Genomic DNA, 227,264 nt, shown 5'->3' with positions numbered 1-227,264 from the left:
TTCGCCCCGACGATCGTCTTCACGGGCTTGCCACCGGAGAACAGGATCATCGTGGGGATGGACATCACCTGGTAGTCGCGTGCAGACGAAGGGTTGGCATCGATGTCGAGCTTGGCGACAGTCAGCTTCTCGCCGTGCTCCCCCGCGATTTCCTCGAGGACCGGGGCAACCATCTTGCAGGGACCGCACCACGTCGCCCAGAAATCGACGAGCACAGGCTTGTCGGCCTGCAGTACGTCTTCGACGAAGGACGAGTCGGTGATGTTGACGGTGTTTGCCATGTTGTTCTCCTGCGCAGTGATGGTTGGGATCGAGAAGGGCGCTCTATGCCCGGTGTTCTATGCCTGGGCAGCGACCGGCTCGGCCGCTTCGCGATTGGCGACGAGCCAGCGTTCGGCGTCGATGGAAGCGGAGCAGCCCGTGCCCGCGGCAGTGATCGCCTGGCGGTACGTGTGGTCGACGAGATCGCCGGCTGCGAAGACGCCGGGCACGGATGTCGCCGTACCGGGTGCGGAGACCAGCACATAGCCTTCGTCGTCGAGACCGACCTGGCCCGCGACCAGCGAACTCCGCGGATCGTGGCCGACGGCGACGAACAGACCGGTCACGGCGAGATCGCTGCGCTCGCCCGTCACAGTGTCTTCGATGACGAGGTTGGTGACGCTGTTCTCACCCTGGACCTCGGCGACGGTCGCATTGGTGAGGAAGCGGATCTTCTCGTTCGCGCGTGCACGCTCGAGCATGATCTTCGAAGCGCGGAACTCTTCGCGCCGGTGGATGAGGGTGACGCTTCGTGCGAAGCGGGTGAGGAACGTGGCCTCTTCCATGGCCGAGTCGCCGCCACCGACGACGGCGATGTCCTGATCACGGAAGAAGAAGCCGTCGCACGTGGCACACGCGGAAACACCGCGGCCGAGGAGTTTCTCCTCCCCCGGCACCCCCAGGTAGCGAGGCTCGGCGCCCATCGCGAGGATGACCGCGCGGGCGCTGTAGGTCTCGCCGTTCGCGACGACGGTCTTGATCGGGCCCCGCAGATCCATCTCTTCGACGTCTTCGGTGCGGATATCCGCGCCGAATCGCAGAGCTTGTTCACGCATCTGATCCATCAGCTCTGGGCCCATGATCCCTTCGCGGAAGCCCGGGAAGTTCTCGACCTCGGTGGTGGTCATGAGTTCGCCACCGAACTGGGTTCCTTCGAACACGAGCGGCGAGAGTTCGGCACGAGCCGCATAGATCGAGGCGGTGTATCCGGCCGGTCCCGAGCCGACGATGATGAGGTCGTGGATCGTGGGCGAAGTCGTCATGCGAACCTTCCTGGGTCGGGTGCTGTGGGTGGGACGCAGTCAGCGGCCACAGTCGTCCGTGCAGGTGAGGCCACGGCCGAGCTTCAAGTATCAACACCAGGGTAAACGGTGTTGTTCCCTGCTCGCCGTGCCTCACGCCACAGTTGCTGCGGACGATCCCGCGCCGTCCTCCGAAGCGCCCGATCAGGCCGGTGCGCGACGGACCTCAGACAGTCGTCGTGGGGGCGTCCTCCAAGGTTCTGCGGATGACGCAGTGGGTGCCGGTGTAGATGGTCGGCATGCACTTGTTGCAGTGGATGCACAGCCCCTCGTGCGCGGTCGCATTGCGGAACTTGTCGACCACATCCGGGTCACGCAGTAGCGCTCGACCCATCGCGACGAACTCGAACCCCTCGTCCAGAGCGGTCTCCATCGTGTCGAGGCGGTTGATGCCGCCGAGCAGGATCAGCGGCAGCGACAGCTCCGACCGGAACTGGCGGGCCATCGGCAGGAAGAAGGCCTCCTCGAACGGAAGTTTCGGGAAGATCTTCGGGCCGTAGAGTTTCAGGCCCCACCCGACAACCTTGGCTTGCGACGCGACGAATTCCTTCATCGGGACGTCGCCGCGGAAGAAGTACATGCCGTTCAGGAGCGAGCTGCCGCCCGTGAGTTGCATCGCGTCGATGTGGCCGTCGGATTCGATGAGTCGTGCCATGGGCAGCGACTCGTCGAGCCATAACCCCTGGGGGACTCCGTCTGTCATGTTGAACTTCGCGATGACGGCGATCTTGTCCCCCACCGCGCGTCGTACCGCCTCGAGCACCCGGCGCGGGTATGCGGTGCGGTTGGCGATACTGCCGCCGTAGCAATCCTTGCGCTTGTTGAGGTTCGGGCTCATGAAAGAGCTCAGGAGGTAGTTGTGGCCGAGATGGACCTCGACCGCGTCGAAGCCCGCATCGACCGCATGGCGGGCCGCTGATGCGTAGCATTCGACGATGTCGTCGAGTTGCGCGAGCGATGCGCCGCGGACGAGACCCATTGCGGGTGCGCTGATCCGCGTCGACGGGGCGAGGGTGCTCATGCCGTTCGAGATCTGGTTGGCGACGAGGCCGGCGTGACCGATCTGCGCGGACGCGAGTGCCCCCTCGGCGTGGACGGCATCGGTGAGGCGCCGAAGGCCGGGAACGGATGCGCTGTCGAGAACGAGCGTGTCGCGGTGGACGCGACCGCTTGCGGACACCGAGCAGTAGGCGACGGTGGTCAGCGCTGTTCCGCCTCGCGCGACTTCGGCGTGGAACTCGATGAGTTCATCGCTGACTGCTCCACGAGGCATGACGCCTTCGAACGTGGCGGCTTTGATGATTCGGTTGCGGAGGGTGAGAGGTCCGAGCCGGGCGGGCTCGAAGACGGTGGGTCGCGGCGAAGTCATGCCCCTACTTTCGATGCCAGTGGTACCGTAATTAGAATCCGACTATAACGCGCGCGGCGCCGCTGACGCCACGATCCGTCCGAAGAGAAATGCAGACTGTATGTCCGATGCTGCTCCCGGGCGTCCCCGCGACCCTCGAATCGACGCCGAAGTGCTGGCCACTACCCGAGCGATGCTCGTCGAGGTCGGCTGGGACGGACTGAGTATGCGTGCACTCGCCGCACGCGCCGGTGTCGGCCGCGCGACCTTGACGCGGCGCTGGCCCACCAAGGCACACCTGGTTCTCCACGCGCTGCTCGGAGCGGCACCTGATCTCGAGCCGTACACGGGGATCGATCGCCGGGGCTGGATCGAATGGGTCGTCACCGGCAGTGTGGAACTCTTCTCCCGACCCGATGTGCGTGCTGCCCTGCCCGGGCTACTTGCCGCACTACGTGATCACGACGACCTCCGGAACGCGCTGTGGCGCACATTCAGTGGGCCGAGTACGGCCCTGTTCGCCGGCGAGACGGGTCACGACTCCGAGATCGATGCCCGCGCGATCCTGGTCATGGCGGCGGGCTCGGCGCTCTTTGCAGGGCTCATCGCCGCTGAAGACGACACCCCGGAATTACGAGCAAGGATCCTCGAGTTGCTGCTGCCCGCGGCCGAAGGCTGACCTATCGGAATCACCCCAGAACTTCGACCTGGATCGTCGCGGGATCGGTGGCTCCGCACCCCGTGCCCACCACGAGTGCCGTGATCTGCGGTGACTGCGGTCCGCCGAGCAGAATTGCGATGGCATCGGAATTGCCCACCCGGATCTCGCGCGAACCGAGAATCCGGCTGCCCGGATGGAATCCGTTCGCCGACAGACAGTCTCCCAGGCGATTCATCTCGGACAGCGGCCCGAGGCCGGTGGAGCCGACGATCTCTCGCAAGGACGCCGGGGTCAGTGCGTTCTCCCCGAGAGGGGAATCATCCTGCGACGGTGAGGTACCGGATGCGAGCGGTGGTCCGACGGAGTCCTCGGCAGCACCGATTCCGCGGAAGACGAGAGCGAACACGACCGCGAGGACCGCCGCGGCACCGATACCCGCCACCGCAAGGGCCCGTCGGTCGAGCCGCCTCTCTCCGTGATGCCGTCCGAGGCTGTGCAGCGTCGCGTCGAGACGCAGTGCGACATCGTGCGGTATGGGTTCGGCAGCGGGTTCATCACCCCACGCGCGTAATCGTGCTTGCACGGCATCGAGCCGGTCGATCACGGCCATGGCGTGGTGATCCTGCCTTACGATCGGCCACAGCCGATCGGCCAGTTCGTTGTCCAATGCCCCGGCGTGGAGATCAGCGAGTAGGTCGTCGGAGTACGGCGGACGTGGAAACTCGTCCTCGTTCATACGCATTCCTCCTCGGCGGCTCGGGTGCCCTCACCAGAGTAGGACGTACGCGGTTCACGATCGGTTCCCTCTGAATCGAAGGTCGTCGAGAACGAAGGCAAGTTTCTTTCGCCCGCGGGCGCAGCGGCTCTTGATAGTGCCCTCGGGGACACCGAGCCTGCGTGCTGCTTCCTTCACCGAATAGCCTTCGACGTCGACGGCCACCACCGCAGCGCGTTGCTCGGGTGGGAGCGCGAACAACGCGGCCTGCACGTCGAGGGTGATCTCGAGATCGGAAATTCGATTGTGCTCATCGCGGATCTGCTCGACACCATCGGGATAGCGTGCCGCGCTCGGACGTACCCGATTGCGGCGAATGCGGTCCAGGCACGCGTTGACGACGATGGAGTGCAGCCAGCTTCGCACGGCGGCATCATTTCGGTACGTGGCCGCCATCCGGTGCGCCGAGAGCATCGCATCCTGCATCGCATCGGCTGCGTCCTCATCCGAGTAACTCGTGCGCTTGGCCACTTGCCACAGACGGTCGCGGTGCCGAGATATCAACGCCTCGAACGCGGCCCTGTCCCCTCCGACATGAGCCGACAACAACTCTGCATCCGACATCTCTCCGATGTCGGGCACAGCGACTTTTGCGATCCCCCCGAAAATTCGCACGCGCGGATGGTATCCGATTTGCCGGATGATTCCCGCTGTGCGGGGCCTACTTCGCAGCGGTGAAGGTGACCTCGGAGATCGTGCTCTTGTGGCCGCCGCCGCTGGTGCTCAGATCGGTGATCCACAACAACACATGCGACGTGCCACCGTCGGCCTCGACCGGAATCTCGGTCGCGCCCGAATCGAGTGTGGCAGAACCGATCACCTGGGTCTGATCAAGAGACGACTGAGCCGACGGCGCACTGCGCACCTCGAGCACCGTTCCGGGCGAATCCGTCGTGACGGTCACCGACGACAGCGTGGAAGTGTCGGCGAGTGTGACCAGCAGGCCCACACCGTTCTTGAGCGACGGGAACGGATCGAAGTAGGCGTCGGTGCTCCACTCGGTGCTCGGATCGCCGTCGATGGCCTGCGATGCGGTCGCCGGAGAATCGGGGGTGCCCTGCGGAGAGAACACCGTAACCGACGTCGCGGCGACCGGTCCGGCGGCCACCGGAGCAATCGGTGCCGCGGATTCTGCACCTTCACCCGAGCCCGCGGTCACCGGAGCCTCGGACGTCGGGGTGAGCCCGAATTCCTGACTGGTCAACGGCGCATCGTTGGTATCGCCGGCAAGAAGATTGGTGATCCACCAGCCGATCAACGCGAGGATGATCACGGTGACGATGCCGAGTCCGACGAGCGCCATGAGCATCCGCTCGGAATGCTTCTTCTTCTGCGCGAGCGCTTCCGGATCGGCGAGGGCATGGTTCTCCGCGGCTGCCGTTCGTTGTCCGAGTCGCAGCGCGGGGATCATGTCGGTCTTCTGGTCGACCACCGACGCCTGGTCGAGGATGTGCTGCACCGTCGCGGCCGTCCGGATACCACCGTCGGTGGACAGCGCACGCACCGCGACCGCGGAGATTTCGAAGGGGACATCCGGACGGATCGCGCGAGGTTCGACGGGAACACCGTCGGGACCGCGCTCCGCGATCGGCATTCCGCCGACCGTGCCACCACTGCGCGCCGGAGCTGCCTTGGGGGCACCCGGGTTACCGGGTTCGTCGATCGGCCACCGGCCGGTGATCAGCCCGTACAGGGTCGCGCCGAGGCCGTGGACGTCGGAGATCGCGTCGGCGTCGGAGAAGGTGGCAGGGAACGCGAGCACCGCGTCGCCCGCGACACTGATGCGGATCCGGTCGGGGTGATCGATCGACAATGCGCTGCCACCGCGGTGGGTGGCTTCGGCTGCCGCGGCAAGCGCGCGCACGGCACGAGCCGCGCCGATCGGTGACGGCTCGGTGGTCGACATTTCCTTCAGCGACCGACCCGGGGTCCACTCGGCGACCACGATGCCGCCCGAGCTACCACGGACGACGTCGAGCACTCGTGCGAGACCCGGCGAGTTGATGCGTCCGAGTCGGAGCGAGCGGGACAGCACGGCCTGAGGAGAATCTGGTCCGCTCGCATCGGCGGCTCGCTGGTCGGCGTCGACGAACGTCAGAGCCACTTCGCGGTCGAGCTTGACGTCGAGCGCCTGCCAGAATCGCAGTCCCCGTGCACCTCCGTGTGGAGCAAGCAGCCGATAGCGTCCTCCCGCGACCGATGCGCCCGCGATGAGCTCGGGTCCGCGCATCGTGCGACGAGGTGCGCTGCCCGACACCCGAACCGGCGGCAGCTGCGGCGAACCGATCGGGATGACACCCGTGTCGGTGTGGGGATCGCGCGGCCGTCCGGCATCCGGGTTCCGGGCCTCGGGCGCGGAGGTACGGTTTGCGGCGCCCGTCGAACCGGCGGCGGCCTTCGAGCTTTCGGCAGCGGAGCCGGTGTTGTTCCGGTTCGCTGAATCGAGCGCGGACTTGCCGGCAGCGTGGTCGTCGCTCACCCTTACTCCTTCGTTGTCGACTCGTCCGCCATCTGTACGGAGGCGGGGATCGCCGGGAGCCACGAAGTATCGCGGTCCACGCCGCCCGGGTCGAATCTGTTGACCAGGGTACGGGAGTTGCGCCCGACGATCGACGGGACGGGGCAAGTCCCGAACCGCGGGAATGACCTCTGTGATCGCGTCATACGGCCCGACTCCGTACTCCCCGTAGTCGATACGTGGGAGCACAACGGTGCGCTCCACATCGGTTTCGGGATAGTCGTAGCGGCGAGGGGCGGGGAGTGGCCCGGTCGGCGGCGGTGACGTCGGGAGAGCGCCGGCAGGTCCCGGCGTGTCGTCCGGTGCGGCGCCGCGCAGCGCACCTACCTTGCGCCGGATCATGGCTTCGATCGACAGGATCTCCGGAACCTTCAGCAACCACATGCCTACGAGGGCGACCAGGACCATCAGGACACCGGTGATGCCGACCTGCACAAAGGAACCGAGCCCGCCGAACCGCTCACTCAGTGCGTCGAGCTGGAGCAGTGTGTCGGCGAGCAACACCACAGCGGCAGCGGCGGCCGACGCGAACACCACGTGCCAAACAGTCCGCCCGACATTCGCCATCTGCAGGTTGCCGAGTGTGCGATGCAGCAGGAATCCGCCGATGAACGCACCGACGGTGAAGGCAATACCCGTTGCGACCCCGAGGAAGACGACGACCTGACTGCCGTTGCTCGCGATGACCGGTGCCAGCGCCGACAACCCGATCTTGACAGCGGTGATGCCCAGAATGATCCATGTGGGCGTCCACGCCTGCTCTCTCGCATAGAACACGCGGAGATGGATCAGCACGAGCGAATACGGGATGAGCGTGAACGCAGACCAGCTCACCGCGCGACCGAGCAGCTCGGCATTGCCGCTGCCGAAGTTTCCGTAGCCGTACAGCGCTTCGCCGATCTGGGGTCCGGCGATCGTGAGGAAGGTGACGATGGGGATGAGCGAGATCATCGTCAGGCGTGTCGCGACAGAAAGATCGTCGACGACGGCGGGCGTGTCACCGTCGGCGGCGTTTCGGCTCAGTCTCGGCATGATCGCGGTGAGCACGGTGACGCCCAGCACGCCGTAGGGCAGCTGCAGGAGCAGCCACGCATTGTTGTAGATGGCGGGGCCTGCTTCGTCGGCGCCCGACGACACCCGTGTCGCGAAGACCATGCCGGCCTGGCTGATCAGTACGTACATGATGATCGCCGCGGCCATGCCGCCGAATTGGCGGAGCCGGTCGTCGAGCCCCCACAGGGGCTTGAGGTTGACGCCTTCCCTGCGCAGCGCGGGGACCAGACTCATGGCCTGAGTGACGACACCGAGCAGCACGCCGATCCCGAGGACCAGCAGTTTCGGATCGCTCATTCGTACCGGGTCGAGAGTGATCTCGCCCGGCATCAGGTAGTACAGAACGAGCACGGACAGCACGACGATATTGTTGAGCACCGGCGCCCACGCGCCGGGCTTGAACACTTGCCGGGTGTTGAGGATGCCTGTGAACAGGCCTGACATCCCGTAGAACACGATCGCGGGCAACAGCAGATACGACAGCGCCGTGGTCAGCGACGTCGAGACCTCCCCCGAATCGTCGAGGAAGACGTGTGTCGTCAGAAGCGGGGCCGCTGCGACGGCAAGCACCGTCGCGGTGCCGAGGAGCACCAGCGCGGCAGTGAACAACCGCCGGATGAAGGCCTCACCGCCGTCGGGATCCTCCCGTTCGGCGCGGACGAGAACCGGCACCACGATCGAGGTGAGCACGGCTCCGAGCACGAGCTCGGAGATCATGTTCGGGATCTGGTGAGCGACCGTGAACGAGCTCGCGACCCCGGCGCCGAGCAACGTGAGGATGAGGAGCTGCTTGAGGAAGCCCGTGATGCGACTGATCAGGGTGGCGATCGCGATCGACCCGGTCGCGGCGAGCAGGCTCTGCGCCCTGCCGGATCGAGGCGCCCCGGTGAGGTCGGGAGACGTCGTCGGACCCGTGAGATCCGGGGAGCTCGTCGGTCCCTGATGCTCCCTCGTCGGTCCCTGATGGTCACTGCGACCGGTGGTGCCCCCGGTACCGGTGCGGGTGGGGTTCCCGGTCATTTCTCTCCCAATCGTTCATCGGCCGGATCCGGCTCCCCCCGGAACCTGTGCAGAAGTCTCCGCCCCGCCAGGAACAACAGGAGTGCTCCCGCACAGCCTGTGACGATGGCGAGGATCTGGCCGTACGCATTGGAACGTACCGTGACCTGCGTGGGGCTGCCGAGTGACAGACCGGACTCGGTCGTGAGCGCGAACTCGACCTCGATCTTTCTCGAGTCGCTGATCTCGGCAGGCACCGTGAGGGTGCGGCTCCCTCTCGGCGGCAGCTGGGTGGGGCCGATGTCGGTGATGTCCATTGCGGCGGGCACGTCGACATGCAACCGGACGGTGATGCCCACCGGGAGATCGTTGCGGGCCACGAGCAGCAGCGGGCTCTGCTCCGACGTGAGAGTGAAGACGCCGCCCGGCGCGAGCACCGTGACCGAGTCGAACATCCGATCGACGGCCTCACGCACTTCCGTCGCTCGCAGTTCGGCGGCTGCGGCGGCCGCATCCGGATCGGTGCCGCGCCGCCCGGCCAGCGTCATCGAGCGCAGCATGTCGTTCCGCAGCGGCGCGGTGAACGCACTCGGGGTGAGCTGGGCCTGCGGGTCTTCGACGAAGGCATTCTCCAGCCCGTCGAGACGCGGCATCTGTGCGGATGCCTCGTGAACCACCGACGCGGGCGCACCGTCGGTGATCGCCTGTTCCGGATACGTCAGCAGTGACGTGACCGGGTCGCTGCCGGTCGCAGCGGCGGCAGAGAGCATCGACTGGAACGGCTGCGCCGTTGCGAGTCCTGATTTCATCAGGGTCGACACCATGGACAGGGCCCGGGCAGCATCGTCGGCGGATACGGACCACACCTGTGGCGGCGCGAGCACCAGCGAATCCGGCCCGGCCGATGATGCCGACTCCGACGACGAATTCAGGGCTGGCCAGGCGATGGCGCCGAGCGCGTCCTGGAGTCGGGCAGTCGTCGAATCGTCGGTGAGTGTGTAGCGCGACGATTCGGGCACGTACGAGGGTGTCTGCGGATCGTCGCCCATGGCAGCGAGTGCAGCACCCGCGGCACTGTCGAACAGGCCCGCTGTGAGTCCGTCCACGCCGCTGATGCGGACACCCGACGCGCCGGCATCGGTCTTCTGCACGGCGTCGTCGGCGAGCAACGCGGTCACCGGACCGTTCGCCGCGATCATCGTTCCTGCTTTTTCGGTGAGCACGCCGGAGTCGGGCCAGACCACCGAGCCAACGGAAGAGATACCCAGGGTCGTGTCGATGATCTCGGTGGGCGAGGTGAGCGCGGATTCGATCAGTGATGCATCGCCGGTCTCGGCGAGCGCCGTGAGGTCTGCCTGGGCATACGGCACGGCGGTTGTGCACATCCGCGCCGAGAGGGCCCGCAACCGCTCGAGCCATGAGATTGCCGCGCCGGTGCCCGTGCCGGGCTCTGCGACGCCGATCGGGTCGGCGGGATCGGCAACCACCAGATAGTCGCGTGTCATGTTCGCGACCGTGACCAGCAGGTCCGGGTCGATCGCGAGACACATTGCGTCGCCGACCTGCTGCTCGTTCTGCACGACCTCTTCTGCGACACGGAGCAACCCGTCGAGGCGACCGCCTTCGGCCAGCGAGGTTGCAAGATCGTCGTCGACGAGACGGACCGGATCGGTTGCCGATCCGGGTACTCCCGCTGCTATCCGGGGTCGATCGGCGAGTGGCCAGAGCACGGTGGTCGGGACGGGCGTCGATCCCTCGGGCGCTATCGCGGGGAATTCCTTCTCCCCGGCTTCGGCGGACGTTTCCCCGAGCGAGGTAGCGCCGCTCGTGTCGGTGCTCTCATCGGTGCCGGTGCCGACCTCGTCCGCGGCGGGCACCCCCAGGACAGGAAGCAGGAACCGGGCGTCGTCGAGGCGCGCCTGGCCGCCGTATTCGGGGACACCGTTGACGTTGACGAGCAGCGGGTACACACCCGGCTCGGTGATGTCGAGGGAGGGGACGAGATCGGAGCGAAGCGGCAGTTCGAGAGTGAATTCCTCGGTGTCTCCCTGCCCGATACGATCGCTGACCACCTCGAACTCCCCGACCGTGTCGTATCCGGCCTGATCAAGGGTCAATGCGCTGCGTAGGGTCGCTGAATCCGCGACGGCCTGTGCACGCTGCAGGCGCACCCAGACGTCTTCGACATCGCGATCGCCGATGTTGGTGACAGTGCCGGTCACCGACACGACCGGACCGCTGGTCAGGGACACCGCCGACGGGGTGACCTGGTCGATGTCGAGGCGGAGGAACTGTGGTTCGTCGGTCGTCTGGGCAATTGCGGAGCCGGGGACCGGCCCGACCAGAGCTACGAGGGCCAGCGCAATCGCAGCGAGGACCGCGGCGCAGGCCCGTGAGAACACCACCGTCATCCGAGCGCGGCCCCCGGATCGTCGGCGTCCTTCAGCCAGGCGGGGTCGATGTCGGCGATGAGCTGATCGGCGATATCGGCGAGTTTCCGCTCGTCCGCGTACGCGAGCCGCGTCCGCAATTCGGTCAGTGGGACCCAGGCAACCTCGGTGACCTCGATGTCGGCGTCGGAGAGCTCACCTCCGAGATAACGGAGCAGATAATGATGAACGGTCTTGTGGACTCGTCGTCCTTCCGTCACGAACCAGTAGTCGATGCTGCCGAGCTCGGCGAGGACCTTGCTGCGCACGCCGGTCTCCTCGTGGACTTCGCGCATAGCGGTTTCTTCCGCTGTCTCACCCTTCTCGATGTGGCCCTTCGGCAGCGACCACAGCAGGCGTCCGCGGCGGTCGGTGCGACCGATCAGTGCAGCGCACAGTTGGTCGGTCGGGCCGCCGAGTCCGTCGACGACGAGACCACCGGCGGAGGTCTCCCGCACGGTGCGCATCCGCGCGTGCGGCGTCGAAGCCGCAGCCGCGGCACCCCCCCGCACAGGTGGTTTGCCGCCCGAACCACGCCGCCGCGGATTGCGGCGGTTGCGGTTGGCACGTTCTGCGGGCGACACCTGATCGATAGTAGTTGTAACGGCCACCGTGCTGTTTCAACCGCGGGTCCGGTTCAACCACACGTCGGTGCCTGTCCGACCAGGAGCACGGGCAGCTCGGTAAAGTCCGGAGGCGTGAACTCTCCCACCGCGGACGCCGATCGCCGCGCCCGACTGCTCGCAAGCGCCGACTCGACGCTGCGTGCACTCTCGGATGTCCTGGCTCCTCTCGGGGCACGTTTCGCCGAGGCGGGCCACGAGCTGTACCTGGTGGGAGGCAGTGTTCGCGATGCCGTGCTGGGGAGATTGGGCACCGACCTCGACTTCACCACCGACGCCCGCCCCGAACTCGTGCAGGAACTTCTTCGCGGTTGGGCCGACCATCAGTGGGACACCGGAATCGACTTCGGAACGGTGAGCGCGTCGAAGGGCCCCGAACAGATCGAGATCACCACCTTCCGCAGCGACGCGTACGACCGTGTGACCCGCCATCCCATCGTCAAGTACGGCACCCGGCTCGAGGACGATCTGGTGCGCCGTGACTTCACCGTCAACGCGATGGCAGTCCGGATCGGCCCCGACGGTGCCGGCGAGTTCGTCGACCCACTCGGCGGGATGGACGCGCTGGTCGCGGGAGTGCTCGACACTCCGGCGCGGCCCGAGGACTCCTTCCACGACGATCCGCTGCGGATGCTGCGCGGCGCACGTTTCGTCTCGCAGCTCGGATTCACCCTCACCGAGCGGGTGCACACGGCGATCGTCGAGATGGCCGACGAGATCCTGCGGATCAGCGCCGAACGCGTCCAGGCCGAACTCGACAAACTCATTCTCGGTACCTACCCCATCGAGGGCATCGATGTGATGGTCGAAACGGGACTGGCGCAGCGCGTGCTTCCCGAGATCCCGGCGATGAAACTCGAAATCGACGAGCATCACCAGCACAAGGACGTGTACTGGCATTCGCTCACCGTTCTGAAACAGGCGATCGACCTCGAAGACGGCGACCCGGATCTGGTGCTGCGCTGGGCAGCGCTCCTGCACGACATCGGTAAGCCGGGCACCAAACGCAATGAGCCGGGCGGCGGGGTGAGCTTCCACCACCACGAGGTGGTCGGCGCGAAGCTCGTCCGCAAGCGGATGCGAGCGCTGAAGTACTCGAAGCAGATGGTCGAGGACGTGGGGCAGCTCGTGTTCTTGCATCTGCGGTTCCACGGATACGGCAAGGGACAGTGGACGGACTCGGCGGTGCGTCGCTACGTGCACGATGCCGGGCACCTTCTCCCGAAGCTCCACAAGCTCGTGCGTGCCGACTGCACCACCCGAAACAAGCGCAGGGCCGCATCGTTGCAGGCCACCTACGACGATCTCGAGCAGCGCATCGCCGTGATCGCCGAGCAGGAGGATCTGGCACGGGTCCGTCCGGATCTCGACGGCAACGCGATCATGGAACTGCTCGGGATCCCCGCAGGGCCCCAGGTCGGTAAGGCGTGGAAGTTCCTCAAGAACCTGCGCCTCGACCGCGGGCCGCTCGATCGGGACGAGGCCGAGGCCGAGCTCCTGAAATGGTGGGATCAGCAACCGAAGGCGTGAGTGTTTCCGGCTCCTCACACAGTTTGTGCGGACTCGTGAGCCAGATGTCACAGCGTGCTCACCGCGTTTGATCCTCCCGCAACACCGTGTCCGCAGCATGGACACCGGGCCATTCACGAGACGGTCCGGGCAGGAGCTGGAAATGCAGGACGCGAGCGCGTTGGTGAGAACCGCCTGCTCGTATTGCGGCGTGGGATGCGGGATGGTCCTCGAGGTCGGCGTCGACCCGAGCACCGGGACTCGCCGTGTGCTCGACGCATACGGAGACAAGGAACACCCCACCAACCGGGGCCGTCTGTGCACGAAAGGCGCGACGAGCGCCGCGATGCTCGCCGGAGGTGGCCGACTCGAGACCGCGCGTGTACGCCCGGAACGCGGTGCCGATCACGCCCCGGTGGCGCTGGAGACCGCGATTTCGGACACCGCGCGTCGCCTGAACGCCATCATCGACGAACACGGTCCCGACGCCGTCGCGATCTACGTGTCGGGGCAGATGTCTCTCGAGTCGCAGTACCTGGCCAACAAACTCGCGAAGGGCTTCATCGGCACCAACGGGATCGAATCGAACTCGCGATTGTGCATGGCAGGCGCAGGCACCGGTTACAAGCAGTCGCTGGGATCGGACGGACCACCCGGCTCGTACGAGGACTTCGACCACGCCGACGTGTTCTTCGTGATCGGTTCCAACATGGCCGATTGCCATCCGATCCTGTTTCTGCGGATGATGGATCGTGTCAAGGCCGGGGCGAAGTTGATCGTCGTCGACCCACGCCGCACAGCGACTGCCGACAAGGCCGACCTGTTCCTGCGGATCTCCCCCGGCACCGATCTCGCCCTACTCAACGGCCTGCTGCACCTCATCGTCGAAAACGGTCACGTAGATCGGAAGTTCATCGACGATCACACCGATGGCTGGGCCGCGATGGAAGAATTCCTCGCCGACTATCCGCCGGAGGCAGTCGCACAGGTCACGGGAATCGACGAAGGTGACATCCGGACCGCGGCGCAGTGGATCGGTGAAGCAGGCAATTGGATGAGCTGCTGGACCATGGGGCTCAACCAGAGCATCCACGGCACGTGGAACACAAACGCGATCTGCAATCTCCATCTCGCGACCGGTGCGATCTGCCGGACCGGCAGCGGCCCGTTCTCCCTCACCGGCCAGCCCAATGCCATGGGCGGACGCGAAATGGGTTACATGGGACCGGGTCTGCCAGGTCAGCGCAGTGTGCTCTCGGAGGCGGATCGCGTGTTCGTCGAAGAACAGTGGGGCCTCCCCCGCGGCACGTTGCGGACCGAGGTGGGGACCGGCACGATCGACATGTTCGAAAAGATGGCTGCCGGGGGGATCAAGGCCTGCTGGATCATCTGCACCAACCCCGTAGCGACCGTCGCCAACCGCAAGACCGTTCTCGAGGGTCTCGAGAAGGCCGAACTCGTAATCCTGCAGGACAGTTTCGCCGAAACGGAAACCGCCGATTACGCAGATATCCTGCTTCCCGCCGCACTGTGGTCCGAATCAGACTACGTGACAATAGGTTCTGACCGAACACTCAATCTCATCGGTCAGGCCGTCGATCCGATCGGCGACGCTGTTCCCGACTGGGAGATCATTGCCCGGGTCGCCACCGCGATGGGATTCGGCAGCGCCTTCGACTACTCGAGTGCCGACGAGATCTTCGAGGAGATCGTCGGGTTCGCGAACCCGGACACCGGATACGACCTGCGTGGAGTGACCTACGACCGGTTGCGCCGGACGCCGGTGCAGTGGCCGTGCCCGCCCGGAGGAGCCGCGCGCAATCCCATCCGCTATCTCAACGACGGCACCGTCCGGCCGCAGCTCGTCCGCGATGACGGCACCGCACCCCGATACGTGTTCGCCACCCCGGACGGACGGGCCCGCTTCTTCCCGCGTCCGTACGCGCCTGCCGCCGAACTGCCCGACGACGACTACCCACTGATCCTCAATACCGGACGGGTCCAGCATCAATGGCACACCCTGACGAAGACCGGACGGGTCGCCAAGCTCAACAAGCTGGAGCCCGGCCCGTTCGTCGAAGTGAACCCGTACGACGCGCAGCGACTGGCGATCACCGACGGAGATCGCGTCGAGATCACCTCGCGTCGTGGACGTGCGGTGCTTCCCGCGGTGGTCACCGACCGCGTGGGCCCGGGCAACTGCTTCGCACCGTTCCATTGGAACGACAAGTTCGGCGAGGACCTCGCGATCAACGCCGTGACCAACGACGCAACCGATCCCCTATCTCACCAGCCCGAATTCAAGGTGTGTGCTGTCGCGTTGGCGAAGGTGGACTCGCCGGAACAGGTCATCGACGACCCCGCAGGTCGTGTCGCGTCGGCGATCGGTCTCGATATCGAGGCGCCTCCGCTCGATGAGACCGAACGAATCTACCTGTCCGGCATGCTCGCAGGAATTCGTTCGAGTGATTTCGGCGGTGTCCCGGTGCTGCCTGCATCGGCGCCGTTCTCTGCGTCGACGCGCACATGGATCGAGGGTCTGCTGGCAGGAGCCTTGTCGCGAGGGCCCGAGTCCACCGATCCTGCCGGCGAAAGCGAAGGGACACCCGTCGTCGTCGCGTGGGCGTCGCAGACCGGCAACGCCGAGGAGTTCGCCGGAACGTGCGCCGCACGCCTCCGAGTTGCAGGCTGCGCAGTGCGGTCGATGTCGTTGAACGATTTGGGCGTTGCAGGCCTGATCGATGTCCCGAATCTGCTTGTCGTCGCGAGCACGTTCGGCGACGGCGACGCTCCCGACAACGGCAGCACCTTCTTCGCGGCGTTGACCCGCGACGACGCTCCCGATCTCGCGGGAATGCGGTATGCGATTCTTGCGTACGGTGATTCGAGTTTCGACGACTTCTGCGGATTCGGCAGAAAGCTCGATGAGCGGCTGGCCGAGCTCGGCGCAACCGCTCTCGTCTCCCGCGTCGACTGCGAGCCCGACTACGAGGCGCGGTCGGCGCAGTGGCTCAGCGAGATCGAGCTGCACTTCGATGGCGCTCCGGGACGTGCAGGGCCTGCTGCCGCACCGGTACCGGCAGCACCGTCCTACTCGCGAAAATCGCCGCTGATCACGCGGCTCACTCGCAATACCTGCCTCAGTGGTGCGGGTTCGTCCAAGGAGGTGCGTCAGTTCGGATTCGAACTGTTCGATCCTGCGTTCGAATACAGCGCGGGCGATGCACTCGGTGTGGTGCCCACCAATCGTCCGGACACCGTGGACGAATGGCTTCAGGTCACCGTTCTCGACGCGGAGGCACCCACCGAGATCCCGGGACTCCCGACGATCCCGCTGCGCGAAGCCGCGACACGGCACCTCGATATCACCCGGGTGACACCGGACCTGCTGAAGTTCGTGCAATACCAGACCGGAAGCGCCGAACTCGCGAAACTTCTCCGCCCCGGCAACAAGCTCGAACTGCAGCGTTGGCTGTGGGGTAAGCAGGCGATGGACGTCATCGCCGAATATCCTTTCAAAGCACCCCTGGACGAATGGCTGCCGTTGCTCGAACGTCTCCAGCCCCGCATGTATTCGATCTCGTCGAGCCCCAAGGTGAATCCTCGTGAAGTGCAGTTGACCGTGTCGGTGGTGCGGTACGACAACGCGGGTCGTGGCCGCGCAGGGGTGTGCTCGAGTTTCCTCGCCGACCACAGCAAGGGCGTAGACATCCCGATTTTCGTGCAGCGCAGCAACCACTTCCGGCCGCCCTCGTCGCCGGACACACCGATGATCATGGTGGGTCCGGGGACGGGGATCGCGCCGTTTCGTGCCTTCCTCCACGACCGTCGAGAGTCCGGACACACGGGACGTAACTGGCTGTTCTTCGGCGACCAGCGAATCGAGACCGATTACCTGTACCGCGATGAGATCGAGGCGATGCATTCGGACGGATTCCTCACCGGGCTCGACCTCGCCTTCTCCCGTGATCAGCGACAGAAGATCTACGTGCAGGACCGCATGCGTGAACACGGTGCGCGTCTGTGGCGCTGGCTGGAGGACGGTGCCCACTTCTACGTCTGTGGTGATGCCGCCCGGATGGCGAAAGACGTGGACACCGCTCTGCGCGACGTGGTGCAGGCCCACGGCCGGCTCGACCAGGACCAGGCGACTGCGTATATCGACGGGCTCATCGCGCAGAAGCGTTATGTGCGCGACGTGTACTGAACGAATCCCGATTTCCTGACCAAGATCGGCGCGTTTCCCGCGAGCGGCGTGCGATCCGTCTACAGTCCACCCAGGAATGTTTGTGCCACAGAATGCTTGTCACACACGGTGGTCCGGGGAGGGATTGCAGTGGAGCTCGGGCTCTCGGACGTCTCACAGGAAGTTTCCACGGGGTTGCTACCCGAATGGAACGAGGTGGACTCGCTCGTCGAGGCTGCCCATCGACGCTACCGGACCCTCGGAGACGGTGCGGTGGCCGACTACATTCCGGCGCTTGCCGAGGCGGACCCGGATCGATTCGGTGTGTGCGTGGTGGGCACGGACGGTGGTGTTCATTCGTCGGGCGATACGCGCATCGAGTTCTCGATCCAGTCGATCTCCAAGGCATTCGTCTACGCCCTGGTATGCCAGGAGCTCGGTCACGAGCTCGTTCGCGAACGCGTCGGGGTGAACAACTCCGGGGCCGCCTTCAACTCGGTTATCGCGATCGAGCTCAACGACGGGCACCCGATGAACCCCATGGTCAATGCGGGGGCCATAGCAACGACAGCGCTCGTGCCCGGTGCTTGCGCAGATGAACGATGGGAAGCCGTCCTGACGGGGTTGTCCGAGTTCGCGGGGCGCCGACTGGAAGTGGACGAGGTCGTCTACAGGTCCGAAGCCGAATCGAATCAGCGCAACCGCGCCATTGCGCAGTTGCTCGCGAGCTACGGACGTGTCGAGCTCGATCCCGACGAGGTGGTCGAGGTGTACACGAAGCAGTGTTCATTGAACGTCGATGCTCGCGACCTCGCTGTCATGGGCGCAACCCTCGCGGACGGGGGCGTCAATCCTCTTACCGGTAGACGAGTGGTGCCGCCCGGCGTGTGTCGTGACACGCTCGCGGTTCTGTCTGCGACGGGCCTGTACGAGCGTTCCGGTGAGTGGCTTTTCGAGATCGGATTGCCTGCCAAGTCCGGCGTCGCGGGCGGCATCGTGTCGATTGCGCCCGGCAAGTGCGGAATCGGGGTGTTCTCACCGCGCCTGGACTCCGCGGGCAACAGTGTTCGAGGGCAGCGGGCTACCGGTTATCTGTCGAGGGTGCTGGGATTGAACATCTTTGCTTCCGCCGCACATTCTCCACGGAAGGGGCTCTTGTGATGAGTACCGGACAGGACACCGTGAGCGTCGAAGAGCGCAAGTCGTGGCTGCCGATGATCGGTTTGTTCCTCGGCCAGATCCTGATGTCGTTCAACGTCGCTGCGCTACCTGTGTCGATCGGAGGCATGGTCGACGACTTCGGCGCACCGCCGACCGCGGTGAGCACCGCCATCGTCATGTACGGGATCGGTGTGGCCGCGCTGGTGATGCTCGGCGCGAAACTCGGTCAGCGTTTCGGGTGGGTCCTGGTGTTCCGCATCGTGGTTGTCGTATTCGGCGGTGCGTCGTTGATGATGATCCTCGCGCCGACGGTGGAGTTCGTCATTGCCGCGCAGACGCTCGCGGGGGTTTCTGCAGCCATCATCGTGCCTGCGCTCGTCGCGTTGATCGCGGAGAACTATCACGGCACCCAGCAGGCGACCGCCATCGGCTCTCTCGGTTCGGCCCGCGCGTTCTCCGGGATGAGTGCGTTCCTGATCGGCGGCGCGCTCGGCGCGACCGTGGGGTGGCGGCCGGTGTTCGCGATCGTGCTGGCCATTGCGGTCGCGGTGTTCGTCTTCAGTTTCACTCTCCGCTCGGATCGGGGTAACTCGTCGGTCGAGATCGATGTCGTCGCTGCGACTCTGATCGGTGTCGCGATCGTGGTATTGACCTTGGGATTCAACAATCTCAACGGTTGGGGCCTGCTCATTGCCCGTGAGGGAGCGCCGTTCGATGTCGTCGGATTGTCGCCGGCGCCGATCCTCATCGTCCTCGGTGTCGTTCTCGGCCAGGCATTCTTGTTGTGGACCAGGCGCAGGGTGCGGGTCGGCAAGGTCCCGCTGGTCAGTCTGTCGGTGCTCGGCTCGTCGCGTGAGCGAGCGGCCCTCTACGCAATGTTCGTGGTTGTCGCGCTCGAGGCTGCGTTGAACTTCACTGTTCCGCTGTACATCCAGATCGTTCAGGGACGCTCGCCGTTCGACACCTCACTGGCGATGATGCCGTTCAATCTGACGGTGTTCGTCACGGCCACCTTGATCATCCGCTTCTACAAGCGGTTCAGCCCGAGGACCATCGGGATGTTCTCGTTCGTCCTGACCACGGTTGCGCTGGTGTGGCTTGCCTTCGTCGTGACGAACGACTGGGAAACCCTGCCGACGATAGTGGGTCTGATCGTCTTCGGTATGGGCCAGGGCGCGTTGGTCACATTGGTGTTCAACGTGCTCGTGACCTCGGCGCCGAAAGAGCTGGCCGGGGATGTGGGATCGGTTCGAGGCACGACCCAGAATCTCGCCTCCGCTGTCGGGACGGCGGTGGCGGGGGCGATGCTGGTGACGCTTCTCGGACTGAACGTCGCCCAGTCGGTGGCCAACGATGTCGAGATCCCGGAGTCCGTCGTTGCGGAGATCGACCTCGATGACATCAACTTCGTGAGCAACGACCAGCTTCGCGAAGTGCTCAGCGAGACGAGTGCCTCGCCGGAGGTGGTCGATGCGGCCGTGCAGATCAACACCGATGCCAGATTGAGGGCCCTGAAGACCGGATTGCTGATCCTCGCTGGGATCAGTGCTATTGCGATCCTCCCGGCCTCGCGGCTTCCCGCATACAAGCCGGACGAGATCCCCGACCCGAGCCCCGAATAGCGGCCGCGGCTGCGGCCACGCGTTGTAAAGTAATCCGCGCTTGTTCGTACGCAAACGCGGAAGTATCGTCCAGTTCATGACGAATGTGCGGATAAGAGACGCCGCGGCTCTCCTCGGAGTCAGCGACGACACCGTGCGTCGCTGGGTCGATCAAGGTCTGCTCTCGGCGACCAAGGACGGCTCGGGACGCAAGGTCGTCGAAGGTGGTGAACTCGCAGCCTTCGCCCGGGCACAGGCCACCGAGGCACCCGACCTGCTGGGTGTCGGAAGCTCCGCACGCAACCGGCTGGTCGGACTCGTCACGCGCGTTGTGTCCGACACGGTGATGTCGCAGGTGGAGATGCAATGCGGCCCGCACCGGATCGTCTCACTCATGAGTACCGAGGCCGTGGAAGAACTCGGTCTCGTACCGGGCAGCATCTCGGTCGCCGTCGTCAAATCCACCAACGTCATCGTCGAAACCCCCGGGGAGAACTGATGAAGATCCGCGCACTCGTCGCAGCGTCGGCGGGAATCGCCGCCGCTCTCGTCCTGACGTCCTGTGCGAACAGTGATGCCGGCAAAGAGGGCTCCGAGACCCTGACGGTGTTTGCAGCAGCATCACTGCAGTCGACATTCACCGAGCTCGGCGATCTCTTCGAAGACGCAAACCCCGGGGTGACCGTGGAGTTCTCCTTCGCCGGATCGTCGTCTCTCGTCACGCAGCTCGAAGAGGGTGCACCTGCCGACGTGTTCGCATCGGCCGACACGAAGACCATGGGTGACGCCGTCGACGCCGGACTGGTTGCGGGTGAGCCCGTAGAGTTCGCGACCAACGTCCTGACCATCGTCACCGAGCCGGGAAACCCGGAGAACATTGCCTCGTTCGCCGATCTCTCCAGGGAAGGGCTCTCTGTCGTCGTGTGTGCACCGCAGGTGCCGTGCGGGGCCGCGACCGAGCGGGTCGAGGAGGCCTCGGGAGTGGCTCTCACTCCGGTTTCGGAGGAATCCTCGGTGACCGATGTCCTCGGTAAGGTCACTTCCGGTCAGGCGGACGCGGGTCTCGTGTACGTCACCGATGCGACGAGCGCAGGCGAATCGGTGACTGCGGTTGCGTTCCCGGAGTCGTCCGGAGCCGTCAACACCTATCCGATTGCCGAGCTCGCAGCAGCCGACAATGCCGAATTGGCAGCGGAATTCGTCGACTTCGTGACCGGTGAACAGGGGCGTGCAGTTCTCGGAAACGCAGGATTCGGCGCACCGTGAGTCCCGTGCGCGCGTCCACGGGGATACCTGCGTGGATGTACGCGCCTGCCGCGGTGGGGTTGCTCTTCATCGCGGTGCCGCTGGCTGCGATGCTCCTCACTGTCGACTGGGCGAACTACCCTGAGCTGATCACATCGGAGGCGTCACTCGAGGCGCTCGAACTCAGTCTCGTGACCGCAACGTCGAGCACTGTGCTGTGTATGATCCTGGGTATACCCATGGCGCTTGTATTGGCGCGCAGCAGCATTCCCGGTCTGCGGGTGCTCCGCGCGCTGGTCTTGCTGCCGCTGGTCCTGCCACCCGTCGTCGGGGGTATCGCGCTTCTCTACACCTACGGGCGACGGGGGCTGATCGGTGAGCAACTCGAAGTGTTCGGGATCAGCATCGCCTTCTCCACCACCGCGGTGGTGGTGGCGCAGACGTTCGTGGCACTACCGTTCCTCGTGATGAGCCTCGAAGGTGCTTTGCGCACAGCGGGAAACAGGTACGAAAACGTCGCTGCCACACTCGGTGCTAGGCCCACCACCGTCTTCCGTCGCGTCACACTTCCGCTCGTGCTACCGGGGCTCGCGTCGGGTGCGGTGCTCGCATTCGCCCGTGCACTCGGTGAATTCGGCGCGACCCTCACCTTCGCGGGCAGTCTCCAGGGCACTACCCGGACGCTGCCACTCGAGATCTATCTGCGACGTGAGACAGATCCGGACGCAGCGGTGGCCCTGTCGCTGCTGCTCATCGTCGTTGCACTCGTGATCGTCGTCGCCGTGCACTCGCGACACCCGAAGGGAGGACCGGAATGAGCCGGCTGCGCGTGCACGCGAGTGTCGACGAGCGCGATTTCGAGGTCGAGCTCGACGTGGACGCGGGCAGCACTGTCGCGGTGCTCGGGCCGAACGGAGCCGGCAAATCCACGCTTCTCGGGGTGATCGCCGGATTGATCCGACCGGACCGGGGCCGAGTGGAATTGGGCGATCGCGTTCTCACCGATACGGAGGCGCGTGCAGCGGTGCCACCTCATAAACGTTCGGTCGCTCTGCTCGCCCAGCAGGCACTGCTGTTTCCGCACTTGACCGCACTCGACAACGTGGCGTTCGCACCCCGCAGTGCGGGCCGGGGGCGCAATGCTGCACGCGAGGTCGCGATGCGCTGGTTGAAGGATGTCGACGCCGTCGAATTCGCTGATCGCACACCGCATCAGCTTTCGGGTGGGCAGGCTCAGCGTATCGCTGTCGCGAGGGCATTGGCGGCAGACCCGGAACTGCTCCTACTCGACGAGCCGATGGCTGCACTCGATGTCGCAACGGCCCCTGCCGTGCGGTCGCTGTTGCGCAGGGTGCTGCGTGAAGACCGTCGTACAGCGCTGATCGTGACCCATGATCCCCTCGATGTCCTGGCACTGGCCGACCGGGTGGTAGTCGTCGACGGTGGGCGGATCGTCGAAGACGACACTGTGCAACGCGTCCTGACGCGCCCGCGCAGTGCATTTGCCGCGCGCATTGCTGGAACGAACCTGCTGGGCGGGGTCCTCGAAGCCGACGGTCTTGCCACGGAAGTGGGTCTCGTGCACGGCCTCGTCGACGACGACTGCCCCTCCGGAGCTGCGGCGGCAGCAGTGTTTCCCCCGTCCGCGGTGGCCGTCTACACCGAGCCGCCGCACGGAAGCCCGCGGAACACGCTGCGTGTCACCGTCGGTGAAATCGAGGCGAGGGGTGCGACGGTGCTGGTGCGTGCGTCGAGCGGATTGTCGGCCGAAATCACGACGGCCGCGGCCGTCGACCTGACACTCGAACCCGGAGCAACCGTGTGGTTCGTGGTCAAGGCCACCGAGATCCGGATCCACCGCGTTGTGTGATCAACTCCCGCTGTCGATCCGATAGCGCCTGATCGCAAGCACCCCGATCACACCGAGCACGTAGATCGCCGCACCGGCGACAGCAAGTGCGGGTGAACGGCCGTCCGGCGCGATGACAAATGCAGCCATTGCGAGTGCTGCGAGGAATGCGATGTTGAACACGGTGTCCTGCAACGCGAATACCTGGCCACGGCGGGCATCGTCGATGTCCATCTGCATTGCGGCGTCACCGGTGAGCTTGATCGTCTGTCCCGCGAGTCCGAGGAGGAAGGCCGCGATGAGCAGAGGTCCCTGGGCCACCGCTGTGACGAACAAGAGCTGAACCACCGCCGCGACGATCAACCCGAGGGTGACCGTGCGCGGCCGGCCGAGTCGTGGGATGAGGAACGGTGCGACGATCGCTGCCACGAGCATGCCGACTGCGGTGGCGGCGACCGCCACACCGAATCCTGCGAGCCCGCCGGGCAGTGACGTCTCCTGTTCGGTGTTGCGGAGCACGAGCACCATGATCAGCGTGTCGATACCGAAGACGATTCGGTGCGCGCCGATTCCGATCATGGCGGCGGCGACACCGGGAGCTTCCCAGACCGCTGTTGCTCCGGTCCGCAGCCCGGAGACGATGGTGTGCACCACCGCCCGGGGCCGCGCGCCGTCGGGTCCCAGTGCGTGACGTGCAAATCCGCCCGCGGCGACCGCGCCGATCACCGAACCGGACGCCCCCAGGGCGACAGCGGTACCGGAACCGAGGTCGCCTGCACCGACGAGTGCGATCGTGGTGACAGCGGCGCCGGCGCCGGCAGCCGATACGGCCGAACCTGCCGTGGCGAGAACGGAATTGACACCGACGAGCCAGGATTGGTTCACCACATGGGGAAGGGATGCCGACACCCCCGCGAGAACGAAGCGGCTCACCCCCACGGCGGCGAGGGCGAGCACCATCAATGGTGTCTGCGCTCCGCCGGTGATGAGCACGGTGGCGGCAGCGAGAATGAAGACTCCGCGCAGCGCATTGGCCCACAACAGAACCGAACGGCGGTCCCAGCGGTCGAGAAGCGCGCCTGCGAACGGGCCGATCACGGAGTACGGCAGCAGCAGAACCGCGAACCCCGCGGCGATCGCCACGGGGTCTGCGTGCCGTTCGGGATTGAACAGGATCGCTCCGCCGAGTGCGGCCTGGAACATGCCGTCGCCGAACTGGCTCGCGAAGCGCACGAGCGTCAGGCGTGCCAGTCCCGGTGATCCGCGGAGAGCGGAAACCGTCGACTGCCACGCCTGCCGCTTCGAGTCCTGCACAATTTTCGAGACTATCCGCCGCCGGTGCTGTCTACCGTTCGCGGTCCTGCCACCAGCGCACGGTTGCTGCCGCTGCCTCGGTGATCGGTGTGGGCGCCAACCCGAGATCCGTCTCGGTACGGCTCGAGTCCATCACGAACGGATCGGTGAACATGTAGACGGTTTCCGCGAGTTCGCGAATATCGCGGCTCATGAGCCCGCCTACGTGCAGTACCCATGCGGGGATGGTCCCCACCTTCGGAGCGGACATTCCCGCGGCGGCCGCGAAAGCAGTGGCCATCTCGCGTTGTGTCACCGCGGGCGCCGTGGGCGCGTGCAGGACGCGGTTCCACACTTCGTCGTTGCCCGCGGCGGCGATCATCGCGGCTGCGAGATCGGGCACATAGGTGAACGAGTGCGGTGTGTCCGCTGATCCGAGGACCCGGGATGTCTTCCCGGCGAGGACGGTGGGGACCATGCGTTCACCCGCATGGGCTTCGAGGACGTGGGGGCCGAAGAAGTCCGATGCCACAACGCTTACGGTCGGTGTGGAGTGTGCGTCACGGGCTGCGAGCAGTCGAGTGCGCACACCGAGTTTGCCGCGGGTCGCCTTGCGGGGCGAGTTCTCGGTCATGACCTCGTGCGGTGAGCTGTAGGAGTAGAGGCTCTCGGGGAACACGACGACCGCGCCGATGCGACCGGCAGCGTCGAGCACGACCTGCTCGGCGCTGGGGAGTTCCTTCTCCCAGACTTCCGCGGAGTAGGTCGAGCCGTGGATGCACATGTAGAAGGCTACGGCGCTGTCTCCGTCGGGGCCGATCAGTGCCTGGTCGAGAGCGCGGGGGTCGTTGACGTCGATGCGCAGGCGTTCGATTCCGGGGCCCTCGGGTCCGCTTCCCGAGCGGGTGAGGACGCGGACTCGGTGTCCCTGCGCTGCGAGTTGTTCCGCGACAGTGGTGCCTACAGGCCCGGCGCCGGCGACTACGTGGAGTTTCGACATGGTGTCCGTCCTTTTCTCGAGACCTTGTCCAACAAATGTGAGCACTGCTCTCTGTTTCTGAACTCAGACTGCACCGCGAGTGGTCCCATGTCAAGAGCAGTGCTCACATTTGTTGACAGTGCTCGCTGTTGTGGTCAGGCTGGGAGCATGACCACCCCCCGCGCACGGGCCCGCGCCCGCACGATGGCCGACATCCTCCGTATCGGTCGAGACCACTTGGCGACAGAAGGCGCCGCCGCACTCTCGCTGCGAGCCGTCGCACGTGATCTCGGCGTGGTGTCGTCCGCGGTGTACCGCTATGTTGCGAGTCGCGACGAACTACTCACCCTTCTGGTGGTCGATGCGTACGACGAACTCGGCGACACGGTCGACGCCGCAGTAACCGGGGTGGACGACCCGCACGACCGGTTCCGCGCGCTCGGCCGTGCCGTGCGCGAATGGGGCCTGCGCGAACCGGCGCGATACGCGCTGCTGTTCGGAAGCCCGGTCCCCGGCTACCAGGCGCCTGCCGAACGCACGACCCAGCCCGGAATCCGGGTCGTGGTCCGACTCGTCGGGATTCTGGCGGACGCGTATGCCGCGGGCGGGTTGCGGGCGATCGAGACCGTTCCGGTCCCCGACTCGCTCTCGTCGGATCTCTCGCGGATCAGAAGTGAGTTCGACGCAGAGCTACCCGACACGGTTCTCGCCCGCGGGATCCTGGTGTGGACCGGACTGTTCGGCGCGGTCGGCTTCGAGGTCTTCGGTCAATACGGCCGCGACACCTTCACCGACGTGTCGGCGCTGTTCGAACACCACCTCGGGGTTCTGGCCGACACTGCAGGATTCGTAACCACAAAGGCACAGCCACGGTGAGACAATGACGACGTGGCGCAGCACCAGGACGACCCCGAGGACCGCACCGCACCGTCGACCCCCAAGGTCCGTGCGGGGAATCTGCTCGTCGCAGGCACCGCGCTCTCCGAAGCCACGTTCCGGCGCACCGTGATCTACGTCATCGAACACAACGCCTCGGGCAGCTTCGGTGTCGTACTCAATCGAATCAGCGACACCGCCGTGGGCGCGATGCTCCCCCACTGGGCTCCCCTGTCGGCCTCGCCGGGTGCCCTGTACGTCGGCGGGCCGGTCCACCGGAACTCCGCTCTGTGCCTCGGCATCGCGAGGCAGGGCGCTTCGGTCGACAACATCAAGGGCGTCCGCAGGCTCGCGGGCCGGGTCGTGCTGGTCGACCTCGACACCGACCCCCAAACCCTCGCCCAGCACGTCGAGGGAGTGCGGATCTTCGCAGGGTATGCAGGGTGGAGTACCGGTCAGCTCGACGGTGAGCTCAGCAACGACGACTGGATGGTCGTTTCCGCCCACCCCCGCGACATCCTGGCCCCGGCCGGTACCGACATGTGGGCGAGTGTGCTGCGCCGCCAGCCGCTCCCGATGGCGCTGCTGGCGACCCACCCCATCGAGGTCGAGCGGAACTGACCGCATTGTCTTCGGCGCAAGCCAGGCCGTTCACGGCCGGGACAGCCGATCCCTCGACCGGTGTGTGAGTTCCTAAGGAATGTCAAGCCACTTCGAGCGTCGTAGGCTTGGTGTTGACGGGCCGGGTTGCTGGTGCGCTCTGCGACTCCTTCTGCTCCCGGCTCGTCCTGTTCTTGAGGCGCTGTGAGCGCCGGGTGTCGGCGGCTTGCTGGCGTCGTTTTGGGTCGATCTTGTGGTGGTCGCGAGCGATCTGACGGCCTTCCTCGGCGGTGATGACGTGGCCTGTCGTGTCGCGGATGACGTAGTGCTCGCCAGCCCGCCAACAGGCCACGATCCGGGTCAGCAGGACGGTCGCGATATGACACACGGCGGAGTCGTGGTGCCGGTCGCTGTCCATGAGCCGCTTGTACTTCGCCGCGAGCTGCGGGTCGGTCTTGCGGGCAGAGTCGGCTGCGGCGTACAGCGCTTCGCGTAGCAGTGGGTCGCCGGCCTTGGTCAGCCCGTGCTGGTGGTGGGACTGCCCGGACTGGGCAACCTTGGGCACGAGTCCGGATTAGGCACGAACTGCGGCGAGCAAGTGGAACCGGTGTGGGTCACCGATCCGGCCGGCGATGACACCGGAAGTGACTGGACCGACCCCGGGAGCAGAGGCGATGATCCCGGCCGGATCGGCTTCTTCGTACAGGTTCGCGATGCGTTCGTCGAGGTCCTCGATCTGCTCGGTCAGCACCTGGGCCTGCTCAGCTTCGACAGCGATGTCGGCGGCGAGCTCGGCGAAGTCGATGCCGACGTCAGGATCGGTGCCCCACAGGTCGAGGGACTCGCGGGCCGCCCTCAGCAGCGCGGTGGCGTGTGCCTCGCGCCAGGCGCCCCGGGAGTGACGGATCAGGAACCGGGTCAGCCGGGCGTGCCCGAGCCGGAGGAGAGTGGTCGGGTCGGCGTAGCGGACCAGCACCGCGAGCGCGGCCTTGCCGTAGTTCGATCCGAGCGCGTCGTACCAGGCCGGCCCGAGGAGCTCGAGGAACGCGTCGAGCCGGGAGTAGACAGCGGTGCGGCGCTTGACCACCGAGGACCGCATCTTCACCACCCGCCGGAGCGGTTCAGCGGGGCCGTCGCCGGTGTGGTCGCGGAGTCCTTCGGGGTGCAGCAGCGGCAGCCGGGCCAGCAGCTTGGAGTCGAGGTGGTCGTTCTTCGTGTGCTTGGAGTAGTAGGCCCGCAGGTCTGCGGACTGCGTGGTCGGGACCATCGAGACCACCGCGCCACGCCGCCGGAACCACGACGCGACAGGTGCCCAAGCGTTGCGGGTGGGTTCCATCACGACCCGCAGCGTGTCGCCTTCTTGGAGGTCGATGTCGGCCCATAGGTCGTCCAGGTCCGCGGGGCGGGTGAAGAACTTCTTCCCAGTCCACACGTAGGTTCCGTCGGTGCGGGCGAGGGAGGATTGATGAGCTGCTCGACAGGCGAGGTCGATGCCCAAGATCAGGGTTCACGGACTACCTTCCACGATTCGGTTGCAGGGGTCGCTCGGCCCGGATCGGTGACGGCATTGCCCAGACATTCCGTAAGCAGAAGTCCACGACGCCCACTGGTGGTCGTGCGGCTTCAAGTTCCCGAACAGAGACACCGGCCGAACCTCAGGCCGGCCCCGCGGACAGCCGCTCACTGTTCAGGAATCGCAAGCGTTCCAGTCGATGGCCTCGGTCCGTCCGCGGGGCACACACTCAATCTAAATGTCGGTGGTCGCTTGTACGGTGCGGGCGTGCAACTCAGATACCAATACCGCGTCTACCCGACGCCCGGCCAGCAGGACATGCTGGCCCGCTCGTTCGGATGCGCACGGGTGGTATTCAACGATGCACTTCGCGCCCGGCAGGACGCGTACGCAGCGGGGGTGAGGGTCTCGGACACCGACGTGCAGCGGTGGGTGGTCACCGCAGCGAAGAAGACCCCGCAGCGGGCATGGCTGGCCGAGGTGGCGTCGGTGGTGTTGGTCCAGGCCTGTCAGGACGCGCGGCGCGCGTATCGGAACTGGTTCGATTCGCTGTCCGGGAAGCGGAAGGGCCGCAAGATCGGGGCGCCTCGCTTCCGGTCCCGCAAGGACAACCGGCAGACGGTCCGGCTCACCCGCAACGGGTTCTCGCTGCGTTCGAACGGCACGTTGTATATCGCGAAGGTCGGCGAGTTGAAGGTGGTGTGGTCACGGGAGTTGCCGTCGGAGCCGAGCAGCGTCACGGTCATCAGGGATTCGGCGGGCCGATACTTCGTGTCGTTCGTGGTGGAGACCACCGACGAACCGATGCCCGAACTCGACTCCGAGGTGGGGATCGATCTCGGTCTCACCACGTTCGCGGTCCTGTCGGACGGGAAGGTCATCGAGTCGCCGAGGTTCTTCCGACGTGCCGAACGCAGACTCCGCAAGGCGCAGCAGAATCTGTCCCGAAAAAAGAAGGGTTCGAAGAACCGGGCCAAGGCCCGCCTCGAGGTCGCCAAAGCTCACGCGAGGGTGGCCGACGCCCGCAAGGATTGGGCACACAAGCACTCCACGAGGATCGTCCGCGAGAATCAAGCGGTGTTCGTCGAGGATCTGTGTGTCGCGGGCTTGGGGCGGACGCGGTTGGCGAAGTCGGTGCACGATGCCGGGTGGGGGATGTTCACTCGGTTGCTCGAGGAGAAGGCCGCCCGCTATGGGCGGACCTTCCAGCGGGTGGACCGGTGGTTTCCGTCGTCCCAACTGTGCTCGGTGTGCGGCGGGTCGGACGGTCCGAAACCGTTGTCGGTGCGGGAGTGGGCCTGCACGGCGTGCGGTGTGGTCCACGACCGGGATCTGAATGCAGCCAAGAATATCCTCGTCGCCGGACGGGCGGAGAGGCGAAACGCCTGCGGAGGGACTGTAAATCCTGCCGCCTAGCGGAAGGTATGTCCCTGTGAAACAGGAACCCACCGAAAGCGCCGAGCGGGCGCTGGTAGGAATCTCGGTCGTTCACGGCCGGGAGGACGTCAAAGATCACACGGTGTTCCGCCGGTCGGCGAGGGTGTTGATCGCGCCGGCCATCTCCTCGGCCCGTTCGGTCGTGATGGTGAGTTCGTGGCCCGATTCGGTGGTGATCACCAGTGCCGGTCCGGTGTTCGTGACCAGTCCGTACCGGTGGGGCCGCTTGATCCGCATTCCCCATCCGCCCCAGTCCTGGAACGGGCGTGTCTCGATGACCTTCGCGCCGATGATCTCCTCGAGGTCGTAGTCGAGCGAGGACGCTCCGAGGTTGCGCACCGAGACACCGCGCTCGTCGACGCGCACCGTGAACCGGAGCAGGCTCAGGACCAGGAAGCCCGCCGGGATCGCGATGGCCATGGGCCACCAGTTCCTTATCAGGATGCACACGATGATCACGGGCATCAGTACGAGAAGTGCGAGCACAAAGGTGGTGAGCCTGCCGGTGCCGACCTGATCGACGATGGGTAACTCGACGGGTCCGCGCGGGAGCAGTAGATCGGGCGTGGTCTTCGCCGACAGGCGCTCCCGGTGATCACGGAGCAGGAGCGCGCCGACCCATCCGACCGCGACGCCGAGACACATGCCGAGTCCGAGGGACCACGCGGGGAACGGCACCTCTGCGGGGTCGGACACATCCAACTGCACAGCCAGCGTCGCGACGTACAGCGTCGCCATCAGGAAGGTCACCGCGAGACCGATCACGAGCATGTAGCGACGCATCATCAATTGTGCTTGGGCGAGCGCAGCGATGGCGCTGCATCCTCCGCCGACCAGCGCGATGAGCAGGGCCATCGTCCAGGCGCCCGACATCGGGCTTGCGAACGAGTCGGGGGCGGCGCCCGAACCCGACCAGTGCGATGCGACCTCGGCGGGAAGGCGAGGCTCCCACACGACCGTGAGCCCAAGCACAGCGAGTGCGCACAGCAACGGGATCGCGAGCCCGAACAGTGCCCCCGCAGGATCGACGACGCGACGACTGGTCATGGGCACAGGATATGGATCACTGCCACGCGAAGGTGTGCGGGCGAACGATCAGGCGGTCGGTTCACACATTCCGCGCAGGCTGCACGCACCACACGACGTTCCGCAACCTTCGTCCGCGGGCTTCGTCGCCTCCGCGACCCGGGCCGCGATCGAACCACCGGCACCCGCCGTGAGCAGCGCTGCGACAACCGTGACGACGACCGCGATCACACCGCCGATCGTGGGCAGGGTGAGCGCCGCGACACCACCGAAGACGCACAACGCACCTGCGCCGAGCATGCTGGGTGCAGCGACCTTGTTGGCCATGGCGAAGGTTTCTTCATCGCGGAGGGACTCCGGCGTGCGCACACCCGCCCAGCGGTTGCGCGGAAGCTTGCCGGTCAGCGCCGCGACACCGACCGCGCCGATGGCGAGGGCGATAAGAAAAAGCAGAATGGCGACGATCAGCACCGGACCAGGATACCGCCGCGTGTGGCCGCCCCACTCCTCGGGTCGGGGCACGTTCTACCCTGGTTGCAGCCCACAAACGCCGGCCGAGTAGATAGCGATCACCGTGACCCGTCCCCCTCAGTCCTCTCCATCGTCGTCCGACGCCACCCCCCAGCACCGGTACACCGCCGAACTCGCGGGGCAGATCGAGCAGCGCTGGCAGGAGCTGTGGCGCGAGCGCGGCACCTTCCACGCACCGAACCCGGTGGGTGATCTCGCCGGTGACGTGCCCGCCGACAAGTTGTTCGTGCAGGACATGTTCCCGTACCCATCGGGCTCGGGTCTGCACGTCGGGCACCCCCTCGGCTACATCGCGACCGACGTCTACGCCCGGTTCCACCGGATGCAGGGACGCAACGTGCTGCACACGCTCGGCTACGACGCTTTCGGTCTGCCCGCCGAGCAGTACGCGGTGCAGACGGGCACCCACCCCCGCACCACGACCGACGCCAACATCGTCAACATGAAGCGGCAGCTCGGCCGTCTGGGGCTCGGTCACGACGACCGACGCTCGGTCGCGACCACCGACGTCGACTTCTACCACTGGACCCAGTGGATCTTCTTGACGATCTACAACGCGTGGTACGACGCCGCAGCCGGTAAGGCGCGCCGGATCAGCGAGCTCGAGGCCGAATTCGCCGATGGCACGCGCACCCTCGACGACGGACGTGACTGGGCATCGCTGTCGTCGAGCGAGCGTGGCGCGGTCCTCGACTCGTACCGCCTCGTCTACCAGTCGAATTCGCTCGTCAACTGGTGCCCCGGCCTGGGTACCGTCCTGGCCAACGAAGAGGTCACGGCCGACGGTCGTTCGGAGCGCGGTAACTTCCCCGTCTTCCGGAAGAACTTGCGCCAGTGGATGATGCGAATCACCGCATACTCCGACCGCCTCATCGACGACCTCGAGCACCTGGACTGGCCCGACAAGGTCAAGTCCATGCAGCGCAACTGGATCGGCCGCTCGCACGGCGCCCAGGTGGCGTTCGCGGTCGACGGTACGAACGCCGCGGTCGAGGTCTTCACGACCCGACCCGACACGCTCTTCGGCGCCAGCTACGTCACCCTCGCTCCCGAGCATGAACTCGTCGACGCGATCGTCGGATCGGCGTGGCCGGTCGGCGTCGACGTGCGGTGGACGGGTGGCGCTGCCTCCCCGGCCGACGCCGTTGCTGCCTACCGCGCCGCGATCGCCGCGAAATCCGATCTGGAGCGGCAGGAGTCGAAGGAGAAGACCGGTGTGTTCCTCGGCGCGTACGCCGTGAACCCCGTCAATGGTGAGAAGCTCCCGATCTTCATCGCCGACTACGTACTCACCGGTTACGGCACCGGCGCGATCATGGCCGTTCCCGGTCACGACCAGCGCGACTGGGAATTCGCGACCGCGTTCGGACTGCCCATCCGGGAGGTCATCTCCGGTGGCGACGTCGGAGCCGAGGCCTACACCGGCGAGGGCACACTCGTGAACTCCGGGCTGCTCGACGGACTGGACATCGCCGACGCGAAGAAAACCATCATCGCGAAGCTCGAGGAAGACGGCACCGGCACCGGCACTGTGCAGTACAAGCTGCGCGACTGGCTCTTCGCCCGGCAGCGCTATTGGGGCGAGCCGTTCCCGATCGTGTACGACGACCAGGGTGAAGCTCATGCATTGCCCGATTCGATGCTGCCCGTGGAACTTCCGGAGGTCGAGGACTACGCTCCGGTGTCGTTCGATCCGGATGACGCCGACTCCGAGCCGTCGCCTCCGCTCGCGAAGGCCTCCGACTGGGTGAACACCGAACTCGACCTCGGCGACGGGCTGCGGCACTACACTCGCGACACCAACGTGATGCCGCAGTGGGCGGGTAGCTCGTGGTACCAGCTGCGCTACATCGACCCGACGAATTCGGAAGAGTTCTGCGCCAAGGAGAACGAGGCGTACTGGACGGGTCCGCGTCCCGAACTGCACGGTCCGAACGACCCGGGCGGCGTCGACCTGTATGTCGGCGGTGTCGAGCACGCGGTGCTCCACCTGCTCTACTCGCGTTTCTGGCACAAGGTGCTCTTCGACCTCGGTTACGTCACGTCGTCGGAGCCCTACCGCCGCTTGTTCAACCAGGGCTACATCCAGGCTTACGCGTACACCGATTCGCGTGGCGTGTATGTTCCTGCCGAAGAGGTGGTCGAGCGCGACGGCAAGTTCTTCTGGCCGGGTCCTGACGGCGAGCAGGAGGTTGCCCGCGAATACGGCAAGATGGGCAAGTCACTCAAGAATTCTGTTGCGCCCGACGAGATCTGCAACGACTACGGTGCAGACACCCTGCGTGTGTACGAAATGTCGATGGGGCCGCTCGATCAGTCGCGTCCGTGGGCGACGAAGGATGTCGTGGGTGCGTCACGGTTCCTGCAGCGTGCGTGGCGCCTCGTCGTCGACGAGGAGAGTGGCGCTGTCCGGGTCACCGAAGACGAGCCGGGCGAGGACACGCTGCGCGCGCTGAACAAGGCCGTCGCAGGTGTGACCGATGATTATGCCCATCTGCGCGACAACACCGCGATCGCGAAGCTGATCGAGTACACGAACCACCTGACCAAGCAATATCCTTCGGGTGCTCCGCGTACCGCGGTCGAGCCACTGGTACTGATGACGGCTCCGGTCGCGCCGCACCTTGCCGAGGAGCTGTGGTCGCGGCTCGGGCACTCCGAACCGCTTGCGCACGGGCCTTTCCCGATCGCTGATGAGAAGTGGCTGGTCGAGGACACCGTCGAGTACCCGATCCAGGTCAACGGCAAGGTTCGTAGCCGGATCACTGTTCCCGCTGACGCAAAGGCGGATGCGATCGAGGCGGCGGCACTGGCCGAGGCGAAGATCGTGGAGTTGCTCGGCGGCGCTGCGCCGCGCAAGGTGATCGTGGTGCCAGGGAAGATGGTCAACATCGTCAAGTAGGGCGTGGAGTCGAGTAGGGCGCAGGGACAGCGCAGCCGCCGCACATGTGAACCCGGCTGCGTCATCCGAGCGAAGACCGACTGCGAGTACGTGATCACCCTCGGTCGCAATCGCAACTCCGAAACTGTTCAGCAGCAGGATATTCCGGCTGGGGCCGACTTCGTCTCCCCGGCCGGAGCAGCGCTGCCGCAGCACACGTCGCTCACGGAGCCGGGGGTTCTGTCCAGGTGCTGCGGGCTCGAGCCGAAGGTGTCCGAACCGGCGAGGACGGTGTAGACCTCCCACTTCTCCCCGGCCGGGCCGGTGACCCATACCTTGTCCTGGGTCGCGAAACAACAGGTGGTGCCGATTTCCTCCTCGGTGAACAGCCCTTCCTCGGATAGGCGGGCGATCTCGCTGTGGACCTTCTCACTGGAGTCGACCTCCACGCCGAGGTGGTTGATCGTCCCGCCCTTGCCGGGATTCTCGAGCAGGACCAGCTTGAGTGGCGGCTCGGCGATTGCGAAGTTCGCGTAGCCGGGCTCGAGCTTGGCAGGTTCGACTCCGAACAGCTTCGAGTAGAACGTGACCGCCTCGATCAGGTCGTCGACGTTGAGGGCAAGTTGTGCGCGTGACATGGTGGCTCCACTTGTGTGACATATGTCGAAATACTGGTCGGCTACAGAGTGCGCCACCTTTTCGACATATGTCAAGTAGGCGGATAGTCTCAACTCATGCCCAAAGCCTTGCCCGTCATCGACGTCAGTGCACCGATCTGCTGCGCACCGGTATCGGCCGCGCCGATGAGCGAGGACGCTGCTCTCGAACTTGCGTTGCGTCTCAAGGCCCTCGCTGATCCGGTACGCATCACGCTCATGTCGATCCTGCTCACCGCCGATGGCGGCGAGATGTGCACGTGTGATCTCGCAGCCGGTGTCGACCTCACCGAATCCACCGTCAGTCACCACCTCGGGCAACTCCGCAAGGCCGGAATGGTCGACTCCGAACGACGCGGGATGAACGTCTTCCACCGTCCCCGTGGCGAGTCCCTCGACGCTCTGCGTGTGGTGCTGGATCCGAACTGCTGTCGTTGAACGACCGGGTCTTGATAGCTTGGTTGATGGAGTTGTACAGCCGAGTATCTCGGTTCCCCTTAGGAGAAAGTAACTTTCGCACTGTGAACAAGCCCCTGGCCGCCGGTTTCGTGTGTCTCGCCATGTGTGCCCTGACCTCCTGCGGCACCGATTCCGGCAGTACCGAGACCGACGCGGTGTCCACTCCAGCGGTCGCAGTCGTACCGTCGGAGGTGGTTCTTTCCGACGTCGATGCCCCGGCGGGATACATCCACACTGATGTGGCCGACACGCTCGACTCGGATATGGGTGAGGTGAGCAACGACGAGGTGATCGCGATGTTCGAGGAGATCAGCGGCAGCACGGTCACCGATCCCGAATCGTGTGGCGCACTCGTGCCCACCGCGGTGGATACCGTGCTGAGACTGAACCGGGATCGTGCAGGCACGGCTGTCTCGGAATATGCGTCCGACGGCAGCCAGGGAACCGACAGTTCTGTCACCGTCATGGTCACCACCGGTGACACCGGTAGTCGGGTGGTCGAGAACCTCGACGAGTGCGCAAGTTTCACCCGGACGAGTTCATCCGGTGACGCCGAAGCATCCGTCACCTACCGCGTCTCCACTTTGGAACTCGATGTGGAAGGTGCCGAGAGTCTCACGGCGGCTCGGGCGGAGGCGGACCAGGGCGGGGCAGCAGAGTCCACCACCGTCGTCGCCGGAACGGTCGACGGTGTCTACTTCCAGATCAACGCGACCGGGCCCGTCGATGATCAGTTGGTCGTCGACCTGGCGGAAAGGCAGATCGGTAAGATCGCCGGAGCTTGAGCAGTGCGGAACGGGCGCGACGAGCGGTATCGACAACTCCACCCGGAGATGGTAATTCTGGAAACAGCGTCGCGTGTCGATGACGGACTGCGTCAGGCATGGAGGCGTCGAACCCCAAGGGATTCCTCTTGACCATCTCTCTCGATCACACAATCATCGCTGCCAGAGACAAACAGCACTCGGCGTATTTCCTGACGACTCTGTTCGGTCTGCCCGATCCGGTCCCGGCCGGTCGATTCCTGGCCGTCCAGCTCGCCAACGGCGTCACCCTCGACTTCGCCGAGCCGCCGCCTCACGTCGAGTTCTCGCCCCAGCACTACGCGTTCCTGGTGTCGGAGGAGGATTTCGACCGGATCCACGGGCGCATCCTCGAGCAGAAGCTCGAACACTGGGCCGATCCCCAGCAATCCGCGCACGGGATCAACCACAACGACGGCGGACGCGGAACCTACTTCCTCGATCCGTCAGGTCACTATCTCGAAATCATCACCCGGCCATACGGTTCGGGCGGATAGCGCACTATCGAAGCTGCTCGTGCACGAAATCCAGGACGTCGTCGAGCACCTCGTCGCGGTTCGTCTCGTTGAAGATTTCGTGTCGTGCCCCGGGATACTGCTTCGATGACGAACCGCGGCCGGAGAATGTCGCCCAGCCGGTGGCGGTGCCGTCCACCGGGACCAGTGCGTCGTCGCTGCCGTGCAGCCAGAGCACCGGCACGGTGTCGACGGCACCTGCCGCAATGATGGTGCCGAGACAGTCCTTCAGCGCTTCGAGAGTGCGTCGCTTGAACGGACCGTGCCACACGAGCGGATCGTCGACATAGGCGCGACCCACCTCCGGGTCGCGCGACAGGGTCGACGGATCGACAGGGGCGTCGGGGATCTCGTCTGCGGCGAGAAGTGTGTCGATGACCGCCCACGTGCCGAGCACCGGGCCGGAGAGGACGACCGCGGCGAGTTCGTCGCCGTGGAGTTGGGCGTAGCGCGCGGCGATCATCCCGCCCATCGAATGGCCGATGAGAACGACGGGGAGGTCTGGATGTTCGCGTCGTGCGGTGAGATCGAGAAGGCGGAAGTCATGGACGACGTCCTCGAAGTTCTCGACGAGTACCCGTTCGCCGTCGCTGAGGCCGTGCCCGATGTGGTCGACCGCGTACACGGCGGCGCCGTCGGCGATCAAGCGCGTCGCGACGTAGTGGTATCGGCCCGAGTGTTCTCCGTAGCCGTGGCACAGCAGCGCGATGTAGCGGGGTGACTCCGGTTCCCAGCGTCGTGCGGCGAGCGTGGTCGTGTGCCCGGTGAGGGTGAAGGCGATGTCTGCGCTCATGCGATGGCATTCCTGTCGGTGGGAATGAATGTTGCGCACAGGATTGCATGTTCGGCCCCTGGCCGAGGATGCGATCGTGCACTACTCTGAAAAATAGAACACGTTCTAACATCGAAGGGGCATCATGGCACCGTCTCGTGAAGCAATCCGCGACACCGTCGAGGACTACGTCCGCGCAGTGGCGAAGGGCACCGTCGACGATGTCCTCGCGCTCTACGCGCCGGGTGCGACCGTCGAAGATCCCGTCGGCACTCCCGCACGCACCACGGAAACGGAGATCCGCGAGTTCTACAGCGTGATCGAACCGCTGGACCAAACCGGTGAAGTGCTCACCCTCAAGATCGCCGAGAACAATGCCGCTTTCCTCTTCCGCCTGGTCACGCACCTGGGTGAGCAGGACATGGTGATGGAGGTCGTCGACGTCATGACCTTCGACGACGACGCGAAGATCACCGGCATGAGGGCGTATTGGAGTCAGGACGACATGCAGACGGTGCCCGCGACCTGATGCCTGTCCGCTCGGTCGAAATCGATGGTTTCACGTGGAACATCCACGACGAGGGCAGAGGACCCACGGTCGTGCTGTGCCACGGATTCCCCGGCCTCGGCTACAGCTACCGGCATCAGGTGGAGACACTTTCCGCGGCGGGCTACCGCGCGGTCGCTCCCGACATGCCGGGTTACGGAGGTACCGACCGCCCGGAGTCCGTCGAGGACTACACCAACGTCGCGGTCGCGGATCGGTTGACGAGGCTCCTCGATGCACTCGGCATCGAACGAGCCGTATTCGTCGGACACGACTTCGGTGCGCCCGCAGCATGGACGACAGCACTGCGGCACCCGGGGCGGGTAGCCGGGCTGGTTCTGCTCTCGGTGCCGTACGCGCCGGATCGCCTGCCTTCGCGCCCTACCGAGTTGTACGCGGCGATGGCGCGCAAGCACTTTCTGCACCTGCACTACTTTCAGCAGCATGGTGTCGCCGAGGCCGAACTGGATCCGCACGCTGCGGAGTTTCTTCAGCGTCTGTTCTTCGCACTGTCGGGTGCATATCGGTACCTCGACGTCTGGGACCATCCCTCGGAGGGGCGCGGATACCTCGACGTGCTGCCCGCGGCGCCGGAGCTTCCATGGGACTGGCTCAGCGAAGCGGAACTCGAGCATTACGCGAGCGAGTTCTCCCGTAGCGGTTTCGGCGGTGGGCTCTCGTGGTACCGCGCCTACGACGCGAACTGGGAGGCATCCGCACAATACGACGGTGCGCACCTCACGGTGCCGACATTGTTCGTCGCCGGGGCATCGGACCCCGTGATCACGATGTCGGGGCCGCATGCGCTCGACCGCATGCGGCAGACCGTGCCAGACCTCCGCGGGATCCATCTGCTCGACGGTGCCGGACATTTCGTGCAAATGGAGCGCCGGCGCGAGGTCGACGACCTGTTGCTCGGTTTCCTTGCGGATTTGTATCCGCGCGAACGATCCGAATAACCCGGCGCGGCCGGTCTCGTCGACCTAGGCTGACGAACGTGGCCCCCGACACCGCAGTACGCGGATGCGGACTGGTGCTCGCCCTGACCGCGCTCGTGGCAGGTGCGTGTTCGTCCGGCGGTTCCGGTTCTCCGGATCCCGTGCGACTCGACATCGCGACCGCGCAGAGCGACCACCCCTGGACCGGACTTCTGCTTCCGGCCCAGGTTCCTGTGGCGGTCCCGCCACCGCCGGACGACGCGCTCGCAGAGTCCGGAGATCCGGTATCACACGACGGAACGCCCGCGGTCGCAGGCGACCGCGTCGCGCTCTACGGGGGAAGTCTCGACCGGGAACTGTGCGACCGGAACGAACTGGTCGCGACCCTTACCAGCGATTCGGCCAAGGCTGCCGCCTGGAAGGCCAAGGTCGGCGCCGACGACATCCTCGAGTACACGAGCGCCCTGACCCCGGTGCTGCTCCGCGCGGATACCCGCGTCACCCGCTACGACTACATGGACGGCACGGCACGCCCCGTCCAAGCGGTACTGGAAACGGGGACCGTCGTGCTCGTCGACGACCACGGAATGCCGCGCGTGCGATGCGCACGCGGAAACCCACTGTCTCCACCCGTACTCGCGAGTGACACCGACATCGAAGGCACCCAGTGGACGGGGTTCGATCCCGAACGACTGCTCGTCGTCCAGGCGGCAGCGGATGCGGTGAATGAGTTGAAGGTCGTCGACATTACGACCGGTGACCTGCTTGCGGTGCCGATCGGTGCGGGCCCGCTCGCTCCGAGTGCGCCGCCACCGGCGCCTTCCGAGGCACCGGAGTCTCCGCAGACCCCCGATGCCGTCGAGCAGAACCCGGCCCCTGCACCGGTCCCGGTGCCGAGACCTCAGGCAGAGGCAGTACCTCCGCCGCAAGCGCCACCGCCACCGCCCCCTCCGGCGCCCGAGCCGCCACCTCCCCCGCCCCCGGCACCCGAACCTGCGCCGCAGATCCCGCCGCCACCCGCACCCGCACCCGCGCCGGCTCCACCGCCGCCGCCGCAGATCCGGATCAATGTTCCGGGCGCACCTCCGGTGGTCATTCCCTTACCGTTCTGAGTGCGTGCTCAGGACTCGGGCGGCGACCACGGCCGCAGGATGATCTCGGCCGGATGCGCATCGGCGGGAGTATCGATGGCGTTTCGGACGGCACGCGCCACCGTCGATGCCTTCAGGAACCGCGAAGGCTCGTAGTCGTTCCCCTCGCTCGCCACGATGGCACGTTGCATGTCGGTGTCGATGCGACCCGGGTGCACCGACGTCACCCGCAACGCAGGTTCTTCGAGACGAAGCGCGTCACCGAAGGCACGCAGCGCGAACTTGCTCGCGGCATACGCGCCCCACCCGGGGTTCGCACGGATACCGGCTCCCGAATTGATCAGTACGACATGCCCGTGTGCGGACCGCAATGCCGGGAGCAGCAGTCGAGTCAGTGCGACCACGGAGAGAAGGTTCGCGTCCATCATGTGTCGCCACTGTTCGACCGAACTGTCGGCGATGGTTCCGAGTTCGGCCGCGCCCGCATTGTGGACGAGGACGTCAAGCCGCTCGATCCCGGCCGTCGCAGCAGTCAGTGCGTCGTGATCGAGCAGGTCGACGGGCCACGGAGTGGCGCCGGGGAGTTCGTCGGTGATCGCGGTGAGTGAATCGGGCCTGCGGCCGCCGAGGAGGAGGTTGTGGGTGGGAGCGAGTTCGCGGGCGATCGCGGCGCCGAGGCCGCGGCTCGCTCCGGTGATGAGAGCTGAAGGTCGCATCCGATCACACTAGGACGGGCGACTTCAGTGGGCAGCGAGAATCTCGGCGAGTGTGTCGTCGGGAGGCGTCGATATCGCCGGGTCGCGGGGAAAGCGGAGCTCCAGGAACGCTTTCGGGCGCGACAGAACCCATTCACGCAGGTGACTACGCACCTGCGACCGGTACCGCACCTGCCCGTCCGCTACGACGCCGGTCGCGTCGATGCCCGCGCGCAGGCACAATGCGACAGCGCGCGCCACATGGAACCGTTGCGTAGCGATGTTCGCCTCTCGTACCCCGAATGTGCGCACGGCCCGCTGCGCAGTGTCGAAGGTGTCGAGGCCGTACGGGTCGGCGACGATGCGGTTGCGATCCACGCCGTGTGAGGTGAGGTAGTCGATCATCGCGGTGATCTCGTCGCCGGAGCGTCCCGCGGCGTCACCGGAGACAAGAACTGCCCGGGCGCGTCCGTCCCGGACGAGCGACACCGCGACATCGAGACGTCCGCGTAAGAATCCGCCAGGTTTGCCGTCTCGTACCCGCGCGCCGGGCACGATGACCACGGCGGCCGGTGGTGCGTCGGTGAGGCTGTACATCCTGCCGCGAGCAGAGGACGCGACCTGCGACGACACCCACAGCAATGCCGACACGGTCGCGACGCATCCGGAAAGCAGCACTGTGCGACGTCTCGACATGCAACCCACATTACGGAGCGCAACCTGTGCGGACACGTCCACAATGGGGTAATGGACCCGGTGGCCGCTCTTCGCGAGGTCGCGTTCTGGCTCGAGCGTCAGCACGCGTCGACCTATCGCGTGCAGGCATATCGGAACGCGGCCGACGTGGTTGCGGGACTGTCCGACGTCGCACGGCAGAAGCATCGCCGCGCCGACGATTGGACCGAACTCGCCGGCATCGGTCCGAAGACGGCCACCGTGATTCGGGAGGCGTTCGACGGTGTACCCGAATACCTGCGAAGTGTGCGCGACGACGCCGAACCGATCGGCATCGGCGGGCGAGAACTCCACGACGCGTTGAAGGGCGATCTGCATACGCATTCCGACTGGTCTGACGGCGGTAGCCCCATCGACGAGATGCAGCGGACCGCAACGACGATGATCGGCCACGAGTACATGGCCCTGACCGACCACTCCCCGCGTTTGACGGTCGCGAACGGGCTCAGCGCCGAGCGGCTGCACACACAGCTGGCCGTCGTCGCGAAACTGAACGAGAACGCCGAGGGCACCAGGATCCTCACGGGTATCGAGGTGGACATCCTCGACGACGGGTCGCTGGACCAGGATGAAGGACTCCTCGCCGAACTCGACATCGTGGTCGCGAGCGTGCACTCGAAGCTGCGAGACGACCGGTCGACGATGACCAAGCGGATGTTGCGAGCCGTGCAGAATCCGAATGTGGACGTCCTCGGGCACTGCACGGGCCGGCTCGTCACGGGCGGTCGCGGGCAGCGCCCGGAGTCGACGTTCGACGCGGAAGCGGTGTTCACGGCGTGCCGTGACTACGACACGGCGGTGGAGATCAATTCGCGCCCCGAGCGTCGTGATCCACCGTCGAGGCTGATCGATCTTGCTCTGGATATCGGGTGCCTGTTCTCGATCGACACCGATGCGCACGCTCCCGGGCAGCTCGATTGGCTCGGTTTCGGTTGCGAACGAGCGGCCGAGCGCGGTGTCGAACCCGATGACGTGATCAATGCGTGGCCGATGGATGATCTGTTGACGTGGACGAGACGGTAGGAGCGGCGTGGAATATCTCGATGTGCTTGTCGTCGGCGCAGGACTGTCCGGCATCGGTGCCGGATACCGGCTGCAGACGCAGTGTCCCGACCGCACCTACGCGATCCTCGAGGCGCGCGAGAGTATCGGCGGCACCTGGGATCTGTTTCGGTACCCGGGGATTCGGTCCGACAGCGATATGTACACGCTCGGATTCCCGTTCCGTCCGTGGCGCGGAGAGAAGTCGATCGCCGACGGCGCGAGCATTCTGCAGTACGTGCGCGACACCGCCGCCGAGTACGGTATCGACGACAAGATCCGATTCGGGCATCGCGTCGTCTCTGCGTCATGGTCGACCGCCGCCGCGCGCTGGACGGTTCGAGTGGAGTCGGCGGGTGCGGAGATCGAACTGAGCTGCGCTTTCCTGTATTTGTGCAGTGGGTACTACAGCTACGAATCCGGTTATCTGCCCGACATTCCCGGCATCGGTGATTTCGCCGGAACCCTCGTGCATCCCCAGTTCTGGCCCGATGATCTCGACTACGAGGGCAAGAAGGTCGTGGTGATCGGCAGCGGCGCAACCGCGATGACGCTTGTGCCCTCGCTCGCGGACAGAGCCGAGCACGTGACGATGCTGCAGCGCTCGCCGTCGTACGTGATGTCGTTGCCGTCGCGCGATCCGATCGCGAGACGCATTCGGAAATACCTGCCCGACAAGATATCCCATCGGGTCATCCGCGCGAAGAATACGGTGACCAATCTCGGTTTCTACCAACTGTGCCAGCGTCTTCCCGGAGTGGCGAAACCGGTGCTGCGCCGGCTTGCGCAGCGTCACCTGCGCGACGGTTCGGCGGTGGAACCGCACTTCACCCCGAGTTATCGGCCGTGGGATCAGCGCATGTGCCTCGTCCCCGACGCAGATCTGTTCAAGGCCCTCAACTCGGGTGCTGCGGACATCGTGACAGACCACATCGACACGGTCACCGAGAAGGGTGTGCAGCTGAAGTCGGGCGACCATCTCGATGCCGACATCCTCGTGACCGCGACCGGGCTGCGCCTCGTCCCGGCCGGCGGTCTCGACTTCACGATCGACGACCGGAAGGTGGATCTCGCCGACCACTACACCTATCGCGGGATGATGCTCAGCGGTGTACCCAACCTCGCGCTGTGTCTGGGCTACACGAACGCGTCGTGGACGCTGCGCGCTGACCTCGCATCGCTGTACGTGTGCCGTCTGCTCAATCACATGCGGTCGAGCGGGTATCGCGTTGCGCGCCCCGAATCGCATCACGACGCCTCGCCTCGGCCGCTGCTCGGTTTGACGTCGGGCTACGTCACCCGTTCGGAAAGTATTCTGCCGAAACAGGGTTCACGTAGCCCGTGGTTGATGCGACAGAATTATCTGCTCGATCTCCCCGCGATGCGATTCGGCCGGATCGACGAGTCGATGGATTTCGCCTGAACCGGTACCGTCACCGCTTCTCGACGGTGCCGTCGGGATACTTCGCGAAGCGTCCGGCGTCGGCCGCGTGGACGGGGCTGTCGCTCTCCCACGGCCAACCGCCGAACCCGGTGCGGCGGTAGTCGTCGAACGCCTGCTGAATGCCTGCCTCGTCGTTGAGCACGAACGGACCGTACGACGCGACAGGTTCCCCGATCGGACGTCCCTGCAGCATGAGGATCTGGGTGGGGCCCTCGCCTGCGGCGAGCACGAGGGGTACGGAGGCATCGACGACGGCACCGTGCCCTGCGCTCACCTGGCGATCACCGAGCTGCACTGGAGATCCGTTGTATACGTACAGAACACGTCGGGTCCCCGAACCTGCTGCAGCAGGTAGTGTCCACTGCGAGCCGGGTGTCAGGTCGATGTTCCAGATCGCCACGTCGGTGTCGGGGCGTGACGCCCACGAGTGCGGCGGCGGAGCCGGAGCGGTCGCGTCGTCCAGCTTTCCTGCGAGGACTCGGACGGCAACGGTCCGATCGGTATCGTCGGTGAATGTCACCGTCGGTGTGTCCTCGTTCCACAGCATCGCGAAGTGCGGGTCGGCGGTCTTCGACTCGGCGGGCAGATTGAGCCAGATCTGGAACAGCTCGAGCGGATTGTCGTCCTCTTGATTCAACAGCGGAAACATCTCGCTGTGCACGACGCCGTGTCCGGCGGTGAGCCATTGGGTGTCGCCGCCGCCGAATCGGGCGGATGCACCGACGGAGTCGGAGTGGTCGATGAAACCCGAGCGCACGAACGTGACTGTTTCGAACCCGCGATGCGGATGGCCGGGGAATCCGGGGACGGTGGTGCCGTGGTACATGTTCCATCCCGAAGGGTTCCCGAAATCCTGCCCGAGCGGACGCCCGTCGAGCGATGCATCCGGTCCGAGATCCGCATTGCCCGCGGGATACGCATCGACGTGGTGGGCGACGAACAGGAACGGGTCGATCGTCTGCCAGGGTGAACCCAGTTCGAAAACCTGCAGTACGGGCGAATGTGTCGAAGTCATGCAGGCTTCAACAACTACGAGTGACCGGGTGTTCCCGGCCGAGGTGCAGGCCCGGACCGCCGGGGTGCCTCGCTGTCGTCGAGGACCTTCGAGCCCGCCGCGAACGTGCGTGTTTGCTCCGTGTGTTTGATCTGTGCGGGCACGGCACCACCGAGCAGGTCGCGAATCAGGGCGTCGGACTCTCCGAGCGGCCGGTCGCTGCCCGCGATGATGAGATTGCCGTAGCGCCGGCCTTTGAGCATTGCCGGATCCGCGATCATCGCGGTGTGCTCGAACACCGATCCGATGGTCGCGGCCTCGCGTCGGGCGGTGGTCAGGTCGCGGGTATCGCCGCAGTTCACGACGTAGAGACCACCGGGCGCCAGGACGCGTCTCGCCTGTCGCGTGAACTCGACGGTCGTCAGCGCCACCGGTGTCCGGTCGATCGCGAACACATCGCGGACGATGACATCCCGCGTTGCGTCGGTGAGCGAGGTGAGAACCGACCGGGCCTCGCCCACCCGGATCCGAAGCAGCGGTGCGCGAGGTAGATCGAACCACTCGCGCACCAGCTCGGCGAGACGCCCGTCGATCTCGACGACGACCTGCCGGGCCTCGGGATACGTCGCGGCGAGGTACCGCGCCATGGTGCACGCACCGCCGCCGAGGTGCAGGACACGCAGCCGGGTGTCGCGTGAGAAGTGACTGTGTACCAGCATCGTGATCCAGCGCATGTACTCGAACTCGAGAAGTGTCGGATCGTCCGGGTCGATGTGGGAACTCGGCACGCCGTTGACCTCGAGAATCCATCCCGAGTCGCGGTACGGGTCCTTGATCAGCTCACACGTACCCGTATCGGTGTCGTACAACCCTGCGACCGGTACATGGCTCGACACAGTCGGCTTGGCCCGGCCAGCCCTGCGTCTGCCCATGTGACGAGCCTAGTACGAGACGCCCGAGGTGCGTATTCGACCGAAAGCCGGAGAATGGGACGATGCCGGACCGCGGATTCACCCCCACCCAGCTCGCCGCACGCGCTGCATATCTACTTCGCGGCAACGACCTGGGCACCATGACCAGCGCTGCGCCCAAGCTGTACCCGCACATGTGGAGCTGGGACGCGGCGTTCGTGTCGATCGGACTGGCTCCGCTGAGTGTGGAGCGCGCCGTAGTCGAGCTCGACACTCTCCTGTCGGCGCAATGGTCGAACGGCATGATCCCGCACATCGTGTTCGCGGGCGGTGTCGACGGATACTTTCCCGGGCCGTCGCGGTGGGAATGCAACCGGCTCGCGGCCCACGCACCGAAAGGGGTACAGACCTCCGGGATCACTCAGCCGCCGGTGCACGCGATCGCTGTCCAGCGCATCCTCGACCACGCTCGTCGACACGGTCGCAGCACCCGCGCGGTCGCCGATGCGTTCCTGGATCGGCGCTGGCCCGATCTGATGCGCTGGCATCGCTGGCTGGCGGAGGCCCGGGACATCGGTGGCAACGGACGTATTGCGATCTTCCACGGATGGGAGTCTGGTATGGACAATTCGCCGCGGTGGGACGCCGCCTACGCGAATGTCGTCGTCGATGCCGTCCCCGAATTCCGTCGCGAGGACCTCGCTCATGTCGCCGATCCGGGTGAGCGACCCAGCGATGTGGAGTACACCCGCTACCTGTATCTGCTCGAGGAGATGAAGGCCGCGCGGTACGAGGACGACGTGCTCGCCGAGACAATGGGTTTCGCAGTGGAGGACGTCTTCGTCAGTGCCGTGTTCGCGTTGTCGTGCGAGGTACTCGCCGAGATCGGTGAGGAAGAGTCGCGCCCCCACGCCGACGTACGGGAACTGCGCGGGTGGGCCGACCGGTTCCGCCGCGGCATCGTCGACTCGGCCGATGCGCGGACGGGCGCAGCGAAGGACTTCGACCTCAGAACCGGGAAGTGGGTGGCCACAGACACCCTCGCGATGTTCGCGCCGCTGATCAGCGGAGGGCTGGAGCGGCCGGTCGAGCGGTCGTTGCTGCGCACCTTCGAAGGCCCGAAGTTCTGCGGCCACCCCGACCTGCGCTACGCGGTGCCACCGTCCACGTCGCCGGTGTCACTGGACTTCCGGTCGCGGGAGTACTGGCGGGGCCCGGTGTGGCCCGTCATGACGTGGTTGTTCTCGTGGGTGTTCGCGCGCCGCGGCTGGATCGAACGCGCGAACACCCTGCGAGCAGAGGGGCTGCGGCAGGCCAGTGGCGGCTCGTTCGCCGAGTACTACGAGCCGTTCACCGGCGAACCTCTGGGTAGCATGCAGCAATCCTGGACCGCTGCAGCAGTTCTCGACTGGTTGGGCTAGCTGCGCCCCGGCCTTCATGGCCGAATGTCACCCTTGGTCGATTGAACTGCATGAAGGTGACGTTCGGCCATTCGCGGTAGGGCAATCAGACGCCGATCCGGCCTCCGCCACTCTTCCATGCCGCGACCACCGACGGGCGCGGTTGCGAGTCACCGCCGTCGGGCCAGTGCGACCCCGGGCTGTCCCACGATGCGTCGTCGGTCTCGCCGGGATGCTGGACACACACCACGACGCGGCCGTCCTGAATGATCGGTCCGCATGTCTCGGCACCGACCGGCACGGTGAGGAACTGCTTCGTCTCACCGCGGCGCGGTCCATCGAGGACCACGGCGAACAGTCCGTCGTTGGAACCGAGTGCGTTTCCGTCGGTGGAGATCCACAGGTTGCCGTGTGGATCGAACGCGAGGTTGTCGGGACACGAAATCGGACTGACCTGGGATTTGTCGAATCCACCGAAGTAGGTGTCGGCGGCGGAAGGGTCGCCGCACACCAACAGGAGATTCCACGTGAACGACGTACCGGCGTGGTCGTCGTCGATCTCGAGCACCTGACCGTTCTTGTTGTTGTTGCGCGGGTTGGCTTCGTCGGCGGCAGCGCCACCGTCGACGCCGCGCTTGGTGTTGTTGGTCAGCGCGACGTAGACCTTGCCGGTGACGGGGTTGGCCTCGAAGTCCTCGGGCCGGTCCATCTTGGTGGCGCCGGCCTTGTCGCCCGCCAAGCGGGTGAACACCGCGACTTCTTCGGCACTCATCCCGTCGACGAGGGATTCGCTCGTGCCGTCCTCGTTCGCGCGCAGCAAGGGAATCCACGTTCCGGTACCTGTGAATGCGCCGCTCTCGGGCAGATCTCCCGAGCCGTCGACGGCATCCGGGTTGTCGCCCTCGAGCACCGCGACGTACAGCGTGCCCGCGTCGAGCAGTGTCATGTTGTGAGCCGTTGCGGCGCGGGAGTTTCCATCCTGCATCTTGCGGGACGAGACGAACTTGTACATGTAGTCGAAGCGCTCGTCGTCGCCGCTGTACGCGACGACCGTTCCGTCACCGGTGACGTGGATGTTGGCTGCTTCGTGCTTGAAGCGGCCGAGCGCTGTGTGCTTGACAGGCGTCGACGTGGCGTCGAAGGGATCGATTTCGACGACCCAGCCGAACCGGTTGACCTCGTTGGGTTCTGCTGCAATATCGAAGCGGCGGTCGAAGCGCTCCCATTTGCGGCCGGAGGCGCCACCTTCGAGTCCGTACCGGGCGAGGCGTTCGGCGCCGGCGGGATCGGTGACCGTCTCGGCGTTCGCGAAGTACTGGTTGAAGTTCTCCTCGCCGGAAAGCACGGTACCCCACGGGGTGACGCCACCCGCACAGTTGTTGAGTGTTCCGGCCACCCGCCTACCGGTGGGGTCGGCGGTGGTCTTCAGCAGGTCGCTGCCCGCTGCCGGGCCTGTGACCAGGAACTCGGTGGTGCCGGTGATGCGCCGGTTGTACTCTCCGAACTCCGGTGTGAGACGCCCGGATCCGGACTCGCCCTTGACCTGGACGACCGACATCCCGTGGTTCGCGATGCCGATGCGGACCTGCTCCTCGGTCGGGTTCTCCTCGTCGTACCCGGCGAACATGAACGGCTCGGTGCTGTATTCGTGGTTGACGACGAGCAGGTACGTGTTCGGGACACCGTCGACGGGCAGCAGGCCGGCGAAATCGTTGTTGAATCCGAACTGTTTCTCCTGCGCTGCTGCAGTCTGGTTGTCGATATCGAAGTCGGGGGCGTCCGGGAGGACCTTGTCGCCCCAGCGGATCACGACTTCCTGCTCGTAGCCCTCGGGCACGGTCACCGCATCGTCGGTGTTGGGAGCGACGGCGACGAAGTCGGTGCCGGCGGGGCTGGGGCCGAGATCGGCGGCACCCTGGGTGCCGCCCTCGGCGGGCGCGGCAGCGGAATCGTCGGAGCATGCGACGAGCGCGCCTCCGGCGCCCACGGCGAGCACGGCCATCGCGCCGCCGCGCAGCACGCCGCGCCGAGACACCGCGTGACGCACGAGGTCTCCGAAGTAGGCGCCGCCGGAGGTGTTGGGCACGTTGTGCGAGCACGCGTCGCCGCACTTGTACTTGCAGGTGATGTTCGAACGCGACGACTTGCCGTCGTGCATGACGATCAGAGGTAAATCTTTGCGGGCCACGGGGCTGTCTCCCTCATCTTCTAGGTACAACCGAGGGACCGTAGAAGCCGGAAGCGTGTCGAAGGCAACGAGAAGGTGAACGCAGGGTGAGTGTTCGAAGATCACGGACCGGCCGGCTCGAATGAGGGCACGCTCCCTGTGTCGTCCTCGTCGTTCTCGCCGGGTCGCAGGTCGATGAACGGTTCGATCCGCTTGGTGATCGCGTCGTTGTAGGCCTCGGGCGCCTGGATCGGGTTGGCGTGCCCGGTGTGATCGAGCTTCGCGACGAGCAGTGTGCCGTCGACTCCGCCGGAGTGGTCGACGAGGGCCTGCTGCGTGTACTCGACGTCCACCACATGATCGTTCGACGCATTCCGTGGCCGCACGAACACGATTGCAGGCCGCACCTTGTCGTCCTGTTCGGCGGCGAGTGCACGCAGACTGTCGGAAGCGCCGGAGGCGACGATCGCCTGGAACTGGGATTCGATCAGACCGTTGCTCGCGGCGTCGGTCGACAGAATCTTGTCGTTCAGCACCTCCTCGACGACGTCGACGAGTTCGGAACCGTCGATGCGCCTGTACCAACGATCCGACGGAAGCACGAACCGGTGCTGGCGTGCCGCGATCTCGACGGTCATCCGCATGATTCGGCTCTCACGGGCTCCGGGTATCCAACCGATCCAGCGCAGCAGGTCCTCCCCCGCATCGCGACTGTCGGCACGTACGGCGTGCAGATCTATCGGTGTGCAGTCGAGGATCACCCCGAGGACGTCGAGAGGCGTGTCCTGATACAGGTGCTGCGCGACCTCGAGCGCGATGATGCCACCCATGCTGTGGCCGGTGAGGATCACCGAGTCGATTCCGAGGGTCTCGGCGCGTGCTGCCACGAGACGGCTCACGACGGCGGTGTCGAGACCGCTGTTGTCGTACTCGACAGCCCACACTTCGCCGAGGCCACTCAGGGCGGGCAGGTGGGATGCGGTGTCCGTGGCGTCGAGATTGCCGAGGCCGACGAGGTCCACCACGGCGGTGTCGCGGTCACCCCGGTCGCGGGCCTCGTAGACCTGATGGATGCGCGGCTGCGTGTCGGCGAGTTGCTCGCGCATCGGCGCAACGTCGAAATGCCAGTACTGCGTGTAGAGCGCAACGAACGGCACGATCGCGATCGCAGTGCGGGCGACGAAGCGGCGCAGCCTGCCGAATCGAACCCAACTGTGGCCGGTGCGGCTGTCACGCAGGCGCCGCCTCCGGCGAGCGTCGTCCCAGTCGCCGGCGGTGCACGGTGGAAGCGTTGGTACATCGGGCATGCACTTTCGATCGTAGAGACGTATCGACGATGCTGCGAAGCGGCGCGGCGTCGGCGCGCCTCAGCGTCTCGGCTCGGCGAGCTGTCGCAAGTGCCACGCCGTCCGATTACGCCAGTCCTGCCACCGGGGGCGGTGAATTCTCGTCGCGCCACTCGATTGCTTCGACCAGCTGGGTCAGGTCGTAGTCAGGGCCTCCGACACCCACGGTGAACAACGTGATGCCCGCGTCGGCGTATGCCGCGGCGTGTTCGAGCCCCGGCCATGGCGCCGACCGTTCGATCTCCGAAGGCGATCGGCCGACATCCGCGCATCGGGCTTCGAGGATCTTCGCCTTCTCGGTGTGGGTGTCGAATTTGCCGAAGCTGTGCCAGATATCGGCGTATTTCGCGACCAGGGGCAGCGTCTTCTTCGGTCCGCCACCACCGATGAGCAGCGGAATGTGCCGGGTGGGCTGTGGGTTGAGCTTGCCGAGCCGGGAGGTGATGCGCGGCAGATTTTCGGCGAGCAGGTCGAGGCGCGACCCCTTGGTGCCGAACTCGTAGCCGTATTCGTCGTAGTCCTTCTCGAACCAGCCGGAGCCGATGCCGAGGATCAGACGACCACCGCTGATGTGGTCGACGGTGCGGGCCATGTCGGCGAGCAGCTCGGGGTTGCGATAGCCGCCACCGGTGACGAGCGCACCGATCTCGACACGTTCGGTCTGCTCGGCCCACGCGCCGAGCATGGTCCAGCATTCGAAGTGGGCGCCGTCGGGATCGCCGGTGAGTGGATAGAAGTGATCCCAGTTGAAGACGATGTCGGCGCCTGCGTCCTCAGCGCGGAGCACGGTGTCGCGGATGACTCGGTAATCCGGCTGGTGTTGGGGCTGGAGTTGGAGACCGATGCGAATGGGGCGTGTCATGCGTCCACGGTAGGCGGATCGGCTTCACGACGCAGCGTGATTCCGGTGGGACGGTTCGTCGCGAGTACGACGACGAGCAGCACCGTGTAGACGATCGGGTACGTGGCTTGGAGTAGGCTTTGCACCACGGGTGAGCCGGGCGTCATGAATATCCCGATCGCCACGACACCGTCGGGATACGACCGGTACCAGGCGAGCAGCGGCACGGCCGCGGCGAACGGCAGAAGGTATCCCCACCATCGCCGCCAGCGCAGTGCCTGATCCAGGCACAGGACGAGCAGCGGGATCACCCACACCCAATGGTGTCCCCACGAGAACGGCGCCACCATCGGGGCGGTGAGTCCTGCGACGGTCAGGCTCAGGAGGCGTTTGCCGTTGCGATGCGCGAGGTATGCCGCCCACAACCCGAGGACTCCGACCGCCCCGGCGCACAGCAGCCACAACCACATGGGGGGATCTTCGGTGTGCAGGGTGCGGGCGAGGATCCCGCGGATCGACTGGTTCGCGGGTGAAGAGATCAGCCCGATCCGCTCCGACCGGATGATGGTGCTGGTCCAGAATCGCCAGGAGTCCGAGAAGATCACGACGAAGCCGAGGAGCACGGTCGCGACGAACGTCGCGGTGGCCACGACCGCGGCGCGCCACTGTCGCAAAGCGGCGAGATAGGCGATGAAGAACAGCGGGGTGAGCTTCAGGCCCGCCGCGATCCCGACCCCGATCCCCCGTAGCCGGGAGCGTTCGGGCCTCCCGAGGTCCCACAGCACCAGAACCAGCAGGATGAGATTGACCTGTCCGAGCCAGATCGTCATGCGGACGGGTTCGATCCACGTGAACAGAACCGCGAGAAAGATACTGATCAGCCTGGTGCGCGCAGAATCCCGGTAGCCGAGTTGCCGCCAGCACAACCACACCGCGAGATACACGAGCACGAGATTGGCCAGGTTGAGCGCGAGTTCCGTGCCGTGGATCGACAGGACCGACAGCGGCAGGAAAGTCAGGGCCGCGAACGGCGGATACGTGAACGGGAGCGCGTCGTGCAGGACGAAGTCGTACAGCGGCTCGGACGTCCGGACGGTTGTGCCGCCGTACCGGTAGACCTCGGCGTCGACGGTGTTGCCGAACAGCCCGTAGAAGGTGTCGAAGCCGAGTAGCCGATCATGCGCTACGAACGCGGCGGCAGCGGCGAGGCCGAGCGCGACAAGCCACCACGAAGGGTGGTTGCGTGCTCGACGTGGCGCACCGCTGTGCTGCATGCCTATGGAAGCTATGCGTGATGGTGGCGCTTCACCCGTAGGGCGCGGGTCGGCGTGTCGACAACAGGGGTGCGAAAGGTGCATGTTGGACGCATGCGTGAGACGGAACCCGCAACACCTCCGAGCGGTATCCGACGTCGGCTCTTCCGGTTGCCGATTCTGTTGTATCGCTGGCACCTCGGTTTTGTGCTCGGCCGCCGTTTTCTGCTTCTCGAGCACAAGGGCCGCAAGACCGGGAAGCACCGGTACGTCGTGCTCGAGGTCGTCAACCACGACAACACTCGAGACGGATTCGTCGTCGCGGTCGGTTTCGGAGCGGAGTCGGACTGGTACCGCAATCTGCGCGCCGATCCGCATGTGCGGGTCGAGTCGGGACGCGAGCGGGTCGCGGTCACTGCCGAATTACTCGAGCCCGACGAAGGCGCGGAATTCTTCGTGCACTATGCGGACAAGCACCGACGTATCGCGACGAGGTTGTCCGCGACGATGGGATTCGAGGTCGACGGCAGCGACGACGACTTCCGTGAGGCGGGGCGCCGGATCCGGTTCGTCCGATTGCGGCGGGTGTGACTCCCGGCCGGATCACCGGGTGTCGAGTGCTGCGTACTGCAGGGTGAGTCCCGACAGGAAGGTTTCGAGTACCAGTTCGAAGCTGTCCTGGTCGATTTCGGCGGCGTACTCGCGGAGCCGATGCGCCTGCGACAGATGCGGATAGCGTTCGTTGTAGGTGTCGATGTCGTCGATGAATCCGCCGGCGAACGAGGTGATCGCCGAACCGACGACGATGTATTTGATCGATGCCCCGATCATCGTTGCGGTCCGCGGTGGCCAGCCCGCGCGCGTGAGTCCGCCGTGAACGGCGTCGGCGCGGTCGAGGGCGACGGGGCGGTCGCTCGGGCCGTACGCAAGAAAAGGAACCATGTTGGGGTGGGCGGCAAGGGCATCGCGATAGGAAGTCGCCCAGGTGCGGAGGGCGCCCTGCCAGTCGTCGCTCGCGAAGCCGCTCACGTCGACACTTACGGCGATGGTGCTCGCGATGTCGTCGAGTAGTTCGTCCTTGTTGGCGTAGTGGCTGTACAGGGAGGGGGCGCGCACGCCGAGTTCGGTGGCGATCTTGCGCATCGACAGACTGTCGAGTCCGTGTTCGTCGACGAGACGCAACGTGGTGTCGCGGATGAGTTCCCGGCTCAGGATCGGGGTGCGTGGCCGCGCCATGCGCGTCTCCTTCCGGCCGCCGTACTGGACAACCTTACAGTGTCAGGTTACCGTTCGAAGGTACCCGACAACCAGCGTTCGCGCTGGTCTCCCTACCGGCACAACCGTGACAGAGGGCCACCATGAATCTGAAGCTCACCGACGACGAGCGTGCGTTCCGCGATGAACTGCGCACCTTCTACACCACGGAATTCCCCGCCGAGCTGCGAGAGAAGGTCGCGGCCGGTAAATCTCTGGGCAAGGACGAGTTCGTCCGGAGTCAGCAGATCCTGAACGCGCACGGCCTGGCGGTCCCGAACTGGCCCGTCGAGTGGGGCGGCAAGGACTGGACCCCGGTGCAGCGGAACATCTGGCTCACCGAGATGCAGCTCGCGTCGGTTCCCGAGCCGCTTCCGTTCAACGCCTCCATGATCGGCCCAGTGCTTGCGCAGTTCGCGTCGCAGGAGATGAAGGAGCGCTTCCTTCCGGCGACGGCGAACCTCGACATCTGGTGGTGTCAGGGATTCTCCGAGCCGGAGGCCGGTTCCGACCTCGCCTCGCTCAAGACCCGTGCGGTGCGCGACGGTGCCGACTACATCGTCAACGGTCAGAAGACCTGGACGACGCTGGGGCAGCACGCCGACTGGATCTTCTGCCTGGTCCGCACCAACCCCGACGTCAAGAAACAGGCGGGCATCTCGATGCTCCTGATCGACATGTCGACCCCCGGCATCACCGTGCGACCGATCAAATTGATCGACGGCAGCTACGAGGTCAACGAGGTCTTCTTCGAGGACGTGCGAGTGCCCGCCGAGAACCTCGTCGGTGAGGAGAATGCGGGCTGGACGTACGCGAAGTTCCTGCTCGGCAACGAACGTATCGGCATCACTCGTGTCGGAGCCACCAAGGTCAAGTTGGCGCGTGCCAAGAGTTTCGCCGCGCAAACCCGGCTCGGCGAGAGCACGCTCCTCGATGACCCCCTGTTCGCCGCCCGCCTCGCCGAACTCGAGAACGAGCTGATCGCTCTCGAGCTGACTCAGCTGCGGGTCGTCGCCAGCTCGTCCGACGGTAAGCCGAATCCCGCATCCTCGCTGCTCAAGATGCGTGGTTCGGAACTTCAGCAGGCCGCCACCGAACTCCTCGTCGACATCGCCGGTCCGGATTCGCTCCCCACCGATTCCGACGACATCGATTCGCCGGAGTGGGCGCAGCTCACCACAGGGACCTACCTCAACAACCGCAAGGTGACCATCTACGGCGGGTCGAGCGAAGTGCAGCGTTCGATCATTGCTTCCTCGATTCTCGGACTGTGAGGCCAAGGACATGAACTTCGATCTCGATACCGAACAGGATCTGCTCCGCAAGACCGTCCGTGACCTGCTCGCCGACACGTACGACGTGGAGACCCGCAACCGCGTGGCAGAAGACGATCTCGGCTGGAGCCGCGAATTGTGGCAACAGCTTGCCGAACTCGGTGTGCTCGGCCTGCCGTTCCCCGAGAAGCACGGGGGGATGGGTGCCGGGCCCGTCGAGGTGATGGCCGTCGCGACCGAACTCGGCGCGGCCCTGGCTCCCGAACCGGTGCTCGCTGCCGTGTACCTGCCCGGCGGGCTCGTCGCGGAGGTCGGAAGCGACGACCAGCGGGGCGACTTCCTTCCGCGCCTGTCCGAAGGAACGCTGTTGATGGCGTTCGCGCACGACGAGCCCGGAACCCGTTGGCCGTCCACGTCCGTCACCACCACCGCTGTGGCCGACGGTGAACAGTGGTCTCTCACCGGACGCAAGAACCCTGTGCTCCACGGTGATTGCGCCGAAACGCTGATCGTCTCGGCGCAGCTGCCCGACGGTGGGACGGGTCTGTTCGTCGTCTCCGCCGAAGCCGAAGGGCTCACCCGCACGTCGTACCGAACGAACGACGAGCGCCGCGGTGCGCAGTTCGTGCTCGACGGTGTCGCGGCCGTCCCCCTCGGTGAAGCAGGCGACGCATCGGCCGCGATCGTCGCGGCACAGGTCAGGGCGCAAGCGGTGCTGTGCGCCGAGGCGACCGGTGCACTCGAGCGTGCGGTGTACTCCACCGCCGACTACCTGAAGCAGCGCAAGCAGTTCGGTGTGCCGCTCGCGACATTCCAGGCCCTGACACACCGCGCCGCCGACATGTACGTGCAGTACGAACTGGCGGCGAGCATGAGCCTGTACGCGACCATGGCGCTGGCAGACGGCATCGTCGATCCGGTGATTGCTTCGCGTGCGAAACTGCAGGTCGGCCGGTCGGCCCGTAAGGTCGGGCAGGATGCCGTCCAGATGCACGGTGGTATCGGCGTGACGGCCGAACACTCGATCGGGCACTACCTGAGCAGGCTCACTGCGATCGAACACACCCTCGGCACGATGGACGACCATCTGCGCGTCCTCGCCGCCGGCGTCGGCGACTACGAACGGGTCGAGATCACCGGAATGTGAGTGGGACGGGCTCACTCCCGCGGCAACAGCGTGCCCAGCGGGCCGAGATCGATGTTCAGATCCTCGGGAGTGAGCCCGAAATGCTCACGCAGTTCGGTCATCCGGTCCTCGAGGAGCATCAACGTCGTTCCGATGCGTTCGATCTGCTCGTCGTCGAGATCACCGGCGTCCACCCGATGCAACGCCTGCCGTTCCATGAGCTGACGGAGCAGTTCGACCAGCGTGAGGACAAGGGTCACCAGGCCCCGTTCCACCGATTCGGGATCTGCATCGATCCGGGCCGGAATCCGGGCGGCCTCACCCACGGGTCTGCCCCGCGTGTCGTGGCACCGGCGGTTCGATGCCCGTCACCGACACCGTGCTGATCGACGAGATCAGAGCGCGGAGCGAAATCTGAACCAGATCGACATCGGCAATCGAAAGCGTGACATCACCGGAGATCACTACACCACCGGCCAGCACACGATCGAGCAGATCGATGAGAGCGATCCGGCGGTCCTCGTCGATCGACCCATCGGCGTATCTCACGGCGACACCTTCTCGGCACCTGCAAATGAATACGGTGGCCACGGACCGGTGAGCTCGAGCCGGATCCCCTGGTGGCGAGCGTCGAGTTCGTGTACCACTGCGGCGAAGTCATCGGTCCGGTCGTCGTCGACGAGATAGGTGCCGTTGAGCACCATCCATTCATGGTTGCCGCGGAGCGCCGGATCCGTCGGGGGTTGTCGACGACCGGCGGCCGCCGCACGTACGAGCTGCTCGTGGATGTCGTCGGTCCGCGCCGCAGCTTCCCTCTCGAGGGTCTCCTGCGCGGCCAGCTGCGCGCGGCGGCGCAGGAGATAGGCGGTGCCCGAGCCCGGTTCGGCACCGGCCGTGCGCGCCTCGGCGATCGTCGAGGTCAGGACCTTCCGGTCGGCGAACGCCTTCACGCCCCACTCGGTCCGGCCTTCGACGAGCACCAGCGCAGAACGGAACTCCTCGCGATGCTGTTCGAGAAGATCTCGTACCCGGCTGTCGTCGAGAGCCACTGTCGCCAGGCGCAAGGGCACCACGGCCCCGTGGCGCGCCACTCGCGACACCACGGCGTCGTGGGCTCGCGCCACTGCTTCGAGCCACGCCATGTCCTCCAGATTGCGGGCGAGCGCCGATTCCCCGAACTGGGCCAGCGGGACGGTCCCCACCACGGCCGCCAGGTCCGAGTGTTCGACTGTGCGCACCGGTTCCCCCGAGACACCGGTCATGTCTCCGCCCTCGTGAGTGTGTGAGCCCGCGGGGGCAACGGCATACATCCACACTCCGGTTGTCTCAGTCACGGTTCCGCTCGTCCATGGATTCCGGCTCGCGGGATTCGGGTAGTGCGTGGCGCGACTCCAGTTCGGCAATTCGTTCACGTAGTTTCCGGTTCTCGATCTCGAGGTCCGGTTTCGGAGAGTCCAGCTCACGATTGCGAGCCTTGCTGCTCAACCATGGATCGCTTTCCCACCAGTCGATTCCGACGGATTTCGCCGTCTCGAGCGACGCGATGACCAGCCGGAGCTTGATGGTGAGGAGTTCGATGTCGAGCAGGTTGACCTGGATGTCGCCTGCGATGACAAGACCTTTGTCGAGCACGCGTTCGAGGATGTCACCGAGGTTGGTGGACTGGTGGCCACCACCGTACGGCCTTGCAGACATGCCACCGCCCCCGCCCACGACGGTCATGCGCCTGCCCTCGTTCCGGTGTCTCCTGCTCCGCGTCCGTAGCGTCGGGTTCGCCGGTACGCCAACAGGACACCGTCCAGATCGATTTCCACCTCGTACAATGCGAGCATGTCGGCCGACGACGGAATACGTCGGTCCTCGACGACTTCCACCTCCACGACCCAGCCGTCGTCGGTGGGTTCGACCGAGGTGACCCCCTGCGGCACTTTCGATGTCAATTCTTCGAGATGAGCGAGGGCTGCCGCGGCAGCCTGCGCTGCCGAGATTGCGGGGGGCCCGGTGTCGGTCGCCACGACGTCACTCCCTCCTCCTGTCCGCGGCGGATGCGTCAGGCGTCATCATCCGGTTCAGGACTTCCTGCTGCGCATCGTCCATCTGCTGTTGTGTGAGTTCTCCCGCCTGCCAGGCCTGCTCGATCTGTTCGAGTTCGCGTCGCATGTTCGCCGGATCATGCATCTGCTGCTCGACCTGTTCCTGAATGACCTCCCCGAGCCACAAGACGCCCTTGATCGGAGCGAGCGGCAGGGTGAGCAGAGATGTCACGAGTCCCATGGTCAGTGCTCCTGCGCTTCGGGTTTCGTCACGAAGTCGTATGCTGCCATGGGCCCGAGGAGGGTCGTGTCGACGCGGCCCTCCCACTCGCGTGCGAGATCTGCAAGGGCCTGCTCGAGGTCCTCCTGTTTCCCGAGTTCCACGAGCACGGCTATGTGGACCGCGGTCTGCTCGTGGTCGGGCTGCCGTTCGTTGACCATCGGTTCGAGCGAATCGAGTGCTTCGACTGTGCGTCGGGTGTCCTCGGCACGTTTGGATTCGATTGCTCCGTTGATGATTTCGCCCAGCGACATGCGCGCCTCGCGGGTGGCGTCCTCGGGCTGCCCACGAATCTGCTCGCGTAGCTGCGCGGCTTCGGGATTCTCGTCGAGGATCTCCTGCAGGATCGCCTTCTCGGAATAGCGTCCCTTGATCACGAACTGTGCGAGCCCCTCGAGCTGGTCCAGCGCCGAGGCGAGTTCCTCCGCGTTGCCTTCGAGTAGTTCGCGGGTCACCGCATCGCGGTCGGTGAGTACCGCACCGAACCTGAGCGGAAGCACAGGCGCGACGGCAACCGTTCCGTCGAGCAGGGCCGCGTGCGCCTTCAGGTCGTCCGGTGTGCCGAGGGCGCGGTCGGTGGGGATCTCGCTCACGAGAGCGGCCACCTTTGCGCTACGTACCACCGAAACCTCGCTGGGCGGGTCGCCGACACCGGTCGCGTGTCCCTCCGGTTCCACATCGGCCGGCACGATGCCGTACACGTAGAACGCAGTTCCCGAATCATTTTCGGAAGCCGTGCTTTGCTCGGTCCGCTCGGTGGACATCTAGTCCTCCCTCTTGCGCGCGCGAGATGCCGGCTGTCGTTGTTGCTGCACATCGCCGAGGAAGTCGCTCACTTTCTCCCCGGCGGCCTCGAGCGCCCCCTTCGTCTTGTGTTTGGCTCCACCTTCGGTGATGTCGCCGACGAGATCCGGTAATCCCTTCGGTTCGTTGTCGGAGATCTCGAGCCGGTTCACCGCTTCCGCGAATCGCAGATAGGTATCGACACTCGCCACCACCACGCGGGCGTCGATCGTGAGTAGTTCGATACCGACCAGCGAGACTCGTACGAACGCGTCGATGACGAGTCCCTTGTCGAGAATCGTGTCGATGACGTCGGCGAGGCCCGAGGAGTTCGGACGTGCCATAGTGCCGCCACCGCCACCGCCGGCGCCACCAGCGGGCTGGATCGTCATGATTCCTCATCTCGGTCCGCATCGGACTCCGCAGGCCTGCGTGTGCGTCGTGGTGCACGTTCGCGTGTCTTCCGTCGAGGCTGCTTCTCCTCGGCTGTGTCTTCCTCCGGTTCGGTTTCGTCGGATTCGACGTCCTCGTCCCCGGCGGTATCTTCTTCCTCCTGGCGTGCGGTCTCGTCGTCCTTGACCACCTCGCTGTCCTGTATTTCTCCGTGCCAGCCGACAACGTCATCGGGATGCAGTACGGCCTCGGTCGTCACGAACCGTTGAAAGTGCTTGAGTTCCAATCGTGCCCGCCGTCCTACGGCCCGCCAGAGATTCGCGGTACGTTCGAACAGGCCGTGGGGGTGATACTCGAGAACCATGATGATCCGGGTGAGGTCCGGGGTCAGCTCGTGGAACGTGACCGCGCCGTCGATGTAACCCTTTCCGCCCTTGGAACGCCACACGATCCGCTCGAACGGGATCTGCTCGACAATCGTCGATTCCCAGGTCCGTCGCGACCAGAACACCTTTCCGGTCCACTGCAGTTTCTCGTCCTCGCTCTGTTCGACCTGCTCGACCTTCTTCATGAACTTGGGCCAGTCGGCGAACTGCGTCCACTGGTCGTATGCCAATTCGAGAGGTACCCCTACGTCGATGTGTTCGACGATGTTGGTGAGCTTGATCTTCTTGCCGCCGCCTCCCTTGCCCTTACCTCCGGTGACCGCCTCTTTGACGTCTTCGAACTTGTCCTTCGCGGCATGCTTGAGGCTTTCGAACCCGGCACTCGCGGCCGCTTTCATCGGCGATTCACCCTGCGCGAGTTTGTCGACGCCGGTCAGGGCGCTCGCAAGGTTGCCGCCGCGTCCCTCCGCGTAGTCGTGCAACCGACCGGTGGTGCCGATCACGCGGTCCGACACCTTGGACAAGGCGGACTCCGCGACGGTGCCGGCAAGGTTCTGTAGCGACTCCTGTAGCCGGGCGGTCGGGCTGTCCGCTACGCTCTTGCCCGCTGATGCCGCCTTCTTCGCTGTTCCGGTTACCGCGCGACCCGTCCGTCCCGCTGCCTTCGTTGCGGTCTTCCCCGCTGTGCCCACTGCGTCGGCCACGTCGGTGGGCGCGTCCTTCAACGACTTCGCCATCGGACTTCACCTTCTCGTGCGGCGCACCGGAGCGCGGCCGGATGTGGTCGACTCGGAGCGCGCAGCGCGTGCACGGGGGCGTCGAGGAGGACTCTCGGTGTCGTCCGACTCGGAGGACTGGGACGCTGCGGTCTTCCGTGTCGCACGGGGGCGGGTAGAGCGCTTGCGGGGGGCCGGACGTTCGGGTTCGGGCTCTTCGTCTTCTGTCGTGTCGTCTTCGATGTATTCGTCCGGGTCTTCCTCGGCGCTGTCGGCTTCCTCGACGTCGTCGTTCTCCTGATCGTGCTCTCGGTCGTCGTCGTGGTCTTCGCTGTACTCGCGATCGTCGTCCCCTTCGGGTTCCTCATCGGCCGAAGGTCTGGCAGTTCGGTCCTGCAGTCGTTCGTTGAGGGCGTCGATGCGGGTGCTTGCTGCGGTGACGGCGGCCGCGCGTGCTGCACTCATCAGTTCTCCGCGAACGGATTCGGTGATCTTGTGTATCTCAGGGGACGAGCTGAGCATGGAGGTTCCACGCTGTAGGAGTTCCTGAGGACTGCTGGGCAGTTTGCCTGTGAGGCCGGCGCCGGCGAGCATCAAGGCCAGTCGCATCTTCTTCGTGCGGCCGAGGAAGTATCCGATCCCCACACCTACAGCGACTCGTGCTCCTGGATTCATCACTGTTCTCCTTCGCGGGTGTGACGCGCCGCGGTGTGAGCTGCTATCGCTGAATCACTGCGTAATACGCCCGACATAAAATGTGATGCACACCACAATACGGCAAATTCGAGAAAATTTGCGCACCCGTATGCGCAAGAAAAGGAGTGCGGGGATGCACCGGACCGAATGGACCAATCGGTATGTTTACCTACGTTTTTCGAGCGATCGTCCACTCCAGGAAGGAGGGCGAAGGTAATGACCGAGTGCCGATCCGGTCAAGTTCTCGTCATCTCCCGGTGATGCCGCTGGCTCGCAGTACAAACGCCGCCTCAGGGCCGACGACCCCCTCGACCAGTGTCAGGAACCGGTCGACGAACGCGGGTCCGTGGGCCGCTTCGGTCGGATCGTCCGGATCCTGCGGATCGAGGTGGTGTGCGAGCTCGTGCAACACCACGAGCTCGCGGAATGCCCACGCTCGATTGTCGCGATGCACAGGCAGTGCGATGGTTGCGCAGTCGCTTTCGTAGTGCGCGGCGGTATTCCCCGAGCGGGCGCGGACCCGTACGGGCAGTGCGGCGCGAGGCCAGTACGCGCGCACCCAATTGAGTGCCAGTACCTTGTCGACGTACTGCTGCGCGGACTCGAGCGATGCGAAACGCCGTTCGATCGGCAAGGTGACGTGGGACCCGGCCACTTCGACGGCGCGCAAACCGCGCTCGTCCGCGAGATCGAACATGCGCCGGACGAGCGACTCTGCCTCGTACACAGACGTTCTCTGTGTATCGCGCACCTTGGTCACGATTCCAGCCTCCTCGCGGCAGGTGGCAGTTCGGGTGAGCCGCCGAGTCGCGCCGTGCGCCCGGCGCGGTCGCCCGCGCGTTGCGCGTCGGTGGATCGCGTCGCCACACGGTTCCCCCGCCAGCTTCCTCGCGCCTGCGAAGTCGTGCGGTAGAAATCGCGCAACTCGAGTTCCTTGCCGCGAAGGACGAGGGCGGTGCCGGGCGTCGATTCCTCGGCTTCGTGCTCGGTGTCCTGTTTCGCTTCGGCGAGGCGCGCACCGATTCGCGCGGCGAACGCCGACTGGAAGTTCAGGCGTGCGGTGACGCCCGCGACGGGTTTGCGCACCTTTGTGCGGACCTGTCGGCCTCCGCGACGTTCGATCACCGTCTGCACCGTCGTCTCGTCCTTGTAGGTGCCCGAGCGCAGGTAGGCGTCGGAGGCGCGCACCATCTGCACCAGCAGCGACGAGTAGAGGGCCTCACAGACGTCGATGTCGGCGGCGAAGCCGTACGCGTAGATCACCGTGGAGGTCGCGGTGATGTCGCACTGCACGTCGTTGGCCGCGGCGATCGCCAGGAACAGCTGCGCATACGTCCGCAGGCCCTTCTTCCCGGCCTCCCCGATGGTGACGAGTCGCTGGACGGGCGCCGCACGACGCTGCCTGGCGGTCGTGTGGGCGCGGGCCACTGCGAGATCGACCGAGGCGGATGTCGCGAGCCGCTGGGCGGCGGCGAGGAAGGTATCGGCCTCGTGTGGATTGTCCGTCGACTCCGCCTGGCGCAGCAGACCGCCGATGCGGGTCAGCATCTTGTCCGAACTCACCCGTCGAGCGTAGAGGGTCGGGCCGACAGCAGCCCGCCGACGCACTGCACTTGATTGCATATGCACCTGATTGCATAATCTCCCCATGGCACTCGAACACGCGCTGCTCGTCTCACTCGACGAGCGCGCCGGATCCGGCTACGAGCTGGCTCGTCGCTTCGACAGATCCATCGGCTTCTTCCACCGCGCGACCCATCAGCAGATCTACCGGGTCCTGCGACGGATGGAGGAACGCGAGTGGGTCACATGCGAGACCGTGCCGCAGGACGGCCGCCCCGACAAGAAGATCTACACGGTGACCGCAGCCGGTCACGCCGAACTCGACCGCTGGATCGCGCAGCCGTCGGAACCCGACCACCTGCGCAGCGAACTGGCCGTCAAGATCCGCGCCGCCCGTCCCGGCACCCTGCCCGAGTTGCTTGCGGAGATCACCCGCCACCGCGACGCTCACGACGCTCGCCTCGACGTCTATCGACTCATCGAGAAACGGGACTTCCCGGCGCAGGCCTCCCTCAGCGGCCCGGCGTTGCACCAGTACCTGGTGCTGCGCGGTGGCATCCGCGTCGAGGAGGGTTTCCGCGACTGGTGCCAGGACATGCTCGACGCCCTCACGCCCCCTTCGGAACAGGAACAACCGTGACTACAACAGACGCCTACCCGACCCTGCTGTCGCCGCTCGATCTCGGGCCGATCACCCTGCCCAATCGTGTGATCATGGGCTCGATGCACACCGGGCTCGAGGATCGCGCCAAGAACACCGGCCGGCTCGCGGCCTACTTCGCAGAACGCGCACGCGGTGGCGTTTCGCTCATCGTGACCGGCGGTTATGCACCGACTCGGACCGGATGGCTGCTGCCTTTCGGAGCCAAGCTCACCAACCGGATCGAGGCGCGGCGGCACCGCACGATCACCGACGCGGTGCATACGGAGGGCGGCCGCATCGTGCTGCAGATCCTGCACGCGGGCCGATACAGCTATTGGCCGCTGAGTGTGTCCGCCTCGTCGATCAAGGCGCCCATCAACCCGTTCCGGCCGCGGCGGCTCACCTCGTGGGGTGTGCGCAGGCAGATCCGCGCATTCGTCCGCTGCGCCCGCCTTGCGCAACAGGCGGGATACGACGGAGTCGAAATCATGGGTGGCGAAGGGTATTTCATCAACCAGTTCCTCGCGGAGCGGACCAACCGGCGCACCGACGAGTGGGGTGGCACCCCCGAAAAGCGTCGTCGCCTCGCGGTGGAAATCGTCCGCGGCGTCCGCGAGGCGGTCGGTCCCGACTTCGTGATCTCCTTCCGGCTGTCGATGGCGGATCTCGTCGACCGCGGCCAGAGCTGGGACGAAATCGTCTCTCTTGCACAAGAAGTCGAGTCGGCAGGTGCAACCCTGCTGAACACCGACATCGGCTGGCACGAATCGCGGGTACCGACGATCGTCACCTCTGTGCCCCGCGCCGCCTTCGTCGACTTCACGGCCAGGCTCGCAAAGCACGTGAGCATCCCGGTCGCGGCGTCCAACCGCATCAACATGCCCGAGACCGCAGAGGAAATCCTCGCCGACGGTCGCGCCCACCTCGTGTCGCTCGCGCGGCCCATGCTCGCCGATCCCGACTGGGTGCGGAAGGCCGCAGCAGGCACACCCGACGAGATCAATACCTGTATCGCCTGCAATCAGGCCTGCCTCGACCACGCCTTCGTGAACAAGCACGTTTCGTGCCTGCTCAACCCGCGGGCGGGCCGTGAGACCGAACTGCTGCTCTCGCCCACGCGTCGCAGCAAGTCGGTCGCGGTCGTCGGGGCAGGCCCCGCGGGTCTGTCGGCTGCGGTCAACCTCGCGCGCCGCGGGCATCGCGTCAGCCTGTTCGAAGCAGATGCGCAGATCGGTGGTCAATTCGGTATCGCGCGGCTCATCCCGGGGAAGGAGGAGTTCGCCGAAACCTTGCGGTACTACACGCGGCAACTCGAGCTCACCGGTGTCGACGTCAGGTTGAATACGCGCGCAACGGTCGCCGATCTGACCGACGGATTCGACGAGGTTGTCGTCGCGACCGGTGTCACGCCGCGAGTTCCGGCCATCGACGGCATCGATCATCCCAGCGTGCTGACCTATGCGCAGGCCGTGCGCGGCGGTGCGCCGATCGGTGAGCGGGTCGCGGTGATCGGCGCGGGCGGCATCGGCGTGGACGTTTCCGAATTTCTCACCCATGGCACCTCCCCGGCGGCGGATCTCGCCGAGTGGAAGCGTGAGTGGGGTGTCACAGATGCCGAGGATGCGCCCGGTGCGTTGGCCACCCCGCAGCCCGCGCCGTCGCCTCGCGAGGTCTATCTACTGCAGCGCACTCCCGGCCGTATCGGAGCGAAGCTGGGCAAGACCAGCGGCTGGGTGCATCGGGCCGCCTTGAAACACAAGGGTGTCCACGAGATCTCGGGCGTGAGCTACGAACGGATCGGCGACGACGGTCTGCATATCAGTCTCGGCAAGGACGGCAGTGAGCGCCGGGTGCTCGCCGTCGACACCATCATCGTGTGCGCGGGGCAGGAATCGGTACGTGACCTCGTGGACGGGCTCACTCTCGCCGGCATCACGACGCATGTGATCGGCGGCGCCGACGTCGCAGCGGAGCTCGACGCCAAGCGCGCGATCGAGCAGGGCACCCGCCTCGCCGACCGGATCTGAAGGGATTCCCGGTCGAAATCCTGCGGAACCGTTCCTCGACCGCGAAGATCGGTGGAATGGACACCGCGGTCGAATTCGTCACCGACATCAACGACTGGTACTGGTACGCGGTCATCGCGCTACTCGTCGGATCCGGACTGTATTACTCGTTCCGGTCCCGGTTCATCCAACTACGACTGATTCCCGACATGCTGCGGTCCATCGTGGAGAAGGCCGAGGACCTCCCCGATGGGGAGAAAGGGATCTCGGCGTTCCGGGCATTCTCCATTTCCGCAGCGTCGCGGGTGGGAACGGGCAACATCGCGGGCGTCGCGATCGCAATCAGTATCGGCGGACCCGGCGCACTGTTCTGGATGTGGGCGATGGCGCTGATCGGTGCCTCCACAGCTTTCGTCGAGTCGACTCTCGCGCAGCTGTACAAGGTGCGCGACAAGGGTGCGTTCCGGGGCGGCCCGGCCTACTACATGCAATACGGGCTCGGTAAACGGTGGATGGGCATGATCTTCGCGGTGATCATCACGATCACGTACGGATTCGTGTTCAACGCCGTGCAGACCAATTCGATCGTCGACGCGGTGTCGAGCTCGGTGGGTGAGAAGACGACGGGTCTGCAGGTCGGTATCGGCATTGGCGTGGCGATCCTCGTCGCTCTGGTCATCTTCGGTGGGGTGCGGCGGATCTCGAGTGTGTCGCAGGTGGTGGTGCCGGTCATGGCCATCGCCTACCTGATCATCGGAATCATCGTGGTGGTCCTCAACATCGATGAGGTCCCCGGGATGTTCCGGTTGGTGTTCGAGAACGCCTTCGGCATCCGCGAGGTCGCGGGAGGCGGGTTCGGTGCCGCGTTCATGTACGGCATCCGGCGCGGCCTGTTCTCGAACGAGGCGGGTATGGGGTCGGCCCCGAACGCCGGTGCGTCCGCATCGGTGTCGCACCCGGTCAAACAGGGGCTCGTGCAGAGCCTCGGCGTCTACTTCGACACGTGGCTGGTGTGCTCGATCACCGGATTCATCATCCTGCTCTCCGATCCGGAGTTCGGTTCGGGACTCGAGGGCGCGGCGTTGACGCAGAATGCGTTGGCGTTGCAGCTCGGCGACTGGACCGTGCACTTCCTCGCGATCCTCATTTTCTTCCTCGCGTTCACCTCGGTGATCGGCAACTACTACTACAGCGAATCGAACATCGAGTTCCTCACCGGTTCACGGAAGGCCCTGCCCTATCTGCGTTCGGCCGTGGTGGTGTGCGTGTTCCTCGGCGCGATCGGCTCGGTCCCGCTCGTGTGGGCGCTCGCCGACCTCGCGATGGGCGTGATGGCGACGGTCAACCTCATCGCGCTGGTCCCGCTGTCGGGTGTCGCGTATGCGTTGTTCCACAACTACAGCGCACAACGCAAGCAGGGACGTGACCCGGTCTTCCACCGCGGCGACGTGCCGGGGCTCCGTGGGATTCAGGTGTGGGGCGACGACGACGCGCCGGTGGCGGTGGGCCGTGAAGATGCACGGTAGATTCCGGTAGCGCACGAGCGTGTCCGCTTCGGAAAGGATCTGCGATGGCCTCGGTGACCTTCGACAAGACGACGTGTCTGTTTCCCGGCTCGAGTACACCGGCGGTCGATGCACTGGATCTCGAGATCGAGGACGGCGAGTTCCTTGTCCTGGTCGGGCCCTCCGGATGCGGTAAGTCGACATCGCTCCGGATGCTCGCGGGGCTCGAACAGGTGCACAGTGGGCGCATCCTCATCGGCGACAACGATGTCACCGCGCAGGATCCGAAGGAACGCGACATCGCGATGGTGTTCCAGAACTATGCGCTGTACCCGCACATGTCGGTGGCCGAGAACATGGGATTCGCGCTCAAGCTCGCGAAGACCCCGAAATCGCAGATCCGTGAGCGGGTCACCGAGGTCGCCAAGATGCTCGATCTCGAGCAGTACCTCGACCGCAAACCGAAGGCCCTCTCCGGCGGCCAGCGGCAGCGCGTCGCCATGGGCCGTGCGATCGTGCGGGAACCGCAGGTGTTCCTCATGGACGAGCCGCTGTCCAACCTCGACGCCAAACTGCGCGTCCAGACCCGAACCCAGATCGCCCAGTTGCAGCGCAGGCTCAACACCACCACCGTCTACGTCACACACGACCAGGTGGAAGCCATGACGATGGGTGACCGTGTCGCTGTACTGGACAAGGGCATCCTCCAGCAGTGCGCGTCGCCGCGTGTGCTCTACAACCAGCCGGCAAACGTGTTCGTCGCCGGATTCATGGGCTCACCCGCAATGAATCTGTTCACCCTCCCCGTCGTCGAACGCGGAGTCATGGTGGGCGACGTCCACGTCCAGGTGCCCCGCGACATCCTCGGGCAGGTGACCGAGACGGAGGTGACGATCGGTATCCGGCCGGAACACCTCGAGATCGCCTCCGACGGGCTCCCCGTCGATGTGGACGTCCTCGAGGAACTGGGATCCGACGCATACGTGTACGGCAACGCCACGATCGGTGGGATCCGCCAGGAGATCGTGGCTCGTAGCGATTGGCGAACTCCACCGCAGAAGGGGGACCGCGTTCACCTGCGGTTCGACCCCAACCACGTGCATGTGTTCAAGACCTCGGACGGTCGTCGCATCGGCTGAATCGGTCGGTTCCGCCGCGTTCGGCCACCGGGGTCGCCGACACAGAACCGATCAAGGACGGGCGGAATGCCGACTTTTCGAGGTGGCTCGTGCCACAGTAGTGGCCGGTGCCGGTGCCTCAGGGGTCACCGGCGAGTTGTTTTTCCGATCTCACACGGGAGATGTACATGGCTTTGAACAAGAAGGCGATGCGCAGAGCCGTCATCGCCGCCTCCTCGGCGGCGCTGCTGGTTCTGACGGCGTGTGGTTCCGACGACGGTGGCAGCGACACCGGCTCATCCGACACGGGCGCTGCCGCATCCGGTGAGGGCCGCGGTCCGATCACCATCGTCGAGGGCCAGGACCCCTTGAACGCGGCGCTCGAGAACATCATCGCCGACTGGAATGCCGAGAACCCCGACGAGCAGGTCACCTTCAAGCCGCTCGCGCGCGAGGCCAACGACCAGTACGCCGATATCGCGCAGCGCATGCAGGCGCAGAGCGACGAGTACGACCTCGTCGCCGTCGACGTCACGAACACCGCCGAGTTCGCCGCCAACGGCTGGCTGCTTCCGCTCGAGGGCGACAACGCCATCGACACCGATGGGCTGCTGCCCGCAACCGTCGAATCGGGCACCTACAACGGCACGCTGTACGCGGCGCCGAAGAACACCAACGGTGCGTTCCTGTACTACCGCACCGACCTCGTCGATCAGGCACCCGCGACGTGGGACGACCTGAAGGCCGAGTGCCCGAAGGCAGAGGAAGCGGGTATCGCCTGCTACATCGGTCAGTTCAGCAACTACGAGGGTCTGACGGTCAACGTCACCGAGATCGTCAACGCCTTCGGCGGCAGCTTCGTCGCCGAGGACGGTCTCACTCCCGCGATCGACGACAAGACGGCCGAGGGCCTGCAGTTCATCGTCGACTCCTTCGAGGACGGCACCATCCCGGCAGCCGCGCAGACCTACACCGAGGGCGAGTCGCAAACCGCATTCGGCAACGGCGAGGCCATGTTCATGCGCACCTGGCCCGGCTTCTACACCGACGGTGAGCAGTCGTCGGTCGCCGGTAAGTACGGCATCGCCGTTCTCCCGGGGGTCGACGGCCCGGGTGTGTCCACCCTCGGTGGCTACAACGTCGGCATCAGCGCGTTCACGGATGCTCCGGCAACAGCCCGCGACTTCCTCGAGTTCATGCAGACCCGACAGTCGCAGGAGTACTACGCCGAGGTCGGCGGCGCACCGGTCCTCGCCGAGGTGTACGACGACCCGGAGATCCTCGAGCAGTACCCGTACTTCTCGACACTGAAGGAAGCGCTCGAGAGCGCGAAGCCGCGTCCGTCGTCGCCGTACTACTCGGCCGTGTCGAAGGCGATCTCCGACAACGCCTACGCTGCGATCCGGGGAGAGAAGCCCGTCCAGCAGGCCCTGGACGACACGCAGGCCGGCATCGAAACCGCCGGTAACTGATCCACTAGGAGCAGTAGATGGCAGAACCGCAGGTCGGAAAGCCCGCGGATCCGCCACACGACACCGCGGTCGGGACCGATGGTCCCGGCCGCGGACGTGTGGCCGGTCGGCACCGCGCGCCCGCGCCGCCGCCGATGACCGCTCCGCCGGCCAAGACCCGGCGGAAGGTGCCGGTGTGGATGTTCATCGCGCCGTCGATGATCGTCCTCGCAGTGATCATCCTGTACCCGCTCGGCAGAGCGGTCTGGATGTCGTTGCACGGCGACGCCAAGACGCTCGACCCAGAGACGGGCCGGTTCGTCACGGGCGGGTTCACGGGTATCGAGAACTACACCCGCTGGATCACCCAGACCTGCGGTACTGCCACCGGTTCGATCCCCTGCCCGCCGGGAACCCTCGGTTCCCAGTTCTGGCAGTCGATCTTCAACACCTTCTTCTTCACCGTCGTGACGGTGTCGATCGAGACGGTGATCGGTTTCGCGATGGCGCTCGTGATGGCCAAGTCGTTCCGGGGCCGCGGTCTGCTGCGTGCGTCGGTTCTGGTGCCGTGGGCCATCCCCACCGCGGTGACCGCCAAGCTGTGGTTCTTCATCTTCGCCAACGACGGCATCGCCAACAAGATGCTCGGCACCGACATCCTGTGGACCGCCGATCCTTGGCCCGCCCGCTTCGCGATCATCGTCGCCGATGTGTGGAAGACCGCGCCGTTCATGGCGTTGCTCATCCTCGCGGGCCTGCAGATGATTCCCTCGGATGTGTACGAGGCGGCGAAGGTCGACGGCGCGAATGCCTGGCAGCGCTTCACTCAGATCACGTTGCCTCTCGTCAAGCCCGCACTCATGGTGGCGATCCTGTTCCGCACGATGGATGCGCTGCGCATGTACGACCTGCCCGCCATCATGATGGGCTCCAACCCCGCGACCTCGACGATTTCCGTGCTGGTCGTCGACCAGATGCGCCAGGGCGCCAATTCGGCGTCCGCGTTGTCGACGATCACATTCCTCATCATCTTCGCGGTCGCCTTCATCCTGGTGCGGTTCCTCGGCGCCAATGCGGTCAGTACCCAGGAGAAGCAGCGTAAGGGAGACGTCGCATGACCGGCACGATCACCGCCACCGAGACGTCTGCCGACGAGAGCCCGCCGCCCGGTCCCAAACGTGCGGGCAGGTTCCGGATGGGAACCATCGGCACCTACCTCGGGGTGGCACTCATCATCGTCTGGGGGCTCGCCCCGTGCTACTGGATGATCGTCACGGCGCTGCGCGATCCATCCGAGACGTTCAGCACGAGTCTGTGGCCGACGAATCCGACCCTGCAGAACTTCGCCGATGCACTCGACCCCGACGCCAAGGTCAACTTCTCGCGCGCGCTGATGAACAGCGTCATCATCGCCGGGGCGACCACCGCGATCGCACTGCTCATCGGTGTGTTCACCGCGTACGCGCTGTCGCGTTTCGAGTTCCGGGGCAAGTATTTCGTCACCGGCATCATTCTCGGTGCCTCGATGTTCCCGGTCGTCGCTCTCGTGACCCCGCTGTTCCAGTTGTTCACCGACATCGGTTGGATCGGTAGCTACCAGGCGCTGATCATCCCGAACATCTCGTTCGTGCTGCCGCTGACCGTGTACACCCTCACCTCGTTCTTCTCCGAACTGCCGTGGGAACTCGAGGAGGCCGCGCGTATGGACGGCGCGACCCGCGGGCAGGCGTTCCGCCTGATCATGCTGCCGCTCGCGGCCCCCGCGTTGTTCACCACGGCGATCCTCGCGTTCATCGCGACGGTGAACGAGTACCTGCTCATGTCGCAGCTCTCGAGTGAACGGACAGCTCCGGTGACGGTGGCCATGGCACGGTTCACGGGCACCGACCCGTACGTGACGCCGTACGCGTCGATCATGGCGGGCGGCACCCTCGTGATGGTGCCGCTGGTCGTGATGGTGTTGATCTTCCAGCGCCGGATCATCTCGGGCCTGACGGCGGGTGGCGTGAAGTCGTGAGTCCTCGGCTCCCCCGCCGTCAGCGACTCGAGATGCTGCTCGGTGTCATCACGGTCTTCGCAGTGATGGCGGTGGTGGGGGCGGTCGCAGAAATGTTGTCGCCGGAGCCGGGTATCGTGCCGTCGCTGGTGCTGGCGGGATTCGCGCTCGCATGGTGGTTCACATACCGAGCGTGGCGTCGTACCGATTCGTCGTAGTGCTGCGCACACATTCTGCAGAGTGCTATGTACGTCACTTATGCGCGTGACTTCGTACCATGCTGTCGGCAGGATGGAAGAATCTGCCGAGTCCCATTCTGGAGAAAGTGGTACGTGTGAGTCCCCCGAAACCGTCGACGTCCAGCAGCGGACGCGCTTCCGCTGGTTCGAAGTCACGGCGGTGGCGAATAGTCCGGTATGTCGTACTCGTGGTGGTTGCGCTGCTGGTTCTCGTGCCGATCGGAGTATTCGCCGGCGCGTACGTCTCGGCAGAGGTGCCCCGTCCCTCCGACATGACGACCAACCAGATCGCCCGCATCTACGCTGCCGATGACACCACCGAGATCAGCCGAGTGGTGCCTCCGGAGGGCAATCGCGTCGAGGTCGGCATCGACGAGGTACCCGAGCACGTGCGCAACGCGGTGCTCTCGGCCGAGGACCGCGACTTCTACAGCAATCCCGGTTTCTCGATCTCCGGATTCGCTCGCGCGGCCCGCGACAATGTCCTGGGCAAGGACACCGCAGGTGGCGGCTCCACGATCACCCAGCAGTACGTCAAGAACGTGCTGGTCGGCGCCGATCGCACCCTCACGCGCAAGATGAAGGAGCTGGTCATCTCCTCGAAGATGGCCCGCGAATGGTCGAAGGACGAGATCCTCGAGGCGTACCTGAACACCATCTACTTCGGTCGCGGCGCCTACGGCATAGCCGCGGCGTCTCAGGCGTACTTCGGCAAGGCGGTCGGCGATCTGACGGTTTCCGAGGGTGCTGTCCTCGCCGGTGTCATCCAGACCCCGTCGTCGCTCGATCCCGAGTTCAATCGTCCTGCGATCGAGGCGCGCTGGAATTACGTCCTCGACGGCATGGTCGACATGGGCGTGCTCGATCCCGGCGCCCGCGCGGAAGCCGCCTTCCCGGAGACCGTGCCGTCGGATCAGCTGGCGCGAGCCAACGAGGCACCCGGCCCCGAAGGTCTGATCCGCTCCCAGGTGTTGCGTGAGCTCTCTGCAGCGGGGATCAGCGAACAGGTGCTCAACACCGAGGGCCTGCGCATCGTCACCACGATCGATCCGGTGGCCCAGCAGGCGGCAATCGATGCGGCGCGGAGCAACCTCGAGGGCGAACCCGAGGACCTGCGCACTGCCGTGGTGTCCGTCGACCCGCGCTCGGGCGCGGTGCGCGCGTACTACGGCGGCGAAGAAGGCGCAGGTTACGACTATGCACAGGCGCCGCTCCAGACCGGTTCGTCGTTCAAGGTGTTCGGTCTGATCGCGGCTCTGCGTGAGGGCATCGGCCTCGGTGCGCGCTACGACAGCACCCCGCTGACCGTCGGCAGCATCGAGATCAACAATGTCGAAGGCGAGTCGTGCGGCAAGTGCACTATCGCGGAGGCGACGAAACGATCGCTGAACACCAGCTTCTACCGGCTGATGATGTCCATGGAGAACGGTCCGCAGAAGATCGCCGACGCGGCACACGACGCCGGTATCCCGCTGGAGATCCCCGGGGTCGAGGGTACTTCGCTCACCGAGGCCAACGGCATCCCCGAAGGGGGCATCGTGCTCGGCCAATATCAGTCACGCGTGATCGACATGGCGTCGGCGTACGCCACGCTCGCGGCGTCGGGCACCTTCCATCAGCCGTATTTCGTGCAGAAGGTCACCACATCCGACGGCGAGGTGCTCCTCGACCGGCCTGCGTCCCCCGCCGAGGATCGCATCGACCCGGCCGTCGCCGACAACGTCAGCCAAGCGCTGCTGCCCGTCGCGGCGTACTCGCGTGGCCACGCGCTTGCCGGAGGGCGGCCGTCGGCTGCGAAGACCGGCACCACCCAGCTCGGTGACACAGGCATGAACAAGGACGCGTGGATGGTCGGGTACACCCCGTCGCTGTCGACCGCCGTGTGGATCGGCACCGCCGACGCAGGACCGATCACCAATCTGTGGGGTGGCTCCATCTACGGCTCCAGCCTGCCTTCCGACATCTGGAAGGACACGATGGACACCGCGCTCGCGGGCACCGATGTGGAGAGCTTCCCGTGGCCCGACCCGATCGGTGGACAGGCGGGAGTGCCCGCCGACGCGGGCATCAGCACCCCGACGACCACCGGGCGTCCGGTACCCGGGTTCGAACTCCCCGGTCTGAGCGACCTGCCGCCGATCACGATCCCGGCGCCGCCGGTCGAGATCCCTCCGGAGGTTCAGTTACCGCCGCAGATCGAGGTCTTCCCAGGCGTCACGATCCAGATCCCGGGGATGTGACGTCGCGGGCTGCGGGGTCGTCGAGAACGACGGCCCGCAGCACGGTGATGCTGTAGTCGACCACATCGTCGACCGAGGTGTCCGGGGCGGCGGTGCGGTCGACCGCAAGTGATTCGACCATCGACCACCATCCGCGCAGTCTCATGGTGGTGAGCGGATTCGGTGCTGTTCCCGTGGCGGTCAGGATTCGCCCGACCATCGTGCTCCTGACCTCGTCGTAGATCTCGCGGATTTGCGGGTCGGCGCCGAATCCGCCGTGGAAGAACGCCTGATAGTTGTCGCTGTGGCGGTCGACGAACGAGACGAATGCGTTCAGGCACGCCCGGAGCGGGTCGGGGTCGTCCGGGTCCGGTGTGGCCGCGCGCAGCATACGGCGGGACGCGGCGCCCACGACCGCCACGTAGAAGTCCTGCTTCGTGGGGAAATACCGGAAGAGCAGGCCGCGTGAGATACCGGCGATCTCGGCGACGCGGTCGATCGACAGCGCGTGGATCGGGCGGTTCGACAACTCCTGAAGGCCCACCGCGACGAGCTGGCGTCGACGCTCTTCGGGTGGCAGCCGGCGTCTGACGTCCGGGGCTTGTCGGGGAGTACTCACCCCGCTAGCCTAACTGAGCATTGCTCAATTGAGGACGGAGCCTTCATGGATTTCGGACAGTCCGCGCGGAGCCTCGACTATCGCGAGCGGCTGCGCAGCTTCATCGTCACCGAGGTCGAACCTGTCGAACGGCATCTCCGTGCCGTGCGGAGCGAGGCGCTCGCCCAGCGTCGCGAGGTCACCGGCAGCTGGTCCGTCTCGCCGGAGTTCCGAGAACTGCAGCGCAAGGCCCGTGAGGCCGGGCTGTGGAATCTCTTCCTCCCTGATCCGGACCTGGGCGCGGGCCTGTCCAATGTCGAGTACGCCCCGCTCGCCGAGGAGATGGGCCGGTCGATGTTCGCGTCGGCCGTGTTCAACTGCGATGCGCCCGACACCGGGAACATGGAGGTGCTCTACCACTACGGCAGCGCCGACCACAAGGGTCGGTGGCTGCGACCCCTGCTCGACGGTGAGATCCGGTCGGCGTTCTGCATGACCGAACCCGACGTCGCCTCGTCGGATGCCACCAACATGGCCGCGACCGCCGTCGTCGACGGCGACGAGGTGGTCTTGAACGGGCGAAAATGGTGGAGCACAGGTATCGGGCACCCCGACTGCCGGGTACTCATCTTCATGGGCCTGACCGACCCGAACGCGCACAAATACCAGCAGCATTCGATGGTCCTCGTTCCGATCGACACACCCGGGGTGACGATCGAGCGCATGCTCCCGGCGATGGGATACTTCGACGAACCCGGTGGGCACGGCGAGGTGTCGTTCACCGACGTCCGGCTGCCCCTGGATGCGGTGATCGCCGGTCCTGGCCGCGGTTTCGAGATCGCCCAGGGCCGTCTCGGCCCGGGGCGCATCCATCACTGCATGCGTCTGGTCGGGCTCGCCGAGCGCACACTCGAACTCGCGTGCCGCCGCGGGCTCGACCGGACGGCCTTCGGCAAACCGATCGTCGACCTCGGCGGCAACCGCGAACGCATCGCCGACGCCCGCATCGCCATCAACCAGCTCCGGCTGCTCGTTCTGCACGCCGCATGGCTGCTCGACACGCAGGGTCTGGCGGGTGCCCGATCCGCGGTTTCCGAGATCAAGGTCGCCGCGCCGCGGGTCGCGCAACAGATCATCGATTTCGCGATCCAGATCCACGGTGGCGCAGGGCTGTCCGACGATTTCCCGCTCGCCGGCGCCTGGACGGCAGCGCGGGCACTGCGTCTCGCGGACGGCCCCGACGAGGTGCATCTTGGCCTCGTCGCACGATTCGAACTCGGCAAATACAACTGAGATGGGGATACAGGAGTGACTGAACTTCCTGACAACGCGCGAGTGGTCCGCGACGAGGACGCGTTCGACGTCCGGTCCGTTGCGGCATGGCTCGACGAACACGCAGGCATCCCGGGAATTCCGGAGGTACGTCAATTCGCGGGTGGCGCGTCCAATCTGACCTACCTGCTGCGCTATCCGGATCGAGATCTCGTGCTGCGTCGTCCGCCCGCCGGGGCGAAGCCGTCGTCCGGACACGACATGGCGCGCGAGTACCGCATCCAATCGCTGCTCGCACCGGTCTACCCGCACGTGCCGGCCATGGTCGGTATGTGCACCGACCATAGCGTGCTCGGCAGCGACTTCTACGTCATGGAACGCGTGCCCGGCACGATCCTGCGGACCGATCCGCCGACCACCCTCGACCTGACGCCGGAACACACCCGTGCCCTGTGCCTGCGGATCGTCGACCTGCTCGTCGAACTGCACGGCGTCGACCCCCAGACCTCCGGGCTGAACGAATTCAGCCGCGGCACCGGATACGTCGCGCGACAGGTTGCGGGCTGGACCGAGCGCTACGAGAAGGTCCGGACCGACAACGTCCCTGATTTCGCGCGCGTCACCCGCTGGCTCGACGAGACACAGCCCGCCGACGTCGCGTCGACGGTCGTGCACGGAGATTTCCGGCTCGACAATGTGGTGCTCGATGCGGACGATCCGCTGCGGCCGGTCGCGGTGCTCGACTGGGAACTGGCGACGATCGGCGACCCGCTCATGGACTTGGGGTCGTCGCTCGCGTACTGGGTGCAGGCCGACGACGACCCGATGATGCTTGCCACCAAGCGGCAGCCGTCGGATCTGCCCGGCATGCTCACCCGCCGTGAGATCGTCGAGTATTACTCCGAGAAATCCGGACTGCCGGTGGACAACTGGCGATTCTACGAAGTCTTCGGCCTGTTCCGGCTCGCCGTGATCGCCCAGCAGATCTACTACCGCTACCACCACGGGCACACCACCAACCCTGCGTTCAAGGACTTCTGGGTGGTCGTCGGTTACCTCGACTCCCGGTGCAACGAACTCATCGACCAACTCGAGAAGGAGGGCCGATGAGCCGGCCACAGCGACGCAACATCCTCATCACCGGAGCAAGCTCCGGACTCGGTGCGGGAATGGCCCGCGAATTCGCCGCGCGGGGACGCAATCTCGCACTCGCCGCTCGCAGGGTGGATCGCCTCGACGCACTGCGGTCGGAACTGCTCGCCGAGCATCCGCATATCACTGTCGCGGTGCGGGCGCTGGACGTCAACCGGCACGACGACGTCTTCACCGTCTTCCGGGAGTTCGACGAGGAACTCGGCGGTCTCGACCGGGTGATCGTCAATGCAGGCCTGGGCAAAGGACAGCCGTTGGGCACGGGCTACTTCCGTGCGAACGTGCAAACTGCTCAGACCAATTTTCTCGGTGCACTCGCCCAGAGCGAGGCAGCGCTCGAGCTCATGCGCCCGCGCAATGCGGGGCACGTCGTCCTGATCTCGTCGATGAGCGCACTGCGCGGGATGCCGCGCAACATGACGACCTACGGTGCGTCGAAAGCAGCGGTCGCGGCCCTCGGGGAGGGGATGCGATCGGACCTGGCGGGCACCGGAATCGACGTCAGCACCATCTTTCCCGGCTACATCCGGTCGGAGATCAACGAGAAGGTGAAGAAGGTCCCGTTCATCGTCGACACCGAAACCGGTTGTCGTGCATTGGCTGCGGCGATCGAGAAAGAGCCGGCCAAGGCGTACGTGCCCGGATGGCCGTGGATCCCGCTCGCCTACGCAATGAAGCTGTTGCCGTTGTCGGTGGTACGGCGCATGGCATAACCGCCCCGAAATGACCGAATGTCACCTTCATACAGTTGAAGTGTACGAAGGTGACATTCGGTCATGAAGGAGGATCAGTCCTCGGCGCCGATGATGAAGGCCTCGAGCTCGGTACGAGCCTTGTCGTCGGCCATCTGGACCGGCGGGGACTTCATCAGGTAGGCGGATGCCGGGAGGATCGGGCCACCGAGACCGCGGTCCTTGGCGATCTTCGCAGCGCGGATCGCGTCGATGATGATGCCTGCGGAGTTCGGCGAGTCCCACACCTCGAGCTTGTACTCGAGGTTCAGGGGGGCGTCGCCGAAGGCGCGGCCCTCGAGGCGGACGTATGCCCACTTGCGGTCGTCGAGCCACTGAACGTAGTCGGACGGGCCGATGTGGACGTCGCGGTCGTGGACCTTGCCGGCCAGCGGGCCGTTGAGGTTCGACGTGACGGCCTGGGTCTTGGAGACCTTCTTGGATTCGAGACGCTCACGCTCGAGCATGTTCTTGAAGTCCATGTTGCCGCCGACGTTGAGCTGGTAGGTGCGGTCGAGGACGACACCGCGATCCTCGAACAGCTTCGCCATCACGCGGTGGGTGATGGTAGCGCCGACCTGCGACTTGATGTCGTCTCCGACGATCGGGACACCGGCGTCGGTGAACTTCTTGGCCCACACCGGGTCGGAGGCGATGAACACAGGCAGAGCGTTGACGAATGCCACACCGGCGTCGATGCAGCACTGGGCGTAGAACTTGTCGGCCTCGTCGGACCCGACGGGCAGGTACGACACGAGAACGTCGACCTCGGCGTCCTTGAGTGCCTGGACGACGTCGACGGGCTCGGCGTCGGACAGCTCGATTGTCTCGGCGTAGTACTTGCCGATGCCGTCGAGCGTGTGGCCGCGCTGGACGGAGATGCCCGTCGGCGGCACGTCCGTGATCTTGATGGTGTTGTTCTCGCTGGCGTTGATCGCCTCGGAGAGATCGAACCCGACCTTCTTGGCATCGACGTCGAATGCGGCGACGAACTTGACGTCGCGCACGTGATACCGACCGAACTCGACGTGCATCAGACCGGGGACGGTCATATCGGCGTCGGCGTCCTTGTAGTACTCGACGCCCTGAACCAGAGACGAGGCACAGTTCCCCACGCCCACAATGGCCACGCGCACCGAGGTGCTGTTCTCACCCATGGTCGGGTTCTCCTTCTTTTCTGCTTGCTGCTGACGACTGCTCGGCGGCGATGAGTTCGTTGAGCCAGCGGACTTCACGTTCGCTGGACTCGAGGCCGAGTTGGTGTAGCTGACGGGTGTAGCGATCCAAGGTGCCGCTCGCCCGCCCGATGGCGTCGCGGAGGCCTTCCCGGCGCTCCTCGACCTGGCGTCGCCTGCCTTCCAGAATCCGCATCCGCGCTTCCGCGGGTGTCCGGCTGAAAAAAGCGAGGTGAACGCCGAATCCGTCATCGGTGTAGTTCTGGGGACCAGTGTCGGCCACCAGTTCGGTGAACCGTTCTCGCCCTACCGGGGTCAGCTGGTAGACGCGACGAGCGCGCCGCTTCACCGGCCCGGGGACTCCGGCATCCTCCTCGGCAATGAGGCCGTCGGCCTGCATCCGCCGCAATGTCGGATACAGCGACCCGTACGAGAAGGCGCGGAAGGCGCCCAGGAGTCCGGTCAATCGCTTGCGGAGCTCGTAACCGTGCATAGGCGATTCGAGAAGCAGCCCGAGGATTGCCAGCTCTAGCAAGTGGGCCACCTCCTACGTCCGTTCGAACCTGACCGACTGATGCGATGCAAAACTATATCGCACCGATATATAGAACCATACGCCTGTCCCGAACCTGGCCGGTGAGGGAAGTGCACTCCACAGAACGGCAACGACAGCGACGACCGCCACACCGGCGATCATCGGGGCAATCAGGCCCCAGGTGGAATTCCGGTCCCGCCGCCCTCGGATTCGGCCGGCGGTTGCAGGTCGCGAACGAGGCCGGCGAGTTCCGGCAGTGTTGTCGCTGTTGCGGCGCGTGCGACGAGGTCGCGCCACTGTTCCGCTGTGAGCTGCCCGTCGGCGTAGGCGGCGTCGAGACGGGTGCGCGCGAGAGCACGATCGCCCTCGCGTACTCGGGTCTGCGGCGATTGTCGACGAACCACGGCAGAAGCGTAGTTCGTCCGGAATGGGTCTGCCGTGCACAGGACCGGGCACACTCCGCGCCCACTTGCACTTGGGCCGCACGTACTCTGGATCCCGTGCAAACTCAGCGGCAGGTGGTGGACTACGCGTTGCAGCGGCGGTCGCTGCTCGCCGAGGTCTACTCGGGGAGACGCGGCGTGGCCGAGGTTTGCGATGCAAGCCCTTACCTCCTGCGAGCTGCAAAGTTCCACGGCACGGGCAGTGAGGTCGTGTGCCCTATCTGCCGTAGGGAGCAGTTGACCATCGTTTCGTGGGTCTTCGGCGACAAGCTCGGAGCGGTTTCCGGTTCCGCGCGCACGCCTGAAGAGTTGACCCGCCTGGCCTCCAGCCAGGAGGAATTCTCCGTCCACGTGGTCGAAGTTTGCCGAACCTGCAGCTGGAACCACTTGGTGCAGTCGTACGTTCTCGGTGCGCAACCCGCGCCGAAGCGGCCCCGTCGTCGATCGACGGGTGCAAATCGACGCACCGCGAGCGAGTGAACGGTCGCCGGACGACGTGACATCGACGTGCCCGACGGTGTACACAGCTGCACAAGACCGAACGACCGAGTCGTCGACCCCCTGTCCGAGGACGGATTCGAGGATCGGGCGTAACGCGTCGCGCCGACATTTGGAGAAACGTACGTGAGTTCCACCGACAACGAACCCGAGGACAACCGGGCGGTTCCGCCCCAGCCGAACGGTCCCGGCGGTATCCCGCCGCAGCGGCCGACACCGGATGGCGCATCCGCTCCGGGGCGTCCGCTGCCGCCTCCGCCGCGTCAGCAGGGGTCGGGGCAACCTCCGGGTCCAGGTCCACGGCCGCCGCTCCCCCCTCAGGGGCGTCCGCAGCAGCAACCGCCCGGTCGTGGCGGGCTGCCCCCGCAGCAGCAAGGACCGCAGGGTCCGCTGCCCGGCCGCGGGGGGCCGCCGCCCCAGCAGGGACGGCGACTTCCGCCCCAGGGGCCGGGGCAGCCGATGCGCCCGGGCACGGGTCCTGTCCCTCAGCAGCAGCGTCCACCGCAGATGTTCCCCGGCGGGCCTGCCGATCGCGCACCGGGAGGCCCCGCCGGACGGGGCGCCCCCGCTGCCGACCCCACACGCCGGATGCAGGCCGGTGCGCCGAACAGCCAGGAGCAAGCGGCAGTCAGGCAGCCCCCGCCGCGGGCAGCTTCCTCTGCTCCCGGTTCCGCTGGTGGCCCGCCCGCCGCGGGTGGGCCGCCGCCGACGCCTCCCACGGGCGGACCCGGCGATGGAGCCGGAGGCGACGGTCGGAAGCGGCGCATGCCGTGGCGCACGATCCGGCGTATCGGCTACGTGGTGATTGCGGCGGGCATCCTCGTTCCCGTCCTCACGTTCATGCTCGCCTACATTGCGCAGGATGTGCCGAAGCCCGGTGAACTCGTCACCAACCAGGTGTCGACGATCTACAACGCCGACGGCTCGAGTGTCATCACCAAGGTCATTCCACCTGAAGGCAACCGCAACGAGGTGGATCTCCAGGAGATCCCCGAGCATGTCCGCAACGCCGTGCTCGCGGCCGAGGACCGTGATTTCTACAGCAACTCCGGGTTCTCGATCACGGGCTTCGCGCGTGCCGCGCGCGACAACATTCTCGGGCGTGAGAGCGCGGGCGGTGGTTCGACGATCACGCAGCAGTACGTCAAGAAGGCGCTGGTCGGCGACGAGCGGAGCCTCACGCGTAAGGCCAAGGAGCTGGTCCTGTCGGTGAAGATGGCCAACCAGTGGTCGAAGGACGAGATCCTGTCCGCCTACCTGAACACCATCTACTTCGGTCGTGGTGCGTACGGCATCTCGGCGGCCGCGACCGCGTACTTCGGTAAACCCGTTACCGATCTGACCGTCGAGGAAGGCGCGGTCCTCGCGTCGTCGATCCAGCTGCCGTCGCTGCTGGACCCGGAACAGAACCCGGAGGGCGCCGAGGCCCGCTGGAACTATGTGCTCGACGGCATGGTGTCCGCGGGCACCCTCAACGCGCAAGACCGTGCGACGAAGCAGTACCCGGCATACGTCCCTCTCGCCGAGCTCGACTTCGGCGACCAGTCGATGGGCCCGGAAGGACTGATCAAGAACCAGGTGCTGGCAGAACTCTCCGCCGAAGGGATCGACGAGAACCTGCTCAACACCGCCGGTCTCGAGATCACCACGACGATCGACACCACAGCGCAGGCCGCCGCGGTCGACGCCGCGCAGTCGAACCTCGAGGGAGAGGACGAGAACCTGCGTACCGCAGTGGTGTCCGTCGACCCGCGCAACGGCGCGGTACGGGCGTACTACGGCGGTGACAGCGGCGTCGGTTACGACTTCGCGCAGGCAGGGCTGCAGACAGGTTCGTCGTTCAAGGTGTTCGGTCTGGCTGCGAACCTCGATCAGGGCAAGCCGTTGTCGACGACGTACGACAGCGGTCCGCTCACCATCAACGGCATCAAGATCGGAAACGTCGAAGGTGAGCAGTGCGGTGAATGCACGATCGCCGAGGCGCTCAAGCGTTCGCTGAACACGAGTTTCTATCGGATGATGCTCGACATGGAGGACGGTCCGCAGGCCATCGCCGATATGGCTCACAAGCTCGGTGTCGCGAAGGAACTGCCGGGAATCGGCGAGACCCTCACCGAGCAGGGCGGCGTGGGACCGAACTACGGCATCGTCCTCGGCCAGTACCAGTCGCGGGTTCTCGACATGGCGTCGGCCTATGCGACGCTCGCGGCGTCGGGTATGCACTACGACCCGCACTTCGTGCAGAAGGTTGTCACCTCCGACGGGGAGGTGCTCCTCGACCGCGGCGCGCCTAGCGGCGAACAGGTGGTCGACGAGGCCGTGGCCGACAACACCACCGCGGCCATGACGCCGATCGCTGCCTACTCGAACGGGCATGCCCTCGCCGGTGGGCGTCCGTCCGCTGCGAAGACCGGAACCGCCCAGCTCGGCGACACCGGGTCGAACAAGGACGCGTGGATGGTCGGGTACACCCCGTCGCTGGCCACCGCAGTGTGGGTCGGTACCGAGCAGGGACTACCACTCGAGAACAGCTGGGGCGGCATGATCTACGGGTCCGGCCTGCCGTCGGACATCTGGAAGGACACGATGGACGGAGCCCTGGAGGGCACCGATGTCGAGTCCTTCCCCAAGCCGGGCAAGATCGCCGGTGAGTCCGGTGTGCCGAGCTGGTCCGCGAAGACCACGGCCCCACCGACCAGCGACAAGCCGTCGACGTCTCGAACGATTCCGACGTTGCCGGAGGTCCCCGACATCACGACGCAGAACGTGGAGATCTTCCCGGGTGTGACGATTCCGATTCCGGGCGTGGCGCAGGCACCTGCCACCACGACTCCGCCTCGCGGGCCGTCGAACGACAATTCGACCTCCGAAGAGGAGGAAACCGAAAGTGACGGCTCGGACGGCAACGACCCCACCGTGCCGTCGGCACCCACCACCACCAATCGGGTCCCCCAGCTCAATCAGTTTCCAGGCGCGGCGAACGGCCGAGATTACGACGAGCTTCAGCCTGCCGGGTAGCCTCGCCGCGTGACCGTCGACGGAGAGGCCGCGCACAGGGGACACGTCTCTCCTGAGCCTCTCGCCGACGATCGTCGTTCCGTGGACTGGCGCGACACCCCGGGTCGAACCGACCCGATGGTGTCGCGCCTTTCCGCACTTGTCGGGGGCCCTGTCGGCAGGCACGCGCTGCTCGGCCGCACCCGTTTCTTCACGCCGCTGCGGGCGATGCTGTTGCTCGCGGTGGTGTTCTTGGCGTTGGGATGGTTCGGCAAGGCCGCATGCATCCAGCAGGCGCCGCTCGGCCCGGACGGTGACCTCGGGTTGGATTGGAGCGACAACCGGCAGTACGTGGCGATGTGTTATTCCGACATCGTTCCGCTCTACGGTGCGGAGCGGCTCAACGAGGGCGCGTTCCCGTACGCGACGTCGTGGGAGGAGCCGGGCGCGGACGGGCAGACGCAGACCCGGTATATGGAGTACCCCGTCGTTTCGGGCCTTTACCAGTACGTGTCGATGCGGGTCGCGAAGGCATGGGATTCGGTGTCCTGGCTGCCCGGCGGACTCCAGGTCGCGATCTATTTCAATGTCGTCGCTTTGGGGCTCGCGTTCGCGTGGCTCGCGACGTTGTGGGCCACCGCCAGGTCGGCGGGACGGCGAGTATGGGATGCCGCGCTCGTCGCTGCGTCGCCTCTCGTGATGGTGCATGCGTTCACGAACTTCGATGCCTTGGCTGCGGCATTCGCGGCGGGTGGTCTGCTTGCGTGGGCTCGCCGCCGCCCCGTGCTTGCGGGTGTGCTGCTGGGGATCGGTGCCGCGACGAAGCTGTACCCGCTGTTGCTGCTCGGTCCACTGCTGGTGTTGTGTCTGCGTACCGGGAAGATGCCCGCATTCTTCCGAACCTTCGGTGCAGCGGCAGGCGCGTGGCTGGCGGTCAATCTGCCGATCCTGCTGCTGTACCCGCGGGGATGGTACGAATTCTTCCGCTTGAATTCCGATCGCGGCGCCGACCCTGATTCGATCTACAACGTGGTGCGGTCGTTCGTCGGATGGCCGGGCTGGTCCCCCTCGACGCTGAACTCCGTGTCGCTGCTGCTGTTCGCGATCGCATGCGTCGGGATCGGATGGCTTGCGCTGACCGCGCCTCGGCGCCCGCGACTGGCCCAGCTGTGTTTCCTGCTCGTGGCGGCATTCTTGTTCACCAACAAGGTCTGGAGTCCGCAGTACTCACTGTGGCTGGTCCCGCTGGCGGTACTCGCGATACCGCACCGCAGGGCCCTGCTCGCGTGGATGACGATCGATGCCCTCGTGTGGGTTCCGCGCATGTTCTATTACCTCGGTCCCGACAACAAGGGTGTACCGGAGCAGTGGTTCACCGCGACGGTGGCGATCCGGGACCTCGCCGTCCTTGCGCTGTGTGCGGTGGTGTTGTGGCAGATCCGGCATCCGGTCGACGATCCCGTCCGGTACGGATTCATCGACGACCCCGTCGGTGGTGTTCTGGACCAGGCACCCGATGCGTATCCGCGGTGGCTACCGAGATGGTTGAAACCGGCACACGGCCGCGTGCCGTCGAAGGTGTCCCGACCGGTTTCTTTCGATTCGGTTTCGTTCGATCGGAGGACAGCGGAGGCCCGCATGTCGTCCTAGGCTTGTACGGAGGGAGGGGACATGAGCACTGTGCGTGGTGGCGGAGTACTCGGAAATTTCACGATGTGCGAGCTCGCCTGGTCGGTGGCAGCAGGTGACGCGGCTGCGATGCCTGCGCTCCTTCGGCAGCTGTATCCTCAGGTCTCCGCGTATTGCCGTGCGCGTGCTCGTGACACCGGCGTTTCCTTCACCGAAGCCGATCGTCTGGCTCTCGAGGTGTGTCACGAGATCCTCGCCGCTGTGTCGTCGGTGGTGGGCGCCCAGCAGCCGTTCGTCCGCCTCGCCTATGCGACCGCTGTGGACGCCGCCGACTCCCGGTTCGCTCGTTCGGGAGGCGGTGCCGGTACCCGGATTCAACGGGAGGTCCTCATTCTGCGCACCATCGTCGGTCTGGATCTGGAGCTGACTGCAATCGCATTGGGCATCAGTCCGCGGCGGGTGCGCGCCGAGCAGCACGTCGCGTTGCGGTCGCTCCGCGCGGCCTGAGGTCTCGTGGTCGCCGAGTTGCTTCGGATGGCGAGCTGCTTTCAGATGCGGAGTGCGGTGAACGGCTCGATCGGGAGGTTGCGCACCACGAACCACACGGCGATCAGCGCGAGCGCGATGTGCGGGGCCCACCGGTACCCTCCCCATCGAGGCATCGATGTGCCGCGCGCGCGACTCACGGTCCACAGCAAGAACATTGCGAGCAGCCCCACCGTCACGGCGACGCCCAGTGCATTGAACCGAACTGCTGCCGGAATATCGAGGTGTACAAGTGAATACAACATTCTCGACGCACCGCAGCCGGGGCAGAGGATCCCGAAGATCGCGTAGGTGGGGCACGGCGGGATGATTCCGCCCGGGGTGGTCGGGTCGGCCCACGCCACGAATGCGCACGCGCATACCGCACCTGCCGCGACTGCGGCGGGTGCTTTCAGGCGTGAGAGGGTGCGTTCCATGAGGTTCAGCGCGTCCGTGAGGTTTCAGCGCGTCGTGGCCACGACCGCGGCCCAGAACGCGAAGTATCCCACGATGAGCGCGATCAGCCCGACAACCCAGATCACCGCAGACCAGATGGCCCAGGTCTTCGCCGAGCGTGCAGATCTGTGCGCTTCGTCGAAACGTCCCTGTGCCCACAGATTGTTGACCCGCGACGCCTTGACCAGCGACACGATCCCGATCGGCATGCAGAACACCACGGTAGCGACGATGCCCCAGACCATGTTGTTCTCCGGCGGCCGACCGTACGGATGGAACGGCGAACCGTAGGCACCGGGCTGCGGGCCGGGTGGTGGGAACTGTCGATACGCATTCATTCGCCGGCGCGCTCCTCTGGTTGCGTGTGTGCGGTGGGTCCGTCGCCTGTCATCACGCGTTTGCCGGGCTCTCGAGTGATCGATCGTGGTGGCCATGCGTGCGCCTCTTCGTCGAATGCCGTTCGGAAGAGTTCAGGAAGACGAAGAACAACACGACCAACAGTAGTGCCCGGCCCCACACCCCGATGTGGACGAGCGTGAGTGGCAGCGCCTGGTCGCTGTTCCCCGCGGTCGAGTCGAACCAGAGGAAGATCCCGATCCCCATCGACAGGTCGACGAGCAGATACGTTGCGACGAGTTGCCACGGGATGCGCAGCAACACGAACAGGGGCAACAGCCACAGTGTGTACTGCGGGGAATGCACCTTGTGCAGAAGCAGGAACCCGCACAGGATCGCGGCGGCAACGGGCAGCCACGGGTAGACGCCTTCGCGGAGATAGCGGCGCCATCCGAGCCACAGCGCGGCCGCGAACACCGCGAGCATGAGTACCGGTGAGACGAGGGCAACTACATCGTTGTATTCGGAGGTGACCTCGTGCCCTTGATAGTTGCCCATCAGAGGACGCAGTCCCCAGTACCAGATCGAGTTGCTGGTCGCGTCCGCCGCTCGGTTCTGCTGGAACGTGAACGACGCACGCCACCCGTCGAAACCGAGGATCGCGAACGGCAGGTTCACTGCGACGACGGTCGCGACGGCCGTTCCGGCCACGGCCAGTGCACCGCGGAGATCGCGGCGCCCGATCGGCGCGCTGTCGTCGCGCTCGGCTGTGCCGTCGAGGAAGACATAGGCGATCAGCGGCAACACGAAGAGCCCGGGATAGAGCTTGAGGCAGAATCCGACGGCGAGAAGCACCGCGGCGATCATCCCGCGGGTACGAAGCGACCAGCGCCGGGTGCCCACGACGGCGATGGCGAGGACGGTCACCGCGACCACAGGCAGATCCCAGTTCAAGAACGCATACATCACCAGCGGTGGTGTGGCCGACCACCAGAGGGCATGCCATCCGGCGATCCGCCCGAGAATCCACGCCGTGAGCAACCCGAACGGCGTCAGTAGCAGCGCGGAGTGCAGCAGGAAATCGGCGTCGGTCTCCGCGAACAATGCCCCCACCCACATGAGGACGCCGCCGAGCACCGGATACTCGACAGTGCCGCCGGTGAGGTTCCCGGCAGTGGTGATGCCGCCGTCCACGAAGGGGAACTGGTGGAGGTTGATTCCCCGCCCGAGCCACAATTGCTGGATATCGGAATAACAGACGGTGGCGTCCTTGAGCTCGTCGAATTGCATCGAGCGACCGAACAGATCGAAGGGCGGGCCTGCGCAGCGCGCCTTGTTGAGGTAGCCGAGCAGCAGCGTCAGCGCACACGTGACGACGGCGACGAGCGCGGGAAGGGATCGGCTCGTGCGCATGTTCTCACCCTAAGTCAGTTTCGCTGGTCGAGCGGAGGTCATGTACCCTTCTTGGGTTGCTGACGCAACGACCCTCCTGTCACGGATCGTCCGTGACCGTTCACAGTCCATGGGAGGTGATGAGGTCTTATGCGTCATTACGAATTGATGATCATCCTGGACCCCAGCCTGGATGAGCGCACTGTCGCTCCCTCGCTGGAGACGTTCCTCAACGTGATCCGCCAAGAAGGCGGCAAGGTCGACAAGGTCGACGTGTGGGGTAAGCGTCGTCTCGCGTACGAGATCGAGAAGAATGCCGAAGGCATCTACGCGGTCGTCGACATCAGCGCGACGCCTGCTGCGGTTGCAGAGCTGGATCGCCAGCTCGGCCTGAACGAGTCGGTGCTTCGCACCAAGGTTCTGCGCCTCGGAAAGTGAGCCTGTCGGCGCTTGGCCGTAGGCTCTGGCGCATCAGGACTCCACACACTGCAGGAGGAACCACATGGCAGGCGACACCGTCATCACCGTGGTCGGCAATCTGACCGCCGATCCGGAACTGCGTTTCACCCCGTCGGGTGCCGCGGTCGCGAACTTCACCGTCGCGTCCACGCCCCGCATGTTCGACCGTCAGTCCAATGAATGGAAAGACGGCGAGGCTCTGTTCATGCGCTGCAACATCTGGCGCGAGGCAGCCGAGAACGTGGCCGAGAGCTTGACTCGAGGATCCCGCGTGATCGTGCAGGGCCGTCTCAAGCAGCGCAGCTACGAAACGCGTGAAGGCGAGAAGCGCACTGTCGTGGAGCTCGAGGTCGACGAGATCGGCCCCTCGCTCCGTTACGCCACGGCCAAGGTCACCAAGGCCGGTCGCGGCGGTGGCGGAGGCGGCTTCGGTGGTTCCTCCGGTGGATCGGGCGGTGGGCGCCCCAGTTCCAATGCCAATACCGGCGGGGACGACCCGTGGAGCAACGCTCCTGCGGGTGGTTCCTTCGGCGGTGGCGGGGACGACGAGCCCCCGTTCTGATCCGACCTTCGATCGGAACATCTAAGTACGGAGAAAGACCATGCCTAAGTCGCCCGCGCGCGAGAAGGTTTTGAAGAAGAAGGTCTGCGCCTTCTGCAAGGAAAAGAATGTGCAGATCAACTACAAGGACACCACGCTGCTGCGTAAGTACGTCAGCGATCGCGGCAAGATCCGCGCTCGTCGCGTCACCGGCAACTGCGTGCAGCACCAGCGCGATATCGCTGTTGCTGTGAAGAACTCCCGTGAGGTGGCTCTGCTTCCTTACGTCTCGACGACTCGCTAAGGAAAGGGGAACACGATGAAGCTCATCCTCACCGCCGACGTGGACAACCTCGGTGCGCCTGGCGACACCGTTGAGGTCAAGGACGGTTACGGTCGCAACTACCTGCTGCCCCGCGGACTGGCAATTGTTGCCACCCGTGGCGCCGAGAAGCAGGTCGCGGGCATCCGCCGTGCACAGGAGGCCCGTGCAGTGCGCGGCCTCGAGCATGCACAGGAGCTCAAGGCCGCCATCGAGGGCCTCGACAGCGTCTCGCTGGCAGTCAAGACCGCTGCAGACTCGGGCAAGCTGTTCGGCTCGGTCACCGCTGCCGACGTTGCCGGCGCGCTCAAGGCTGCCGGTGGCCCGGTTGTCGACAAGCGCGTTGTCGTGCTGCCCAAGGCGCACATCAAGGCGACCGGCAAGCACGAGGTCGTTGTGAAGCTGCACCCGGATGTCACTGCGAAGTTCACGCTGAACGTCGTCGCTGCCTGATCCGGTTTTCGAGGAGCCCCGCGCACATCGCGCGGGGCTCCTCGCTGTCTGTGTACAACCTGTGGATAAATCCTGTGGGATTCAACTCTCATGTGATCCACAACATATCTTTCTCGAACGAAACTTTCGGACACGCCCGGCTGTCGATATGGCCACGACACGCCGGAATTCTTTTGCTCCACAGGTGTGAGGAGCAGTTTTTGCGCTCTGAACTGGATGAATGCGTGATGTGACATGCGTTCTCCCCAGGTTGTCCACAGAGGGTGCACAACGTAGTCCACGGGTTTCCACAGTTCATCCACAGATGTGTGCACAACCCGATTTGGTGAGAGGCTTTTCGGTCCCTAACGTCGTGCGCACGACTCCCCCCATGGGTTTGGTATGGGTCGGAAATATGTCGGTGGGCACGGGTAGAACGTGGGTTGTGGTTCGGGCCTCAGGGCCCGGAGTTGTCTGCGGAAAGCCCGTAGGCCGGGCATGACCGTGCTTGGTTCGGGATTCGGAAGGGCGGTATCGCGTTGGCAGTGGTGGACGATCGAGGCCACTCCGAATACTCCGGACCGCCCGATGAACCCGAGACCGATTTCGGGCGTCAGCCTCCCCACGACTACGTGGCGGAGCAGTCCGTGCTCGGCGGCATGCTGCTGAGCAAGGACGCCATCGCCGATGTCCTCGAGGTGCTTCACCCGGGCGACTTCTACAAGCCTGCGCACCAGTTCGTCTACGACTCGATCCTCGACCTCTACAGCCGGGGTGAGCCCGCCGACCCCGTCACGGTTTCGGCCGAACTCGATCGCAAGGGCGAGCTCAAGCGCATCGGTGGGCCCGCCTACCTCGTGACGCTCACCCAGACGGTCCCCACCGCCGCGAACGCCGGCTACTACGCCGAGATCGTCTCCGAGAAGGCCATCCTGCGCCGCCTCGTCGAAGCGGGCACACGCATCGTCCAGTACGGATATGCCGGCTCCGAGGGCCAGGATGTCGCCGAGGTCGTCGACCGCGCCCAGGCCGAGATCTTCGACGTCTCCGAACGCCGCACCAGCGAGGATTTCGTTCCACTCGAAGAACTGCTGCAGCCCACGATGGACGAGATCGATTCCATCGCCAGCCGCGGCGGGATCTCGGTCGGAGTCCCCACCGGCTTCGCCGAGCTCGACGAACTCACCAACGGCCTGCACGCAGGGCAGATGATCATCATCGCCGCCCGCCCCGGTGTCGGTAAAGCCCTCGCGCTCGACACTGTCCTGCCCACCCCGAGCGGGTGGACCACCATGGGCGAGGTCTCGGTCGGCGACGTACTGTTCGCCGCCGACGGCGAGCCGACCCGTGTCGTCGCGGCCACCGAGGTCATGCATGGGCGGCCGTGCTTCGACGTCGTGTTCTCCGACGGCACCGTGCTCGTCGCCGACGCTCAGCACCAGTGGCGTACCTCCGACGGCGCCGTCCGCACCACCGCCCAGCTTGCTGCCACCGTCGAGGCCGACCACGCCGTCACCAATGCCGCTCCCCTCCGGACGCCCGCAGCAGACCTGCCTGTTCCGCCGTTCACGCTCGGTGCCTGGCTCGGTGGTCCGTCGGCCGATCCGCACGTCCACATGCGCGTCGAAGGTGAGGGAGGGTGCACCGAGGCCCTGATGGCGCTCGGTGCGCACATCCCCACGGCGTATCTGCGTGCCTCACAGGAACAGCGCCGCGATCTGCTGGCCGGGCTCCTCGACGCCGGGGGCACTGTCGACGGCGACGGCACCATCAGATTCGTCTCGGACTGTGCACGCTTGGTCGAGGACGTCGCCGAACTGCTCTCCGGTCTGGGTCACGCCTGCACTGTCGATGGTGACGAGGTGGCGTTCGAGACTGCCGACGACGTCTTCGTCCTTCCCAGCAAGGCCCTTCTGCACAAGGAGTGCCGGCGTCCGGTGCCGGTCGAGCGTCGCATCGTCGCGGTGCGGCCGGTGGAGTCGGTGCCGGTGCGCTGCGTCGAGGTCGACGGCGAGCACATGTACCTTGCGGGTCGCGCGATGGTGCCCACCCACAACTCGACGCTCAGCATGGACTTCATGAGGTCGTGCTCGATCAAGCACGGCATGGGCTCCGTCATCTTCTCCCTGGAGATGGGGCGCACCGAGATCGTCATGCGACTGCTCTCGGCGGAAGCGAAGATCAAGCTCGGCGACATGCGGTCCGGTCGCATGACCGATGACGACTGGACCCGGCTCGCGCGTCGTATGAGCGAGATCAGCGAGGCACCGCTGTTCATCGACGATTCGCCGAACCTGACGATGATGGAGATTCGTGCGAAAGCGCGGCGTCTCAAGCAGAAGCACGACATTCGTCTCATCGTCATCGACTACCTGCAGCTCATGACGTCCGGTAAGAAGGTCGAGTCGCGCCAGCAGGAAGTCTCGGAGTTCTCGCGAAGTCTCAAGCTGCTCGCGAAGGAACTCGAAGTTCCCGTTATTGCGGTCTGTCAGCTCAACCGTGGTCCAGAGCAGCGAACCGACAAGAAGCCGCAGGTCTCCGACCTCCGTGAGTCGGGTTGCCTCCCTGCGTCCACCCGGATTCTGCGGGCGGACACCGGCGCGGAGGTCACTCTCGGGGAGCTTCTCGCGACGGGTGAGCAGCCGCTCGTGTGGTCGCTCGACGAGCGGATGCGCATGGTCGCGCGGCCGATGACGAAGGTCTTTCCCAGCGGCCGCAAGGAAGTGTTCCGGCTGCGGCTCGCGTCCGGACGCCAGGTGGAAGCGACGGCGAATCATCCGTTCCTCACTGTCGACGGCTGGATGCCCCTCGGTGAGTTGACGACGGGCGGACGTATTGCGGTGCCGCGTGCGCTGCCCGCACCGATCGACATGGTGACCTCCTCCGAAGACGAGATCGTCGAACTGGCCCTCCGGGCCGTCGCCGATGCCGCCGTGCCTGCGCGGGCGTTCGCGTTGCCCAAGGATCAGGTTGCGGCGCTGCTCTGCCACGTGTGGGAGGACAGCGGCATGCTCGCCTGGGACGTCGACGCGCAGCAGGCGATGATCCGGTACTCGGCCGCCGACCGCCGATTCATCGATGATCTGGCAGTCCTGTTGCTGCGGATCGGTGTGTTCTCGCAGATCACGGAAACCGCGTCGGGCTACGACCTGCGCGTGACCGACCCGGACGGACAGGCGGTGTTCCTGCACGACGTCGGCGCCCACGGCACGGCAGCGCAGTGGGTACTGACACAGCTCGGGCCCACGCTCACACGTCGCAGCGTCGACGGTGTCTCCCCCGAACTCGAAGAGTCACTGGGCCGGCTCCTCGCTGTCGAGCGGTTCACGCCGAGCGAACTCGTCGGTGCTGGGGCCCCACGTTCCAGCCTCGCTGAGGTGGCCGGTGTGCTGGGCGAAGCCGACATCGACATGGTCGCCACGAACAACGTGTACTGGGACGAGATCGTCTCCATCGCCAGCCTCGGTGAGCAGGACGTTTTCGACGGGACCGTCCCGGGCACACACAATTTCGTGGCCGACGGCATCTCGGTGCACAACAGTCTCGAGCAGGACGCCGACATGGTGATCCTGTTGCACCGTCCCGACGCGTTCGAACGCGACGACCCGCGTGGCGGTGAGGCCGACTTGATCGTCGGTAAGCACCGTAACGGCCCGACGGCCACGATCACAGTGGCGCACCAGCTGCACCTGTCGCGGTTCGTGGACATGGCGCGCGGCTGAACCTTCCTCCGCTCGTGCGGGTTTCCGTTGGTCGTGAGGCAACGGGAATCCGCACTACCGGAGGAAAGTTCACACGTCAGTCTTCCGCGATCCGGATCGCCATCCGGGGGCAACTTCCTTCGGCTCTGCGCGCAGCATCGTGCAGTTCCGGTGAGGGGTTGTCATCGAGGATCGTCACGATGTCCTCGTCTCCGAGCCGGAACAACTCCGGGGCACTCGCTTCGCACAATCCGTGTGCTTCACAGAGATCCGTATCCAGTGTGACCTTCATCTGCTCTCCAAGGGGCCGGTGTGGGGCCCGGCGCAGACCCCGTAGGTCACTGCGCCGGGCATCCTGACGTCTCGGTGGTCAGCCGATCGGGGTGTACTGCAGGTGCAGGTTGTTGAGCCCGCGCAGGAGATAGGTGGGCTCCCAGGTGAACTTCCGATCCGACTCGGGTCCGTGCTCCGCGTCGTCGAGCTTGATATCGCCCATGCGGTCGAGGAACCGCTCGATGCTGACCTTCGCTTCGACACGCGCCAGCGGACCGCCCGGGCACGAGTGAACGCCGCGGCCGAAAGCGATGTGCTCACGTAGGTTTTCGCGATCGACGCGGAACTCTGCGGGGCATTCGAAGCGGTCCGGATCGCGGTTGATCGCGCCGGGCAGAATGGCCACCGGAGTGCCCGCGGGGAGATCGATGCCACGCAGTGTGGTGTTCTTCAGAACCAGGCGGAAGTCGGTCTTCACCGGACTCTCCACCCGGAGGGTTTCCTCGATGAACGCCGGGATGAGTTCGCGGTCGTCGCGCAGCTGCTTCTGGATATCGGGCCGCTCGGCGAGGACCTGGATCGACGAACTCAGCAGTCGGGCAGTGGTTTCCTGGCCGGCGGCGAACAGGAAGGTCGCCAAGCGCACCACATCGATGACCTCGGGCAGGGAACCGTCGGGGTAGGTGGCAGTAGCGAGGTCGGTCAGGACGTCGGGGCGGGGATTCTTACGGCGGTCCTCGATGTAGCCGCTGAACTGGGCGTCGAGCCACTCGAGCGGATTGACCTCGACTTCCTCGTTCTGGTCGAGCGTGCGGGCAGTCTGCGAGAGCAGTTTGTCGCGGAACTGGTCGTGGTCTTCTTCGGGGACGCCGAGGAGGTCGGCGACGACGATCAACGCGAACGGTTTTGCGTAGTCGTCGAGGAGTTCCAGGCGGCCACTTCCGAAGAAGGTGTCGATCTGCTTGTCGGCGAGCCGCCACATGAACTCTTCGTTCTCCTTGAGCCGCTTCGGTGTCAGCAGCCGCTTGAGGAGTGCACGCTGTGCAGTGTGGTCCGGCGGGTCCATCGTGACCATGTGCTCGTTGAGCGGGAGTTCGCTGCGGTGTGCGGCGAGCTGCTCGGTGATGTCGTCGCCCTCGGGGGTGAACGGCAGCGGCGGGAACGGCCCGAGGAAGGCATTGGCCGAGGAGTACACCTCGTGGTTGCGATACACCTCGAGGGCCTCGTCGTAGCCTGTCACGGCGACCACTCCGTGATGCGGCATGTGGGTCACGGGGCATTTCGAACGAAGGTGCTCGAAGTACGGGTAGGGATCTTCCACCAGGGATGCGTCGGTGAAGAAATCGATCTCGTCGAAGCCGGTCAAGTCTGCCTCCTCTTCACGGTGCACAACGACGTCGTCGCACACGGGATCTTCGAGCACGGCCTGGGCGAACGGCTGGGCTGTGCCGTGCGGAACCGGATATTCGATTGAGAGAATACGGTATTAATTCCCGCATGGGAAGAATATTTCACTTGTACTCTTCGGCACCGTGGGCATGCAGGTCGGACGCCCGGAATACCGCTGCGGGAGGAGTCGAACACTGCGGCGAAGCCGGAGATCGTAGGCTTGGCGGGTGAGTAGCGAGGAGATGATCCGCAGTGCGGGCACGCGACGCCGCCGTGGCCGTCCGAGCAAGATCAGCCGCGATCGGATCGTCTCCGCGGCACGATCGCTTGCTCCCGACACGCTCACGATGCAGGCCGTGGCCGACGAACTGGGGGTCGACCGGAAGGCTCTCAACTACTACGTCAGCGACCGGCAGGGCCTCCTCGAGCTGGTCGCGCTCGATGTCTTCGAATCCGCGATCCGTGGCGTCGACACACCGGAAAGCCAGGACTGGCGCCAGGTGCTGCGATCCTGTGCACGAGCGATGAAGGAGGCGCTGACGGCCGCAGGCGTTCTCATCGTCTACATCAGATTCGACGGAATGACGGATCTCGGCGCACTCGCGACTGTGGAGCGAATCATGGAACGCCTGGTGCGCGCAGGATTCGACGCCGAGGAGGCGGGACGTGTGATCACTCTCCTCGCCGTGATCGCGCACGCAGCGGCACGTGAGGACATCGCCGCGGCGTCGGGAGCCGCAGATCCGCAGGTCGACAATGTCGTACGAACGGTGGAAGCCGGATCTACCGGCGACCTGCCGCTGCTTCACAGGTTTGCGTTGAGCCGTGAAGCACAGTCCCGCGCAGTCGAACAGTTCGAGTTCGAGCTGGACCTCATCGTCGACGGGCTGGACAGGCGCCTCGAGGAGCGCGCGAGATGAAAGGTGTGGGATGACGTTCATCAAGATGTGCGGGCTGCAGGACGAGTCGACGGTCGATCTCGCCGTCGAACTCGGTGTGGATGCAGTCGGTTTCGTGTTCGCCGACAGTCCCCGCAAAGTGTCGGCGGAGCAGGCCGGACGGTTGCGGATGCGGTTGCCCGCGGGCACACTCGCGGTCGGAGTGTACGTGCGGATCCCCCTCGACGAGATCATCGCGATGGCGAAGTCCGCAGACCTCGAGCATGTGCAGGTGCACGATCTCCGTTCGGCCGACGACGTGCGCGTCCTGCACGACGCGGGGCTGACGGTGATTCGCGCCGTCAACTCGGGTGGCGCGGAGTCGCTCTCCGACCACTTCGGCGCCGACCTGTTGCTGGTCGACGGCGCGATCGCCGGAGCCGGGAAGACCTGGGACTGGCAGGACCGCAGCGCTCTGCCGTCGGGTCGGTGGGTGCTCGCCGGCGGCCTGAACGCAGGCAACGTGGCGCGGGCACTGACGACCTCAGGTGCCTGGGGTGTGGATGTGTCCAGCGGTATCGAGTCGCGTCGGGGTGTCAAGGATCCGGCTCTGATGAGGGCCTTCGCCGATGCGGTACGAGGTGCCGGGAGATGACGAGGACGTGCCCACGGGGCGCCGTCAATGCCGCGACGCGCTGATCCGTTCGAGCATCCACGAATCGATGTCGCTGAGAGCTGTCTCGGCCAGTGCCGTTGCATGCCCGGTGAATCCGTGGGGCGACGCGGGATAGATGCGCAGGTCGACGTCGTTTCCGATTGCGGACAGGCGACCCGCCATCGCGAGGTTGTCTTCCAGCAATATGTCGTCGGCCCCGACGACCATCAGCACCGGCGGAAGGTCGCGCAGATCCGCGTAGATCGGCGAGATGTCTGCCGCGGTGCGGTCCGCTACGTGGCCGACGTATGCCTCGAGGAAGTATTCGTCCGCGATCCGGCGCCCCGCCGGGGTCAGGGCGCTCAGGTCGTAGGTGCCGAATTGGAGTGCGGCACCGGCGAACCGTCCGGCAACGCCCCTGTCCCGCAGTCGGAGCAGCGTACCCAGCGCGAGTGTTGCTCCCGCAGAACGACCTCCGACGACCAGTCGTGACGAACCGAAACGGGACCCGGCATGCTCTGCGAGCCACAGCGCCACTGCCTCACAGTCGTCGGGGGCGGCCGGCCACGGGCACTGCGGTGCCAGCCGGTAGTCGACGCCGACGACAGCGATGCCAAGACGATCCGCGAGGGCGCGGTTGCGTACGTCGTCCCCTGCGGCCGAGCCCATGTAGAAGCCGCCGCCGTGAATCTCGAGACGGACGGCCCGAACCCCACCGCTGGCGGGAAGGGCGATCCGTATCGGGACCTGGTGGGTGCCGGCGTCGATCAGCTCCTCGACGGCCGGTGGCACAGCCGGTGACGGGGTGGGTGTCCTCGCTCGGACCGACATCAACTCCTCGATGCTTCCGGGTCCGCGGCCTGGGGGTCGCGACGCGTAGAAGTTCCTGGCCTCGAGGACCTGCTGCGCCGGAACATCGACCATCACGGCATCGAGTGTGTATCGCACGGGCACTCCTCACGGTCGGGACCTCGGGACCGGGTGAGTGTAAGCGCGCCCGCCGACGCCGGTCGCTAAAGTGGCCGGGTGTGGCCGTCGAGGTGGCCCACGGATCGAGTGAGAGCGGGACATGAGCGAGAAACTGTTGGCCGATCGTCCACTTCATCTCGTGGTCGACGAGGACCCGGTCGACTACGACGTGGCGATGGCGCGGATGCAGGAGATGTACGACGAGCGACGGGAGTCGCGGCGCCCCGACACGCTCTGGCTGCTCTCCCACCCCTCGACCTTCACGGTCGGTGCACGCACGAAGCCCGAACACCTCCCCGTCGGCACGGGCATTCCGGTCAGGGAAACGCGCCGCGGAGGACAGCTGACCTATCACGGTCCGGGTCAGATCGTCGGATACCTCATCGTCGAGCTGCGGGCAGGCGAGGGCGTCGTCGACTATGTCCGTGAGGTCGAGCACCGCCTCGTCGACGCACTGGGTGCATTGGGCGTTGCCGCCGAGCGCCGCGACACCCCGCGGGGTGGCGAACTGCTGACGGGCGTGTGGACGAAGAACACCGGCCGCAAGATCGTCTCCATCGGGATGCGTTCGGGGCGCGGCATCACAACTCACGGGTTCGCGCTCAATGTCGAGGGTGACATGCAGCCGTGGCACTTGGCGGTCGCGTGCGGGCTCCCGGACGTGGAGATGACGAACATCGAGACCGAGCTGACGGAGATCGGCCACGTCTCCCCCGGTCTCGCCAAGACCCGAGAAGCACTGGCGACGGCGTTTCAGGCGCACGCCTGACGGCAGTTCAGCGCGGGAGCTCTTCGAGTAGTACACGCAAGCGTTCGAGGTCCGCCGCGACGATCGCGGTGTCCCGATCGAATTCGTCGTCGGACAGTCCGATCTGGCGCACCGTGAAGAGAATTTCGGAACCGTTCGGGTGCGGGAGTACACGCACCGGGTTGTTCACTGTCGTGCCGGACGGCAACGTGACGTCGTGATCGAGTACTCCTAGCTCGTTGTGCGGGGTGAAGCGTACGGTGACACGACCCATGGGTGAGTCCACCACGAGGGTGTCGCCGACGCGTTCGACGTGGCTCTGGGCCAAGCCCGACGCCCATGCGGGCAGGTTGTCGGGGTTCGCCGCGAACTCGTACACCTGCGTCGGCGGACGTGCGATGACCTGACTGACGTGGCGGCTGCGGATGGTGGGCGGATCGTTGCTCATGGGCGGAACGCTATTGCGCAGGCCGGCGATTGTCTTCCAGAAGCGGTGCGGTGTCCGGACCGACGAGCTCCATTCGGCCGTCCCCGAACCACACGAGATCGAGGCAGCCGTCCGGAACTATCAGCTGTGCAACTACTGGCGGACTGCGGCGTTCCCACGTGCACGTCACCACGTCGGACTTCGACGGGTATTCGCGGTACATGCAGCCGAGTCCATCACATTCGGATAATTCGTGCATTCGGTGACGCCAGCTGGTCTCGACGGTTCCCTCATCTGCCGCAGTGCGGAAGGATCGTGGCACCGCAGTGCTCGAGATAGGGGAACTCGTGACCGAAACTGTTGCTCCCGCGACCGCAGGCCCCGGCCGCGACCGTCAAGGTGTCGTCTACCGCGACGGTGCGCTGGGCCGCAGGCCCGCCGTGCCGACCGCGTTCGGCGACCTCGAACGCGAGGCGCGCCGCGTCAGCTCCACCCGAGCGTGGTCGTACGTTGCAGGTGGTGCAGGTGAGGGACGCACGATGGTCAACAATCGCCGTGCGTTCGATCGGTGGGCGATCGTTCCGCGCATGGCACACGGGATCACTGAACGCCACCTCGGCACGACCGTGGCGGGCACGTCGTTGTCGTCACCGCTGCTGCTCGCCCCGGTCGGGGCGGGCGCGTTGATGGCGCCCGACAGCGACCTTGCGATCGCGCGCGCAGCAGCCGCGACGGGCGTGCCGTACGTCTTCTCCAACCAGGGCTGCAATCCGATGGAGGACTGCGCGGTCGCGATGGGTGATGCGCCGCGCTGGTTTCAGCTGTACTGGAGTTCGGACGAGGCGCTCGTCGACAGCCTTCTGCACCGCGCCGAGACGATCGGATCGGAAGCTGTGGTCGTCACCCTCGACACGACCATGCTGGGATGGCGTCCACAAGACCTGAATCTGGGATCGTTGCCGTTCGCGCGGGGTGAGGGCATCGCCCAGTACACGTCGGATCCGCGGTTCCGCGATATCGTGCGGCAGCGGATCGACGCGGCACGCGAGATGATCACCGAGCGACCCGACGTCACGCTCGGTGCGCTCCGTACGTTGATCTCGATGACCCGTAATCATCCGGGTAAGTTCCTCGACAATCTGCGTTCTCCCGTGCCGCGGGCCGCGGCAGAGACGTTTCTCGACATCTACTCGAATCCCGGGCTGAGCTGGGATCATCTGGCGACGCTTCGTGATCGCACGAGGCTGCCGATCGTGCTCAAGGGCATCCTGCATCCTGACGATGCGCGGCGTGCTGTCGATCTCGGCGTCGACGCAGTTGTGGTGTCGAACCACGGCGGACGGCAGATCGACGGCGCGATCGCCTCGCTCGATGCGCTCCTCGAGATCCGGGCCGCAATCGGTCGTGAGCCGACATTGTTGCTGGACAGCGGAATCCGAAGCGGTGCCGACATGTTCGTCGCGCTCGCACTCGGCGCCGATGCCGTGCTGCTCGGCCGCCCCTACATGTACGGGCTCGCGGTAGCGGGGCAGCGCGGGGTCGAGGAGGTGATCCGCAACGTGATCGCCGAGTTCGACCTCACCATGGCGTTGACGGGCGCGCGCTCTATCGCCGACATCGACGAGCGTTTCGTCCGTTCCAATCCGTCTTTCTGACAGGAGTTTTCTGTATGGGTTCCCCCATCGTCGTGTACGGGGCAGGCAGCATCGGTTGCTACATCGGCGGGCGGCTGGCGGGTGCGGGAGCCGACGTCGTGTTCGTGGGAAGACAGCGGGTCGCCGACGAGGTGCGTGAACACGGACTGCACCTGACGGATCTGGACGGCGCCGATGTACGGCGGCGATCCGTCGACTACCGCACCGAACCGGACGTGATCGCCGATGCGTCCCTGGTGCTGGTGACGGTGAAGTCCTCCGCCACAGCGGAGGTAGCGGCCACTCTGGCTCCGTTGCTGCGCGACGATGCGATTGTCGTCAGCCTGCAGAACGGGTTGTCCAACGCGGCCCTGATACGAGAGAAGATCGACCGGCCCGTGCTGACGGGGATGGTGCCGTTCAATGTGGTCGCGCAGGGCAGGGGCCGGTTCCATCAGGGTTCGGAGGGCGGAATCGAGGTCGAGGACAGTGGTCTGCTCACGCCGTATCTGCCGCAGTTCGACGCGGCAGGACTCCCGCTGACTCTTCGGCCGGATATGGATGCGGTGCTGTGGGCGAAGCTGCTGCTCAACCTGAACAATCCGATCAACGCGCTGTCGGGACTGCCGCTGAAGGCCGAGCTTTCACAGCGCGCCTATCGACGTTGCATTGCTGCGGCGCAACGCGAAGCCCTCAGCGTCGGGCGGGGTGCGGGACGTACCGCGGCGCGCCTCACGCCGTTGCCGCCGTCTTGGATCCCCCTGTTGCTGACAGTGCCGGACGTCGTGTTCCGCAACGTTGCGTCGTCGATGCTCGCGATCGATCCGCTCGCCCGGTCGTCGATGTGGGAGGACCTGGAAATGGGGCGTGTCACGGAGGTCGAGTGGATCAACGGCGAAGTGGTGCGTCTCGGTCGCGAGCACGGTGTCGCGACCCCGGTCAACGATCGGCTCATCGACCTGATCCGCACCGCAGAGCGCGGTGGCCGGAGGGATTGGCCGGGCCCCGAACTTCTGGTCGCACTCACCGCGTGACCGTCATACCGGCCATGGTCGACACCGGAGCCGGACCCATCAGCGCTACCGCCACCGTGATGCGGGAACAGTGGGAGGCACCACTCGCTCCGATCAGCGTTTCTCCCGCGTCCGAATGCGACCGAAGCACCGTGACGGGTCTCGCTGGAATAGGGGCACGCCTGCATCTCGGATAGCATCGCGTGGCGTGAGTGAAGCCAGGACGACCGAGGACCCCGTCCGACCACCGGCAGTCGAGCCGTCGGCGACCCGATCCGAGGTGACGCAGGCACGACTCATCGCCCTGGTCGGAGCGCTCGTCGGCATAGTCGCGGCGCTGGCGATCCCGTTCTTGCCTGTGACGCAGACCCAAGGAACGCTGAGTTGGCCGCAGGGCGGTACCAGCGCAAGTGTGACCGCTCCGTTGGTGTCGTACGCCCCCGTCGAACTCGATATCACCATCCCCTGCGCCGTCGCAGCGGACGCCGAGGGCACCACCATCGTCTCGACATCCCCGCAGGGTGCACCCAACGCCGAGCGGTACGGGCTTGTTGCGCGCGTCACGTCGGCCTCCGGCGAACGTCCCGCCACCCTCGAGGTGATCGCGCGCAACACGATGCTGGTCTCGGTGCCCGTCGACGAACTGGCGCCCGGGTGCGCGCTCACCGTGAGTTCGAATCCCACTCGCACGGTCGCCTCCGTCAGCGGCGCAGGGGGCGCGGACACCGAGCAGGTGTTCGAGCGTGACCTCCGTCCGCAGATGGTCGGTGTGTTCACCGGCCTGACGGGCGACCTGCCCGACGGGCTGGCGGTCGACGCCACCCTCGACACTCGCTTCACATCCTCTCCGACCTGGATCAAACTGCTCGCGATGGTTGTCGCGGGCCTCGCCACCGCCGTGTCGCTGTGGTCGCTGCACCGGCTCGACACCACCGACGGCCGACGTTCCCGCCGCATCCTGCCCTCATCGTGGTGGTCGTTCCGCCCGGTCGACGGCGTTGTGGTCGGTACTTTGCTGCTCTGGCACATCATCGGCGCGAACACCGCAGACGACGGCTACCAACTGGGTATGGCCCGGGCGGCAGGCGAAGCCGGATACATGGCCAACTACTTCAGGTGGTTCGGCGTACCGGAGTCGCCGTTCGGCACACCGTTCTACGACGTGCTCGCCCTCATGACCCATGTCTCCACCGCGAGTGTGTGGATGCGACTGCCCGGCCTGGCCGCAGGCCTGCTCGCATGGTGGGTGATCAGTCGCGAGGTCGCGCCGCGGATCGGCGCCGCGGTCCGCCGGAACTCGATACCGCTGTGGACCGGCGCCTTCGTCTTCCTGGCGTTCTGGCTCCCGTTCAACAACGGCCTGCGTCCTGAGCCGATCGTCGCGACCGGTGTCCTGCTGACGTGGTGCTCCGTCGAGCGCGCGATCGCCACCCGACGGCTCTTCCCGGCTGCGGTGGCAGTGCTCGTCGGCGCAGTCACCGTCACCGCCGGGCCCTCCGGCATCATCTGCTTTGCCGCGCTGATCGCCGGTGCGCGGCTGATCGCCCGCATCGTCCTCGCGCGTGGCCGCCAGTTCGGGTTCTTCGTCGTGCTCGCACCGATCGTCGCGGCGGGAACGGTGATCCTCGCGGCCGTGTTCGCCGATCAGACGCTGGCGGCGGTGCTGGAGATGCAGTCCGCGCATGTCGTCGGCCCGAGCGTGCCGTGGTTCCAGGAATACCTTCGCTATCAGTACCTGCTGCAGATCACCGTCGATGGCTCGCTCGCGCGTCGTTTCGCGGTGTTCACGATGGTGTTGTGCCTGATCACGGTAATTCTGGCGCTGATGCGCCGCGGTGGCAAGGTACCCGGCGCGGCGCAGGGGCCGTCCCGGCGAATCGTGGGCATCACCCTCGGCGCGATGGTGCTGATGATGTTCGCCCCCACGAAGTGGACGCACCACTTCGGGATCTATGCCGGCCTGGCTGCCTCGGTGGCGATCGTCGCGGCGGTCGCCGTGGGACCGATGGTGCTGCGTTCGCGCCGCAATCGCGCGTTGTTCGCGGCGGCGGTGCTGTTCACCGTCACCATGTCGTTCATCGGCCCCAACGGATGGTGGTACGTGTCGAGCTACGGCGTGCCGTGGTGGGACAAGCCGCCGTCGATCGCAGGGTTCGGGTTCTCCACCGTGTTCTTCGGACTGACAGTGCTCGCACTGCTGCTGGCGGCGTGGTGGCACATCCACCCTGTCGCCTCCAGACGCACCGATACACCCTCGCGGCTCTGGTCGATTCCGCCGCTCACGGTCGCGGCCGCCGCAATGGTGCTGTTCGAGGTGCTCTCCCTCGCGAAGGGTGCGGTCTCGCAGTACCCGGGCTACTCGGTGGCCAGGTCCAACATCGATGCGCTCACCGGAAACTCGTGCGGTCTGGCGAACGACGTCCTGCTCGAGATGGATCCCAACGCGGGAATGCTGACCCCGGTCAGTGGCGACATCGCGAACGCACTGGTGGCAGGCGGCGGCGATGGTTTCAGTCCCAATGGTGTCGCCGACGACCTGACCGCCGACGACGAGTCCGCCGACGCGGGCACCGCGAACACCGTCGACTCCGACAACGATCAGACGGCAGGTGGCACGGCAGGTACCCAGGGCGGTACCGGACAGGCCGGTGCAAACGGCAGTATCGTCGCGCTGCCGTTCGGTCTCGATCCCGCCACGACCCCGGTCCTGGGCAGTTACGGCGGCATCACCGGGAACGTCACCACCGACTGGTACCGCCTGCCCGAACCGGATGCGGCGGGCTCGCGCGGCGACATCGTGTCGATATCGGCGGCCGGACGCATCTTCTCTGTCGACGCCGACGGCACCGAAACCTACGGGCAACGGATCGAACTCGAATACGGCGTCGCAGAGGGCGATGCCGTGCGCGCACTCGGGACCGCCCTCCCGATCGACATCGGACCGGCGCCGTCGTGGCGGAACCTGCGGGTGCCGCTCGACTCCCTTCCCGCGGAAGCCGACACGGTGCGCATCGTCGCACACGACCACGATCTGGCACCGGAACAGTGGCTCGCGTTCACACCACCCCGTGTGCCGCAGACGCAGACGGCTCAGGCCGTTCTCGGTACCGAGTCCCCGGTCCTGCTGGATTGGGCGGTCGGTCTGAACTTCCCGTGCCAGCATCAGATGTTGCACAGCAACGGTGTTGCCGAGATCCCAGAGTTCCGCGTCCTCCCGGACCGCGTCGGAGCCATCTCGACGAACCTGTGGCAGGACCACTACGGTGGCGGCCCGCTCGGCTGGACCGAGATGTTGCTCGGTGGTCGCACGATCTCCTCGTACCTCGACCACGACTGGGACCGTGACTGGGGTTCGGTCGAGCAGTACCGTCCGCTCGACGCGTCGGCCGAACCTGCGCACATCGACACGGAGGAGAGGACCCGGACCGGGTGGTGGACCCCCGGACCGATCGAGACCTCGTATTGAGTCGGCGGGCGGGGGCCGGGTAGGCCAGAATGAGGCCATGCGGTCCCCGATCCCGGATTATCTGAACGAGGTACTCGAGACGTGCGCGGCCGATTCGGGTGAGCTTGCGGACTACATTCCGCAGCTGGCAACGGTCGACCCCGATCGGTTCGCGCTGTCGCTGGTGACCGCGGAGGGCGACGCGTACTCGGTCGGCGACTACGCGGACACGTTCACGATCCAGTCGATTTCGAAGCCGTTCGTGTACGGTCTCGCACTCGAGACCCTCGGGTTCGAGGCTGTGCTCGACCATGTCGGTGTGGAACCGTCCGGTGAGGCGTTCAGTGAGATCTCGCTCGAGCGGAACACCGGTCGTCCGCTCAACCCGATGATCAATGCCGGTGCGCTCGCGACGCATGCCCTCGTAGCATCCGCGCCGTCGGCGGATTCCGGCGTCGAGCAGATCCGGAAGCTGCTCTCGTCGTTGGCCGGGCGCGAACTCGACATCGACGACAAGGTTGCAGGATCGGAGCTGGACAACGGTTATCGAAATATCGCGCTGGCCAACCTGCTTCGCAGCTACGACGTATTCACCGGCGACCCGGACGACGTGGTCGAAGGGTATGTACGACAGTGCGCGGTCCGGGTGACGACCGCCGATCTCGGAATGATGGCTGCCACCCTTGCGAGCGGTGGAGTTCAGCCGCATACGGGTGAACAGATCTTCTCCAGGCCTGTGGCGCGCCAAGTGTTGTCGGTGATGGCGACGTGCGGAATGTACGACGCGGCAGGAGACTGGCTGACGAACATCGGGATCCCCGCCAAAAGTGGTGTATCCGGCGGGATCATCGGAATCCTCCCGGGACAGTTGGGGATTTCGGTTTTCTCGCCGCGTCTCGATTCGCACGGTACGAGTGCTCGCGGGGTCGAAGTCTGCGAACGTCTTTCACGAGACATGAATCTGCATCTCATGGACGCTCCGATGGTTGCGCACTCGGTTCTGCGTCGCCGCAGGGAATTCGGAGACGGAGATACCGCGGTCACCCTGCTGGTGTTGCAGGGCGACCTCCAGTTCACGAACGTGGAGACGATCGTCCGCGACCTGATCGACGAACCGATCGTCACCCCGCGGCTCGTGCTCGACCTGGCCCTCGTCCGTTCGGTGTTCCCGGCGGGTAGAAGGGTTCTGCTCGAGATGGTCCGTCGACTGCACCTCGACGGGATCGAGGTGATGTTCATCGATCCCGAGGAGCATTTCCCCGCTCCCGAGGTCGGCGGCGGTTACCGCCCCCTGGTGCTGGAGTCGATCGGCGAGTTGCCGATGGATGTGCAATGGAGACGAGGACTGCCTGATTGACCGGTCAGTTCGTTCCTGCCCGCTGAACGGCACGGACCGCGGCGACCACGCCGCCGTCGACGAGAAGGTCTGTGCCGGTGATGAAACCGGCCTGCGGGTCGAGGAGGAACGCAGCTGCACCTGCGATGTCGTCGGGGGTGCCGAGTCTGCCGGTCGCCGACATGTCCACCATCGATTGCATGCGCTGCCCGGATTCACCGGAGAGTTCCTGCCTGCCCATGGGAGTGGAGATGACGCCGGGGCTGATGGAATTGATTCGCGCCCCGCGCTTTCCCCATGCGGCCGCGGCTGCCTGCACCCGCAGGGCATTCCCACGTTTCGCGACGGTGTATGCGATTCCGGGGTGTCCCAGCTTCTCGGGGTCGAGGAAGGGAAGGTCGAGTAGTTCGGCTGCCGGTGTGACAGCGAGTGCCGTCTCGTGCTCGGAAGGTAGGGCTCCCATGTGGCCGGCCATGCTGGCGATCACGACGCCGGCCCCGCGCGGAGCGATGACCCGGGCGAACTCGTCGAGGACGAGTGCGACACCCAGTAGGTCCACTTTCAGGATTGTGTCGATGGGCGCCTGCTCGGGTGACACCCCGGCGGTGTGTGCAACGTGTGTGACGCGTCCGAGTCCGGCCGCGAAGTCGGCGAGCGAGGCCACCGAACTGTGATCGGATACGTCGACGACGTGCGTCTTCACGGTGTGGCCCTCGCCGTGGAGGGTGGTTGCGGCGTTGCCGAGGGTTTCCTCGTCGAAGTCTGCCAGCAGAACGGTGTGGCCTGCGCCGAGTCGCCGCGCAATCGCGAGTCCCATTCCGCCGACGCCGATGACGACGAGTACGTCGATGTCCATCATGTTCCTTTCGCGAGATCTGCTGAAGGTCAAGACCGTACGGTGCTGTGGCGGAGGCCGTAACGTGATCGGAACGATACTCGCCGATGGTGCTGATGGGGAGATTGGTGCTGGTGTGCGTGCTTTGAGAAGCCCTGCTGGCGTGAGTGCCGAACAGTGAGCTACGGTGTCCTGCGGTGTGCCGGAAGTCTGGTCGGCGAGAGATGTGTCGTACGTACGAGAGAAGATCCAAACATGCCGTTCACCTGTGAAGATGCAGCTCTGGTCCGGATCGGTGGGTGACAGGGAATGCTCACCAAGTCCCCGTACCGTTGTCCCGGCGATGACAGCGTCATCCATCACGCGTGTGCAGGAATGCTGTCGCATTGGCCGAGGCCCGTCGACGAGCAGGTAGCGCGTACGTCCCTCGGCGAGACCCACGTGCTCAGCGTCGGGCCCGCGACGGGGCATCCGATCGTCGTCCTTGCGGGAGGTGACCTCCCTGCTGCGGGCCTGCGCGATCTGGCCGACTCGTTCGATCCGTCCCGGCGAGTGCTGCTCGTCGACCTGCCCGGCTTGCCGGGAGCCAGCGCATGCACCCGTCCTGAGGGCAACGTCCACGCCGCGTACGGCCGATGGCTCACGGAGGTCCTCGACCTCCTGGAGATCGGTGTGGCACCGATCCTAGGGCTCGGATGGGCCGCGTCGGTTGCTGCTGCGATCACCGACGTCGAGCGGGTCGAGAAGCTCGTCCTCGCCGCGCCCCTCGGGCTGGTACCACGTGCGCGTTGGCACCGCGCACTGATTCCGGGCCTCCAATGGCGTAATGAGCCGAACTTCGAGAACACCGAGCGTTACCTACGCGCTCTCGCGGGTTCGGGCTTCGAGCCGGACGAGGCCACACTGCGGTGGTCGTGCCGCGTCGGCGCGTACTGCACGTCGCTGGCGGGGATGCCTCGTATCGGCCGGTCGCTGTGGCAGCGGTGGAACGGCCGCGCTGTGGAGCTCGTGGTGGGAGATCAGGACCCGCTCGTGCAGGTCGCCCCGCTTAGGAAGATCGCGAGCGAGATCGGCGCAACTGTCGAGGTCGTGCAGGGTGCGGGCCGCCTGCTCCCGCTCGAGGCACCGGCGCTGCTTGCCGAGGAGATGTTCGCGCCGATCCGATGAGTCGGGCGATGTGCTCGACGCGTGGATCCCTGTGCGGACGTCATGATTTCGCTCACTCGTGGGTATCGCGGTCGTGTGTCCCACGCGGTGACCTGTCGGGTCCGCTGCCGCGCGCGGCGATGTGACTCACTTCGCATTCACATCTAAGTTACTCGGTGGTAGACCCGTAACGGACAACCTGTGTGTTCGGGAGCTCCGTCGTGGGCGCTCGGCCGTGCGCACTACCTGGCAGATCCGCACGAAAGGTCAAGCATGCTCTTCAGCGCGATGTTCCCCCTGGCCGGACGCAAGAGTCGTCCCGCACCGGCAGCGTCGTCCACGACGCCGTCGGCGGAGTCGCTGCGCGTGACCGCGTCGGCGCTGCGGGCGTGGGGTGCAGAGGTCGACGCTGACGAGCTTGAGGCCCGAGCTGCGCGAGTGGCCGCTTCATAGTTTCGGCGGTAGGTTCCTACTTCTCACGGGAAGGAACTGACCTGTGGTCGACGACCGAGGTGCCGCCGCATATCGCCGCCCGTCCGCGCTCGCGGCGGTCGCCGTCGGCGGTGCGCTCGGGACGCTCGGTCGTTACTACGCCGGTCTCGTGTTTCCTTCCTCGCCGCACGGCTGGCCGACCGCCACGTTCGCGGTCAATGTCGTGGGAGCCTTTGCTCTCGGTTTGTTGCTCGAGGCTCTGCTGCGAACAGGGCCTGATACGGGTCGTCGATACCTGCTTCGCCTTGCCGCGGGGACGGGCCTGCTCGGCGCATTCACGACATACAGCACCTTCGCCGTCGAAGTGACGACTTTCGGGCGTGACGGCAATCTCGTGCTCGCTGCGTCCTACGCGGTTCTCTCGGTGATTCTGGGCGTCTGTGCGGCGGGTATGGGCATTGCGGTGGGTGCGCGCCTTGCCCGGCGTGGCGCGTCGTGATGTCCCTGTGGGTGGCTCTTGCGGGAAGCCTCGGCGCGCTGGCGCGATTCGTGGTGGACGGCGAGATTCGCAATCGTCGGAGCCTGCAGTTCCCATGGTCGACGCTCGTGGTCAACGTGTCGGGATCGTTGTTGCTCGGGATTCTGGTGGGCCTCGTCTTGCTCCACGACGCGGATCGGCGACTCGAAGTCGTCCTCGGCGTCGGATTCTGCGGCGGATACACCACATTCAGCACGGTGAGCGTAGAAACGGTGCGGCTGCTCGAGGAGGGCAGGTACCGCGCTGCGTTTTTCGGGGCACTCGGGACCCTCGTCCTCGCGGTGGTGGCAGCGGCCGCTGGATTCGGAGCCGTCCGGCTCATGTCGTGACGGCGAGCGCCCTGAGGGGCGCGACGCCGGGCCACCCCCGACGGGTGCATTTCGGCCCGGCGCCGCTGGTCTGTAACTCCCGTTGCCGGGATTACCACGACCGTAGGCGAATATAACGGAAAGGTCACGTCTTCATTGCGGCCGTTTCCGGTGCAGGCGACGGGGTCCGTCACTATTTCTGCTGGTAGGAGCTGGAATCCGGCAACCGGGAGACCGAACGGTATTCTTTGGAATAAGTGTCTGCCGTCACTTTTTCATCGGTGATGATTGCGAGAAGATCACGATCCGGAGGGGCGTGTCGGACCGAGTCGGACGCTGCAGACATACGTGCGGCCGACGACAATGTCGTCAGCCGCACGTATGTCGGTATCGGTGGCTCGCGGTGAGCCCGGGCTCAGTCCTCGCGCCTGCTCGGCCACCGCTCATGGAGGCGGCCGCGCTGGATGGTCGGGCTCGTGCCGGAGTTCTGCGAGCGCGGTGCTGGATCCTGCTGCCACTCACCGTCGACGTCTTGCCCCTGACCACCCTCGTACGGCTGCCCGTGCTGTGGGCCCTGACCGTACTGGGGTTCCGGCAAGTACTGGGCCTCGGAGTTGTACTGAGAGTCGGAGCCGTACTGGGGCTCAGGGTCGAACTGCGCCTCAGGGTCGTACTGCGGGCTCGAATCATACTGCCCTGTGTTCTCGGAGAACGAATTCCTCGGCGGCTGTCCTGCGGGCCGTTCGGAAATCTCCTGTGCGAGCGGGTACGGGTTGATCGCATGCTCGGTCTCGGTCGCCGATCGCTGCAGCCGCCGCGGACGGTCGATCTGGTACGTGTCGCTGACAGAGTTGCCCACGCCCTTGAGCAGTCGGATGGGCAGATAGACGCTCGCGGTGATGCCGGCGTTGGTCGTGGAGTCGAATGTCGGGCGCAGGCGCACCGTGATCCCGTTACGCGCAGCGAGGCGCGCGACCACGAACAGACCCATGCGTCGGGCGGCTCCCCAGTTGCCTTCGTCGTCGCTCGAGAGTCGATCGTTGACGTCGATCAGTTCCTCGCTCGGGATACCGATTCCGCGGTCGGCGATCTCGAGCAGCAGCCCGCCGTCGACCGCGCGGGAGAACGCGAATGCGACAGTGCTGTCCGGTGGGGAGGCGCGGAGCGCGTTGTCGAGAAGTTCGGCGACGAGGTGCACGATGTCGGTCACGGAGCTGCCGAGCAGGCTGCCTTCCGGTGCATTACCGAAATCGACACGCTGGTAGTTCTCGACCTGGGAGACCGCGGCGCGGAGCACGTCGCCCAACGGGGTGTCGGGCACGCGTCCCATGCGCTGACGGGTGCCTGCGAGCACGAGCAGCGAATCGCCGGTGCGTCGCATACGTGCTGCAAGGTGGTCGAGCGCGAACAGGTTCTGGAGTCGTGTGGGGTCGCGTTCTTCGTGCTCGAGCGAGTCGATGAGCGTGAGCTGCTGCTCGACGAGGGTCTTGTTCCGCCGCGCAAGGGTTTCGAGCATCTCGTTGACCTGACGGCGAAGTGCCGCCTGCTCACCTGCGAGGCGGAGCGCACCCGCACTCATGTTGTCGACCGCGCGGGCGACCTCACCGATCTCCTCACGCGTGGTGACGCGCACCGGATCGAGATTGACCGTTTCGATGTCGGCGCCGTTCTTGATCGTCGCGATCGCCTCCGGCAGGCCGACTTCGGCGGCACGGAGGGTGTCGTTGCGGAGGCGTCGTAGCGGCCGGATCAGAGAAGCGGCAACGAGCAGGGCGAGGGTGAGGGCGAGGGCGAGGATGACAGTCACGCCGATGGCCGTTCCCCAGGCGTCGCGCTTGGCCGTGGACGCGAGATCGTCGAGTGTCGTGACGATGCGGGTGCCTGCACCGTCGACGATCTCCTGGTAGATGGTCAGGGTCCCGAAGATGGAGTTGCGCAGTGCGGAGACGTCGGTGGAGGCGTCGTCGATACCCGCGATGAGGGCTCGTCGTTGGTCCATCAGCCCATTGAGCTGGCTTGCCAGCTCGGGATCATTGACGTTCTCGAGGAACAACGCGAGCTTGCCCGCCTCGGCGGCCTGCGCGTTGGTGAACATGAGGCTCGCCGCCTCGGACCCGTCCATGAGCGCCCCGAACGCGACGATCTGGTCGATGATCTCCCACTGGGTGTCCCAGGTGGAGAGGAGCAGGCCGGCATCGTCGAGCACCTGGGAGTCGCCGGTCGAGTCGACGATGGTGCGGAACACCAGCGTGATCCGGGAGACGAATCCCTGGACCTGTTCGTGGAGTGCCTCACGCGATACTCCGCCTTGCGTGGCGCTCTGGTAGAGGGCCTCGCCTTCCTGGACAGCGCGCGACACCGCGCCCATGATCTTGGGATCCAGCTCGTTGTCGGCGAGGAACGCGTCGAGCGCCGGCTCGTTCTCGGAGATGATCGCCGCGGCATTGTCGGTGGGCAGGTGGATCATGTTTGCCAGCGCAGCGCCTGCGACGCCCATGCTCCACTGTGCCAATGTGGGGATGATCGTCACCCGCTCGGCCTGCTCGGAGTAGTGCGTCGCCTCTTGGACGGTGTCGTACACGCGCAGTCCGCCGTAGAGCGAGGCGGCGATGAGGGGCACAGCGACAACCGCCGTGACCTTCTGCCACAGGCGCCAGTTGTCCGGTGTCGGCAGCCGTAGGTTGCGGAAGAGGCTCATGGGGGGTGGGCCTGGCCTTTCTGATCCGTGTCTCACACCGGCCGGGCCGAAATCGGGACCTTCCCCTGAAAAAAAGATCGGCAATCTAACACTCAACCAGTGAGATCTGGGCCAGATTAGGGCCGTGTCATGCGTTTATACAAATTGCATGTCCGATTTGGATATCAGGTATTCGATGTAACAGATACCGGACGTTCAGTATGTAACGGGCGACTGGGATAGGATCCCCCAGGCCGAGCAATCCCCCATGAAGAGGAGAAATGCGGTGGAACTGCGTCGAGTCGATCTCAATCTGCTCGTCGTCCTCGATGTCCTCCTCACCGAATGCAATGTGACGAAGGCTGCACGCCGACTGAACATGTCGCAACCCGCTACCAGCACCGCACTTGCGCGCCTGCGCAAGCAGTTCGACGATCCACTTCTCGTCAAGAGCGGACGAACCCTGCGGCCGACGCCGCGTGCACTCGCCCTCGCCGAACCGCTCCGACGCGTGCTGTCCACTGTGGAACGCTCGATCCTCACAGTCCCCGAGTTCGATCCCGCGACGGCCGAGCGTGCCTTCACGCTCTTGACCGGGGACTACTCGGAGGTGACGCTGCTCCGGAATCTCCTGAGACGGAATCGGTACCGATCACACGGCATCAGGTTCGACATGCAACCACTTTCGATGGCCGGGATCGAGGCTTTCCACCGCCACGAGGTCGACCTCGCCGTGGTGCCGGAACAACTTCTCGCGACATCCGAATTCGAACAGTGCCGTCGCCGGGTCGTCCTCCACGACCGGTACGTCGGGGTCGTGTGGAGCGGACATCCGTACGCAGGTATCGAACTCACCGCGGATGTGCTCGCGGGCTACCCGCTGCTGTCCTATCTGCAGTACGGCGGCGACAAGAGCCTGAGCCGGACTCTGTCCCGGGCCGGGATCGGCACGAGGTCGTCCGCGACGACCACCAACATCGCGGTGTTGCCGTACGTGCTCGAGATGACCGACCTCGTGACGATCATTCCCGAGCGCATGGCACGGCGGATCGCCGGTGTGGCGCAGCTACGGATCCTCGAACCGAACTTCTCGCTTCCCGCCGTCCGTGAGTGGGCGGTGTGGCACGAGGAGTTCGACGACGACCCGGGTCACCGCTGGTTGCGCACCGAATTGTCGGTGATCGCCACGCCCGATCTGGCTGCCGGACTCCACACCACACGCCTCTCCGCGGTGACCTGAAGGTTTTCCGGTCACCGCGGAGCGATCGGTCCGGTGCGGTCAGTTCGACCGCTTGCGGAGGATTACCGCGAGGATCACCGCGAGAATTGCGGCGATCCCCACGACCGGCGCGATGCGTTGCACGGCGGAACCGCTCGCGTAGTGCATGAGGTCGAGCGGCTCGGCTTCGGGCTGCGCCGCCGGTGCCTTCGGTGCGCTCGCCGGTGCAGAAGCAGTGCTCGACGGGGCATCAGCCGCCGGAGTGGAAGCGCTCGCGCCTGCGGCCGGAGCCTCCTCGTGCTCGGCTGCTGCCGGGCCGAGCTTCTCGGACAGGCACGCTGCGAACTGTTCGAGGATCTTGCCGCCGACGTCCGAGATCATGCCGCGGCCGAACTGCGCCGGCTTGCCCGTGATGGTCATGTCGGTTGTCACGGTGCCGTCGGTGTGGTCACCCTCGCCGGTGAGCACGATGGTGATGGTCGCGCTGACGGTCCCGTTGCCCCTCGCGTCCTTCGCGTTCGCTTCGATGACTGCTCGCTTGGCCGACTCGTCCTTCTCGACGTAGACACCGGTGCCCTTGTACGTGAGCGCGACCGGGCCCAGCTTGACCTTCACGGTGCCGGTGAAGGTGTCACCGTCCACACCGGTCAGTGTTGCCCCGGGCATGCATGGCGCGACCTTCTCCGGGTCGAGCAGCGCGGCCCACACCTCGTCGACGGGTGCCGGTACGGACAGCTGGTGTTCGAGTTGCATCGATTCTCCTGCGTCGTTTCTGCGGGGCTACTCAGAGTCCCGCCGCGGTCGTCACGGCTCGCCGGGCGAGGACCGTCGCCAGGTGGCTTCGATACTCGGCGTCGGCATTGCCGTCGGTCATCGGATCGGTCCCGTCGGCCGCGTGTGCGGCGGCCGACGCGATCGTGTCGGCGGTGGCCGCTTGCCCGACGAGTGCTTCTTCGACCGCGCGGGCCCGTACGGGCACCGCCGCCATGTTCGTCAGGGCGACCTTCGCTTGTCGGATCGTGCCATTGTCGATCTCGATTGTCGCTGCGACACCCACGATCGACCATTGTTGCGCTGCACGATGGAACTTCTCGTAGCGTGCCTGCCACCCCGTGTGCTTGGGAATGCGGATCTCCGCAAGGATTTCACCGGGCCGAACTGCGGTCGTGAAGTAGTCCTCGAAGAAGTCCGACGCCGTGACGGTGCGTGTACCGGACGCACCGACGATGACGAATTCCGCGTCGAGCGCCAGAGCGGGAGCCGACAGATCCCCTGCGGGATCTGCATGCACGAGCGCGCCGCCCAACGTTCCGCGGTGGCGGATCTGCGGATCGGCGACGGTGGCGGTGGCCTCAGCGAGCAACTGTGCATACCGGGCGACGAGCGGATCGTGCAGCACCTCGTAGTGCGTAGTGGTCGCACCGATCACCACGGTGTCGCCGTCCTCGCGGATACCGCGCAGGTCAGGGACGCGACCGAGGTCGATGATGGTGGTCGGTGCTGCCATCCGGAGTCGCAATACCGGCATCAGGCTCTGGCCTCCGGCCAGCACCTTGGCGTCTTCACCGGCTTCGTTCAGTGCCGAGACGGCCTCGTCGAGTGTGGTGGGAGCGGCGTACTCGAATTCAGCGGGAATCATCGGTTTGTCTCCTCGGCGGAACGGAGGGCGTGCCAGACCCGCATGGGCGTGCACGGCATGTCGATGGAACGAACCCCGAAGGGCCGGAGCGCGTCGAGTACGGAGTTGACCACGGCGGGTGTCGACGCGATCGTGCCTGCTTCACCGACTCCCTTGACTCCTAACGGGTTTCCTGGAGCCGGTGTGTTGGTGCGGTCGGTGACGAAATTCGGGAGGTCCACTGCCGTCGGCAGCAGATATTCGGCGAACGAGCCGCTGAGCAGTGTTCCGGACTCGTCGTGGACGGCTTCCTCGTACAACGCCTGAGAGATCCCCTGGGCCAGACCACCGTGCACCTGGCCCTCCACGATGAGCGGGTTCACAACGTGCCCGATGTCGTCGACGCATACGTACTTGCGGATGCGTACGTGCCCCGTCTCGGTGTCGATCTCCACCGCACACAGGTGTGTGCCGTGCGGGAACGAGAAGTTGTCCGGGTCGTACGTCGCTTCGGAATCGAGATTGGGCTCGACGCCGTCGGGTAGGTCGTGCGCGGCGAACACGGCGAGTGCGACGTCGGTCAGCGCGACCGACTTCTCGGTGCCCTTCACCTTGAACCGGCCGCCGGTGAATTCGAGATCGTCTTCCGCACATTCCATCAGGTGCGCCGCGATCGGCCGGGCTTTCGCCACCACCTTCTCGGCCGCCTTGACCACGGCGATGCCACCGACGGCGAGCGAGCGTGACCCGTAGGTGTCGAGTCCACGGGGCGACGACTGGGTGTCGCCGTGCAGGATCTCGATATCGTCGAACGGAATTCCCAGCTGATCGGCGACGATCTGGCTCCACGCGGTCTCGTGTCCCTGGCCGTGTGCCGACGACCCGGTGACCACCTCGACCTTCCCTGTGGGCAGCATGCGGACAGCCGCGTGCTCCCACCCGCCTGCTCCGTACGACAGCGATCCGAGGACTCGAGACGGTGCCAGACCGCACATCTCGGTGAACGTGGACACCCCGATGCCGAGCTGTACCGGGTCCTTGGATTCACGTCGTTGCGCCTGCTCACGGCGCAGGCCGTCGTAGTCGAACAGTTCCAGGGCTTTCGCAGTGGCCGCTTCGTAGTTGCCCGAGTCGTAGGTCAGGCCCGCCACCGAATCGAACGGGAACTCTTCGTGCTTGATCCAGTTCTTCTCACGTACTTCGATCGGGTCCATGGACAGTTCGACGGCGAGTTCGTCCATCATCCTTTCGATCGCGAACGTCGCCTCGGGGCGCCCCGCACCGCGGTATGCATCGGTGGGCACCTTGTTGGTGAACACGTTCGTGCAGGTGAAGCGGTAGGAGTCGAACTTGTAGATTCCGGTGAACATGAACGCGCCGAGGATCGGGACCCCGGGCGTGACGAGACGCAGGTAGGCGCCCATGTCGGCGAGCAGCTCGACCTTGAAACCGGTGACGGTGCCGTCGCGCCGGGCGGCGAGCGTGAGTTTCTGAACCTGGTCGCGGCCGTGATGTGCCGCGACCATCGACTCGCTACGCGACTCGGTGTACTTGACCGGCTTGTGGAGTCTGCGCGCGATGAGCAGCGTGAGTACTTCTTCCGGGGTCACCTGCAGCTTGCCACCGAAGCCGCCGCCCACATCGGGTGCGATCACCCGCAACTTGTGCTCGGGAATGCCGAGCGACATCGCCAGCATCAGCTTGAGCACGTGTGGCACCTGGGTGGCCGACCACATGGTGATCTGCGTGGCGGTCGGATCGACGACCACCGATCGGGGTTCCATGAACGCAGGTATCAGGCGTTGCTGACGAAAGGTGCGTTCGATGAGAACTTCCGCGTCGCGGATCGCGTCCTCGACGTTGCCCCCGCTGCCTGCTTCGGCGGAGTCGAATGTCCATGTGGCGCTGCGGTTGGTACCGAGGCCGGGGTGCACCAGTTCGGTATCGGCTGCCGCGTCGGTGAGGTCGAGCACCACCGGTAGGTCCTCGTAGTCGACGTCGATGGAATCGAGTGCGTCGTGTGCCTCGTAGGCGGTGCGTGCCACCACGACTGCGACCGCCTCACCGGCGAAGTTGACGGTGTCGACGGCCAGTGACGGTGCGGGTGGAGCCAGCTGGTCCTCGGTGATCGGCCACGCACACGGCAGGCTCCCCTGCTCTTCGGCGAGGTCGGCGCCCGTGTACACGGCGATGACGCCGGGCAGTGTCTTCGCCTCCTCCACATCGATGCCAGTGATGCGGGCGTGGGAGAAGGGACTGCGCAGGATCGCGGCATGCAGCATGCCGGGGAGGACGATGTTGTCCGTCCAGCGGGTCCGGCCGGTGAGGAGGTGCTCGTCCTCCTTGCGGCGACGGGACTGCCCGATCTCGGGCTCCACCCCGCTGGTGCTGCGTGATTCGGTGGTGGTCATCGGGCATCCTCCGTCCGAGTTCCCTGCATTCGCCGGGCAGCGTCCTGCGCGGCGGCCACGATGTTCTGATATCCCGTGCACCGACAGAGATTTCCTTCGAGGCCGTGCCGGACCTGCTCCTCGTCGGGGTCGGGGTTCTCGTTCAGCAGGTCGACGGTCGCCATGATCATGCCGGGCGTGCAGTACCCGCACTGCAGCGCGTGTTTCTCGCGGAAGGCTTCTTGGACGGGGTGGAGCGCGCCGTCCTTCGTGAGACCTTCGACCGTCGTGACAGCCCTGTCGTCGGCTTGCACGGCGAGCACCGAGCAGGATTTGACGCTCTTGCCGTCCAGCAGGACGGTGCACGCACCGCAGTTGCTGGTGTCGCATCCCACGACAGTGCCCACCTTGCCGAGTCGTTCTCGCAGGTAGTGGACGAGAAGGAGCCGGGGTTCGACGTCGTCGGTGTAGACCGCTCCGTCGACCGTGACCACGATGCGCATCGGACCTCCCAGTGCTTTCCACAATCCCGTGTGTGTGTTCCAGTGATATGAGTCACTGTCAGCTTCCTGTATCCCGCGCGTAGAAAGGAGGTGATTGACGGAAATCTCTCGGCCGCATCAGCGCTGGCGGCCGAAGCTCCGACCGCGAGAGGAAATGGACATGGCCCGGCTCGACAACAAGATCGCGTTCATCACCGGAGTTGCCCGTGGCCAGGGCCGCGCCCACGCCGTACGGCTGGCTCGTGAAGGCGCGCAGATCGTCGGAATCGATCTCGCGGGTCCGCTGCCCGGCGTCCCCTACGATTCCGCCACCCTCGACGACTTGGAGGAAACGCGGCGGCTCGTCGAGGCGGAAGGCGCGAAGGCGTACCTGAAGCAGTGCGACGTCCGCGATCTCGACGGTATGAAAGCGGTGGTCGAGGAGGGGGTCGCGCAGTTCGGTGGTCTCGATGTGGTGGTCGCCAACGCCGGTATCTGTATTCCGCAGACGTGGGACGAGGTCACGCCCGCGAGTTTCCGCGACACCCTCGACATCAACGTCACCGGTGTCTGGAACACGATCACCGCGACCGCGCCGCACCTCATCACCCGCGGTGGCGGGTCGATCGTCATCACCAGCTCACTGGCCGGTGTGAAGCTGCAGCCGTTCATGGTGCACTACACCACCAGCAAGCACGCGCTCGTCGGCATGGCCCGCGCTTTCGCGGCAGAACTCGGGCAGCACGACATCCGCGTCAACAGCATCCATCCCGGTGCGGTGAACACTCCGATGGGATCGGGAAGCATGCGTGAACGCATCGCACAGACCGCGGAGTCCAATCCGCGCCTCGGCGGCATGACCATGCCGTTCCTGAACAAGTACATGGCGGAGGCCGACGAGATCTCGAACATGGTCGCGTTCCTGGCCTCCGACGAATCCGCATTCGTCACCGCCCAGAGTCTTGCGATCGACGGCGGCGCTCAGTACTTCTGAGCAGGGGCTGTAGGCCGAATGTCACCTTCGGTCATTTCGACTGTATGAACGTCACCTTCGGCCATCAGTGGGGCGGGTGCGGCGACAACTCCTCGTGTGCGTGGATCGGCCCCTCCCGGTTCGCGAGACGCTCCCCCCGCCCGCCCCAGCGGAGGGCAATGATCTCGGCGCCGATCGACACCGCGGTCTCCTCGGGGGTGCGAGCACCGAGATCGAGGCCGATCGGCGAACTCAGCTTGGCGATCTCGTCTTCGGTGATACCGATCTCGCGCAGGCGGGCGAGCCTGTCGTCGTGCGTGCGGCGTGAGCCCATCGCTCCCACATAGGCGACATCGATTCGTAGCGCCACTTCGAGAAGCGGTACGTCGAACTTCGGGTCGTGGGTGAGCACCGCGATCACCGTGCGCTTGTCGACCCGGCCCGCTTCGTGTTCGGCGGCGAGATAGCGGTGCGGCCAGTCGACGACCACCTCGTCGGCCGAGGGGAAACGTGCGGGGGTCGCGAACACACCGCGCGCGTCGCACACTGTCACCCGATAGCCGAGAAAGGCACCGAGCGTGGCCATCGCGGCGGCGAAATCGATCGCGCCGAACACGAGCAGACGGGGCCGCGGTTGGAAAGCATTGACGAACACGGACATTCCTTCGCCGCGCCGCTGGCCGTCGGGACCGTAGTGCAGGGTTCCGGAACGGCCCACATCGAGCAGGCCGCGCGCGTCGTCGGTGATCGCGTCAGTCATGCGGGCAGATGGGAGTTCGCCGTCCGTCCGGTCCGGCCACACTGTCATGCGGCGCCCGACCACGGCAGGGTCGGGATGTTCGGTGACGGTGGCGATCGCGACGGGCTCGCCCGCGTGGATCGAATCGATGACATCACCGAGCGCGGTGAACTCGGCGGGATCGATGCGTTCGACGAAGACATCGATGATGCCGCCGCAGGTCAGGCCGACAGCGAATGCGTCGTCGTCGGAGACTCCGTATCTCTGTAGGACGGCGTTGCCGTCACCGATGACCTCCCGGCCCAGTTCGTAGACCGCACCCTCGACGCATCCGCCGGACACGCTGCCCGTGACGGTGCCGTCGCCCGCGACGAGCATCGACGCGCCTGCTTCGCGTGGCGCGGACCGGAACGTCGAGACGACGGTGCCCAGTGCGACGGTTTCTCCTGCACGGTAGCGGCGCTCGAGTTCGTCGAGAACATCACGCACGGTGGACCTCCTTCAGCAGTTCCTCCAACGTCGCAAGGCTGTGCCCGGCGAGCAGTCGGTCGAGGTGCGGGAGTGCGGCCGAGATCCCGGACTGGATGGGTTCGTAGCCGTCAGCGCCCGCATGGGGGTTGACCCAGAGTACGGCGTGGGCGAGCCGGCGCAGTTGTGCCATCTGTTCGGCGAGCAGAGACGTGTCGCCGCGTTCCCAGCCGTCGGAGAAGATGACGACGACAGCGCCCCGAGCGATGCCCCGCCGGCCCCAACGATCGAGGAACGCACGCAACGTGTCGCCGAGACGTGTGCCACCCGCCCAGTCCGGAACGGTGCTCGATGCCGCAGCCAGCGCGCGTTCAGGATCGCGGGTGCGCAGCGCACGCGACAGGCGGGTCATGCGTGTGCCGAGGGAGAACACTTCGGTGACAGCAGGGTTGCTGCGGGTGACGACGTGCGCGAAACGCAGGAGCGCGTCGGCGTAGGGGCTCATGGAGCCGGACACGTCGATGAGCAGTACCACTCGGCGTGGACGGGTCGCGCGACGGTGCCGGGCAGGCCGTACTGTCTCGCCGCCCGCAGCGAGCATGGCACGCAGGGTGCGCCGGGGGTCGACGGTGCCGCGTCGTGACGGCTGCAGACGCGCTGCGGGTCGTCTCGGGGGGCGGGGTTTCAGCAGCGTGAGCATCTCGTCGAGGTGGGCACGTTCGGCGGGGGTGAGTTCGGCGATGTCGCGGTGCCGCAGGATCTCGGTGTCGTCGGCGGCAACCTGGAGTCGTGGCGAGTCGTCGCCTTCGCTGTCGGATCCACTCGGTGAGGTGAGCGCGGCAACCGTGGCGGTGCGCTGCTGCTGTCCGGTGGTGCGGGAGATGACGGGCAGGTCGCCGCCGAACCAGGCTTCGAACGCGAGGTCGTAGCGGGGAATGTCGTCGGGGTCGCGGCAGAGGGTCGCGCGACCCGTCCAGTACACGTGCGCGGGGTCGCTCGCATCCACTTCACGCAGGGCGCGAACGTAAGCGTGCGTGGAGTCGAGTGTGACCGGGAGACCGGCCTCTTCGAGGGCTCGCGCGAACCCTGCAACGCCGACGAGCGCACCGTCGCCCACGTGTTCAGCCTGCCAGGAGTCGGTCGAGACCGGCGCGCGCGACCCGTTCGAGGTCTTCGCGATACTTCAGGACAGCGCCGAGGGTTGCGGCAGCGGTCGCGGTGTCGAGCACGTCGCGGTCGAGTTCGATCAGCGCCCGTGCCCAGTCGAGGGATTCGGCGACACCCGGGGGTTTGAGCAGATCCGCGTCGCGGAGAGCGTGGACGGCGCGGGCGATCTGTTCAGCGAGTGCCGCATCGATTCCGGGCAGACGCCTGCGCAGGATTCCGATCTCGCGATCGAGGCCGGGGTGTTCGACCCAGTGGTAGAGGCAGCGTCGTTTGAGTGCGTCGTGCACCTCACGGGTGCGGTTGGACGTGAGTACGACGAGGGGCGGAACGCTTGCCCGGATCTCGCCGAGTTCGGGGATCGTCACGGAGTTCTCGTCGAGAATCTGCAGCAGGAAGGCTTCGAACTCGTCGTCGGCGCGGTCGATCTCGTCGACGAGCAGCACGCACGGGGCGTCGGTGAGTGCCTGCAGGAGCGGGCGGGCGAGCAGGAATCGTTCGGTGTAGAGGGAGCGTTCGGCGGTGTCGGCGTCGAAACTTCCATCGCTTGCGGCTTCGATCGTGCGCAGGTGCAGCAGCTGCCGGGGGAAATCCCAGTCGTACAGTGCTTGTGAGGCGTCGATGCCCTCGTGGCACTGCAGCCGGATCAACGGCAGGCCCAGTGCTTCGGCAAGTGCGACGGCCAGCGAGGTCTTTCCCGTGCCGGGTTCTCCTTCGCAGAACAGGGGCCTGCCCATGCGGAGCGCGAGGAACGCCGACATCGCGACACCCTCGTCGGCGAGGTAACCGGTCGATTCGAGGGAATCCGCCAGATCGTCCGGCGAGTGGATCTGTATCGCAGTGCCTGTCATGGTGGTGAGCTTAGAACTACATCTTGCTAGCCGACAGGACTACACGTCGGGACTGCGCCGCGCATCGTGGAGAACAGTGTGTCATTGACTATCGGAATTTGCCAACTTTGGTTCCACTACCCGAAATTCGGTATCGAAAGCTTGCAATTGCAATAGGTTTCGACATGAGTGCAAAGCACAACGCAAAGGCGCGTCCCGTTATCGGAGGTGTGTGGTGGGTGGTCGATCAGTTCTCATCGGGTGCACGGCTGTCTTGATTGGTGTATGGGCCGCAGGTGCGGCAGCTGCAGAGACCAGCGCGGGCTTCAGAGCGCCAAACGGAGAAATGTTGATCGGGGGCGTCGATGTCGAGTCGGAGTCAGTTTTCGAGGGTGACGTTCTGACAGTGAGCACATTCGTTTCAGCTGAGGCGAACGCTACCGGCTGGGCTTCGCAGATCTCGTCAAGTCAGCCTGCGTGCCTGTCGTTGCTCCCCGGATCATCTCGCGTCACAGCGTGGAGTCCTGATGTGGACGCTTACGTAACAACACCGGTCGGTGTGGAGGTCACGAGCGATTCTGGGACCGCTACCTATGCAGTTTCGTTCCCTCCTTCGTTTGCGTACATGAGTTTTTCCGGACCAAAGCGTGCGACCTTTTCTGCTGAATTCCGTGTCGATTGCTCGGTAGGACAATACGCACTGGGCGGTATGGGGTGGGTTGACTCGTTCTATCCCGCAGAATCTCGGAGCATCGGATTCCGGGTCAACCTACTAGTTGAAGAAGCTCCTCCCAGGCCCGAGCCTGAACCGTCACCTGGCTGGCCAGGGATTGATACAGGTTCTGCTCAGGGGGGGTCGTTCGGGTAGCTCCAACTCTGGAGCAATGCGTTCTCAAGACCGACACGGTGTCGAAATGCTTGTACCCATTGGTTCAATTTGGTCGCACCGTGAGGATCTGCGACATCGTGCCGAGCGGTCCAGCGGTGTCGTGCAGGACGCTGCTGGTGAGGCCGATGCCGTCGGCCCCGTACGAGACGGTGGTGTCGAAGCCGACCCAGTCACCCTGAGGCTGCCTGAACAGATGGGCGGTCAGATCGAGGTTGGGGAAGGCAACGGCCTTCGGGTCGGCGCGCACGGTCATGCCGTTGGAGATGTCGAAGAGCCGGACAGCGTGGGCGAGGTCGCTGACCTCCTCGTCGGCGAGCAGCGGAATCGGGGAGCGTACCCAGAACGAGGCGCGTCCAGGCTCTACCTGATCGCGCCGGACTTCAGCGGATTCGATGAACCCGCCCGGCCATACCTGCGAGGCATCCCAGGGTTTCATCTCGTCCGGCGAGGCGATCCGAGGTAGCGATGTGCCTTCGAGTGCGTCGGTGGCACCCGGAGCCATGAGCCACGCCCGCAGTCGCACAGCGGCACGCCCGCCGTGGCTGAGTACGGCCTCGACGAGTTCGATGGTGCGGCCCGGACGCAGCACCGTCACCTCGGCATCCATGTCGCCGATCGGAAGGACCCCGAGGATGTCGTAGGAGAGGCGGCCGATCACCAGGCCGTCGTCGCGCCGTGCGTCGCGGTCGCATTCGACGACGTGCGCGAGCAGCCCGAAGGCGGGTGCGATGTGCTGTTCCGCGGTGTTCCATGCGCCACCCACATGCTCGGTTGCGCGGAAGGAGTGCTCCCCGGTGCGTTCGAAGTAGCTCATGATCGGTTTCCTTGCCTTTCCGGACTGCTCGGTCCTACTTCTCCACCCGAGTGGAGTCGAGTGCTGCGAGTGCCATCCTTCGCAGCACGGTGCGGGTGCTGTGCGGTGAGCGCGGATCGGCGCTGTGGGGGGTGGAGTTGATGAGTCCGAAGGTGGCGTGCGCCATGGTGCGGGCGTCCGATTCGGCAAGGGCCGGATGGATACGGCACAGCACACCCACCCAGATTTCGACGTAGCGGCGCTGCAGCGTGCGGACCTGGCGTCGCCCCTCTTCGGTGAGTGAGTGCAGTTCGCGATCCTGGACGCGGATGAGGTCCTGTTCTCCCAGTGCGAAGTCGAGGTGGAAGTCGACGAGCCCCTCCAGCGCCTTGTGCGGGTCGGAGGTGTTCTCCTCTACCGCGGTGCCGCCGGCGAACAGGCGCCGGCTGATGTCGACGAGGATCTCGACGAGCAGCGCGTCTTTGTTGGGGAAGTGCCGGTAGACGGCGGGCCCACTGATCCCGACGGCCGCACCGAGGTCTTCGAGGCGTACGCCGGTGAAGCCGCGCTCGGCGATCAGGCGCGCTGCGGCGACGAGCAGTTGCCGCCTGCGCTCGGCCTTGGCCTGCGACCGTGGTGTGAGCGCGGCGGACTCCATATCGACAGCCTTGTTCATGGCCGGCACTCCGCTCGTCTGATCAGGAGACATTGGGTATGGACAACTCGGTTAATGGTAACTAACCTAGTTTTTCAGTTAATGGTGATTAGGTCAATCTACCGAGGACGGTACCGGTGACAACCGCTCACGCGATCTCCAAAACCAGCCGTGACCAGCATGAACAGTTGGTCGCAGACCTCCGGGGCAAGCTTGCTGTCGCTTCTCTCGGGGGAAGTGAAAAATCCCGCGAACGCCACGCCGCGCGAGGAAAGCTGCTCCCCCGCGACCGCGTCGACGAGCTTCTCGACACCGGAAGCCCGTTCCTCGAGCTGTCCCCGCTCGCCGCGAACGGCATGTACGACGACGAGTGCCCCGGCGCAGGGGTCATCACCGGCATCGGCCGCGTCGCCGGTCGTGAGTGCGTGATCGTCGCGAACGACGCCACCGTCAAGGGCGGCACCTACTACCCGATCACCGTCAAGAAGCACCTGCGCGCGCAGGAAGTGGCGCTGCAGAACAACCTGCCCTGTATCTATCTCGTCGACTCCGGTGGCGCGTTCCTGCCCAGGCAGGACGAGGTCTTCCCCGACCGCGAGCATTTCGGCCGTATCTTCTACAACCAGGCGACGATGAGCGCGCAGGGGATCCCGCAGATCGCTGCCGTCCTCGGTTCGTGTACCGCGGGCGGCGCCTACGTGCCCGCGATGAGCGACGAGGCCGTGATCGTCCGCAATCAGGGCACCATCTTCCTGGGCGGCCCACCGCTGGTGAAGGCCGCGACCGGCGAGGTCGTCACAGCCGAGGAACTCGGTGGCGGCGACCTGCATTCGAAGGTGTCCGGTGTCACCGACCACCTCGCCGAGGACGACCGCGACGCACTGCGGATCGTGCGCAACATCGTTTCCACGCTCGGACCGCGCACCCCGCGCCCGTGGGACGTCGCACCGACTGCCGAACCCGACGCCGACCCGGCCGAACTCTACGACGTGGTCCCCACCGATTCGCGCACCCCGTACGACGTGCGCGAGGTCATCTCCCGCGTGGTCGACGGCTCCTCGTTCCACGAGTTCAAGGCCGAATACGGCAAGACCCTGGTCACCGGATTCGCGCGCATCCACGGCCACCCCGTCGGCATCATCGCCAACAACGGTGTGCTCTTCGGTGAATCTGCGCTCAAGGGCGCACATTTCATCGAGTTGTGCGACAAGCGCTCCGTCCCGCTGCTGTTCTTGCAGAACATCTCCGGGTTCATGGTCGGCCGCGACTACGAGGCCGCAGGTATCGCCAAGCACGGCGCGAAGATGGTCACCGCCGTCGCATGCGCCCGCGTCCCCAAGCTCACGGTCGTCATCGGCGGATCCTACGGAGCGGGCAACTACTCGATGTGCGGGCGCGCGTATTCGCCTCGCTTCCTGTGGATGTGGCCCAATGCCCGCATCTCGGTGATGGGCGGCGAGCAGGCCGCATCCGTTCTCGCGACCGTGCGCTCCGACCAGCTCGACGCGTCGGGCAAGCCGTGGTCGGCCGACGACGAAGAAGCGTTCAAGGCGCCGATCCGAGCACAGTACGAAGACCAGGGCAATCCCTACTATTCCACCGCTCGGTTGTGGGACGACGGCATCATCGACCCCGCCGACACCAGAAAAGTTCTCGGACTGGCACTCTCGACGTGCGCGAACGCGCCGCTCGAGCCGGTCTCCTACGGCGTCTTCCGGATGTGAGCGAGATGAGTGACACGAAACGCATCGATACAGTACTGGTAGCCAACCGCGGAGAGATCGCCGTCCGCGTCATTCGCACGCTGCGGTCGATGGGCATCCGCTCCGTCGCCGTGTTCAGTGAGGCCGACCGCGACGCCAGGCACGTGCGCGAAGCCGACACCGCTGTACTCCTCGGGCCCGCGGCGGCCCGTGAGAGCTATCTGGTGATCGACAAGGTCATCGCCGCGGCAGTCGAAACCGGTGCGCAGGCCATCCACCCCGGCTACGGATTCTTGTCGGAGAACTCGGCTTTCGCTTCCGCGTGCTCCACGGCAGGTATCGCCTTCCTCGGGCCGTCGGCACACGCGATCGAGACCATGGGCGACAAAATCACCGCGAAGGCCGCGGTCTCGGAGTTCGGAGTCCCTGTCGTCCCGGGTATCTCGCGACCGGGCCTGACCGACGAGGACTTGATCGCCGGCGCCGCCGAAGTCGGCTATCCGGTGCTGGTCAAGCCGTCGGCAGGCGGTGGCGGTAAGGGCATGCGGCTGGTGCACGACCCCGCCGACCTCCCCGACGCCCTGGCTTCAGCGCGGCGCGAGGCCGCATCGTCGTTCGGCGACAACACACTCTTCCTCGAACGATTCGTCCTGCGCCCGCGCCACATCGAGGTGCAGATCCTCGCCGACTCGCACGGCAACGTCGTCCACCTCGGCGAACGCGAATGCAGCCTGCAGCGTCGCCACCAGAAGGTAATCGAGGAAGCGCCGTCGCCGCTGCTCGACGAGGCCACCCGCGCGCGCATCGGTGAAGCAGCCTGCAACACCGCGCGCAGCGTCGACTACACCGGCGCGGGCACCGTGGAGTTCATCGTCTCGGCCGAGAAACCCGACGAGTTCTTCTTCATGGAGATGAACACCCGGCTGCAGGTCGAGCATCCCGTCACCGAGATGGTCACGGGCCTCGACCTCGTCGAATGGCAGGTGCGCATCGCCGCGGGCGAACCCCTCGGTTTCACGCAGGACGACATCACACTCACGGGGCACGCCATCGAAGCCCGTGTCTACGCGGAGGATCCCGGTCGCGGGTTCCTGCCCACCGGCGGCACCGTCGCCGACGTGGTCGAAGCGTCCGGGCCCGGGGTGCGCGTCGACTCCGGTCTGCAGCCGGGCACCGTCGTCGGCAGCGACTACGACCCGATGCTCGCCAAGGTCATCGCACACGCCGACGACCGCGCCGGGGCGCTACGACGCCTCGACCGCGCGCTCGCCGACACGGCGGTGCTCGGTGTGGTCACCAACATCGACTTCGCGCGGTTCCTGCTCGCCGACCCCGAGGTGGTGGCCGGTGCACTCGACACCGGCCTGCTCGACCGCCGTCTCGGCGACTACACGGCGCCGGAGACTTCCGATGCCGCGCTCGTCGCCGCGGCGGTGCTCCGCTGGCTGCAGCACTGGCCCGACGACACCTCCGACCCGTGGGACGTTCCCGACGGATGGCGTATGGGCATGCACCTGCCCACCAGTTACCGGCTCGCGTCCGGTGACCGCACCGCGCACGTGCGACTCACCGGAACCCCGTCTGCAGGCACCGCGAATGTTGAAGACGGCAGCGAATACTCGCTGTCCGCATTTCTCGACGGCTCGGTTCTTGCTGTCGTGCTCAACGGTCGCCGCCACGTGTTCCGGGTCGCGGAGGTCGACGACGCGATCTGGCTCGCCGACGATCGCGGTGCCGTCGCGGTCCGTGAGGTCCGAGAGGCCAGCGTGCGGGGAGACGACGCCCACACCGGCGACGCCGACATCACCAGCCCGATGCCGGGTGCCGTCATCGCCGTCCCTGTCGAGACAGGTGTCGAGGTCACCGCGGGTCAGACGATCGCGATCGTCGAAGCCATGAAGATGGAGCACGCACTGACCGCCCCGATCGACGGTGTTGTCGAGCTGTTCGCTGCCGCAGGCGAACAGGTCAAGGTCGATCAGATTCTCGCACGCATCACACCGCCCGCAGACACGAAGGAAGAGGCATGAGCGAGTCACCGACGTACCTGGCCACCGGCCAGCTCCCCGACGAATACGAACAGCTGAGGAAGTCGGTCGCCGACTTCGCGCGCACCGTCGTCGCACCTGTTGCCGCCAAACACGACGCCGAACACTCGTTCCCGTACGAAGTGGTGCAGGGAATGGCCGACATGGGACTGTTCGGCCTGCCGTTCCCCGAGGAGTACGGCGGAATGGGCGGCGACTATTTCGCCCTCTGTCTCGCCCTCGAGGAACTCGGCAAGGTCGATCAGTCGGTCGCCATCACCCTCGAGGCAGGTGTGTCGCTCGGTGCGATGCCGGTCTACCGCTTCGGAAGCGAGGAGCAGAAGCAGGAGTGGCTGCCGCAGCTCACGAGTGGCCGCAACCTCGCCGCGTTCGGCCTGACCGAGCCCGGCGCAGGTAGCGATGCGGGCGGCACCAAGACCACCGCGAAGCTCGAAGACGGGCACTGGGTGATCAACGGCAACAAGCAGTTCATCACCAACTCGGGCACCGACATCACCTCTCTCGTCACGGTCACCGCCGTTACCGGTGTCGACGCGAACGGGAAGAAGGAGATCTCGACGATCCTCGTACCCGCCGATACTCCTGGATTCACCGCGGAACCCGCCTACAACAAGGTCGGCTGGAACGCCTCCGACACGCACCCGCTGACCTTCGCGGACGTGCGTGTCCCTGAAGCGAATCTTCTCGGGCAACGCGGCCGCGGATACGCGAACTTCCTGCGCATCCTCGACGAGGGACGCATCGCGATCGCAGCGCTGTCGGTCGGCGCTGCACAGGGTTGCGTCGACGAATCGATCAAGTACGCCAAGGAGCGCGAAGCGTTCGGCACCGCGATCGGCAAAAACCAGGCCATCGCATTCAAGATCGCGCGGATGGAAGCGCGGGCTCATACTGCCCGTACCGCTTACTACGATGCCGCGGCAGCCATGCTCGCCGGAAAGCCGTTCAAGAAGCAGGCGTCGATCGCGAAACTCGTTGCCTCCGAGGCGGCTATGGACAACGCGCGAGACGCAACGCAGATCCACGGTGGCTACGGGTTCATGAACGAATACGCTGTCGCGCGGCACTACCGCGACAGCAAGATCCTGGAAATCGGTGAGGGCACCACCGAGGTGCAACTCATGCTCGTCGCACGGGGGCTGGGACTGTGAGCGATAACGAAAAGCGAATTACGCAGCGTGGCCTATGGTTCGAAGAATACGAACTCGGCGCGATCTACGAGCACCGGCCCGGCCGCACCATCACCGAGGCCGACAACACGCTGTTCACGACACAGACGATGAACACGCAGGCCCTGCACCTCGACGCCGCGTACGCGGCAGGGACGAGCTTCGGTGAGCGGCTGGTGAACTCGATGTTCACGCTGTCCACGATGATCGGTCTGTCCGTCGCGCAGCTCACCCAGGGCACGATCGTCGCGAATCTCGGATTCTCCGAAGTGTCGTTCCCGAAGCCGTTGTTCCACGGCGACACCCTCTACGTCGAGACGAAGATCCTCGACAAGCGTGAGTCGAAGAGCCGTCCCGGCGAAGGCATCGTCACGCTCGAACACACCGGTCGAAATCAGCACGGCGACGTCGTCGGCATCGCGGTCCGCAAGACACTCGTACAGAAGAGGCCGACCTCATGACATGGCAATTGCCCGGTCCCGCATGGCTGTTCGTACCTGCTGATCGGCCCGAACGCTACGCCAAGGCCGCAGACCGGTCCGACGTCGTCATCATCGACCTCGAAGACGCGGTGTCGGCCGGCGACAAGCAGGCAGCACGCGACGCGCTCGTCGCGACGCCACTCGATCCGGAACGGACGGTCGTGCGGGTCAACCCGGTGGGCACCGCCGATCATGAGCTCGACCTCGAAGCGCTACGTCGCACGTCCTACACGCGTGTGATGCTCCCGAAATGCGAAAGCGCCGACGAAGTGCGCTCGCTCGCGCTGCTCGAGGTGGTCGCACTGATAGAGTCGCCGCTCGGTGTGCTCGCGGTCGAAGAGATCGCGAAGGCAGACAACACGATCGGCGTCATGTGGGGCGCCGAGGACCTCGTCGCGGGACTCGGGGGCAACTCGAGCCGCCGAGCCGACGGCACCTACCGGGCCGTCGCGCAGCACGCGCGGTCGGTGTCGCTGCTTGCGGCGAAAGGCCATGCGTGCTGGGCACTGGACTCGGTGTACCTCGACATCAAGGACACCGATGGGCTGTACGAGGAAACCCTCGACACCGTCGCAGTCGGGTTCGACATCAAGGTCGCGATCCATCCAGGCCAGATCGAAGTGATCCGCCGTGCGTTCGCTCCGACGCCGGAGGAAGCCGACTGGGCGCGACGGGTCCTCGCCGCGGCCGAGAACGAACGCGGGGTCTTCGATTTCGAGGGCAAGATGGTCGACGGTCCTGTGCTCAAACACGCCGAACGTCTCGTGCAGCGAGCGGCGCAGAGCAATCCCTGACCGGGCGCACAGCGTGGGGAAGCGGGCAACTCGCGGGCGAATCGACGGATGGCCCCGGTGAATGCATCCGGGGCATCGAAGTTCGCGAGGTGCCGCGTTCCCGGTATCAGCTCGAAGCGACCGGCGCGGGTGTGATCCGATCAGGATCCTCGTTGCGGCCTGCGCTGGAGGAGTTGGGTGAGCCGATGGGCGTGATTCAGGAGCGCGCTTCCCAGCTCGGGCCGTCGGTCTTCGCGGAAGCGGCTCTCCACTCCGGTGATGCTCAGCACCCACACCGGGGCTTCTCGCTGATCGAACACGGCGGCACCCATGCCCCAGCTGCCTTCGACGATGAGAGCCGGATTGACGGAGTATCCGGCCAGGCGGGTAGCGGCGACACGTTCCTCGATGTCGCCCCTCGCGTGGTCGGGTCCCCAATCCGCAGCCAGATCGGTTCTCGACAGGTACTCCTCCACATCGCGATCGGGTAGATGCGCCAGGATTGCGAGTCCTGCCGACGCCACCCCCAGCGGAAACCGGATCCCGACGTGCAGCACGTGCGAGCGCAGCGGAAAACTGCCTTCCTCGACGGCCAGGCACACGGTCTCGTCGCCGCGCCGAGCCGACAGAAACGCACTTTCGCCGGTGTCGCGAGCAAGGTCACGCAGGATGTTCCCGGCGAGCCCGGTGATGTCGTACCGAGCGGCCGCGAGCGAGCCGAGAAGGTACAGCTCCGGTCCCAAGGTCCATCTGCCGTTGTCGCGATGCCGGTCTATCAGTCCTTCGTCGGTGAGGGTGGCCAGGATTCGGTGAACGGTGGGCCGGGCCAGTTCGGTCTCGCGCGCGAGGTCGGACGTGGAGACCCCGTCGGGCTCATGCGCGGCGACTGCCCGTAAGAGCACGGCAACTCTGCCGACCATTTGTCCGTGTGCACCCGACGCCATGGTCTTCACGATACGTCCACTGGGTGGACACATGCGATGTGTGTGTTCGTTGAGCGACCAATCGATCGGAACGCCCTGCCTCGCCCTTGAAATGTGAGCACACACCCTATTAATTAGTACTGAAGTATTCAGACGTGTTCATCCAGCGGACGCATCGGCGCTTCCGAGATGCGGCCCACGTGGCGGAGGGGTATTGGACTTGGCATCCAAGGTATTCGAGACACCCGAGGCGGCCGTAGCGGACATCCCTTCGGGTGCCCTGCTCGCAGTCGGCGGCTTCGGTCTGTGCGGCATCCCCGACGAGTTGATCAAGGCGATCGCTGCGGGCGATGCCACCGACTTCGAGGTGTTCTCCAACAACTGCGGTGTCGACGGGCACGGTTTGGGGATCCTGCTCGGTGAGAAGCGGATCCGTCGTATCACCGCGTCGTACGTCGGTGAGAACAAGGAGTTCGCACGTCAGTATCTCTCGGGTGAGCTCGAGGTCGAGCTGACACCGCAGGGCACCCTGGCCGAGAAGCTCCGTGCCGGTGGTGCCGGGATTCCGGCGTTCTTCACCCCGGCCGGTGTCGGCACGCCGATCTCCGAGGGGGGTCTGCCGTGGCGGTATGCCGCCGATGGGTCGGTCGAGATCGCGTCGCCCGCGAAGGAGATCCGGGAGTTCCGCGGGAAGCGGTACGTGCTCGAGGAGTCGATCAACGCCGATTATTCGCTCGTGCACGCCCTGCGCGGTGATACCGAGGGCAATCTCGTGTTCAACAGGGCTGCGATGAACTTCAATCCGCTGGCGGCGATGGCGGGCAAGGTGTGCATCGTGCAGGTCGAGGAGCTCGTGGAGGCGGGTGAGATCGATCCGGGTCAGGTGCATCTGCCGGGGGTGTTCGTCGACCGGATCGTTCATACGGGTGTGCAGGACAAGCAGATCGAGAAGCGCACCGTCAGCGCTGCGAAGGGAGCGTGAGCATGAGCACCAGCGTGGAGACCACCGAGGCCGTGGGCTGGTCGCGTACCGAGATGGCTGCGCGTGCGGCGCAGGAACTGTCGCCGGGTGAGTACGTCAACCTCGGCATCGGCCTGCCGACGTTGATTCCGAATTATCTGCCCGAGGGTGTGCGGGTGACTCTGCATTCGGAGAACGGGATCCTGGGTACCGGGCGGTATCCGACCGAGGACGAGATCGACCCGGATCTGATCAATGCGGGCAAGGAGACCGTGACTGTCAATCCCGGTGCCGCGTTCTTCGATTCGTCGTTGAGCTTCGGCATGATCCGTGGCGGTCACATCGACACTGCCGTGCTCGGTGGGATGGAGGTCTCGGCCACCGGTGATCTGGCGAACTGGATGGTGCCGGGGAAGATGGTCAAGGGCATGGGCGGTGCGATGGATCTGGTCCACGGCGCTCGCAAGGTCATCGTGCTGATGGAGCACACCGACAAGCAAGGTAATCCGAAGCTCGTCGAGAAGTGCTCGCTTCCGCTCACGGGTGAGGGTGTGGTGCAGCGCATCGTCACGAATCTCGCCGTCGTGGACGTCACCGACGACGGTCTGAAGCTCGTCGAGTGCGCGCCGGGCGTGACCGACGAGCAGGTCCGTGCAGCAACAGGAGCGCCCCTGGCTTGATGGCCGGGACTATGCAGCGGTGCCCGGGGCCACAAGGTCCCGGGCACCGCTGTCTCCTATCCGACCCGGTCGGCCGTGCTCTCGACCGCTCGTGCGAGCGCAAGGAACGGTGCTGGTCGCGTTGGTCCTTCGGCCGTGAGTTCCGGATGCCACTGCACCCCCAGCACGCGGCCCGAGGGGTCTTCGAAGGCCTCGATGAGTCCATCCGGGGCGTGAGCGCTGGCGATCAGTCCGGAACCGAGTGTCGCGATTCCTTGGTGGTGGCCGGATGCGACGACGGGATCACCGTGGCCGAACTCCTGGAAGAGTCGGGTGCCTTCCGCGACCCGCACGTTGTGCCAGGAAAGTCGTGCCGTGATCACCGACGTGGCGAGGGCGGCCGAGTCGTAGTGCTCGACGCCTGTCGGTTCGAGATGTTCGACCAGAGTCCCTCCGTGGAGGACGTTGAGGATCTGGAACCCTCGACAGATGCCGAGTACTGGGAGCCCCGACATCACTGCGTACGACGCGAAGGCGAAGTCCAACTCGTCCTGTTCAGGGTTCACATCGTAGAGATGTGGCACGTGCCTGCCGCCGTATCGGTCGGGATCGATGTCCCCTCCTCCTGGCAGGACCACTGCCGCGAAGCCCGTCGATTCGTCAGGGCATCGATCCAGGACCACCGGTTCCAGGCCCACTTCCCGCATCACTGTCAGCACCTCGTCGAAGAGGAATTCGGCGAGGGCGACCCGAGCGTCAGTACTGGATCGAACGGTCGAACGTCTGGGTACTGCTACAAGAATGGTCATGGATGCACTCCGATCACGATTAGTGAAGTATGAACGCTAGATGATAGAGTTCATGAGTGACAACTCGGGAGTGGGATCGTCTGTGTACGCCGGTGACGGCCAGTGGAGCGAGCGAAGCCGTGGTGAGGCAACTGGGCGACTTGATGGGATCGGGGATTCTGCGAGCCGGCGACCGCCTCCCCCCCGAAACCGAACTGGCGACACTGTTTCGCGTCGCCCCCATGACCGTACGAAGCGGACTGAAGGTGCTGCGGGATCACGGGCTCCTGACGACCCGCAGGGGCCGGTACGCAGGCACATTCGTCGCCGAAGATGTCGTCGAACGAATCATCGGGAACCGGGACGGCTTCCCCACGCTCGAGGAGTTCACCGACTTCACCGTGTGGCGGGAGGCGATAACGGGCGAAGCATGTGCCCGTGCGGCGACACAGATCACGCAGACGCAGATGCGAGAACTGACCGAACTGGTGGCGGCAACCCAGAACGAACGAGTGGGCACTCCAGAGTTCCGCTTTTGCGACAGCCGCGTGTATCTGTTCATCGCCGAGGTGTCCGGCTCGCGCAGGATCCTCGACGAGGAAGGCCGAATCCAGGCGGATCTGACGCGGACGCTCTTGGGCTTGAATCGATTCCGAGCGCGAGTCGAATTCGTCGAACGTGCCCACGACCCATTGCTCGCCAGCATCCTCGCCGGTGACGCCGACGGGGCACGAGCGGCATTCTCACGGCACGCGCGTGCAACCCTGGACCTTCTGACGGGGTTGGGCTATCTCATGCCGGGGGAAGGCGCAGACTGATGTGCGGGCGCTCCACGACGCGGCCCGACCGGCGGACAGCTATCGGATCCGGCGCCATCGGAACCGACGCCGTGGGCTATCGGGCTTGATCGCCGGTGTCGCCGCCAAGGCTTCCTCGGCTTGTGCGCGGCGTCGCTTCCTCTCGGCCCTCCAGGCGTCGAGGACCTCGTCGACGTCGACCTTGTGCAGTGGAACGGGGAGGCGTTCCGGGGAGAGCAGGCACGCGGCGACACGGCGGTTCAGATCGGCGACGACCTGTCGCACGTCCTTTTCCGTCGGTATCGTCCGCACCGATTCGGGTAGTCGCTCGATCTCCTTGCGCAACTGCAGCTCCGGCGGCAACAGTGCTTCTCCCGATAGACCTTCACGCTCGAGATAGGACTTGAGCCACCACATTTCGTCGCTGCCGTGGTCCGGGATGGGTTTGCCGGCGCCGGGAAGGTTGTCGAAGTCGCCGCGTTCCTGCGCGACGCGGATCTGTCGTTCGATCCACGTCTCGAAACTCACGTCCGGACGCTTGCGTTCGGTCATGTATTCCAGGGTGCCATCCCCAACAGTCCGACGCGAGGCAACCTCAGCTCATCGCTGCCTTTGCTTCGTTGCTGAGTTCGACGAGTTGTACGTAGTTGCCGTCGGGATCGATCGCGGTCGCGAACAGGCTACCGTCGCGATCCTCGAGCGGCGAATGCCACTTCGTGCCGAGTTCGTCGAGTCGAGCAACGATGTCGCGCGCACCGGTGACCTCGAGGTTGATGATCAGACGTCCGGGCTCGGGATTGAGTGCGCCGATATCGGCGCGACGGTCGAGCATGACGTAGAAGCCGTCGAAATCCAGGACGTCGTATGCGGGTTCGCCTGGTGTGCGCTCGGCCTTCACCGAGAATGCGGTCACGTACCAGTCGCGCAGGCGCTCGGGGTCGGTGCTCGACAGGAGCATGCTGCCGAGAGAGGGTGCGGTCATCGGGTCTCCTTACGGACAGGGCAAGGCGGGTGCCGTGCCATCCACCAGGTACCGACCGTCGGATCGGACGAAACTCATCGCAGACACACGTGAGGGCGACCCCGTCGGGATCGCCCTCACGTGTTGTTCGTGCGCTACGCCGTCATTCCTCCGGCGTCACGTGCTTGGCCAGATAGAGCGGCTCACCGAGCTGCTCCAGCAGGTCGAGCTGGGTTTCCAGATAGTCGATGTGTTCTTCTTCGTCGGCGAGGATCGCCTCGAAGATGTTCGCCGACGTGATGTCGCTGACCGAACGCATGTACTCGGATCCCTTGCGGAGCCGATCACGTGCCTCGACCTCGACGACCAGATCCGATTCGAGCATCTCTTTCACGGTCTGGCCCAGTCGCAGCGACCCGAGCCGCTGATAGTTGGGGAGTCCGTCGAGATACAGGATCCGGTCGGTGAGCTTTTCGGCGTGCCGCATCTCGTCGAACGATTCGGCGCGCGTGTGCGAGGCGAGTTTCGTCCATCCGCGATCTTCCTGCATCTTCGAGTGAAGAAAATACTGGTTGATCGCTGTGAGCTCGGCAGTGAGCTGCTCGTTGAGTAGTTCGATTACCTTCTTGTCGCCCTTCATGGCACCTCCCGGGTGAACCATCGGGTTTCACCGCCGGGTAGGGGCTGGCTACACGGCGGTCTCGAGTTCGATGGTCTCACTCTGAGCGCGGGCGTGCCGGATGATCGCCGAGATGTTGCGGACGCAGTTGCCGCAATCGGTGCCTGCTCGGCAGGCTGCACTCACCTCGCGGGTGCAGCGCGCACCGGCTGCGACCTCGGCTTCGATGTGATGATGCGTGAGTGCGTGGCAACTGCAGACGATCATGAGCCACCATTCCTGTAACCGGATGCTTACTTAGGTTGCCCAAACCTTACATCTAGTTAGGCTACCCTAGTGTGTGATCGTAGTCACAAAACTGGAACGGCTGATCCGTGATAGACCCAGGATCGACCCAGGGCGTGTTACCCCTGTTGCTGCTGCATCTGCTGTGACACCACCTGGTTGATTCGTTGCAATCCACTCGACGACAATCCGGGAAGGTGCCCCTCGATGGTGCGCACGATCGACGAATCGTGGATGACCTTCTCGCTCGACTGGATCAGCACCGTGCCCGCGCCGGTGAAATCGAACTGACGCTCCTCCCCCGACTGCACCCCGAATCGCCGTGCACCGGCCGCCAGGTGACTCGTGATCCACGATTCGTCGTAGTGGTGGCTGGGCGAGGGGCAGTCGGCCCAGCCGACCAGCGCCTCCGGATCCACGCGTAGCGGCGGCTCGGCGAACATCACCGGCCCGTTCGACGACGCCAGGAACTTGCCAGTGCCGATCAGAGTGAGGAACCCGGGCACGATCGACTGGTTCAACGACAACCCCGGCTCGAATGCGAGCAGGTTTGCCTGCCGGATCGTGAGGTTGCCGTTGTCGAGATCGTACGAATTGATGTCGTATCCGCGGTCGCCGAGGATCAGCTTCCCGTGGCCGTTCGCCACGACGTAGTCGCCGAGATACATCGGCGCCGAGAACTGCCGCGCCACCATCTGCAGGATCTGCCCGCTCAGATCGTGCGTGAGCGCGTTGAACTGCACTTGCCCGTAGTACGCGATCATCGCCCCCTTCGACAGGAACCAGGGTGACTGCAGGTCGATGCTGAACGCGTAATTGTTACCGGGAACGTTGTCGCTGCCCACCAGGTGCGACGGATTCAGAATGGTGCTCACAACTTCTCCTCCGATGCCTGCACGTAGACGATGCCCTGGCCGGTGCATTCGAGTTGCATCGACTCGCCCCCGGTCCGGCCGACGTTGCGCCAGCTCGTCGAGGATTTCAATTCGGTGCGCACCGGACCGTAGGAGGCGACGAATGCCTGCGGGTCGACGACCACAGGCGCCGGCCCACCCACCTGCAACTCGAGGACCCCACCGTGGGCGAGCAGCACTGCCGCACCGTAACCGGACAACTGGGTGGTGAACATGCCCTGGCCGGTGACGACGCCGGTCGCGGCGCCACGCAACGCTCCCATCAGCCCTCCGCCACCTCCTCCGGACGGGGATGCGTTCGCCGAGACCACTGTGCTCTGCAGACCGGCGGTATGAGCGAGCAACCGCGATGCCTCCACTCGGAGTTCCCCTCCGGCCGCCATGTCGACGATGTGCGTCTCGAGGCCCTTGAAGCCGTAGTGCACGGTGCCCTTGCCCTGGGCGATCATCGTCGCCTCGTGCTCGCCCTGCATCATCCGGCCGGCCATCCCGGCAAGGCCGCCGAGTCCGGGGCCTCCGCCGACCCCGCCCGGAGCGCCGTGCGGAGCGAACTGCACGTCGCCGGTATAGAAGAGCATCGCGCCGCGCCGCGCGATGATGGGACCCGACTGCATGAGGTCGACCCGCACGACCTTGCTGTTGATCTTCGTGAACGCCATGGTCTGTCCCCTACCGTTCCGCCGGCTGAATGGACACGACGCCGTTGCCGTCCCACCTGAGGGAGAAGGCTTCGCCGCTGCCCTGGCCGATCGCCGACCGCCACGACACATCGGTCACGAAGGATTGCGTCAGCATTCCTTTCGCGCACACGAATGCATCGGGGTCGACGACGAGCGGGTATTGCGGCGACACCTCGAGATGGATGAGCGGGCCACCCGACGAGAGCAGTGCCACCTGACCGGATCCCGACACCGTGGTCGTGAACAGGCCCTGCCCGCTCATTCCACCGCGCACCCCGGCGAACGTGACGTTGGTGCTGAGGTTCCCGTTCAGTGCAAGCAGCTGTTCGGACTCGACCTGCAACGTCTCGTTGTTCAGCTCGAGCACCGTGGTGTTCTGCGCTTGGTGCGCGAGGTACACCACGCCGGTGCCCGTGCACTCCATGAGCGACAGGCCTTCGCCGGCCGCGCGCTGGCGCAGACCCGCGAGCACGCCGTCGCCGCCGCCGAACCCCGCGGATTTGAAGGTGATCTGCCCTTCGTACGCCACCATCGAGCCCGACAGAGCGCGGATCGTGGAGTTGTTCAGTTGGGCTTCGATCACTCGTTTCGATTTCTCGAGCAGTCGCATGGCGCGAAGAGTATCGGCTGGCGATGTCCGTGTCGTATCGGGTCCTCCACCGGTCGGTGGCGAGCCGGCTCACAGCGGCAGGGGGCGATTCTCCACGACACGTTTCATGACGAGCGTCGAACTGAGGCGTTGGACGCCGGGCAACGCGGAGAGCTGTTCGTCGTAGAGCGCCTGGTAGGCCGACAGGTCGCGGGTGAGGACTCGCAGGAGATAGTCCGGGTCGCCGAACAAGCGTTGCGCCTGAATCACGTTGGGGATCGTGGCTACGGCCGTCTCGAATGCGTCGAGGGTGCCGCGTTCCACGGTGTGCATCGTGACGAACACGAGGGATTCGAAGGTGAGGCCGAGGGCATTCGCGTCGAGCTGTGCGTGGTAGCCGCTGATCGCTCCGTCGCGTTCCAACGCGCGCAGGCGCCGGTGGCAGGGCGAGATGCTCAACCGCACGCGGTCGGCGAGCTCGGTGATGGTGAGGCGGCCATCTTTCTGCAGCTCGGCAAGAATCTTCCGGTCGATTGCATCCATGGAGAAGATTCTCCCCCGTAAGGCGCGTTTCGAGGCTGTATTTGCAAACAGCTTCTGGCTCGAACTTCCTAGTCTTTGCGGTGGGAATTCTCGCGTCGAACGCAAAGGAAATGATCATGGCTGCCGGTGTCGTCGCTGGGTTCTGGGTGGTGTCCATACTGTTCGTGTTGACGCCGGGCGCGGACTGGGCCTATGCCATCACCGCGGGACTGCGGTACCGGAGTGTGGTGCCCGCGGTCAGCGGCATGCTGCTCGGGCACCTCGCGATGACCGCGATCGTCGCGGCAGGCGTTGCAGCGGTGCTCGCGCAATCGCCGGTCCTGCTCACGGTGCTCTCGACCATCGGTGCCGCATACCTGATCTGGCTCGGGGTGGGAATGTTCACGAGTCCGTCGGCCCCGGCGGAAGGCGGACCCGGCAGCGCGGACTCGTGGGCGCGGCAGACGGTCAAGGGCGTGGGTGTCAGCGGACTCAACCCGAAGGTGTTCTTGTTGCTCCTGGCGCTGCTCCCCCAGTTCACCGATCCGGCAGGCCCGTGGCCGCTCGCCGCGCAGATCGCGATGCTCGGTGTGGTGCATGTGATCACATGCGCTGTGGTGTATCTCGGTGTCGGTGCCGGAGCGAGACGGGTACTGCGCGCCCGCCCGTCGCTGGCGAGTGTCGTGAGCCGAGTGTCGGGCGTTGTGATGATCGTGCTCGGAGCGGTGCTGGTGCTCGACCAGGCATTCCTCCAGCACCGGTAAGAAATCGCGGACCATCTCCCCTGTGAGGGAACATGATCCGCGATTTCTGTGTGGCCGGCTCGCGGCCCGATCAGGTCAGAGGCCGAGATCCTTCGCGATGATCGTCTTCATGACCTCACTCGTGCCGCCGTAGATGCGGGTGACGCGAGTGTCGGCGTACAGGCGCGCGATCGGGTACTCGGTGATGTAGCCGTATCCGCCGTGCAGCTGCAGGCACTTGTCGATGATCCGACCGGCGGTCTCTGTCGCGAAGAGCTTCGCGCGAGCGGCATCCGGGACGGTGAGTTCGTCACGATCGTTGAGCTCGATGGCGTTGTCGACCATGATCTGCAATGCCTGGAGCTCCGCAGAGCACTCCGCGAGCACGAACTTCGAATTCTGGAACGACGCCACCGGCTTACCGAAAACCTTACGGTCCTTGGTGTAGGCGATTGCGTGCGCGATCGCGGCCGACGCGGTGGCTGCCGCGCCGAACGCAATTGTCAGGCGCTCCTGCGCGAGGTTCTGGGTGAGGTACGAGAAGGCCTTACCTTCTTCACCGAGCAGATCCGTGACCGGAACCTTGACATCGTCGAACGACAACTCTGCGGTATCGGACGTCTTGAGGCCGATCTTCTTCAGCTTGCGGCCGACAGAGTAGCCCTCGCTCGAGGCATCCACCACCAGGATCGAGAGGCCGCCGCGACGGTCTTCCGGGTTGTACGGGGTCGTACGGGCGACGACGAGCACGCGGTCGGCGAGTGCGCCGCCGGTGATGAACGTCTTCGATCCGTTGAGGACGTAATGGCTGCCGTCTTCCGAAAGCTTTGCGCTGGTTGCAATGTTCGCGAGGTCGGAGCCGGTACCCGGCTCGGTCATCGCGATCGCGAACATCAGCTCGCCCGAAGCGAATCCGGGAAGCCAGCGTTGCTTCTGCTCGTCGGTCGCATTCTGCATGATGTACGGCAGGATCAAGTTCGAGTGCACCGACGACGAACCGAACGACGCCCCCGCCGCCGACGCCTCTTCCGCGAGGATCACATTGAACTTCAGCGACTTCTCGCCGCCTCCGCCGTACTCCTCGGGTACCTGGATGCCGAGGAAGCCGAGTTCGCCCATGCGGCGGTAGAAGTCACGCGGGGGGTGTCCGTCTTCTTCCCACTGTTCGTAGACCGGGACGACTTCCTTCGCGATGAACGTGCGAACCGTATCGCGGAATGCTTCGTGATCCTCGTTGAACACCGTACGCTGCACGGATTTTCCTTCCGGGTTATGTGTGACAGGGCAGCTGGATTACAGCGCGTACTCGCGGAGGATGCCCTTGCTGATGATCGTCTTCTGGATCTCGCTGGTGCCCTCGCCGATGAGCAGGAACGGAGCCTCACGCATGAGCCTCTCGATCTCGTACTCCTTCGAATAGCCGTAGCCACCGTGGATGCGGAAGCTCGCCTGCGTCACCTCGGAGCAGTACTCACTCGTCAGGTACTTCGCCATACCTGCTGCGACGTCGTTCCGCTCACCCGAATCCTTCAGGCGCGCAGCGTTGACCATCATCAGGTGCGCGGCCTCGACCTTGGTGGCCATCTCGGCGAGCGAGAATCCGATCGCCTGGTGCTGTGCGATCGGCTTACCGAACGTGGTGCGCTGCTGCGCATAGCGCGCCGCGAGCTCGAATGCGCGGATCGCGACACCACACGCGCGAGCGGACACGTTCACACGACCGACCTCGACGCCGTCCATCATCTGGAAGAAGCCGCGCCCCGGCTCGCCACCGAGGATCGTGTCGGCGGAGGCCTTGTAGTTGTCGAAGACGAGCTCGGTGGTGTCGATGCCCTTGTAACCCATTTTGTCGATCTTGCCGGGGATCGTCAGACCCGGTGCCACCTCGCCGAACCCGGCGGGCTTCTCGACGAGGAACGCCGTGAGATTCTTGTGGGCTTTGTCGGAGCCCTCGTCGGTCTTGACGAGCGCGGCGACGAGAGTGGAGCTGCCGCCGTTGGTCAGCCACATCTTCTGGCCGTTGATGACGTAGTTGCCGTCGGCGTCGCGCTTGGCCTTGGTGCGGATCGCCGCGACGTCCGAGCCGAGTTCGGGCTCGGACATCGAGAAGGCACCGCGCACCTCGCCGGTCGCCATGCGCGGCAGGAAGTGCTGCTTCTGGGCTTCGGTGCCGTGCTGGCGGATCATGTACGCGACGATGAAGTGCGTGTTGATGACGCCGGAGACACTCATCCAGCCGCGCGCGAGTTCCTCGACGCACAGCGCATAGGTCAGCAGTGACTCGCCGAGTCCGCCGTACTCCTCGGGGATCATCAGGCCGAACAGGCCCATCTCGCGCATCTGATCGACGATCGCCTGCGGATAGGTGTCGGAATGCTCGAGCTCCTGCGCGTTCGGGATGATCTCGCGGTCGACGAACCGTCGAACGTTGTCGAGGATCTCCGACTGGAATTCGGTCAGTCCGAGGGTCTGGGCGAGGCGGGTCATGCGAGGTCCTTCTGCTTGGTGTGGACGGCGCCTGCAGCGGCGAGGGCATCGACTTCGTCGTCGGTCAGCCCGAGGTGCTCGACGAGGACGGTGGCGGTGTCGTCACCGTTGGCAGGGGCGGGACGGACGGCCGGATGCACGCCGTCGAACGACATGGGAGTGCTGGCCGCGGAGTAGGTGCCGATGCGCGGCTGGTCGAGTTGCTGGAACATCGGGTTGTTCGTGATCAGCGGGTCGGCGGCGAGTTCGGCGAAGGTGCGGTAGCGCTCGTGCAGGATCGAGGTGCCGTCGAGTGCGGCTTCGACCTCTCCGGCCGTCCGCGCGGCGAACCACGGTGCAAACAGGCCGTTGAGGACCGCGCGGTGCTTGTAGCGTTCGCCTTCGTCGCGGAAGTCGGTGCCCAGTGCAGCTTCGACGGCGGTGACGGCGGCGGTCGTGCCGGTCAGTTCGGTGAGGTCGCGGAAATGCCGCGGGGTCAGTGCGACGGTCATGAACCGGGCGCCGTCGCTGGTGGCGAAGTCGCACCCGTAGGTGCCGTAGACGGCGTTGCCGACCCGGCCGCGGTTGGTCAGGCCGAGCTGGGCCTCGGCGATGTAGCCGAGGTTGCCGACCGTGGCGAACGCGACGTCTTCGAGGGGAAGAACGATCTTGGTTCCGGCGCCGGTGATCTCACGGCGGTACACGGCCGAGGCGACGGACAGTGCGGCGTAGAGGCCGCACGAGACGTCCCATGCGGGCAGTACGTGATTGACCGGCCCGTCGAGGTTCTCGGGTCCGGTGACCTGGGGGAATCCGGCTGCGGCGTTGACGGTGTAGTCGACGGCGCCGGTGCCGTCGGCGCGCCCGAGGACCTGTACGTGGATCAGGTCGGGGCGGATGGCGGCGAGCTCGTCGTAATCGAGCCAATCGCGTCCGGCCGCATTGGTGACGAGAATGCCGGCGTCGATGATCAGATCTCTGATCAGCTTGTGTGCCTGCGGGTTTCGGAAGTCAGCGGCAAACGAGCGTTTGCCCTTGTTCAGGTTCGCCCAGTAGATCGACTCGCCGTCCGCAGTGAGGGGCCAGCGCTTGTAGTCGGCGGCTCCGCCGATCGGGTCGACACGGATCACGTCGGCACCGAGAGCGGCGAGCGTCATTCCGCACAGGGGCGCCGCCACGAAGCTCGACACTTCGACCACACGGACTCCCGCGAGGGGGGCGGTGGACGAGGGCAACTCGTCTGTGGAAGCGGTGGAATTCATGGCGTCCTGTCCTCGTCCGTCGCGTGTTCCGGGCACACGCGACCCGAATCGGTTCCTAGCCAGCATGCAACAGCTTTCGGGGGCGGACCAGCACCGGATCGGCTATTGCTCGGTTAGCGCAGACCAATATCCCGACCACTTGTGATGGGTCATAGGTTCTGGTGATCGATTGGTTCGCGTAAGGCTCTTTGTGTTCGGTGAGCTCGGTCACGTTCAATGAATTCAACGCCAGGCGTGACGGTCCACGCCGAGTGCGAGTCAGAGTGCGGCCCGCGTCGTTATCCTCCGAGTCTGAAGGGACTCCCACGTGACTACAGGTGAAATCGTGAACGGTACGTCCAGTACCCACGATGGCCTCGAGCCATCCGAATCCAGATCACCGTTCAAGGTGACTCCCGGCCGCGCGTGGGGGATGACCAGTCTTGTCATCTTCCTGTACGTGGTGAACTACGCCGACAAGGCCGTGCTCGGCATCATCGCCCAGCCGCTCGCCCGTGAATTCGGGATGACCTCGTCGCAGATCGGCCTCGTCGGTTCCCTGTTCTTCGTGACCTTCACGATCGGTGGCTTCCTCGCCGGACCGCTCGAGAAGAAGTTGACTCTCAAGTGGGCACTGCTCGCACTCGGCCTGACCTGGTCGGTCGTGATGCTTCCGCTCGTCGTGACCGGCGGCTTCGTGGTGCTCGTCGTGTGCCGCATGCTGCTCGGCCTGGGCGAAGGTCCGAGTTCGGCGCTCATGCACACCGCCGCGTACTCGTGGCACCCGCCCGCCAAGCGCGGTCTTCCCGGCGCGTTCCTCGCCGGCTCCGCCTCGGTCGCGAAGATCGCACTCGCACCCGTCCTGACCTTCATCACCGTCGAATACGGCTGGCGGATGGCCATCGTCGCGCTGTCGGTGCTGGGTCTGGTGTGGATCATGTGCTGGGTTCCCGGCTTCAAGGAAGGCCCTTACACCACCAAGGCGGTCAAGGGCGCCGATACTGCTGTGGCGTCCGCTCCGACCGAGCCGTCCGTGCCGTGGCGCAAGATCTTCTTCACCCGCACCTTCGCGAGCTGCGCCTTCATGATCATCGTCGTCTACGCGCTCACCACCGTCGTCCTGACCTGGCTGCCGTCGTACTTCGAACTCGGTCTCGGCTACAGCGCTCTGCAGGCCGGTTCGATGTTTGCTCTGCCGTCCATCGTCGGACTCTTCCTGATGATCTCCTCGGGCACCGTCACCGACCGGTTGCGCGGCCGCGGCCACACCTCCCGCGTGGTCCGCATCATCGTCCCCGCCGTCGGCGTCCTCATCTGCGGTGCGGTCCTCGTCTTCCTTCCGTCGATCGGCACCCCGGCCCTCGCAGTGGCGGTCGTTTCGATCGGCTACGGCTTCGGTGCCATCGCCTTCCCACTGATCAACGCAGCGATCTCCGAGCTGTGCCCGCCGCAGCAGACCGCAGGCACGATGGGCGTGTTCCTCGCACTCATGGCGATCGGTGGCCTCGTCGCTCCCTACGGCACCGGCCTCATCGTCGACAACGCTGCAACCGCGGCGGAGGGCTACGCGACCTCGTTCCAGATCATCGGTGTCCTCGGTGCGATCGCGGCGGTGCTCGTGCTGGTGTTCGCCAACCCCGAACGCGACCGCAAGATCATCCGCGGCGTGGCCTGAACGAAGTCGGCATAGCTTCCGCCTAACGGAAGCTTCCGCCGAAAGACTTATCCTCACCGGCCGGGTGCGTGGTCTCCTCGAAGTGAGGGCCACCACCCGGCCGGCTGCTTTTCTCCGGTGCTCGCTCCACCGGTTGCCCACAAGACCGATTGTTCGCTTTCACAAAGGACCCGATCCCCATGCGCGATGCCGTGATCGTCGATGCCGTCCGTACCCCCATCGGGCGCCGTAACGGTGCACTGTCCGAAGTTCACCCCGTCGACCTGTCGGCACACGTGCTCACCGCACTCGCCGAGCGCACCGGTCTCGACCCCGCCACCGTCGACGACGTCCAGTGGGGTTGTGTGAGCCAGGTCGGAGCGCAGGCCGGAATCGTGTCGCGGAGCGCGGTCTTTGCCGCCGGATGGCCCGAGACGGTGCCTGCCACCACGATCAACCGTGCATGCGGTTCGAGCCAGCAGTCCGTGTCGTTCGCGGCAGGATCGGTGATCTCCGGGCAGGCCGACGTGGTGATCGCCGGTGGTGTCGAGTCCATGTCGCAGGTTCCGATGGGCAGCGCCGTGAAGGTCCCCAACGAGAACTACCCGGCCGAGGTGCTCGAGCGGTTCGGCGTCTCCGGATTCAGCCAGGGCATCGGTGCCGAGATGATCGCCGAGAAGTGGGGTTTCTCCCGCACCCAGCTCGACGAGTTCGCTCTGCGTTCGCACGAACTCTCGGCAGCGGCCACCGACGCAGGCGCATTCGACCGGCAGCTCGCGCCGCTCGCCGGCCTCACCACTGACGAGGGCATCCGCCGGGGCGGCAGCCTCGAGTCGCTCGCCAAGCTCAAGACCGTGTTCAAGGAAGACGGCGTCATCCACGCGGGTAACTCGTCGCAGATCTCCGACGGCGCAGGCGCACTGCTCGTCACCACCAGTGAGTACGCGGCCGCGCAGGGATGGGCTCCCCTCGCGCGCATCCACACTGCTGTCGTCGCGGCGGACGACCCGGTCATCATGCTGACCGGCCCGATTCCCGCCACGGAGAAGGCGCTGAAGCGCTCGGGTCTGTCGATCGACGACATCGGCGCGTTCGAGATCAACGAGGCCTTCGCGCCCGTGCCGCTCGCATGGCTCGCCGAGACCGGTGCGAAGCTCGACCGGCTCAACCCGCTCGGCGGCGCGATCGGTGTCGGTCACCCGCTCGGTGGCTCCGGCGCGATCCTCATGACCCGCCTCGTGCACCACATGCGTGACAACGGAATTCGCTACGGACTGCAGTCGATGTGTGAGGCCGGCGGTATGGCCAACGCCACCATCCTCGAACTGCTCTGATACCCCACATAACTCACATCAAGGATCGAAAATAATGGAACTCAAGGGTCTTTCCGTCGCAATCACCGGTGGTGCCTCCGGGCTCGGACTTGCCACCGCCCAGCGCGTGCTCGCCGCAGGCGGCAACGTCACCCTCATCGATCTGCCGTCGTCGAACGGCGCCGATGTCGCCAAGGATCTCGGTGACGGTGCGACGTTCGCGGGTGCCGATGTCACCGATGCGGAGCAGTTTGCTGCCGCACTCGACGTCGCGCACGAGCGCGGCGGACTGCGCGGCGTCGTGCACTGCGCCGGTGCCGGCCGCAAGATGCGGATCCTCGACAAGGAAGGCAAGGCCGGCTCGCTCGAGGACTTCGAGTTCGTCATCCGCCTCAACCTGATCGGATCGTTCAACGCGCTGCGCCTGGGCGCCGAGCGCATGGCGCAGCTCGAGCCGATCGACGGTGAGCGCGGAGTGGTCGTGATGACGGCGTCTGCAGCAGCGTACGAAGGCCAGATCGGCCAGATCAACTACTCGGCATCCAAGGCGGGCATCGTCGGCATGACGATCGTCGCTGCCCGCGATCTTGCGAGCAAGAACATCCGAGTCAACACGATCGCCCCGGGCATCATGGACACGCCGCTGCTCGCGCGTCTGCGCGACGATGTCCGTGCATCGCTCGAGGCCACTGTGCCGAACCCGTCGCGTATGGGCCGTCCGGAGGAGTTCGGTCGACTCGCCGCATCGATCCTCGAGAACGGCTACCTCAACGGTGAGACCATCCGCCTGGACGGTGCCATCCGTATGGCACCGCGCTGATCCGGGGATCGAAGATGACTTCCGTTCAATTCGGTTGGGCAGACACGTCGTTGTCTTACCCACAGGTTTCGATGGCGGTGTGGGCGCCGAGTCTCGCCGCCATGTACGGCGACCGCGCTGCGGTCGTCGATGGTGATCGGGTTCTGTCGTACCGCGAGCTCGACGAGAAGTCGGCGCAGTTTGCAGGTGCGTTGAGCGCCGCCGGTGTCGCCGAACATGACGTGGTGCTCATGCATCTCGGCAACTGCGCAGAGTTCCACATCGCGTATTACGGCGCGTTGCGTGTCGGTGCGGCCGTGACCCTTGTGAATCCGCTTCAGCCCGAGCCGGGTCTGCGGCGTCAGATCGAGGAGACCGGAGCCGTCGCAGCCGTGTCCCAACCGCAGCAGCTCCCCACGCTGCTCGGTGCTGCGGCAGGCACCACGATCCGTCTCGTCGCGGTCGTGTCCGACGAGCCTGTCGACACCGGTGCGGTCGAGACGGTCCGGTTCGACGAGTTGCTGGCCGGTCACTCCACCGAGTTCGCACCCGCGCAGGTCGGCGGTGACGATGTCGCACACATCGCGTACACCGGTGGCACCACCGGCATTTCGAAGGGCGTGCGGGTTCTTCACCGCAACGTCGTCGGCAACGTGACGCAGATGTGCGGGTGGCGTGCCGGGTACCAGACCGTGGTGAAGGATGGTCTGGTGTCGCTCGAGAAGATCGACGGCCTCGACATCGCGGGCGTCGTTCCGGGCGAGGGGTCGACGATCGTCGTGTCGCCTCTGTTCCACGCACATGCGCTGATCAATACGTCGTTCCTGCTGGCGTGCGGTCTCACACAGGTGCTCGCGGGCCGCTTCGACCCGGCCCGCATGCTCGAACTGATCGAGATCCATCGCGCCAGCTACATCACGGGCAGCCCCGCGATGTGGCACGCGCTTGCCACGCACCCGGATGTCGCGACCCGCGACCTGTCGACGGTGCGGGTGGTGTCGTCGGGTGCGGCTCCGATCGACCATGTCACTCTCGAGGCACTCGCTGACGCGTTCCCCAACGCGACCGTTGCCGAGGGTTACGGGCTGACCGAGGGCACATGCGTGGTCACCGCCATGCCACTGGTCCGGGGTCTCCGATATCGGATCGGAAGCGTCGGCCTTCCTGTCTTCGACACCGAGATCGAGATCCGGCCGCAAGGTGACACGACGGCGACGGTCGGTCCGAACGAGCGTGGCGAGCTGTGGGTTCGTGGCCCGCAGGTCACCGACGGGTATCTCGGTCACCCCGAGATCACGGCGGAGCAGTACGTGGACGGCTGGCTCGCGACCGGCGACATCGCCTACCGCGACGACGAAGGTTATCTGTTCATCGCGGACCGCGCGAAAGACATGCTGATCTACAAGGGCTACAACGTGTATCCGCGTGAGCTCGAGGAGATCCTCGTGACGCATCCGTCCGTGTCGACCGCTGCGGTGGTCGGTCGCGACGTGGGTGCGACAGGGCAGGAGCCCGTGGCATTCGTCGTGCCTGTCGCGGGTGCCGACGTCGATGAGGACGAACTCATGGCGTACGTGGCCGAACGTGTACTGCCGTACAAGAAGATCCGGGACATCGTGATCCTGGATGCGCTGCCGACCTCCGCGGCCGGAAAGATCCTCAAGACGGATCTGCGCGCACAAGTGTAAGTGCTTCGCAAGTAGGGACGCCCTGCTCGGACGGATACGCCCATCGTTTCGGTGGGTGGGCCTGTTCGGGCAGGGCGTTTTCGTAGTGGTCGAGCCGTCGGAAACATAACGTGTTAACTTCTAACGTAATGACCGAGAAACCGCCCCGCCCAGGACGCCCGCGCGACCCTGCCAAAGATCTCGCGGTGCTCGTCGCTGCACGCCGGTTGCTCGGCGAGGTCGGTTACCGCCAGACCACGATCAGCGCCATCGCGCGGAGTGCCGGTGTCAACGCACCCGCGATCTACCGGCGCTGGCCCACCCGCGAATCACTCCTCGAGGAAGCCGTGCACGGTCCCGGCAGGCATGTCCTACCCGAACCGACCGCCGACCTGCACGCCGATCTCGTGACGTGGACAACGATCTTCCTCGCCAGGGCAGCGAGCCCCGCCGCGCGCGCCGGCGTACCGGGACTCCTCTCCGACGCCGCAACCGACGTCGACCGTGCACGACTGTTCGCGCTGCAGGATCCGATTCGCAAGGCCTTCGCCGAACGACTGGATGCAGCTGCCGACGCCGGTGAGATCCCAGGACCGGCGCCGACGGAGTTGCTCTTCGAGATCCTCTCCGGCGCCACCACCGTTCGCGGACTGATCCACGGCGACGCCGACGCCGACGCGTTCGTCGCTGATCTGGCTGCCTCCCTGTATGTCCTGACTCGGCACGGAAGTGAGATCTCCGACGTGAAGAACGGTGGGCAGCAATGAAGATCGACGTCCAGCTCGACGGCCGGCCCGAGAACGCCGCTCGACGTGCGCGTGAACTCGACGCGCTCGGTGTCGGTGGCCTGTTCACCTTCGAAGGCCCGCACGATGTGTTCCTCCCCCTGGCTGCTGCGGCGCCGGTCGTCGATTCCGACCTGATGACCAACGTTGCGATCGCGATGCCACGAAGCCCGATGCACCTGGCGCACACCGCCTACGACCTGCAGGTGCTCAGCCGAGGACGATTCCGGCTCGGACTCGGTTCGCAGATCCGCCCCCACATCGAGAAGCGCTACGGCGCGCAGTGGTCGCGTCCGGCCGCGCGCATGCGTGAAACCGTCCTCGCAGTCAAGTCGATCTTCGATGCGTGGGAAGGTAATTCGAAGCTCCGGTTCGAAGGCGAGTTCACTACCCACACCCTGATGCCGCCCACGTTCGACCCCGGCCCCAACCCGTACGGTCCGCCACCGGTCTATCTTGGCGCGCTCGGGCCGATCATGACGCGAACCGCAGCGGAGGTGGCGGACGGACTTCTCGTGATGCCATTCAACAGCGCCCGGCACTTCCGGGAACGCACTCTTCCGGCCGTCGAAGAAGGGCTCGACCGTGCCGGACGCGACCGCGCCGACCTGGCGATCCACCCTCAGATCGTCGTCGGCATGGGCCGTACGCGGGAAGAACTCGATGCGGCCTCGCGCGGAGTGCGCACTCTTCTTGCCTTCTACGGGTCCACCCCCGCCTACCGGCCGGTATTGGAGGTCGAAGGATGGGCGGATCTTCAGCCCGAGCTCAACGTGCTCTCCAAACAAGGACAGTTTGCGGCGATGACCGACCTGATCGATGACACCGCACTCGCCACGCTCGCGGTACACGGCACCCCCGAGGAGTGTGCAGCGGAGATCGTCGCCCGGTTCGGCGACCATGCCGAGCGCGTGTGCTGCTACTTTCCCGGCTACCCTGTGCGCGACGAGCACATCGCCGATCTGGTCACTGCGCTGAAAGCGTTCGATGTCACTGCGCTGAAGGCTTTCGGATCGTGACCGGGGTGTTGTCCGAGGTCCGCGACGGTATCGCGATCATCACCCTCGACCGTCCGCGCCACCGCAACGCCTTCACCGGCGATATGGGCCGGCGGCTCGGTGCGCTCTACCGGGAGTTCGACGCAGACGACGACGTGCGGGTCATCGTCCTCACGGGCACCCCGCCCGCCTTCTGCGCGGGAGCCGACCTGACGGCAGGCGCCGATACGTTCGCCGAGGCCGGGGCGGGTTTCACGGCGTCGCCGGTCGATCCGCCCGCGTTCCGGCTGCGCACCCCCGTCATCGCGGCGATGAACGGTCATGCGATCGGTATCGGGCTGACCATCGCTATGCAGGCCGACATCCGCATCGCCGCTGACGACGCCAAGTACGCGATCCCGCAGGTGCGCCGTGGTGTGATTCCGGATGCCATGTCGCACTGGACTGTTCAGCAGATTGCCGGCCTGGCCGCTGCCGCCGACATCCTGCTCACCGGCCGGACCTTCGACGGGCAGGAGGCAGCGCGGCTGGGTATCGCGAGCCGTTCGCTGCCCGCCGGTGAGGTGCTGCCCGCGGCACTGGAGATCGCCCGCGACATCGCCGTGAACGTCGCACCTATGTCTGCTGCGCTGTCCAAACGTCTGTTGTGGGACACCGCGATGAACGGATTCACACCGGAAGAGGTCGCGGATCACGAAACCGAATTGCACCACCGGGTGATGGGCGGCGAGGACGCCGCCGAGGGCGTCCGTGCGTTCCTCGAGCGGCGACTACCGCTGTGGACTGCGAGTGTGTCGAAGAACTGGAAGGAACTACCGTGGGATTGAACCCGATGGAATCGAATCTGTACGGCTCCGGCACCACCACCGACGACGTTCTGCCGGGCGTCGACCTCACCGGTCGTACGGCTGTGGTCACCGGCGTGACGAGCGGGCTCGGCGGGGAGACGGCGCGAGCGCTGGCGTCCGTGGGGGCCACAGTTGTGCTCACCGCCCGCGATGAGGATGGTCTCGGTGTGGTTGCCGAAAAGATCCGCGTCGCAGTCCCGGGTGCGCAGGTTCATTCGGTGCGCCTGGATCTGGCCGACCTGTCGAGTGTGCGGTCTGCAGCCGAGGAGATTCGTGCCGGTCACGACGCGATCGATCTGCTCATCAACAACGCCGGTGTGATGTACACGCCGTTCCAGCGCACACGCGACGGATTCGAATTGCAGTTCGGCACCAATCATCTCGGACATTTTCTGCTCACGAGGTTGCTGGTTCCGAGTCTCGAGGCGGGCGCCGCCCGATCGGGTGTCTCGTCGCGCGTGGTGACGGTGTCGTCCGATGCACATCAAGCATCCGGCGTGGATTTCGACGACCCGCATTTCGAACGCACCGACTACGACAAGTTCGTCGCCTACGCCCGGTCGAAGTCGGCGAATGTGCTCATGACCGTCGAACTCGAACGGCGTTTCGGTGGACGCGGTGTGCACGCGTTCGCCGTGCACCCCGGCGTGTGTGCGACGTCCTTGGCGCGACACATGTCCCGTGACGACATGGCCGAGATGAAGCGGATGAGTGCAGGCAAGCCGGAACTGTTGACGAACCTGAAGTCGATCCCTGCCGGCGCCGCGACCTCGGTCTGGGCCGCAACATCCCCGGACTTGGAGGCTGCGGGCGGGAGTTACCTCGCGGACTGCGGGATCGGGCGGGCCGAAGACCACGCCACCGATCCCGCAGCCGCAGCGGCACTGTGGGAGTTGTCGGTGCGCTGCACCGCCTGATTCCCGTAACCGGTCAGGAGCGCTGGGCCTGCTTGACGAGTCCGCCGCCGATGATCAGACGCTGGATCTCGCTGGTGCCCTCGTACAGGCGCAGCAGACGCACGTCACGGTAGATGCGCTCGACCGGTACCTCGCGCATGTAGCCGGTGCCGCCGTGGATCTGCACGGCGAGATCGGCGACTTTGCCGACCATCTCGGTGCAGTACAGCTTCGCCACCGACGGAGCGATGCGGCGGTCGGTCTCCTCGACCCATGCCCGTGCTGCGTCGCGCACGAGGGCGCGACCGGCCATCACGCCGGTTTGCTGATCGGCGATCATCGCCTGCACAAGCTGGAAATTGCCGATCGGGTTGCCGCCCTGAGTTGCGGTGGCCGCGTACTCGACGGACTCGTCGAGCGCGCGCTGTGCCTGTCCGACCGACAGCGCAGCGATGTGGACGCGACCGCGCGCGAGGGAAACCATCGCGGCCTTGTATCCGACGTCCTCGCTGCCGCCGACGAGAGCCGAATTCGGCACCCGCACCTCGTTGAAGTGCACGTCTGCGGTCCAGGCGCCTTCCTGTCCCATCTTGGCGTCCTTGCCGGAGACCTGCACACCTTCGGTGTCGGCGGGAACGAGGAACACCGCGATACCGGTGCCGTCGCTGTCGGCCGGGCGGGTGCGGGCGAACACGACGAACAGGTTCGCGAGCGGCGCGTTGGTGATGAAACGTTTCTCGCCGGTGATCACCCAGTCGTCGCCGTCACGGACGGCCTTGGTGCGCAGACCCGACGGGTTGGAGCCGGCGCCGGGCTCGGTGAGCGCGAACGACGCGACGACGTCGCCGGAGGCGATGCCCTCGAGCCACTGCTGCTTCTGCTCGTCGGTACCGAAATTGACGAGAACCTGACCGGCGATGCCGTTGTTGGTGCCGAACATCGAGCGAAGCGACAGGGTGGTGTAGCCGAGTTCCATGGCGAGTTCGGCGTCCTGCTGGAGGTTCAGGCCGAGACCGCCCCACGCCTGCGGGATGGCGTACCCGAACAGGCCCATGTCCTTGGCGGCCTGTCGAATGTCGTCTGGAATTGCGTTGGTGTCGGCGATCTCCTGCTCGCGGGGGACCACGACGTTGCGCACGAACGCGCGGGTCTGGGCGAGGATCTCGCGGAAGTCGTCTTCGTCGACCTCGGGGGTCGGAGTCGCAAGTGTCATGCCTACCACTTTCGAGGCAGTCCCAGGCGGTGTCCAATACGAATGGCGCCATTCCCATATAGGCAGTCTCGATGGATTCCGGGGGGTGATTCGGGTCGTTGCGTGGATATATTCGAAGACATCGACCCGTTTCGGGGACAACTCAGGTCCCCTCGAAAGGATTTCAGATGTCGCTGTTGGAGAACCGTACCGCCGTGATCACAGGTGGCGCCCAGGGTATCGGATTCGCGATCGCCCAGAACTTCGTCGCAGCCGGTGCCCGCGTCGTCATCGGCGATCTCGATCTCGACGCCGCCACCGCAGCAGCGGAGAAGCTCGGCGGCCGGGACGTGGCGCGTGCGGTGAAAGCGAACGTCGTCGAATCCGCCGATTGGGACACCCTCCTCGCAGAGGCCGTCGACGGGTTCGGCTCTCTCGATGTCGTGGTCAACAACGCAGGTATCACCCGCGACGCGACGATGCGCACGATGACCGAGGAGGATTTCGACCTCGTCATTTCCGTGCATCTCAAGGGCGCCTGGCACGGCACCCGCAAGGCTGCCGCGATCATGCGCGAGGCCAAGCGCGGCGCAATCGTCAACATCTCATCGCTGTCCGGCAAGGTCGGCATGGTCGGCCAGACCAACTACTCCGCGGCGAAGGCGGGCATCGTGGGTCTGACCAAGGCCGCAGCGAAGGAGATGGCGCACCACGGTGTCCGCGTCAACGCGATCCAGCCCGGCCTGATCCGTTCGGCGATGACCGAGGCCATGCCGCAGAAGGCATGGGACGGCAAGATGGCCGAGATCCCGATGGGCCGTCCGGGTGAGGTCGATGAAATTGCCTCTGTTGCACTGTTCCTCGCTTCCGACATGTCGTCCTACATGACCGGCACCGTCCTCGAGGTCACCGGCGGCCGCTTCATGTGACGGTCCCGTCACCCACGTCTCGAAAGGTCATCATGCGCGAAGTTGTCATCTGCGAGCCCGTCCGTACCCCGATCGGCCGCTACGGCGGAATGTTCAAGTCCCTCACCGCAGTCGATCTCGGTGTCACGGCACTGAAGGGTCTGCTCGAGCGGACGGGTGTGTCTCCCGACGAGGTCGGCGACGTCATTCTCGGCCACTGCAACGGCAACAGTGAGGCCCCGGCCATCGGTCGTGTCGTCGCTCTCGACGCAGGGCTTCCGGTCACCGTGCCCGGCATGCACATCGACCGCCGGTGTGGCTCCGGTCTGCAGGCCGTCATCCAGGCCGCGCTGCAGGTCGGAAACGGCGACAACGAACTCGTCGTCGCCGGTGGCGCCGAGTCGATGAGCAACGCAGCGTTCTACTCGACCGACATCCGCTGGGGCGGTGCCCGCACCGGTGTGCAGATGCACGACGGCCTGGTCCGTGCCCGCTCGACTGCCGGAGGCAAGCACTACCCGGTCCCCGGCGGCATGATCGAGACTGCCGAGAACCTGCGCGCCGAGTACGGCATCAGCCGTCAGGAGCAGGACGAACTCGCCGCCGAATCGCACCGTCGCGCGGTGGCCGCTCAGCAGGCAGGCATCCTCGCCGAAGAGATCATTCCCGTCACCGTGAGCAGTCGTAAGGGTGACGAGGTCATCGACACCGATGAGCATCCTCGTGCTGACACCACCGTCGACACGCTGGCGAAGCTGCGCCCGATCATGGGCAAGCAGGATCCCGAGGCGACCGTCACGGCGGGGAATGCGAGCGGTCAGAACGATGCCGCATCGATGGCTATCGTCACCACGCCGGAGAAGGCAGCCGAGCTGGGTCTGACGCCGCTCGTGCGAATCGTGTCGTGGGGTGTGGCCGGTGTAGCGCCCAAGATCATGGGTATCGGCCCGGTGCCCGCCACCGAGATCGCCCTCGCCAAGGCCGGCATCACGCTGTCCGACGTCGACGTCATCGAACTCAACGAAGCCTTCGCGGCACAGGCGTTGGCCGTGACCCGCGAGTGGAAGTTCGGTGCCGCGGACTTCGAGCGCACCAACATCCATGGTTCCGGCATCTCGCTCGGTCACCCCGTCGGCGCGACCGGTGGTCGCATGCTCGCGACGCTCGCCCGTGAACTGCACCGCCGTGAGGGTCGCTACGCCCTCGAGACCATGTGCATCGGTGGTGGACAGGGCCTCGCCGCGATCTTCGAACGCGTGTCCTGACACGACCCACTCTCTCTACCGACGACGGTCGGCCGGCATCTGCCGGCCGACCGTCGTCCGTTCTGCTGGTCGGAAGCATCCGTTGAAGGCAGAACTGATATGTGTTCTACTTCTGGCCACAGTGATGCGGGACACATCGGAAGCGGATGTGATCGCGTCGTCGCAGGACCGATCGGAAGGGCAAACATGTCTCTGAATCTGGCCGACCTCACCGAAGCGGTGGTCGACGCGATTCCCGATCGCGCAGCTCTCGTCTGCGGCGACCGATCTCACACCTACGCGCAGTACGACGCCGCTGCCAATCGAATCGGGCATCACCTCGCCGCTGCGGGTGTCGAGCCCGGCGATCACGTCGGCCTGCACATGCGCAACAGTCTCGAGTTCCTCGATACGATGCTGGGCGCGATGAAGATCAGGGCCGTCCCGATCAACATCAACTTCCGTTACGTGGGTGCAGAACTCGAGTACCTCTACAACAATGCGGAACTCGTTGCGCTCGTGGTGGATGCCGACCTCACTGCAGTCGTCGCCGAGGTCCTGCCCAACGCTGCACACCTGCGTCATATCGTCGTGGTCGGGGATGGGCCCACGCCGGAGCTCGATGCTGTGGCCTCGGCTTCCGACGTCACCGTGGTGCGCTATATGGAGGCCGTGGCGAATGCGTCCGCCGAACGCGATTTTCCGCCCCGGAGCGACGACGATCTCTACATCCTCTACACCGGCGGCACCACGGGCATGCCCAAGGGTGTGATGTGGCGGCACGAGGACTTCTACTTCGCAGCTCTCGGAGGAGGCAACGCATACGGCGATCCGCACAGCACTCCCGAGTCGCTCGCCGCTGCGGCTGCCGCAGGCGAGCACCCGTTGACGTACGTCGTGACCGCTCCGCTGATGCACGGGGCGGCCATGTACGCGGTGCTCATGGGACTGTTCATGGGCTTTCCCCAGGTCCTCATGCGCAACTTCGAACCGGCGGACGCGCTACGTCTGATCGACGAACACAAGGCCGCCGTGCTCATGGTGGTCGGAGATGCGATCAGCAGGCCCATCGCCGACGTGCTCGCAGAGCGACGCGACGACTTCGATCTGAGCTCGTTGATCGTCATCGGCTCGGGTGGCGCCCTGTGGTCGGTCAGTGTGCGCGATCGGCTGAAGGAGCTACTCCCCGACATCATGCTGCTCAACTCCTTCGGCTCATCGGAGTCGGGAGCGAACGGGCCCCTCAGCCCCGGAGAAGACGGCAAACCGCGACTGGCTGCCTCCCCCAAGATGCGCGTCGTCGACACCGACTACTCGCTCGTGGAACCCGGCTCCGGCACCATCGGCTATCTGGCACGTGTCGGGCACGTGCCTGTCGGCTACTTCAACGACCCTGAGAAGACCGCAGCCACTTTCCCAGTGGTGGACGGCACCCGCCTTTCGATCCTCGGCGATCTCGCAACGGTCGAGGCGGACGGCACGATCGTCGTACTGGGACGCGGCTCGGCCTGCATCAACAGCGGCGGTGAGAAGATCTATGCCGAAGAGGTGGAAGAAGCGGTCAAGGGTCATCCCGCGGTGCACGACGCCCTCGTGACCGGAGTGCCGGATCCCCTTCTGGGTGAGAAGGTCTCGGCAGTGGTGCAACTGCGCGACGGCGCGCAGGAGCCGACTCGGGAGGAACTCGCCGATCACTGCCGCAGCGTCATCGCTGGCTACAAGGTCCCCCGGCACGTTGTCGTCGTACCCGAGATCCTGCGTTCCCCCGCGGGCAAGGCCGACTATCGTTGGGCGAAATCGACAGCGACGAAGTCGGTTACCGCCGACGCCTGATCTGGTTGGCAGCAACGATGAGCGACTCGAGGGTCGCGGTCAGCACGGAACGGTTCCTCCCTGCAGCCCACCGTGTGACCGTGCCACTGCGGTACTCGATCAGAGTGAGCGCGTCACTGTCGTTGCCGGAACCGATGCTGGTCTGATGGAGGCCGAGAACTTCGAGGGAGATCCCGGTTCGCGCGAGTGCATCGGTGAGCGCCTCCACCGGACCCACGTTGTGATGCACGCTGGTGAGCTCGGAGTCGCCGACACGCAGTGTGACCGTCGTACTCTCATCGGTAGTGCCGAAGCATGCCAGTTCGACGGCGGAGTCACCGGCCGGCGCGGCAAGGTATTCGGCCTCGAAGATGCCCCACAGTTGTGATGCAGTGACCTCGCTGCCGGTGGCGTCCGTGTGCATCTGTACGTGGTGTGCGAAGTCGATCTGCAAACGGCGGGGCAGTCCGATTCCGTACTCGGTTTCCAGCAGGTAGGCGATGCCACCTTTGCCGGACTGCGAGTTCACCCGGATGACGGCATCGTAGCTGCGTCCGAGATCAGCGGGGTCGATCGGCAAATACGGTACGCGCCACTCGACTTCGTCGGTGCGGCGGCCCTCGGCTGCCGCGCGGGCGCGGTGTTCGGCGAAACCCTTCTTGATCGCATCCTGGTGGGTTCCACTGAACGCCGTATGCACGAGGTCGCCGACATACGGATGCCGGGGATGGATCTCGATGCGGTTCGCGTGCTCGACGGTGCGCCGGATGGCGTCGATGTCGGAGAAGTCGATCATCGGATCGATACCCTGCGCATGCAGATTGAGGGCAAGAGTGGCGATATCGACATTGCCCGTGCGCTCCCCGTTGCCGAAAAGGCAGCCTTCGACGCGCTGTGCTCCGGCCAGGACAGCGAGTTCGGCACACGCGACCCCGGTGCCGCGGTCGTTGTGTGGGTGTACGGACAGGATCACTGCATCACGGCGAGTGAGGTTCTTGTGCATGTATTCGATCTGATCGGCATAGACGTTCGGCGTTGCGATCTCCACGGTCGCGGGAAGGTTGACGATGACGGGACGCTGCGCCGAGGCATCCCACAGCGTCGTCATGACGTCGCAGACCTCGAGGGCGTAGTCGGGTTCGGTGAGGTTGAAGACCTCGGGCGAGAACTCGAAGCGCACATTCTCCAGGTCGCCGGCGAACTCCAGTACGTCGCGTCCGCCGGAGACGATCAACTCGGTGAGTGCAGCGCGGCCGTGCCCGAGCACGACATCGCGCCATGTCGGTGCGGTCGCCGTGTACATGTGGACGACAACGTCATTGCGGACACCGCGGATCGAATCCACGGTGCGCTCGATGAGGTCGCGGCGGGCAGGGGTGAATACGACGATGGTGACATCGCTGGGTGCGATGTCGGTGTCGGCGATGAGACGGATGAAGTCGTAGTCGGTTTGTGATGCGGACGGGTAGCCGACCTCGATCTCCTTGTATCCCATCGCAACCATCAGTTCGAACAATCGGCGTTTGCGTGCCGGATCCATGGGCTCGGCCAACGCCTGGTTGCCGTCGCGCAGGTCGACGGGGACCCACAGAGGGGCCGTGGTCAAGCGTGCGTGCGGCCAGTCGCGTTCTGTGAGTGGAACTTCCACGCGCGAATATACATCGCGATAGCGGTGTGAGGGCATCTGTGAGTGAGCTTGCCGATTCCAGGACGGGGCAGTGGAAGGCACTCGCCCGGCGGGTGTGTCGATGCGGGGGAAGGTGGTCATGGTGGTGGTTCCTTCTGTGGGTCGTGACGTGTCGACCGGCACGTTCGAGCTCCACGACGGGAGCCGGTCAGGCTATACCCCGCCGTGGCGGCGAAGAAGGAGGAATCCGCGGATGAACACCGGGCCACAGTAACACAACTCCTCAGACAAGCTGAGAAGTGCTGAGGGTGGGAGAATGCCGACATGTCACTCGTGCGTCGTGAATCCCTCGCCGAACAGGCTGCCGAGCTTCTCCTGTCAAGAATCAGGGGCGGCGAGTGGAAAGTCGGAGACAAGCTTCCCGGGGAGACCACACTCGCCCCTGCGCTCGGAGTCGGACGCTCGACCGTGCGCGAGGCCATCCGGCAACTCGCCGGTCAAGGGGTGCTCGCGTCGCGCCAAGGGGCAGGGGTGTTCGTCACCGCCCTCGATATCCCAGAGAACTGGGATGCCGTCCTGCGCCGCGCCGACATCGTTGCCGTCATCGAAGCACGCATCGCGATCGAGGTCGAGGCATCCGCACTGGCCGCTGAACGTCGCACACCGGAGGAACTCGAGGACCTGCGCCGCGCGCTGACCGACCGCGCGCACCACCGCGTCGACGTCGAGAAACACGTCGACACCGACATGGCGTTCCACCGCGGCATCCTCCGTGCGGCGCACAGTCCGATCCTTCTCGAGTTGTTCACTCATTTCGCGCCGCGCAACCGGCGGGCGATGGTCGACATGCTCCGCGACCGAGGCGATCACGGCGATGACGCCGACCAGGCCACGCACGAACGCATCTACGACGCGATCGACTCACGTGATGCCGGGCTCGCAGCCACCCTCACCCGTACCCACCTGAATACGCTCAAGGAGCTGCTCATCCGATGACGCGGCGATGAACGACGGTCGACATCGATCTACGGATCGAGATGTTGTCCGGGCGGTCTCGGAGCATGCAGGGAGAATTGCACGCCGAGCATCCGAATTGCGAAACACAATGCGGCAGAACTGAGAAGAGCTACCGTTCCACCGAAACCGAGACTGTAGGCGGTGGCGAATCCGGCCGCACCGACCAGCGCGGGAATGGCGTAGAGCTCGCTGGTCAGCACCGTCGGAATCCGCATGACCATGACATCGCGGATCGTGCCGCCGCCGACCGCGGTGATCGTGCCGACGATGACGGCCTGCACGACGCCGAAATCCAGAGCCAGGGCTTTCGCGGCGCCGAGGACCGCGAACACGCTCAAGCCGATCGCGTCGAGGACCGTGATGGGAAACGAGAGGCGGTCGAGCACGCGACTCAGACCGAACGCGATCAACCCGCCCGCCGCGGCGATCGCGAGATAACGCCAGTCGAGGAAGGTGGCCGGGGGCAGTGCATCGAGGAGGACATCCCGGATCGTGCCGCCGCCCAGCGCGGTGAACATGCCCAGGGTCACCACGCCGACGATGTCGACCCGTGCGACGCGGACCGCGGTCAGTGCACCGTTGAGGGCGAAGACGAAGGTGCCGGTCAGATCCAGAACGAGCAACAGCGTCGAGTCGGTGGGCATGGTCGTCTGTCTACCGGACGCTGCAGACTTTCACCCGTCCGACAGCCGGTAGAAACGGAAGAAACCGAAATTCTCGATGGGAAGGACATCCATCCGGGCGAATCCGGCCTCGTGCGCATATCGCCGCAGCGTCGCGGGTCGCATGACCGTTCCTGTCCCCACGCTGGGCTGATGGTTCATACCGTCGGGAAGGCAGAACATCAGACTGTATCCGTACATGAGCCGCTCGACCTCGTCGCCGGGCGCCGTGAATTCGTCGGCTACGGCCTCGTCCATGACGATCACCACGCCACCGGGAGCCAGTGACCGGCGTGCCGCCGAGAGCACCTCGACGGGCTGCGGCATGTCGTGGATGCACTCGAATGCGAACACCGCCAGGAACGTCGACTCCGGCAGCCCGGCTGCGTCGGTCTCGGTAATCGTGATGCGCTGTGCTACTTCAGGTTCGGACGAGACATTCGACCGGGCCATTTCGACGGTCGCGGCGTCGATGTCGAAACCATGAACCGAGGCATCCGGGTAGGTGCGCGCGAGCGTGAGAGTGGACCATGCGCCACCGCACCCGATGTCTGCGATCGCGGCACCAGGGGTGCGCAGCAACTCGTCGAGATCGGGTACGGAGTGCAATGCGCCGGGCAGGGCCTGTTCGAACCACGGACGATTCACGTCGGCCTGGGACTCCCGGGCATCGCTGCCGTACTGCGCCCAGCCGACGCCGCTGCCCGTGCGATACGCCTCGAGCAACGCAGGCATCTGCATGGCACCGCCGGTGAGGATGCGCGGCAGCGGAGTCATGTACGACAGGCTTCGCTCGTCCGTGAGTACTTCCGCACCGGCCGCAGAGAGGGTGAACCGCGGAGGTTCGGCATCATCGACCGAGAGCAGGCCCGTGGCAGCCTGTTGCTCGAGCCATTCCCGCGCATACCGCGGATGCGTGCCGGTGCGGTCGGCAAGTTCGTCTGCCGTCGCAGGTCCGTCCGAGGCCAGACTGCGGTACCACCCGAGCCGGTCTCCGAGATAGATGGAGAACACGTCGATCGCGCCGAGCGTGGCATCGAGGATGCGCTGTGCGAAGTCGTCGACGGATTCGGTTCGGGCAACGGAAGCCGAGGGCTGTTCGGGTATCGATGTGGACATAGCGGTCATCTCCGTGCAGGAGGACGAGTGATTGTTTCCATCGTCGTCCGCGGGCAGGCCTGTGTCACCGGTCGTTCGCCGTCCAAATCATGTCCGGGAGGGCTACCGTGGTCAGGCATGATCTCGTCTTCACGTGCTGGAGCGGTCCTCGACGCACTACCGAGTGTGCGCAGTGGGCTGGAGGACTTCTACCGCGATCTGCACGCGCACCCGGAACTCTCACATCAGGAACACGCCACTGCGAACAAGGTCGCAGGCCGCCTCCGCGACACCGGATACGAGGTGCACGAGGGAATCGGTGGCACCGGAGTCGTCGGGATTCTGCGCAACGGGCACGGACCCGCCGTTCTGCTCCGCGCCGATATGGACGCCCTGCCTGTGGCAGAAGCGACCGGTCTCCCCTACGCCAGTACCGTCCGGACGGTCGACGGAGACGGAAATGATGTGCCGGTGATGCACGCGTGCGGGCACGATGTGCACGTCACGGCACTGCTCGGGGCGGCGGATCTGCTCCGGCAGGGCTCCCACCATTGGCAGGGCACCCTGGTGACGCTGTTCCAGCAGGCCGAGGAAACCGGCGACGGCGCCCGTGCCATGGTCGGCGACGGCCTCGCCGAACTGCTGCCGGGCGTCGACGTCGCGCTCGCTCAGCATGTCCTTCCGGCATCGGCCGGCGACGTCGGCACCAGATCCGGAGCGGTCCTGTCCGCCGCGGACAGCATGCGCATCACCGTGTACGGGCGGGGAGCACACGGTTCCATGCCGCAGGCCGCGGTCGATCCCGTGGTGCTCGCCGCGATGATCATCGTGCGCCTCCAGACCGTCGTATCGAGGGAGACCGCGCCCGGCGAGTCCGCAGTGCTCACCGTGGGCAGTGTCCATGCGGGCAGCAAGGGCAACGTGATCCCCGACAGTGCGGTGCTGCAACTCAACATGCGTACCTACGATGAGGGCACCCGCGAGACGATGCTACGCGCGATCCGCAGGATCGTGACTGCCGAATGTCAGGCCTCGGATTCGCCGAGAGAACCGGAATTCGAACTCTACGAACGTTTTCCGCTGACACGCAACGACGGTGAAGTGACCGCAAGGGTGGCGGTCGCGTTCGCGGAGCATTTCGGTGACCGGTACCGGGAACTGCCCCGGCAGACGGCCAGCGAGGATTTCAGCGACATCCCGAATGCGCTCGGCGTTCCCTACACCTACTGGGGTATCGGTGGCATCGACCCGTCGGCCTATCGGAACGCCGTGGAACGCGGCCGGGTCGCGCAGGACATCCCGGTCAATCATTCACCGGCGTTCGCACCGGTCGTGCAACCCACACTGGACACCGGGGTGGAAGCGCTCGTCGTCGCCGCCCTCGCGTGGCTCGCGGAACACTGATCGCTTCAGGTCCGGTTCGTTGCCGTTTTTGCCAGGTCGACGAACGCGCGTCCGGCCTTCGACAGCGCTGCGGGATCGAACACCAGGCCGAATGTACGGGTGAAGGTGGGTTCGCAGGGCCGCACGACCGCAATGTCACGGACGGACTCGGCGAGCGAACGCTCCACCAGCGACCCGCCGACACCCGCCAGCACCATCGGCAGACGCGCCTCGCGGTGATTGGCGAGTGCGGCGATGCGGGGCCGATGGCCTCCCTGGCGCATTTCGTGATCGAACTCGTCGCTCAACGTTCCGCCTCCGCGCGGCACGAACACCATCGGAATGGGGGGCATCGCCGAGAGCGTGACCGGACCGGGTGGCAGCTCGGTCCCCGGCGGATACACCATCCAGTACTCCTGTTCGCCCAGCTCGATGACGTCGAGTCCGAGCCTGCCTTCGAGCGGCAGATGCGCGACCACGAATTCGCAGTGCCCGTCGCGGATCAACGAAGCCGAGTCGCCCTCGGTGCGGAGATCACCGAAGCGCACCGTGGCCTTCGGGTGAGCACGCCTGAACTGGGCGACCAGATCGATGATCGGGCCGGTTGCGAGCGCCGGGAACACCATCAGGTCGAGACGACCCGTGACCTCGGCCGACGAGGAGGTCAGCAGCTCTTCGACCCCGGCCACGTCACGCAGGATCTGGCGGCTCGGCCCGATGAGGCTGTGTCCGGCAGCGGTGAGCACCATGCCGCGGCCGATGCGGTGGAACAACTGCACACTCAGCTCGCGTTCGAGGCTGCGCAGCGCCTGTGACACGGTCGGTTGCGCGACGCCGAGCGCGGCAGCCGCGCCGTTGATGCCGTCGTTCTCCACGACTGCGAGGAAGTATTCGATCTGGCGGAATTCCATGGTGTCTACGCTCCCGGTTTCGTGCCGGTTGCGGCAGAGATGAATGCTGCCGCTGCCGGTGACGGCTCCCCGGCTCGCAGAACGAGCCCGACGGGGCGGTGCAGCTGCGGGTCGAGGCGCAGGACGGTTGCGCCGGGGATCTGCTTCTCGGCGACCTGCCGGGGCACCACAGTCGCTCCGGTGCCGCGCATCACGAACTCCCAGATGGCGGTGGGGTGGGCACAATCGACAACGACATTGTCGGAGCCCAGCAGCTCGCCGGTCTTCGCGGCATCGGCGGGTGATCCCAGATCGATGACCAGGGGCACCTCGCGGACGATCTCGCGCGGGACGGGATCGGGAAGGCCGGCCGCGAGGTCGGGGTGCAGAGCGAGGACCATCTCCTGCTCGAGGAGTGGAACGGTGATCATGCCTGCGTGCTCGGCCGACAGATCGGTCACTCCGATCTCGGCCTCGCCGCGCCGGAGGGCGGAGTGCACACCGGCCGGTCCGTCGGAGTCGGAGATCGACACCATGATGCCGGGGTGGCGGCTTCGGAACCGTCGGACGAGTTCGACGACGGGATGGATCGAGAACGCGGAGTAGGTCACGATCTGGATTCGGCCTGCCTCGAGCTCGCGGACCGCAGCGACCTTGCTCTTCGCGCGTTCGACGTCGACGAGTATGCGGCGTGCCGCGATCTCGAGGGTGCGGCCGTCCTCGGTGAGGGTGAGGCGCCTACCTGTCCGGTCGAACAGGGTGGTGCCGAGCCTTCGTTCGAAGGTGCGGATGGCCTGCGACAGTGATGGCTGTGAAATATACAGAGCCTGAGCTGCTTTCGTGATTCCGCCGTGGTCGATGACGGCCACGAAATAAGTCACGAGATGCAGGTCCACCCGTTCATCCTAGGTGGTGGAGAATTCGATGGCGTCGTTTGGGGCCCCGGCGGGAGCCCCGAGTGCGACCTGGCAGCTCTGGATGGTGCGGTTCGGCGGGTGATGACGCCGCGCACCGTCGAGGATTGTTGCGACGCGGCGGGTGACGGTTTGCCATGTATCTCCCATTGCTTTCTCGCGGAAATGGTTCGCGGGGAATACATCACCGAGTCCGTCGTAGATCGTGTACACGTTCTCGGCCTCCGGTACAAGTACCGAATCCGACGGTGGATCGTCGAGACGGTCCTCTCTGCCCGGGTATTGGACGACGAACACGTCCACATCCGGGGCGACACCTGTGGCGGGCCGGCGGTAGATGTTTCCGGCGTTGTGCAACATGTGACTGATCCTTGAAAGGTGAGCGGTCAGGGGACCTCGGAGGGCACGGCGGCGAGCACGGGTGCGATTCCCCTGCCGACCACCACGACACCGGCGGCTGCGAGCAGCGCGGCGAAGACCGTGACGGGAACGAATCCGGCCGAGCCTGCGGCGGCGATGCCGAGCCCACCGGCGACGGCCATCGCGATGCCCGAGACGGTCGTGAAGAGTGTGAAGTCGGTGCCGGCGGATTCGTGCCGCACCAGGTCCATCGAGATCGTATAGACGATCGCGCCGGAGGCGGCGAAGCCGATATTCGACAATGCCACGACGAGGATGACAGCGGCGCCGCCTTCGGATCCGAGCGCGAGCGCGACGGTGCCCAGGCATGCCGCCACCTGGGTCAGGCCCAGCGCAACCAGCGACAGTCGGCGTCCGAGTCGTCGGATGAACATTCCCGCAGCAACACCGGACACGATGCCGAAGGCGCTGCCGACGATCACCACGACAGTGCCGATCTCGGATTCTGACCACCCGGCGTCGACGAGCATCGGGCGGACCAGGTTGTAGGAGATCGTCCCGCCGGCCGTGTACACGGGTAACAGGAGCAGGGCCCACCGGGCGACCCCGGGGCGCGTGAAGAACTGCGTGATCGTCTTGCGAGTGACGCGGGGCCGTGGCTGTGTGGCGGTGGTGGTCTTCTCGTTCCAAGCCAGGACGAACGGCAACGGAAGGGCGCTCCATGCAGCGAGTACGAGGGCTGCCGCGGCCCAGCCCGCAGCGCCGTACACGAGGAGAACGAGCCCGCCACCGACGATCTGGGCGACACAGCTGCCCGCGGATTGGAAGCCGTTGCCGATCCCGCGATCGGACGGCGTGAGCAGTCGTGTCGTGGCGGCGTCGGCGGCAACGTCCTGGGTACCGGCCACGATGAACAACGCCGCGTAGATGACCAGCGCGAGGGAGAAATCCTCCGCGGGATCGAGGAGAGCGAGCGATGCGGCTCCGACGGCGAGGAGTGATTGTGTCGTGAGCAGCCAGCCTCGGTAGTGGCCCAGCCGTGAGGAGCCATATCGGTCGACGAGCGGAGCCCAGAGGAATTTGAGAACGAGGAGAGTCGCGAGCCCGGTTGCAGCTCCGATGGTCGCAAGGGAGACACCGTTTGCCTGCGCGATGGTGAGGAATGCGTAAGTGAACATGCCCAGTGAGAGGTTCTGCGTGCAGTACAGCAGTGCCACGAGTGTCAGGCGCCTCGACCTGGACATGGTCGGTGACGGGCCGGAGGTGGGGTCGGTGACGGGAAGCGGTGAGGTGGACATCGTTCTCCGGGTATCAGAAAGCAATTGCGAAACGTCGGCGGTAATTGCGTGGGAAATCGGATCCCCATTTGAGGTGAGCCTAAGCTATCTTGCTGATCATGAACAGTCGCACGACGACGGACGAGCCGCCGCCCGAGACCGGACAATGCGGGCCCACGGTGTCCGAAATACTCATGCGCCGAAGGGCTTCGCTGATTCTCAGTGCAGTTGCGGCAATCCTCGGAGCGCTTGCGGGACTGATTCCCTTCGTGGTGGTCTACCTGGTTGCCGTGGATCTCTTCGTTTCCGACGCACCTCGCACCGACCGCATCACGAGTCTGGTGGTCCTCGCGGCAGTAGGTGTTGCCGCGAAAGTTGTTCTGCGGGCGATCGCGAACTGGTTGTCGCACGTAACCGCGTACCGTGCACTGGCTGATCTGCGTCTCGAGCTCGCCGATCGTATCGATCGAATGCCATTGGCGAGAGCCAGGTCCCGCAGTGCCGGTGAACTCAAGAAAGTCGTGCAGGACGACGTCGAGCAACTCGAGCTCGGCTTGTCGCATGCCATCCCGGACATCGCCTCGTCCATTGCCGTCCCGCTCGCGACCCTGGGTGTGATGTTCTGGATCGACTGGCGAATGGGGCTCGCGGCGGTCGCGATCGTCGTGTGTGTCGTCGCGTGTATTGCCTGGGCGGTGGGACGCAGCGCCGATCTTGCTCCCCGGGAATCCGAGATCGGAACCGCCCTGAATGTGTCGGTTGTCTCATTTGTCCGTGGCATCCGCGTGATCCGAGGGTTCGTCCGGCCCACGAGTTCGGTCGTCGAAGTCGAGCGTGCGATCGCCGACAGTGAAGCGATCGAGAATCTCAAGACTTCCAGGGGCCGCGTCGGGGCCGTCTCCGCGACCGCGTTCGCGTCGGTCAGCGTCCTGTTCCTGCTCCCCCTCGGGCTCTATCTCGTCCACACCGGATCGCTCGATGTCGCCGAACTCGTCTTCTTCCTGCTGGTCGGCGTGGGATTCGCGCAGCCTCTGATGAGCTTGACGCTCAGCGTGGCGGTCCTGCAGTACCAGGTGGAAGCGGGACTGAAGAACATCGGAGCGATTCTCGCGGAGGAAGACCTGCCACGAGCCGAGGATCCGCGCTCCCCGGACGGCAGCCGAATCGAACTCGTCGACGTCCGTTTCGCATACGGCGACAACGCGGTCCTCGACGGTATCGATCTCACGATCGAACCCGGGACATCGGTCGCACTGGTGGGCGGCAGCGGTGCCGATAAGACGACGCTCCTGCGGCTACTCGCGCGTTTCGCCGACGTGACCGGTGGCGCGGTCCGGATCGGTGGTGTCGACCTGCGCGATATCGACCCCATCGAACTGGCCGGGATCGTGGCATTCGTCCAGCAGGACGACTACGTCTTCGACGACACCGTGACCGAGAACATCCGATTGGCCAGGCCGGGTGCCACCGACGATGACGTGCGCGAGGCTGCCCGACGCGCGCGCGTCACCGAGTTTCTTCCCGACCTCGAAGACGGCTGGGACACGCGACTCGGAGCCGGCGGTGGCCGGCTTTCCGGTGGTCAGCGTCAACGCATTTCGATTGCCCGCGCATTTCTGAAGGACGCCCCGGTGGTCCTTCTCGACGAAGCCACAGCGTTCCTCGATGCGGAGAACGAGCAGGCCGTCGTCCGCGCTCTGGCGGACCTCGCCGAGGGTCGTACGGTCGTCACCGTCGCGCACCGCCTCGGGTCGATCACCGGATACGACCGCATCCTCCTTCTCGATGCGGGACGCATCGCGGCTGCCGGCACGCACACCGAACTGCTTGCATCGAGCGCTGGATATCTGTCGCTGTGGGAGGACTATCGCGCCGTCGACGGATGGCGCCTGGAGTCGGCCGACGACGCGACTGTGCAGACGTCCAGATCTACCGTGCCACCTACTGATACAGAGGAGCCGGACGCCAGCGATACGGATCGCGCCCCTGCGGTCGCGGATCTTGCCGCGAAAGGCCCGGTGGCGCAATGGTTCGCAATGCTCGGCCATCACCGCTCGACTTTCTTCCGGCGCGGTCTCTGGCGCATGCTCCTCGAAGGCGCGCTCACGAGCGCCCCGATGCTCGTGGTGTTCATCGCGTTGTTCACGGCGCTCGACGGACCGGTCGAGACCTCCGATGTCCTCACCCTCAGCGGCGCCCTGTTCGTTCTGTTCATAGCGCGTGTCGTCATCGGTGTGGATGTCGCCCGGGTGTGGTGGCCGGTGACACAACGTGCAATCGCAGACCTGCGGCGATCGGTCCTGCACCGGCTGCGTCGCGTGCCGCTCGGGGCCTTCGACCGGATGGATGCGGGCCGGACCTCGACTCTGGTCGTCTCCGATCTCGCTCTCGTCGATTTCGTCAACCTGCCGGGCAAACTCGTGGTCGCCGTCGTGCAACCGGTCCTCGCCACGATCGTGCTCGCAGTCCTCGACTGGAGGCTCGCTCTGGCCGCGTTGATCGGTGTTCCGGTGTTCCTCGGATTGCTCGTGGTCGCAGACCGGGCGCAGACCGCGATCACCACCGATGTCACGGATGCCCGCAGGGAGGCGAACACCGCTCTGCTCGAATTCGTGCGCGGTGCTGCGGTCCTGCGGGCGTTCCCCGACGCACCGCAGGCCATCCGCTATCGCAATGCGGTCGAGCGTCTGCGCCGTTCGAGTGTGGGGATGGCCGTACGCACGAGCCCGCTGACCGCGGTGGCGACCGTGGTGCTCGAACTCGGCTTCGTGGCGCTCCTGTGGCTCGGCAGCACGTTGTTCCTCGACGGTGGGGTCGCCGCGACGACACTGTTGCTCTTCCTGGTGATCGCACTCAACCTGTATCGGCCGCTGCAGGAACTGCTGGAGCTGAGTACCTATCGGCACCAGCAGGATCGGATTGCCGAGCAACTCGGTGGCGTGTGGGACATCGAGGAACTGCCCGAACCTACCGACCCGGCACCTATTTCCGGCACCGACGTCGAATTCCGCGAGGTGCGCTTCTCCTACACCGACGACGAAGCGCTGAGCGGCGTGTCGTTCCTGGCAGAATCGGGGAAGGTGACCGCACTCGTCGGGCCTTCCGGCGCAGGAAAATCCACGGTGGCTGACCTCGTCGCACGGTTCTGGGACGTCGATTCGGGTTCGATCCGTATCGGTGGAGCCGATCTGCGCGAGGTGACCGAGGACGAACTGCGCCGCACCGTGACAACGGTGTACCAAGAGGTCTATCTGTTCCCCGACACCATCCGGTCCAACCTCACGATCGGTTCGCCGGACGCGACCGACGAGCAAGTGTGGTCGGCTCTCGAATCCGCGCAGGCCGCCGACTTCGTCCGGGCCTTACCCGACGGGTTGGACGCGGTGCTGGCGGAAGCCGGCGACGACCTGTCCGGCGGTCAGCGGCAGCGGCTCTCGATTGCTCGTGCCCTCCTGCGCGACCCCGATGTCCTGTTGCTCGACGAAGCTGTCGCCTCGATCGACCCGGCCACCGAACGACGAATCCAGGTGGCGTTGTCGCACCTCGTGGCGGGACGCACGGTGCTCGTCGTCGCGCATCGGCTCGACACGATCCGCGGTGCCGACCGCATCGTCGTACTCGACAGCGGTGGCGTCGACGGTGTGGGAACACACGATGAGCTACTCGAGTCGAGTGTGGTGTACCGGCGTCTGTGGGATGCCCACGAGGTTGCCCACGCGGTCACGGGCTGATGAACGACAGTGTCCACCGTCCCGGGCTCAGTGCCTCGGGACGGTGGACACAGTTGTGTTCGGAACCGGCTACGCACCCGTCCAGACCGGAGCACGCTTCTCGGCGAATGCCTTCGCGCCTTCCTGAGCATCGTTCGATGCGAACACCGGGTCGATGAACTGGCGCTGCGCGACGAACGCGTCGGGGTCGGTGTACTTCGCGGACATCGCCACGACCTGCTTGGTGGCCTTCACGGCGAGCGGGCCGTTCGCAGCGACACGTGCTGCGAGTTCCTTCGCGACGGTCAGCGCTTCGCCGGGCTCGGTGACGCGGTTGACCAGGCCGTGCTGGAAGGCGACCTCGGCGGTGAGCGGGTCGCCCGTGATGGCCATCTCCATGGCCAGCGGGTACGGGAGGATCTTCGGCAGGCGCAGCAGGCCACCGGCCGCGGCGGCGAGGCCACGCTTGACCTCGGGGATGCCGAACTTCGCTTCGCGCGACGCGACGATCAGGTCGGCGGACAGCGCGAGTTCGCATCCGCCCGCGAGTGCCCAGCCTTCGACCGCGGCGATGAGCGGCTTGGTGGGCGGTGCCTCGGTGATGCCGCCGAAACCGCGACCGGGGATCGAGGGTCGCTCACCGCGTGAGAACGCCTTGAGATCCATACCGGCGCAGAACGTTCCACCGGCACCGGTGAGGATGCCGATGGTCAGGTCTGGGCGTGCCTCGAATTCGTCCATCGCGGCGGCGAGTGCCTCGGACACCTCGAGGGTGACGGCGTTCTTGGCCTCGGGGCGATTGAGAGTGAAGACGGCGATGCCGTCGGCGAACTCGGTGAGAACAACGCTCATGTCTGCTTTTCCTTCGTTACTGGTCGGCGACGGGTGTGGCGAGACTCCATCGAGAAGGAGTTCCTCCATCAGAGAGAATGACATTTCGTTCGGAAAGAACGATCAGGTGGGCCTGTGTCTCGCGGACGGCGAGCCGGAGCAGCCTCGGATCCATCGCATCGATCTGACGCGACCAGGTGATGTGCGTGGTGACCTCCCACGCCGTCGACTCCGGGCGTGCCTCGATCGCGGCGCGGATCTCCTCGAGACGATCGTCGTGGTGTCCCAGCAGTTCCCGGGCGCGCTCAGCAACACCGCGGAACCGGTATTCGTGTGCGGGCAGCACCTCGCAGTCCGGCAACGAGGTCGTCGCATGCAGCGACAACAGATACCGATGCAACGGGGACTCGAGTTCGCCCGGACCGGACGAGATGTTCGGGCTGATGCGCGGCAGCATGTGGTCGCCACTGAACAGCAGGTCGTGGTCGCGGTCGACGAAGGCGAGGTGGCCCGGAGTGTGCCCGGGTGTCCACACCGCCTCGATGTTCCATCCGGGCAGGTCGAGGCGATCACCACCCGACAACACGACATCGGCCGACTCACCCGCCTTGAACCGGACGAGGTCGAATCGGGGTGCCGCGACGACCTCCGGAGGAGCGCCGAGGTCGGTCAGGTCCACCCGCCAGGCTTCCACGTCGGCGGCCACATCGGTGGGAGTGAAGTGGCCCAGTGCTGCTGCCTCGGCGGTGTGCATCGCGATCGCAGCGCCCGTGGTCTCGCGTAGCCGAGGAGCGAGACCGAAGTGGTCGGGGTGCAAGTGTGTGATCGCCGCATACCGGACGTCGGAGATGTGGTGGCCGGTCGAGGCGATGCCGTCGACGAGAGCCTGCCAGGACTCCTTGGTGTCCATGCCGACGTCGATCAACGCGAGTCCGGTGTCGAGTGCGAGTGCGTAGATCAGGACGTAGCGCAATGCATTTCCCGGCATGGGGACGGGAATCGACCACAGCCCCGGCCGCACCTCCTCCACCGGTGGGAGGGTCTTTGCGGCCCACGCTTCGCGCTGGACGACACCGATGTCTTCGGTGATGATCATGATGTTGCCTCCACTCGGGTGCCGAGAGTGTCGCGCAGAGTGCGCTTGAGGATCTTGCCGCTCGCATTGCGCGGCAGTTCGGCGACGATATGAATCCGCTGCGGCTTCTTGTACGACGCGAGCCGACCCACCGTGAACGCGATGAGTTCGGCTTCCGAGGGTTGCTCGACGCCGTTCACCAAGCGCACTACCGCCGTGACCGCCTCACCCCAGCGCTCGTCGGGCAGGCCGACCACGGCGACCTCCGCGACAGCGGGATGCTCGGCGAGTACCGCTTCGACCTCGACGGGATACACGTTCTCCCCGCCGGTGATGATCATGTCCTTCACGCGGTCGGTAACGAACAGGTACCCGTCCTCGTCGATATGTCCGGCGTCCCCGGTGCGCAGGAATCCGTCGGAGGTGTACAGCGACGCGTTCTCGAGGTCGCGGCGCCAGTACCCCGAGACGTTGTTGCGCGACCGCGAGACGATCTCGCCGGTTTCGCCCTGCGGAAGTGCCACTCCGGTGACGATGTCGCGGATCTGCACCTCGGTGCCGGGAAGCGGCGTTCCTGCGGAGCGCAGCAGGTACGTGCGCGAGCCGTGAGGGTCGTGGTCTTCGGCGCGCAACGCGGTGAGTGCGCCCATCGTCTCGGTCATCCCGTAGCGCTGCACGAGGCGGCATCCGAGAGTGTCCATGGTGCGCGCGAGCATCGTCGGAGTGATCGGTGACGCCCCGTATGCGACCACCTTCAGGCTCGACAGATCGTAGTCGGCGAGGTCGGGCAGCTCGAGGAGCATGCCGATCGCGGAAGGCACGAGAAATGCGTGGGTGACGCCGTACTCGGCGATCGTCGCGGCCACCAGCGCGGGGCGCATCTCCCCGAGAAGGACGAGATGCAGACCCGCAGACAGGCACGTGCTGGTCCACCCGGAACCGGCAATGTGGAACAGGGGCAGGGCATTCAACGACACCGAATCGTCGTCGAACTCGTAGAGCTCGAAGTTCTCCGGCACGTTGTAGAGGTTGCGATGCACAGCGACAACGCCTTTGGGCTTGCCGGTGGTGCCGGAGGTGTAGAGCTGCAGGACCGCGGTCTCAGGGTCGTCGCCAAGGCCCGGGTCGGTGTCGTCACCGGATGCGACGAGCTCGTCCCAGCTGCGGGCTCCGTCGAGGGATGCCTCACCGACAACGATGATGCGCACATCCGGAAGCGCGGCGGCGACCGCGCGGGCGGCGTCGGCGAAGGCTGCCTCGACGACTAGCACACCGAGCTGAGCGTCCGCTGCGATCCACGCGATCTCGTCGGGGTTGAGGCGCCAGTTGATGGGGGTGAAGACGAGTCCGGCCTTCGCGCAACCGACGAATGTCGCCGCGCCGGGCAGACCCATGCGGAGCAGTGCACCGACCCGGCCGGGGGATGTCGCCAGCGTGGTCAGTGCTGTGGCCACCTTGTTGGTGTACGAGTCGAACTCCGCGTACGTGAGGGTTGTGCCTTCGGCCGTGACCGCAGGCGCCGACGGCTGGGAGACCGCCAGCTGCCGGATACGGTTGGGAAGGTGCAGTTCGCTCACGAGACACTCCTGGTCGACATCTGTCCGCACGGACTACCGGTCCGGGGATTCCCAGTCGATCACGATCGTGACGACGGCGACAAAGACCTGCGGCCGCATCAAGCGATAGGGCAATCCTATGTGCGTCGGTCGGTGCGCCCGGGTTCGCCGACGACCGACGTCACGAGGCTGTGCACAGCGTGGGCGAGTCGTTCGGTCTGTCCCGCGCGGATGTGCTGCAGGATCACATCGGGGTTCAGGGCGCCGAGGAGTAGGCGACCGAGGACGGTGGCGTCGACGTCGGGCCGTGCTTCTGCCAGCAGTGCGGCGATGTGTCGCGCCCAGAACACGTTGATCTCGTCTTCCTGGGCTTCGCTGGTGGAATTGTCGTACGCGATCATGAGCTCGACGTTGTCGACGATGAGCCGGAACATCGCATCGAAATAGGCCAGGAGCCGGTCGGGTGCGGGTGCTCCCGGGCCGAGGGGCGGCCCACCGTCGGTCACGGCGTCACGCAGGACCAGGGCGCGCTCGCGCACGAGTTCTCGCATCAAGCCCGCACGGCTTCCGAAGCGGTGGAAGATCGTGCCTTTGCCGACGCCGGCCGCTGCCGCGATCTGGTCGATCGACACGTGTTCGGAGCCGTGGGCGGCGAGGAGCGCGTCCGTGGCGTCGAGGATCGCGCGACGATTGCGTGCCGCGTCGCTCCGCTCCTTCTTCGGCTGTGGATCCGGCATCGTGAAGCCTTCCGTTGACAACTGGACCGTTGGTCCATATCGTCGGCTGCACGTCGAATTGGACCGGCAGTCATGTTATCGGGTTCGGTCCGAGACACTGCATTGCACAAGCGTCACCGGTCGGAAGGACCTGGAGAACATGTCGCACTTTCCGAAACCAGAAGAAGGAAGCTGGACCGAGCACTACGGAATCGGTACCGCGCCGATGTCGTACGAGGATTCGATCAGCCCCGAACACTACGAGCTCGAGCGCGAGGCCATCTTCGAGCGCTCGTGGCTCAATGTCGGTCGTATCAACCAACTCCGGAATGACGAACGCCGCTACACGCAGGACATCGTGATCGCTGAGGTCACCGTGCTGATCATCGAAGACACCGACGGGACGATAGCCGCCTTGCGATTCCCGATCGGTGAAGACCCTTCCGTCGCCGACCTCACTCCTGTCCAGGTCGACGTGTGGGAAGGATTCATCTTCGTCAACCTCGACAACTCGAACACGAACCCGCTACGCGAGAGTCTGGGCAAGTTCGCGGCCGGCCTCGAAGGGTTCCCGTTCGGTGAATTCACCCAACGGTTCACATACCGGTCGGATGTGGGGAGCAACTGGAAGCTCTACATCGACGCGTTCGCCGAGTTCTACCACGCTCCGGTGCTCCACTCGAAGCAGTACGTGACGGAGGAAGCGCAAAAGCTCCAGGGCTACGGGTTCGAAGCCCTGCACTACGACGTGGACGGCCCGCACGGAATGGTGTCGTCGTGGGGCGGAATGGCCCCGCCCAAAGACCCTTCGATGGTCAAGCCCATCGAACGCATCCTGCGCAGTGGGAATTTCGGGCCGTGGGACAAGCCCGACATTCCCGGTCTCGCCGACCTGCCCGCCGGTCTCAATCCCGCGCGGCACCCGTCGTGGGGTCTCGATTCGTACGTGTTCTTCCCGAACTTCATGCTCGTCATGTGGGAGCCGGGCTGGTTCCTGACCTACCACTACTGGCCGACCGCGTACAACCGTCACACCTTCGAGGGCACCATGTATATGGCGCCTCCTCGATGCGCCACCGATCGGTTGCGGCAGGAGATCGCTGCAGTGACGTTCAAGGAGTTCGCACTGCAGGATTCCAACACGCTCGAAGCGACCCAGAAGATGCTCGAAACCCGCGTGGTGTCGGAATTCCCACTGTGCGATCAGGAGATTCTGCTGCGTCATCTGCATTCGTCGGCGCAGAAGATCGTCGACGAGTATCGCGCGACGCACACCCCTGCAACGGCCTCGGCCGGATAGGAAGTCAAAGCCGCCATGACACAGTTGCTTCCCGAGGAATTCTCCGACCTAGAGCCGTGGGCCGACTGGGCACTACCGACCGAGGCGCAGCGCTACGGCCGTCGTCTCGAGAGCACGATGCCCGAACTGCAGGCGTTCTACGACGCGGCAATCCCCCGGCTCGCCGATGCCGCAGCGTATCTCGACACCTTCGACCTCGATGACCTGCCCGAGGACGCCACCCGGCTCCTGCACGTGTGCTACTCGCTGATCAACATCTCGTTCCCCGTCGAGGCATGGCATCAACCCCGAGTGCCCGATACGGGGGCTGCAAGCATGGATGCGGTGCTAGAGCCGGTGCCGTGAGCCGGATAGTATGTGTGACAGTAGAAACGGAGAAGCGGACGGATACAACACTTACGAAGTGCAGTATCCGTCCGTTTCTCGTGTTGTTGTGAGGGAAGGCAATCGACTCAGCTGATCTCGAGCTCACCCATACGTGCCCACTCGACACCCGGGATCTCCATGGGCAACTGTGTGTTCAGTGATCGTCGGCTGCCACGATGTCGCGGGTGATTTCGAGTTGCCCGAGATGTTGGGACAACTCCCGCACCATATGCAGCAGCATCCACGTGGCGCTGGCTGTTCGGACGGTGTCGCTGCGGGTGGTGCCGGTGGCAGTCCGGCTGCGCACTCCCTCGGTCACGGCGATCGCAGCCCGCTGGGGAAAGTCTTCGCGGACGCGGGCGAGTTCGGCACACAACTGCTGTGGATCGCCCTGCGCGCGGAACTCGCTGTCACGATCACGGGGGATGTGTAGACCGGCGATCAGCGAGCCGCCCCAGTAGTCGGCCATGCCGACGCAGTGTGCACCGATCGCATACGGACTGTTGGCACCTGGCAAGTCAGGGACGCGATTGGCCTGCACGGTGGTCATGCCGGCGAGGATCGCCTGTATGGCGGCCAAGGACTCGTCCGCGATGGATACGACCGCCTGGTACGTCTCGTCGTCGTTTCGATTCGTCATGGCAGGCAGGGTAGAAGACGGGCCGGCGGAATTCTCGTGGATCCTGGAGGTCCTCCGGGTCGGAGAGTCTCGGACACCGGGGGTGCGTCAGACGTGGGCCGCCTCGTGCTCAGGGAATCGGACGCCCTTACGTTCCAGTTCAGCGGCGATATCGTCGCGGGTGAGCACAGGTCCGACCGTCGCGTGCGACCCCAGCAGCAGTACCGAGGTGTGCACGATGGTCTCGTCCCCTTCGCGCTACGCCGTGCCGAGGGTTGCGACCACGCGTCGCAACAGGACCGCGTCGGCGGGAATCACATCGGGAGTGAAAGTCCAGTCGCTTCCGGTCCACGGATCCGCAAAATGCCCATCGTCACTCGACGGCAGGTGCTGGGATTGCTCGAGCAGGATCCGGTATGCGGGATCATCGACCACGGAGTCGGATGCGCCGGCGATCACGATCGAGATGTGCTGCGCACCGGACAGTTGGGTGAGGCGGATGATCTGCATGAGGTCGTCGCTGCTGTATCCGTGAGGCATGCCTGCCAATACGAGAACGCGCGGTTCCAAGTGTGCCGCAGCAGGATCGGTGGACATCGACAGGGCTGTCAGCTCGGCGCTGTCGGCCAGACCCTTCAGTTTGGGCGCGACACCCCCGATGCCGAGGACGGGCGGTCCCGCGAGCACCGGGGCGGTCAGCTCCCTGAGTTCGACGAGCGCACCCGCAGGGTCGACGACGTCGATACGCGTGCCGGGCTGCGCGGCGAGCAGACGCAGGGCGAGAGCAGTGACGATCTGCTGTGAGGCCGCATCATCGCCGTCGATCCACAGCGGCCGGCGCATGGGCAACGGCACGCACAGCGGCACCCGGAGTGTTCCACGTTCGGGTGCAGACAGCTCGCCCACCCGGATTCCGTCACTGGTCGTGCGCAGCGTATTCCAGGCCGGGGACGTCCACGATGCCAGCGACGCGTGAAGCGTGACGTCGATTGCGCGGAGTTCGTCGGTGAGACTCGAAGTGTCCTCACGGTGCCGCTTCTCCGCGGCAGCGTTCAGTTCCTCACACCGTCGGTGGGCCAGTGCGCGTGCTGTTTCCGCTGCCGCACCGGTGCGGGTCGCGGGATCGGCGACGGCGGCAGAGAGTTCGTCGTCGAGGCGGTGCTGCGCATATTCGTGGGCCGCTATGTAGGCCGCTGCGGATCGTGCGGCATCCTCGAAGATCTTCCACAACCACTCGAACGACGGTGTCGCATCGCTCGTGGCGGGTGCAGACGGCTGCAGTTGCACTGGAGGCGGCGGATCGTCATCGACCTCGACTCCGTGCGCGGTGAACATCTCGCCCAGGCCACCTGCATAGCCCTGACCGAGCGCTCGCATCTTCCAGTTCCCGTTGTGTGGGTAGAGCTCCCAGCACAGCAGCGCGGTTTCGGCACCGGACGTCTCGACTTCGAACGAGACGAGCGGCGTGCCGGAAAGGTCGGCCAGCGACGTGGAGACACGTTGCGCCGAATCCGTACCTGCCGCGCACAGCACGCGAGTGCCTGCGCGCAGAGCGTCCAACTCGACGACGATCATGTCGCCGTCGAGCCGGACGCCCTGTGTCCGGGGCTGGTTGTAGAACACGACGTCGTCCGACGACGCGACCTGCAGGCGGTCGTCGACCACGAACGCACACAGGTCGACCGGGACGGTGGCCGAGACGGTGAAGCGGACGGCCCGGGCCGTCAACGGAGCGTTCTGCCCCGGAGAGAACACTCCGTTCACGGTTACGACGCCAGGAAGCGACCGAGCTGCGGCGCCGCCTCGCCCGGGTGCTTGGCCTGGATGCCCTCGCCGATGGCCTGCAGTTTCCATTCGCTGCCGTGGCGGTAGACCTTCGCCATGACCATGCCGGTGAACGGCATGCCGCCCTGCAGTGTGTAGCGGGCGAGTTCGTCGTTGGTGGTGCCGTCGACGAGGCGGCAGAATGCGTTCTGGACCTGTTCGAAAGTGTGGCCCTTGTACGAGGTGACGATGAACATCACCGTGTTGATGTGCGGGGGCACGCGTGTGAGGTCGACGAGGACCACCTCGTCGTCGCCTGCGCCCTCGCCCGTGAGGTTGTCGCCCTGGTGCTGGATCGAGCCGTCTTTCGCGGTGAGCTGCCCGTAGTAGGCGACGTCGACGATGTTGTGATCGGCGAACATCACCGCAGACGCATCGAGGTCGATGTTGGCCGATCGGCTGCCGAACAGGCCGCTCTTCTTGACGGGGTCCCAGCCGAGGCCCATCCGCAGGAACGTGAGTGCGACACCGCCATCCTTGCGGAGCGTGACCTTCTGCCCCTTGACCAGACTCACCGGACGACTCTTCGTCAGGCTCACCTCGGGCGGCCCGGCAGGCGCGGGGGGTGCCTGGTCGACCTGCTGCTGAGGTGGCGCGAACTGCTGCTGTGGGGGCGGGTTGTAGGCAGGCGGCGGGGGTGCAACGGGTGGTGCAGGCGGCGGGGGCGCCACGGGTGGCGCAGGCGGCGACGCAGCGGGAGTTGCCGGCGCATCGTCCACGGAAACACCATGATCGGTCACCAGCGCGGCGAACCCACCGGCGTAACCCTGGCCGACCGCCCGGACTTTCCATGCACCCTGGCGGCGATACAGCTCGAGCGCGATCACGATGGATTCACTGCTCAAGCCCTCGATCCGGTATTCGTAGAGCACAGTGCCGTTCGCGTCGGACACTCGCGCGGTGGGAGGCGCGAAGCGCCCGAAGCTGCTCGACGCGTCGTCGAGGGTGATCACTGCGCGTACCTGCTCGATATCGGCCGGAACTGCACCGAGCGACACCGCGAGCGACGCGGCCTGTCCGGGCGCACCGGGCACGAGGTTGACGCCGGGGCCTGTGGGCTGGTTGAAGAAGACGAAGTCGGCGTCGGATCGGACTTTGCCGTCGGCCTTGACCAGCAGTGCAGACAGGTCTGCCGGTGTCGTCAGTTCCAGGGAAACGACGACGTCGTTTGCGCTGAGGGGGCCGTTCTGGCCTTTGGCGAGCGGGCTGGACAAATCGAAGTCCTCACTGTGTCGGCGGGTGGACGGTTGAGCATAGGGCGGGGTCGGCGGTGATGACACCGCCACCAACTCTACGAAGCGACGGGTACTGCTGTTGACCGGGTGAACCAGGTGAGGATTTCTTCACCGGCCGTGATGCCCGTGCTCTCCGTGACGGTGAGCGTCGGATGCTGCCAGTTCATGGACTCGAGCTCTCCATGCCGGGGGCGTATCGCCGAGTCGGCGGACGCGAGCATCTCGGCATCGAGTGCACCGTCGCCTGCCGCGAACACCTGCGCGCCGGAGGCGAGCAGTCCCGCATCCGTCAGCCGTCGGTGCACCTCCGCGACCGCGCGGCTCTTGCACACGGGGTCGGGCATCGAGTAGATCTTGCGTCCCTGCTGTGAGGCATTCCAGCCGTGGCCTGCACACCACGCGCTCCAGTCGCTCATGAAGCCCCGGGGCTGGGCGGCGACATCGACGACGAGATAACAGAACAGGTCCTCGGCGATCCGGAGCTTCGAGACCCACTCGTCGGATATGCGTCGCCTGAGCTCTGTGACGACCTCGTCGAGGCTCGCGGAGGATGCGCGCACCGTGTCGTCGATGCCTCGCCGCCAGCTCACATCGGCGTCGCCGTCGACGAGGATCGCTCCCCCGTTGCTCGTGATGGCGTACGGCCAGGGACCGCCGGGGAGATCGATGCGGCGGAACTGTTCGGGGGTGCGCGTGGTGGTGGGCACCACCGGCAGAGTCGCGGCGAGTTCCCGGAGCCCCAGCGCCGCTTTCTCGGTCACATACGACAGCGGAGCACCCTCGTAGTATTCGACGCACACGAGCCCGCCTGCGGCGAAACGGTCTTCGCCCATCGCGCCGCGCGAGTAGATCATCGTGCGATCGAGATCGGTCGCGATGAGCGCGGTGGCGGTCACGGGAGATCCTTGATCAGGCCCATGCACGAATAGGCGAGGTCGGGGACTTCCACCACGGGCACGTCCCGAGCCGAAGCGAGCATCCGGATGTGGGCGTGTTCGTCGGCGTGGATGTCGCGCACGAGCACCTTCCACGGCACGCGACGCAGGAGCACACGCGTGGTTTCACCGACACCGGGTTTGACGAAGTTCACACTGGAGATGCCGAACTGGATGCGGACCTTCTCGACCGATTCCCAACCGGCCCAGGTGGGTTCGCGGTCGGCCTCCGAGACCTTCCTGGCCTGCGCAACGGCTGCGCCGCGATCGCCGAATTCGGCCGCCACGGTGTCGAGGAGGACGCCGGAGACGTCGTCTCGTGCGAGTTCGGCATAGAACTTGGCGCCGTGGAATTCGCCCGGTGCGATGAAATCGTCGTTGAGCACGGTGCGTGAGACGAGGCCGGACACGGTCGAGTTCAGGCACGCCGACGCGATGAGGAAGTCGTCGCGTGTGCCGAATGTGCGCACGCAATGTCCCGGGTCGGCGAGGACTGCGAGATCACTAGACAGGGCCGGACCACCGGAGGCGCTGTACTCGGCGAGCGCTGCCGCGAGCTCCCGTGCGATGGCGCCCTTGCCGGTCCAGCCGTCGACGAACACTACGGATTTCGGATCGTGATGCTCGGTGATGTAATCGAGTGCTGCCCTGTCGATTCCGCGTCCGCGCACGATAGAGACGGCATAGTGCGGAAGATCGAGGTCGTGATGCTGCTGTGCCCAGCGGCGGATCAGAATTCCGATCGGGGTGCCTGCCCGGGCCAGCGACACAAGGGTGAGATCGGTGCCGCGTTCGGTGAGCAGCAACTCGGTGACGGTGCCGACGGCCTGCGCAAGACGGGGCGCGGTAGTGGCGAGGGCCTTGTCGAACAGTTCACGGTAGGCGGCGTCGGGTTGATACTCGATGGGGAGGGACTCGGCGTAGTGGGCGAGTCCCGCCTGGATTCTGGCCTCTCGCTGGGCGATACTGCCCTCGAGGTCGACGTGGGACAGGTCTTTGAGGAGCCAGCTCACCTCGTCGGCGGCGTACGACCCGAAATCGGGTCCGGTCAACGGTGTGGTCACTTGTTGTCCTCCCTGACACGACCTTCCCTGGATCGGCGCAACTTCACCGGATCCGTGGACGGCACCACGGCGACGAGTACGTCTTCGCCCGCTGCCGTCAATACATCGAGTATCCCGCCTGGGCCACACAGGCGTTCGGTGTGGGCCGGGCCGTCGATCACCAGGATCAGTTCGGAACGCGCGTCAGCGTCGGCCCACTGCGCGTTGTACAGGTAGCGTGGTGATTCCGGTTCGAGGTCGACGTCGATGTATTCCGGTGCGGCGAAGGTGAATCCTCGCCGAAGTGGATACCCGGGAACATCGAGTACGTATGCAGGAGACCGAGTGGTGGTCTGAAACCGTGTCGGTGTTCCACGTGAGGTGAGTGCATCCGCAAGCCGCAACGGCAGATACATCAATTCCTCGTGACCGATCACGATCGCCGGACGGGTGGTGTCACGCGCATCCGACAGCGCGTCGGTGGCGTCGGTGATGGCGATGTCGAACTCCGGGACGTCGGCACGCAATACACCGTGCCGACCGCCATCGGGGACGTGATCGGGCCACGGCAATGTCACGAATCGACTGGCTCCCCGTTGTGGCGCAATGGGGTTCAAGTCCGGATCTGGGAGTGCCGTCACACGTGCGGTCAAACCGTCGGGTACTTCGGTGTGTCCGCAGGCGAGGCTCACGTGATCGATGCGAGCGCCGAGTTCCTCGGCGGCGGCAGCGGTGCGCAGGCGGTGTTCGTCCGAGCGCATATCGACCAGGGATGCGACGACGTAGCGCGACCGCGGTTGCTGCCGGTGCAGGGCCCGGACTGCATCGAGTGCGGTGGCGCCGGTGGAGATTTCGTCGTCGACGAGTACCAGCGGTGCAGTGTTCGCGAACAATTCTGCCGAGGTGGGCTGCAGCAGGTGCGACGTGGCGTGCGAGTGGCCTTCTTCGAATCCTGCGAACACGTCGGCACCGGGAACGTGGCGGCGCGTGGAGTGCAGGTAGCACGCCGCCGCCAGTCTGTCGGCGACGCAATGGCCCAATCCGGTTGCGGTTTCGGCGAATCCCAGTACGACCGCATCGGAGGCCTCTGGGCCGAGCGCGTCGGCGACGAGCTCTCCGAGCCTGTTGCCTGCGGCCAGCACCACTGCGGGATCGGTGGGCAGGTGTTTGCCGAGCACCGTCGAAACCAGCAGGTGTGCGCGGCGCGGGTTTCGGCGCAGGCCCGGCTCGACCAGTTCGGGGACGGTGTATCCCGTCGACGTCAGGTCATGATGCAACGCGAGACCGAATGTCTCTGTTGCCCAGCTGGGACGAAGTGTGTCGGTCATCGGACCACCAGTGCGGTCAGCAGGTCCACGAACGAGACTCCTTTGTTGGTGACCCCGAACACCGATGCGCGTACAAGGGTCTGCTGTGCCCAAGTTCGGTGCGGCCGTCGTTCGTTCATCTTGTTGCCGTACCCGGACGCTCGGACACCGCCGGTGTCGGCTTCGAGAATGTCGATGGCATCGTGGTATTCCTCGTGCGTCACAGCGGACAATGCGTGTACTGCCGCGACATGCGACGGATGGATCACGGTCTTGCCCTGGATGCCGTTGGCCCGGTCGAGCGCGATCTCCCTCAGCAGCCCGTCCAGGTCGCGGCTGACGAGCTGTTGCCGGAAGAGCACGGCGTCCTGCTCCTCGAACGGAGTGGCCCGGAGCATCGGCCGGAACATCCGCTCGTGGTCGGCGAAGTACTCCCAGACCGGGCCGGTGATGACGAATCCGGTTCCGTCGGTGCGGCCGAGGTAGTTGACGATGGTGGCAATCACATCGACGACGACGCGCACGTCGTAGATGGTCAGGTCGCGGTCGCGCCGAATTCCGAACGTCGCACACATGTCGGTTGCCCCGACACGCACGGCCAGCACCTGGTGCCGGAATTCGGCGAGCAACTGAGAGATGCTGCGCAACTCGTCGTCGCGGGTCTCTCGGTGCACCACCGAGGTGGATTCGATGACCGGCATTGCGTACAGATGCTTGCGGAGCAGGCCGGATGCGCGCACCACTGCTTCGAGGAACTCGCGGCCGCCGCCGGAATCGAACTTGGGCAGCACGAACCCGGTGAGCACTCGCACACCTCCGCCGAGGATGTCCGCGATGCGGTCGATGCTGTCGGCCGTGCGGACGCGGATGAACAGAAGCATCGGGTCGTCACCCTGTGCGGCGAGCTCGTCGAGAGTGGCAACCGCGTTGCGCAGTCCCTGCTCCACCTCATGATCGGCGACGGCATCCTCGAGATCGAGGACCATCGACGTGACGCCCTCGCTCGCCCGGCGCAGGATCGTTGCGGTGAGGTCGCTGCGGGTCGCGGGCACGTACAGCGTGGCACCGAGGGCGACCGCGAGGCGTTCGCGGTCGTCACCGTCGCCGAACGACTGCGGCGCACGAAAGAACAACCTCTCGAGCGTGGTTCGATCCAGGTGGTGAAAATGGCGCATCGTCTGCGCCTTCGTGAAGGTTGCCCCCGTCATCGGCCGTTGGCCCGTCCTCTCATTCGTTCTACCACTGTGGCGATGAAATCCGACACCGCATCGAGATCGCGCACGTAGGCCCAGTAGTCCGGGTGGACGCCGATGAGCGAATCGACCGCCCTGTCGATCCGGTCCAGTTGGGCGTCGAGAACCGACCCCCACTCTGCGGTCAGGTCACGTTGTACGGCAAGAAGCTGCGCATCACGCAGGCGGAACCGCACCTCGTCGACCTTGGCCTCCGGATTCTTCCGGACGGCGCGCAAAGTCGCCAGTCGGCCGGTTACGGCGTCGACCAGTTCTTCGGCGGAGGCGAGATCGACGCGGACCTCGGTGGCGAGATCGAGTGCGAGTTCGGGCCGGGCGTCGTCCGCAGCTCGGCGTGCTTCGTCGAGGCGTGCGTCTGCGCGCTCGAGGAGTGCCTCGGCCTGTCGGGCATTGTCGGACAGATCGGCGGAGCTCGCGGCATTGAATTCACGGAGCAATGACGAATATGCAGGTGGCAGACCCTCTGCCCGGGTACGCACCGCGTTCATCCTGGTGGTGACCGACGCCACGGTGTTGCGCGCTTCATTCTGGCGCCCGGGGGCGTCGGTCAGGGCCTGCCGCAGAGTGCTCGTGGCTTCCTCGACCGCATGTGCTCCTGCGCGCAGGGCGCTGGTACCGCGCGCGGAGTCCAGGGAACGCAGCGCGTTCTCGAGTTCCTCGGTGGCGATACCCACCGATCGATAGTGCGCGAACGCTGTGCGTTCGGGCGCCTGCAATGACTCGAGCGCCACTCGGGCTTCCGCCCGAACCCGATGCGCGAGTTGGGGAACCGTCTGGGCAAGTGCGGAGACATGCTCGAGGTGACCACGATTGTTCTCATAGAATTCATCGAGAATTCTTGTTGCATCGCCTATCCGACGAATGACGTGTTCGTAGTCGGCCGTCGACGCCAATTCCTGGTCGGGTTCGGTGTGCGCGAGCTGCAGGTATTCTTCGGCTGCGCGATAGCAGCTCTGCCTGATCGGTTCCCACTGCCGACGCAGATTCCGCTCGGGAGCGAGCTCGTGAGAGTCGGCAACGCCCGCTTCGGCGACCGACTGACGTCGATCCATGTCGAGGAACGCGGCCACCATCGCATCATGGGCACGACGAGCCGCGGGGTCTTCGGAGTGCCCGCCGCCGAAGAGGCGGCGCGTCCATCGGCTCGCCACAAGACCGAATGGTACTGGTCGTCCGGTGTTCGCCACCGTGGCCCGCAACACTGGGCATAGTGGACAGGAGCGTACTTCATTCCCACCTATTACTGTGGTGGAACACGCGCGAAACCGGACGTACCGCCTCGGTGCGTCGACGACCGATCGAAAGGACCCCGCATGGGCGTCAGCTTGACCAAGGGTGGAAACGTCTCCTTGACGAAGGAAGCCCCCAACCTCACCGCAGTTGCGGTCGGACTCGGCTGGGACGTGCGTACCACCACCGGCACCGACTTCGACCTCGACGCGAGTGCCATTGCGACGGGCGCCGACAAGAAGGTGGTCTCCGACCAGCACTTCGTCTTCTTCAACAACATGAAGTCGCCCGACGGCTCCATCGAGCACGCCGGCGACAACCGCACCGGTGAGGGCGAAGGCGACGACGAGGTCATCAACGTCGACCTGGCTGCTGTCCCGGCGAACATCGAGTCCATCTTCTTCCCCGTGTCGATCTACGACGGTGACACTCGCAGCCAGTCGTTCGGCCAGGTCCGCAACGCCTACATCCGCGTCGTCGACCGCTCCAACGGCACCGAACTGGCCCGCTACGACCTCAGCGAGGATGCCTCCACCGAGACCGCCATGGTGTTCGGTGAGCTCTACCGCAACGGCGCAGAGTGGAAGTTCCGCGCGATCGGCCAGGGCTACGCCTCCGGCCTGTCGGGCATCGCCCGCGACTACGGCGTCAACGTCTGATAGTCGCCGAAAATCGGATCCGGTCCTGTGCCTCGATGCCGGGACCGGATCTGCATTTGCCGGATTGCAGTAACCACCCTGCATAGCCCTGAATTCGAAAAGAAAGGCCACGCTTCGTGGTACTGCGAATATTCGGTGCGTCCTTCGCCGTCACCGTCGTCTCTCTGGTGGTTGCCTTCCTTTATGGCGGTCCCCAAGCTCTGTTCCTCTGCGTGATCCTCGGAATTCTCGAGGTATCGCTCTCGTTCGACAACGCGGTCATCAACGCGACCGTGCTGCGGCGGATGAGCGAGTTCTGGCAGAAGATCTTCCTCACCATCGGCATTCTCATCGCCGTCTTCGGTATGCGTCTGGTCTTCCCGCTGCTCATCGTGTGGGTTGCGTCGGGCCTCGGCCCGATCGCAGCGTTGGACCTCGCGCTCAACCCGCCGGCGGATGGTGCGGCGTACTTCCCCAACGGCGACCCCAGCTACGAAACGCTGATCACCGACGCCCACCCGCAGATCGCGGCATTCGGTGGCATGTTCCTGCTGATGTTGTTCTTGCACTTCATCCTCGAAGAACGTGAGATCAAGTGGCTGGAATGGCTCGAGCGGCCACTGGCGAAGGCAGGCAAGCTCGACCAGCTCGAGGTCGTCATCGCGGTCGTGCTGCTCCTCATCACGGCTACGATCATCGCGCCGGACGACAAGGTCTCGACCGTGATGATCGCCGGTGCGCTCGGCATGATCACATACATTGCGGTCAACGGCCTCGGCGAGATGTTCCATATCCCGGAAGAGGACGAGGAACCGACCGGTGGGCCGAGCGGCCTCGCGAAGGCAACCGGTAAAGCCGGGTTCTTCCTGTTCCTCTACCTCGAGGTTCTCGATGCCTCGTTCTCCTTCGACGGTGTCATCGGCGCATTCGCGATCACGTCCGACCCGATCATCATCGCGCTGGGTCTGGGCTTCATCGGTGCCATGTTCGTCCGGTCGATCACGATCTTCCTGGTCCGCAAGGGCACGCTGTCCGAGTACGTCTATCTCGAACACGGTGCCCACTGGGCGATCGGTGCGCTCGCACTGATCCTGCTGTACTCGATCGGCACCCATGTCCCGGAGCTCATCACCGGTCTGGTCGGCATCGTTCTGATCGGTGCAGCGTTCGGGTCGAGCATCTACCGCAACCGCAAGGAAGCGAAGGCGGAAGTGTCCGTCTGATCGCACTGAGCCGATGGGAGCCCCCGACTTGTCTTCGGGCCGAGGGCTCCCATTTTCCGTATCCGGCACCTGCACATCTGCACACCACTCAGTGAAAGGCACGCACATGGCCATCGACTACAACAAGAAGCCCGAGCAGGGGTCCAGTGGAGTGAACCTCAGCAAGATCAACCTGACGAAAGAATCCCCCACCGTAAGCCTCAGCAAGGGCGGTGCGGGACAGGGTGTGGTCCGCGTGAATCTCAACTGGTCGCGCGGTGAGCAGAAGAAGGGATTCCTCGCCAAGCTCACCGGTGCCACCGGCGGGGTCGACCTCGATCTCGGGTGCCTCTACGAGCTGGCCGACGGCTCGAAGGGCGTCATCCAGGCGCTCGGGAACAGCTTCGGAGCGCTGAACACTGCGCCGTACGTCCACCTCGACGGCGATGACCGCACCGGCTCCGCCCAGGGCGGCGAGAACATGCACATCAACCTCGAACGCCCCGAGCTGTTCAAGCGAGTGCTGATCTTCGCGATGATCTACGAGGGTGCAGCGAACTGGGCCGCCGTCGACGGCGTCATCACTCTCACCCAGCCGTCGGGTCAGGAAATCGAGGTCCGCCTCGATTCGCCGAACAACGGCGCCCGCATCTGCGCCATCGCAATGCTGAAGAGCACGGGCCAGGGCGTGACGGTGGAGCGTCTCGTCGAGTACGTCAACGGCAGCCAGTCCGACCTCGACCGTGCCTACGGGTGGGGCATGCAGTGGCAGGCAGGCCGCAAGTAGTCGATCGGCAGGTGTTTCCTCGCCGGCCCGACGGGTGGGCAGCAAATGGACTGTGCGCCGGGCCGGTGAGGAACTATCGATGCGCGAGGACTACGACGAGCGCGACGCCGCTACTCCGAACCGGGCGGGTGTTCCGCGGCCTCCTTGATGGCATCGAGCCTGCGGTCCCACCCGGAGCCGACGTCATCCAATGCTCGCCCGAGTGCGCTCAATCTGGAACCGGCGGCGGAGAAACGGAGTTCGCGGCCGATGCGTTCGGATGTCACCAGTCCGCAATCCTCCAGGACCGCAAGGTGTTTGGCAATGGCCTGACGCGACACGGTGAACTCCGATGCGAGGCCCGACGCAGAGGCAGGTGCGCCGCCGAGGCGCTGCAGGATGCTCCACCGCGTGTCGTCGGCCAGGGCTGCGAACACGCGTGTGGTGTCGGGCGTCCCGTTCGAATCAGTGTGCGGCAACGGTTCTCCCCTTCTCGAGATGCGCCTTGGCGAGGCCCAGTTCGATGATCCAGCCTTCGACATTGCCCTCGTACTTTGCGCGGCGTTCGACGGAGTCACCCGGGAGTGAATCGAACCCGGTCTCCGTCACGCTCAGGACGGTCGAGGTGTCGGAGACGGCATCGAGCCGGAATTCGACGAGCGTGGACGGGCTGTCGGGGTCTGTGTGGTCGGACAGCCAGCGGAATGCTGCATAGTTCGGTTCGTTCAGCGCAATGGTGCGGAATGTGAAGGCGCCGTGGACAGGGTCGTGCACGACGGTGAGGTCGCCGTTGCGTTCGATCCGGTGTTCGGTGATCCTGCTGTCGTTGATGTACCAGCCGGGCTCGGCGACGAGTTCCCATACTCGTGCGGCCGGAGCGTCGATCGTGATCTGCCGTTCGATGGTGCCGAGTTCGTCGGTCATGATTTCTCCTGAGGGTGGATCTCCGGATGAAGTGCAACCCCATGGTTGCACTGAATGTTCTTTGTTGCAACCCCCAGATTGCATATCGGGTTTCGTATTGCCGGGCCCCGGGTAGCCGAAGTCGGAAGTCGTCGGTGTTCGAGGAAAGGCGTATCGGGATGAAACTCACGACCGGACTGGGAACTGCGGCTGCGACGACAGCGACCGCGCTCATAGGATCGATCGCATCGCGTGACGTCGATTCGCGCTGGTACCGCAAGCTGCGCAAGCCGCGCTTCCAACCGCCCCCGGCGGCGTTTCCGATCGTGTGGACCACGTTGTACGCCGACCTCGCCGCGACCTCTGCGGTAGCGCTCGACGAGTTGGCCGATCGGGGCACCCGCGAGGAGCGCCGGAACTATGTCGCTGCGCTCGCCGCCAACCTCGTGCTCAACGGCGGATGGTCCTGGGTGTTCTTCAAATGGCATCGCCCCGCCCTGGCGACGGCGGTTTCGGCTCTACTGACCATCAGCAGCGCCGACCTCGCGCGACGCACCGCTGCGGCTCATCCGGTCGCCGGTGCGGCGCTGCTTCCCTACCCCGTGTGGACGTCGTTTGCGACGGTGCTCAGCGCGCGTATCGCACAACTCAACCGGTGATATCGGTGCGCCTGGTGTACGGAATGATGGGCACATGCTCGAAACACCTGTGATCATCGGAATCGGTTCCATCTGTCTGGGCTTCGTGTTCTTCCTCGCCGCGGCCAGCGGAGCGCGAGCCAAGTGGAACAGGAAGCTGACCATCGCCCTGTTCATCGTTGCGATCGTGTTCATGACGGTCATCCCGGTGATCGGCGCGGTGGGTTTCGCGGCCTGATTCCGACCAGGTGTTGATTGCGGACCGAAGTTGTCCTCGATTGTCTCTACCGTGAGAGCATGACCGAAAACATCACCGTGGAAGCCGCAGAAATTCTGGCGATGCTCGCGGAACAGCGTGAAATGCTCCTGATCACCGTGCGGGGACTCGACGACGCCGGCGCGCGCACCCGCAGCACTCCGAGCGACCTCACGCTCGGTGGGCTCATCAAGCACGTATCGGCCACCGAGAGCGGCTGGATCGACAGGATTCGTGAACTGGACGAGAACGCCGTCTTCGACATGGATTCAGCGATGGTGTCGTACTACATGAGCGACGACGAGACCCTCGCCGGATTGCTGGACGAGTATGCGAAGGTCGCGGCTGCGACCGAGGAGTTCGTCGCAGGTCTCGATCTCGACCTGCAGGTTCCGCTCCCGACCGCACCGTGGGCACCGGAGCGGGAATGGTGGAGTGCGCGAAAGATCCTGTTGCACATCATCCGCGAGACGGCCCACCACAGCGGTCATGCCGACATCATTCGCGAGTCGCTCGATGGTGCGAACACCACCATGCAACGCGGCGCCGATGCCGGCATGACCTTCGACTGAGTGCCATCTGCTTGCGTGCCGCACCCGGGGAGGCCGGGTAGGTCCGCGTCAGTGGGTGGACGCGACCTCTGCGCCGATCCCGGTTTCGGCACGCACCAGCATCTCCGCGAACTTCTCGTCGTCGTGGATCCCGCGACCGCGTCGTTTCTCCGCGACGAGAGAACCGATGACACAGGCTGCGAGGCCGAGCGGCATCGTGAAGATCACCGGCAGCTGGATGGTCAGTGGTGCGGGACCGCTGCCCATCCACAGGGCTTCGGTGAACATGAGGCTCACGACGGTCGAGATCAGGCCGGTGAGCACACCCCACATCGCGCCGGTGCTGTTGAATCGCCGCCAGTTCAGGCTCAGTACCAGAGCGGGCAGGTGGGCGCTTCCGGCGACCATGAATGCCATGCCCATGAAGAACGTGATATTGGTGTCGTCGCCGATGAGCATGGTCAGGCCGATCGCGATGACACTGAACGCGACGGCACCGTAGCGCGCAATGCGTGCCTGAGCGTTCTCTTCGCGGTGCCGGTCCTCGACATCGAGGTGTTCGACGGGTTCCTTGCGCGTCAACGCCGGCCACACGTCGCGGGCGAATGTTCCTGCAGCCGAGATCACTACGCCTGCCACCACCGCGACGATGGAGGCAAAAGCAACCGCTGCGACGAGAGCGAGCGCGATCGAACCACCGATCGTGCCGATGCCGCCGCCGAGTTCGGTGACGAGGACCGGGGCTGCGAGGTTTCCGCCGGGTCCGACCAGGTCGGTGCCGTTCGGACCGAGGAGTGCCGCGGCGCCGAAACCCATCACGATGACGATCAGGTAGAACATGCTGCACAGTGCGACGGTCCAGCCGAGTGACCGGCGTGCGGTCTGCGCTTCCGGGACGGTGAAGAACCGGATGAGAATGTGCGCCATTCCTGCTGTGCCGAGTGCGAACGCCAGGGCATACGAGATGAGGTTGATCGCGCTGGTCTCACCGAAGATCAGGCCCGGCGACAGGATGGCTTCACCGGCAACGGCGTTGTCGGTGGCGTCGCCGAGAACCTTGGGGAAGCTGAAGCCGAACTGCGCGAGGATGCCGAAGCACACGATGAGTGCCAGCACCGACAGGATGGTCGATTTGATGACCTGGACCCAGGTGGTGGCGAGCATGCCACCGACGAACACGTAGATACCCATGAGCGAACCGGCCACGATCACGGACAGCCAGAAGGGGATTCCCGATACCGACTCGAGCAGAACACCTGCTGCGACGAGCTGCGCCAGGAGAACGAACGTGCCGGTGGTGATCGTGCTGAGCGCCACCACGACCCGCACATTGCGAGACTCGGTGCGGAAGACGAGTACGTCGGCGAGGGTGTACTTGCCGAGGTTGCGCATCTTTTCGGCGAGGAGGAACAGCACCGGAAGGAACGAGATGACAGAGGTGAACAGGATGACGGTGCCGTCGACGCCCTTGGAGAAGATCAGGCCCGTGGTGCCGAGGAAGCTACCGGCGGAGATGAATTCACCCGCGATGGCAAATCCGTTCTGCCAGCTCGAGATCGACCGTCCGGCAGCGAAGAAGCCGTCGGCGCTCTTGGCGCGACGTGACGCGGCGAACGTCACCCACAGGGTCAGCGAGATGACGGCACTGCAGATCGCAATGGCCAGGTAGTCGGCGTCGCCGGTCATGCGACCACCTCCTCGGAGTCGGGACGGTTGTCGGTCACGGCGCGGATCGCCGCGTCGGAGGCGGGCTCGATGTATGTGCGAGACAGCCGGAAATATGCCCACACCATGACCCAGGTGCCGGCGAACTGACTGAAGACCACCCAGATCGACAGTGGGAAACCGAGGATCGAGTTGGAGCCGAGCTGGTCGGGGAAGCCGATCCAAGCGATCAGAAAGCTCGTGAACAGGGCGATGGTGGCACCGCCGAGTGTGGTGGTCACCAGCTTGCGTCGACGTCGCAACTCTGCGACTTCGGGAAGCTGCAGCATCCTCGACCAGACCAGATCCTCTGCGGCGAATGTGCCCTTGTCCGAGACGGTGTCGTTCATGCTCGCACCGCCGCTCGGCGTGCCGTATCGAGGGCGAAGAGGTTCTCGTCCCAGCCGGCTTCGAGGGGTCCGAAGAAATGGAAGCGGACCTGTTTGACGCGATAGAGCCACCGGCCGTCGATCTTGACGACCTCGTCGGTGTAGCGTCCGGCCGCGATGCTCGCCGTGCCGTCGGTGACACACGGTTGCCACAGGAACGAGCGGACCGTGGCGCGGTCACCGTCGAGGTCGATCTCGAGGTTGGTGATGAAATGCCAGAACGCAGTGAGGCCGCCGTCGGCAAGTCCGGCGAAGAACGTCTTCATCTCGTCCTTGCCCTTGGGATGCGATAGGCCGTCGAACGCGCCGTCCTCGGTGAACAGGTCCATCAAGGCGTCCCAGTTCCCGTCGTCGAGATGGCGGCAGTACCGGGCATCGAGCGTGCGGATCGCCTCGAGGTCTTCGAGGCGAGTGATGCGCTCGACGAGAGAGCGATCGGATTCGGGGTTGGTCACGGGAGAGCCTCCGGAAGCGCTTGGGTTAACGCATGTTCATGTGATCCAAACCATAGCAAGGGGTGGGTATGCGGTCAACTGGGGCGTTGTTGCTGGTCGTCGCATGTACCTCTACCCTTCGAAAGATGAACACGCGGTCAACTGCGACACTGTCGTCCGTCCGGGAGCGAATTCTCGAGACCGCTCTCGACGAGTTCTATGCATCCGGATTTCACGGTGCAACCATGCGAAATATCGCGAACAGTGCAGGTTGTAGTGCTGCAAATGTCTACAACCACTTCGAGAACAAGTCGGAATTGCTGGTCGAGATCCTGCGTCGAGCGAGCGATGAGCAGTTCACCGCGACTCGGAATGCCCTGCGAAAGGCCGGTTCGGATCCGGCCGAGAAATGGAAGGCCGCCGTCGTCGCCCATGCGCTGTTCACCGCGCGGAATCCGCGGGCCTGCCTCGTGGCCAACACGGAGCTGCGCTATCTCGACGATCTCAATCGCCGACGTGTCGTGGGGTCGCGTGACGCGCAGGAGCAATTGTTCGTCGGGATTGCAGAAGAGGCCGCCCAACAGGGGTTATTCGATCTCCCGAACGTGCATCAGGCAGTCACTGCGGTGTTGACGATGTGTGCGGGGATCCCGCTGTGGTTCCGTGTGGACGGCCCGCTCACCGCGCAGGAAGTGGCCGACGACTACGGCCGATATGCGCTCAACCTCGTGGGATACCGGAAAGCCTGACCCGGGACGTTGACGGGCGGTGGGTCTCGTGCTGTACTGGGTGAACAAGCGTTAATGACCTACTCCGGTCCATAGAGGGAGTACCCATGACTCACCGGCCGTCTCAGCCCCGCACCGACTCGCCGCGCTACCTCACCGAAGAGCGCCTCGGGATTCGAGATCTTGCCCGCGACTTCGCGATGACGCGGGTGTTGCCCGTGGCGAACGAACTCGACCCCGTCCAGGGCACGATCCCGGATTCGCTGAAGAAGGAGATGGCCGAGATCGGCTTCTTCGGGATCATGATCCCGGAGGAATACGGCGGCCTCGGGCTCGGCGTCTTCGAGTACTGCCTCGTCGCGGAGGAACTCTCCCGTGCATGGATGAGCGTGTCGGGCCTGCTTGCGCGCGGTAACGGTATGGGCGGCGGGTTCACACAGGAACAGCAGGAAGCGCTGCTCCCCAAGGTCGCGCGCGGCGAGTACCTCGGTGCCTACGCCCTGTCCGAGGCCGAAGCGGGTTCCGACGTTGCCAACATCTCGTGCCGAGCCGTGCGTGACGGCGACGAATGGGTCGTGAACGGCACGAAGATGTGGTGCACGTACGCCGACGAGGCAGACTACATGGTGCTGTTCGCTCGTACCGACCCGAACAAGGACCCGGCCAAGCCGCATCGCGGGATCAGCGCGTTCCTCATCGAGAAGGAACGCGGCGGATTCCCCGACGGAATCTCGGGCACGAAGGTCCGCAAGATCGGCTACTTCGGCTGGAGCACCTGGGAATTGGCGTTCGACAACTACCGAATCCCGGCAGGCAAGATGCTCGGCGAAGAAGGCAAGGGCTTCTACCTCGCCGTATCCGGCCTCGAAGTGGGTCGTGCCCACACTGCGGCCCGCGCGATCGGCCTTGCCCGCGCCGCGCTCGAAGACTCCATCGAGTACATGCACACCCGCCGTCAGTTCGGGCGCCCCATCGGCGATTTCCAGCATCTTCGGTTCAAGATCGCCAAGATGGCCGCCGATATCGAAGCGGCCCGCCAGCTCATGTACTCGGTGGCGACCGACATCGATACCGGACGTCGCTGCTCGCTCGAAGCGTCGATGTGCAAGCTCGTGGCAACCGAAATGGCAGAACAGGTTACGAGTGAGGCAGTGCAGATCCACGGTGGCGCCGGCTACACCACCGACTTCCAGGTCGAAAGGCATTGGCGCGACGCCCGTCTGACCAAAATCTTCGAAGGTACCAGCGAAATCCAGATGCGAATCATCTCGGATGAACTGCTCGGAAGGCCGGAAAAAGCATGAGCACCACAATGCCCCCGAAACTTGCTGAGGTCGGCGACCGGACCGGGCCACAGTCGTTCCTCGTGTCCGAGATCCTCTCGGCTGCCGGGGTGTCCCTGCCCGCCGGCTCCCCCGGTGTCGGTGTGACTGCTGCAGACATCGTCACCCCCGCCGTACCCGATGCCAACCGGACGCAAGCCCAGTGGAAGACGGACCGTCCAGTGGGCGTGAGCGACACGGTGATCATCGAGTCCGTGATCACCCGCGTTGCCGGTGGCCGCGTCGAGCGGCACATCATGCTGCGCGACAACGCAGGGGCGATTCGCGAGAGCGGCACTGAAACATGGATTCTCGACGATCCCGCCGCGGCCGTATCCGCGCCGGAACTCGACTTCTGCAGTGCCGAATGGGGAAACCTTCTGAGCGACAGTCTCGAAGACGACCGCGGGTTCACCTCGTCACTGTCCACCTGGGACGGCACGATCGGTCTGCGCTGCGGCGACAGGGAACTCCATCTCCGGATCTACAAGGGCAACATCATCGATGTCACCCGCCGCGCCCCTCACGGCGCCACGTTCACCTTTGTCGCACCGGCCCATACCTGGGTCGACCTCGTTCTGTCGGATGCCGACGATTTCATGCGGCGCGCGATCAGCGGTGAGTTCTCCTCCGCCGGAGACGGATACGAGTACCTGAGGTTGACCAAGCCGCTCAACATGATCATCTCGCACGCGCGACTCATCGCCCGGAAGGCCGACTCATGATCGAGGCCCGTTATCTCGAAATCGATGGCGCCCTCGGCTTCGTCGAGATCGTCACACCCGACCACCTCGACGCCGAGGCGTTGCCCGCGGTCCTGTGTATTCACACCGCCGGTCAGAGCGGCGTGCAGTGGCGGCACGTGTCGCGCGACCTCGCAGACCGGGGTTACCGCGTGATCGTGCCCGACCTACCCGGCCATGGACGCTCCGAGCCCGCGCCGTCCGGTCCGGTGACCAGTATCGTCGATTACGGCGACTGGCTGTGCGGCGTACTCGACGCTCTGGAAATCGAACGCCCCTACGTGATCGGTTGCTCGATCGGTGGCAAACTCACCCTCGAACTCGCGACCCGCCCCGAGCGGCCACTTTCCGGCGCGATCGCCATGGAGGCCGAAGCAGGTCCCGGCCGCGTCAACGTCAACGGTCTCCGTCGAGAACTCGAAGACGTCGCCGGTCCTGCTCGTGCTGAACGGACGTACCTGGGTACTCGTGCATCGGTGGGGCGTTCGGTTCCCGACGGCAAGGCTCACCTGATAGCGCTCATGCACAAGCGCGAAGACCCGGAGATCTCGTCGTCCGACCTGATCGGCTGGGGCACTCATGACGTGCGCGACCGGCTGAACCAGGTCACGGCACCCTTACATGTCGTCGCGGGCCGTGATGACCCGTGGATCGATGTCGACGAGATCGCACGCGTCGCAGAACTCGCCAACGAAACCACGCCCGGTCGTGCACGATTCACCGTGCTGGACGGGATCGGCCACTACCCGATGGAAGAAATCGACGACTTCGCCGGACTCGTCGATACCTGGATCAACGAATTGCAGCGGTCGGTCGTCGCCGAGGAGGTAGTGCTGTGAGCACCAGAACCGAGACTCTGTCAGCGCTGCTGGATTCGCTCGTCTCCGAAAACCCCGAAGCGGCAATCACGTACGACGTGGTCGGCGACGACGTCATCGTCAGCAGCAGATCCGACCTGCGCAACCGCGTCGAAGCGCTGTGCGCCGAACTCGACGCCGTCGGAGTCCGTCCCGGGCAATGCATCGCGGTGATGCTGCCCAACTGGTCCGACGCCCTTGTCTGGCAGTTCGCCGCAGCCACGGTGGGCGCTCACGTCATCGGGGTCAACACCCGGTACAACACCGGTGAGGTCGCCCACATCCTCACCGCTGCGTGTCCGGCCGTGGTCGCCGTCCCGGCTGCATTCCACGGTTTGGACCTGTTCGGTCGTCTCACCGAAGCTGCCGCATCTGCTCCCGATGTGGCGACCCCGGTCATCGCGGTGGTGCACGGGCCCACCGAAACCTCCGCCATTGCCCGAGAATTCGACCTCGGCGGGGGAGCTTGGATCGCCGGTAGCGGAAAGACGGGAGGCATCCGGGTGCCCGACACACCCGATCGGGCGACCCTCACCGCAGCCGGAGTCGATGACGACCCCGACGACCTGTTGGCTGTCGCGTTCACGACCTCCGGCTCGACCGGTGTCCCGAAGCTCGCGGCCCACCGTCACAGCGCCATCGTGCGACACGGCCATGCCGATGCTGCGATCATGCAGGTCGGTGAGGGTGACGTGGGGCTGTGTGTTCTTCCCGTCTCCGGTGTGTTCGGCTTCAGCACCGCCGTGGCGATGATCGCCGGGGGCGGTGCCCTGCTCATGGAAACGGTGTTCGATCCGTCGGCGGTGCTCCGCCGCATGCGGCAGGTGAAGGTCACCCATGCGGTGGGTGCCGACGACCTGTTCGGCCGCCTCTACGACGAATGGCACGCCGGCGAGCGAACGGATCTGTCGACCCTGAGGTGGATCGGGATCGCCGACTTCCTCGGACGATCACACGAGATCGCACGGTGGGCGCGCGACGAGTTCGGCACGCACACCTCCGGTGTCTTCGGGTCGTCCGAGGTGTTCGCTCTCGCGATGTTGTGGAACGCCGACGACCCGGAATCGGTGCGCTGGAACGGTGGTGGCCGCGCGGTCGAGTCCGCGATCGAGCTGCGTGTCGCGGATCCTCTCGACGACACGCCGGTCGCAGACGGTGAACAGGGTGAACTGCAGTTCCGCGGCCCCAACGTCGTCGACGCCTACCTGGGTAATCCCGAGGCTGCGGTGCGCGCCTTCACGAAGGACGGCTGGTTTCGCAGCGGCGACCTCGCTGTGGCACTGGGCGACGGCGGCTACCGTTACGTGTGCCGCATGGGCGACGTGCTGCGCCTGCGCGGGTTCCTGGTCGACCCCGCCGAAATCGAGCGTCGCCTCGCTCAGCATCCGGGGGTGGGTGTCGTGAAGGTCGTCGGGATCACCGGCGTCGGTGGCTACACGCAGGCCGTCGGTTTCGTGGTACCGACGGACGATGCGCCCGCCGACACGGATGCCGAGAACCTGAAAGCTTGGTGCAAGAGCGAACTCGCCGCATTCAAGGTGCCTGCGGCCATCCATGTCATCGACCGCATGCCCACCACCGTGGGCGGGAACGGCTCGAAGATCCGGGCCGTAGAACTGCGCGAATGGGCGCAGAACTGGACCGACCGTGAAAGGGATTTCCGTCGTGACTGATTCGATTGCTTCACACGCAGCCGCCACCGATGTGGTCATCTGCGAGCCACTGCGCACCCCCGTCGGCCGTTACGGCGGTATGTACATCGACGTGCCCGCCACAGACTTGGCCGCTCGTGTCATCTCGGAGTTGCTGTCGCGCACAGCGCTCGACCCCGAGAGGATCGACGATGTCATCTTCGGCCAGTGCTACCCCAACGGTGAGGCACCCGCGATCGGTCGTGTGGCGGCGCTGGACGCGGGCCTGCCCGTCACCGTCCCCGGTCTGCAACTCGACCGGCGATGCGGTTCGGGTCTGCAGGCGGTGCTCGATGCCGCGATGCGCGTGCAGACCGGTGTCGCCGACATCGTCATTGCCGGCGGGGTCGAATCGATGAGCCGCTCCGAGTACTACACCGAATCGATGCGCTGGGGAGCCAAGGGTGCGCCCGCCGCGTTGCACGACCGCCTCGCCCGTGGCCGCGTCACCGCCGGTGGCCGCAACTATCCGGTGCCCGGTGGCATGCTCGAAACCGCCGAGAATTTGCGGCGGAAGTACGATATCCCCCGCCTGGAGCAGGATGAACTCGCCGTCGAGTCGCACCGGCGCGCGGTCGCCGCAATCGAATCGGGCAAGTTCACCGACGAGATCGTGCCCGTGCAGGTGCCGCAGCGCAAAGGCGATCCCAAGACGGTCGACCGCGACGAGCACCCGCGCGCCGACACCACCGTCGAAACCCTCGCGAAGCTCCGCCCGATCATGGGCAAGCAGGACCCCGACGCCACCGTCACCGCGGGCAACGCCAGCGGGCAGAACGACGGTGCCGCAGCCTGCATCGTGACCAGCCGCGCGACCGCGGACAGGCTGGGCCTGCGTCCGCTCGGAAAACTCGTCACGTGGGCCGCCACCGGTGTGTCGCCCGCCGAGATGGGCATCGGCCCGGTGCCGTCCACCGCGAAGGCCCTCGATCGGGCGGGGCTGAACCTGTCGGATATCGACCTCATCGAACTCAACGAAGCATTCGCCGCGCAGGCCCTCGCCGTGACGCGTGAATGGAAGTTCACCGCAGCCGATTTCGAGCGCACCAACGTCAACGGGTCCGGGATCTCCCTCGGTCACCCTGTCGGTGCGACCGGAGTGCGGATCCTCGCGACGATGCTGCGTGAACTCGATCGTCGCGGCGCGCGTTACGGCCTGGAGACGATGTGCATCGGTGGTGGACAGGGCCTGACCGCGATCTTCGAGCGGGTCGCGTGACCGTGCGCCCGCTGGACGGCGTCCGTGTGGTCGATCTGTCCAGCTTCGTCGCCGGGCCGACGGCAGGCCGGATGCTCGCCGAACTCGGCGCCGACGTCGTTCGCGTCGACCCGGTCGGCGGTGCTGTCGACGGTGGCCGCTGGCCACTGACCGAGAACGGCGCAAGCCTGTACTGGACGGGGCTCAACCAGGCGAAACGCTCGGTCGCGGTGGATCTGCGCAGCGACGAGGACCGGGCCCGCGTCGTCGAACTGATCGCCGACGCAGGCATCGTCCTCGAGAACGCGGCGCATGCCCCGTGGCTCGCCCACGATGTGCTCCTCGCGCATCGCCCGGACCTGATCCATGTGCATATCGCGGGCAATGCTGACGGCACCCCTGCGGTCGACTACACCGTCAACGCTGCCGCGGGTCTCCCGCTGATGACGGGGCCTGCCGGCCTCGGCACGCCGGTCAACCACGTGCTGCCCGCGTGGGATCTGCTCACCGGTGTGCATGCCGCACTCGGCATCGTCACCGCGCTGCGTCGCCGCGAACAGACCGGCGCGGGAGCGTATCTCGAACTCGCGCTCGACGACGTCGCACATGCTGCGGTCGCGAGCATGGGCTGGCTAGCCGAAGCGCAGGCACGTGGGTCGGGGCGTGAGCTGCAGGGCAACGCCCTGTACGGCAGCTACGGCTCCGAATTCGCGACCGCAGACGGCCGCTACATCATGATCGTCGGCCTGACTCGCGGACAGTGGCGGGCGCTCGTCGAGGTCACCGGCACCGAAGCGGTATTCGACGCGCTCGGTGCCCAGCGCGGGCTCGACTTCGATCGCGAGGGCGACCGCTACGCGGCGCGCGAGGCGATCACCGCAATCCTTGCACCCTGGTTCTCGGAACGAACCCTCGCTCGAATCGAAGCGGACCTCGCGGGCACGCGGGTGTTGTGGGCGCCGTACCGCACGATGGACGAAGTGGCCGCAGATCTCGCCGCCCGCTCCGACTCGGTGGTGCAGTACATCGACCAGCCGGATATCGGTCCTGTGCTCACCGCGCGGTCGCCGTTGCGCTGGAACGGCCGGTACACCGATGCTCGTCCCGCCCCTCGGCACGGGCAGCACACCGCCGAAGTGCTCGGCGCAGGTCAGCTGCCGGGCGCCCGATAGGACGCATCGCGGCGCGAAGCCTCATCGACCTGCTCGGGGGTGAGCAGCACGATCGGCTTCGACCGCGCTGCGCCCGACGCGATGGTGCGCAGTTCCAAAGTGGCGGCGGCAATTTCGTCGGGTACCTCACCGAGCACGTACAGATCGTGCCCTCCCAACGCGAAGTGCACGGACTCGACGGTGCCGCCGACACTTTCGACCATGGCGACGATCGCATCGCGGCGGGCGCTGCCGCCGTCGCTCAGTAGTCCTTTCGCGCCCTCTGCGGTATAGGTGACCTGCCACAGGTATGTCGGCATGGCTCCTGCTTTCCTCGACCGGCGTTGCTGTCGCCTTCCATGGTCGGACGGTCGCGCGCAACGCGCGGTGGTTTCGCTGAAACAGACGTACCTGTCGACGAGGGCATCTTCGGGAGTGCGCTTCCTACACGGTGCGCGCCCTGTCGTCGTCTTCCACGGGGACCAGGGACTCGGGTCGAGACGATTCGGCCGTTGCCGAGTGGATCTTCGTCGCGGTGAGAATCGCGATCAGGCAGAGCACTCCCGAGATCAGGAATGCCCAGCGGGCTCCCGCCATTTCCGCGGCAGGTCCCGTTTCGGTCGCCTTGGAGGCACCGAATGTCATGGCCGCCACCAACAGTGCGGTGCCAGCGGCTCCGGCCAGCTGCTGGAAGGTGTTCATGATCGCCGAACCGTGGCCGTAGAGGTGGCGCGGTAGCGACGAGAGCGAGGCGGTCAGCAGCGATGTGAGTACGAAGGCCATGCCGGCTCCGTACAGGGTGTTGAAGAGCAGCACGTACCAGATCGGGGTGGAGGTGGAGACGAAGCCCAGTGCGAACATCGACACGGCCAGGAGGACGGTTGCGGGAAGGACCAGGGGGCGCGGGCCGACGCGATCGAAAGCTCGGCCGACGAAGGGTGCAAGCACGGCTTGGACGAGCCCGGCGGGTAGCAACAGCAGTCCGACCCCGAGCGAGCTCATTCCGAGCCCGTGCTGCAGCACCATGGACAGCAGGACCACCGAACCCAGGAGCAGGCCGAAGCTGATGGCCACGGTGATGACGGAGAAGCGGAACGTCGGCACAGAGAAAGGACGCAGATCCAGCAACGACGCGCCGCGGTCCTGCAGTATCCGCTGGCGGGCGACGAAGAGCACCAGCCCGACGGCTCCTATCGCAAGAGCGACAGCCGTGGGAATCCATGCGCCTCTCAGTGCGGCCTCCGCGCCCGAGAGAGCGTAGACGATGCCGCCGAAGCCGAACGCGGACAAGACTACCGAGAGCACATCGAGCGGGGCGCGCCGGGTTTCTCCGCCCTTCGCGACGAAGGCCAGTCCGATCGGCAGCGTCACGGTGGCGATGGCGACCATCATCCAGAAGATCCAGCGCCAGCCGGCCGAACCCAGGATGGCTCCGGAGAGCGTGGGGCCGACGGCCGGGGCGCACGCGATGACGATGGTGTTCATGCCCATGATGGCACCGCGCCGGGCAGGCGGTACCGCAGTGAGGGTCGTGGTCATGAGCAACGGCATGATGATTGCAGTACCGCCGGCCTGGACCACCCGGGCAGCGAGCATGACGGGGAAGCTGGGGGCCGAGGCGGCGAGCAGCGAACCGGCCAGGAACAATACGAGCGCGCTCGTGAACAGGCTGCGGACCGTGAAGCGTTGCAGGAGAAAGCCGGTCGTAGGGATGACCACGGCCATGGTCAGCAGGAATCCAGTCGAGAGCCACTGGATTGCTGTGGCGTCCACACCGAAGTCGATCATGAGCTGCGGCATGGCCACTGCCAGGACTGTCTCATTGAGGATCATGACGAAGGCGGCTACGGCGAGCACGGTGATTGTGCCCTTCACGGCCGGCGGGAGTGCTGTGGGTGCGGCGGTTCGGGCCGTTGTGGTCAAGGGGGTACCTGATTTCCGAGTGGGGTGCGGAGACAGAAAATTATGACACACTCTGCCAAGTTGGCGTAATGCGACAGAATGGTGTGGTACCCCCCACGGAGTGATGCGGCAGGATGTGGATATGTCTGAATCCGCACCCGCGCGAGGATTGCGCGAGCGCCGCCGCCGCGAGACCACTGCCCTGATCCATCAGGCCGCTGTCGAGTGCGTGGAGCGCGATGGGCTGGAGGCAACGACGGTGGCTCGGATCGCGGAGACGGCCGGCATTTCCGCACGGACCTTCTTTCGTTACTTCCCATCCAAGGAGGCTGCGATCCTGCCCGGGCAGGGTGAACTCAGGGTGGCCCTGCTTGCCCTTGTGGCGGATCACCCCGGAGAGGCCGGTGCTGTGCTCACTCCCCGGCAGGCCGTAGGACGCTTGATGGGCAGGCTCGGAAAACTCATCCGCGACGATCCGATCGACCATCACGAACATCGCCGCATCGGCGCACTCCTGGAAGCGGAACCGGATCTGCGCGCTCATGTCTCGAGCGAGGATGGTGAATTGACGCGTGTCGCCGTCGCAGTCCTGTGTACCCTGGCCCCGAGTTTCGACGAGGGCGAAGCGCGGCTCCACGCGGAGCTGGCGCTCAGCGTATGGCGTGTGGCGTGGTGGAGCTGGGACGCGATGGGCTCTACCCGGGAGCATCCGACACCGCACTCACGATGGGCGTGGGCGCTGGATCGGATGGTCCCAGCGGTGGCTGCCATGGCGTCGTCGGCTGTCGACGGTTAGAGATTGCCGGCGTCGCCACGGTTGCAGATCGAGGGTGGAGAGATATGTGGAGTTCCGGAACCCTGATGACGAAACATATTTGGACGCTCGGTCATTCGACACGCGAGTTCGACGAAGTACTGGCCATGTTGCAGACCGCTCGGATCACCTACCTGGTCGACGTGCGCTCGTTCCCGTCGTCGAGAAAATTCCCGCAGTGGAACAAAGCTGCGATCATCGAGGCACTGCCCGATGCGATCGGTTATCGGTGGATGCCGAAGTTGGGTGGCCGCAGGCACACACCCGCGGGTACACCGAGCGCGAACGGAGCGTGGCGGGTCAAGGCCTTCCGCGACTACGCCGACTACATGCAGAGCAATGAGTTCGCAGAAGGACTGCGGGAGCTGATCGAACTCTCCGCACATGAACGACCGGCGATCATGTGCAGTGAGGCAGTGCCGTGGCGTTGTCATCGGCGGTTGATCACCGACGCGTTGCTAGTCGCGGGCGTAGAGGTCACCCACATCATGTCGGCGACGGCCACCAGATCTGCCACATTGAACGAGAACGCGCACGTGCACAACGGGCGGTTGACCTACCCGCCGCCACCGGGCGAGACGACATGAGCATCATCGACGAAGTTCGAGACGCGATCCTGTCCATTCCTGCGGGATCGGTGGCCTCTTACGGCGATATAGGCGCACGAATCGGAGCGGGTCCACGGCAGGTGGGCCGAGCGATGAGCATGCTGGACGACGTGCCCTGGTGGCGGGTCGTCCACGCAGATGGGACGCCCGCGTCGTGTCACGGCGGTCGTGCGCTGGAGCTTCTCACCGAAGAGGGCACCCCTGTCTCCGGAAAGCGGGTAGAGATGCAACGTGCCCGGCACCGGTTCGACGGTGGCCCTCCGGGTGAGTAGCGGGCGTCCTCGTCAGAGGGCCGGCTTCTCGGGTTGATCGACCAATTGCTCGTTCCCGGCGGGGATCACACTCACCATTCCACTAGGTTCCAGATACGCCCGGTGTACACCGGCGACGTCGGAGATCCCGTGCAGCCGAAGCTGCGAGAGCACCTCGTCGTATGTCATGAATTCGCGGCGCATGACCTTCCGGTTGAGCTTGCCGTCGGAGATCAACGTGCGTGGTCGCGCCTTGACCACGCGGGAGAATCCCGGCCACCGGTAGGAGAGAGCGTCGAGCACGATACTCCAGAACAACATCGCGACCACCACGATGAAGCCGTCCCCGATCGTCTGTGCATCGCCCATCATTCCGGAACTCGCAGCGTCGGCAACCAGCACGACGACGAGGAGATCGGTCAATCCCAGCCCGCCTGCCTCACGCTGACCGACCAACCGGAGCAGCAGTGTGAGCACCAGAAAGGTGATCGTGCCGCGAATGACGAGTTCGAGTACCAGCAGGCTGGGTAGGAGCATGTCATTCCATTCGGGCATCGACTCTCTCCTCCACATCACGGACGGCGGGCCGCAGCGGGCTCGGCGACATACCGGCTGTGTGACCCTGTTCGGCGTAAGTTGCTGTCTCGGCGTCGACCAGCGCCTCACCCTGGTCGATTCGGTTTCATGCACACGGAATGCCCAGCCGGTCAGGGATCACACGTGACCGCCGGGTGTGCCGAACCTGGCCGGTGTCGGTATCGCTCGACGGGTTACGAACGGGTGTGTCGATTGGGTCGCGCGTGACCAGATCGTGGTGTAATACCAATCACAGCGAAATGTGTTTGTGATTTCACACACTATTAGTTGACACGTGAGTGATCGCCTCGGGTGTTCCGGTGTGCGTTGCGCCGAGTCGACTCGGATCGGTCCGGTTCGGATCGTGAAAGGATCGCCCATGCTGTCGGATCCGTGGACAACTCCGGAAGGCAACTCATGACCACAATCCGTCTCGGCCCATTCGTCACCCCGGAAACCGTGAGGCCGGGCGAAACACGACCGCGGGTGCTGCTGATCGGGACCCCATCCAGTCTGGCGGAACTCACCCAGTGGGAACTGGTGCGGCGATGGGCGGTCGAGCACGGGCTCACCCCGACCCGGGAACTCGATGACCGGGTCGTCTACGTGGTCGCGACCGACAACGTCCTCGACGGACTGTGTACGCCCGCCGAGGCCACCCTGGTGCAGCGCGCCAGGTCCCGGGGCGTGCCGTGCGGTGGTGTGGACGAGGCGCTTCGGGATCCGGGGGAGCCGGCCGAGCACGGCGGCTTCGCTGCGCTCCCCAAATGACCGTGCGGGAGGCCAGGTCTCTAGGCCGGTGTTCGCTACGCTCGGGTTTCGAACTCGAACAGAACACCATCCTGGAGGAGGTTCACCGTGCCGAAGCCCCCGCTTCCCGACGCCGTTGCAGAACTACTCGCTCGCCCCAACCATGCAACGATTGCTTCGTTGCGCGCCAGCGGCCAGCCTGTTTCGGTCCCCACCTGGTACATCTACGAGAACGGTCGCATCCTCGTGAACATGGACGAGGGTCGCAAGCGTCTCGAGTATCTCCGCAATGATCCGCGAGTGGCTTTGAGCGCGATGGATCCGGACGACTGGGTTACCCACGTGAGCATTCAGGGCAGGGTCGTCGAATTCGTCGACGACCCCGACCTGACCGACATCGATCGGATCGCACGGCATTACATCGGGCATCCCTATCATGTGCGCGACCGTAAGCGTGTGAGTGCGTGGATCGAGATCGACCGCTGGCACGCGTGGGGCCGGTTGATGAACGCGTGAGGCCGACGCCGGAAAGCGGCCTGCTCACATGATGCCGGCCTTCTTCGCGGCGCTGCGTACCTGGAAGGACATGACGATCAGCAGGACGCCGAACAGGATTGCGTAGATGCCGAGCAGGACGATCAGGCCGAGGATGCCGGAGCCGGGGAAGATCAGCAGGATCACGCCGAAGATCACTGCAACTACCCCGGCGATCAGCGACCACACCCACCCCGAATCCGGGACCTTACGGAACCGCAGGGCACCGACGATGCCGATGATGCCGAACAGGATTGCGTAGAACGCGATCAGGTACAGCAGCACCAGCGCTGTGATTCCCGGCCAGAACAGCGCGACCAGACCGGCGATGACCGACAGGATGCCCATGGCCAGCCACAGCCCCCAGCCGTCGAGCGTTGCTCGATCACGGATGGAATGCCACACGAGGACAACCCCGTCGACGATCGCGTACGCGGCGAATACGACAACGAGGGCCCACACGGTGATCCCTGGCCACACCAGGGCGACGATGCCGAAGAGGACTGCGAGGATGCCTCGAATCAGCACCACCCACCACACTGTTTTGAACACCGAGCGGAACAGGTCGGATGCTGACTCCGGATTCGCGGACATGACGGCTCCTTGCGTATGACGGCGCGATCTTGATGGTCCTCAGAATAGGTCGGCTTACCTTGATCCGCAGGGGAAATCGAGACCGCCATACCGATGGGCAAATACAGCCGTAGCCTCGAGACGTGGCATCGGCACGAATCGGAATCTCGGGTTGGCGTTATCCGGGCTGGCGAGGGGACTTCTATCCCGACGGCCTCGTCCAGCGCCGCGAACTCGCGTACGCCGCCGAGCGGTTCGGCACGATCGAGATCAACGGTTCGTTCTATTCATTGCAGCGTCCGAGCAGTTACCGGTCGTGGTATGCCGAGACACCCGAGGATTTCGTATTCGCGGTCAAAGGTGGCCGGTTCGTGACGCATATGAAGCGCCTCGTCGACGTCGACGAGGCGCTGGCCAACTTCTTCGCATCGGGTCTGCTGGCGCTCGGTCCGAAACTCGGTCCGATCTTGTGGCAGCTGCCTCCGACCCTCGGATTCGACGAGCGTCGTCTCGCCGGGTTCTTCGACCAGCTGCCGCGCACGACGGCGGCTGCGGTCGAGCTGGCCGGCGGGCACACGGACAAGGTGACCGGCGACCGGGCTTGGGTGGCGACCGACGGCGACCGGCCCGTACGGCACGCTGTCGAGGTGCGTCATCCCGATTTCGCATCGTCGGCGGCGATCGAGCTCTTCCGGGCGCACGACGTAGCTCTCGTCGTTGCCGACACCGCGGGACGATATCCGTTCCTGACCGAGGTCACCAGCAGCTTCATGTATGTGCGGATGCACGGTGACAAGGAGTTGTATGCGAGTGGCTATACATCCGAGGTACTCGCTCGTTGGTCCGAGCGTATCGGAACGTGGGTGGGCGACGGGCTGGACGTGTACGTCTATTTCGACAACGACATGAAAGGATTTGCCCCGTACGACGCGCTGTCATTGCAGCGCCGGCTACGACCCGGAACCGCCGGGACCGAGCGTCTGGAGGAGTAGCACGTGTGGCCCGAACATTGGCCGACGATCACCCGGCAGATCGCCACTGAGACCGACGCTGCGGCGACCGCGGCCCGCAGCGAGGCGGTGCCCGCGTTCGACGAAGCGCTCGCAGAGCTGGCCGCATTACCGTACGAGCAGGTCACTGCGGTGCACGCGGGGATGGTGCGCGAGTTGCTCGAGGAGCTTCACCCCGACGGATTGACGGGTGAGGATGTCCAGAGCGTGCTCGAACGATCCCTTCGGAACGGCATGCGCTGGCTGCCGTCGCTGCAGCCCGACGCGGTGGTTGCCGTGCTCACCGGCACCTTGGGTGTGCACGACGACGAAGCGCCGAAAGTGCAACCGGCCGACTACCTGAGCGCGGGTGTGCTGGTGCTCGCCGATCTTCTTGCCGCGCGCAAATCCGCCCCGGGCCCGTATCTGCGACGTGCCGTCGCCGAGATCGAGCGGTCCGAGACCATGGAAATGCCCTGACCGACATTTTTCTCGGACGCACGTCAGCGCAGCGTCTGCTCCTCGACGTTGCGCGCGATGCGCTGCAGCAGTCCGGTGAGCACGTCGAGCTCGTCGTCGCTGAGTCCGTCGAGCATCTGCTTCTCGCTTGCGACGCGGCGCGGAAGTTCCCGCTCGACGACCTCGCGCCCCGCATCGGTCAGCGAGAGCAGGACCACGCGTCCGTCGCGTTCGAGACGCTGACGTTCGATCAGGCCGATCTTCACGAGTCGTTCGGTGTGCTTGGTGGTGGAGGCCCCCGAGATGCCGGTGACGGAGGTGACCTCGCTGGCACGTAGTGGGTGTTCACTGCGTGCGAGTGCGCTGAGTACCTCGAACTCGGTGCGTCCGACGCCGCTCGGCTCGAGTTCTTTCTCGAGCTGCGCCAGCGCGAGCGAGCCGATTCTGGTGATCCGGCCGATCACGTCGATTGCGCGGAGATCGAGTTCGGGATAGCGGGCCGCCCACGCGTGACGTATGCGTTCGACGTAGTCGGGCGGGGTGGGGTGCGTGGGCATGTGTGCATTCTAACGTCCGAGGAGTAACAATTTCATAGATATTTTACCTGTGAAGTATTACCCTGGACTCATGTTTCCCGCGCGCCGACTCTCCGACCACGACCGCCTCCGTGATTCGGGTGGCGCTCTGGCGCATTCGGTGTCGGCCACCGCGTGGCGGGAAGCTCTCGAGGTGCGCAGGGCCGATCCCACGATCGCTGTGGCTGTTCGTGTCGGCGTGGCCACCTTGATCGCGCTGGTCGGGGGTGGCCTGCTCGGCCATCCGGAAGTTGCGGGATTCGCCGCGTTGGGTGCGCTCTCTTCGGCTTTTCTTCGCTACGAACCGTTTCCGAGGCTCGCCACGAAACTTGCGTGCGTTGCCGTCGGACTCATCGCTTTCACCGCATTCGGTGCCACGCTCGGCGCCACAGGGCTGCCGATGTGGTTGCAGATTCTGCTTCTGTCGGGAGCCGCAGGAGTATCGTTCTGGCTGCTCACGGCGTTCCGACTCACGGGCCCCGGCCCCGTGATCCTCATCTTCGCCGCGGCCGGTGCGGCCGGTTTCGCCCACAGTGCTGCGGACGTGGGCCTCGCAACCGCTGCAGCCGCCATCGGTTCGGTGGTCGGCTGGACCATCGCGATGCTCCCCGCGCTTTCGCACCCGCAGAGTCCGGCGCGAGTCGCAGTTGCCCGTGCGCTGGCTTCTGTTTCTGCGCTCGAAAGTGTCGCGGTGGAATCCGACGGCGCGGCAGAAGTTGCGACGGCCCGCCGGAACATCGCCGCTGCCCGTGAGGTGATCGCCCTTGGTGACGACCGCCGGATGCGAACTCACAGTCGCGAGCTGCTCGCACTGCTCGACGCTGCCGAGAACGTGCTCGACAGTGGATCCCACGACACGATGCGTGCGCGGCGCGACGACTTCCGCCGGTTCGAGACGGAATTGCGCAAGGTGCGGCGCGAGATCGACATTCCCCGAATCGATGCGAAGGGGGTCGCGGTCGGCGGTGCCGGAGTCACCGGGCGCTTCTGGGGTTTTGTCGGCGACGGTGCTCGGCGCCTACGCGATGGCGAGATCCTGGTGGGTGTCGCAAGGGTTGCGATCGCGTCTCTGCTTGCGGGATGGTTTGCCGCGGCCGTCGGTATGGACCATCCACTCTGGGCGACGATGGGCGCGATGGCCGCATTACAGGGCGTGAACTACCGCCATACCGTGCAGCGTGCGATCCAACGACTGATCGGTAATGCGCTCGGAGCAATGCTCGCTGCGGTGTTGCTCGTGCTGGATCCGGGCTACTGGCCGCTGGTCGTCGTCATCGTGGTGCTCCAGACGGCCACCGAAATGTTCGTCACGCGAAATTACGCGCTCGCGTCCGTGTTCGTCACCGCGATGGCGTTGATGCTGACCGGTCTGGGCACCGATCTCGGTCCGGATGTCGCACTCAGTCGCGTCGGCGACACCTTGATCGGCGTGGTGGTCGGGGTGGTCGTCGCCGCGCTGACCCTCCAGCGCGGCGACCGTGCTCACCTGACCGAGGTCACGCGTGAGCTGCCTCGAAACTCTCGAGAATGTGCGACGGAATGCGTCCGCGTGAGCTGACATCGAAGCCCTGGCCCCGTGCCCAATGACGCACCGCAGCCAGCTGCTCGGGTGAGCGACCGGGAATCACCTTGCGATCACGTGGCTTTCGCTTCCGTGCCGGAGTGGGGGCCGCCACCTGGGCTGTGGGAGGGATGCTGGGTAGCTTCGGTGTCCGATTTCGCTTCGACTCGCTGAGCCACGGCTGCAGAACGGCCCAGAACTTGTCCGCGTTGGAGGGACGAAGATCGATCTCGTACTCCACGTCGTCGACCGTGATCCGGAATGATTGCGCCAGACCGTCGGTAATCGGTTCGCCGTCGATATCGTCGTAATACTCGACACGCACCTGCTGCGCCACACTGTCTCCTTGTCCCCGAACTTTCAACCAAGACGCTAGTTGTTACTGAAGGGTAGCTTCAAATTCCGGGCAAATGCACCAACCCGGGCGACGAAGTGCTCGAAGAATGCCTCGGGCCGGGTGCCGGTCACGATATCCGCGTTCGGTTCGCGCCCCCACATGCCCGCCCAGTCGGCGATCGTGGTGCCACGGGTGAGGCGCCCCTCCAGCTCGACATCCACGGTCGCGGGCTTTGCCGTGTACTGAATTGTTCCCAGCGCCACGGCTGCCGCGAACGGATCGTGTACGTGCGCGAGGAACCCGAGATTCTGGTCGCGGTGGAACTCCATGTAGAAGCGAAGGGAATCCGACAGGTGACGCACCACCATGTTCGACGCCCGAGACCGCAGCCCCCGCGGATCGTCGGGCGACAGTACTTCGGCAGGAAGGCTTTCCGCTGCCTCCGCGATCCTCGCCACATGCACGGCGTGCATCTCGATGGTTTCGGTGACGTCCAGCGGACACACGATCGGACGCTGCGAGTCGGGTAGACCGGAGAACGCATCGAACACTTCGCGCGCGGCCTCCGGGTCGACCGCCACATTCCATTCGGACGTCGGCGTCGTGTTTCCGGGATGGTTGAAACAACCGCCCATGATCACCAGTCGGCGCAGTCGTCTCGGAAGGTCCGGGTCCATCCGTATCGCCAGCGCGAGATTCGTCATCGGCCCGGTCACCAGTCCGGTCAGCTCGCCCGGGTGTGTGCGTGTGAGCTCGACCCATGCCTCGGCTGCGCTGCGTGCCGACGGCGCGCGCGATGCCGGCGGAAGCTCGGCGTACCCGACCCCCAGCGGTCCGTGGGTGTCCTCGGTAGTCATCAGCGGTGCGACGAGCGGAACCTGTGCCCCGACCGCGACCTCGATGTCGGTTCTGCCGCACATTTCAAGCACCGCAAGGGTATTCGCGGTCACCTGATCGACGGGAACATTTCCGGCCGTGCACAACACCGCGGCGATGTCGGCTTCCGGGCTCGCGAGCAGATACAGCAGCGCAAGCGCATCGTCGATGCCGGTGTCCACGTCGACGACAAGTCGGGTCGGGGTGTTCGGGAGGTCGGGGGAGCCCACAACACACATCTTGCGACATCGCCTCGGCATCGCGCACCAGGGGGTCCCGGTCTGCCGCCGATCCCCGCTTGGGAACATTCGACGATGCAGAAGAAGGCCTGGGGATACTTCACGGACGCCGAGGGCACATACCGGCCCACCAAGTACGCCGAGAGTCCGTGGTCGTCCACGATGCTCGCGGGACCGTGCGTGTGCGGGCTGATCGCCCGCGAGCTCGAGAACCGGCACGGCGACGACACGATGGTGCCCGCGCGCCTGACCGTCGACCTGTTCAAGCCGGTCCGCAACGACGAGATCCGATTCACCACCACGCGCGTGCGCGACGGTAACCGGATCCGTGTCGCCGATGCGCTGCTGATGCAGGGGGACGACATCTCCGCCCGCGCGACCGTCGTCTTCCTGCGGCCGTCGGAGCAGCCGCCGGGTGCGGTGTGGGTCCGCGAGGACCGGCCGGAGCCGCCCGCGGAAACACCCGCAGACCCGGAGACCGGATTCGTGTTCCCCACCTGGTTCGGCAGCGACGCTCATCCCGACGGATGGTCGACCACGCGATCCGAACATCAGAATGCGAGTCGCAAGCGTTTGTGGGCGCGCCAGCTACCCGTCGTCGTCGGGGAGGAGATGTCGCCGTTCGTCCGCACCGCGACGGTCGGGGAGGCGACAAGCTTGGTGACCAACTGGAGCGACCGCGGTGTCGGCTTCATCAACGCCGACCTCACCATCACACTGTCACGGTTACCCGTCGGCCCGGAGGTGGGTGTCGAGGCCGACCACCACATCAGCTCCGACGGTATCTCCGTCGGCACGTCGGTGCTCTTCGATCGGCTCGGACCGTTCGGTTCCGGAACGGTGACCGCACTGGCCGATCCGCATCGGCAGGTGGACTTCGGCTGAGGACGACGATGCCGAACTAGCATGTGCGCCATGCGAGTAGTGCGGATCGTGGACCTCAGTCACCCGGTGTCACCGAGCGCGCAGGTGTATCCGGGAGACCCGTCACCCGTGTTCACGCCGCACGCGACCATCGCCGGCGACGGATACAACCTGCTGCACGTCGCGATGGGATCGCAGACCGGCACTCACGTCGACGCACCGCGACACATCCGCGACGACGGAGACTCCGTCGACCAGCTCCCTGTCAGAGCGTTCGTGGGAAGGGGAGTGGTTTTCGACGTACGCGGCCGCGTCGGCCCGGGCGGGCTGATCACGCCGGACCTGTGGGGTGAGACCGATCTCCGCTCGGGCGATGTCGCCGTCGTGCACACCGGCTGGTCCGACCATTTCGGTACCGATGAGTACTTCCGGCATCCGGCGCTGAGCCCGGACGCCTGCCGGTGGTTGCTGGCCCGCGGCGTGCGCACCATCGGTATCGACGCTCCGAGTATCGATCCGACGGGTGACGAGATACTTGCCGCGCACCGCGTGATCGCCGACGCGGGTGGCGTGATCTGTGAGAATCTGACGAACCTCGCGGGGATCGATTTCGACGACCCGCTGTTGAGTCTGCTGCCGATTCCGTTCGAGGGCGCCGACGGTGCGCCCGTGCGCGCGGTGGCGATGCAGCTCGCGTACTGAACTCAAGGCAGGTGCGTCACCACGACACGTGCCGTTCCGTACACGGCGGTCCCGGCCGTGATCAGACCGAACACGACGATCCACACACCTGCGGGGATCCGCGTCAGCCACCTCAGCTGATCGGCGTCCGAGCCCTGGCCACGTCCTCGCAGGTGAGTACGGGCGAGCTCGAACACCGGACGCGTCGCGCCGAGCAACAGGACCCAGGTGATCAGATACGCGGCTGCGTAGCGCACGACCGGATCACCGAAGTACGCCGCGGCACCCACCACGGCGCCCGCGATAACGACGGACACGAACCCGTACAGATTGCGGATCAACAGGAGCAATAGCGCCAACGCAGCGAGAATCGACCACAACACCGCCGCCGGCCGGTTCAGGGTCAGCAGTGTGGCCGCGGCGAAACCGAGCACCGCCGGACCGGTGTACCCCGCGAACGCCGTCGCGACCATGCCGGGGCCGCGCGGATTCCCCGACGACACCGTCACACCAGAGGTGTCGCTGTGCAGCCGGATGCCCGATAGCTTGCGTCCCACCAACGCCGCGATCAAGGCATGAGAACCCTCGTGCGCCTGCGTGATCACGTGGCGGGTCTTGCGCCACAGCGGCCGGACCGTCACGAGGATCAATGCGATCGTCGCCGTGATCACCACCAGTACCGTCGACGCGGGTTCGTCGACGGTGGTGACTGCCTGCCACGCGGATCCCACCACGTCTGTGAACGAGTCTGTGTTCGTGGACGAGTCAGGGCTCGACGCCACTGGTCACCTTTCGTCGGGTACGGGTGAGGCGCGACACGTCGCCGGCCTCGATAGCCTCATGAGCATGCCTGACAGTCGTGCCACCGCTGTCCGCGCGGGTATCGCGGACTCGTGGGCCGTCGGACTCGGACTGATTCCGCTCGGCCTCGCGTTCGGGGTGGTGCTCACTCGAGGCGGCTTCGACTGGTGGTGGGCGCCGATCTTTTCGATCGTGATCTATGCCGGCTCGATGGAATTCCTGGCGATCGGTCTCGTCAGCGCGGTCACGCCATTCGCGTCGATCGCGGCGGCGACACTGCTCGTGAACTTCCGGCACGTGTTCTACGGCCTGTCCTTTCCCCTGCGCTCGATACGCAGCAGGATCGGCCGTTTCTACGCGGTGTACGCGCTGACCGACGAGGCCTATGCGATCGTGGCGCCGAAGGCGGGCCAAGAGCTGTCCGGCACCCGCGTGCTGACCGTGCAGGCGTTGTGCCAGGCCATGTGGGTGGTGTCGGGCACCGTCGGCGCGCTCCTCGGCACGGTACTTCCGGCAGGGCTCACGGGCCTCGAGTTCGCGCTCACCGCATTGTTCACGGTGCTCGCGATCGACGCGTTCCGTGTCAACCGCGACGTTCCGGCCACGGTGATCGCGGTGGTGTGCGGGCTGGTGGCGATGTTGATCGCGAAGGAACAGATGCTTGTCGTCGGACTCGGATTGTTCGTCGCGTGTCTGCTCGCGAGGTTCGTCTATCGGAACAGGGCTGCCAGTGCCTGAATCGGTACCCGGCGCCGGATATGTGCTCGGCGCGCTGCTGGTGATGTTCGTCGTAACGGTCGCGCTGCGCGCCGCGCCGTTCGTGGCGCTGTCCGCCCTGAAGCATTCGGCCGTCGTCGACTTTCTGGGCCGGACGATGCCGGTCGGCGTCATGATCATCCTCGTCATGTACACGCTCCGGGACGTGGGTGCGACGACGTGGCTCCCCGCGACGATCGGGTTGTCCGGCACGATCGCGATGCACCTGTGGCGGCGCAACGCGGCGTTGAGCACCGTGGCGGGGACCGGCCTCTACTTGGTGGCGTCGGCCTTCTGGAGCTGAGCGTCCGCTGTCGGGGTGGTGGTGACCGGCGGGATCGGGGTCATGGTCTCCCCGCGACGGCTGCGCGCCGCGAAGACCCCGGCGACGAACACGACGACCGCGATGATGGCCTGCGAGTTCCCGAGCGTCTCGAGCACCATCTGTTCCACCCAGCCGCGCGACGACGCATCGGTGAGCAGCTTGTTGGGCCCGAACAGGAAGATCAACATTGCGGGCAGGAGTACCGGCCACCAGCGGCGGTAACGCGGGGCGACGAGCAGCGGCACCAGGAACAGCGAATACACCCAGTGGTGGGTGACGGCGATCGGTGCGGCGAGCAGCGTCGCGAGCCCCACCAGGGCGAGGGCGGGCACGGTTTCGCCTGCGCGGAGGAAGCGGTGCGCGGCCCACGCGGTCGCGGCGACGATGATAGCGGCGCCGATGATCCAGAGGATCTTGCTTGTGCCCTCGGAGAATCCGAACCGGGCGATCAAGCCGGTGAGTGCCTGGTTGCGGAAGAATTCCTGGTCGCCGGCGCGATCGGTCGCGAAGAATTCGTCGGTCCAGAAGAACACCGAGGAGTCGGGCCGGAGCCAGTAGCCGAACGCGACCGTCGCGAAGAACGCCCCGAACGCCCGGGCCACCGACGGGATGTCCTTGCGGAGCAGAAGCAACAGACCGAACGCGGCGGGCGTCACCTTGATCGCTGCGGCCACCGCGATACCGATGCCGCGGAAGCGTGAGGGGATCACACCGAGCACGTCGGCGACGACGAGCGCCATGAGAATGATGTTGATCTGGCCGAACGCGAAGTTCGACCGGAACGGCTCGAGCAGAAGGACCACACCGAGGGATGCGGATGCGACGAGGCTCGCGCGGGTGACGTCGAGGCGCTGGTAGACGACCTTGAGGATCCACCACACGAGGGCGATGAGACCCGCAGTCCACAGCACCTGCAGTGTCGTGCTGCCGACCATCGCCATCGGAGCGAACAGGAACGCGGCGAACGGTGGGTAGATGAATCGGAAGCCCGAGTGGCTGTAGAAGCCCTCCGTGTACAGGGGGGTGTGGTGAAGGAAGGCGTACCCGGCGTCGCGGAAGACGTCGAGATCCATGAGGTATTCGGTGAACGCGTCCTGGACATAGCCCGCCACCGCGTACGCCGTGACCAACAGTCCGATGGCGATCAGTGCGGAGTGCACGGGCCTTGCGCGGACTTCGGACAACAGCACGGGGTAGACCTCCGGGGACGACGACGTTTCGGGATCCCGTCGGGGCGACCCCGTGGTCACGTTACACAAACGTTGTACGGCGCAGCCGAGTCCGGACGGTTCTGCCACATAAGCTGTTCGGTTTATCCCTTTCAGGCGGTTTCCGAAGGCTTGATACGGAGGCGTATCCGATATATACCGATTTATCGTATATTCGCTATAGATGGGTAGAGATTCCGATAGCGCGTACTCCACCTATGAATATCCAGGTGTATCGGCCTACCGCTAGACTGCCGAATACTTCTCCGAGATCCGGTTTCGCACGCCGAAACCGGCACAGTGCAGCACGAATGCAGATTCGCTCAGGTCTTCGGCTCCGCAGAGATCCAACGACAATTCCACCGACTCGGCCAGACGATACGGCCTGCTGTCCACGACCGAGCCCAACGCACGGCGCAACCGCGACACCTCCGCGCGTACCGCAACCGCGTGATCAGCATCGCCGAACAGCGTGTGGCTCAACTCCGTCACCGACATCCCGATTCGGCCACGCATCTGTAACAGCAGCAGGATCTCAGCGTGTCGGACCGTCACAGCGCTGCGCCACTGACGCCCCGTGCCCGTCACCTCGACGGTCGGTGACGATGACAGCCGCAACGTCATGCGGATCGTCGCCGCGGATTCGGACGGCCTGATCAACCATCCGTGCGACAACTGCTCCGGCACGCACAGTCCGAGACCGGGCACTGTCAGGGCGCGGTCGGTACGGGGAGCACCGACGCGACGGGTCGCGGCGACCCCGGACGCGTGCGCGACCCAACCGTGATCGTCGACCAGCAGAACCGGACCGCTGACCGCCGCCAGCAGGGGCGCGGCCTCGGTGCGCAGACGATCGAGTCGTTGTTCGTGCTGCCGCCACAACTGCGATTCGGCGAGGCGCACCGCGGTGTCGACCAACGCTCCGATTGCGGGATGCAGCGTCATGGCCGGCCCGCTGACGTCGACGATGCCCAGCAGATCGCCGCTGATGGGGTCGTGTATCGGCGCTGCCGTGCAGTACCAGGGGTGTTGCGACTGCTCGAAATGTTCGCCGGAGAACAACTGCACCGGCGCGGTCTCGGCCAGCGCGGTGCCGATCGCGTTGGTGCCCACCCTCTCTTCCGTCCAGACGGACCCCACGCAGAACCCCAGCGCATCGGCCCGCGACCGCACACGTGCCGAACCGCTGCGCCACAGGATGACGCCGTCCGCGTCCGTCACGACGAGCAACATCTGTGAAGCGTCGGCAACCGGCGAGATCACCTGTTCGAGGTCGCCGATGATCGAGGCCAGCGGCGACGACCGCCGCCGCTGTTCGATCTCCTCTGGCGAATACGGAACGCGCACGTTGCTGCCCACCGGGTCGAGACCGGTGCGCAGGACTCGAGACCACGACCGGGCGACAACGCTGCGCGGCTGCATCGTCGGCTTACCGCCACCGATGACCGTGTCGTGCATCCGCATCAGGTCGCGGGCGTAGCGGGACAGATCGGTGCCGGGCGTGATCGCGCTGAACGTACTCCTGTCCATCCGCGTCACTGGCCCTCCGTGTTCCTGCTGGTCTCTGCAGCATAGGTCCCACGTTGTGTCGCGCGCCACACGCAACGTGATGCAACGCTTGCCGCGCCGCTGCATCGGGAGTGTGCTGGATCACATCAACGACCGGAAAGGATCGGCCATGACCGACATTCTCGAGCACCCCTCGGATCGCGTCACCGGCCCGCAGCAGCGGGTCGATGTGTGGCTGCGAGATTTCGAAGCGGCGCTCGCTGCACGTGACGTCGAGGCGGCTGCGGGCATGTTCGCCACCGACAGCTTCTGGCGTGATCTTGTGTCCTTCACCTGGAACCTCAAGACTGTCGAGGGACGCGACGGTGTCGCCGGGATGCTGCGCGAACGCCTCGCCGATACCGATCCCAGCGGCTTCTGCACCACCGAGGCGCCGACCGAGGACGACGGCGTGGTCAGCGCCTGGATCGCTTTCGAGACCGCCGTCGGTCGCGGCGAAGGGCACCTGCGTCTGAACGACGAGGGCGCGTGGACGCTGCTCACCACGCTCCAAGAGTTGAAGGGGCACGAGGAAGGGAAGAAGGAGCGCCGCCCGCGCGGAACGAAGCACGGCGCCGACCGCCACCGCGTCACGTGGTCGGAACAGCGCGAAGCGGAGGAACGCGAGCTCGGTTACAAGACTCAGCCGTACGTCGTCATCGTCGGTGGTGGCCAGGGCGGTATCGCGCTCGGCGCGCGGATGCGTCAGCTCGGGATACCGGCGCTCGTCCTCGACAAGTACGACCGCCCGGGCGACCAGTGGCGCGGCCGGTACAAGTCGCTGTGCCTGCACGACCCCGTCTGGTACGACCACCTTCCGTACCTGCCGTTCCCCGAGAACTGGCCGGTGTTCGCGCCGAAGGACAAGATCGGCGACTGGCTCGAAATGTACACCCGCATCATGGAAGTGCCGTACTGGTCGAAGACGTTGTGCACGTCGGCGTCGTACGACGATGCGGCCGGCGAGTGGACCGTGAACATCGAGCGCGACGGAGAACCGCTCGTGCTGCGGCCCAAGCAACTCGTGATCGCGACGGGTATGTCGGGTAAACCGAACATTCCGAGCTTCCCCGGCATGGACCGTTTCCAAGGCGACCAGCATCATTCGAGTGCGCATCCGGGACCCGACGCCTACGCGGGCAAGAAGGCGGTGGTGATCGGAGCCAACAACTCCGCACACGACATCTGCGGTGCGCTCTGGGAGGTCGGCGCCGACGTAACCATGGTGCAGCGCTCGTCGACGCACATCGTCAAATCCGATTCGCTCATGGACCTCGGACTCGGCGACCTCTACTCCGAACGTGCACTCGCCAACGGCGTGACCACGCACAAGGCCGATCTGACGTTCGCGTCGCTGCCGTACCGGATCATGCACGAGTTCCAGATCCCGGTGTATCAGAAGATTGCCGAACGCGACGCCGACTTCTACGATCGCCTGGAAAAGGCCGGATTCCTTCATGATTGGGGCGACGACGGATCGGGTCTGTTCATGAAATACCTGCGCCGCGCGTCAGGTTATTACATCGACGTCGGAGCCTCCGAACTCGTCGCGAACGGCGACATCAAGCTCGCCCACGGCAACGTGCGGGAGCTGACCGAGCACTCCGTCATCCTCGAGGACGGCACTGAACTCGAAGCCGACCTCGTCGTGTACGCGACGGGATACGGCTCGATGAACGGCTGGGTCGCGGACCTGATCGGTCAGGACGTCGCCGACAAGGTCGGAAAGTGCTGGGGCCTGGGCTCGGACACCACCAAGGACCCGGGGCCGTGGGAGGGCGAGCAGCGCAACATGTGGAAGCCCACGCAGCAGGACGGGCTGTGGTTCCACGGCGGAAATCTGCATCAGTCGCGGCACTATTCGCTCTACCTCGCCCTCCAGCTCAAGGCGCGGTACGAGGGGATCCCGACCCCCGTCTACGGCCTTCAGGAAGTTCACCACCTGAGCTGAGGCCTGGAAGTCACACAGCCGCGCGGTGCGCGGGCAGATACCGTCGGTCGACGGTGTGGACCTGCCTGCGCACCGCGCGGTCATCGGCGACGTGCCCTTTTCGCTGCGGCGGAGAGGCGAGCTCGGACAGTGTCGAAGTGGAACAGTTCCTGCCACGTCCAACGCACGACTTCGAGGCCCAGCGCCCTTGTGGACGGTCTCCGCCACCAAAAGGGCACGAACAGCGGATCGACGACGTGTGTCTGCTGAACGCGCGATCAAGGTACTTGTGCATTCGTATATCTAAGACACGCGCTAGAGGAACCCAGAAACCGCTGATGTCGTCGTTACCATCGACCGATGGACCCGGTCCGCAACCCGTACGCCCCCGGCGCAGGGCAGCGCCCGCCCGAACTCGCCGGCCGCGAGAAGCAGCTCACGGCCTTCGACGTGGTGCTCGAACGCATCGCGCGGGGAAGACCCGAGCGCAGCGTCGTGCTCACCGGCCTCCGCGGAGTCGGCAAAACCGTCCTGCTCAACCACCTGCGCTCGCTCGCGATCGCGAAGAGCTGGGGTACCGGCAAGATAGAAGCCCGTCCGGATCAAGGACTGCGCCGGCCTCTGTCGTCCGCGCTCCACATGGCTGTCCGCGAAATCGCCGCAGGCCATCCCGATCCGGAATCGGTCGACTACTTCCTCGGTGTCCTCAAGTCGTTCGCGCTACGCGCCACCGCCGACAAAGGCATGCGCGAACGTTGGCAGCCCGGCATCGACGCACCCGCGGTCAAAGGTCGCGCCGACTCCGGCGACATCGAGATCGACCTCGTCGAACTGCTCGTCGACGCTGCAGGCCTCGCCCGTGACGTCGGTGTCGGCATCGCCCTGTTCGTCGACGAAATGCAGGACCTCGGCCCCGACGACGTCTCCGCGATCTGCGGCGCGTGCCACGAATTGAGTCAGGATGCTGCGCCGCTCATCGTCGTCGGCGCGGGACTGCCGCATCTGCCCGCCGTGCTGTCGGCGTCCAAGTCGTACTCCGAGCGATTGTTCACCTATCACCGCATCGACCGTCTCGACCGCGAGGCGGCAGACCACGCGCTGATCGCCCCTGCGGAGCGAGAAGACGTCGAATTCACGCAGGAAGCGCTCGACGTGTTGTACGAAATGGCCGATGGTTACCCGTATTTCGTTCAGGCCTACGGAAAAGCCACGTGGGACGTCGCCGCGGCCAGCCCGATCACCCCCGACGACGTGCGAGTCGGGTCCCCCGACGCGGAGGAGGAACTTGCCGTCGGCTTCTTCGGTTCCCGCTACGAGCGTGCAACCCCCGCCGAACGCGAATACATGCGTGCAATGGCCGAGCTCTCCGGCGACGACGGCCCGGTGCCCACGTCGAAGATCGCAGTGGAACTCGGACGCAAACCGGCGTCGCTGTCGCCGGCTCGCGACGGACTCATCAAGAAGGGCCTGATCTATTCCGCCGAACGAGGATTCATCGGATTCACCGTGCCGCACTTCGGGAAGTATCTTCGTGCTCAAACAGACTGATCTGTGTGCGTAGACGCGTCAAGGCGCGGTGCTGCGCCACGCGCACAGCGCCGGGTGTGGTGCCGAGCATGAGCGCGGTGCGTTCGGTGCTGTAGCCGCGGAAGATTCGCAGAATCACGATCTGGCGTTGTTGCTCCGGAAGCATGTCGACGAAACGACGTGCAGCGGCGGCGAGTTCGCTGTCGAGTACATCCTCGTCAGGTGAGGGTTCGTGGACCTCGTGGACCGGCGCAACCGGGCGCGGTACATTGCGCCGGGCGTCGACGACTTTGTTTGCTGCGATGGCGAAAGCGAACCGCAACACCGATCCGCCCCGGTCGTCGTATCGGGGCAGCGCGCGCACCAGGGCCAGGCAGGTTTCCTGCGTGACGTCTTCGGCGGGTGTGTGTGCCCGGGTCTGCTCATCCATACGGGCGGTGCAGAACTGCAGGATGTGCGGGCGTACACAGCTCACCACGGTGCCGACGGCGTGCGGCTCGCCGGCGACGGCGCGCGGTACCCAGTGGCGGAGCAGGAGTTCGGTGTTCTTGTCGGCCACGGCGGTGGTCCTCTCGGGTGGTGTGGATGTCACACCACCTTCCGTCGCGGCGTGGCCGAGCAATACCGACCCTCGGGTGGTTATTCGTCCACCCACTCGACGGTGGCGTCGAGCGATGCCCGATCGGTGCGGCACGTGTTGGCCGGATGAGCGTCGTCTGCGTACCCGAAGGCGATCGCGCAGACGACGTCGCGGTCGTCGCCGATGTTCAGTTCGCGCCGCAACGCCGTCCCGGCCATGGGTACGGCGGCCTGCGGGACGGCAGCGATGCCGAGGGACTCCGCGGCGAGCAGCAGCGTGGAGACATAGCCACCGCAGTCGACCGCACCGTACACACCGAGGGCCTTGTCGGTGGTGATGATCGCGACGTGCGGTGCGCCGAAGAACCGGTAGTTCTCGAGCATCTGCTCGGTGCGGCGCGCGTAGTCGTCGCGGGCGATGCCGAGCGCGTTGTACAGCGCGTATCCCGCTCCGCGGCGGCGTTCGGCGTACTCGCCCCGGTACTCGACCGGTCCCGGGATATCGGGGTCGAGTTCGCCGGACGAGGCTTGCGCGTAGAGCGCCTCACGAAGGCGTTCGATGGCGTCTCCACTGACGAGATGCACGCGCCACGGCTGGGAGTTGCACCACGACGCGGTGCGCTGTCCCATCTGCAGCATGCGTTCGATGTCCTCGCGCGGTACCTGTTTGTCGAGGAAGCCGCGGCAGCTGTAGCGGGAGTCGAGGAGGGTCGACAACATCTCTGCGTTGCTGGTCATGTCGACCACGATGGCACAAGACAGGACTTAGCGCTCGTTCAGGGTCGATGATCCGGCGTGCGAACCAGGATGGTCGACGTCCTCGGCTTGCGCCTCGATCCACCACCGGTTGCATGCGAAGAATCGAGGAATATACGCATATCTAGCGCACAGCCGAGATATTGGAATATTCCCATGGGGACGTGCGTTCTGTCGCCGAGAGCCACGCTGTGTGAGACTGCAGGAATATCCGCCGACCGCATGTCTCGCAGAAGGGCCGTGGGTAATGGACGAACAGCCGCTCATGGGACGGTCGTGGCGCACCGACCTCTTCGATGTCCCGGAGTATCTCGCCGCCGTCGGAGTTCGGCCCACCGCGCCGACCCTCGACCTGCTCGAGGAATTGCACGGCGCACACGTGCGTACCTTTCCCTTCGGGAACGTGGACATGCTGCTCGGCACCCATCCCGGCGTCGCGCCCGACGCGATCCAGGAACAATTGGTGCGACGAAGCCGAGGTGGTTACTGCTTCGAGCATTCGCAGATCTTCGCAGCGGCGCTCGAACACCTCGGATTCTCTGTGCGCCGGGCATTGGGACGAGTGCACGAGCCGACCAATACCCGGACCCACATGACGATCCACGTCGATCTCGATGGTGAGAGATGGTTGTGCGACCCGGGTTTCGGATTCAGTATTACCGGTCCGATCGCATTGAAGGACGGTGCTACACGCGCGGAGGGAGACCGGCAGTTCGGCGTGCGAGAGCTCACCGATCAGGGCACCACCGTCTGGGCGCTCACACGGGAGGGCGACGCCGAACACTACGTCGACGAGAGCCCGGTCCATCCAGCCGACGTCAGGACCGGGCATTTCATCACCTCGCGCGAGGAGAATTCGCCGTTCGTGAATCACCTCATGGTCATGCGGCACATGCCGCACGCTCACGTCACACTCACCGAAGCTGCGCGCACGATCCGAACCCCAGGAAGGGCCACCGAACACACGAAGTTATCGGTCGCCGAAGTCGTCGACACGGTACTGGAACTCGGAATTGCGTTGGACCGGAGTGAGATCAGCGCATTATCGTCCGTCGTGGAGCGGCTACGGTCCCGCAGTTGACGTGCAGCGGCCGGACAGCGGAATTCACACGATGTCCTGCTCGTGTCCGGCCGCAACCCTCCGTAGCCCTCGGTACGCCTCGGCAGGTGAGCGCCTCTCCGCGACCACCGCCTCCACCTCCGCCGCGATCGGCATCACGACGTCGTATTCGCGCGCGAGTTCCATCACCGTCGGTGCGGTCTTGACGCCCTCTGCGACCTGACCGAGCTCGGCGAGGGTTTCGTCCAATGTCAGGCCGCGTGCGAGCGACTCGCCCACACGCCGGTTCCGCGATGCCGGGCTCATGCAGGTGGCGATCAGATCACCGATCCCGGTCAGGCCCGCGAACGTGCGCGGATCGGCACCCATTGCTTCCCCGAGCCGGGTCATTTCGGCGAGGCCACGCGCCAGCACCATCGCCCGGGTGTTGTCGCCCACCCCCAGCCCCTCGGCCATTCCCGCGGCGATCGCGATGATGTTCTTCAACACGCCGCCGAGTTCACACCCGAGTACATCTGTGTTGCGGTACACGCGAAACACTTTCGACGCGAACAGCGGCTGTAGCGCCGTCGCCACCGACTCGGCCTGCATCGCCACGACCGATGCCGCAGCCATGCCGTCGGCGATCTCGCTGGCGATGTTAGGCCCCGACAGCAGGCCGACCGGGTGCCCGGGCAGGCATTCCGAGACCACCTGCGTCGGCCGCAGCCGGGTGCCAGGCTCGAGTCCTTTCGCCAGGGACAGCAACGGCACCCAGGCCCGCACTTCGTCGGCGATCGGTTCGAGAGTCGCGCGCACCGCGTGTGACGGCACACCCACCACCATCACGTCGGCCTCGTGGGCCGCCTCGACGAGATCCGATGTCGCACGCAGATCCTTCGGCAGTTCCCGGCCGCCGAGGTACCGGCTGTTGCGATGGGTCTCGTTGATCTCGGCTGCAGTGTCGGGGTTGCGCGCCCACAGCAGGGTCGGGGTGTTGCGCGCCGCGAGTCCCGCGACCGTGGTGCCCCACGATCCCGAGCCGAGAACGACGACGCGAACCGGACGTGCCATCGGAATCCTTCCGTCGGGGGTCTTCGAAGAACAGATTGTCAGGCACTGCGCTGTCGTGAGTGCTCTTTACCCGACATCGTGCCGGTGTGGCCTACGTTGTTCGTCCAGTTCGCGCTGCGTCGAGCTCACCGGCCGAGCAGTTCCGACACCGTCACGAACCGGTACCCCTCGGCGCGCAGACCGTCGACGATGTCGGGAATCGCCTCGAGCGACGACGTCCGGGACGGGTACATCACGTGCAGCAGGATGATCGAACCGGGGCGTGTCTCCTCGAGTGCTGTCCGGACGATCTCGCCGGTGTCGGACGAGGCCGAGTCCGGCTCGACGTCCCACATGACGGTGGTCCGGTCGTGTTCGTCGAGATAGCGGGGAAGCGCGATCAGTTTCTTTCCGTAGGGCGGCCGGAAGGTGATCTCTCCGTCGTAACCGGCGTCGCGGATTGCAGCGTCGGTGCTCTCGATTTCCTCCGCGACGGTGTCGCGGCCGACGAAAACCATCCTGCGGTGTGTTGCGGTGTGGTTCCCGAGTTCGTGACCGGCCTCGACAATCGCTCGACCGAGTTCGGGTCGCTCGGCCATCTCTGTGCCCGTGACGTAGAAGGTGGCAGGTACATCGGCGTCCGCGAGAGTCTGTAACACCTCGGGTGTGAGCGGGCTCGGCCCGTCGTCGAGCGTCAACGCCACGACCTTCTCGTCGGTGTCCACGCGGTCGACGAGGGTGCCGAACAGTTGCGTGCTCCTCGAATCCATGAGGCGATACGCCGCGAATGCGGCGACGATCAGTACCAGCACGACGATCGACACGATCAGCGCTGTGACGCGGGAGCGGAAGGCCATTCACGCATGTTGCCAGAAGCCGGACTTCCTACTCGCCGTGGGGATCCGCCCAATCCTTGCGTTCGAGCAGCCATGACACCGCGACACCACCAAGGATCCCCCAGAACGCTGCACCGATGTTGAAGAACATCACGTCCGACGCCGTGACGATGAACGCGACGAGCGCACCCATCGTGTAGCGGCGACCGAACCCGGCGACGAAGGCGCCCTGCAGGGCCTTGAGCATCGCTAAGCCACCGAGGACCGCGACGAACGATGCGGGCGCCGCGACCATCCACCGCACGAACAGCGGCGCGAACAGGCCGAAGACGATCGCCAGCGCACCGCACGTCAACGCCGCTGTGTACTGGCGGGACCGCTCACCGGACGAGGTCAGCAGCGCGTTCGTAGGACCGGTCAAGCAGGTCGACACTGCTCCGACACAGGCAGCGGGGAACGACCACAGCCCGCACATGATCGTGGAGACGTTGATCGGAGGGTTGTGCCCGACCGAGCGCAGCACGGCCACACCCTGCCCGTTCTGTACGACGATGACGGTGATCGCGAGCGGAACCACCAGTTCGAGAAGTGCCGACCAGGTGAAGACCGGCGCGGTGAAGACCGGTGCTGCAAAGAT

General features: G+C 65.4%; 226 protein-coding genes (2 of these 226 cut by a window edge). 113 read left to right on the top strand and 113 right to left on the bottom strand.

Going from position 1 to position 227,264, the window contains the following annotated elements; translation table 11 throughout:
• The 3 genes from trxA to ACTDXD_RS10780 form a co-directional block, all read right to left on the bottom strand.
• Window positions 1-281, bottom strand: partial view of a thioredoxin gene (gene trxA, locus ACTDXD_RS10790; protein WP_169689071.1) — the 5' portion only. 43 nt of this gene lie to the left of the window's left edge; only the first 281 of its 324 coding nucleotides appear in the window; the start codon lies at window positions 279-281; the stop codon falls past the left edge of the window.
• 57 nt (window positions 282-338) lie between these two features.
• Window positions 339-1,304: a thioredoxin-disulfide reductase gene (gene trxB / locus ACTDXD_RS10785; RefSeq protein ID WP_440127028.1), complete on the bottom strand. Its 966-nt coding sequence runs from the start codon at window positions 1,302-1,304 to the stop codon at window positions 339-341.
• Window positions 1,305-1,509: 205 nt separating this feature from the next.
• Window positions 1,510-2,712, bottom strand: a complete 1,203-nt coding sequence (locus ACTDXD_RS10780) for an NADH:flavin oxidoreductase (RefSeq protein WP_440127027.1) — start codon at window positions 2,710-2,712, stop codon at window positions 1,510-1,512.
• Window positions 2,713-2,812: 100 nt separating this feature from the next.
• Between ACTDXD_RS10780 and ACTDXD_RS10775 the strand changes: the two genes are divergently transcribed.
• Window positions 2,813-3,370, top strand: a complete 558-nt coding sequence (locus ACTDXD_RS10775; protein ID WP_440127026.1) for a helix-turn-helix domain-containing protein — start codon at window positions 2,813-2,815, stop codon at window positions 3,368-3,370.
• Between the two features lie 10 nt (window positions 3,371-3,380).
• Here the strand turns inward: ACTDXD_RS10775 and ACTDXD_RS10770 are convergent, their stop codons facing one another.
• Genes ACTDXD_RS10770 through ACTDXD_RS10750 form a run of 5 tightly spaced genes read right to left on the bottom strand, consistent with a single transcriptional unit; the run spans window position 3,381 to window position 11,710 of the window.
• Entirely contained in the window at window positions 3,381-4,088 is a 708-nt protein-coding gene (locus tag ACTDXD_RS10770; protein WP_440127025.1) for a hypothetical protein, read from the bottom strand.
• 54 nt (window positions 4,089-4,142) lie between these two features.
• The gene (gene sigM / locus ACTDXD_RS10765) at window positions 4,143-4,742 is read right to left on the bottom strand and encodes an RNA polymerase sigma factor SigM (protein WP_440127024.1); all 600 of its coding nucleotides are present in this window, start codon (window positions 4,740-4,742) and stop codon (window positions 4,143-4,145) included.
• A gap of 46 nt (window positions 4,743-4,788) precedes the next feature.
• Window positions 4,789-8,718 carry a murein biosynthesis integral membrane protein MurJ gene (gene murJ, locus ACTDXD_RS10760; protein WP_440127023.1) on the bottom strand — a complete coding sequence of 1,310 codons (3,930 nt, stop codon included), beginning with the start codon at window positions 8,716-8,718 and terminating at the stop codon, window positions 4,789-4,791.
• Window positions 8,715-11,108: a glycoprotein gene (locus tag ACTDXD_RS10755; RefSeq protein WP_440127022.1), complete on the bottom strand. Its 2,394-nt coding sequence runs from the start codon at window positions 11,106-11,108 to the stop codon at window positions 8,715-8,717. Before ACTDXD_RS10755 ends, murJ begins: the two co-directional genes overlap by 4 nt.
• Window positions 11,105-11,710, bottom strand: coding sequence for an NUDIX hydrolase (locus ACTDXD_RS10750; RefSeq protein WP_440127021.1), 606 nt, complete (start codon window positions 11,708-11,710; stop codon window positions 11,105-11,107). The genes ACTDXD_RS10755 and ACTDXD_RS10750 overlap by 4 nt, the downstream gene beginning before the upstream one ends.
• Before the next feature lie 114 nt (window positions 11,711-11,824).
• Here ACTDXD_RS10750 and ACTDXD_RS10745 point away from each other — a divergent pair, with 114 nt between their 5' ends.
• From ACTDXD_RS10745 to ACTDXD_RS10710, 8 genes are all read left to right on the top strand, one after another.
• Window positions 11,825-13,279, top strand: a complete 1,455-nt coding sequence (locus ACTDXD_RS10745; protein ID WP_440127020.1) for a CCA tRNA nucleotidyltransferase — start codon at window positions 11,825-11,827, stop codon at window positions 13,277-13,279.
• 142 nt (window positions 13,280-13,421) lie between these two features.
• Window positions 13,422-17,465 (top strand): molybdopterin-dependent oxidoreductase, encoded by a 4,044-nt coding sequence (locus ACTDXD_RS10740; RefSeq protein ID WP_440127019.1) that lies wholly within the window; start codon window positions 13,422-13,424, stop codon window positions 17,463-17,465.
• A 129-nt stretch (window positions 17,466-17,594) separates the two neighbouring features.
• Window positions 17,595-18,605: a glutaminase A gene (glsA, locus tag ACTDXD_RS10735; protein WP_440127018.1), complete on the top strand. Its 1,011-nt coding sequence runs from the start codon at window positions 17,595-17,597 to the stop codon at window positions 18,603-18,605.
• Window positions 18,605-20,227 (top strand): MFS transporter, encoded by a 1,623-nt coding sequence (locus tag ACTDXD_RS10730; RefSeq protein ID WP_440127017.1) that lies wholly within the window; start codon window positions 18,605-18,607, stop codon window positions 20,225-20,227. The genes glsA and ACTDXD_RS10730 overlap by 1 nt, the downstream gene beginning before the upstream one ends.
• Window positions 20,228-20,303: 76 nt before the next feature.
• A complete protein-coding gene (locus ACTDXD_RS10725; RefSeq protein ID WP_440127016.1) occupies window positions 20,304-20,705 on the top strand; it encodes a TOBE domain-containing protein in 402 nt (133 codons plus the stop codon).
• Window positions 20,705-21,472 carry a molybdate ABC transporter substrate-binding protein gene (modA, locus tag ACTDXD_RS10720; protein ID WP_440127015.1) on the top strand — a complete coding sequence of 256 codons (768 nt, stop codon included), beginning with the start codon at window positions 20,705-20,707 and terminating at the stop codon, window positions 21,470-21,472. Before ACTDXD_RS10725 ends, modA begins: the two co-directional genes overlap by 1 nt.
• Before the next feature lie 35 nt (window positions 21,473-21,507).
• Window positions 21,508-22,269 carry an ABC transporter permease gene (locus tag ACTDXD_RS10715; protein WP_440127608.1) on the top strand — a complete coding sequence of 254 codons (762 nt, stop codon included), beginning with the start codon at window positions 21,508-21,510 and terminating at the stop codon, window positions 22,267-22,269.
• A complete protein-coding gene (locus ACTDXD_RS10710; protein WP_440127014.1) occupies window positions 22,266-23,321 on the top strand; it encodes a sulfate/molybdate ABC transporter ATP-binding protein in 1,056 nt (351 codons plus the stop codon). The genes ACTDXD_RS10715 and ACTDXD_RS10710 overlap by 4 nt, the downstream gene beginning before the upstream one ends.
• On the opposite strand, the gene ACTDXD_RS10705 is transcribed toward ACTDXD_RS10710, so the two are convergent.
• Window positions 23,322-24,614, bottom strand: a complete 1,293-nt coding sequence (locus ACTDXD_RS10705; protein ID WP_440127013.1) for an MFS transporter — start codon at window positions 24,612-24,614, stop codon at window positions 23,322-23,324. It abuts the gene before it with no gap.
• A 31-nt stretch (window positions 24,615-24,645) separates the two neighbouring features.
• The gene (locus ACTDXD_RS10700) at window positions 24,646-25,593 is read right to left on the bottom strand and encodes an NAD-dependent epimerase/dehydratase family protein (protein ID WP_440127012.1); all 948 of its coding nucleotides are present in this window, start codon (window positions 25,591-25,593) and stop codon (window positions 24,646-24,648) included.
• Between the two features lie 147 nt (window positions 25,594-25,740).
• Here ACTDXD_RS10700 and ACTDXD_RS10695 point away from each other — a divergent pair, with 147 nt between their 5' ends.
• A complete protein-coding gene (locus ACTDXD_RS10695) occupies window positions 25,741-26,448 on the top strand; it encodes a TetR/AcrR family transcriptional regulator (RefSeq protein WP_440127011.1) in 708 nt (235 codons plus the stop codon).
• A 12-nt stretch (window positions 26,449-26,460) separates the two neighbouring features.
• On the top strand, window positions 26,461-27,069 hold the full coding sequence (locus ACTDXD_RS10690; RefSeq protein ID WP_440127010.1) for a YqgE/AlgH family protein: 609 nt from the start codon (window positions 26,461-26,463) through the stop codon (window positions 27,067-27,069).
• A gap of 82 nt (window positions 27,070-27,151) precedes the next feature.
• Here ACTDXD_RS10690 and ACTDXD_RS10685 read toward each other — a convergent pair whose 3' ends face one another.
• Both ACTDXD_RS10685 and ACTDXD_RS10680 read right to left on the bottom strand, forming a co-directional pair.
• A complete protein-coding gene (locus ACTDXD_RS10685) occupies window positions 27,152-27,613 on the bottom strand; it encodes a transposase (RefSeq protein WP_440127009.1) in 462 nt (153 codons plus the stop codon).
• 9 nt (window positions 27,614-27,622) lie between these two features.
• A complete protein-coding gene (locus tag ACTDXD_RS10680) occupies window positions 27,623-28,546 on the bottom strand; it encodes an IS110 family transposase (protein WP_440127008.1) in 924 nt (307 codons plus the stop codon).
• A gap of 282 nt (window positions 28,547-28,828) precedes the next feature.
• On the opposite strand from ACTDXD_RS10680, the gene ACTDXD_RS10675 reads away from it, so the two are divergent.
• Window positions 28,829-29,977: an RNA-guided endonuclease InsQ/TnpB family protein gene (locus ACTDXD_RS10675; protein WP_440127007.1), complete on the top strand. Its 1,149-nt coding sequence runs from the start codon at window positions 28,829-28,831 to the stop codon at window positions 29,975-29,977.
• 96 nt (window positions 29,978-30,073) lie between these two features.
• Here the strand turns inward: ACTDXD_RS10675 and ACTDXD_RS10670 are convergent, their stop codons facing one another.
• Both ACTDXD_RS10670 and ACTDXD_RS10665 read right to left on the bottom strand, forming a co-directional pair.
• Window positions 30,074-31,045 (bottom strand): DUF1648 domain-containing protein, encoded by a 972-nt coding sequence (locus ACTDXD_RS10670; protein ID WP_440127006.1) that lies wholly within the window; start codon window positions 31,043-31,045, stop codon window positions 30,074-30,076.
• A gap of 48 nt (window positions 31,046-31,093) precedes the next feature.
• Window positions 31,094-31,495 carry an SdpI family protein gene (locus tag ACTDXD_RS10665; protein ID WP_440127005.1) on the bottom strand — a complete coding sequence of 134 codons (402 nt, stop codon included), beginning with the start codon at window positions 31,493-31,495 and terminating at the stop codon, window positions 31,094-31,096.
• Between the two features lie 103 nt (window positions 31,496-31,598).
• Here ACTDXD_RS10665 and leuS point away from each other — a divergent pair, with 103 nt between their 5' ends.
• Window positions 31,599-34,457: a leucine--tRNA ligase gene (leuS, locus tag ACTDXD_RS10660; protein ID WP_440127004.1), complete on the top strand. Its 2,859-nt coding sequence runs from the start codon at window positions 31,599-31,601 to the stop codon at window positions 34,455-34,457.
• Between the two features lie 128 nt (window positions 34,458-34,585).
• Here leuS and ACTDXD_RS10655 read toward each other — a convergent pair whose 3' ends face one another.
• Window positions 34,586-35,074: an ArsI/CadI family heavy metal resistance metalloenzyme gene (locus ACTDXD_RS10655; protein WP_440127003.1), complete on the bottom strand. Its 489-nt coding sequence runs from the start codon at window positions 35,072-35,074 to the stop codon at window positions 34,586-34,588.
• Window positions 35,075-35,170: 96 nt separating this feature from the next.
• Between ACTDXD_RS10655 and ACTDXD_RS10650 the strand changes: the two genes are divergently transcribed.
• The 3 genes from ACTDXD_RS10650 (at window position 35,171) to ACTDXD_RS10640 (ending at window position 36,851) form a co-directional block, all read left to right on the top strand.
• Entirely contained in the window at window positions 35,171-35,530 is a 360-nt protein-coding gene (locus ACTDXD_RS10650) for an Rv2640c family ArsR-like transcriptional regulator (RefSeq protein ID WP_440127002.1), read from the top strand.
• Window positions 35,531-35,613: 83 nt separating this feature from the next.
• The gene (locus ACTDXD_RS10645) at window positions 35,614-36,336 is read left to right on the top strand and encodes a hypothetical protein (protein ID WP_440127001.1); all 723 of its coding nucleotides are present in this window, start codon (window positions 35,614-35,616) and stop codon (window positions 36,334-36,336) included.
• Between the two features lie 98 nt (window positions 36,337-36,434).
• Entirely contained in the window at window positions 36,435-36,851 is a 417-nt protein-coding gene (locus ACTDXD_RS10640) for a VOC family protein (RefSeq protein ID WP_440127000.1), read from the top strand.
• Window positions 36,852-36,855: 4 nt separating this feature from the next.
• On the opposite strand, the gene ACTDXD_RS10635 is transcribed toward ACTDXD_RS10640, so the two are convergent.
• Window positions 36,856-37,662 carry a lysophospholipase gene (locus ACTDXD_RS10635; protein WP_440126999.1) on the bottom strand — a complete coding sequence of 269 codons (807 nt, stop codon included), beginning with the start codon at window positions 37,660-37,662 and terminating at the stop codon, window positions 36,856-36,858.
• Window positions 37,663-37,786: 124 nt separating this feature from the next.
• On the opposite strand from ACTDXD_RS10635, the gene ACTDXD_RS10630 reads away from it, so the two are divergent.
• From ACTDXD_RS10630 to ACTDXD_RS10620, 3 genes are read left to right on the top strand one after another with little or no spacing between them, the layout of a single operon-like run.
• On the top strand, window positions 37,787-38,170 hold the full coding sequence (locus tag ACTDXD_RS10630; RefSeq protein ID WP_440126998.1) for a nuclear transport factor 2 family protein: 384 nt from the start codon (window positions 37,787-37,789) through the stop codon (window positions 38,168-38,170).
• Entirely contained in the window at window positions 38,170-39,147 is a 978-nt protein-coding gene (locus ACTDXD_RS10625) for an alpha/beta fold hydrolase (RefSeq protein WP_440126997.1), read from the top strand. The genes ACTDXD_RS10630 and ACTDXD_RS10625 overlap by 1 nt, the downstream gene beginning before the upstream one ends.
• A gap of 38 nt (window positions 39,148-39,185) precedes the next feature.
• The gene (locus ACTDXD_RS10620) at window positions 39,186-40,238 is read left to right on the top strand and encodes a DUF6777 domain-containing protein (RefSeq protein ID WP_440126996.1); all 1,053 of its coding nucleotides are present in this window, start codon (window positions 39,186-39,188) and stop codon (window positions 40,236-40,238) included.
• A gap of 8 nt (window positions 40,239-40,246) precedes the next feature.
• Here the strand turns inward: ACTDXD_RS10620 and ACTDXD_RS10615 are convergent, their stop codons facing one another.
• Window positions 40,247-40,933: an SDR family oxidoreductase gene (locus tag ACTDXD_RS10615; RefSeq protein WP_440126995.1), complete on the bottom strand. Its 687-nt coding sequence runs from the start codon at window positions 40,931-40,933 to the stop codon at window positions 40,247-40,249.
• Between the two features lie 24 nt (window positions 40,934-40,957).
• Window positions 40,958-41,608: a SanA/YdcF family protein gene (locus ACTDXD_RS10610; RefSeq protein ID WP_440126994.1), complete on the bottom strand. Its 651-nt coding sequence runs from the start codon at window positions 41,606-41,608 to the stop codon at window positions 40,958-40,960.
• A 51-nt stretch (window positions 41,609-41,659) separates the two neighbouring features.
• On the opposite strand from ACTDXD_RS10610, the gene ACTDXD_RS10605 reads away from it, so the two are divergent.
• Window positions 41,660-42,670 (top strand): PHP domain-containing protein, encoded by a 1,011-nt coding sequence (locus ACTDXD_RS10605; RefSeq protein ID WP_440126993.1) that lies wholly within the window; start codon window positions 41,660-41,662, stop codon window positions 42,668-42,670.
• A 7-nt stretch (window positions 42,671-42,677) separates the two neighbouring features.
• Window positions 42,678-44,111 (top strand): flavin-containing monooxygenase, encoded by a 1,434-nt coding sequence (locus tag ACTDXD_RS10600; protein ID WP_440126992.1) that lies wholly within the window; start codon window positions 42,678-42,680, stop codon window positions 44,109-44,111.
• A 10-nt stretch (window positions 44,112-44,121) separates the two neighbouring features.
• Here the strand turns inward: ACTDXD_RS10600 and ACTDXD_RS10595 are convergent, their stop codons facing one another.
• Both ACTDXD_RS10595 and ACTDXD_RS10590 read right to left on the bottom strand, forming a co-directional pair.
• Window positions 44,122-45,147 carry a pirin family protein gene (locus ACTDXD_RS10595; RefSeq protein WP_440126991.1) on the bottom strand — a complete coding sequence of 342 codons (1,026 nt, stop codon included), beginning with the start codon at window positions 45,145-45,147 and terminating at the stop codon, window positions 44,122-44,124.
• 14 nt (window positions 45,148-45,161) lie between these two features.
• The gene (locus tag ACTDXD_RS10590; protein WP_440126990.1) at window positions 45,162-46,058 is read right to left on the bottom strand and encodes a spermidine synthase; all 897 of its coding nucleotides are present in this window, start codon (window positions 46,056-46,058) and stop codon (window positions 45,162-45,164) included.
• 62 nt (window positions 46,059-46,120) lie between these two features.
• On the opposite strand from ACTDXD_RS10590, the gene ggh reads away from it, so the two are divergent.
• A complete protein-coding gene (ggh, locus tag ACTDXD_RS10585; protein WP_440126989.1) occupies window positions 46,121-47,458 on the top strand; it encodes a glucosylglycerate hydrolase in 1,338 nt (445 codons plus the stop codon).
• 85 nt (window positions 47,459-47,543) lie between these two features.
• On the opposite strand, the gene ACTDXD_RS10580 is transcribed toward ggh, so the two are convergent.
• From ACTDXD_RS10580 to ACTDXD_RS10565, 4 genes are all read right to left on the bottom strand, one after another.
• A complete protein-coding gene (locus ACTDXD_RS10580; RefSeq protein ID WP_440126988.1) occupies window positions 47,544-49,625 on the bottom strand; it encodes a PhoX family protein in 2,082 nt (693 codons plus the stop codon).
• 101 nt (window positions 49,626-49,726) lie between these two features.
• Window positions 49,727-50,911: an alpha/beta fold hydrolase gene (locus ACTDXD_RS10575; RefSeq protein ID WP_440126987.1), complete on the bottom strand. Its 1,185-nt coding sequence runs from the start codon at window positions 50,909-50,911 to the stop codon at window positions 49,727-49,729.
• A gap of 106 nt (window positions 50,912-51,017) precedes the next feature.
• Window positions 51,018-51,812: an LLM class F420-dependent oxidoreductase gene (locus ACTDXD_RS10570; RefSeq protein WP_440126986.1), complete on the bottom strand. Its 795-nt coding sequence runs from the start codon at window positions 51,810-51,812 to the stop codon at window positions 51,018-51,020.
• Window positions 51,809-53,065 (bottom strand): glycosyltransferase 87 family protein, encoded by a 1,257-nt coding sequence (locus ACTDXD_RS10565; RefSeq protein ID WP_440126985.1) that lies wholly within the window; start codon window positions 53,063-53,065, stop codon window positions 51,809-51,811. Before ACTDXD_RS10565 ends, ACTDXD_RS10570 begins: the two co-directional genes overlap by 4 nt.
• Before the next feature lie 93 nt (window positions 53,066-53,158).
• Here ACTDXD_RS10565 and ACTDXD_RS10560 point away from each other — a divergent pair, with 93 nt between their 5' ends.
• Entirely contained in the window at window positions 53,159-53,635 is a 477-nt protein-coding gene (locus ACTDXD_RS10560) for a nitroreductase family deazaflavin-dependent oxidoreductase (protein ID WP_440126984.1), read from the top strand.
• Window positions 53,636-53,647: 12 nt separating this feature from the next.
• Here ACTDXD_RS10560 and ACTDXD_RS10555 read toward each other — a convergent pair whose 3' ends face one another.
• Window positions 53,648-54,280, bottom strand: a complete 633-nt coding sequence (locus ACTDXD_RS10555) for a TetR/AcrR family transcriptional regulator (protein WP_440126983.1) — start codon at window positions 54,278-54,280, stop codon at window positions 53,648-53,650.
• 122 nt (window positions 54,281-54,402) lie between these two features.
• On the opposite strand from ACTDXD_RS10555, the gene ACTDXD_RS10550 reads away from it, so the two are divergent.
• Together ACTDXD_RS10550 and ACTDXD_RS10545 are read left to right on the top strand one after the other, a co-directional pair.
• Window positions 54,403-55,572, top strand: a complete 1,170-nt coding sequence (locus tag ACTDXD_RS10550) for an acyl-CoA dehydrogenase family protein (protein WP_440126982.1) — start codon at window positions 54,403-54,405, stop codon at window positions 55,570-55,572.
• Between the two features lie 10 nt (window positions 55,573-55,582).
• Window positions 55,583-56,719: an acyl-CoA dehydrogenase family protein gene (locus ACTDXD_RS10545; protein ID WP_440126981.1), complete on the top strand. Its 1,137-nt coding sequence runs from the start codon at window positions 55,583-55,585 to the stop codon at window positions 56,717-56,719.
• Window positions 56,720-56,730: 11 nt separating this feature from the next.
• Here the strand turns inward: ACTDXD_RS10545 and ACTDXD_RS10540 are convergent, their stop codons facing one another.
• The 12 genes from ACTDXD_RS10540 to ACTDXD_RS10485 form a co-directional block, all read right to left on the bottom strand.
• Window positions 56,731-57,024, bottom strand: a complete 294-nt coding sequence (locus tag ACTDXD_RS10540; protein WP_440126980.1) for a gas vesicle protein K — start codon at window positions 57,022-57,024, stop codon at window positions 56,731-56,733.
• Window positions 57,017-57,247, bottom strand: coding sequence for a gas vesicle protein (locus ACTDXD_RS10535; protein ID WP_440126979.1), 231 nt, complete (start codon window positions 57,245-57,247; stop codon window positions 57,017-57,019). The genes ACTDXD_RS10540 and ACTDXD_RS10535 overlap by 8 nt, the downstream gene beginning before the upstream one ends.
• Window positions 57,244-58,032, bottom strand: coding sequence for a GvpL/GvpF family gas vesicle protein (locus ACTDXD_RS10530; RefSeq protein ID WP_440126978.1), 789 nt, complete (start codon window positions 58,030-58,032; stop codon window positions 57,244-57,246). Before ACTDXD_RS10530 ends, ACTDXD_RS10535 begins: the two co-directional genes overlap by 4 nt.
• Window positions 58,025-58,420: a gas vesicle protein gene (locus tag ACTDXD_RS10525; RefSeq protein WP_440126977.1), complete on the bottom strand. Its 396-nt coding sequence runs from the start codon at window positions 58,418-58,420 to the stop codon at window positions 58,025-58,027. The genes ACTDXD_RS10530 and ACTDXD_RS10525 overlap by 8 nt, the downstream gene beginning before the upstream one ends.
• Window positions 58,417-58,713 carry a gas vesicle protein GvpO gene (gene gvpO, locus ACTDXD_RS10520; RefSeq protein ID WP_440126976.1) on the bottom strand — a complete coding sequence of 99 codons (297 nt, stop codon included), beginning with the start codon at window positions 58,711-58,713 and terminating at the stop codon, window positions 58,417-58,419. Before gvpO ends, ACTDXD_RS10525 begins: the two co-directional genes overlap by 4 nt.
• A gap of 4 nt (window positions 58,714-58,717) precedes the next feature.
• On the bottom strand, window positions 58,718-58,972 hold the full coding sequence (locus ACTDXD_RS10515; RefSeq protein WP_440126975.1) for a gas vesicle protein GvpG: 255 nt from the start codon (window positions 58,970-58,972) through the stop codon (window positions 58,718-58,720).
• A 2-nt stretch (window positions 58,973-58,974) separates the two neighbouring features.
• The gene (locus ACTDXD_RS10510) at window positions 58,975-59,775 is read right to left on the bottom strand and encodes a GvpL/GvpF family gas vesicle protein (RefSeq protein WP_440126974.1); all 801 of its coding nucleotides are present in this window, start codon (window positions 59,773-59,775) and stop codon (window positions 58,975-58,977) included.
• Entirely contained in the window at window positions 59,776-60,186 is a 411-nt protein-coding gene (gene gvpJ / locus ACTDXD_RS10505; protein WP_440126973.1) for a gas vesicle protein GvpJ, read from the bottom strand.
• Entirely contained in the window at window positions 60,183-61,310 is a 1,128-nt protein-coding gene (locus ACTDXD_RS10500) for an SRPBCC family protein (protein WP_440126972.1), read from the bottom strand. The genes gvpJ and ACTDXD_RS10500 overlap by 4 nt, the downstream gene beginning before the upstream one ends.
• Before the next feature lie 6 nt (window positions 61,311-61,316).
• A complete protein-coding gene (locus ACTDXD_RS10495; protein ID WP_440126971.1) occupies window positions 61,317-61,964 on the bottom strand; it encodes a hypothetical protein in 648 nt (215 codons plus the stop codon).
• A gap of 268 nt (window positions 61,965-62,232) precedes the next feature.
• On the bottom strand, window positions 62,233-62,745 hold the full coding sequence (locus ACTDXD_RS10490; protein ID WP_440126970.1) for a TIGR04338 family metallohydrolase: 513 nt from the start codon (window positions 62,743-62,745) through the stop codon (window positions 62,233-62,235).
• A complete protein-coding gene (locus ACTDXD_RS10485) occupies window positions 62,742-63,548 on the bottom strand; it encodes a DUF2786 domain-containing protein (RefSeq protein WP_440126969.1) in 807 nt (268 codons plus the stop codon). Before ACTDXD_RS10485 ends, ACTDXD_RS10490 begins: the two co-directional genes overlap by 4 nt.
• Before the next feature lie 85 nt (window positions 63,549-63,633).
• On the opposite strand from ACTDXD_RS10485, the gene ACTDXD_RS10480 reads away from it, so the two are divergent.
• From ACTDXD_RS10480 to ACTDXD_RS10440, 9 genes are all read left to right on the top strand, one after another.
• Window positions 63,634-64,188, top strand: a complete 555-nt coding sequence (locus ACTDXD_RS10480; RefSeq protein ID WP_440126968.1) for a PadR family transcriptional regulator — start codon at window positions 63,634-63,636, stop codon at window positions 64,186-64,188.
• On the top strand, window positions 64,185-66,218 hold the full coding sequence (locus ACTDXD_RS10475; protein ID WP_440126967.1) for an FAD-dependent oxidoreductase: 2,034 nt from the start codon (window positions 64,185-64,187) through the stop codon (window positions 66,216-66,218). The genes ACTDXD_RS10480 and ACTDXD_RS10475 overlap by 4 nt, the downstream gene beginning before the upstream one ends.
• A gap of 56 nt (window positions 66,219-66,274) precedes the next feature.
• Window positions 66,275-67,723 (top strand): alanine/glycine:cation symporter family protein, encoded by a 1,449-nt coding sequence (locus ACTDXD_RS10470; protein WP_440126966.1) that lies wholly within the window; start codon window positions 66,275-66,277, stop codon window positions 67,721-67,723.
• A gap of 44 nt (window positions 67,724-67,767) precedes the next feature.
• Window positions 67,768-68,841 (top strand): ABC transporter ATP-binding protein, encoded by a 1,074-nt coding sequence (locus tag ACTDXD_RS10465; protein ID WP_440126965.1) that lies wholly within the window; start codon window positions 67,768-67,770, stop codon window positions 68,839-68,841.
• Between the two features lie 167 nt (window positions 68,842-69,008).
• Window positions 69,009-70,292, top strand: a complete 1,284-nt coding sequence (locus ACTDXD_RS10460) for an extracellular solute-binding protein (protein ID WP_440126964.1) — start codon at window positions 69,009-69,011, stop codon at window positions 70,290-70,292.
• Window positions 70,293-70,309: 17 nt separating this feature from the next.
• Entirely contained in the window at window positions 70,310-71,389 is a 1,080-nt protein-coding gene (locus ACTDXD_RS10455) for a carbohydrate ABC transporter permease (RefSeq protein WP_440126963.1), read from the top strand.
• A gap of 77 nt (window positions 71,390-71,466) precedes the next feature.
• On the top strand, window positions 71,467-72,288 hold the full coding sequence (locus ACTDXD_RS10450; RefSeq protein WP_330135462.1) for a carbohydrate ABC transporter permease: 822 nt from the start codon (window positions 71,467-71,469) through the stop codon (window positions 72,286-72,288).
• On the top strand, window positions 72,285-72,485 hold the full coding sequence (locus ACTDXD_RS10445; protein ID WP_440126962.1) for a hypothetical protein: 201 nt from the start codon (window positions 72,285-72,287) through the stop codon (window positions 72,483-72,485). Before ACTDXD_RS10450 ends, ACTDXD_RS10445 begins: the two co-directional genes overlap by 4 nt.
• Window positions 72,486-72,544: 59 nt before the next feature.
• Window positions 72,545-74,746, top strand: a complete 2,202-nt coding sequence (locus ACTDXD_RS10440; RefSeq protein WP_440126961.1) for a transglycosylase domain-containing protein — start codon at window positions 72,545-72,547, stop codon at window positions 74,744-74,746.
• Here the strand turns inward: ACTDXD_RS10440 and ACTDXD_RS10435 are convergent.
• Entirely contained in the window at window positions 74,721-75,344 is a 624-nt protein-coding gene (locus tag ACTDXD_RS10435; protein ID WP_440126960.1) for a TetR/AcrR family transcriptional regulator, read from the bottom strand. The genes ACTDXD_RS10440 and ACTDXD_RS10435 overlap by 26 nt on opposite strands.
• Before the next feature lie 45 nt (window positions 75,345-75,389).
• Between ACTDXD_RS10435 and ACTDXD_RS10430 the strand changes: the two genes are divergently transcribed.
• From ACTDXD_RS10430 to ACTDXD_RS10420, 3 genes are read left to right on the top strand one after another with little or no spacing between them, the layout of a single operon-like run.
• Entirely contained in the window at window positions 75,390-76,616 is a 1,227-nt protein-coding gene (locus ACTDXD_RS10430) for an acyl-CoA dehydrogenase family protein (protein WP_440126959.1), read from the top strand.
• A 15-nt stretch (window positions 76,617-76,631) separates the two neighbouring features.
• Complete coding sequence (locus ACTDXD_RS10425) at window positions 76,632-77,705, top strand: phosphotransferase family protein (protein WP_440126958.1); 1,074 nt, start codon at window positions 76,632-76,634, stop codon at window positions 77,703-77,705.
• Complete coding sequence (locus ACTDXD_RS10420) at window positions 77,702-78,460, top strand: SDR family oxidoreductase (RefSeq protein ID WP_440126957.1); 759 nt, start codon at window positions 77,702-77,704, stop codon at window positions 78,458-78,460. The genes ACTDXD_RS10425 and ACTDXD_RS10420 overlap by 4 nt, the downstream gene beginning before the upstream one ends.
• 74 nt (window positions 78,461-78,534) lie before the next feature.
• Here ACTDXD_RS10420 and ACTDXD_RS10415 read toward each other — a convergent pair whose 3' ends face one another.
• The 3 genes from ACTDXD_RS10415 to ACTDXD_RS10405 all read right to left on the bottom strand — a co-directional run bounded on the left by ACTDXD_RS10415 (window position 78,535) and on the right by ACTDXD_RS10405 (window position 80,592).
• Window positions 78,535-79,635: an inositol-3-phosphate synthase gene (locus ACTDXD_RS10415; RefSeq protein ID WP_440126956.1), complete on the bottom strand. Its 1,101-nt coding sequence runs from the start codon at window positions 79,633-79,635 to the stop codon at window positions 78,535-78,537.
• Window positions 79,628-80,188 carry a PadR family transcriptional regulator gene (locus ACTDXD_RS10410; protein WP_440127607.1) on the bottom strand — a complete coding sequence of 187 codons (561 nt, stop codon included), beginning with the start codon at window positions 80,186-80,188 and terminating at the stop codon, window positions 79,628-79,630. The genes ACTDXD_RS10415 and ACTDXD_RS10410 overlap by 8 nt, the downstream gene beginning before the upstream one ends.
• A 170-nt stretch (window positions 80,189-80,358) precedes the next feature.
• Window positions 80,359-80,592: a DUF1707 SHOCT-like domain-containing protein gene (locus tag ACTDXD_RS10405; RefSeq protein WP_440126955.1), complete on the bottom strand. Its 234-nt coding sequence runs from the start codon at window positions 80,590-80,592 to the stop codon at window positions 80,359-80,361.
• Window positions 80,593-80,688: 96 nt separating this feature from the next.
• On the opposite strand from ACTDXD_RS10405, the gene ACTDXD_RS10400 reads away from it, so the two are divergent.
• From ACTDXD_RS10400 to ACTDXD_RS10385, 4 genes are all read left to right on the top strand, one after another.
• Window positions 80,689-81,111: a DUF5318 family protein gene (locus ACTDXD_RS10400; RefSeq protein ID WP_169689003.1), complete on the top strand. Its 423-nt coding sequence runs from the start codon at window positions 80,689-80,691 to the stop codon at window positions 81,109-81,111.
• 783 nt (window positions 81,112-81,894) lie between these two features.
• Window positions 81,895-84,147 carry a transglycosylase domain-containing protein gene (locus ACTDXD_RS10395; RefSeq protein WP_440127606.1) on the top strand — a complete coding sequence of 751 codons (2,253 nt, stop codon included), beginning with the start codon at window positions 81,895-81,897 and terminating at the stop codon, window positions 84,145-84,147.
• A 9-nt stretch (window positions 84,148-84,156) separates the two neighbouring features.
• On the top strand, window positions 84,157-85,776 hold the full coding sequence (locus ACTDXD_RS10390; protein ID WP_440126954.1) for a glycosyltransferase family 87 protein: 1,620 nt from the start codon (window positions 84,157-84,159) through the stop codon (window positions 85,774-85,776).
• A 21-nt stretch (window positions 85,777-85,797) separates the two neighbouring features.
• Entirely contained in the window at window positions 85,798-86,262 is a 465-nt protein-coding gene (locus tag ACTDXD_RS10385; RefSeq protein WP_440126953.1) for an RNA polymerase subunit sigma-24, read from the top strand.
• Between the two features lie 41 nt (window positions 86,263-86,303).
• Here ACTDXD_RS10385 and ACTDXD_RS10380 read toward each other — a convergent pair whose 3' ends face one another.
• From ACTDXD_RS10380 to ACTDXD_RS10370, 3 genes are read right to left on the bottom strand one after another with little or no spacing between them, the layout of a single operon-like run.
• On the bottom strand, window positions 86,304-86,717 hold the full coding sequence (locus ACTDXD_RS10380) for a DUF2752 domain-containing protein (RefSeq protein ID WP_440126952.1): 414 nt from the start codon (window positions 86,715-86,717) through the stop codon (window positions 86,304-86,306).
• Window positions 86,718-86,741: 24 nt separating this feature from the next.
• Window positions 86,742-87,074: a CD225/dispanin family protein gene (locus ACTDXD_RS10375; RefSeq protein ID WP_440126951.1), complete on the bottom strand. Its 333-nt coding sequence runs from the start codon at window positions 87,072-87,074 to the stop codon at window positions 86,742-86,744.
• Between the two features lie 52 nt (window positions 87,075-87,126).
• Complete coding sequence (locus tag ACTDXD_RS10370; RefSeq protein WP_440126950.1) at window positions 87,127-88,485, bottom strand: glycosyltransferase 87 family protein; 1,359 nt, start codon at window positions 88,483-88,485, stop codon at window positions 87,127-87,129.
• A gap of 129 nt (window positions 88,486-88,614) precedes the next feature.
• Here ACTDXD_RS10370 and rpsF point away from each other — a divergent pair, with 129 nt between their 5' ends.
• The 5 genes from rpsF to dnaB all read left to right on the top strand — a co-directional run bounded on the left by rpsF (window position 88,615) and on the right by dnaB (window position 93,940).
• Entirely contained in the window at window positions 88,615-88,902 is a 288-nt protein-coding gene (rpsF, locus tag ACTDXD_RS10365; RefSeq protein ID WP_169688997.1) for a 30S ribosomal protein S6, read from the top strand.
• A gap of 64 nt (window positions 88,903-88,966) precedes the next feature.
• On the top strand, window positions 88,967-89,485 hold the full coding sequence (locus ACTDXD_RS10360) for a single-stranded DNA-binding protein (RefSeq protein WP_440126949.1): 519 nt from the start codon (window positions 88,967-88,969) through the stop codon (window positions 89,483-89,485).
• Window positions 89,486-89,525: 40 nt separating this feature from the next.
• Entirely contained in the window at window positions 89,526-89,768 is a 243-nt protein-coding gene (gene rpsR / locus ACTDXD_RS10355) for a 30S ribosomal protein S18 (RefSeq protein ID WP_054806388.1), read from the top strand.
• 15 nt (window positions 89,769-89,783) lie between these two features.
• Window positions 89,784-90,239, top strand: a complete 456-nt coding sequence (gene rplI / locus ACTDXD_RS10350; protein ID WP_440126948.1) for a 50S ribosomal protein L9 — start codon at window positions 89,784-89,786, stop codon at window positions 90,237-90,239.
• A 518-nt stretch (window positions 90,240-90,757) separates the two neighbouring features.
• Window positions 90,758-93,940 (top strand): replicative DNA helicase, encoded by a 3,183-nt coding sequence (gene dnaB, locus ACTDXD_RS10345; RefSeq protein WP_440126947.1) that lies wholly within the window; start codon window positions 90,758-90,760, stop codon window positions 93,938-93,940.
• Window positions 93,941-94,016: 76 nt separating this feature from the next.
• Here the strand turns inward: dnaB and ACTDXD_RS10340 are convergent, their stop codons facing one another.
• Complete coding sequence (locus ACTDXD_RS10340) at window positions 94,017-94,211, bottom strand: ferredoxin (protein WP_440126946.1); 195 nt, start codon at window positions 94,209-94,211, stop codon at window positions 94,017-94,019.
• Window positions 94,212-94,289: 78 nt separating this feature from the next.
• Complete coding sequence (locus ACTDXD_RS10335) at window positions 94,290-95,558, bottom strand: cytochrome P450 (protein ID WP_440126945.1); 1,269 nt, start codon at window positions 95,556-95,558, stop codon at window positions 94,290-94,292.
• Between the two features lie 250 nt (window positions 95,559-95,808).
• On the opposite strand from ACTDXD_RS10335, the gene ACTDXD_RS10330 reads away from it, so the two are divergent.
• The gene (locus ACTDXD_RS10330) at window positions 95,809-96,501 is read left to right on the top strand and encodes a TetR/AcrR family transcriptional regulator C-terminal domain-containing protein (protein ID WP_440126944.1); all 693 of its coding nucleotides are present in this window, start codon (window positions 95,809-95,811) and stop codon (window positions 96,499-96,501) included.
• Between the two features lie 10 nt (window positions 96,502-96,511).
• Window positions 96,512-97,114, top strand: a complete 603-nt coding sequence (locus ACTDXD_RS10325; RefSeq protein WP_440126943.1) for a phosphoribosylanthranilate isomerase — start codon at window positions 96,512-96,514, stop codon at window positions 97,112-97,114.
• A 24-nt stretch (window positions 97,115-97,138) separates the two neighbouring features.
• Here ACTDXD_RS10325 and ACTDXD_RS10320 read toward each other — a convergent pair whose 3' ends face one another.
• On the bottom strand, window positions 97,139-98,062 hold the full coding sequence (locus ACTDXD_RS10320; RefSeq protein WP_440126942.1) for an alpha/beta hydrolase: 924 nt from the start codon (window positions 98,060-98,062) through the stop codon (window positions 97,139-97,141).
• A 121-nt stretch (window positions 98,063-98,183) separates the two neighbouring features.
• Between ACTDXD_RS10320 and lipB the strand changes: the two genes are divergently transcribed.
• Window positions 98,184-98,852 carry a lipoyl(octanoyl) transferase LipB gene (gene lipB / locus ACTDXD_RS10315; protein ID WP_440126941.1) on the top strand — a complete coding sequence of 223 codons (669 nt, stop codon included), beginning with the start codon at window positions 98,184-98,186 and terminating at the stop codon, window positions 98,850-98,852.
• A 7-nt stretch (window positions 98,853-98,859) separates the two neighbouring features.
• Here the strand turns inward: lipB and ACTDXD_RS10310 are convergent, their stop codons facing one another.
• The gene (locus tag ACTDXD_RS10310) at window positions 98,860-99,279 is read right to left on the bottom strand and encodes an SRPBCC family protein (protein WP_440126940.1); all 420 of its coding nucleotides are present in this window, start codon (window positions 99,277-99,279) and stop codon (window positions 98,860-98,862) included.
• 326 nt (window positions 99,280-99,605) lie between these two features.
• Here ACTDXD_RS10310 and ACTDXD_RS10305 point away from each other — a divergent pair, with 326 nt between their 5' ends.
• The 5 genes from ACTDXD_RS10305 to ACTDXD_RS10285 are packed head-to-tail and all read left to right on the top strand — an operon-like array spanning window position 99,606 to window position 106,707.
• Window positions 99,606-100,913 carry an alpha-hydroxy-acid oxidizing protein gene (locus ACTDXD_RS10305; RefSeq protein ID WP_440126939.1) on the top strand — a complete coding sequence of 436 codons (1,308 nt, stop codon included), beginning with the start codon at window positions 99,606-99,608 and terminating at the stop codon, window positions 100,911-100,913.
• A 14-nt stretch (window positions 100,914-100,927) separates the two neighbouring features.
• The gene (locus tag ACTDXD_RS10300) at window positions 100,928-101,926 is read left to right on the top strand and encodes a 2-dehydropantoate 2-reductase (protein WP_440126938.1); all 999 of its coding nucleotides are present in this window, start codon (window positions 100,928-100,930) and stop codon (window positions 101,924-101,926) included.
• Window positions 101,923-102,102, top strand: coding sequence for a hypothetical protein (locus tag ACTDXD_RS10295; RefSeq protein WP_440126937.1), 180 nt, complete (start codon window positions 101,923-101,925; stop codon window positions 102,100-102,102). Before ACTDXD_RS10300 ends, ACTDXD_RS10295 begins: the two co-directional genes overlap by 4 nt.
• Before the next feature lie 11 nt (window positions 102,103-102,113).
• Window positions 102,114-105,371: an arabinosyltransferase domain-containing protein gene (locus tag ACTDXD_RS10290; protein ID WP_440126936.1), complete on the top strand. Its 3,258-nt coding sequence runs from the start codon at window positions 102,114-102,116 to the stop codon at window positions 105,369-105,371.
• 37 nt (window positions 105,372-105,408) lie between these two features.
• Entirely contained in the window at window positions 105,409-106,707 is a 1,299-nt protein-coding gene (locus ACTDXD_RS10285) for a glutaminase (RefSeq protein ID WP_440126935.1), read from the top strand.
• Window positions 106,708-106,711: 4 nt separating this feature from the next.
• On the opposite strand, the gene ACTDXD_RS10280 is transcribed toward ACTDXD_RS10285, so the two are convergent.
• Entirely contained in the window at window positions 106,712-107,542 is an 831-nt protein-coding gene (locus tag ACTDXD_RS10280; RefSeq protein ID WP_440127605.1) for an SDR family oxidoreductase, read from the bottom strand.
• Between the two features lie 288 nt (window positions 107,543-107,830).
• Between ACTDXD_RS10280 and ACTDXD_RS10275 the strand changes: the two genes are divergently transcribed.
• The 4 genes from ACTDXD_RS10275 to crcB all read left to right on the top strand — a co-directional run bounded on the left by ACTDXD_RS10275 (window position 107,831) and on the right by crcB (window position 109,966).
• Window positions 107,831-108,688, top strand: coding sequence for an alpha/beta fold hydrolase (locus ACTDXD_RS10275; protein ID WP_440126934.1), 858 nt, complete (start codon window positions 107,831-107,833; stop codon window positions 108,686-108,688).
• 252 nt (window positions 108,689-108,940) lie between these two features.
• The gene (locus ACTDXD_RS10270; RefSeq protein ID WP_247273837.1) at window positions 108,941-109,120 is read left to right on the top strand and encodes a hypothetical protein; all 180 of its coding nucleotides are present in this window, start codon (window positions 108,941-108,943) and stop codon (window positions 109,118-109,120) included.
• A gap of 43 nt (window positions 109,121-109,163) precedes the next feature.
• Entirely contained in the window at window positions 109,164-109,598 is a 435-nt protein-coding gene (locus ACTDXD_RS10265) for a fluoride efflux transporter FluC (protein ID WP_440126933.1), read from the top strand.
• Window positions 109,598-109,966: a fluoride efflux transporter CrcB gene (gene crcB, locus ACTDXD_RS10260; protein ID WP_440126932.1), complete on the top strand. Its 369-nt coding sequence runs from the start codon at window positions 109,598-109,600 to the stop codon at window positions 109,964-109,966. Before ACTDXD_RS10265 ends, crcB begins: the two co-directional genes overlap by 1 nt.
• 394 nt (window positions 109,967-110,360) lie before the next feature.
• Here the strand turns inward: crcB and ACTDXD_RS10255 are convergent, their stop codons facing one another.
• Window positions 110,361-112,643, bottom strand: coding sequence for a sensor histidine kinase (locus ACTDXD_RS10255; RefSeq protein WP_440126931.1), 2,283 nt, complete (start codon window positions 112,641-112,643; stop codon window positions 110,361-110,363).
• Window positions 112,644-112,908: 265 nt separating this feature from the next.
• Here ACTDXD_RS10255 and ACTDXD_RS10250 point away from each other — a divergent pair, with 265 nt between their 5' ends.
• Entirely contained in the window at window positions 112,909-113,862 is a 954-nt protein-coding gene (locus ACTDXD_RS10250; RefSeq protein WP_440126930.1) for a LysR family transcriptional regulator, read from the top strand.
• Window positions 113,863-113,901: 39 nt separating this feature from the next.
• Here the strand turns inward: ACTDXD_RS10250 and ACTDXD_RS10245 are convergent, their stop codons facing one another.
• Genes ACTDXD_RS10245 through ACTDXD_RS10230 form a run of 4 tightly spaced genes read right to left on the bottom strand, consistent with a single transcriptional unit; the run spans window position 113,902 to window position 118,352 of the window.
• A complete protein-coding gene (locus ACTDXD_RS10245) occupies window positions 113,902-114,594 on the bottom strand; it encodes an SRPBCC family protein (protein WP_440126929.1) in 693 nt (230 codons plus the stop codon).
• Window positions 114,595-114,625: 31 nt separating this feature from the next.
• Entirely contained in the window at window positions 114,626-115,480 is an 855-nt protein-coding gene (locus tag ACTDXD_RS10240) for an FAD binding domain-containing protein (protein WP_440126928.1), read from the bottom strand.
• Window positions 115,477-117,870 (bottom strand): xanthine dehydrogenase family protein molybdopterin-binding subunit, encoded by a 2,394-nt coding sequence (locus ACTDXD_RS10235; RefSeq protein WP_440126927.1) that lies wholly within the window; start codon window positions 117,868-117,870, stop codon window positions 115,477-115,479. The genes ACTDXD_RS10240 and ACTDXD_RS10235 overlap by 4 nt, the downstream gene beginning before the upstream one ends.
• The gene (locus ACTDXD_RS10230) at window positions 117,867-118,352 is read right to left on the bottom strand and encodes a (2Fe-2S)-binding protein (protein ID WP_440126926.1); all 486 of its coding nucleotides are present in this window, start codon (window positions 118,350-118,352) and stop codon (window positions 117,867-117,869) included. The genes ACTDXD_RS10235 and ACTDXD_RS10230 overlap by 4 nt, the downstream gene beginning before the upstream one ends.
• A 160-nt stretch (window positions 118,353-118,512) precedes the next feature.
• Here ACTDXD_RS10230 and ACTDXD_RS10225 point away from each other — a divergent pair, with 160 nt between their 5' ends.
• Window positions 118,513-119,325: a mycofactocin-coupled SDR family oxidoreductase gene (locus tag ACTDXD_RS10225; RefSeq protein WP_440126925.1), complete on the top strand. Its 813-nt coding sequence runs from the start codon at window positions 118,513-118,515 to the stop codon at window positions 119,323-119,325.
• 64 nt (window positions 119,326-119,389) lie between these two features.
• On the opposite strand, the gene ACTDXD_RS10220 is transcribed toward ACTDXD_RS10225, so the two are convergent.
• From ACTDXD_RS10220 to ACTDXD_RS10200, 5 genes are all read right to left on the bottom strand, one after another.
• A complete protein-coding gene (locus tag ACTDXD_RS10220) occupies window positions 119,390-120,532 on the bottom strand; it encodes an XdhC family protein (protein ID WP_440126924.1) in 1,143 nt (380 codons plus the stop codon).
• Window positions 120,525-121,628: a vWA domain-containing protein gene (locus ACTDXD_RS10215; RefSeq protein ID WP_440126923.1), complete on the bottom strand. Its 1,104-nt coding sequence runs from the start codon at window positions 121,626-121,628 to the stop codon at window positions 120,525-120,527. Before ACTDXD_RS10215 ends, ACTDXD_RS10220 begins: the two co-directional genes overlap by 8 nt.
• Before the next feature lie 4 nt (window positions 121,629-121,632).
• Window positions 121,633-122,526: an AAA family ATPase gene (locus ACTDXD_RS10210; protein WP_440126922.1), complete on the bottom strand. Its 894-nt coding sequence runs from the start codon at window positions 122,524-122,526 to the stop codon at window positions 121,633-121,635.
• A 911-nt stretch (window positions 122,527-123,437) separates the two neighbouring features.
• Window positions 123,438-124,208 carry a thioesterase family protein gene (locus ACTDXD_RS10205; protein ID WP_440126921.1) on the bottom strand — a complete coding sequence of 257 codons (771 nt, stop codon included), beginning with the start codon at window positions 124,206-124,208 and terminating at the stop codon, window positions 123,438-123,440.
• A gap of 34 nt (window positions 124,209-124,242) precedes the next feature.
• On the bottom strand, window positions 124,243-124,863 hold the full coding sequence (locus ACTDXD_RS10200; RefSeq protein ID WP_440126920.1) for an SACE_7040 family transcriptional regulator: 621 nt from the start codon (window positions 124,861-124,863) through the stop codon (window positions 124,243-124,245).
• Between the two features lie 134 nt (window positions 124,864-124,997).
• Between ACTDXD_RS10200 and ACTDXD_RS10195 the strand changes: the two genes are divergently transcribed.
• From ACTDXD_RS10195 to ACTDXD_RS10175, 5 genes are read left to right on the top strand one after another with little or no spacing between them, the layout of a single operon-like run.
• Window positions 124,998-126,566 carry a carboxyl transferase domain-containing protein gene (locus tag ACTDXD_RS10195; RefSeq protein WP_440127604.1) on the top strand — a complete coding sequence of 523 codons (1,569 nt, stop codon included), beginning with the start codon at window positions 124,998-125,000 and terminating at the stop codon, window positions 126,564-126,566.
• A 5-nt stretch (window positions 126,567-126,571) separates the two neighbouring features.
• Complete coding sequence (locus ACTDXD_RS10190; protein ID WP_440126919.1) at window positions 126,572-128,575, top strand: acetyl/propionyl/methylcrotonyl-CoA carboxylase subunit alpha; 2,004 nt, start codon at window positions 126,572-126,574, stop codon at window positions 128,573-128,575.
• Window positions 128,572-129,744: an acyl-CoA dehydrogenase family protein gene (locus tag ACTDXD_RS10185; RefSeq protein ID WP_440126918.1), complete on the top strand. Its 1,173-nt coding sequence runs from the start codon at window positions 128,572-128,574 to the stop codon at window positions 129,742-129,744. Before ACTDXD_RS10190 ends, ACTDXD_RS10185 begins: the two co-directional genes overlap by 4 nt.
• The gene (locus tag ACTDXD_RS10180; RefSeq protein WP_440126917.1) at window positions 129,741-130,223 is read left to right on the top strand and encodes a MaoC family dehydratase; all 483 of its coding nucleotides are present in this window, start codon (window positions 129,741-129,743) and stop codon (window positions 130,221-130,223) included. Before ACTDXD_RS10185 ends, ACTDXD_RS10180 begins: the two co-directional genes overlap by 4 nt.
• Complete coding sequence (locus tag ACTDXD_RS10175) at window positions 130,220-131,038, top strand: HpcH/HpaI aldolase/citrate lyase family protein (protein WP_440126916.1); 819 nt, start codon at window positions 130,220-130,222, stop codon at window positions 131,036-131,038. Before ACTDXD_RS10180 ends, ACTDXD_RS10175 begins: the two co-directional genes overlap by 4 nt.
• Window positions 131,039-131,178: 140 nt before the next feature.
• On the opposite strand, the gene ACTDXD_RS10170 is transcribed toward ACTDXD_RS10175, so the two are convergent.
• Complete coding sequence (locus tag ACTDXD_RS10170) at window positions 131,179-131,961, bottom strand: IclR family transcriptional regulator (RefSeq protein ID WP_440126915.1); 783 nt, start codon at window positions 131,959-131,961, stop codon at window positions 131,179-131,181.
• Window positions 131,962-132,160: 199 nt separating this feature from the next.
• On the opposite strand from ACTDXD_RS10170, the gene ACTDXD_RS10165 reads away from it, so the two are divergent.
• Window positions 132,161-132,922: a CoA transferase subunit A gene (locus ACTDXD_RS10165; RefSeq protein WP_440127603.1), complete on the top strand. Its 762-nt coding sequence runs from the start codon at window positions 132,161-132,163 to the stop codon at window positions 132,920-132,922.
• 2 nt (window positions 132,923-132,924) lie between these two features.
• Window positions 132,925-133,581, top strand: a complete 657-nt coding sequence (locus tag ACTDXD_RS10160; RefSeq protein ID WP_440126914.1) for a CoA transferase subunit B — start codon at window positions 132,925-132,927, stop codon at window positions 133,579-133,581.
• 56 nt (window positions 133,582-133,637) lie between these two features.
• On the opposite strand, the gene ACTDXD_RS10155 is transcribed toward ACTDXD_RS10160, so the two are convergent.
• Entirely contained in the window at window positions 133,638-134,369 is a 732-nt protein-coding gene (locus tag ACTDXD_RS10155; RefSeq protein WP_440126913.1) for a gamma-glutamyl-gamma-aminobutyrate hydrolase family protein, read from the bottom strand.
• Between the two features lie 56 nt (window positions 134,370-134,425).
• Between ACTDXD_RS10155 and ACTDXD_RS10150 the strand changes: the two genes are divergently transcribed.
• A complete protein-coding gene (locus ACTDXD_RS10150; protein ID WP_440126912.1) occupies window positions 134,426-135,166 on the top strand; it encodes a FadR/GntR family transcriptional regulator in 741 nt (246 codons plus the stop codon).
• A gap of 39 nt (window positions 135,167-135,205) precedes the next feature.
• Here the strand turns inward: ACTDXD_RS10150 and ACTDXD_RS10145 are convergent, their stop codons facing one another.
• The 8 genes from ACTDXD_RS10145 to ACTDXD_RS10110 all read right to left on the bottom strand — a co-directional run bounded on the left by ACTDXD_RS10145 (window position 135,206) and on the right by ACTDXD_RS10110 (window position 139,736).
• Window positions 135,206-135,697 carry a DUF1992 domain-containing protein gene (locus ACTDXD_RS10145; protein WP_440126911.1) on the bottom strand — a complete coding sequence of 164 codons (492 nt, stop codon included), beginning with the start codon at window positions 135,695-135,697 and terminating at the stop codon, window positions 135,206-135,208.
• A 43-nt stretch (window positions 135,698-135,740) separates the two neighbouring features.
• Window positions 135,741-136,127, bottom strand: a complete 387-nt coding sequence (locus ACTDXD_RS10140) for a VOC family protein (protein WP_440126910.1) — start codon at window positions 136,125-136,127, stop codon at window positions 135,741-135,743.
• 142 nt (window positions 136,128-136,269) lie between these two features.
• Window positions 136,270-136,746, bottom strand: a complete 477-nt coding sequence (gene bfr / locus ACTDXD_RS10135) for a bacterioferritin (RefSeq protein WP_169689376.1) — start codon at window positions 136,744-136,746, stop codon at window positions 136,270-136,272.
• 48 nt (window positions 136,747-136,794) lie between these two features.
• Window positions 136,795-136,992 (bottom strand): (2Fe-2S)-binding protein, encoded by a 198-nt coding sequence (locus ACTDXD_RS10130; protein WP_440126909.1) that lies wholly within the window; start codon window positions 136,990-136,992, stop codon window positions 136,795-136,797.
• Between the two features lie 137 nt (window positions 136,993-137,129).
• The gene (locus ACTDXD_RS10125; protein ID WP_440126908.1) at window positions 137,130-137,885 is read right to left on the bottom strand and encodes an AIM24 family protein; all 756 of its coding nucleotides are present in this window, start codon (window positions 137,883-137,885) and stop codon (window positions 137,130-137,132) included.
• Window positions 137,882-138,583, bottom strand: coding sequence for an AIM24 family protein (locus ACTDXD_RS10120; RefSeq protein WP_440126907.1), 702 nt, complete (start codon window positions 138,581-138,583; stop codon window positions 137,882-137,884). Before ACTDXD_RS10120 ends, ACTDXD_RS10125 begins: the two co-directional genes overlap by 4 nt.
• Window positions 138,584-138,593: 10 nt before the next feature.
• Entirely contained in the window at window positions 138,594-139,214 is a 621-nt protein-coding gene (locus ACTDXD_RS10115; RefSeq protein WP_440126906.1) for an AIM24 family protein, read from the bottom strand.
• A 69-nt stretch (window positions 139,215-139,283) separates the two neighbouring features.
• The gene (locus ACTDXD_RS10110) at window positions 139,284-139,736 is read right to left on the bottom strand and encodes an Lrp/AsnC family transcriptional regulator (protein ID WP_440126905.1); all 453 of its coding nucleotides are present in this window, start codon (window positions 139,734-139,736) and stop codon (window positions 139,284-139,286) included.
• Between the two features lie 116 nt (window positions 139,737-139,852).
• Between ACTDXD_RS10110 and ACTDXD_RS10105 the strand changes: the two genes are divergently transcribed.
• Window positions 139,853-140,479, top strand: a complete 627-nt coding sequence (locus tag ACTDXD_RS10105) for a LysE family translocator (protein ID WP_440126904.1) — start codon at window positions 139,853-139,855, stop codon at window positions 140,477-140,479.
• A 75-nt stretch (window positions 140,480-140,554) separates the two neighbouring features.
• On the opposite strand, the gene ACTDXD_RS10100 is transcribed toward ACTDXD_RS10105, so the two are convergent.
• Genes ACTDXD_RS10100 through ACTDXD_RS10090 form a run of 3 tightly spaced genes read right to left on the bottom strand, consistent with a single transcriptional unit; the run spans window position 140,555 to window position 144,186 of the window.
• Window positions 140,555-141,712, bottom strand: coding sequence for an acyl-CoA dehydrogenase family protein (locus ACTDXD_RS10100; RefSeq protein WP_440126903.1), 1,158 nt, complete (start codon window positions 141,710-141,712; stop codon window positions 140,555-140,557).
• A gap of 39 nt (window positions 141,713-141,751) precedes the next feature.
• Complete coding sequence (locus tag ACTDXD_RS10095) at window positions 141,752-142,945, bottom strand: acyl-CoA dehydrogenase family protein (protein ID WP_440126902.1); 1,194 nt, start codon at window positions 142,943-142,945, stop codon at window positions 141,752-141,754.
• Window positions 142,942-144,186: a CoA transferase gene (locus ACTDXD_RS10090; RefSeq protein WP_440126901.1), complete on the bottom strand. Its 1,245-nt coding sequence runs from the start codon at window positions 144,184-144,186 to the stop codon at window positions 142,942-142,944. The genes ACTDXD_RS10095 and ACTDXD_RS10090 overlap by 4 nt, the downstream gene beginning before the upstream one ends.
• A gap of 307 nt (window positions 144,187-144,493) precedes the next feature.
• Between ACTDXD_RS10090 and ACTDXD_RS10085 the strand changes: the two genes are divergently transcribed.
• The 8 genes from ACTDXD_RS10085 (at window position 144,494) to ACTDXD_RS10050 (ending at window position 153,146) form a co-directional block, all read left to right on the top strand.
• Window positions 144,494-145,840 (top strand): MFS transporter, encoded by a 1,347-nt coding sequence (locus tag ACTDXD_RS10085; protein ID WP_440126900.1) that lies wholly within the window; start codon window positions 144,494-144,496, stop codon window positions 145,838-145,840.
• 179 nt (window positions 145,841-146,019) lie between these two features.
• Window positions 146,020-147,153: a thiolase family protein gene (locus ACTDXD_RS10080; protein ID WP_440126899.1), complete on the top strand. Its 1,134-nt coding sequence runs from the start codon at window positions 146,020-146,022 to the stop codon at window positions 147,151-147,153.
• A gap of 34 nt (window positions 147,154-147,187) precedes the next feature.
• Window positions 147,188-147,952, top strand: coding sequence for an SDR family NAD(P)-dependent oxidoreductase (locus ACTDXD_RS10075; RefSeq protein WP_169689387.1), 765 nt, complete (start codon window positions 147,188-147,190; stop codon window positions 147,950-147,952).
• Window positions 147,953-147,966: 14 nt separating this feature from the next.
• Window positions 147,967-149,619, top strand: coding sequence for a class I adenylate-forming enzyme family protein (locus ACTDXD_RS10070; RefSeq protein ID WP_440126898.1), 1,653 nt, complete (start codon window positions 147,967-147,969; stop codon window positions 149,617-149,619).
• Window positions 149,620-149,747: 128 nt separating this feature from the next.
• On the top strand, window positions 149,748-150,365 hold the full coding sequence (locus ACTDXD_RS10065) for a TetR/AcrR family transcriptional regulator (RefSeq protein WP_440126897.1): 618 nt from the start codon (window positions 149,748-149,750) through the stop codon (window positions 150,363-150,365).
• Window positions 150,362-151,402 carry a TIGR03617 family F420-dependent LLM class oxidoreductase gene (locus tag ACTDXD_RS10060; protein WP_440126896.1) on the top strand — a complete coding sequence of 347 codons (1,041 nt, stop codon included), beginning with the start codon at window positions 150,362-150,364 and terminating at the stop codon, window positions 151,400-151,402. Before ACTDXD_RS10065 ends, ACTDXD_RS10060 begins: the two co-directional genes overlap by 4 nt.
• On the top strand, window positions 151,396-152,208 hold the full coding sequence (locus tag ACTDXD_RS10055) for an enoyl-CoA hydratase/isomerase family protein (protein ID WP_440127602.1): 813 nt from the start codon (window positions 151,396-151,398) through the stop codon (window positions 152,206-152,208). The genes ACTDXD_RS10060 and ACTDXD_RS10055 overlap by 7 nt, the downstream gene beginning before the upstream one ends.
• Before the next feature lie 5 nt (window positions 152,209-152,213).
• Window positions 152,214-153,146, top strand: a complete 933-nt coding sequence (locus ACTDXD_RS10050) for an SDR family NAD(P)-dependent oxidoreductase (protein WP_440127601.1) — start codon at window positions 152,214-152,216, stop codon at window positions 153,144-153,146.
• Between the two features lie 13 nt (window positions 153,147-153,159).
• Here the strand turns inward: ACTDXD_RS10050 and ACTDXD_RS10045 are convergent, their stop codons facing one another.
• Window positions 153,160-154,338 (bottom strand): acyl-CoA dehydrogenase family protein, encoded by a 1,179-nt coding sequence (locus tag ACTDXD_RS10045; RefSeq protein WP_169689394.1) that lies wholly within the window; start codon window positions 154,336-154,338, stop codon window positions 153,160-153,162.
• Window positions 154,339-154,505: 167 nt separating this feature from the next.
• Here ACTDXD_RS10045 and fabG point away from each other — a divergent pair, with 167 nt between their 5' ends.
• From fabG to ACTDXD_RS10030, 3 genes are all read left to right on the top strand, one after another.
• The gene (gene fabG, locus ACTDXD_RS10040) at window positions 154,506-155,246 is read left to right on the top strand and encodes a 3-oxoacyl-ACP reductase FabG (protein WP_440126895.1); all 741 of its coding nucleotides are present in this window, start codon (window positions 154,506-154,508) and stop codon (window positions 155,244-155,246) included.
• A 32-nt stretch (window positions 155,247-155,278) separates the two neighbouring features.
• Window positions 155,279-156,490: an acetyl-CoA C-acetyltransferase gene (locus tag ACTDXD_RS10035; protein ID WP_440126894.1), complete on the top strand. Its 1,212-nt coding sequence runs from the start codon at window positions 155,279-155,281 to the stop codon at window positions 156,488-156,490.
• 186 nt (window positions 156,491-156,676) lie between these two features.
• Window positions 156,677-158,302 (top strand): acyl-CoA synthetase, encoded by a 1,626-nt coding sequence (locus ACTDXD_RS10030; protein WP_440126893.1) that lies wholly within the window; start codon window positions 156,677-156,679, stop codon window positions 158,300-158,302.
• On the opposite strand, the gene ACTDXD_RS10025 is transcribed toward ACTDXD_RS10030, so the two are convergent.
• A complete protein-coding gene (locus ACTDXD_RS10025) occupies window positions 158,286-159,965 on the bottom strand; it encodes a 2-isopropylmalate synthase (protein WP_440127600.1) in 1,680 nt (559 codons plus the stop codon). The genes ACTDXD_RS10030 and ACTDXD_RS10025 overlap by 17 nt on opposite strands.
• Window positions 159,966-160,232: 267 nt before the next feature.
• Here ACTDXD_RS10025 and ACTDXD_RS10020 point away from each other — a divergent pair, with 267 nt between their 5' ends.
• Window positions 160,233-160,904 carry a FadR/GntR family transcriptional regulator gene (locus ACTDXD_RS10020; RefSeq protein WP_440126892.1) on the top strand — a complete coding sequence of 224 codons (672 nt, stop codon included), beginning with the start codon at window positions 160,233-160,235 and terminating at the stop codon, window positions 160,902-160,904.
• 29 nt (window positions 160,905-160,933) lie between these two features.
• On the opposite strand, the gene ACTDXD_RS10015 is transcribed toward ACTDXD_RS10020, so the two are convergent.
• Window positions 160,934-161,569: a trimeric intracellular cation channel family protein gene (locus tag ACTDXD_RS10015; RefSeq protein WP_440126891.1), complete on the bottom strand. Its 636-nt coding sequence runs from the start codon at window positions 161,567-161,569 to the stop codon at window positions 160,934-160,936.
• Window positions 161,570-161,599: 30 nt separating this feature from the next.
• A complete protein-coding gene (locus ACTDXD_RS10010; protein WP_440126890.1) occupies window positions 161,600-162,706 on the bottom strand; it encodes a class I SAM-dependent methyltransferase in 1,107 nt (368 codons plus the stop codon).
• Between the two features lie 117 nt (window positions 162,707-162,823).
• Between ACTDXD_RS10010 and ACTDXD_RS10005 the strand changes: the two genes are divergently transcribed.
• Window positions 162,824-164,089: an amidohydrolase gene (locus ACTDXD_RS10005; protein ID WP_440126889.1), complete on the top strand. Its 1,266-nt coding sequence runs from the start codon at window positions 162,824-162,826 to the stop codon at window positions 164,087-164,089.
• A gap of 5 nt (window positions 164,090-164,094) precedes the next feature.
• Here the strand turns inward: ACTDXD_RS10005 and ACTDXD_RS10000 are convergent, their stop codons facing one another.
• Genes ACTDXD_RS10000 through ACTDXD_RS09985 form a run of 4 tightly spaced genes read right to left on the bottom strand, consistent with a single transcriptional unit; the run spans window position 164,095 to window position 167,530 of the window.
• Entirely contained in the window at window positions 164,095-164,979 is an 885-nt protein-coding gene (locus ACTDXD_RS10000; RefSeq protein ID WP_169689402.1) for a LysR family transcriptional regulator, read from the bottom strand.
• Window positions 164,980-164,984: 5 nt separating this feature from the next.
• Window positions 164,985-165,854 carry a LysR family transcriptional regulator gene (locus ACTDXD_RS09995; RefSeq protein WP_440126888.1) on the bottom strand — a complete coding sequence of 290 codons (870 nt, stop codon included), beginning with the start codon at window positions 165,852-165,854 and terminating at the stop codon, window positions 164,985-164,987.
• Between the two features lie 9 nt (window positions 165,855-165,863).
• Window positions 165,864-166,232, bottom strand: coding sequence for a hypothetical protein (locus tag ACTDXD_RS09990; protein ID WP_440126887.1), 369 nt, complete (start codon window positions 166,230-166,232; stop codon window positions 165,864-165,866).
• Window positions 166,233-166,258: 26 nt separating this feature from the next.
• Window positions 166,259-167,530: an MFS transporter gene (locus tag ACTDXD_RS09985; RefSeq protein ID WP_440126886.1), complete on the bottom strand. Its 1,272-nt coding sequence runs from the start codon at window positions 167,528-167,530 to the stop codon at window positions 166,259-166,261.
• A gap of 98 nt (window positions 167,531-167,628) precedes the next feature.
• Here ACTDXD_RS09985 and ACTDXD_RS09980 point away from each other — a divergent pair, with 98 nt between their 5' ends.
• On the top strand, window positions 167,629-171,240 hold the full coding sequence (locus tag ACTDXD_RS09980; RefSeq protein ID WP_440126885.1) for an ABC transporter ATP-binding protein: 3,612 nt from the start codon (window positions 167,629-167,631) through the stop codon (window positions 171,238-171,240).
• A gap of 69 nt (window positions 171,241-171,309) precedes the next feature.
• Here the strand turns inward: ACTDXD_RS09980 and ACTDXD_RS09975 are convergent, their stop codons facing one another.
• From ACTDXD_RS09975 to ACTDXD_RS09960, 4 genes are all read right to left on the bottom strand, one after another.
• On the bottom strand, window positions 171,310-172,071 hold the full coding sequence (locus ACTDXD_RS09975) for a crotonase/enoyl-CoA hydratase family protein (protein WP_440126884.1): 762 nt from the start codon (window positions 172,069-172,071) through the stop codon (window positions 171,310-171,312).
• A gap of 16 nt (window positions 172,072-172,087) precedes the next feature.
• A complete protein-coding gene (locus tag ACTDXD_RS09970; RefSeq protein ID WP_440126883.1) occupies window positions 172,088-173,146 on the bottom strand; it encodes an MBL fold metallo-hydrolase in 1,059 nt (352 codons plus the stop codon).
• On the bottom strand, window positions 173,143-174,702 hold the full coding sequence (locus ACTDXD_RS09965; protein WP_440126882.1) for a long-chain-fatty-acid--CoA ligase: 1,560 nt from the start codon (window positions 174,700-174,702) through the stop codon (window positions 173,143-173,145). Before ACTDXD_RS09965 ends, ACTDXD_RS09970 begins: the two co-directional genes overlap by 4 nt.
• 116 nt (window positions 174,703-174,818) lie before the next feature.
• On the bottom strand, window positions 174,819-175,418 hold the full coding sequence (locus tag ACTDXD_RS09960) for a TetR/AcrR family transcriptional regulator (RefSeq protein WP_440126881.1): 600 nt from the start codon (window positions 175,416-175,418) through the stop codon (window positions 174,819-174,821).
• A 139-nt stretch (window positions 175,419-175,557) separates the two neighbouring features.
• Here ACTDXD_RS09960 and ACTDXD_RS09955 point away from each other — a divergent pair, with 139 nt between their 5' ends.
• Together ACTDXD_RS09955 and ACTDXD_RS09950 are read left to right on the top strand one after the other, a co-directional pair.
• Window positions 175,558-176,697: an SRPBCC family protein gene (locus tag ACTDXD_RS09955; RefSeq protein ID WP_440126880.1), complete on the top strand. Its 1,140-nt coding sequence runs from the start codon at window positions 175,558-175,560 to the stop codon at window positions 176,695-176,697.
• A gap of 15 nt (window positions 176,698-176,712) precedes the next feature.
• A complete protein-coding gene (locus ACTDXD_RS09950; RefSeq protein ID WP_440126879.1) occupies window positions 176,713-177,042 on the top strand; it encodes a hypothetical protein in 330 nt (109 codons plus the stop codon).
• Window positions 177,043-177,217: 175 nt separating this feature from the next.
• Here ACTDXD_RS09950 and ACTDXD_RS09945 read toward each other — a convergent pair whose 3' ends face one another.
• The 9 genes from ACTDXD_RS09945 to ACTDXD_RS09905 form a co-directional block, all read right to left on the bottom strand.
• The gene (locus ACTDXD_RS09945; RefSeq protein WP_440126878.1) at window positions 177,218-177,703 is read right to left on the bottom strand and encodes a DinB family protein; all 486 of its coding nucleotides are present in this window, start codon (window positions 177,701-177,703) and stop codon (window positions 177,218-177,220) included.
• Between the two features lie 87 nt (window positions 177,704-177,790).
• Window positions 177,791-177,919, bottom strand: a complete 129-nt coding sequence (locus ACTDXD_RS09940; RefSeq protein ID WP_440126877.1) for a hypothetical protein — start codon at window positions 177,917-177,919, stop codon at window positions 177,791-177,793.
• Between the two features lie 21 nt (window positions 177,920-177,940).
• The gene (locus ACTDXD_RS09935) at window positions 177,941-179,446 is read right to left on the bottom strand and encodes a TerD family protein (protein ID WP_440126876.1); all 1,506 of its coding nucleotides are present in this window, start codon (window positions 179,444-179,446) and stop codon (window positions 177,941-177,943) included.
• A gap of 2 nt (window positions 179,447-179,448) precedes the next feature.
• Window positions 179,449-180,720, bottom strand: coding sequence for a TerD family protein (locus ACTDXD_RS09930; RefSeq protein WP_440126875.1), 1,272 nt, complete (start codon window positions 180,718-180,720; stop codon window positions 179,449-179,451).
• A gap of 77 nt (window positions 180,721-180,797) precedes the next feature.
• The gene (locus tag ACTDXD_RS09925; protein ID WP_440127599.1) at window positions 180,798-181,595 is read right to left on the bottom strand and encodes an HAD family hydrolase; all 798 of its coding nucleotides are present in this window, start codon (window positions 181,593-181,595) and stop codon (window positions 180,798-180,800) included.
• A gap of 38 nt (window positions 181,596-181,633) precedes the next feature.
• Window positions 181,634-182,740: a cysteine protease StiP family protein gene (locus tag ACTDXD_RS09920; protein ID WP_440126874.1), complete on the bottom strand. Its 1,107-nt coding sequence runs from the start codon at window positions 182,738-182,740 to the stop codon at window positions 181,634-181,636.
• A complete protein-coding gene (locus ACTDXD_RS09915; protein WP_440126873.1) occupies window positions 182,737-184,047 on the bottom strand; it encodes a phosphoribosyltransferase family protein in 1,311 nt (436 codons plus the stop codon). Before ACTDXD_RS09915 ends, ACTDXD_RS09920 begins: the two co-directional genes overlap by 4 nt.
• Window positions 184,044-185,201 carry an HpcH/HpaI aldolase/citrate lyase family protein gene (locus ACTDXD_RS09910; protein WP_440127598.1) on the bottom strand — a complete coding sequence of 386 codons (1,158 nt, stop codon included), beginning with the start codon at window positions 185,199-185,201 and terminating at the stop codon, window positions 184,044-184,046. Before ACTDXD_RS09910 ends, ACTDXD_RS09915 begins: the two co-directional genes overlap by 4 nt.
• A gap of 29 nt (window positions 185,202-185,230) precedes the next feature.
• Window positions 185,231-186,352 carry a hypothetical protein gene (locus tag ACTDXD_RS09905; RefSeq protein ID WP_440127597.1) on the bottom strand — a complete coding sequence of 374 codons (1,122 nt, stop codon included), beginning with the start codon at window positions 186,350-186,352 and terminating at the stop codon, window positions 185,231-185,233.
• Window positions 186,353-186,592: 240 nt separating this feature from the next.
• Here ACTDXD_RS09905 and ACTDXD_RS09900 point away from each other — a divergent pair, with 240 nt between their 5' ends.
• The 3 genes from ACTDXD_RS09900 (at window position 186,593) to ACTDXD_RS09890 (ending at window position 189,136) form a co-directional block, all read left to right on the top strand.
• Window positions 186,593-187,168: a TerD family protein gene (locus tag ACTDXD_RS09900; RefSeq protein WP_440126872.1), complete on the top strand. Its 576-nt coding sequence runs from the start codon at window positions 186,593-186,595 to the stop codon at window positions 187,166-187,168.
• A 116-nt stretch (window positions 187,169-187,284) separates the two neighbouring features.
• On the top strand, window positions 187,285-188,370 hold the full coding sequence (locus ACTDXD_RS09895; RefSeq protein WP_440126871.1) for a DUF475 domain-containing protein: 1,086 nt from the start codon (window positions 187,285-187,287) through the stop codon (window positions 188,368-188,370).
• A gap of 106 nt (window positions 188,371-188,476) precedes the next feature.
• Complete coding sequence (locus ACTDXD_RS09890) at window positions 188,477-189,136, top strand: TerD family protein (protein ID WP_440126870.1); 660 nt, start codon at window positions 188,477-188,479, stop codon at window positions 189,134-189,136.
• Window positions 189,137-189,246: 110 nt separating this feature from the next.
• Here the strand turns inward: ACTDXD_RS09890 and ACTDXD_RS09885 are convergent, their stop codons facing one another.
• Window positions 189,247-189,594 (bottom strand): ArsR/SmtB family transcription factor, encoded by a 348-nt coding sequence (locus ACTDXD_RS09885; protein ID WP_440126869.1) that lies wholly within the window; start codon window positions 189,592-189,594, stop codon window positions 189,247-189,249.
• Window positions 189,581-190,039, bottom strand: a complete 459-nt coding sequence (locus ACTDXD_RS09880; protein WP_440126868.1) for an ATPase — start codon at window positions 190,037-190,039, stop codon at window positions 189,581-189,583. Before ACTDXD_RS09880 ends, ACTDXD_RS09885 begins: the two co-directional genes overlap by 14 nt.
• A gap of 158 nt (window positions 190,040-190,197) precedes the next feature.
• Between ACTDXD_RS09880 and ACTDXD_RS09875 the strand changes: the two genes are divergently transcribed.
• Genes ACTDXD_RS09875 through ACTDXD_RS09865 form a run of 3 tightly spaced genes read left to right on the top strand, consistent with a single transcriptional unit; the run spans window position 190,198 to window position 191,484 of the window.
• Window positions 190,198-190,677 carry a TspO/MBR family protein gene (locus ACTDXD_RS09875; RefSeq protein WP_440126867.1) on the top strand — a complete coding sequence of 160 codons (480 nt, stop codon included), beginning with the start codon at window positions 190,198-190,200 and terminating at the stop codon, window positions 190,675-190,677.
• A gap of 34 nt (window positions 190,678-190,711) precedes the next feature.
• A complete protein-coding gene (locus ACTDXD_RS09870) occupies window positions 190,712-190,894 on the top strand; it encodes a hypothetical protein (RefSeq protein WP_440126866.1) in 183 nt (60 codons plus the stop codon).
• A 59-nt stretch (window positions 190,895-190,953) separates the two neighbouring features.
• On the top strand, window positions 190,954-191,484 hold the full coding sequence (locus ACTDXD_RS09865) for a DinB family protein (RefSeq protein ID WP_440126865.1): 531 nt from the start codon (window positions 190,954-190,956) through the stop codon (window positions 191,482-191,484).
• Between the two features lie 48 nt (window positions 191,485-191,532).
• On the opposite strand, the gene ACTDXD_RS09860 is transcribed toward ACTDXD_RS09865, so the two are convergent.
• From ACTDXD_RS09860 to ACTDXD_RS09850, 3 genes are read right to left on the bottom strand one after another with little or no spacing between them, the layout of a single operon-like run.
• Complete coding sequence (locus tag ACTDXD_RS09860) at window positions 191,533-193,149, bottom strand: solute symporter family protein (protein ID WP_440126864.1); 1,617 nt, start codon at window positions 193,147-193,149, stop codon at window positions 191,533-191,535.
• On the bottom strand, window positions 193,146-193,517 hold the full coding sequence (locus ACTDXD_RS09855; RefSeq protein WP_440126863.1) for a DUF485 domain-containing protein: 372 nt from the start codon (window positions 193,515-193,517) through the stop codon (window positions 193,146-193,148). Before ACTDXD_RS09855 ends, ACTDXD_RS09860 begins: the two co-directional genes overlap by 4 nt.
• Window positions 193,514-194,011, bottom strand: coding sequence for a nuclear transport factor 2 family protein (locus tag ACTDXD_RS09850; RefSeq protein ID WP_440126862.1), 498 nt, complete (start codon window positions 194,009-194,011; stop codon window positions 193,514-193,516). Before ACTDXD_RS09850 ends, ACTDXD_RS09855 begins: the two co-directional genes overlap by 4 nt.
• A gap of 125 nt (window positions 194,012-194,136) precedes the next feature.
• Between ACTDXD_RS09850 and ACTDXD_RS09845 the strand changes: the two genes are divergently transcribed.
• From ACTDXD_RS09845 to ACTDXD_RS09815, 7 genes are all read left to right on the top strand, one after another.
• Window positions 194,137-194,739, top strand: a complete 603-nt coding sequence (locus ACTDXD_RS09845; protein ID WP_440126861.1) for a TetR/AcrR family transcriptional regulator — start codon at window positions 194,137-194,139, stop codon at window positions 194,737-194,739.
• Between the two features lie 86 nt (window positions 194,740-194,825).
• Window positions 194,826-196,022 (top strand): acyl-CoA dehydrogenase family protein, encoded by a 1,197-nt coding sequence (locus ACTDXD_RS09840; protein ID WP_440126860.1) that lies wholly within the window; start codon window positions 194,826-194,828, stop codon window positions 196,020-196,022.
• Entirely contained in the window at window positions 196,019-196,765 is a 747-nt protein-coding gene (locus tag ACTDXD_RS09835; protein ID WP_440126859.1) for a hypothetical protein, read from the top strand. The genes ACTDXD_RS09840 and ACTDXD_RS09835 overlap by 4 nt, the downstream gene beginning before the upstream one ends.
• Window positions 196,762-197,622, top strand: coding sequence for an alpha/beta fold hydrolase (locus ACTDXD_RS09830; protein WP_440126858.1), 861 nt, complete (start codon window positions 196,762-196,764; stop codon window positions 197,620-197,622). Before ACTDXD_RS09835 ends, ACTDXD_RS09830 begins: the two co-directional genes overlap by 4 nt.
• Window positions 197,619-199,313 (top strand): AMP-binding protein, encoded by a 1,695-nt coding sequence (locus ACTDXD_RS09825; protein WP_440126857.1) that lies wholly within the window; start codon window positions 197,619-197,621, stop codon window positions 199,311-199,313. Before ACTDXD_RS09830 ends, ACTDXD_RS09825 begins: the two co-directional genes overlap by 4 nt.
• Complete coding sequence (locus ACTDXD_RS09820) at window positions 199,306-200,550, top strand: acetyl-CoA C-acetyltransferase (protein ID WP_440126856.1); 1,245 nt, start codon at window positions 199,306-199,308, stop codon at window positions 200,548-200,550. Before ACTDXD_RS09825 ends, ACTDXD_RS09820 begins: the two co-directional genes overlap by 8 nt.
• Window positions 200,547-201,701 (top strand): CoA transferase, encoded by a 1,155-nt coding sequence (locus ACTDXD_RS09815; RefSeq protein ID WP_440126855.1) that lies wholly within the window; start codon window positions 200,547-200,549, stop codon window positions 201,699-201,701. The genes ACTDXD_RS09820 and ACTDXD_RS09815 overlap by 4 nt, the downstream gene beginning before the upstream one ends.
• On the opposite strand, the gene ACTDXD_RS09810 is transcribed toward ACTDXD_RS09815, so the two are convergent.
• Both ACTDXD_RS09810 and ACTDXD_RS09805 read right to left on the bottom strand, forming a co-directional pair.
• Window positions 201,680-202,000: a GYD domain-containing protein gene (locus ACTDXD_RS09810; protein WP_440126854.1), complete on the bottom strand. Its 321-nt coding sequence runs from the start codon at window positions 201,998-202,000 to the stop codon at window positions 201,680-201,682. The genes ACTDXD_RS09815 and ACTDXD_RS09810 overlap by 22 nt on opposite strands.
• Window positions 202,001-202,124: 124 nt before the next feature.
• On the bottom strand, window positions 202,125-203,603 hold the full coding sequence (locus ACTDXD_RS09805) for a DHA2 family efflux MFS transporter permease subunit (RefSeq protein ID WP_440126853.1): 1,479 nt from the start codon (window positions 203,601-203,603) through the stop codon (window positions 202,125-202,127).
• Window positions 203,604-203,724: 121 nt separating this feature from the next.
• Between ACTDXD_RS09805 and ACTDXD_RS09800 the strand changes: the two genes are divergently transcribed.
• From ACTDXD_RS09800 to ACTDXD_RS09790, 3 genes are all read left to right on the top strand, one after another.
• Complete coding sequence (locus ACTDXD_RS09800; RefSeq protein ID WP_440126852.1) at window positions 203,725-204,378, top strand: TetR/AcrR family transcriptional regulator; 654 nt, start codon at window positions 203,725-203,727, stop codon at window positions 204,376-204,378.
• Window positions 204,379-204,443: 65 nt separating this feature from the next.
• Window positions 204,444-204,983 (top strand): DUF488 domain-containing protein, encoded by a 540-nt coding sequence (locus tag ACTDXD_RS09795; RefSeq protein ID WP_440126851.1) that lies wholly within the window; start codon window positions 204,444-204,446, stop codon window positions 204,981-204,983.
• A complete protein-coding gene (locus ACTDXD_RS09790; protein ID WP_440126850.1) occupies window positions 204,980-205,276 on the top strand; it encodes an MGMT family protein in 297 nt (98 codons plus the stop codon). The genes ACTDXD_RS09795 and ACTDXD_RS09790 overlap by 4 nt, the downstream gene beginning before the upstream one ends.
• A 12-nt stretch (window positions 205,277-205,288) precedes the next feature.
• Here the strand turns inward: ACTDXD_RS09790 and ACTDXD_RS09785 are convergent, their stop codons facing one another.
• Window positions 205,289-205,810 carry a DUF421 domain-containing protein gene (locus ACTDXD_RS09785; RefSeq protein WP_440126849.1) on the bottom strand — a complete coding sequence of 174 codons (522 nt, stop codon included), beginning with the start codon at window positions 205,808-205,810 and terminating at the stop codon, window positions 205,289-205,291.
• Window positions 205,811-206,248: 438 nt separating this feature from the next.
• Between ACTDXD_RS09785 and ACTDXD_RS09780 the strand changes: the two genes are divergently transcribed.
• Window positions 206,249-206,602: a hypothetical protein gene (locus ACTDXD_RS09780; protein ID WP_440126848.1), complete on the top strand. Its 354-nt coding sequence runs from the start codon at window positions 206,249-206,251 to the stop codon at window positions 206,600-206,602.
• Between the two features lie 87 nt (window positions 206,603-206,689).
• Window positions 206,690-207,097: a TIGR03618 family F420-dependent PPOX class oxidoreductase gene (locus tag ACTDXD_RS09775; protein ID WP_440126847.1), complete on the top strand. Its 408-nt coding sequence runs from the start codon at window positions 206,690-206,692 to the stop codon at window positions 207,095-207,097.
• Window positions 207,098-207,121: 24 nt separating this feature from the next.
• On the opposite strand, the gene ACTDXD_RS09770 is transcribed toward ACTDXD_RS09775, so the two are convergent.
• On the bottom strand, window positions 207,122-207,709 hold the full coding sequence (locus tag ACTDXD_RS09770) for an HdeD family acid-resistance protein (RefSeq protein WP_440126846.1): 588 nt from the start codon (window positions 207,707-207,709) through the stop codon (window positions 207,122-207,124).
• Window positions 207,710-207,831: 122 nt separating this feature from the next.
• On the opposite strand from ACTDXD_RS09770, the gene ACTDXD_RS09765 reads away from it, so the two are divergent.
• Window positions 207,832-208,680: a DUF72 domain-containing protein gene (locus ACTDXD_RS09765; RefSeq protein WP_440126845.1), complete on the top strand. Its 849-nt coding sequence runs from the start codon at window positions 207,832-207,834 to the stop codon at window positions 208,678-208,680.
• A gap of 3 nt (window positions 208,681-208,683) precedes the next feature.
• Window positions 208,684-209,157, top strand: coding sequence for a hypothetical protein (locus tag ACTDXD_RS09760; RefSeq protein ID WP_440126844.1), 474 nt, complete (start codon window positions 208,684-208,686; stop codon window positions 209,155-209,157).
• Between the two features lie 23 nt (window positions 209,158-209,180).
• Here the strand turns inward: ACTDXD_RS09760 and ACTDXD_RS09755 are convergent, their stop codons facing one another.
• Window positions 209,181-209,693: a MarR family winged helix-turn-helix transcriptional regulator gene (locus ACTDXD_RS09755; RefSeq protein WP_440126843.1), complete on the bottom strand. Its 513-nt coding sequence runs from the start codon at window positions 209,691-209,693 to the stop codon at window positions 209,181-209,183.
• 70 nt (window positions 209,694-209,763) lie between these two features.
• Between ACTDXD_RS09755 and ACTDXD_RS09750 the strand changes: the two genes are divergently transcribed.
• On the top strand, window positions 209,764-211,269 hold the full coding sequence (locus ACTDXD_RS09750) for an FUSC family protein (RefSeq protein WP_440126842.1): 1,506 nt from the start codon (window positions 209,764-209,766) through the stop codon (window positions 211,267-211,269).
• Here ACTDXD_RS09750 and ACTDXD_RS09745 read toward each other — a convergent pair.
• Together ACTDXD_RS09745 and ACTDXD_RS09740 are read right to left on the bottom strand one after the other, a co-directional pair.
• Window positions 211,208-211,609 (bottom strand): Lsr2 dimerization domain-containing protein, encoded by a 402-nt coding sequence (locus ACTDXD_RS09745; RefSeq protein ID WP_169689463.1) that lies wholly within the window; start codon window positions 211,607-211,609, stop codon window positions 211,208-211,210. The two genes, ACTDXD_RS09750 and ACTDXD_RS09745, sit on opposite strands and share 62 nt — an antisense overlap.
• Window positions 211,610-211,644: 35 nt before the next feature.
• Entirely contained in the window at window positions 211,645-212,724 is a 1,080-nt protein-coding gene (locus ACTDXD_RS09740; protein WP_440126841.1) for a nucleoside hydrolase, read from the bottom strand.
• 75 nt (window positions 212,725-212,799) lie between these two features.
• On the opposite strand from ACTDXD_RS09740, the gene ACTDXD_RS09735 reads away from it, so the two are divergent.
• On the top strand, window positions 212,800-213,609 hold the full coding sequence (locus tag ACTDXD_RS09735; RefSeq protein ID WP_440126840.1) for an acyl-CoA thioesterase domain-containing protein: 810 nt from the start codon (window positions 212,800-212,802) through the stop codon (window positions 213,607-213,609).
• 30 nt (window positions 213,610-213,639) lie between these two features.
• Window positions 213,640-214,290 (top strand): cyclase family protein, encoded by a 651-nt coding sequence (locus ACTDXD_RS09730; RefSeq protein WP_440126839.1) that lies wholly within the window; start codon window positions 213,640-213,642, stop codon window positions 214,288-214,290.
• Window positions 214,291-214,292: 2 nt separating this feature from the next.
• On the opposite strand, the gene ACTDXD_RS09725 is transcribed toward ACTDXD_RS09730, so the two are convergent.
• A complete protein-coding gene (locus ACTDXD_RS09725) occupies window positions 214,293-215,051 on the bottom strand; it encodes a M50 family metallopeptidase (protein ID WP_440126838.1) in 759 nt (252 codons plus the stop codon).
• 58 nt (window positions 215,052-215,109) lie between these two features.
• Between ACTDXD_RS09725 and ACTDXD_RS09720 the strand changes: the two genes are divergently transcribed.
• Both ACTDXD_RS09720 and ACTDXD_RS09715 read left to right on the top strand, forming a co-directional pair.
• Window positions 215,110-215,808 (top strand): AzlC family ABC transporter permease, encoded by a 699-nt coding sequence (locus ACTDXD_RS09720; protein ID WP_440126837.1) that lies wholly within the window; start codon window positions 215,110-215,112, stop codon window positions 215,806-215,808.
• A complete protein-coding gene (locus tag ACTDXD_RS09715; RefSeq protein ID WP_169689468.1) occupies window positions 215,801-216,130 on the top strand; it encodes a branched-chain amino acid transporter permease in 330 nt (109 codons plus the stop codon). The genes ACTDXD_RS09720 and ACTDXD_RS09715 overlap by 8 nt, the downstream gene beginning before the upstream one ends.
• Here ACTDXD_RS09715 and ACTDXD_RS09710 read toward each other — a convergent pair.
• Both ACTDXD_RS09710 and ACTDXD_RS09705 read right to left on the bottom strand, forming a co-directional pair.
• Window positions 216,100-217,341 carry a glycosyltransferase 87 family protein gene (locus ACTDXD_RS09710; protein ID WP_440126836.1) on the bottom strand — a complete coding sequence of 414 codons (1,242 nt, stop codon included), beginning with the start codon at window positions 217,339-217,341 and terminating at the stop codon, window positions 216,100-216,102. The genes ACTDXD_RS09715 and ACTDXD_RS09710 overlap by 31 nt on opposite strands.
• A 264-nt stretch (window positions 217,342-217,605) precedes the next feature.
• Complete coding sequence (locus ACTDXD_RS09705; protein WP_440126835.1) at window positions 217,606-218,889, bottom strand: GAF domain-containing protein; 1,284 nt, start codon at window positions 218,887-218,889, stop codon at window positions 217,606-217,608.
• 148 nt (window positions 218,890-219,037) lie between these two features.
• Here ACTDXD_RS09705 and ACTDXD_RS09700 point away from each other — a divergent pair, with 148 nt between their 5' ends.
• On the top strand, window positions 219,038-220,858 hold the full coding sequence (locus ACTDXD_RS09700; protein ID WP_440126834.1) for an NAD(P)/FAD-dependent oxidoreductase: 1,821 nt from the start codon (window positions 219,038-219,040) through the stop codon (window positions 220,856-220,858).
• 339 nt (window positions 220,859-221,197) lie between these two features.
• The gene (locus ACTDXD_RS09695; RefSeq protein WP_440126833.1) at window positions 221,198-222,385 is read left to right on the top strand and encodes an AAA family ATPase; all 1,188 of its coding nucleotides are present in this window, start codon (window positions 221,198-221,200) and stop codon (window positions 222,383-222,385) included.
• Here the strand turns inward: ACTDXD_RS09695 and ACTDXD_RS09690 are convergent.
• Together ACTDXD_RS09690 and ACTDXD_RS09685 are read right to left on the bottom strand one after the other, a co-directional pair.
• Window positions 222,339-222,923, bottom strand: coding sequence for a sigma-70 family RNA polymerase sigma factor (locus ACTDXD_RS09690; protein ID WP_440126832.1), 585 nt, complete (start codon window positions 222,921-222,923; stop codon window positions 222,339-222,341). The genes ACTDXD_RS09695 and ACTDXD_RS09690 overlap by 47 nt on opposite strands.
• Window positions 222,924-223,003: 80 nt before the next feature.
• The gene (locus tag ACTDXD_RS09685) at window positions 223,004-223,681 is read right to left on the bottom strand and encodes a nitroreductase (protein WP_440126831.1); all 678 of its coding nucleotides are present in this window, start codon (window positions 223,679-223,681) and stop codon (window positions 223,004-223,006) included.
• Between the two features lie 265 nt (window positions 223,682-223,946).
• Here ACTDXD_RS09685 and ACTDXD_RS09680 point away from each other — a divergent pair, with 265 nt between their 5' ends.
• Entirely contained in the window at window positions 223,947-224,780 is an 834-nt protein-coding gene (locus ACTDXD_RS09680; RefSeq protein ID WP_440126830.1) for an arylamine N-acetyltransferase family protein, read from the top strand.
• A gap of 24 nt (window positions 224,781-224,804) precedes the next feature.
• Here ACTDXD_RS09680 and ACTDXD_RS09675 read toward each other — a convergent pair whose 3' ends face one another.
• From ACTDXD_RS09675 to ACTDXD_RS09665, 3 genes are all read right to left on the bottom strand, one after another.
• Window positions 224,805-225,812, bottom strand: coding sequence for an NAD(P)H-dependent glycerol-3-phosphate dehydrogenase (locus ACTDXD_RS09675; protein ID WP_440126829.1), 1,008 nt, complete (start codon window positions 225,810-225,812; stop codon window positions 224,805-224,807).
• Window positions 225,813-225,937: 125 nt separating this feature from the next.
• Window positions 225,938-226,648 carry a polysaccharide deacetylase family protein gene (locus ACTDXD_RS09670; protein WP_440126828.1) on the bottom strand — a complete coding sequence of 237 codons (711 nt, stop codon included), beginning with the start codon at window positions 226,646-226,648 and terminating at the stop codon, window positions 225,938-225,940.
• A 28-nt stretch (window positions 226,649-226,676) separates the two neighbouring features.
• Window positions 226,677-227,264: the 3' end of a benzoate/H(+) symporter BenE family transporter gene (locus ACTDXD_RS09665; protein ID WP_440126827.1), read on the bottom strand. Its footprint extends 675 nt past the window's final position; the window shows 588 of its 1,263 coding nt (coding positions 676-1,263); the start codon falls outside the window, past its right edge — the gene reads right to left on this strand; it ends in the stop codon at window positions 226,677-226,679.

The sequence above is a fragment of the Rhodococcus sp. SJ-3 genome (assembly GCF_051918125.1).
In the GTDB taxonomy this organism is placed as follows: Bacteria; Actinomycetota; Actinomycetes; order Mycobacteriales; family Mycobacteriaceae; genus Rhodococcus.
The sequence above is the reverse complement of the archived record's forward strand: the minus strand, read 5'-3'. Positions and strand labels throughout refer to the sequence as shown.

Coding starts and splice junctions, on each gene's coding strand:
- ACTDXD_RS10130 (WP_440126909.1), bottom strand. CDS start 136,992: ATGATCGTCTGCAGTTGCCACGCACTCACGCATCATCACATCGAAGCC.
- ACTDXD_RS10090 (WP_440126901.1), bottom strand. CDS start 144,186: ATGAATTCCACCGCTTCCACAGACGAGTTGCCCTCGTCCACCGCCCCC.
- ACTDXD_RS09800 (WP_440126852.1), top strand. CDS start 203,725: ATGTCTGAATCCGCACCCGCGCGAGGATTGCGCGAGCGCCGCCGCCGC.
- ACTDXD_RS10670 (WP_440127006.1), bottom strand. CDS start 31,045: ATGACCAGTCGTCGCGTCGTCGATCCTGCGGGGGCACTGTTCGGGCTC.
- ACTDXD_RS10010 (WP_440126890.1), bottom strand. CDS start 162,706: ATGTCCACATCGATACCCGAACAGCCCTCGGCTTCCGTTGCCCGAACC.
- ACTDXD_RS09700 (WP_440126834.1), top strand. CDS start 219,038: ATGACCGACATTCTCGAGCACCCCTCGGATCGCGTCACCGGCCCGCAG.
- ACTDXD_RS10560 (WP_440126984.1), top strand. CDS start 53,159: ATGCGTGAGACGGAACCCGCAACACCTCCGAGCGGTATCCGACGTCGG.
- ACTDXD_RS10495 (WP_440126971.1), bottom strand. CDS start 61,964: ATGAATCCAGGAGCACGAGTCGCTGTAGGTGTGGGGATCGGATACTTC.
- ACTDXD_RS09845 (WP_440126861.1), top strand. CDS start 194,137: ATGAACACGCGGTCAACTGCGACACTGTCGTCCGTCCGGGAGCGAATT.
- ACTDXD_RS10340 (WP_440126946.1), bottom strand. CDS start 94,211: ATGAAGGTCACACTGGATACGGATCTCTGTGAAGCACACGGATTGTGC.
- ACTDXD_RS10075 (WP_169689387.1), top strand. CDS start 147,188: ATGGAACTCAAGGGTCTTTCCGTCGCAATCACCGGTGGTGCCTCCGGG.
- ACTDXD_RS10160 (WP_440126914.1), top strand. CDS start 132,925: ATGAGCACCAGCGTGGAGACCACCGAGGCCGTGGGCTGGTCGCGTACC.
- ACTDXD_RS10280 (WP_440127605.1), bottom strand. CDS start 107,542: ATGGACATCGACGTACTCGTCGTCATCGGCGTCGGCGGAATGGGACTC.
- ACTDXD_RS10245 (WP_440126929.1), bottom strand. CDS start 114,594: ATGCAACTCGAACACCAGCTGTCCGTACCGGCACCCGTCGACGAGGTG.
- bfr (WP_169689376.1), bottom strand. CDS start 136,746: ATGAAGGGCGACAAGAAGGTAATCGAACTACTCAACGAGCAGCTCACT.
- ACTDXD_RS10155 (WP_440126913.1), bottom strand. CDS start 134,369: ATGACCATTCTTGTAGCAGTACCCAGACGTTCGACCGTTCGATCCAGT.
- ACTDXD_RS10515 (WP_440126975.1), bottom strand. CDS start 58,972: ATGGGACTCGTGACATCTCTGCTCACCCTGCCGCTCGCTCCGATCAAG.
- ACTDXD_RS09685 (WP_440126831.1), bottom strand. CDS start 223,681: ATGACCAGCAACGCAGAGATGTTGTCGACCCTCCTCGACTCCCGCTAC.
- ACTDXD_RS10590 (WP_440126990.1), bottom strand. CDS start 46,058: ATGGGCAGACGCAGGGCTGGCCGGGCCAAGCCGACTGTGTCGAGCCAT.
- ACTDXD_RS10610 (WP_440126994.1), bottom strand. CDS start 41,608: ATGTCGAGACGTCGCACAGTGCTGCTTTCCGGATGCGTCGCGACCGTG.
- ACTDXD_RS09990 (WP_440126887.1), bottom strand. CDS start 166,232: ATGTTGCACAACGCCGGAAACATCTACCGCCGGCCCGCCACAGGTGTC.
- ACTDXD_RS10695 (WP_440127011.1), top strand. CDS start 25,741: ATGACCACCCCCCGCGCACGGGCCCGCGCCCGCACGATGGCCGACATC.
- ACTDXD_RS10525 (WP_440126977.1), bottom strand. CDS start 58,420: ATGACCGTCGTGGGCGGGGGCGGTGGCATGTCTGCAAGGCCGTACGGT.
- ACTDXD_RS09680 (WP_440126830.1), top strand. CDS start 223,947: ATGGACGAACAGCCGCTCATGGGACGGTCGTGGCGCACCGACCTCTTC.
- ACTDXD_RS10210 (WP_440126922.1), bottom strand. CDS start 122,526: ATGACAGGCACTGCGATACAGATCCACTCGCCGGACGATCTGGCGGAT.
- ACTDXD_RS10380 (WP_440126952.1), bottom strand. CDS start 86,717: ATGGAACGCACCCTCTCACGCCTGAAAGCACCCGCCGCAGTCGCGGCA.
- lipB (WP_440126941.1), top strand. CDS start 98,184: ATGAGCGAGAAACTGTTGGCCGATCGTCCACTTCATCTCGTGGTCGAC.
- ACTDXD_RS10205 (WP_440126921.1), bottom strand. CDS start 124,208: ATGAGCTACTTCGAACGCACCGGGGAGCACTCCTTCCGCGCAACCGAG.
- ACTDXD_RS10285 (WP_440126935.1), top strand. CDS start 105,409: ATGCGGTCCCCGATCCCGGATTATCTGAACGAGGTACTCGAGACGTGC.
- ACTDXD_RS09735 (WP_440126840.1), top strand. CDS start 212,800: ATGCAGAAGAAGGCCTGGGGATACTTCACGGACGCCGAGGGCACATAC.
- modA (WP_440127015.1), top strand. CDS start 20,705: ATGAAGATCCGCGCACTCGTCGCAGCGTCGGCGGGAATCGCCGCCGCT.
- ACTDXD_RS10545 (WP_440126981.1), top strand. CDS start 55,583: ATGAACTTCGATCTCGATACCGAACAGGATCTGCTCCGCAAGACCGTC.
- ACTDXD_RS09875 (WP_440126867.1), top strand. CDS start 190,198: ATGAAACTCACGACCGGACTGGGAACTGCGGCTGCGACGACAGCGACC.
- ACTDXD_RS10740 (WP_440127019.1), top strand. CDS start 13,422: ATGCAGGACGCGAGCGCGTTGGTGAGAACCGCCTGCTCGTATTGCGGC.
- ACTDXD_RS10225 (WP_440126925.1), top strand. CDS start 118,513: ATGGCCCGGCTCGACAACAAGATCGCGTTCATCACCGGAGTTGCCCGT.
- ACTDXD_RS09830 (WP_440126858.1), top strand. CDS start 196,762: ATGATCGAGGCCCGTTATCTCGAAATCGATGGCGCCCTCGGCTTCGTC.
- ACTDXD_RS09670 (WP_440126828.1), bottom strand. CDS start 226,648: ATGGCCTTCCGCTCCCGCGTCACAGCGCTGATCGTGTCGATCGTCGTG.
- ACTDXD_RS09985 (WP_440126886.1), bottom strand. CDS start 167,530: ATGTCCACCTCACCGCTTCCCGTCACCGACCCCACCTCCGGCCCGTCA.
- ACTDXD_RS09955 (WP_440126880.1), top strand. CDS start 175,558: ATGTCGCACTTTCCGAAACCAGAAGAAGGAAGCTGGACCGAGCACTAC.
- ACTDXD_RS09900 (WP_440126872.1), top strand. CDS start 186,593: ATGGGCGTCAGCTTGACCAAGGGTGGAAACGTCTCCTTGACGAAGGAA.
- ACTDXD_RS10465 (WP_440126965.1), top strand. CDS start 67,768: ATGGCCTCGGTGACCTTCGACAAGACGACGTGTCTGTTTCCCGGCTCG.
- ACTDXD_RS10755 (WP_440127022.1), bottom strand. CDS start 11,108: ATGACGGTGGTGTTCTCACGGGCCTGCGCCGCGGTCCTCGCTGCGATT.
- rplI (WP_440126948.1), top strand. CDS start 89,784: ATGAAGCTCATCCTCACCGCCGACGTGGACAACCTCGGTGCGCCTGGC.
- ACTDXD_RS09705 (WP_440126835.1), bottom strand. CDS start 218,889: ATGGACAGGAGTACGTTCAGCGCGATCACGCCCGGCACCGATCTGTCC.
- ACTDXD_RS10325 (WP_440126943.1), top strand. CDS start 96,512: ATGACGTTCATCAAGATGTGCGGGCTGCAGGACGAGTCGACGGTCGAT.
- ACTDXD_RS10070 (WP_440126898.1), top strand. CDS start 147,967: ATGACTTCCGTTCAATTCGGTTGGGCAGACACGTCGTTGTCTTACCCA.
- ACTDXD_RS10700 (WP_440127012.1), bottom strand. CDS start 25,593: ATGTCGAAACTCCACGTAGTCGCCGGCGCCGGGCCTGTAGGCACCACT.
- murJ (WP_440127023.1), bottom strand. CDS start 8,718: ATGACCGGGAACCCCACCCGCACCGGTACCGGGGGCACCACCGGTCGC.
- ACTDXD_RS10045 (WP_169689394.1), bottom strand. CDS start 154,338: ATGACACTTGCGACTCCGACCCCCGAGGTCGACGAAGACGACTTCCGC.
- ACTDXD_RS09750 (WP_440126842.1), top strand. CDS start 209,764: ATGTTTCCCGCGCGCCGACTCTCCGACCACGACCGCCTCCGTGATTCG.
- ACTDXD_RS10310 (WP_440126940.1), bottom strand. CDS start 99,279: ATGAGCAACGATCCGCCCACCATCCGCAGCCGCCACGTCAGTCAGGTC.
- ACTDXD_RS10030 (WP_440126893.1), top strand. CDS start 156,677: ATGTCTCTGAATCTGGCCGACCTCACCGAAGCGGTGGTCGACGCGATT.
- ACTDXD_RS10730 (WP_440127017.1), top strand. CDS start 18,605: ATGAGTACCGGACAGGACACCGTGAGCGTCGAAGAGCGCAAGTCGTGG.
- ACTDXD_RS10470 (WP_440126966.1), top strand. CDS start 66,275: ATGGACACCGCGGTCGAATTCGTCACCGACATCAACGACTGGTACTGG.
- gvpJ (WP_440126973.1), bottom strand. CDS start 60,186: ATGACGATCCAGCCCGCTGGTGGCGCCGGCGGTGGCGGTGGCGGCACT.
- ACTDXD_RS09945 (WP_440126878.1), bottom strand. CDS start 177,703: ATGACGAATCGAAACGACGACGAGACGTACCAGGCGGTCGTATCCATC.
- ACTDXD_RS10625 (WP_440126997.1), top strand. CDS start 38,170: ATGCCTGTCCGCTCGGTCGAAATCGATGGTTTCACGTGGAACATCCAC.
- trxB (WP_440127028.1), bottom strand. CDS start 1,304: ATGACGACTTCGCCCACGATCCACGACCTCATCATCGTCGGCTCGGGA.
- ACTDXD_RS10095 (WP_440126902.1), bottom strand. CDS start 142,945: ATGACCCGCCTCGCCCAGACCCTCGGACTGACCGAATTCCAGTCGGAG.
- ACTDXD_RS09865 (WP_440126865.1), top strand. CDS start 190,954: ATGACCGAAAACATCACCGTGGAAGCCGCAGAAATTCTGGCGATGCTC.
- fabG (WP_440126895.1), top strand. CDS start 154,506: ATGTCGCTGTTGGAGAACCGTACCGCCGTGATCACAGGTGGCGCCCAG.
- rpsF (WP_169688997.1), top strand. CDS start 88,615: ATGCGTCATTACGAATTGATGATCATCCTGGACCCCAGCCTGGATGAG.
- ACTDXD_RS09785 (WP_440126849.1), bottom strand. CDS start 205,810: ATGCCCGAATGGAATGACATGCTCCTACCCAGCCTGCTGGTACTCGAA.
- ACTDXD_RS10300 (WP_440126938.1), top strand. CDS start 100,928: ATGGGTTCCCCCATCGTCGTGTACGGGGCAGGCAGCATCGGTTGCTAC.
- ACTDXD_RS09960 (WP_440126881.1), bottom strand. CDS start 175,418: ATGCCGGATCCACAGCCGAAGAAGGAGCGGAGCGACGCGGCACGCAAT.
- ACTDXD_RS10480 (WP_440126968.1), top strand. CDS start 63,634: ATGGCACTCGAACACGCGCTGCTCGTCTCACTCGACGAGCGCGCCGGA.
- ACTDXD_RS10370 (WP_440126950.1), bottom strand. CDS start 88,485: ATGCGCACGAGCCGATCCCTTCCCGCGCTCGTCGCCGTCGTCACGTGT.
- ACTDXD_RS09790 (WP_440126850.1), top strand. CDS start 204,980: ATGAGCATCATCGACGAAGTTCGAGACGCGATCCTGTCCATTCCTGCG.
- ACTDXD_RS09890 (WP_440126870.1), top strand. CDS start 188,477: ATGGCCATCGACTACAACAAGAAGCCCGAGCAGGGGTCCAGTGGAGTG.
- ACTDXD_RS10140 (WP_440126910.1), bottom strand. CDS start 136,127: ATGACCGCACCCTCTCTCGGCAGCATGCTCCTGTCGAGCACCGACCCC.
- ACTDXD_RS10065 (WP_440126897.1), top strand. CDS start 149,748: ATGACCGAGAAACCGCCCCGCCCAGGACGCCCGCGCGACCCTGCCAAA.
- ACTDXD_RS10000 (WP_169689402.1), bottom strand. CDS start 164,979: ATGGAATTCCGCCAGATCGAATACTTCCTCGCAGTCGTGGAGAACGAC.
- ACTDXD_RS10005 (WP_440126889.1), top strand. CDS start 162,824: ATGATCTCGTCTTCACGTGCTGGAGCGGTCCTCGACGCACTACCGAGT.
- ACTDXD_RS10395 (WP_440127606.1), top strand. CDS start 81,895: ATGCCGTGGCGCACGATCCGGCGTATCGGCTACGTGGTGATTGCGGCG.
- ACTDXD_RS10655 (WP_440127003.1), bottom strand. CDS start 35,074: ATGTCACGCGCACAACTTGCCCTCAACGTCGACGACCTGATCGAGGCG.
- ACTDXD_RS10570 (WP_440126986.1), bottom strand. CDS start 51,812: ATGACACGCCCCATTCGCATCGGTCTCCAACTCCAGCCCCAACACCAG.
- ACTDXD_RS10710 (WP_440127014.1), top strand. CDS start 22,266: ATGAGCCGGCTGCGCGTGCACGCGAGTGTCGACGAGCGCGATTTCGAG.
- rpsR (WP_054806388.1), top strand. CDS start 89,526: ATGCCTAAGTCGCCCGCGCGCGAGAAGGTTTTGAAGAAGAAGGTCTGC.
- ACTDXD_RS09810 (WP_440126854.1), bottom strand. CDS start 202,000: ATGCCGACATACCTGTGGCAGGTCACCTATACCGCAGAGGGCGCGAAA.
- ACTDXD_RS10635 (WP_440126999.1), bottom strand. CDS start 37,662: ATGAGCGCAGACATCGCCTTCACCCTCACCGGGCACACGACCACGCTC.
- ACTDXD_RS10640 (WP_440127000.1), top strand. CDS start 36,435: ATGGAGGCGTCGAACCCCAAGGGATTCCTCTTGACCATCTCTCTCGAT.
- ACTDXD_RS10630 (WP_440126998.1), top strand. CDS start 37,787: ATGGCACCGTCTCGTGAAGCAATCCGCGACACCGTCGAGGACTACGTC.
- ACTDXD_RS10595 (WP_440126991.1), bottom strand. CDS start 45,147: ATGACTTCGACACATTCGCCCGTACTGCAGGTTTTCGAACTGGGTTCA.
- ACTDXD_RS10035 (WP_440126894.1), top strand. CDS start 155,279: ATGCGCGAAGTTGTCATCTGCGAGCCCGTCCGTACCCCGATCGGCCGC.
- ACTDXD_RS10385 (WP_440126953.1), top strand. CDS start 85,798: ATGAGCACTGTGCGTGGTGGCGGAGTACTCGGAAATTTCACGATGTGC.
- ACTDXD_RS10105 (WP_440126904.1), top strand. CDS start 139,853: ATGGCTGCCGGTGTCGTCGCTGGGTTCTGGGTGGTGTCCATACTGTTC.
- ACTDXD_RS09840 (WP_440126860.1), top strand. CDS start 194,826: ATGACTCACCGGCCGTCTCAGCCCCGCACCGACTCGCCGCGCTACCTC.
- ACTDXD_RS09910 (WP_440127598.1), bottom strand. CDS start 185,201: ATGCGCCATTTTCACCACCTGGATCGAACCACGCTCGAGAGGTTGTTC.
- ACTDXD_RS10110 (WP_440126905.1), bottom strand. CDS start 139,736: ATGGATGCAATCGACCGGAAGATTCTTGCCGAGCTGCAGAAAGATGGC.
- ACTDXD_RS10575 (WP_440126987.1), bottom strand. CDS start 50,911: ATGCCCGATGTACCAACGCTTCCACCGTGCACCGCCGGCGACTGGGAC.
- ACTDXD_RS10455 (WP_440126963.1), top strand. CDS start 70,310: ATGGCAGAACCGCAGGTCGGAAAGCCCGCGGATCCGCCACACGACACC.
- ACTDXD_RS10025 (WP_440127600.1), bottom strand. CDS start 159,965: ATGCCCTCACACCGCTATCGCGATGTATATTCGCGCGTGGAAGTTCCA.
- ACTDXD_RS10510 (WP_440126974.1), bottom strand. CDS start 59,775: ATGTCCACCGAGCGGACCGAGCAAAGCACGGCTTCCGAAAATGATTCG.
- ACTDXD_RS10270 (WP_247273837.1), top strand. CDS start 108,941: ATGCTCTTCAGCGCGATGTTCCCCCTGGCCGGACGCAAGAGTCGTCCC.
- ACTDXD_RS10770 (WP_440127025.1), bottom strand. CDS start 4,088: ATGAACGAGGACGAGTTTCCACGTCCGCCGTACTCCGACGACCTACTC.
- ACTDXD_RS09870 (WP_440126866.1), top strand. CDS start 190,712: ATGCTCGAAACACCTGTGATCATCGGAATCGGTTCCATCTGTCTGGGC.
- ACTDXD_RS10185 (WP_440126918.1), top strand. CDS start 128,572: ATGAGCGAGTCACCGACGTACCTGGCCACCGGCCAGCTCCCCGACGAA.
- ACTDXD_RS10460 (WP_440126964.1), top strand. CDS start 69,009: ATGGCTTTGAACAAGAAGGCGATGCGCAGAGCCGTCATCGCCGCCTCC.
- ACTDXD_RS09880 (WP_440126868.1), bottom strand. CDS start 190,039: ATGACCGACGAACTCGGCACCATCGAACGGCAGATCACGATCGACGCT.
- ACTDXD_RS10615 (WP_440126995.1), bottom strand. CDS start 40,933: ATGCGACCTTCAGCTCTCATCACCGGAGCGAGCCGCGGCCTCGGCGCC.
- ACTDXD_RS10275 (WP_440126934.1), top strand. CDS start 107,831: ATGCTCACCAAGTCCCCGTACCGTTGTCCCGGCGATGACAGCGTCATC.
- ggh (WP_440126989.1), top strand. CDS start 46,121: ATGCCGGACCGCGGATTCACCCCCACCCAGCTCGCCGCACGCGCTGCA.
- ACTDXD_RS10120 (WP_440126907.1), bottom strand. CDS start 138,583: ATGGCGTTCACGAAGATCAACAGCAAGGTCGTGCGGGTCGACCTCATG.
- ACTDXD_RS10020 (WP_440126892.1), top strand. CDS start 160,233: ATGTCACTCGTGCGTCGTGAATCCCTCGCCGAACAGGCTGCCGAGCTT.
- ACTDXD_RS09770 (WP_440126846.1), bottom strand. CDS start 207,709: ATGTCCGCGAATCCGGAGTCAGCATCCGACCTGTTCCGCTCGGTGTTC.
- ACTDXD_RS10500 (WP_440126972.1), bottom strand. CDS start 61,310: ATGGCGAAGTCGTTGAAGGACGCGCCCACCGACGTGGCCGACGCAGTG.
- ACTDXD_RS10605 (WP_440126993.1), top strand. CDS start 41,660: ATGGACCCGGTGGCCGCTCTTCGCGAGGTCGCGTTCTGGCTCGAGCGT.
- ACTDXD_RS10240 (WP_440126928.1), bottom strand. CDS start 115,480: ATGATTCCCGCTGAATTCGAGTACGCCGCTCCCACCACACTCGACGAG.
- ACTDXD_RS10725 (WP_440127016.1), top strand. CDS start 20,304: ATGACGAATGTGCGGATAAGAGACGCCGCGGCTCTCCTCGGAGTCAGC.
- ACTDXD_RS09980 (WP_440126885.1), top strand. CDS start 167,629: ATGAACAGTCGCACGACGACGGACGAGCCGCCGCCCGAGACCGGACAA.
- ACTDXD_RS10080 (WP_440126899.1), top strand. CDS start 146,020: ATGCGCGATGCCGTGATCGTCGATGCCGTCCGTACCCCCATCGGGCGC.
- ACTDXD_RS09905 (WP_440127597.1), bottom strand. CDS start 186,352: ATGGTGGCCGCGTTCCTCGACATGGATCGACGTCAGTCGGTCGCCGAA.
- ACTDXD_RS09740 (WP_440126841.1), bottom strand. CDS start 212,724: ATGTGTGTTGTGGGCTCCCCCGACCTCCCGAACACCCCGACCCGACTT.
- ACTDXD_RS10415 (WP_440126956.1), bottom strand. CDS start 79,635: ATGGGTGAGAACAGCACCTCGGTGCGCGTGGCCATTGTGGGCGTGGGG.
- ACTDXD_RS10375 (WP_440126951.1), bottom strand. CDS start 87,074: ATGAATGCGTATCGACAGTTCCCACCACCCGGCCCGCAGCCCGGTGCC.
- ACTDXD_RS10550 (WP_440126982.1), top strand. CDS start 54,403: ATGAATCTGAAGCTCACCGACGACGAGCGTGCGTTCCGCGATGAACTG.
- ACTDXD_RS10015 (WP_440126891.1), bottom strand. CDS start 161,569: ATGCCCACCGACTCGACGCTGTTGCTCGTTCTGGATCTGACCGGCACC.
- ACTDXD_RS09730 (WP_440126839.1), top strand. CDS start 213,640: ATGCGAGTAGTGCGGATCGTGGACCTCAGTCACCCGGTGTCACCGAGC.
- ACTDXD_RS10780 (WP_440127027.1), bottom strand. CDS start 2,712: ATGACTTCGCCGCGACCCACCGTCTTCGAGCCCGCCCGGCTCGGACCT.
- ACTDXD_RS10145 (WP_440126911.1), bottom strand. CDS start 135,697: ATGACCGAACGCAAGCGTCCGGACGTGAGTTTCGAGACGTGGATCGAA.
- ACTDXD_RS10420 (WP_440126957.1), top strand. CDS start 77,702: ATGAGCCGGCCACAGCGACGCAACATCCTCATCACCGGAGCAAGCTCC.
- ACTDXD_RS10115 (WP_440126906.1), bottom strand. CDS start 139,214: ATGCGACTGCTCGAGAAATCGAAACGAGTGATCGAAGCCCAACTGAAC.
- ACTDXD_RS09915 (WP_440126873.1), bottom strand. CDS start 184,047: ATGACCGACACACTTCGTCCCAGCTGGGCAACAGAGACATTCGGTCTC.
- ACTDXD_RS10565 (WP_440126985.1), bottom strand. CDS start 53,065: ATGCAGCACAGCGGTGCGCCACGTCGAGCACGCAACCACCCTTCGTGG.
- ACTDXD_RS10060 (WP_440126896.1), top strand. CDS start 150,362: ATGAAGATCGACGTCCAGCTCGACGGCCGGCCCGAGAACGCCGCTCGA.
- ACTDXD_RS09970 (WP_440126883.1), bottom strand. CDS start 173,146: ATGATCATCACCGAAGACATCGGTGTCGTCCAGCGCGAAGCGTGGGCC.
- ACTDXD_RS09975 (WP_440126884.1), bottom strand. CDS start 172,071: ATGAGCGTTGTTCTCACCGAGTTCGCCGACGGCATCGCCGTCTTCACT.
- ACTDXD_RS10230 (WP_440126926.1), bottom strand. CDS start 118,352: ATGCGCATCGTGGTCACGGTCGACGGAGCGGTCTACACCGACGACGTC.
- ACTDXD_RS10430 (WP_440126959.1), top strand. CDS start 75,390: ATGGATTTCGGACAGTCCGCGCGGAGCCTCGACTATCGCGAGCGGCTG.
- ACTDXD_RS09675 (WP_440126829.1), bottom strand. CDS start 225,812: ATGGCACGTCCGGTTCGCGTCGTCGTTCTCGGCTCGGGATCGTGGGGC.
- ACTDXD_RS10715 (WP_440127608.1), top strand. CDS start 21,508: ATGTACGCGCCTGCCGCGGTGGGGTTGCTCTTCATCGCGGTGCCGCTG.
- ACTDXD_RS09695 (WP_440126833.1), top strand. CDS start 221,198: ATGGACCCGGTCCGCAACCCGTACGCCCCCGGCGCAGGGCAGCGCCCG.
- crcB (WP_440126932.1), top strand. CDS start 109,598: ATGTCCCTGTGGGTGGCTCTTGCGGGAAGCCTCGGCGCGCTGGCGCGA.
- ACTDXD_RS09835 (WP_440126859.1), top strand. CDS start 196,019: ATGAGCACCACAATGCCCCCGAAACTTGCTGAGGTCGGCGACCGGACC.
- ACTDXD_RS09720 (WP_440126837.1), top strand. CDS start 215,110: ATGAGCATGCCTGACAGTCGTGCCACCGCTGTCCGCGCGGGTATCGCG.
- ACTDXD_RS10050 (WP_440127601.1), top strand. CDS start 152,214: ATGGAATCGAATCTGTACGGCTCCGGCACCACCACCGACGACGTTCTG.
- ACTDXD_RS10200 (WP_440126920.1), bottom strand. CDS start 124,863: ATGAACAAGGCTGTCGATATGGAGTCCGCCGCGCTCACACCACGGTCG.
- ACTDXD_RS09855 (WP_440126863.1), bottom strand. CDS start 193,517: ATGAACGACACCGTCTCGGACAAGGGCACATTCGCCGCAGAGGATCTG.
- ACTDXD_RS09860 (WP_440126864.1), bottom strand. CDS start 193,149: ATGACCGGCGACGCCGACTACCTGGCCATTGCGATCTGCAGTGCCGTC.
- ACTDXD_RS10235 (WP_440126927.1), bottom strand. CDS start 117,870: ATGACCACCACCGAATCACGCAGCACCAGCGGGGTGGAGCCCGAGATC.
- ACTDXD_RS10190 (WP_440126919.1), top strand. CDS start 126,572: ATGAGTGACACGAAACGCATCGATACAGTACTGGTAGCCAACCGCGGA.
- ACTDXD_RS09755 (WP_440126843.1), bottom strand. CDS start 209,693: ATGCCCACGCACCCCACCCCGCCCGACTACGTCGAACGCATACGTCAC.
- ACTDXD_RS10175 (WP_440126916.1), top strand. CDS start 130,220: ATGACATGGCAATTGCCCGGTCCCGCATGGCTGTTCGTACCTGCTGAT.
- ACTDXD_RS10555 (WP_440126983.1), bottom strand. CDS start 54,280: ATGGCGCGGCCACGCACCCCGATCCTGAGCCGGGAACTCATCCGCGAC.
- ACTDXD_RS10440 (WP_440126961.1), top strand. CDS start 72,545: ATGCTGTCGGCAGGATGGAAGAATCTGCCGAGTCCCATTCTGGAGAAA.
- ACTDXD_RS09950 (WP_440126879.1), top strand. CDS start 176,713: ATGACACAGTTGCTTCCCGAGGAATTCTCCGACCTAGAGCCGTGGGCC.
- ACTDXD_RS10650 (WP_440127002.1), top strand. CDS start 35,171: ATGCCCAAAGCCTTGCCCGTCATCGACGTCAGTGCACCGATCTGCTGC.
- ACTDXD_RS09780 (WP_440126848.1), top strand. CDS start 206,249: ATGACCACAATCCGTCTCGGCCCATTCGTCACCCCGGAAACCGTGAGG.
- ACTDXD_RS09795 (WP_440126851.1), top strand. CDS start 204,444: ATGACGAAACATATTTGGACGCTCGGTCATTCGACACGCGAGTTCGAC.
- ACTDXD_RS10450 (WP_330135462.1), top strand. CDS start 71,467: ATGGGAACCATCGGCACCTACCTCGGGGTGGCACTCATCATCGTCTGG.
- ACTDXD_RS10360 (WP_440126949.1), top strand. CDS start 88,967: ATGGCAGGCGACACCGTCATCACCGTGGTCGGCAATCTGACCGCCGAT.
- ACTDXD_RS09925 (WP_440127599.1), bottom strand. CDS start 181,595: ATGATCTACTCGCGCGGCGCGATGGGCGAAGACCGTTTCGCCGCAGGC.
- ACTDXD_RS10255 (WP_440126931.1), bottom strand. CDS start 112,643: ATGAGCCTCTTCCGCAACCTACGGCTGCCGACACCGGACAACTGGCGC.
- ACTDXD_RS10775 (WP_440127026.1), top strand. CDS start 2,813: ATGTCCGATGCTGCTCCCGGGCGTCCCCGCGACCCTCGAATCGACGCC.
- ACTDXD_RS10170 (WP_440126915.1), bottom strand. CDS start 131,961: ATGGCGTCGGGTGCACACGGACAAATGGTCGGCAGAGTTGCCGTGCTC.